Origin of the sequence: Luteibacter anthropi (assembly GCF_011759365.1) — a bacterium.
Lineage (GTDB): Bacteria > Pseudomonadota > Gammaproteobacteria > Xanthomonadales > Rhodanobacteraceae > Luteibacter > Luteibacter anthropi.
Genome location: NZ_JAARLZ010000003.1, coordinates 170,076 through 394,944, shown reverse-complemented (window position 1 = coordinate 394,944; position 224,869 = coordinate 170,076). Strand labels below are relative to the sequence as shown.

Here is a 224,869-nt window from a genome sequence, read left to right as displayed (position 1 = left end):
CCACCATGCGCACGCGCCGCGTCTGCCCGCGCCAGCGCAGCCGCGTGACCACCGTGTCCTCGAACAGGCCGCCGGGCTTGGCCACCGCACGCAGATGGTGGCCGAAGAAGCGCAGGTAGAACTCGGTGAACGCTGTCCCGCGGGCACGTGGCTGCACGTAGTCACGCAGGGTCTGCATGTACTGGTCGAAACTCGGCTCGTCCTGGGCATAGAGCTGGAGCACCCAGGGGTTCTCGTCCAGCTCATCGAAGCTGTCCTGCAGCGCGTTCTCCAAGGCGTCGCGGGCGTGGGCAAGCCAGCCCGGTTCCCGGCCCTCGGTCCCCAGCGGCACCAGCTCGAAGAAGGCCGCCACCGATTGGCCGTCCTCCAGCAACATGGACCTTGACTCGGGCAAGAACTCGACCCAGGGCAGCAGTTCCACGAAGGACGGTGCGACCTCGTACAGCGCCTGCTCGTCGGCCTCCGTCGCCGGTTTGCGGCCCCGGACTGCCGAGCCGGGTTCGGGGATGCCGGCTTGGCGCAAGGCCTCAATGTGGCGCTGCCAGCCGTCCGGCTGCTCGTCATCACCAGCGCCGGATGCGGCCAGCTTCAGCGCGGCCGGCTTAGGCCAGGGAAGTTTCCAGCGCATCAGTAGTCCTCCACGCGCTCACCCGGCATCGCGTACTGAATGCGCTGGTACAGCGGGAAGACGGTCGTGTAGCCGGGCACCGGCACGGGATCGGTGCCGGCCAGGTGCGGGTACACGTACATCACGAGATCGGGATTGGGCAGGCGCTGGAACTGGCGATGGACCTCGTTGCGCGCGGTGCGCGTGTAGCGCATCTGCTCGGCAGGTGCGGCCTGCATATCGGCGTCGGTCAGCGGCCGACGCAGGCTCTGGCGCGCATCGAGCAGTTGGCCGCCGGCGTTCCGTCCGGCTGCGCCACCGCCGTCCCCGGCCTCCTGCTGCCAGATGTCCATCATCGTGCGGTCACCGTGGGTCAGCAGCTTTTCCTTGCTGGTGGCGCAGCCGGCGAGCGCCGCGACGGCGAGGACCAGCGCCAGGCCACGGGCCAAGCTATTCAAGTTCGAGAGCATGGCTTTCTCCTGTGCGGTGATCGACCTTGCGGCCTTCGGGATCGAAGTCGATGGCGAGCGGCTTTTCGAGGTGGACGGCGACCTTCGCGCCGGGCTGGACATAGACGGCGGCGAACGCTTGGCCGTAGAGCTTGTTGACCCAGGCCGACATGTCCCGCACGCCGCCCGCCAGAATCTGGCCGACCGCCTCCTGGCCGCTGATGCCCACGGTGCCGATGGAGCCGTCCGAGCCGACATACGACATGCGGCCGCTGTCGCTCTCGATGAGCGAGGCCACGCCGGCACCGGCCGCCGTGATCAGGGCCTGCGAGCCCAAGTACTGCTGGGCGTTGCTGCGCCGCTCGCCGCTGACGCAGGGGATGCCGTGCGGGTCGCTGATCCATCCCAAGCCGTCGCGTTGCTGGTTATTCTGCTGGTTGCCCTCGCGGTCTTCGGGGATCGTGCGGATCGTGCCGTCGTTGAACACGAACGTGATGCTGCGCACCTGGCCGCGCACGCACGAAAGCGTCCAGTCGCCCGAGGCGGTGCCGCTGAACACGGCGCCGGCCACATCGGGAATGTCGATGCCATTCGCCGTCAGGTTGTCCGGCCCGACCAGGACTTTGAACGGATAGGGATCGTTCACCGTGCCGTCGATCGGCACACGGCCGATCAGCGCCGTCATCGCGACCGAGCCCATGAGCGTGGAGTTGGTCGGCACGGTATAGACGGGCTTCGCGGTCTTGACGCCCGCGACTTGCGCGCCCGCGTTCGCCACGGTTTCCGCGGTGGTTTCGAGCGTGCTCTGCGCCGGGCCGAAGCTCGTGGGGAAGCTCATTCCGCCGCTCGCGCCACGACCGCCGTTGCGCCCCTCGGCGGGCTTTGCGTCGTCCGGCTCGACCCACCGCACGCCGCCCTCCATGCCGGCCTCGTCGCCGCCCTGCAGCCCCAGGCCCACGGGCAGGTCCGCATGGCCGCCGCCGCGCCCGCCGATGCTGTCCAGGCGCCGCTGCAGGTCGGCGAGCAGCCCTTCGGTCTGCTGGCGCGCGCTGGCCGCCTGCTCCTGGTCGCGGCGCAGGTTGGACCGCTCGGATTCGAGCGCCGAGTTGATGCGCTGGTCGATGGAGTTCTCGCGCTGGCGCAGCCGCTGGTTCTCTTCACGCTGCGACTTGTTGTCCGAGAGCGCGGTCTGAAGCTCGGTGCGCAACTGCTTCACTTGGGCAACGAGCGTCGCCACGGTGTCGCGCGGGGTGTCGCCTTCGATGCCCAGCGCCTTCATTTCCTCGGGCGTGAGCTGGGCGCCGTTGTCCGCCGCGGGTGGCGCCGTGCTGCCGCCACCCGAGAACAGCCGGATACCGACGAACAGCACCAGGATGGCGACAGGGATCATCAGCCACTTGAGCAGGCCGTTACTGCGCATGGCGGGCCTCCTCGACGTTCTCGTCGCCGTCCGGCTGCGGCAGATGCACGGCCGGGTCGAAGCGGTGAATCGCCGGCAGCAGCGACTGCGCGAGACCGCGGCCGCGCGTGACCAGGTACAGGACGGTCGTGTCCTCGGGCGTGCCGCGCGGGCCCAGCGCCTCGTGCTGGAAGGTGGCGGTGAGGAAATCGCCTTGCAGCACGCGCGGGTCGAGCGTGATCCAGCCGCCGCTGCCGTTGGTTAGGCGCACGGCAGTGACCCACTGGTCCTCCAGGCGCCACGACGCGAGTGCGACCGCGCGCACGGGCAGCGTTGGCATCAGTGTGTCCAGGTCGAGGTCGCGGGGCAGGTTGACCCGCATGACGCCCGGAAGCGGCTCGACGGTGCGCAGCGGTGCGTAGAGGTTCTGCGCGGCGAAGCGCGTCAGCACGACAGGGACCGGAGTTTCGCGCCGCGCGGTCCGCGCACCTGCTTGGCCCTGGGCGCGTGCCGGGGCCTCGGCACTGTCGGCCTGCTCGCCATAGCGTCCCGGTGCGCTGTCACCCTCGACGATGCGCACCGGCTCCAGCTCGGCTTCCCCGTCCTTGGGTGGTTCGGCTGCGATGTCCAGCAGGATCAGCGCGCCCGTGTCGGCGTCCTGCAGTTGCAACCGCGTGGGCTCGATCGGCTCGCTGGCGCGCAGGTACACCGCGCCCCCCGCACTCTGCACGCGCAGGCGTTCGCCCACGCCCGCGGGCACGCCCACGCGCACGTTGCGGTCGATGAACACGATGCGTTCCTGACCGACCTTCAGCGGCACTGCCAGTGGCATGCGTTCCCAGCGCAGGATTTCCACTGCATGGGCGACGGGTGCCGCGGCCACGGCCAGTAGCCCCAGCAGCGCGAGTACAGGGTGCTTCATGGGGTGTTTCCTCCTTGAGGCGCTTGCGGAGACAGGCCACTCGGCGCCGGGCGCGTCGGCTCCGGTGCACTGATGCGCTGGGGCGCGCCGTCGTAGCAGTCCAGCGCCAGGCCGAACGGGTTACGGGCGGGATCGACGTCCACCCGCGTGACCTTGATCGGATAGCGCACCAGGGCGCGCTTGACCTGCTCGGCGCCGTAGTACTCGTCCGCCGTGATGTCCAGCGTCACCACCCAGTCGCGATCGGACACGGTGCGCACGCGCGCCGTGGGGTCGTCGCCATAGCCGCGGCCGGGAATCTCGTAGATGCCGCGCACGCGCTGACGCAGCTCGCCCGTGGAGCGGCGGTAGTCATAGTCCGCCCGCAGGAAGGCCTGGCAGGACGGGGTGAGGTACGGCGAGAGCGTGTGGAGGTTGCGCGAGTAGTCTTCCTCGCCATTGGTTGGCCAGCGGTTCAGCGTCTGGAACACGTAGAACGTGAACGCATAGACCGATTCGGGCGGCACTTCCCACCACTTGCGGGTACTGCCAGAGCGCAGGTCGGGCGGGACGTGGATGGTCAGGTCGCGCGGCGCGCTCCACCAGCCGCCGCCCATGACCAGGGCGACGACGACCAGCGCGCCCGCGGCCAGCCGCAAGGTCTTGATGTGCGCCTGCAGGTGGGTGATCTCGTTTTTGAAGCGGCTCATCGCATGCTCCTGCGGGTGGACCAGAAGCCCGAGCGCGAGATCAGCACATGGCCACCCACCCAGCCGGCCATCAGCGGATGGCGCGTGGCGATGCGCCATTGCAGTTGCCGATACAGCCAGGTGTCGGGACGCCCACGCTTGAGGCGGCGCAGGATGCCGCCGCCGATGAAGACGCCGAGCGCCACGCCCAGGACGACGAAGGTCGGCGCCAGCGCGATCGTGCGGAACACCCAGGACAGCGGCGCGCCGACCAGCAGGCCGGCGGCACCGGACAGGCCGCAGCAAATCCAGAGTTCGTCAGCGGTGAGGCCGCGCACCACAACGGGATGGCGGTTGAGCCGGTGCGGAAGGAAGGTGACCGTTCCGTCCGCACGGACGTGCTGCTGCTCGGACATACCGGCCTCGCTTACAGGATGCCGGTGGCTTCGGTGAGCAGCCAGATGCCGATCACAAGCAGCACGGCGCCGATAGCGACCGTGAGGCCGAACTGGCCCCACGTCTTGCGGCCGGTGTGGATCTCCGCGTAGGTCCCGTAGGCGTGGTAGCAGACGCCGATGAACATCGACGCCACCACCAGCAGGGCCACGAGCATGATGATGTCGTAGCCGTAGTTGCGGATCGTCTCCATGATGCCGTTGCCGGTGCCGCGCGTGGGGTTCTCCAATTGCGGCAGACCTTGCGCGAACGACAGCGCCGGCAGCGCGGCGGCGCCCAGGGCCACGGCGGCGCGCTGGGCAAAACGGGAAGTGAGGTTGCGGTTGTGCATGGTCGGGCCTTTCAGGTCAGGACAGAAGGAAGAAACTCAGGACGAGGTACATCGCGACGAAGCGGATGCAGACGCCGAGGAACTGGCGCTGGTTGAGGCGGCTCTCGGACCACCCCACGTAGGCCGTTCGGATGGCCCAGACGCCCCACACGAGCAGGACCGCGAACACGACGCCGACCAGAACGGTCGCCATCGCGGAAGGCGCGATACCGCTGTTGGCTTGAAATGCCGAGACCTGGGCGCCGTTCATTGCTTGCCCTCCGCAGTCGTCGCCGGCAGCGGCTCGGTCGCCCGTTCGGTGCGGTATTCGCCGGCCAGTTCGGAGGGGGCGCGCGGTTGAGCGCGCGATGGCGTCAGGTGAAATTGGATGCCGGCGCGCACGCGCGCCAAGTCAGCCTGGAGCCGCGGGTAATCGAAGTGGTAGCGCTCGCCCGGTGTGATGGGGGTATGCGCGGCGCTGTCCGCGACGGTGCGTTCCAGCGCGTCGAGCTGGCGCAGCGCGGCGACCAACTCCTGGCGCTGCGCCGGGGACTCGGCCAAGGCCATCGGGGACCGGCCCAGCACGAGGGCCGTCACGAGAAAAGTGGGCACGCCGCGATGCGCGGCGCGCAGCCAGATCGAAGCCAACATCGCGCCATTCCTGTGTGATCAGCAATGGGTTGATCGTGGAGATCAGGGCTGTTTCAGGCCGCAAACAATAGGAACCCGGAAGCGACCGGATTGATGGCCTAGAGGTACTTTTTGAAGCTGCCCGCGGTCAGGCTCACGGCCAGTCCCAGCAAGGCTGCGCTGGGCAGCAGGATCAGCAGCGGATGCACCGAGATCGGCAGCGCGAGGTAGGTGATCCAGGGCAGCACGGCCAGCGGCATCAGGCTCGCTTTCGCGCGGTGGTAGATGAAGCCGGATTCCCGGCCCGCGCCGAACCGCCGCACGTCCCGCCGCACCAGGCCGTCGATCAGGCCGACGAATGCCGCAGTGAGGATCAGCGGCAGCGTGAGCACCAGGACCAGCAGGCGCACGAGGAACGTGAGCGTCGTGAAGGCCGCGGCGATCAGGTAGCTCTCGGCCCAGACATAGGCCTGGCTGATGTAATAGCGGAAGTTGCGCGTCGGCTCGCGGCTGGGCGCACGGGCGCGCTCGGCGGTCTGGCTCATGCGCTCCAGCAACCCCGAGCGCACGAACACCCACCCGTACCCGGTATCCACCAGCTCGTGCGCCGTGCGCCCGGGCTCCTGCACCACCACGCTGCGCGTGAAGTGGTTCGACAGGTGCCCGAGTTCGTACTGCAGCATCTGCTGGGAGTGGCGCCAGCCCTGGTCCTTCCAGAACAGGTGCATGCCGACGCACTCCACCACGATCGAGAACAGCAGCGAACCGATCAGCACCCCGAGCAGCCTGAACGGCAAGGTGATGGTGCCGACGATCAGCCCCTGGCGCTGGTTCTGCTCCCCCTGCGCGGTCGAGGCGGCATCCTTCATGGTGCGGCCTCGCCGGTGCTGTCGTCGGCGCCGGTGGCCACCGCGTCAGGCTCGGCCGGAGCGGCGTCATCCAGCAGGTCGTCGGGCAAGGCAGCCTCCTGCAAGGCTGGGGAACTGGTGAACTCCCACCATTGCGTGGCCTCGCTGTAGCTCTGACGCATGTACCCAGCCAGTTGCTGCAAGTCCGCCGGCATCACTTCATCGGGGTCAGGCGCTGGCAGTGGCATCCGGACCTTCCAGAGCTGACCACCCTGCAGCAGCGCGAAGCATTGGCCTTTGGGCAGGCCGACGACGTGGGATGGCTCGATCATCGGCACGCTCGACATGCTGATGCGGTCTTGCGTGTTGCTGGTGAAGTCCGTCGTCCCGCGGATGTCCGAGGCATCGGTCGCGCCGGAGACGATGGTGGTGGTATAGACCTCCACCTTGGGCAATTGACGGGTCAACAATTCCGCGGTGGCGGTTTCCCGAACCCGCAGCATGAACAGGTTGTTGAAGTTGCCGATCACCTGGCCGGCCTTCGCGCGGTTGCCGATGCGGGCCTCGATGTCCGAGAGCGTCTGCGTATACGCGGTCACCTGCAGCCCGGCACCGCCGCCCTTGTTGATAAGGGGGATGAACTCGTCGCCCATCAGTTCGTTGAACTCGTCGGCATGGACGTTGATGGGAATGCGCGTGCCAGCCGAGGCACCCGGCAGGCCGTCGTCGATCCCGTGCTTGTAGATGTGCCCGGCTACCGACACCAGGTCGGAGAACATGGAGTTGCCGACCGCCGCGGCGACTTCAGCATCCGACAGCGCATCCAGGCCGACATAGACCACGGCGCGCTTCCTGATGACTTGCATCCAGTCGAAGATCGGGCGCGCGTCAGACAGGTCGGAGTAATTCGGCGCCAGGAGTTGGGCGATCTTGCCGCTGGTGAGCTTTTCCAGCAGCGGCAGCAGCGATGCAACGATCTTGTCGAAGTAGGTCTTGTCGTAGCGCACCGCCGAGCGCAGGCCATCGAGCACAGGGTCGTAGTTGCGCGCCTGGGAGAGGTATTGCTCCAGCGCCACCACACGCTTCTCGCGCCCGATCATGTTCCTTGGGATGTTCTTCTCGTTGAGCTTGGCCTCGATCTGGACGATCACCTCCCAGGTCTTGGGCTCGGTCTTGGCGAAGTAGTGTTGGGCGTACTCCATGAACAGCGCGTCGATGTTGATTACGTGCCGCTGGATCAGCATGTAGTCCGGGCGCTGCCCCAGTTCCACCAATGCGCGCGCAATGATGTTGACGAAGCGCCATGCGAACTCGCGGAACGCTGCACTGTTGCCCTCGCCGGAGAGTTGCCCGGCAATGCGCGTGGCGACTTCACTGATGCGTCCGAAGCGCCCCACCGCGTTGTAGCGTGCAGAGAACTCGGGCCAGCCGAGGTGAAAGACGTAGAACTCGCCCTCGCGACCCGCTCGCTTGGCTTCGACGTACATGCGTTTCAAGAGATCCGCGTCGCCCTTGGGGTCGATGACGATCACGACCTCATGCTCACCGTCTGCATTCGTGCGACGGATGTCCTGGGTGACGAACAACTCGGCCAGCCGCGTCTTCCCCACGCGCGTGGTGCCCAGCACCAGCGAATGGCCGACGCGCTCACCCAGTGGCAGGCTGACGTCGACCTCGTCGGGTTCGATGCCGTGCAATCGCGGCAGGCCGCCTACCGGTGGCAGTGGCCGCACGGGGTTGAATGACACATCCCAGCCCGTGAGCCGTACGAGGCGAGACAGTGGAAACGGTGCGAACTCCAGCCGCTCCTCCAGGCGTCGCGCCAGCCGGTATGCCGGTGTTGGCTCGACGTAGCGGCGAAATTCCGGCCGGTACGTCTGCATCAGCCTGTGGGTGTGCTTCTGTTCCCACAGGAAACCGCGCCCCACGAACAGGCGCTGCTGGCTGACCGGCACGTCCCTGCTCGTCATCACGTAGCGCGGCAGGCGCCGGATGTTGCGGCGGTAGCGCAGGATCACCCGCGCATCGCGGTAGCGGATCGCGCCATAGGCGCCGAACGCCAGTGCGGCACCGACGCCCATGGCTGGGCTCAGCGCGAGCGACCACGGGGCCACCAGGGACAGAAACGCGGCGCCCGCACATGCCGCGACGGTGTATAGCTCCACCGCTGGGCGCAACAGGACTTCGACGGGCTGTTTCCCCGACATGGCCTCATTGCTCGATGCCGGTCGCCGTGATCAGCGCCGGGTAGTGCCGCAGGCCCAGGCGTTCGGCCAGATCATCGCCGGCCACGGGGGCCATCGGCACGCCAGGCGCCAGTGCGCGCAACCGCGCCAAAGCCTGCGCGGTCTCGACATTGACCACCAGGCCGACCGCGCCGCGGTCGTGCAGCGACGCCGCGTGACGGCGCAGCCAGGCTTGCGAGGTCTCATCGTCGCCGATGACCACGAAAGGCCGCAGGCCCGGTGCCTCGATCACGCGCCGCGCGACGAAGCCGGGCATCAGCTTCGCGCTGCGTACCGGCAGCATCGCTGCCTCGTCAGCGGGGGTGGCGGGAATCTGCGGCGTCGGAATGGGAGGCCGCAACGCGCTGTTGGCGCGTGGCTGCAGGTTAAGCGCTTCGTAGTACGGCAGCGCCGACGCGCCGCCGCGGTCCTCGACCACGATCAGCGGTTCGGCGGCATGCGCGACCAACGGCAGCGCCGCCAGCAGCGCGAGCAGGCCCCGCAGGGTCCAGAGCGGTTTCGTCATGGGGTCGACTCCTGACGCACGGCTCGCGCCGTGGCGATTGAGTGCGTGCCCTGCACGCGGGCGAGGTGTCGGGATACGCTGCGTCGATAGCGGGCGGCAGGCTCACCGCCCGCGGGCCGGTGGTAGCGGCCCATGGCCAGCAGCCAGTCTTCACCGGGGGTGTACTGCTCCTTGAGGATCTCGGCGGCGCTGGCGAGATTGCGGTACGGGTCCAACAAGTCGCAGGCATGGGTGTAGCGGTGCGGGTGGTAGCCCAGGTTGATCTGGCCCAGGCCCGCGTCGATGCGCGTGGGTGGCGTAGATCGCATCGCCTGCTGCAAACCGGCGCAGGCATCGGCACGGGTGGCGAAGCGCCGCGACTGGCCGGCGACATTCAGGGTCCACGGCCATGGGACGATGCGTCCATTGCGTCGCATGCCGCTCTCCTGCAAGGCCACGGCGTAGAGCACCGTCGAGGGAATGCCCGCGCGCTGTGCGGCAAGCTGGTAGGCCGGTGGCGGAACCTCCTGGGCATGGGCGGCGCAGGCGAACAGGCCCGCAGTGAGCGCCAGTGCGCGCAGCAGCGCCGTTACGGCTGGCGTTGCCATTGGCCGTTCACTTCGCGCACAACCGCAGGCAAATCGCCGGGCAGGCTCAGCGACAGCCAGCGGCCGCCGTCGTGGTTGAGCGTGATGCCGCCGCTGCGCACCCGGGCCGGGTCGATCTGGGCGCGCTTGGCCCAGTCGCGGATGCGCGCATCGTCCTGGCGGCTGCCGACCATGTAAAGGTCGAACTCGGCACCCGAGGATTGCAGGCGTTGGACGAGTTGCCCGCAAGCCGCGCAGCCGTCCTTGATGAACACTGCCGTGCGACCGCTGCCCCGCGCAGCGGCGGCGCCTGGCCTCTCGTCAGACAGGTTCACCCGCTGCATGCCGGGGTTCAGGCGCTGCCAGGCCTCGTCGTAGGCGCGCTGGTACGCGAGCAGCTTCTCCACGCGGCGCGCTTCGACTTGCACCTGCAGCTCTGCGTAGCGCCGCCGTTCTTCGTCGGTGCGCGCCTCGATGCCCAGGGCGGACAGCGGGTCCAGATTTGGCGAGTAGATGCCCAGCGGCCCATCCATCAAGTCGCGATAGCGCGCCCATTCCTGCGGTTGCAGGCCCCATTCGCCTGCCACCCGGTCGTCCAGGATGCGGGCGGCCAGCGGGCGCTCCTGGCTCTGCGCATTGCGGGCGGGGGTCGTGGCGGGCTGCTGCGCCCAGGCGGGCAACTGCATGGAGCCCAGCAGGAACGCGTACAGGATGATCGACGGCTTCATGTGGTGGGCTCCGGTCAAGGAATCGCCACGCGACGGGTCTGGTCGCCGGCCTGGAACACCGCGGCATTGCCCTCGATCGCCTGCAGGCGCCACGGACCCAGCGCATCACCCGGCAGCAGCACCTGGAGCTGATCGGGCGTGAAATCTCCGGCACTCGGGGCGACGGACACGCTGCGCTGACCCGCGCGCAGCTCAGCGCCGACGACACGAAATGGCAGCGGCGGCGGTTCGGACTTGGCGGTGGCCGGTTGGCTCGGGGTGCGCCGCTGGGTAGGCGCCGCTGCACGCGCAGTCGCTTGGCGCACCTTGATCTGCTCGACTTCGGTACGCAGCGCCTGAACGTCCTCGGCGGTGGCATAGCCACCCAGCGCCTGTTCGGCTTGAACGATGCGCGCCTCCATTGCCTGCCGAGCGTCTTGCAGGCCTGCGGCGGTGGCGGCTGCGGGCTGCTGCTGCAAGGCCCGCGTGGTCTCGGCCAGCCCGGTCACCTGGGCTTCGAGGCGCTGCAACCGGACATCGAGCTGCTGCTGGTCGGCCTGATCGGTCATCGTCTGGTGGCCCAGGATCGCGAAGACACTGAGACCCAGCAGCCAAAGCCAGAGCAGGCTTTGCAACACCACGGCGGCGGTCGGGCGCCGGAGCGGCTGTGCCGCGTTCATGGCTGGCCTCCCGCAAAGGGGAACGTCTGCACGGCCTCGGCAGCAGGCGGCTCGGACACCGGCTCGGCACCGGTGTCGCGACCAGGCCGCTCGAAGCAGACCTGCCGCGTCCGGTCATCGGCGTGCAGTTCCCAAGCCGGACCGGCCAGGGTGAGCAGTGCATCGCGCAAGGTCATGGGGCCGAGATGCAAGTGCGCCGCCGGCAGCGGCAGCGCGTACAGCTCGATCACCGCATGCGGGGTCTCGCAAAGCTGGTAGCCGCTGCGTTTGAGCACATGCCGCAGCCCGTCGCCGACCGTGGCGCGGACCTCCTCGGGCATGGACACGTCGATGGTCTGCACCAGCAGATCGCGCTGCGCCGCCATCGGCGCCAGCTCCACCAGGGTGTAGCGGCCATAGCGCACGACGGGAATGAACTCGGGCGGTGCAGCCTCGGGCGCGGGTGGGACGTCCTCGACGGTGCTGGCGGCCAGCGGCGGTGGCGTGGTCGCGCAGCCGCTGGCCAAGGCTGCGGCCAGGAGGCTGGTACCGACCAGACACCGGGATACATGGATTGCAGGCATGGCATCGGCTCTTCTGTTGCGATGCCGATACCTTGGCTGCGCGCGGCTGCGCGGTCAGTCAGAAATGCGAACTGGGGGGTGCCCGCTTTTGCAGTCCAACACATAGCGCAACCCGCAAATCCAACTGTGGTTTGCACATTAATTCTATAAATGTTGTATTATCGAATCATGAAAGAGGATCAAGCCATTTCCGCCTTAAACGCCCTGGCTCACACCCAGCGCCTGCGCGTGTTCCGCGCCTTGGTCGTTGCTGGCCCGGGCGGACTGACGCCGAGCACGCTAGCTGACCAGCTCGACGTGGCCCGCAACACCTTGTCCTTCCACTTGAAGGAACTGGCCCATGCTGGCCTCGTCAGCATCGAGCAGCAGGGCCGCAACCTGATTTATCGCGCCGAGTACGGCCGCATGGACGGTCTGATCGGTTACCTGACCGAGCATTGCTGCCAAGGTGGCGTATGCGAGGTTTCTCCATCCAAGACCTGCTGCTGACCATGACCGATACCACTTACAACGCCTTGTTCATCTGTACGGGCAATTCGGCCCGCTCCATCCTCGCCGAAGGCATCCTCAACGACATGGGCCAAGGGCGGTTTCACGCCTGGTCGGCAGGTAGCCATCCGAAAGGCGAAGTTCACCCGCTGGCACTCGCCACGCTGGAGCGGCTGCACCTTCCGACAACGGGCTACCGCAGCAAGAGCTGGGACGAGTTCGTGAAGCCCGATGCGCCGGTGTTCGATTTCATCTTCACCGTCTGCGACAACGCAGCCGGCGAGGCGTGTCCGCTGTGGCCGGGCAAGCCGGTGTCGGCGCATTGGGGCGTGCCTGACCCGGCAGCCGTGGAAGGCACCCTGGAACGACAAAGCAAGGCGTTCTTCGATACCGCCATGACGCTGCGCCGACGTATCGAGTTGTTCCTGTCGCTTCCGATCAAGAGTCTCGATGCCATGTCGTTGCAGCGTGAACTGCGCGACATCGGCCGCCAGTGAGGCCCGCCCGATGAGCGCAACCGATACTGCCGGCCCCGCGCCAGCAAACTCCGCCATGAGCGGCTTTGAGCGTTACCTGACGCTATGGGTGGCGGTGTGCATCATCGCGGGGATCGCTCTGGGCCAGTTCGCGCCCGCCGCATTCCAGGCCATCGGCCGCATGGAGATTGCCAAGGTCAACCTGCCGGTCGGCCTGCTGATCTGGGTAATGATCATCCCCATGCTGCTGAAGGTGGACTTCGCCGCGCTTGGCCAGGTGCGCCAGCATTGGCGGGGCATGGGGGTCACGCTGTTCATCAATTGGGCCGTCAAGCCGTTCTCAATGGCGTTGCTGGCGTGGATCTTCATCCGCCACGTCTTTGCCGACTGGCTGCCCGCCGATCAGCTCGACAGCTATATCGCCGGCCTGATCCTGCTGGCTGCTGCACCGTGTACCGCAATGGTTTTCGTTTGGAGTCGGCTGACTGGCGGTGATCCGGTATTTACGCTGTCGCAAGTGGCCTTGAACGACACCATCATGGTGTTCGCCTTCGCACCCATCGTCGGCCTGCTGCTGGGCCTGTCGTCGATCACGGTGCCGTGGGACACCTTGCTGGTGTCGGTGGGTTTGTACATCGTCATTCCGGTCATCCTGGCCCAGCTCTGGCGCCGGGCGCTGCTGCGCAAGGGGCAGGCCGTGTTCGACAGGGCACTGGAACGCATCGGCCCATTGTCCATCGCCGCGCTGTTGCTGACGCTGGTGCTGCTGTTCGCCTTCCAGGGCGAGGCCATCATCCGGCAGCCGCTGGTGATCGCCATGCTGGCGGTGCCGATCCTGATCCAGGTGTTCTTCAATTCCGGTCTGGCGTACTGGCTCAACCGCCAGGTGGGCGAAAAGCACTGCGTCGCTGGGCCATCCGCGTTGATTGGTGCCAGCAACTTCTTCGAGCTGGCCGTGGCCGCCGCCATCAGCCTGTTCGGCTTCCATTCCGGCGCAGCACTCGCAACAGTGGTCGGCGTGCTCATCGAGGTGCCGGTCATGCTGCTGGTGGTGCGCGTGGTCAATCGCTCACGCGGCTGGTACGAACGCCGCGCGACCACTTCGTAACCTCCAAGAGGCATCCATGAGCACCATCACGATCTACCACAACCCAGCCTGCGGCACCTCGCGCAACGTGCTGGGCCTGATCCGCAACAGCGGCGAGGAACCGACCATCATCGAGTACCTGAAAACGCCGCCCGACCGCGACACGCTCCAGGCGCTGATCGCGGCGATGGGCGTGCCGGTGCGAGACGTGCTGCGCGAGAAAGGCACGCCCTATGCCGACCTCGACCTGGGCAACCCGAAGTGGAGCGACGACGACCTGATCGGCTTCATGCTCCAGCATCCCATCCTCATCAACCGGCCTATCGTGGTCACGCCGCTAGGCACGCGCCTGTGCCGGCCTTCGGAAGCCGTGCTCGACCTGCTGCCGCAGCCGCAGCGCGGCGCGTTCAACAAGGAAGACGGCGAGCCGGTGGTCGATCAGGACGGCCGCCGTGTCTGAATCTCGTCTCGACCTGCCGAACATCGACACGGCGCTGTTCCAGCAACCGGACACCGAACATCTGTTCGCGCCGGCACGGGCCACGCACGCGCCGCGCTTCCTGCTGCTCTATGGTTCGCTGCGCGAACGCTCGTTCAGCCGCCTCGCAGCCGAAGAAGCCGCACGCATCTTGCGGGCGCTGGGCGGCGAGACCCGATTGTTCAATCCGTCCGGGCTGCCTCTGGTGGACGATGCGCCGGCCGATCACCCGAAGGTCAAGGAACTGCACGAACTGGTGCAATGGGCCGAGGGCATGGTGTGGAGTTCGCCGGAGCGCCACGGCGCGATGACCGGCCTGATGAAGACCCAAATCGACTGGATTCCGCTGTCGGTCGGCGCGGTGCGCCCGACCCAGGGCAAGACGCTGGCGGTGATGCAGGTATCGGGCGGCTCGCAGTCGTTCAACGCCGTCAACCAGATGCGCGTGCTGGGCCGCTGGATGCGGATGCTGACCATCCCGAACCAGTCCTCGGTCGCCAAGGCGTACCAGGAGTTCGACGAGGCCGGACGCATGAAGCCCTCGGCCTACTACGACCGCGTGGTGGACGTGATGGAAGAACTGATGAAGTTCACGCTGCTCACGCGCGACGTGGCGCCGTATCTGGTGGATCGTTACAGCGAGCGCAAGGAAAGCGCTGAATCACTGTCCAGGCGTGTACGGCAAGGTGCAATTTGACGCTGCGAGGCGCTGAAAAAAGAGCCGACGACCTCTCGGTCGTCGGCATTGCGTGAAGTTCAGGCGGCGACCAGTTGCCGGGCCAGTGCGACCTCGACGGAATCACCATCCTGGTTCAGGACATCCAGCCCCGATTCGGGCACGTCGCCCGAGGTGGACTGCGAGACCATGATCTTCTTGGCCATCAGTTCCAGGCAGGTCATCTGCGAAGAACCGGCGTAGCCGAGGTAGATCACGCGCACCGGCAACTTCTGCCCGATGCGCCAGGAGCGGCGTGCCGCCTGCTGGAGCGAGTACACGTTGTAGCCCGACTGCATGAACACGATCGTCGGAAACTCCAGCAAGTCCAATCCCGTCTTGACCAGCTCGGGATTGGTGATGAGCACGTCGATGCCACGATCCAGTTGCTCAGCGATCCAGTCTTCGCGGCGGCTGGCATCCACGCTTGCGCGCAGCACCGCCACCTTGAAGCCTTCTTGCTCCAGCAGCACCTTCAGGCGCGACGTGGTGTCCCGCGTGCCGGTATAGACCGTGTAGGCCAGAACCTTGCGGCCCTGCGCCTTCTCCGCTTTGCAGATGTCGATCAGCTCACGCTCCTTGGGGCTGATCTCGAACTCGTTGAACTGAGCCGGGACAAACGCCAAGGTGTTGCGCGTGCGCGGATGCACCACGGTCTCCGACCGGAAGCAGCAATCCGGCCAGGCCAGCAGCACGTTGAGGACCACACCCAGCAAGGTCGTATCGCGTCGCGCCAGAGCCTGTTTCAGCTCCGCGGTCAGCCGACCCGCCAGATCGCGGTAGGCCGCGGCTTGCGCCGTGTCCATCGCGACTTCACGGAACTCCTCGTCATACGGCGGCAGGACGTTGCCACCGATGTCCTTGAGCTTGAGAAAGATCGTGAACGGCAGGATGCAGCGCAGCACGCCCTTGGGGCCAAACCCCGGGGCCTTGACCGTGCGCACCGATACCTTGGTGCCCTTGGCCGTCTTGTGCGCCGTGCCGGTGCTCTCGGAGTAGATGTCCTTCAACACCCCGTGATCGCGCATGAACGCCATCGCAGCCGAGGTCATGCTGCCGCTCGTGGTCGGGCGGTAGCCGTCTTCGATCATCCGCCCCGGAAGGGCTCGGAACAGCAGGTGGAACAGGTCGTCCCCGTAGCCGCCCATCAACGTGCCGGTCAGCAGCAAGGTCTTGCGAGCCTTCGCCGCCAGCACGCCCATGGCCTGGCCCTGGGCACTGCCCCCGTTCTTGTACTCATGTGCCTCATCGGCGATGAGCAGGTCGAACGTGCCTTGCGGCAGGTAGCGTTTGATGAACTCGGACGGCTGATAGCCGCCCTCGCCAAAGCCGAACTCCATGTTGGCCATCGCACGTTCCATGCGCGTGGCCTGACGGTCGGAAAACACCAGCTCGCCGTTGCCATCCATGAGGTTGATGAACTCATGGATGTTGTCGCCGAGCATCGACGCCAGGAACCCGTCACCGAACTTTTGCATCAGCTTCTGCGCGGTGACCTCTCCGATGGTCGGTATGCGCTTTAAGGCTTTGAGCACGGCCGAGGACTGGTCGCTGCCGGACAGACTGCGCGGGCGGATCAGTGTCCACAGGGGCGCGGCGCAGTGGCCGCACTTCCTGCGGCACTCCTCGGCTTGGAGCGCGATCGGGTTGACCGGCTCGCCGTCGAGGTCGGTGATGACCGTGCCGCAGTCCGGGCAGGCCGCCACGTCGCCGTGGCGGGTGCGCCGCGTGGTGAAGACAGGCTTCCAGTGAAAGCCCATCCGCATCCTGACGCGCCCCAGGACGAAGAACTCCTGGCCCGTGGGCTGCACGCCCAACTGCTCGCGCAGCTTGATGAGCTTGACGAGCGTATCCGGCCCGTTGAGTACCCACACCTTGGCACCGGCCACCGTCTCCTGGATCTCGCGCCGCCACTTGTAAACCAGGTGGGGCGGCGACAGCACCAGAGTGCGGCGATAGCCTTCGGCGTTGAGCACGGCGGCCGTGGCAATGCCGACGGTCGTCTTGCCGCAGCCCATCTCGCCATTGACGATCGCAGCACGTTCGCCACGGTCGATCAGCAGCTCGGCGGCGGCGTGGACGACTTCGGCCTGGGCTGGGAACAGCTTGCGCTTGAGGCTGGCGACCACCAGTTGCCGGTGCGCCTGCGGTTGGCCGGTATAGACCGGCGGATTAGCGCTGTTGAGGGCGTCGAGTAGTTCGTCGCCGAACTCGCCGACAAAATCCTGAAGGCTCAGGGTCAGAGGGGAAGATTCCGCGTCGAGCAGTTCGCCCTGTACGGGCGCGGATTCAGCGGCAGTGGTTTCGAGATCGAGGGACATGGTGATGCTCCAAAGAAAAATGGGGCATGCACCACCCCCAGCGGGGCAATGGCATGCCCCGTGGTGGGAAGAGAATCGACGCGTGGCTGAGGGTGGTTGAAGGTGCTGGCCTGGGCGGCCCGCAGGTGAACCGTGCTCAGTCTTCGGACGGAAGCACGATGACGGTTGCGCAGCGCTGCGAATCGGTGACGATGCGAATGGCGAGCCCCGGATGGATCACGTAGTGCGATTCCAGCGACGCGCCCGATTGAAGCGCGCTGCTGTTCGTCTGCCATTGCTGGATGTTGACGTCGCCCCAGTCGCCACGGGTGTGGCGCCTGAAGTACGGGATCGGGTCCAGGCGACCCGCGCGGACCAGGCGGTCTACACCTCTGCTGAAGATGAGCGCCCCGATGGGGAACGCCAGCCGCTGGCAGTAGGTTTCGATGCGATGCGATGCCATGGGCTCCTCCTTGATGAGTCATTGAGCCACGACACCCCTGCCGGAGTGAAGTGGCTCCGTCAGGTGGATGAGGATGACGATGTGGGGCCTCAGATCAGGTCCCGCTCTTCGGGAAGCTGGACCACCGTGGTCTGGTGGTCCTCGCTGGTCTTGACGATCAGCGCCAGGTCCGGCGTGATCCTGAACTGCGAGATCATTAGGTTGTCCTGTTGGATCGCCACGTCGTTGGCTTGGCGTGTGGCCTCATCGATCTCGCCCCAGTCCCCGCGCACATGGCGCTGGACATAGGCCAAGGGGTCGATCAGGCCTCGCCGGGCCAGCCAATGCACCTTCTCGCTCAACTTCAACGTACTCGGTGCGAACAACGGTTGCTTGTGCGGCGCAGGCCGCTTGAACGGATTGGGGATCATGGTGTTTCTCCTTCGAGTTGGTACAGCAGGACGGCAGCGCGTCCGGTGGATCAGCGAATGGTCAACACCTCGCCCCGTGTCGCGGAGCCAGGTGTCATGTCCCACGCGCGGATGACGGGAACGAACTTGTCGGTGAGGATGCGGGTCTCGGCGATGGAGCCGTCTTCGCGTTCGGTGAACTCCCGCTGGAGCGTCTTGTCCTTGTGGGTGTCACCTTTGACGACGAGCACGCGCCCGGTCTTGGAGCGCACAACCCCCGAGATCGCACCCGCGGCCAGAGCCAGGGCGAGATGCCAGCGGGACAAGGCCCGCGCCGGTGGACGCAGCGATTGCTGCGCAGCCCCCAGGTGCGTGTCCTGCGATGGCCACAAGCCTTGCAGCCTGCCAACCTCATCGGCGAACTGCTCGGGCTCCATCGTCACGCGGAAGAAATGCTCTGGCTCGGCCGGGCTGGCGGGGACGATGTACGGCAGGAACGGCCACTCGCTCGGCAGTTCCTCGGCTTCGACTTCGCCTTGCCCTACCTGCAACAGCAGATTGCGCACGGCCTTGACGCCATCGGGCACCTGCTCGCGCTGGCGCACCCGGCGTCCGAAGATCACCACCTGCTTGAACTGCGTCTCCACCGCTCGGTAGATGCGCAGGTCCGTGTAGTGGCGCGTCAGCCAGCCGACCAACTCCGCGTCGAGCACGTAGCCGGGGACGATGAAAACCAGCACGCCGCCGTATTGCAGCAGCGAGAGCGTGCGCTGGTAGAACAGCTTTTCAAGGCGGGCACGGCCCTGGCCCTGATAGCCGATGTTGCCGTTGACGTCCTTGGACAGGTCCCCATACGGCGGGTTGAGCCAGAGCAGCCCGAAGGACTGCTTGGAGACCATCGTGTCCATCAGGTCCGCGTGCAGGCAGTGATCGACCAGGCCGCGGGCATGGCGCGCCCGCTCCGCGTCGAACTCGACGGCGAACGCCTTTGCCTGCTCGCGCCCGAGGGCATGGGCGGCTTCGGCGATCGCCACGCCTTCGCCGGCGCAGGGATCGAGGATGCACATCGGCCCGTCGCTGGGCATCAGTGCGTTGAGCGCTCTTTCGAGCGTGGGTTCGTCGGTCGGGAAATATCCGTTCTTGACGAAATTGCGGGCGAGCCGCGGGAACATGAGGGCCATGGAAGTCTCCTGGTTGGCGGGGATGAAACACGGAAGTACGCCAAGGCGTGCCTCCGAGGGTGGGTCAAGCCGCTACCGCTTCCGGCGTCCAAATCTTGGCCGGATACGGATAGGCGGTGAGCGCGTCGCTGCGGATCAGGGAGCCGAGCGCCAGGGTCAGCGCCGGCACGTCGATGGCGAGCCGATGGCCTTCCAGCGGCCCGAGGGCGAACGGAAGGCGGGCCAGCATCTCGCGGGTTTGCAGCAGTTCCAGCACGGTCTCGCGCCAGTGATCGAGCAGCGGCAACGGGCAGGTGTCCCGCACCAGCATCCACAGGCGGTCAAGCCTGTGGGCGCTGTCGCGTGGCAGCAGTGCCAATGCGCTGGCGTTGGCCTTGTCGGGCTTGACGCAGCGCCGGTCGAACAGCCACACGTTGGACAGCGAGCCGAACAGCGTCCGCCGGTACGCGCGCGTGATGCGCTTTTCCAGGCGATCGACGTTGCCGATGAATACCGGGACGCTGCCGCCCTGGTCGGTGATGACGTGGAACTGGTCCAGTCCCTGCTCGTCGCGCCCGAGGGTCAGGCGAGCGAGGAACTGCTGGACGGCGGTGTCCCGCGCCCAGATGGACAGGAAGATCAGGTTGCCCTGGTCATCGCCGACGCAGGCGTCGGCCATCACGTCCGGGCATTCGTCGATGCGGTACAGCGTGGAAGAAGTGTTTGCGGGCATGGTGGTGTCCTCGGATGAACGGGAACAGCACCGCCCGCTGGGGCAAGTACTGCCCCAGGGGGTGGAAGAAAACCGCTCAGTCCGGCTCGAACTGCCGGGTGTGCGGGTTGAAGTGAAGCGGCTCGTCCGCCGAAGTGATCGGCGTGAAGCCTTCCAGGTAGATGTTGTTGAGGTACTGGTCGCGGTAGGTCAGTGCCTGCCGTGCCTGGTCCTCGGTGAGGCCGTTGTCGATGAAGTACGCCAGCATTTCCTCGTCGGAGGACACTTCGTCGTTGGACAAACTCCCTTCAACGAGTGCCAGCAACGAGGGCGGAAGCGTTGCCAGGATCGGGTCCATGTCGGTTCCTCCTGGCTCAGGCCATCGACGCCGCGGCGGATGCCGCGGATGCCGTGGGTGTGCGCCGCCGGGCGTGGTAGGCGCGAACGCCTGCACGCCAGTCGGCGGACTGCTCCGGTGCGAGGTCCAGATAGGACAGCGGGCACGTGTAGTAGTACGGGTGCATGGACTCGTCCAAGGACTTGTAGCCCCACTGGCCGCCGCTTCGTTCAAGCAGATCGCAGCGGATGTAGCGCAGGGACTGGCCCGGTGCGAGATCACGATGCACGCCTTCGACCTTGGCGGTCACTTCGGCGACGGACCACAGCACGTTGCCGCGCAGGGTGTGAGCGATGACCTTGACGCTGGCGCGCTCGGTCTCTTGCGGTGCGATCAGTTCCGCGATCAGTTCGGACCGCGATTGGTTTGAGAAATACCAGCCCATGAGAGGCCTCCTCGAAAAGTTGAGCTGAAGGCCTCCCCGTGGGGAAGAACCCCCAGCGGGTGATGGAATGCCGCATCTGCGGCGAAGGAACCTATGCGTCGCCCTCAATCCCAGTCGTCATCGTCTCGATCACAACCGGCCGGGCAGTAGCCGAACTCGATCCCGTGCGAGCAATAGCCATGCTCCGCATTCCAGTCCTGGGTTTCCTGCCGTTCGGCAGGTGTTGCGTAGTCCCATTCCTGGGCCGCGATTTCGAGAGCCTGAGCACGTTGCTCATCCGGCAAACGATTGGCCTGTGCGTCGATCGCCGAACTGAAGAGCGTCACGTAGTGGTCGTAGGACAAGCCGCAACCGCGCTGGGCGTGTGCGGCGGCCGCTTTGCAAAGGTCCCGCCACGCGGGTTCATCCAGCGTTGAACGCGGGGTATCGCAAGCGATGGTGGACATGATGGAGACCTCCAGAAAATGGCCAGGGCCTCCCCCGCATGGGAAAGGAACCCCGGCGGGTGGATGAAGAACACCGCGCATGCGGCGTCTGCGATCACGCAGGTTTTGGTTCGGCCTGGCGGCTCCACTCCTGCGTCTTGAAGTCCAGCGCGTAGCCCAGCTCGCCCAGGCGGGCGATCTGCGCGCGCAGGGTGCGGCGGTCGATGGTCGAATCCAGTTTCACGGACTCGCCCAGCGGCCACAGCAGGCCGAAGAGCGCGGCGTCACCGTCTTCGGTGCTGCCGGGGGCAGCGGCCGTAGCAGGCGGTGGCGCATCCACGCCGAAGGGCGTGGTATCGACCAGCGGGTCCGCGGACGCCTGCACGGGTGCGGGCTTGGCGGGCCTGGACGCTTTGGTGGGCTTGGCCGGCGTTGCCGCAGGCTGCGCCCCTTGCTCTTCATCGAGCGGATCGACGTCCTGGGTGGCGAAGCTGCGGGCTTCGTCGCGGCTGAGTTTGTCGATGCCGTTGAGCGTCATGCCGTCGAGGCTGGCACGGATCTCGAACCGCATGCCGCCGCCGACCGGATAGGACTTCGGGAAGATGTACCTGATGATGAATTCCCCGTCGTACTTGCCTTCGGGGTACTGCTCCAGCTCCGGGTCTTTGACCTCGAAAGTACCGAGGTGCGTCGCGAGGCGGCCAACCGTGAACGGGCCGTTCTTGCCGCGGATGGTACGCAGCGTGAGCTGGCCGGGGACGACGATGGGCGCAACAGATTTCTCGGAAGCCGATGGGGTTGCCATGATGGTTCTCCTGATGATGAATGACGGGCCGCCGACGGCACCCGGTGGATGAGAGGAAATGGCCTCGCCCGAGGTGGGCGAGGTCCGCGTGGCATCACGCCTTGAGCTGGCGCATGCCTTCGGCCAGCAGCCACAACGCCCGGTTCAGGCGCAGGTTCTGGTCGATGCCTTGCACCGGACGGGTGCGCTGATTGCGGCCGTTGGCCGTGCGTCCGTTCAGGCCCCCTTTGACTAGGTTCTCCTGGACGCGGTTGAAGACGGCCCACAGGTCGTTCTTGCGGTCGTCCCATCGCCGAGGGGCCAGCAGTTGGCTCTCGGTGACAGGCGTGGACTTGGCCGGATCGTCGTACTTGAGTGCGAGCGCAGAGTTCGCAAAGACCTCCGCTTCGCCCTCATCGAGGGTGATGGTGCGCATCGCATCGCGCGCGTTCTGCACGCGCTCGAAACCTTCGAGGACTCCGTAGGCACCTTCGATCACCTGGCTGGCCACGTCGCCCTTGTGGGGAACGCGGATGTCTGCGGTGGTGTCACCGCAAACCAGGCCGTTGTGGCAGACGAACCGGAACATGCCGGCGAGCATCTGATAGCTGCTCGTGCCGTCATGGCTGTTGAGCAGGATGATCTCGTTCGCCTCGTCGCCGTTGATCTGGCTTGCATGGCGAAGTCGGATGAGGTGCTTCGTGTACTCGCGCCGGTCTTCGTTGCGCACGCGCGTCTGACACACCATGAAGGGCTCGAAGCCCTCCTGGCGCAGCTTGGTCAGCACGGTCGAGGTCGGTATGTAGGCATACCGATCGGACCGGCTCCCATGTGGAGCGTCGGCGAAGATCGACGGAACGACGGCACGAATGCGGTCGTCCGAGAGTGGGCGATCAGAGCGCAGGATCGGGGATTGCGGAGCAAAGCGGGATACCAGAGACATGGCTGATCTCCTTTGAGAAATTCGACAACCGCGTGGCCGTGAGACCACGCGGAACTCGGGGGATGAAATGCGCAAGCACGCGTCCTGGGGACGCGGCGTACGTGGGGAGGAAAAGCGACAAGGCCCCGTGAGAGGCCGTGCCGGATCAGAACGAAGCAGCCAATGCCGGCTCCTGCTCCTGGACTTGCGCCTCGGGCTCGCGCTCGGCGGGCTCGGTGGCCGTGTCGATGGCATCGTCGGCTTCGGACGCGGATGCGTCTTCGGCCGGCGGCGCCTCGGCTTGCGCCTGGCTCGTCGGATAGACCTGGGTGCCGTCGATCTTGATGAGACCGATGTGGACCAGCGTCGATTCCAGGCTGGCGGCCGGTTCCCCGGCGTGCTCACCCTTGGTGCGGATGTACGGATCGATCTTCATGTCGTTCAGACGGAAGGCGATCAGCACCTTGCGGTCACCCTCGACGGCCTGAACGCACCGGCGAACCAGGTGCTCGGCTTCCGGGGTGGCGACGATGGTGTCGAAGTACCGATACTCCGGTTCATCGACAGGCCCGGCCAGTGCCGCGACGGTGCAAGAGAGGAACGAGTCGCCAGCTTTTGGGGTGACGTCCTTCACACGATTGAGATAGCCGATGCCGCGGGTGATCAACTCGTGCTGCTCGATCGAAGCCAGTTCGGCCCGGTCGATCAGTTCGGCCTTGAGCAGTCGCGCCTTGAGGGACGCGGCGGCCTGACCCTTCTGCTCACCCTTGTCGCGGATGTACACATCGCCCCACAGGTCACCGAGGCGAAAGCGCACCAGCGGGCGCTGCTTGGGATCGTCAACGCCGATGTAGCGCTGAACGAGCTTCTTGGCCTCGGCACCCGAGACCTTGACGTCGAAGTAGCGGTAGCTGGGGTCCCGGGCGGGGCCGACCAGCGCGGCGATGGTGCATGCCAGGAAAGGCTGCGCACGGCGGCCGCCCCGGACGGGCACTTCACGGACACGCTGGATGTAGCCGATGCCCGAGGTGTGGAGGTCGAAATACGATTTCTCGTTGGACGTGGTGTTCATGGTGAATCTCCATTGGGATGAAGCGGAGACACACCGGCCCACGCATGCGGGGAAGGTGCGTGACCCCGCGGTGGGTTGATAAGGCGAAAGCATCCGCCACCAGAGGCTGGTGGCCGCTCGCGGAAGGATGCGGTGCGAGCTGGCTCGGTCACGCAGTGGGAACTGCGCCGCAACCTCGAAGACCGATGGTTGCCTGGCATGTCGCTGACGACGTCAGCAGGCATGGGGCCAGCATGGCGGGGCCTCGCGCGCGCGGCAGCAATCAATCGGCACCCGGGCGCTTCCCTTTGTCCGCGCCACCCGGCGCCTGTCACAGGCACTTGGCGCCGCGCAGGTGCTCGGGGGTATCGGCGCGCGGACGGCCGGGACGGCTCCAGGCGCCGCCACCGCGCGCGCCGATCAGCCGCCAGCCGGCGGCGCGCAGGCTGGCGCCACCTTCGTCGGGCATGGTGTAGGTGAGCAGGCGTATGTAGCCCAGCGCCCTTGCCGCCTGCCAGGCCGCGCCGTAGAGCTTGCTGCAGGCGCTGGGTGTGCCGTCGGTGCACAGCCGCGTGACTTCCAGCGTCCAGGTGCCGCGCGACCGGGCGGCCGACAATGGCCACGCCGTGGATCAGGTCGCTGTCGCTCAGCGTGACGGCCAGGGCGAACTTCGCGCCCTGGACCGGGCGGTGGTGGCGATGGTGCGACAGAACGAATGCATTGGCCGTGCGCAGCGACACCGGTAGGAGGTGCAGCCTCGGCGAGGTCGATGGCGTGTTCATGCGGTTGTCTCCGGTGGCATGCCGGCGTTGTGGCCGGCGGGGCGTGCCTCGGCGGCTGGAGACAAACGCGCACGCGCGGCGATGGCGGCGGTGCGAACAAAAGAAGGCCCCCGATGCGGGGGCTGCGAGGCGGTTGCCGCGTCAGGCGGGAGGCACCACTGCTAAGGACAGGTGCGTGGCGGTGGCGGAAAGCACGAGATCGTCCGCCGAGTGCTGGAGGCGCGTGAACAGGCCGTCCTTCGGGTCGAAATACTCCGCGAAGTCATCGCCGCCCAGCTCGCGGCCGGCGAGGTGCCACCAGTCATCGAACGGGTCGGTGTCCGGGTTGCATCCGACGGCGTAGGCGAGCAGTGCCTGGCGCCCATCCGGGCGACGCTCCCCACGCTCGGCGAGGAAGTACACGCCCTGATCCTTGACCAGGACAATGCGGCACTGATTGGGGACGTCTCAGAAAACGGAAAAAATCGTACGCTAAGCCGGTTGCAGCGGTCGTAGCGGCCTGAACTTGCCCGCGCCGATCTTGGCGCTGCTGCGCCAGAGGTAATCGCCGGTCAGGTTGATGTGCTCCCAGCCCAGCGGCGACAGGTACTGCAACAGGGCGTCATCGACAGTCTGGCCGTGACCGCGTAAGGCGTTTGAGGCCCGTTCCAGATAGACCGTGTTCCACAACACTATGGCCGCCGTCACCAGGTTGAGGCCGCTGGCCCGGTAGCGCTGCTGCTCGAAACTGCGGTCGCGGATTTCGCCCAGCCGGTTGAAGAACACGGCGCGGGCTAGCGCGTTGCGGGCTTCGCCCTTGTTCAGTCCGGCATGCACGCGGCGGCGCAGCTCGACGCTTTGCAGCCAGTCCAGGATGAACAGCGTTCGCTCGATGCGGCCCAGCTCGCGCAGCGCCACGGCCAGGCCGTTCTGGCGCGGGTAGCTGCCGAGTTTCCTGAGCATCAGCGAGGCCGTCACCGTGCCCTGCTTGATCGAGGTGGCCAGCCGCACCTTGGCGTTGATCGCCTTGCCGGACGCCTGGAACTGCTGCTGATGCTTGTGCTTGGCAGCGTTGAACAGCTTGCCCAGGATGCGGTCGTGCAGGTCGATGATTTCGTCGGTGACGGTGGCCATGCCCTCGATGGCGAGCGCACCAGGGTCGCGTAGCGGCGCTGTGCCTCGAACTTGGCCAGATCGGCGGGCGTCATCTGGCCGCCTTCGCGGGCGATCTTGAGCAGGCGGTTCTGGTGCACCGACCGCTCGATGCCGGAAGGCAGGTCGAGCGCCTGCCAGGCTTTGAGGCGCTCGATGTGTTCGAGTATGTGGCGCGAGTTCGGCTTGACGGGCGACTGGCGCAGCCAGGCCAGCCAGGTCGTCTTGCCGTTGTCGTGGCGCTTGAGCAGATCGTCGAGGCGGTGCCGGTGGGTGGCCGACAGGGGATCGGACAAGGCCGCGTAGATGCGGCGGTTGGCGCGGCTGTAGGCGTTCATCGAACACCTCCCTTTTCCTCATCCGGCGCAACAGGACAGTTGCTTCACGTCCTTGTTGAAGGTCTGCGCCGCGAGCTTCAGTCCCTCGACCATGGTCAGGTAGGGGAACAACTGGTCGGCCAGCTCCTGCACGGTCATCCGGTGGCGGATCGCCAGCGCGGCCGTCTGGATCAGTTCGCCCGCTTCCGGCGCGACCGCCTGTACGCCGATCAGCCGCCCTGAGCCAGCTTCCGCCACCAGCTTGATGAAGCCGCGCGTGTCGAAGTTGGCGAGCGCCCTCGGCACGTTGTCGAGCGTCAGCAGCCGGCTGTCGGTCTCGATGCCGTCGTGGTGCGCTTCCGCCTCGCTGTAGCCCACGGTCGCCACCTGCGGATCGGTGAACACCACCGCCGGCATCGCCGTCAGGTCCAGCGCCGCGTCGCCGCCGGTCATGTTGATCGCGGCGCGCGTGCCGGCCGCCGCCGCCACATAGACGAACTGCGGCTGGTCGGTGCAGTCGCCGGCAGCAAAGATGTGCGGTGCGCTCGTGCGCATGGCGCGGTCGATGACGATGGCTCCCTGCGCATTGACTTCGACGCCTGCCGCTTCAAGGTTCAGGCTGCGCGTGTTCGGCGCGCGACCGGTGGCGACCAGCAGCTTGTCGGCGCGCACTTCCCCCTGCCCGGTGGTGAGCACGAATTCCCCGCCCGCATAGGCAACGTGGCTCGCCTGGGTGTGGTCCAGCACCTCGATGCCCTCGGCGCGGAAGGCGTCTGTTACGGCTTCCCCGATGGCCGGGTCTTCTCGGAAGAACAGCGTGCTGCGCGCCAGGATCGTGACCTGGCTGCCCAGCCGGGCGAAGGCTTGCGCCAACTCGACCGCCACCACGGAGGAACCAATCACGGCCAGCCGCTCGGGGAGCGAGCTGCTTTCCAGCGCCTCGGTGGAGGTCCAGTGGGGTGTGTCCGCAAGGCCCGGGATTGGCGGAAGCGCCGGGCTCGCGCCGGTGGCAATCAGGCAGCGGTCGAAGTTCACCTCGTGCGTGCCGCCGTCAGCGGTCGCCACGGTCAGCGTGCGCGTGTCCCTGAACCGGGCCTCGCCGCGCAGCACGGTGATGGCCGGAGTGCTTGCCAGGATGCCTTCGTACTTGGCATGGCGCAGCTCCTCGACGCGGCCTTGTTGCTGGGCCAGCAGCCGCTCGCGCAGTACAGCGGGCGCTGCGGCCGGCAGGCCAGCATCGAACGGGCTTTCGCGGCGCAGGTGGACGATGTGCGCGGCGCGGATCATGATCTTGGACGGCACGCAGCCGACATTGACGCAGGTGCCGCCGATGGTGCCGCGCTCGATCAGCGTGACGCGGGCGCCTTGCTCCACGGCCTTCAAGGCAGCCGCCATCGCCGCGCCGCCGCTGCCTATCACAGCCACGTGCAGCGCTTGTTCACCGCCAACATGCTTCGTTTCGCCACCGAGCCAGCCCAGCGCCTTGTCTAGCAGGCCGGCAGGCTTGTTCGGCGTGTCGGTAAGCCGTGCGCGATAGCCGAGCGTGGCCACTGCGGCAACCAGCGGGGCCACGCTCACGCCTGCATCCGCCTCGATTTCGGCCTGCCGCTGCGGATAGGACACCGAGGCCGCGCGCACGCCGGGCACGTTCGTCAAAGCCTGCTGGACGTGCTCGGCGCACGACGTGCAGGTCATGCCTTCGATGTGGAGGGTGATCGCCTCGGCCATGATTACGCCCTCACTGCTTGACGCTGGACGGGTAACCCGCGTTTGCGGTGGCCTTGGTCAAGGCGTCGGCATTGGTCTTGGCCTCGTCGAAGGTGACGACGGCCTCCCGCTTCTCGAAGCTGACTTCGGCCTTCTCGACGCCGGCGACCTTGGACAGAGCCGTCTTGACCGTGATCGGGCACGCGGCGCAGGTCATGCCGGGCACCGACAGGGTGACGGTCTTGGTGGCAGCCCAGGCGGGCGCGCTTAGAGCGGCGGCCAGGGCGATGAGGGTGGTGAGGGTGGTGAGTTTCTTCATGGTGATCTCCTTTCAGTAGAACAGCGGCAGGACGTAGGGAAACGCGAGGGCAACCAGAACCAGGGCGGCCACGATCCAGAAGATCACCTTGTAGGCAGTCCGCACTTGGGGCACGGCGCAAACGTCGCCGGGCTTGCAGGCATGGGCTGGTCGGAAGATGCTGCGCCAGGCGAAGAACAGCGCGATGAGCGCTGCGCCGATGAAGATCGGCCGATACGGCTCCAGCACGGTCAGGTTGCCGATCCACGCGCCAGAGAAGCCGAGCGCGACCAGGACAAGGGGGCCGAGGCAGCAGGCCGAGGCGAGGACGGCCGCGACGCCGCCGGTCGCCAGTGCGCCGCAGCCGTTCTTGGGTTCCGACATAAGGTTCTCCTTCCGGGACTTCGCTTGATGCTGTAACGTTACTTCCGTAGTCAACTACGGAGTCAAGCGCCATGGAGAACGCTCAAGAGAATCTGACCATCGGGGCCTTCGCCAAGGCAGCCCGGGTCAACGTGGAGACGATCCGCTTCTATCAGCTCAAGGGCTTGCTACCCCAGCCGGAGCGGCCCTACGGTCGCATCCGCCGCTACGGGCAGGCGGACGTGGCGCGGGTGAAGTTCGTGAAGTCAGCCCAGCGCCTGGGATTCAGCCTGGATGAAGTCGGCCAGCTCCTGAAACTGGAGGACGGCACCCATTGCAGCGAGGCGGCCGAACTGGCTGCTCACCGGCTGGCCGATGTGCGCGCACGCATGGCGGACCTCACGCGGATGGAAGAGGCCCTGTCGACGCTAGTGAGAGAGTGCAACGCGCACCATGGCAATGTTTCCTGCCCGTTGATCGCAGCTTTGCATTGCTGCTAAAGGGCCCACTTCGGCTCTTAGCGTACGATTTTTTTCCGTTTTCTGAGACGACCCCTGATTGGCGATGGCTTCGGTCAGCACGGGGCGCAGGTCAGCGCCTTTGAATCGCAGTGACATGGATGAAATCTCCTGTGTGGAAGAATGAGAAAGGCCTCCATCCGATGGGATGAAGGGCCTGTAGTGCACGCGGCCGGAACGGCTGGAACGCCGTGGCGGATGCCTCGGGTCAGCCGCAGGACCGCCCGGTTTCGCTGCGGGGCGTCATGCCGGGACGGCCTGGCGCTTGCGGGCCGCTTTCGCGTCGAGGATGCTCACGTCGATCTGGCGCCAGCGCCCGTCGTCGATGAGCCTCTCCAGCACTTCGCCGAGCATGTCGAAATACACCTCGTCGTGCCGATCGACCAGTTCGACCGATTCACCGTTCTGACGGTGCAGTTCCACCACGTAGGTGTCTCCGCCGCGGTCGTAGAGGATCGTCACCCGGCCCTCGAACTTCGCGGTCGAGACCGTGAAGCTGATCGCCGGCGGGGTCTCGATGATCTTGGAGGGCGTGGGATCGACCCAGGTGAAGTCGCGGGCACCGGCATCCACCAGCATGTGGGTGATGCGCCGGAAGCGATCGGGGGCCGGCATCTCCTCCAACTGCTCGATGAGCTGGCCCAACTCCATGCACTGCGGCGTGGGAATGGGCAGCTTGGCCGGCGCCGAGCCGAGGATGTGCCTCGTGATGGTGTACGGCGTGCCGTCCGAAGTCTCCTCGGTGATGACCTCCGGCGTGTCCGCGCGCAGTCCGTCGAAGCGACGACGGGCATAGGGTTGGACATGCACCTTGGCGCCTTCGGCAGGAACCGTGGTCACCAGGCTGGGATCGAGCACCGCGAACTCGGAAGGCTTGAGCTTGACGACGATGGCATCGTCGGTCGCGGCGACCACCTTGCCGTCGAAGGGTTGGGGGTCGATGGCGAAGCCCAGCGTTGAGGACAGCGGCTGATCATCGAACACGCGGTACTTGAACGACCGCACGTTGCGGGGCACATGGCCTGCGACCAGCGAAGGCATCATGGATTTGATGAGGGAACGATCCATGGGGAAACTCCTTGAGGAAAAACAAGGGATTCCCCGCCCGCAAGGGAGAGGTCCCTTGTGGGTGGCGTGGATGGACGCGGTAGGTCCGTAGGAAGAAACGACCAGCACGGTTTCCCGCGCTTGCAGCCTCGAAGGTCTCGACTGCCTGGGCATGTGCCGGCAACGCCGACGAACATGGGGCAAGCATGGCCCTGGGGCGGTCTGCCTGCCCGCAGGAAACGGCACCGCACCACAACCGTTTTCCTGTGCTGCGGGCAAGAAAAAGCCCCTCGAAAGGGGCTGGAGGAATCAGGCTTGGTACACGAAGTAGTGCTCGCGCTGACGCGGAAAGAACACGTGTTTCCACGTGTCGCCGCTTGTGTTGCCACCGTCGAAGACGACCATTTCGTAGTCGTCCACGTCGGTGTCCACCAGGTCGGCGCTGGCGATATGGCGCATGTGCAGCGTGCCGCTCATGCGCTCGAATACCAGGATCTGGCCGATGGCATCTTCCTGGCTCATGGCGTTGACGCAGGCTCCGAGTTGGTGCTCGAAGTCGGATGCGGGTGTGATGAGGTCGGGGAACATGGGATCGCTCCTGTGAAAGTGCGCCGGCCCGGCTCTCTGGCGGGAGACCGGGCCGGCATGCGGTGAGGACAAGGAAGGCCGGGGATGTGTGTGGCAGCTATTCGCCGGCCAGCGATAGGCCCGGCAACACGGGTGCGTCGGCATCGAGGATGAGGATGCGCACGTCGGCCTGGCCGGCCAGTTCAAGGATCTGTGCCAGCTCGTCCGGCATGCCCTTGCTGCGGTGCTCCTGCCGAAGCTGCTCGGCGGCGATCCCCTCGACGTCCTGCAGGTGCTGGTCCGTCCAGGGCGTGGAGATCAGCTTGACGCCGATCGCCGGGCTGTAGGGAATCCGGAACGCGATGAACAAAAAGGCCTCCGGCGTCGCGAGGTCAGCCAGGTTGGCCAGGTACTGGCCGGTTTCGCGGCTGATGTGCGCGCTGCTGATTTCCCAGCACCGGCTGTAGTAGCCGGTCTCGAAGCTCAACCGCTGCACGACTTCCCGTGCGGCCTCGGCCGAATAGGTGTCGCCAATGTGGACGGGGCGGCCGTCGAAGTCGTCGCCGTGGATCGCGTACACCACGGCACCCACCATGCCTTCGCCGCTGCCCCCTTCAGCCGCGTCGCATTCGGCGATCAGTGCGGCGCCGACAGGTTCGGTGCCAGTCCTGACCACCGCGAAGTCGCTGGTGATGATGCAAGGAGAAGAAACCAGCGCCGCGTCGCAGAGGTGCTGCTGGCTCGGGTGGATGTTTCGCCAAACATGCGGGCTTCCGTCCTCGTAGCTGATGGACAGCGTGCGGACGATTTTCAGATTCCAGTAGCCGCGTAGAAAGGGATTGGGATTCTGGGACATGGGATTTCTCCAACAGAATAATGATGGAGCAAATCCCCGCCACCGGGAATTGACCCCGGTGGGTGGAAAGAAAGGAAACAGCGTCAGGTGACGCTGATCGTTGGCGTTTGGGCCAATCGCTCGGCGACGCGCCGGCGCAAATTCATGCGGAATGGCTCGTCGCTGACGCCCGCCAGCAGATTGATGGTCTCCAGCGCGATCAGGGCCGAAGCCTCTTCGATGTCGGCGGCCACAATGGTCTTGCGCAATTGGTCGCCGAGCTGGAGGGCCTGGGAGGAGGAGCTGATGAAGCGGACCTCGCGGCTCAGGTAGCAGCCGTTGCCGCCGAACTCGAACAGCCGCGGCTTGCTGCAGTACCAGCAGCCCTCGAACTGGATGGCGGTCAGGTGGTGCCCGTCATCGAACCGGGTGGCGATCAGAAACAATGCGTCGAGATCGGCGGTGTCCTCGAACGAATGACGGTCGATCAAGTTCCCCAGCTCTTCGTCCTCATCGGCACGGAAGTGCACGGCGAGCAGTTCGAGCAGCGGCGGGATCGACAGCCCTTCGTCGTCCGGCATCGGAATACCGAGTTGCGTGGCCAGGTCTTCCAGGCCATCGAGCACGTCCGGCCATTGCGGATTGGTGGTCTCGGCGATCTGGGCGATGTAGGCCTGCCCGTTGCCGGGGTGGCTCTCGTCCAGCGCGAAGGCGCCGAACAGCGCCTGGATGACGGGCGTCACACGGTCGAGCACGAGAACGCCGGTGGCTTCGTAGTAGTTGTTGGCCATGAAGGCTCCTTTCGATGAATGAACGGAGCCAGCCCTTGCGGACGATGGCATCCGCAGGGGAAACCGCCTGATGCCGGATGGCGCTGGGCGGGGAGAAAACGCGAGGGACATGGCCTCGAACGAGGCGCATGTCCCTCATGGGGTCCCGTGAACGCAGTGATGAAGGTGTGCCAGGGACCGGCTCACCAACCGCTGTAGTTCAGCAGCAGGTCGGCGATCACCTGGCGACGTTGCAGATCGAGACCATCGAAGTCCGACAGTCCTTGGAAGTGGCAGCGCTTGAGCATGGCACCGCCCTCGCGCGCGTTGTAGAAGCTGAACATGGCGGACAGGAACATGCGTTCCCCGCTGCTCAGGACGCCGAGTGCGTCGTTGGCACGCAGCATGTCGGGACGCAGATCCCACTTGCTCTTTGCCTGGTTCAGGCCTTCGCGCGTGCCGTCGCCAAACCATTGCGGGCCTGCGATCTCGACGCCGCGCTTCCAGACCTCGAAGAAGGCTTGGGGCGCGGCGGCGAAATGCTGCTCTTCCCGCATGATCTGATCGACGACTTCCTGGGGCAAAAGCTGGTTCATGACGTGGTTCCTCCAGTTGGATCAGGGTGTGGCGAGCTGGGACCAGCCGCCTCTTTCGAGGGCACGTTGAGCCGCGGCATAGCTGCGGAAGTACTGGCAGGATTCCCGCGAAACGGGACCTTCTGTATCGCGCGTGCCGATGTAGTGGCCGGCGGCGCTATGCAGGATTTCGAGCGGCAGGAACTTGCCGCAATGGATCAAGGCCAACTGGCCGAAAGAGGCTTGCTGGGACATGGACGGGCTCCTTGGAAAAAGCGGGGCCTCGTCCCTCACGGGATGGCAGCTCCCGCACGCGGTTGAGAAAAAAGCATCGGCGTCACGGGTGACGCGCGTCCGCAGACTCGATGCGATGGCGGACTGGCGGGTAGCGCGGAAAGAATCCGCGGCAGCCTGGAAACTCTGGCTGCTGGCATGGTGCTGACGAATCAGCGACACATGCGGGCAGCTTCATGCGCGAGGCGAGCCGCGTCAGCCGGAAATCGGCATTTGCAACAGCCCCGATTGGCGAACGCGGAAAAAAGAAAGCCCCGCAATAAGTGCGGGGCTGTCAGGAGGATGAGGCGAAACTGGGTCAGCGAGGCCTGTCGCCCAGTACATGCTGCTTCCACAGGGCGAATGCCTCGTCCGGTCCCAGCTCTGCGAGGATGACGATGGGCTGGCCCCGACGGGCACGCAGCGATGCGAAATACGCTGGCCGGTCGGCGATGGCGTTGAGCTTGATGCCCTTTAGGAACAGCAACTGGCGGGGGCGAACTTTGGTGGTAACGCAGGCATGATTGCGCTTGTTTGGGGCAAAAGGGCCAGCGAAGCGGGCGGACACGGCCAGAAAACCGCGACGAACTACTTGTACTTGCCAGGCGAGGCGAACGGGTGACATCAGCATATCGCTATGCGGTAAAGAAGACCGTCCTAAAGCTTGCAGGATCCCGGCATAGCTTCATCATCACCTCTCCGTGACGGCTCATTGGAACGAAAAAGGCCAGCATCGCCGTGATGGACTTTCATAATTGCCAGGTCAACTGGCTTGCGTGCTGTTTATTCACAGCAAGGCATTGCGACGTCGTTGCAGCAATCGCCGCCATCGCAACAGGGCGTTGCAGCAAAAGCGGCGGTGGGCGCTAGCATGAGGGCCAAGCCGCGGCCGCTCATGCTGGGGGCCGTTCTCTTCAGATTGGTGTCCTGCACCGTGTGCATTGCGAATTTCCGGATCGTCCCAATGTCACTGGGACTCCTTTGTGGCGGCCGGGTTCTCCACGCTCATGAACGACTGGGCCACCAGCGCGATCGCCCCGCCCACGATGGCCATGTCAGCGATGTTGAAGGCGGGCCAGTGCCAGCCGTGCAGGTGAAAGTCGATGTAGTCGATAACGTGCCCGCGCGTGGCGCGGTCGAACGCGTTGCCCAATGCGCCGCCCAGAATGAGGCTGTACGAAAGGCCTTCCGTTTTGCGCAGCGGCCGGGAGAGCAGCCATGCGAGCCATGCCGATATTGCGAACGCGATCGCCAGAAAAAACCACCGCTGCCAGCCGCCCGCGCCAGCAAGGAAGCTGAACGCCGCGCCGGGATTGAGAGCGTGAACTAGGTTGAAGAATGACGCCACCTCGTGCGACCAACCCAAGGGAGTTGTCGCGTCAATGTAGCTCTTAGCTGCCTGATCGCCGGCGAATATAACGATCGCGAGTGAGTACCACTGCGTCTTGCGAAGAGATGGTTCATCCATTGTTCATGCCGCCTTGAACTTCAGGAGGCGCAGCCCATTGACGACAACCAAAAGACTTGCCCCCATGTCAGCGAACACAGCCATCCACATGGTGGCATGCCCTGTGAACGTCAACGCAAGGAACACCGCCTTGATGCCAAGGGCCAGAACGATGTTCTGCGTGAGGATCGCCGCAGTGCTACGCGACAGCCGGATGAAGGCGGGGATCTTGCGCAGGTCGTCGTCCATCAGGGCGACGTCGGCTGTTTCGATCGCGGTGTCGGTGCCGGCCGCGCCCATGGCGAAGCCGATGTCGGCACGGGCGAGCGCGGGCGAATCGTTGATGCCGTCGCCCACCATGCCCACCTGGCCCTCGCCGCCGACCAGGCTTTCGATGGTCTTGAGCTTGTCTTCGGGCAGTTGGTCACCACGGGCTTCAGAGATTCCGACCTGGGCAGCGATGGCCGCGGCCGTGTGCTGGTTGTCCCCCGTCAGCATCAGCGTGCGCACACCCAGCGCCTGCAGGTCGGCCACCGCCTCACGGCTGGTTTCCTTCACGGTGTCGGCCACTGCAAAAATGCCGAGCACGGTCGCATCGTCCATCAGCAGGATCGCTGTCTTGCCTTGGCGCTCCAGGGTCTCCAGCCGAGCCTGGAGCGTCGCTTCGCTCAGGCCCAGCTCCTGGGCGAGCCTGTGGTTGCCCATGTGCAACATGCGCCCGGCGACGCGGCCGCGCACGCCGCGGCCAGGCAGCGCCGCGAAGTCGTCGACCTCGTGCAGCGCGATGCCGTCACGGTTCGCCTTGCGGGCGATGGCCTGAGACACAGGATGGTCCGAGCGTGCCGCGAGGCTTGCGGCCCAGGCGGCAACTTCCTGCGCCTCGCCGATCAGCGGCACGAAGTCGGTCTGCTCGGGCTTGCCATGTGTGAGTGTGCCGGTCTTGTCCAGGGCCAACGCCTTGAGCTTGCGCCCGCCCTCCAGGTAGACGCCACCCTTGATCAGGATGCCGCGTCGGGCGGCAGCGGCCAAGCCGCTGACGATGGTGACCGGCGTGGAGATGACCAGAGCGCAGGGGCAGGCGATCACCAGCAGTACCAGGGCCTTGTAGACCCAGTCAAACCATGCGCCGCCGAAGGCGAGCGGCGGCACGACGGCAACCAGCACGGACACCGCGAACACCGCCGGCGTGTAGACGCGGGCGAACTGGTCGACGAAGCGCTGCGTGGGCGCACGGCTGCCCTGCGCGGACTCCACGGCATGGATGATGCGCGCGAGCGTCGAGTCGCTGGCGCCTGCGGTCACCTTGTATTCGAAAGAGCCGGTCTCATTGATGGTTCCGGCGAAGACCTGGTCACCTTCGGCCTTCTCGACGGGCAGGCTCTCGCCGGTGATGGGCGCCTGGTTGATGGCCGATCGACCCGAGGTGATCAGGCCGTCCAGTGCGATGCGCTCGCCAGGACGCACGCGGACCACCGCGCCCTTTGCGACCTCCTTGGCCGGCAGCTCTGTCCATGAGCCATCGGCCTGCCGCACGGTCGCGGTCTCGGGCGCCAAGTCCATCAGCCCCCGAATGGCGTTGCGGGCGCGGTCCAGCGACTTCGCCTCGATCACTTCCGCCAACGCGAACAGGAACATGACCATGGCGGCCTCCGGCCAGTGGCCGATCGCCATGCCGCCGGTGACCGCGATGGCCATCAGGGCGTTCATGTTCAGGTTGAGGTTCTTCAGCGCGATCCAGCCCTTCTTGTAGGTGCTGAGGCCGCCGGTGAAGATCGAAACCAGTGCCAGCACGATCACGGCCCAATGATTGCCGTCGTTGACCCAGTACACGCCTTCGGCGGCCACCGCCGCAACGCCCGAAACCGCCATCGGCCACCAATTGGTCTTGTGCGCGGCCACCGGGGCATCGCGCGGCTCATCAGTCCTCTGGACCTCGGCTTCCATGCCCAGCGATTCGATGGCTTCGACTGCCGGCTTGATCGCGTCGGGTGTGTGCCGAACCGTGAGCGTGCGCTGCATCAGGTTGAAATCCATTCCCTGCACGCCCGGCATGCCTTGCAGCTTGCCGCGGATCAGACTTTCCTCGGTCGGACAGTCCATCTTCGCGATGCGAAGTACCGTGGTGGCTGTCTGCATGTCCTGCCGCGCAGCCTGCATTCCAATGGAAGCAAGCGCCTTCTCGATCGGCGCTGAGGTCGCCAGCGTGTGCTGGACTCCCAGCACACGCTGCATCAGATTGAAGTCGAGCGCGGTCACACCCGGCAGCTTGCCCAGCCGGTCGCGGATCAGCGCTTCTTCCGTCGGGCAATCCATGTTCTCGATCCGGTACGTCACCCGCTCGCCGATCGGCGGCGCGGAAACGGCAGCGGTTGGTTGCTGCTGCAGGGCCGAGGATGGGATCACAGCCGCGGCTTCGATCGGCCCCGTGTGGCCGAAGGTCTGCTCCTTGGCGCGCATGCCGATCGAGGCCAGGACCTGCTCCATCTGCGCGCGTGCCTGAGCGAGGTGTTTCACCGACAGGGTGCGCTCAGCGAGGTCGAAGTCGAGGTCCTGAATTCCCTCGACTGCCCCGAGGTGCGAGCGGATGAGTTTCTCCTCGCTCGGGCAGTCCATGTTCTCGATGCGGTAGGTGGTCGACACGGCGGCGTCTCGGACAGCCTGAGCCTTCATGCCCACCGAATTCAGCGCTTGCTCCAAGGCATCGGCCGAGACTTCGCGGTGCGAAATGGTCAACAAACGCTGCGGAAGATCGAACAGGAGCCGCTCGACACCGGGCATGCCCTCCAGCGTTCGCCGCACCAGTGCTTCCTCATTGCGGCAATCCATGTTGCTCACGTGGAAAACGGTGGTTTCAGTGCTGGCCTGCTCACTGGCGCACGCCGTCTGTTGGCCATTGCCGCCGGAGCAGGCGCATGGGCTGGAAGGTTCTTTGTTCATAGATCGCTCTTCATTGACAAGGTTTTCCCCGGATGCCATCATTAGAAAACCTCTAGTAGATATAGAGTCAAGTTTTTTATAGGAAGCAACCATGATGCGGATCGGTGAACTGGGCAAGAAGGCAGATTGCTTGGTGCAGACCGTGCGCTTTTACGAGTCAGAAGGCTTGCTGCCCGAGCCTGCACGTAGCGAGGGCAACTTCAGGCTCTATGACGAAGTCCATTTGCAGCGCTTGCTGTTCATCCGCCGCTGCCGGGCGAAGGACATGACGCTGGATGAGATCCGTCAACTGCTGAACTTACGGGATCGGCCAGAGTTGGGCTGCGGCGAGGTGAACGCGCTGGTCGACGCTCATATCGCGCAAGTGCGGACCAAGATGAAGGAATTGCGCGCCTTGGAGCGCGAGTTAATGGATCTGCGACGCTCCTGCGATAGCGCCCGAACCTCGCGCGAGTGCGGCATTCTCAACAGCTTGGCCGAGCCCGCCTGAAGCTCGAGCGTGTCATCGGTGCTGGAAGTGATCGGGTCCAGTTCTGAGAGCCACGTGCCGCGCTCCATCATGCGAAAGCGCGCGATTCTGACGTTTTGAGACGGCGTGCGACCGAGGGCGTGGCCCACAGGAGCCAGCGCGAGCCGGACGACCTGCGCGCCGCAATCTCCGCCACCTTACGGGTTCTCCAGGCCAGACCGAGCATCGCGGCGTGGCTGCGCAGGTGCAGGTGCAGGCCAAGGTAGCAGTGCGCCACGACGCGGCCCGACTCATGGGCACGCCACGCAACTCGCGATCGCTTCGCAAGAAGCCGCAAGGCCCGACTCGCGCAAGAATGCGACGTGGGCAAGATCGTATAGCCAGCAGCGCAAGCGTTTGCCGCTGCTGGCCGGCTCCGGAAGGGATAGACAAGCTGCGGGCCGTAGTCCATTGGAAAGTCCATCTTTCTTGAGTGTCACTCTTTGGCGCCCAGCGTGTGCTTTTGCGACCGGAAAGCGCTGAACAAGTGGCCCCCGGGCATCCAGAAATCGCCGTAGTTGACTTGGGCGTCTTCGTGCTCACGCTTGTGATGCCAGCGATGGGCTTCAGCCACCCCGATCAACAATCCCAACGGCCCGACCCGGTATCCCAGATTGGAGTGCTGGAAGGCCAGATGCACGACCAAGAAGCCGAGCCATGCGCCGACGGCCAACCACAGCTTGGAACGCCGCTACTGGCTCAACGGGGAGTGGAAAGGCCGCCCGCCCTCTAGCAAGGCGGCACAAGCGAGCGCGACGATCACTGTGAGTAGCTCCGTCGGAAAAGACGGCCGGCCGGTCGCGAGCTCGCCGAAGAGCACAACCGCAGTGGCGCCACGGATCAGTGGATAGCAGCCATACCGGATGACAGTCGCAATGAAGGGGGCGCATTGGTGCTCATCTGTTCTGTCCTAAAGCTCTGACTGGATTGGAAAACCTTCTAGCTACGGTAGAGTCAAGGGCGTCCGGGAAGACCCTGTGGCAAGTTCGTTGCATCTGCGCCTTGACTCTCCAGCCGCTACAGGCTTCAGCATCCATCGATTTGGAAGGAACAATGCATGGCTGAAAACCACAGAAATCACGAAAACGACGAGTTGGGCCGCCTAGATGCGAGCGATGCGAAGGACCGAAAGATTCTTCTGACTGTGTTGCTGATCAACCTGACGCAGTCCGCCGCCGGCATTGCCCTTGGCATCTGGGCTGGCTCTACGGCGCTGATGGGCGCCGGGTTGGACAACCTCGCCGATGCGTCGGTCTATGCGGTTAGCCTGTATGCCGTCGGTCGTGCGGGAACGGTCAAGGTGGGCGCGGCCCGCTTGTCGGGTTTCTTGCTAATCGGCCTGGCCGCGCTGCTGCTGTTGGAAGTCCTACGCCGCTTCGCTGGAGGGGAAGAGCCTGTCGGCCCAGCCATGATGGCCATGGCCGCGCTGAACGCGGCTTTGAACCTAGTGTGCCTCAGACTACTGCGCCGCCATCGCGGGGAAGATGTGAACTTCAAGGCGTCAGCGATCTTTACCAGCAACGACTCCATCGTCAATGGTGCGATTGTGCTGTCCGGGGTGCTGGTGATGGGGTTCGGGTCGAACATCCCGGATCTGGTGCTGGGCGTCATCGTGGCCGCAATCGCAGCGAATGGGGGGCGGGAAATCCTGCGCGAAGCATCGGAAACAGCTCGCCGTAAGGCGGGCACATAAGGCATGTTTTCGCCCAGTTCATCCCGAGGTTTACCTCTGCAAAAGAGGTAGTCCAGCCTTTGGGCTACGGCCTCGGCTGCAGCCGAGCGTACCATTGGCGATGGCCGCGCGATAGGCGGGCATGCCGTTCTCGACCTCCGTCTGCCGTACAGCAGCGGTGCGCAAGGTTGAGGGTGCATGTCGTCTCTCCTGTTCGTGTGGCCCAGGCCAATGGCCGGGCCGGGACGTTGATGGGCAGGAGAATGGCGCCGAAGGCCCAACGGCCTTCGGCTCGGGAGAAAAGAGGAACCACCCGTGGGCTGATTGGCAGGCCCGGTCGTCGCTAGAACCGTCTGCTCATCAAGCAATCACACCCGGCCCATGTCGTGGCTGGGGCCGGCATCGTCTGGCGCACATCCGCGCACAAAGGGAGCCCGTTTTTGCACCGGCGGGCACCGGCACCGATTACCGCTGACCACGAAGGGTCTCCCGGTGGCTCGTGCAGCCTGGCAAGCCACCGGGAGACCCTTCGCAGAGGGCGGAAGAAACGCAGATCAACAGAACGCGCGTGGTGCGGCTCGCAGAGAAGCTACCTTCAGGTCCCGCGGCCGGGGACGGCTGGGCGGGACGCGCACACGGATCAAGAAGGCGTTGCGCGCTGGGCGTCCCGCAGGGCATGCGGCGGAGTGCGGGACAGGGGCCACGCCGCCGAAGGCGGGCACGGCTCACGGGGAACGGGGGCGGTCAGGAGCCTTTGCGGCCGCTACGGCGCGGGCGCGAGGCGCCGCGCTTGGAGCTGCCGGATTCGACTGGCAGCGTGCCTTTGCAGTCCGGGTAGCGGCTGCACGACCAGAACGGGCCGCTCTTGCCGCTGCGCTGGCGCGTGGGTGCGCCGCACTGCGGGCATGCCGGCCCTTGGGGAACCTTGATGGACAGGGAGGCGCTGCCGTACTGCGCAATCAACTGCGAAATCCACGCGGCCTGCTTGCCGATGAACACGTCCAGGGTGAGCTGTCCGGCCTCGATCATGTCGAGCGCCTGTTCCCAGACGGCGGTGGTGCCAGGGTCGGCAATCGCCGCAGGCACGGCATCGATCAAAGTGAAAGCCGCATCCGAGGCGCGGATGGCGCGCCCCTTCTTCACGAGGTAGCCGCGAGCGATCAGGCCGCCGATGATGTTGGCCCGCGTCGCTTCGGTGCCGATGCCAACCGTATCCTTGAGCTTCTGCTTCAGGCGGGGATCGGACACCAGCTTGGCGACGCCTTTCATGGACTTGACCAACTCGCCTTGCGTGTACGGTTTGGGCGGCAGCGTCTTGAGTGCCTTGAGATCGACGTCGGCCACCTGGCATGCCAGGCCCTCATACAGTTTCGGCAGCGCGGGCAGCACCTGGGCGCGGACCGCAGTATCGCCCTCGCCATCACCGTCTTCGGCCTGCGGCTCGGCGAGCACCTGGCGCCAACCCGGGATGACAACCTGCTTGCCCGTGGCCGCCAGGTTCTGCCCCCCGCACGAAAACTTGGCCACAGTGCGGTCGAACTCGTGGTGAGGGAGGAACTGCGCCAGGTAATGCGACCGGATGAGCCTGTACACGGCCAGTTCCTTCTCGCTCATGGCGGAGAGCTTCGCCGGTTCGAGCGTCGGGATGATGCCGTGGTGCGCCGTGACCTTGCCATCGTTCCAGGCGCGCGAGCGCTGCGAGCGGTCGAGCTGGCCCATGATCGAGCGCAGCGAGGGATCGGTCTTGAGCAGGCTGTCGAGAACGGTGGGCACTTCGGCAAACATGCTCTCGGGCAGGTAGCCGGAGTCCGAGCGGGGGTACGTCGTGGCCTTGTGCGTCTCGTACAGGGCTTGGGCAATCTCCAAGGTTTCCTGCACGTCCAGCCCAAGCTGCTTGGAACACACTTCCTGCAAGGTGCCCAGGTCGAACGGCAGCGGCGGGCCTTCGCGGACACGCTCAGTCTCCACCGACACGACGTGGGCACTGCCCGCAGCGCGGATCTGCTGCATGGTCTGCTGTGCGACCGGCTGCCGCAGGCAGCGGCCTGCGTCGTCGGTGCACGCATCGGGTGGAACCCATTGCGCGGCGAAAGTCGAACCGCCTGCGAACAGGGACACGGCGATGGCCCAGTATGGTACGGACACGCAGCGCGCGATCTCGCGGTCGCGGTCCACAACGAGCTTGAGCGTCGGGGTCTGTACGCGGCCGACCGACAGCACGCCGTCGTAACCCGCCTGTCGCCCCAGCACCGTGAACAGCCGGCTCAGGTTCATGCCCACGAGCCAATCCGCACGGGAGCGCGCCAGCGCCGAGTGGTACATCGAAAGCGTCTCGGCCGAAGGCCGCAGCTTGCCCAGTGCCGCCCGAATGGACGCATCGTTGAGCGCCGACAGCCACAGGCGTTCGATGGGGCCGCGGTAGCCGCAAAGCTCCACGATCTCGCGGGCGATCAATTCGCCCTCGCGGTCGGCATCGGTGGCGATAACCAGGTGAGTCGCCTTCGCCAAGAGCGCCTTGACGACCTTGAATTGCGTGGCGGTCTTCGGTTTGACCTCGACCCGCCAGTGCTGGGGAATGATGGGCAACTGCTCAACGGACCATCGTTTGAGCTGCTCGTCGTAGGCCTCGGGCGGCGCCGCCTCCACGAGATGGCCGATGCACCAGGTGACCGTGACGCCGGAACCGTTGAGGCAGCCTTCACCGCGCTGCGTGGCGCCGAGAATCCGGCCAATGTCTTTGCCCTGGGAGGGCTTCTCGCACAAGAACAGCCGCATATCCGTCCATCCCGATTCCTGTTGTTCATGGAGTTGCTGGGATCGAGGATGCCGAGCGCAGCCCCTGGCAGCAGCAAACAAGCCGCATGCGGCAGCGACCGCTTTCACGCCGATGAAATGGCGAGTGCGGGGAAGGTGCGTGGCCGGAAGTGTGCGGGCCGAGAGCCGCGATTTCCGGGAGCGCGCGTGGAACTCGGTGGACGTTGGTGGAGCTATCCCCTGGGGATAATTCGCAGCGCATGGAGGGCGGCGAAGCACTGCGGCAGCCGCCCTCCATGCCCGATCACTTCCTGCGCTTGGTCTCTTTCGGCGCCGTCGATTCCTGGGTGGCCTGGGGCTTCGGCTCTGCCTCCTGTGGCTTCGGGCTGAGGGCCACAGACTCGATGCGGTACGGCAGGATGCCGACACTGCGCGCGTTGACCTGCCAAGTCTCACGCGGCTGATCTTCGTTGTCCGTCCAGGGGTCGCGCTCCATGCGGCCGACGACCAGCACCCGCATGCCCTTCTGGTAGAGCTGCTGCCAGCGGTCGGCGTCGTGGTGCCAGAGTTCCACCGGCGCCCAGAAGCCGCCGCGGTCCTCGAACTCGCCGCCCTTGGTGGGGACGGGGTTGTCGAAGTACACGTTCAGCCGGAGCAACCGGCGAGGATCGTCGTTGCCATTGGGGAATTCGCGGTACTCGGGAGGCGATCCGATGTTGCCCTCGCCGATGAATTGTGTGCTCATGTTGGAATCTCCGTGGTGGTTGAAATACCCGTGCCTCGTTGGGCTCGGGCGCGTGCTCGGATGGCAGGCGCAATCACCGATCGCGCACTGCGGCAGGAACGGACGCGAGCCGGCGCAGGTAGGTGTTGTCCGCCTGCGCGGCCTTGCTGGCGCATTCCTGTGCTTGCCTGCCCAGGGTGTGCAGCAGGCTGATCTGCATGTTCAGCATGACGCGCTGCAGTTCGATCTCGTGCAGGTCGTGCAGCAGGTTGACCGGCGTGCTGGGGCTCGCCATCAGCTCCTGCCACAACGCCACGCCCATGGCCGATCGATCGTGCTTGCGCCAGCGAAGAAAGGTCGTGCCTGCGCCAGTGGTCTGCTGGGCCAGCTCGACGGGAAGCAGGTGGAAGGGATGCCCGCACGCCTGTGGCAGCACCTGTCGCTGCGCCAGGGCAATCAACTCGTCGCGCATGGCGAAGCACTGGCTGGCCCAGGCCTCGAAGTCCCCTTTACCTTTAAAAGGCTTTAAAAGGCCTTTTAGAGAGGCCGCGTGTTCCAGCCGCATGAAGGCTGGCTGTTCCAGACGACGGAAGTAGCGCGGTTCGCGGTTCGGGTCGCTCATGCCGGTTCGTCCTCGCCGGCGGCTGTGGACTTGGCCTCGGCCGAATCGGCGGCAGCGCCTTCGTCGGTGGGAGATGCGGCTGCGGCAGCGCTATCACCACGCTGTTGCAGACCACGGCGCACGACGGGCGGCGCAAACTTCGAGCGGCGCATGCCTTCGAGCACGTCCTGCGGCAGTTCGCCGAACTTCTCCAATGCTGCCCGAGCTGCGGCGTTCTTGGCCGCGAAGTCGTCGCGGGTGCAGCCCGAGTAGCGGTATTGCTGGGCCAGGCTGAACAGGCTGCGCAGCGCGTGGGCACCTTCGTTGAGCCAGCGCTCCAACGTCGAGCGATCGATCAGCGCGGTGTGGTGGGCGAGGATCAGCTTGCGGGCGATGTCGTCGTAGTCGGCCAGCAGATAGACGGCGGCAAAGCCGAGCTGCGCGTTCACGAACAAGGGGAGCTTCACCGGCTGCACGTTGAGGTTCTCACCCAGGCTCAACGCCGCAGGCACGCCGGCCAGTGCCTGGTCAACCTGCTCGCGCAGCGATTGCAACGTGGTCCTGGTCTGGTCGAGCTTTTCCTCGATGCGCAACATCCACCAGTCGCTGTACGGGTCGTCCTGCTCCGAGCCGCGCTTCATCTTGTTCATCACGGCGATGTAGCCGTTCAGGCCGACGATGCCGGGTCGCCCCTCGGCGGCGGCGCGGCCATGCCAGATGCGCGAGGCGTGGTGGGTGTGAAGCGTCAGCGACATCGCGCTGCGCAAAGAGCCGAGATTGAGTTGCAGAGGTTCGTTGGTTGCCATGGCGTCCGCTCGCTTGGGAAAAGGAGCGGTCAGGATCGGCACGCAACGGAAGGCAGTCAGTCAACAAACCGAAATGAACCGGGACCCGGTTGTCGTGGCAGCGGTGGCCTGTGACACGAGCTATCCCCAGGGGATAGCTCCATCGAAAGCCATGGAGCGCTGCTCGCGCAAATGGTGCGTGCGCTCATGCAACCGACGCCATTACGGCCCCCCTGGACCGAAGTGCCATGCCGTGCCTGTCGGCGTTACAGCTTGTAGTACATCTATCCCCTGGGGATAGCTCTACTGACGGCCATCGACGTCTGCTTCACGCCCTTGTCGCTCGTCGCGCTCAGCTACTGCGCAGAAGGTCGCGCAGCCGGTCAATGTGCTGCCGGGCCACCTCGGGTGGAACCACATTGCGCGGTGGTTCAGGCGGTGCATCTCGTGCAGGGGCAGGTGGCGGTGCTGACCCGGCTTGCTTGGCCCAGGCGTTGAACTCGCCACGGATGGCGCGCTGGATGATGCCGAACAGGTAGCCTGCCGGGTTGCGGATGGTGCTGCCGCGACAGCGATCCGCCCATTCGTCCAGCACGGCCTGGCGTAGCGGAGCATCGACCTGCTGCAATGCCACGATGGCGGCGGCCTGCTGCTCTTCCTTCAAGCCGAGAAAGCGATCAGGCAGGCGAACTCCTGGCATCGCACGCGCCTGCCCACGCTCACGCGCGGTAGTACGTACTTCATTCATACGACTACTACGTACAGTACGGTCCTGCTTCGGATTCCGAAGAGCGCCGTCTGACGCGGGTTTCGGCCCTGCTTCGGAATCCGAAGAGGGGTCATCAGAATTCCGAAGAAGGCTCGGCGCCCCTTCTTCGGAATCGTGAACCCTATCCTTCTGTGGATAACTCTCCTGCGACCCAATGCCCTGGCTCGCGAGGCGTTCGGCAAGGACCTGCAGCCGCGAGGGCAACGTGCGGCCAGACAACAACGGGTCTTCGGCGATTTCCTTGAGGGTGTGCAAGCCCACGACCTGGACGGCCTTGGCCGAATGGCCCAGGGCTTGGCTGACGAGCTCCAAGTAGTCCGGGTCGAGCTGCATCGCCTCGAAAGGCGTCAGGGGCTCATCGTGCAGGACGTAGAGGTTGCCGAGGATGCGCCCGGTCTTGGGGTCACGCCTGCGGCGCACGAGACTCAACCAGCGAGTCAGGCGCAACAGCGTCAGCGCCCGTGCCACGGTCTCGTGAGAGGCCTGTCCGGCGCAGGGCATTGACGCGAGCCACGGGCGAAGTTGCTCATACGTCGGAAACGCCGTGACCCCATCCTCGTTGAGCATCATCCGAAAGACTTGCCAGGCATTGCGTTCCAGCGGCGTCAGGCGTCGGTCCAGGAACAGCCGTCGCGGCACGCTCTCGTGCCGATTGCCGCTGAACAGAAAACCGTCGCCGGTTGCGGAGACAGGAGATGTTGCGGATGCGGGAGCTGGCGCGGACGCGGGCGGGCGAGGTTTCGGTGCAAGGTCTTTCAGCGCGCTGTCGAACAGATCAGCGAGGGCGACCGGGCCTTGGCGTGGTGCTCGTGGTGCAGCGTCGTCCACGGCCATGACTCAACCCAATCCCTGATCGATCCAGTTCTTGATCGCAGCCCAGACCACCGACAGCGGCAGTTCCATGCCTTCGGCGAGGTCCATTGCCGCATCAAGAACCGAGGTCTCATCCTCCAGCTCGACATTCCTGCTGCTGGTCACGGCCTTCCAGCGTCGCCACAGCTCGGTGTCCTGCTCCTCGTCCAGAACCGGATGGCGCCCCTTGCGTTTGGGCAGGCCGAGAACTTCACGCCGTAGCGCGACTTCCTGGTGCGTCAGCCCATAAAAACGGCTCGCCATTTCCGTACTGGCCCCCAGGCGCAACATGCGATCGACGGTGGCGATCTCCTTCTCCACGTCCTGCGCCTGTTTGAGCAATCGCCGGAGCACTTCCCGGTTCACCGAGACAGAGCACCACGAGACGCTGGCATTGGCCAGTACGCTGATCAGCGCCGGATGCTTGAGCGCATCCAATTCTTCCTCACCGAATCCCATCGCCTTGCAGCGGCGCAGTTGCCCGTTGCGCAGATCGTAGAGCGCCTGCGCGATGACGGCCTGGTTGAGTGGGTTAGGTGCGGACATGCGGGCCTCCCTCGCTCAGGTCCCAGGACCGAGAGCGCCGGCTTCCAGATCCAGCAGGCGCCGGGCCAGCCGCAGCAGACGAAACAGCTTGACCAGCGCGGTGTCGCTCAATCGCCGGGCCCCGTCGGCATGACGTTGGCCTTGGCCGTGCAACAGCGCTGGCAGGTCGGTGACGAAGTGCCCGCCGTCCAAGCCCACGTCGGCCGACTGCTGACCGGCCAGGGAAACCAGCAGCGCGAGCACGGCACGTGCGAGCGGCGACGAAACCTGGGTCGGGGCACGACACGCGAACCCGATGCCATCTGAACGATCCTCGACACACGCGTCCAGGTCGACCTCGCCCGCGATCTCGCGCGCGAACTGCGCGATGTGGACGCGCAGGCGGCCGGGTGCGTCGAGACCTGGGTCGATATGCCAGATGTCCGAGATGGGATAGAGGCCACCGGCCTGCACGGGAATCGACTGCAGCACGTTGGCCGAGAAGTCGGGCGGAAGCGCATCGCCCAACTGGTCGGCGACCATGCGCTGGATGGACTGGAGCCGCTGCGTCGTGGGTGCCGGAGAGACGATGTGCTCGTCAAGTAGATCGCCAGCCGCTGCCGCAGGGGTGGCTGCGGATGCCTCACGCGGGGCCGCATCGTCCTGGGGCCTTGTCGGCGCGGCGGCAGAGTGGCCTGCAGAATGTGCTGCTGTGGCGGGGGACGGTGCCGGTTCAATCGGCGGCCGTGCGATGGCCCCAGGCTCAGGCAATGCCGGCGGCGCCGATGGCGGGGTTGGGTCGCTGACCAGGGCGCGGTGGCGGCTCTCGGATTCGGTCAGGTCCAGGGCAAGCACGTCGTAGTCGATGCCCAGCAGCTCGGACATCTGACCGATCAACTCGTCCTGCACACGCTGCGGCGAGAACTCGTCGGCCTGGGTATCGAACTGCGACAGCACTTCTTGGAAGAAACTGTCGAAGTCGAGCGGCAGGGAGCGGCCCTTGGCATAGTGCTCCCACGTGCGCTCACTGGCCTTGCGCATGACCGACAGCCGCTCGACCTGGTGGCGACCGAGGCCACCATACAGCACGGTCGGGATCGCAGGCAGCAGGTAGCGCACCGCATCGGCCATGCGGCTGATGTGTGACTGCTGCACGGGGAAGCCGTCGGCGCCCAAGCGACGGGCCAGCTCGGACTGGCTCAAGGTCGTGCTGCTTTCCGCTTCATAGAACTCGCGCGCCTTCTCGACGCCGAGGGCGCGCTCGATGAACGTCAAGCCGCCACGCAGTTCGTTCTCGGCGAGGTGCCCGGTCAGCGCGACGATCTCCCCGCGCGCAGGCCACGGCCGGAACAGGCACGATATGCGGAAGAAGCGCTCGTCCTTCGTTTCTGTCCAGAGTTCGCGCAGGATCGCCAGCCTGGTGTTGCCGCCGTTGCGGATGAAGTAGTGCGCCTCGCCAGGACGGCGTGTGATGGCTGGCGCCGCATCCAGGCCGCGCTCGCGGATGGAGGCCTTGATTTCATCGTAGGCCGAGTTGCGCTTTTTGCGGGGATCGTGGTCGTAGGGCCGCAACTGGTCCAGCGTCACGACCATCGGCGTGTCGGCGATGGGGTCACTCAAAGCCGTGGCCGATGGCCCACTGCGCTCGAACCCGGCGGCAAGCAGCTTGCCGGCCATGTCCTGGGAGGTCATCTCAGCCATGGCCGCATCCCTCGGCGTTGGCGGGCCGGGCCATGCGGGCCTCGCGCTCGGCTCGGCGGATCTGCGCACGGGCATTGAGGTCTGCCCGGTAATCGCTCGCTGTCGAGCTGGTGTAGATGGCGGCGCAGCCGGTCTTGGTGAATTTGAGGTGTCCACCCCGAGTACGTTTGACGTGCCAGCCTTCGCTCACCGCAAACTCGATCAGGGCGCGCAGTCGCTTGTGGCCACGGGACAGTTCATGTGCGCTCGCCACGGGACCTCCCGGTTTCAATAGAACGTGGAGGACGGCCGGACACGCGGGCGAATCTGTCTTGCCACTGCGGGAACAGTTCGCCGGCGAGCGTGCGCATGGTGTCGAGCGCAGCGGGCGCAACTCTGCCTGGTGGCTGTCGATACTCGACGCGATGCACCGGCATGCCGCGGGTTGCAGCGCGCGGATAGGCTTCGATGGCCGGCACGTCGGTGCCCAGCACGCGGATGCCCGTGTGATCCTGAAATAGGTCGTGCAGCGCCTGCTGGATCATGCGTGCGTTGGCGGACACGGGGTGGACACGATTGATGAGTAGGTGCAGCGGTGGCGGTTCGATGCCAAGGTGCCGATACGGCGCGATGTCCTCCAGCAACTGCATGGTGCCGCGCCGCAGTTCGCGGGCCGCAAGGATTTCCGGGGTCACGGGTGACAGCGCCAGGCCGGAGGCGAGCACCGCCATCTCCAACAGCACCGAGCGCGCGCCTTGGGTGTCGATTAGCACCAGGTCATAGAGCGGCGCCAGCGCCGGCAGCAGGTGGCGCAACCGCAGGCGCCCGTCTGGCGCGTGCAGCAGCAAGGTGTTCAGTTCACCCCGGTGGTCGTTCGAGAGCACCAGGTCCAGGCCCGCGATGATGGTGCGGGACACGAGCTGGTCGAGACCGCGCTCGTTGAACGCCAGCAGCTCATAGATGCCGCCGGGCGCGCGGTGAGCCAGATCGTAGTAGGAGGACAAGGTGGGCTGCACGTCGAGATCGAGCAGCAGCACGCGCAGCCCCGCGTCCGCGGCGAGCCCGCCGAGGTTGGCGGCCGTGGTCGTCTTGCCGACGCCACCTTTCGTTGAAATGATGGATACGACCTGCATGGCGCTCTCCGTTTGGCGATGGGAAGTCCGAGGGGGAGCGAGTCAGGTGCGGTTGTTAAGGCGTTCGGCGATCCACTGATCGATCTCGACCGAATCCCAGCCCACCGCGCGCACGCCAAGGCGCAACGCCTGTGGAAACTGGCGCTTCTTCATCAGGTTGTAGATGTGGGCGCGTTTGAAGCCGGACTTCGCTTCAACTTCATCGAGCCGCAGGATGCGGCGCTCGTGCGGTGGCAGTACAGGTACTTGCGACATGGCGGTCACTCCTGAACGCTCAGTGGCGTTTGTTGGCGTGACCTCTATTCAATAGACATGGCTGCAAAAAGACATTGCAAATGCAATCTCCGAGACTGCACATACAAGATGGAAGAATTCACGCGGCTGCGCTACGCACATTCTTCCTGGCGTTGGCGAACTTGCCGTTCAAGGTTCGCTCCGTGATGCCCATGGTGCCGCCATAGTGGGCGAGCAATGCGGTGACGATTGCCTCCTGCGTCTTGAAGCTGGAGTACGGCACACCCGATGGGGATTGACCCAGCATCAGCGTCAGCATGCCACCGATGATGTTCAGGTACGTGGTCTCCGCTCGATCACTGATCGCGCACTGCTTGGATGCCAACAGCACCGCGGACTGCTTGAGCAAGGCTTCGTGTTGCGCTTGAAGTTTGCGCATCTCACGCCGGCTATGGTCCAGCGCGGCCTGCAGAGCCTGCCGTTCCAGCAGGATTGCCTGTCCTGTTTCCAGGGTGATGGAGGGATGCGCCATGCGCTCGCTGCGGCTGAACAGGAATCCGGGTCGATGCTCAGGATAGTGAGTGCGCATCCAGCGTTTCAGATCGACGTGGCGGATGGTCAGATCGGGTGAACTCACCAACTCTGGGTCATTGAGCGTGATCCCGTTCTTGCCAAAGGGCAGTTCCGAGTTGAGGATGCCGTCGTAGATGCGTTCCGAGTACAGCCGACACTCGTTCCATCGCGGGCAGTCCAATGTCTGCGGCAGGCACCGCGGTGATGCGATCGAGGCGAGGATCGACGCCTTGTACCGCAACAACCCAGCCCACCGTATGGCAGCTTCGATGGGACGATAGAACACCTTTGATAATGGTGGCTCCTTGTGCATGTTTTCGTCTCCTTTCGGAAGCGCTACATCACCGGCTCCTTTCTCGCCCTGCCAAGGGCTGTTGTGTCGTTATGCCTGTGGCGGATGCCAGGGACGAATGCCCCGGAACGTGGGCGGACGAGATCATGGCATCCGCCACAGGTGGCCCTCTCTTGCTCAATGTGCAAGAATCGACCAGTTGCCGGCCCGTCGAGTAACAAGGAAGAAGCACGCTCGACAATGGCGCTCACGGTGCCAGCGTCATGGGGTGCGTCAGGCGTATCAAGACCGATTCGCTATGGTCTGATATCCCTACGGTTTCACAAGTCGCGCTGGGGCGCAGTCGTTGCTCAACGTCCAGAGGGACGCAGAGAAAACCGCGCGTGTGATGCTTGTTCTGGCATCCTGATATATCGACATAGCATCCAGCGATCCTGGGCTGTGGCCAGTTTGAGGCTGTTGCGCGCCGCTCCCACACGGTCGCCAGCTGACCAGGTGATGTGAACATGCGCCCCATCTTTCCTTGCTCGCCGCTTGGCCTTCATCACGAACAGCCTTGGGCTGTGGTGCGCACGGCATCAAACCAAGCGCGGTCTCAACGTTCGATGCTGATGCCATTCCTGACGCAAGGAGACCTGAGTGTCGAGCGGCGTTGCAGGGGCGGGCCTCTGGTAGCCGTGTATTCTGCGTCGGTTGTCAGGGGATGAAATGGCAGTCCTTGGACGCTGATGGAAGTTGTTGGATGAGTTTTGTTGCCGAGGGCGAAGAACAAGGCTATAATTCAGGCCTTCGCTGCTCACGGCGGCGAAGAATGTGATTGGGAAACAAGGATTTAGCGCCCTAGTGCCTGTCTCGTTTCCCGCTCCAGATATCCACAAAGCCTCGGCAAACCCGAGGTTTTGTTTTTTAAGCGCTATCGGATACTCTCCGCGTGCGCAAGCGATGGCCGGGTGGCAGAGTGGTCATGCAGCGGACTGCAAATCCGCGTACGCCGGTTCGATTCCGACCTCGGCCTCCATCGCATTCCAAGGCGCATCCGCAACAGCGGTGCGCCTTTTTTCTTTCCGCCCGGATGGCGAAATCGGTAGACGCAAGGGACTTAAAATCCCTCATCCGCAAGGGTATGTGGGTTCGAGTCCCACTCCGGGCATGTTGTCCTTCAACGGGTTTAGCGGATCGCAACGATCCTGGCTTCTCTTGCCCGTAAAAATCACTTCTCTTCGGGCGTGTTCGCAACCGGCACGTCGACGTCGCGAACGTCGAGTAAGCGCAGCCGTCAGCCTTTATGGAACTCGATTGTTCCACCGTAACCGTGCCCCGCGAACTTCACCGCATAGACCGCTCCAGGCAGAAGCCAATCCACGGCCTCGCTGGCTGTTGTCGCCGTCCAGGTGCCATGGCAGCCGTGGCGCCCAACCTTCTTCTCATATCCGTCTCTCGTCCGACGTACGTCCAGTCCACCGTCTGCGTCCGGAAGGGGTGTGCCAAGCACATCGTTGACGGCCAGATGGCTGAGAATGGTGGCGAGCTGGATTGCTTCCCTTCCCTCTGTAAAGCAGAACGTGCAGGAAAATGAGAGTCCTGTGTCACGTATGGTCGAATACTTGATCGACGGAATAGCTGGCGGACATTGCTTCATGATCGGGCGGTCCATCGATTCGTGTGATCTCCGCGCATGGCTACCCAGCACTGTCCGGTAATCAGCACCCCGTAAATCAGCGTTATCGGCATACCTTGGTCAATCTTTAGTTAGTGGCCGGCCCTCAGTATCCGTGACGGGCCTGTGCTTGACACTCAGGAGGACCGCGGTGTGCCCATCTACTATTTACATAGTTGACTTGCGCCTTCTGGGCAGGTAATAACTATCCTCATAGTAAGAACGGGCCGGAGACATGAAAATCTCATTGACCGATCGCGAAGCCGACATCATGCAGGTGCTCTGGGATCAGGGCCCATGCCTGGTAGCGGAGGTCCGCGAGCGCCTGGGTGATGACCTTGCGTACACCACGGTCCTGACGGTACTGCGTGTGCTGGAGAGCAAAGGCTACGTAGGGCACCAGGAAGAGGGCCGGGGCCACCGCTATTTCGCCAGCGTGAAGCAGAAGGCGGCGCGGCGAAACGCGATTCAGCACCTGACGGATAAGCTGTTCAAAGGCTCGGCAGAGCTGCTTTTCTCGCACATGGTGTCGGAGCAGAAACTCAGCGCGGAGCAGATCCAGCGCATGCGCCGGCTTCTGGCCGAACGTTCCGGCGAGGATGAATCCTGATGTTTGCCTGGATGCTGTATGCCGCCTTGGTGACCCTGGCACTGACCACGGCAGCATTCATGGCAGAACGGGCCGCCAAGGGCAGGGGAGTGCCGACGAGGTGGCCATGGGTGGTGTCGATGCTTGGATCGCTGGTGGTGCCCATAGTGATCGCCTGCGCATCGATACAGCTTCCCGGCAGCGCTGCCGGCGACAGGACGACGGCAGCGCTGGTATTGAGTGATACCACGTCCATTCGAACTCCCTTGACGCAGATCCACCTCGACGACATCCCTGTGTATGGGTGGTCCATCAGTGCCGATGCTGTCGCTATCGGCCTATGGCTGTCGGCATCGGTAATCATGCTGCTGATGCTCTCCTTTGGCGTGGCCTGGGTATCGCGTCGCAAGCGCGGCTGGCGTCACGGCATGGTACATGGCGAGCGTGTGTGCATTGCACCCGACACAGGTCCAGCCGTCGTCGGCTTGATCCATCCGCAGATCGTCGTGCCCGAGTGGCTTCTCCAGATGAGCCCGGAGCAACAGGGCCACGCGCTGACTCACGAACGCTCACATTTGCAAGCCCGTGACCCGTATGTCATCGCCGTTGCCCTGGTGCTACTGGTACTGATGCCGTGGAATGGCCTGTTGTGGTGGCAGTTTCACAGGCTGCGTCGTGCCATCGAGATGGACTGCGATGCACGGGTGCTTCAGGGCGGATGTGACGTTGCAGGCTATTGTGAAACACTGCTCTACGTCGGCCAGCAGAAGTCGAGGCATATTCCCCTGCTTCCCGCGATGAGCGACTCTGTGGCGTTTCTTGAATCTCGTATGCGCCAGATGCTGCGCAAGCAAGGCAAGTGGGCGCGCGGATCGGCTGCGATCTTCCTATGTCTTTCGATCAACATGGCGGTGGTTGCGGCGCAGCTCACTCCGCCCGATGCGAGTCGGTCAGGCATGCGGTCGTCGGTGACGTCGAGCCCGGACACGTCGGATCGCTATACCGGTTTCTATCAGATAAGTCCTGTTTCACTTATCGAAGTAACAAGGACCGCCGATGGCCTATCGGTCAGCATAAGTGGCCAGATGGCCGCGCCGAGGCCATTTCAACTCGTTCGCGCTGGCGGTGACCAGTTCACGGTGCAAGGCAGCGATGCGCTGGCCGTGCATTTTGTGATGGATACCTCCGGGCACGCCATACGCTTGATCGCCACCCAGGGAGGTCGCGCCATACTTGATCGGCCTCGCATCGACGAGGTAACCGCACAACGGATCCATCGTGCACTCGCCGCTCGCATCAAGGCACAAAAGCCTTTTGCTGGTAGCGAGAAAGCGTTGCGCCTGCTTCTGAGCGACCCCGACAGTGGCGTCGGTATGAGCCCTGAACTCGCCTGGCAGCGTCAGCAGCAGAAAGAATCGCGCGAAAAATACCTTGCCCGTATCGGACCAGTTCAGTCCTACGCGTTCACCGGTGTCAACGAGTTTGGTTCCGATACCTATCGGGTCAAACGCAAGAACGGCGATGAAACCATCATGCTGGTGGTCGATGAGGACGGCACCCTGGCGAATGCCGTCCGGTACTCGCCCATGGCTTCTCCGCCTGATTCCTGAGGCTTAACCCCATTGCGCAGTTGACGCTGGCGACCACGTCGTGGCCGGACAGGTATTCCTGCGCCCTGTTTGACCACCGGGAGTGATGAAATGATCTTTACAGCATTACGCAAGGTCGCGGGATTCGGCCTGGTCGTGGCCATGTGCAGTGCCGGTGCTTCGTTGCCTGCCCGTGCCGAAAAGCCCAATCCTGGCGTCTATACGGGCAAGTTGCACGGTGCCCTCTACCGCATCGATATCCCAGCCAACTGGAACGGCGATCTTGTCATGCTCATGCATGGCTATCAGCCCGTGGGAGCCCCTGTGTCGTCACCGATGACGGCGGCGGATACGACCCCTGTATTCCTCAACAAAGGATTCGCTGTTGCCCAGAGCCAGTTTTCATCGCAGGGGTGGGCGGTGGGCGATGCCATTGCCGACAACGAGCGGCTCCGCCAGTACTTTGTCCGAACCTATGTCCAGCCCAACCACACGTATATCTATGGCTTTTCGCTGGGTGGTCTGGCTGTAGCTGCAAGCATCGAGCGTTATCCCCATGCGTATACCGGCGCCATGATCACCTGCGGGTTAACGGTGTCTACACCGGACTTCCTGGCCCGAGGCATAGTGACGCCTCTGGTGGCATTTGATGCGTTGATACCGGGCGTCATTCCCGACCTGGCGGCGGCCGATTCTCCGCCGGCGATTGCACCCGACGTGATTGCCGAGGCGCTGGAGGCGCACCCGAAGGAGGCCGCCATACTGGCAAAGCGTCTGGAAGAGAGGCCGGAGACGTTGCCGACGTTGGCCCTGTATTACATGGGCCTTCGTGAAATTGAAAAACGTGCGGGCGGCATGCCTGTCGACAATCGAAAGGAGAGGTACGAGGGCTTTGGTGACGACGTTTCGTTCAACCAGAAGGTACATCGCTATAGCGCCTCGCCGGAAGCAATCGCCTATGCCAGGCGCAATGTCACCCTGACGGGGCATATCGAAGTTCCGCTCGTGATGCAGTGGAATACGTTCGACCAGACTATTCCAGCCAGATTCCATGATGTGTACCCGAAGCAGATCAGGGCGGCGGGAAACGGTAAGTGGCTTACCGTGCTCGATCCGACAGGGGATGGTCACTGTGATTTTACCGACGACCAGGCGTCTAAGGCAGTTGATGCCTTGGTGCGAAAGGCAGGTGCTGACTAGCCATGGTTTACAACCAGCTGGCTTCGCCCAGGCCATCAAGAGACAATCGGTCAGCTTCTGCGACAGGGTGAAGGCCATGTTGCCGTGAGTGGTGCTTGCCTGCCTGAAGGTGCTCAAATCCAGCAGGTAGGGGAATGCTTCGCAATGCGATGGCATTTACCATGAAAGATCAGGATCCTCGCTTCTTCTCGGCAACCATGCCGGTATCCAGGCATATATTCGGCGGCGGACGGCGATAGCGTCTACAGGGAGCTTCCCTGGGGGTACGTCAGTCATGAGATGCCTGGGACCATTGATATGGCTGCCAGTCTTGCCGAGGCTGTTCTTCGTATGACTTGCGTGCATTGCGGGGCACATAGCCTGCATTTAAGGCGATGCTCACTGTGGGGTACCCGTACACCAGTCATCGATGCACGGTCTCAATCGCGCCTGGGCGACCGAATCTCGTCAATGCGCAGGCTGGATGACGATGATCGTCATGCCAGCCAGGGCGATGGCTGCGCCAACCATGTCCCATGCCGTGAGCCGCACGCCTTCGACGAGAGCAAGCCACGCCAGTGCCACGGCGATGTAGATGCCGCCGTACGCTGCATAGGTGCGTCCGGCAGCCGTAGGGTGCAGGGTCAGCAGCCATGCGAATGCCGCGAGGGCGAGTGCTGCCGGAATAAGAAGCCATAGCGGCTTCGATTGGCGAAGCACCAGCCAGGGTAGGTAGCAGCCCACGATCTCCGCCAGGGCGGTCAGGACGAAAAGGACGACACGCCAGGAGAATTCAGCCATGGGCTCAGGAAGCAGGTAGCGACGAGAGCGCCGATTCTAGCGTGCGTTTGTAGGAGCGCGCCTTGCGCGCGACCGGGAATAACGGCACAACCGGTCGCGCGCAAGGCGCGCTCCTACAAAAATATTTCGTTTCCCGGCAACCGAATTGCGAACTTCTATCAGCATTCTTCCTTGCTTTATCTTGCGTACCGCATCTGGACGACCCAGCGTATGGATGCGTTCCGGGATATGGCGTGGGCATCGTCTTGCGGGCGTGGGCTCCTTCCATTAATGTGAGCCCATGCACCCGTCGAATGCCCCTTTCATTATTGGCGCTGTCCCTTAAACGGCGGGGTAGCCATCGACTGGAAAAAGTCACGAAAACCCGCCCGGATGGCGGGTTTTTGCTTTCTGGGCACCACACGGAGAACCTGGAAATGTATACGTCGACAAAAGGCGATGCCGCAGTAGAGCAGAACACAGCGATTCTCCACATGGTGTGCGGAAAAATCGCAGCCGGAAAATCGACCTTGACCGCGCACCTGGCCGGCGAGGTGAGGCATGTGGCGATCAGCGAAGACGTGTGGCTATCCCGGCTTTATCCCGATGACATCCGGTCGATCGATGATTACATCCGCTGCTCAAGGCGTTTGAAGGATGCCATGGTGGAGCACGTGACAAGGATACTGGCGTCGGGCATCTGCGTCGTGCTCGATTTTCCGTTCAATACGGTGGCCTCGCGTGCATGGGGACGTAATATTGCGTCGCAGGCTGGCTGCGGGCACCGGCTTCACTATCTGGACGTGAGCGACGCGGTGTGTCTCGCCCGGCTACATGCACGCAATGCCCGAGGTGAGCACCCGTTCCAGGCTACGGAAGCGGAGTTTGCGCAGATCACGCAGTACTTTGTCGCGCCTGTGGCGGAAGAAGGGCTTCATGTCGTGGTCTATGACGATGAAGGGCGGCGTCGGGTAACACCTGTCGTTTCGGCCTGATCTTTATCCAGGATTACGATGTCTGTCGTAGCCCGATGCAATTGCCCCATGGGTCGCGTACTTGCGCGATGACTTCGCTATCACCGATAGCCATGGGGCCGCGGTAACGAACGCCACCCATGGTTTCAAGGGGGGCGATGAGGAAGGATACGTCCGCGAGGTTTTCGATGACGACGGCCAGATTATCGTTTTGCTGAATGCGATGAGGCGATGCGTCCGGCCGGCCTATGTACAAGGCCTGGCCAATATCTGAATATGCGGCATCTCACTGCCAGGATGGGCTATGCGAATCTTCTTCAGTCTTGCGGTCATGACGGCCGCTCTTTCCGGTTGCGCCACGACGGGGCACAGCTATGCAGACGACAGGCCGCCTATCGGTGTGCAGAAACCGCAGCCTGTGTGTTCCTCCGGGCCTGGTGGAAAGACAGCCGCCTGCGCATCGACGATGCTTTTGAACTCGGCGTTGCCGAAGCAGTAAGTTCATCTATTCCTGACTCAGGTGCGATCGCGCCCCCCTTCCCGCGCATCACGCAGGACGTCGCGGGGGAGAAAGTCGACCTGCTTCTCGATACGGGTCTACGGCTCATCCTGCCATCCGCGTCCCTTATGTACAGATCGGCACATGGCGTACGGGACCCGTATGGTTCACTGAGCGCGCTGACGACCGCTTTCTCGGCAAAGGCATGTCGTCCTTCATGGACAGCGAGGTCTATGGCGCCGCCGGTGGCAATATCTTCGCGCCGTTCCGCATGACGGTCGATTATGCCCATCGGAAGGCATGGTTCGCCTGTGTGAAGGGCTGTACGGCAGCGCCCTAGCGCCGTACAGCTGCCGGGCATTCGCGACGCCGTATCTCGACGGCCGGCACGGTCCCACGTACGATCCTCACGCCTTGTTTCCGGTGGCGTGACGTAACGTCATGCCCTATGGTCGCGAAGGCGCAGGCCTCACATCGGGGCCTGCGCCGTTCGGCGGACGCTCGTTTGGCTACTACCTGGACCCGATGCCCTTGAGGAACGATGTGATCGTGAAGCCCGTGGCGGCGCGCAACCTGCACGGCCAGGTGGTCCAGGAACTGGGTCAGATGATCGTCAGCGGCAAGCTGGCGCCGGGCGAGGGGCTGCCTCGCGAAGAAGTGCTGGCCGAACAGCTCAAGGTCAGCCGCACCGCGCTGCGCGAGGCGATGAAGGTGCTCGTGACCAAGGGCCTCATCGAATCCCGGCAGCGTACGGGCGCCCGCGTGCGCGAGGCCGTGCACTGGAACCAGCTCGACGCCGACGTGCTTGCCTGGCGCTGCGCCCTGATGCCGACGGACAGCTTCGTGGAGAAGCTGGTGGAGATGCGCGAGTTGATCGAGCCCGCCGCCGCCGCCTCGGCGGCCAGGCGGCGCACGACGGAACAACTGGCTGACCTGAAGACCGCGTACGAGGCCATGGCCTCCTCCGAAGACCTGGACAGCTGGGCGGAGGCCGACCTGGCCTTTCATGAAACCCTGCTGCGTTGTACGAACAACGAGCTGATGGTGTCGCTGTTCTCGGTGATCGAAACGGCGCTGGGCACGTTCTTCCTGCTATCGGCCCGCAATTCCGAGAACTTCAAGCTGGCGCTGCCGCATCACGAAAAGGTCTACGAAGCGGTGCGCAAGCGTCAGCCCGATGTGGCACGCCAGGCAATGCTGCGGATGGTAGGCGAGTCACGCGACAACATCCGCCGCCAGGGCCGCAAACTAAAATCAGCCTGAGCATCTGTAGGAGCGCGCCTTGCGCGCGACCGGACAGGCCACAGTCACCCCGGTCGCCGACCCCGCCGGCATCCTACAGATGCTGCGCCGCAGCTTGCGGCCCACTGCTAATAAAATACTACAATTAACCCAGCAGCGACCTCATGGCCGCGACACGACGTCATGCCAACTATGCCGCATGCCGCTCGGGAAAAGGGTTAGGGATCGACGAATGCGCCTGACGCGCGATGGCAAGGGGGCTTGCTGTCGACGCCGGACTGCGGCCTTTCGCCGGCAACGATTGAACGGGGAGAGACGGCGTGAGCGGGGCGTTCTGACATGCTGGAACTACGTAATACGTACCTGCGACTCGGCGTGCTTCCCGGCACCGGAGGCGGTATCGCCCGTTTCGACTGGCTGGAAGATGGCGGTCCCTTGCTGCGCCCCTGCGATGATCCGGACACCACGGAGCCGAATCGCCTGGGCTGTTATCCCTTGCTGCCGTGGAGCAACCGCATCGCCAAGGGTGGTTTCACCCATGAAGGGCATGATGTCGTCCTCGCACCGAACCGCAGCGACGAGCCCTACCCGATCCATGGCACCGGCTGGCAGCGGCCCTGGACGGTGGCCCATCACGACGCCACCGACATCGTGCTGACGCTGCACGATGCCACGGCGGGGGCTTATGCCTTCCGGGCCACCCAACATTACCGGCTGGATGGCCCCTCGCTGGAAATCCGCCTGCGGGTCACGAACACCGGCGACTTCGTGCTGCCCTTCGGCCTGGGCGTGCATCCGTTCTTCCCGCGCGATGCCGACACCCGTCTTCAGGCCGGCGCATCCGCACTGTGGATGAACGACGGCGAAGACCCGCTACCCATTGCCCTGATGCGTGTGCCGCCCGAGTGGGACTTCACGAAGCCGCGCCCGCTGCCCAGGGGTGGCATCAACCACGCATTCACCGGCTGGCCGGGGCAGGCCGCCGTGCACTGGCCGTCGCGTTCGCTGCGCCTGCATGTGGATGCACAGGCCGATGTCTATGTGCTTTATGTGCCCGAGGGCGAGGATTTCTTCTGCCTTGAACCGGTAGACCATCCGATCAATGCGGTGCACCTTCCCGGGGGAGCCGTCGTCAACGGGATGACGGCCCTGGCCCCGGGCCAGCAACTGGAACGCCTGTTCCGCTTCCGCGTGGAAGCCGGCGTGGCATAGCGGGGCATCGCGCTCCATCGAATGACGAGGATACGCACGTTGAATACGTTCACCCGATATCGCCGCTTTTCGTCCGTGCTGGTCATCGCCCTGATGCCGCTTGCCGCCATGGCGGCCGGCAAGAACGACGCGACGCCACGCTACGACGCCTCGCAACGGGTGTTCCGTATCGACGCGGGCAAGGTCACCTATGCCATGGGCGTGAATCCCGACGGCATGCTGCAGAACGTCTACTGGGGTGCCCGGCTGGCCGAGGACGATCCGCTCGCCGCGCTGCCGGCGCCGGAACGCTCGTCGTTCGATCCGGCCGGCGCGCTGAGTCTGCAGGAATATGCCGGCTGGGGCGGCTCGCTCACCGCAACCCCTGCATTGAAGCTGCGCTTCGACGATGGCAATCGCGACCTGGTATTGCGCTACGACAGCTACCGCATCGACGGCGGTGATCTGGCCATCCTCATGCGTGACGCGCAGGCCGGCGTGAAGGTCACCCTGCATTACACCGCCGACGCTGCCACTGGCATCGTGGGACGCTCGGCCCATATCGAGAATGGCAGCGGCAAGCCGCTCACCATCGACAGCGCGGCATCCGCAACCTGGAGCCTGCCGCCGGCCAGCGACTACTCTCTGCGCTACCTCACCGGCACCTGGGCCGGCGAGTGGCATATGCAGACGCGTCCGGTGACGCCCGGCGCCACGGTGCTGGAAAGCCGCCGTGGCAGCACGGGCGACGAAAACAATCCATGGTTTGCCATCGGCCGTGGCAGCGAGTGGAACGAGGAACACGGCGATGTCTGGTTCGGCGCGCTGGCCTGGAGCGGCTCCTGGCAGCTGCGCGTGGATGAAGACATCCTTGGCCAGGTCCGCGTGACCGGTGGTTTCAACCCCTTCGATTTCGCCTACCGCCTCAAGCCGGGCGAAGCGCTGGACACGCCTGTGTTCTACGCAGGCTATACGAGCGATGGCGTGGGCGAGGCATCGCGCCTGCTGCACCGCTTCGAGCGTACGCGCGTGTTGCCGCAGGGGCCCACTCCTAAGATCCGTCCGGTGTTGTACAACTCTTGGGAAGCCACGGAGTTCAAGGTGGATGATGCCGGGCAGGAACGTCTTGCCGAGAAAGCCGCCGCGCTGGGTGTCGAGCGTTTCGTGGTGGACGACGGCTGGTTCGGTGCGCGTGACAGCGACCATGCCGGCCTGGGTGACTGGGTGGTCAACCGGAGGAAGTTTCCCAATGGCCTGAAGCCGCTGATCGACCGCGTGCATGGCCTGGGCATGACCTTCGGTCTCTGGGTCGAGCCGGAGATGGTGAACCCCGACAGCGATCTCTATCGTGCGCATCCGGACTGGGTGCTCAACTTCCCGGATCGTGAGCGCAGCCTGGGCCGCCATCAGCTCGTGCTTAACCTCGCCCGCGAAGATGTCCGCGAGCACGTCTTCCAGGAACTGGATCGCCTGCTTACCGAAAACGACATCCAGTTCCTGAAGTGGGACTACAACCGCAACTGGTCGGAGCCGGGCTGGCCGCAGATGGCGCCGGACGAACAGCAGAAGGTGTATGTCGCCTACACGCGCAACCTGTACGACATCCTGCGTCGCCTGCGGGCGAAGCATCCGGCCATCGAGATCGAATCCTGCTCGGGCGGTGGTGCGCGCGTGGATCTGGGCATCATGGCGCTTACCGACGAGGTATGGCCTTCCGATAACACCGATCCGTCGGATCGTCTGTCGATCCAGGACGGTTTCAGCTACGCCTATGCACCCGCGACGATGATGGCCTGGGTCACCGGCTCACCGAACTGGGTCAACGGACGCACCAGTTCACTGGATTTCCGTTTCCTGTCGGCGATGCAAGGGGGCCTCGGTATCGGTGCCAACCTGCTGGACTGGACGCCTGCCGAGCACGAGACGGCTAAGCGTTACATCGCCGAATACAAGACCATCCGCACCACGGTGCAGCAAGGTGAGTTGTATCGCCTGCTCTCGCCGCAGGGCAGGGCGCCGTGGTCGGCGACTGAATCGGTGTCGGCGGATCGCACGCAGGCTGTATTGTTTGCTTTCCAGCGCCAGGGCGAGGAAGCCCGCGCCTATCCGACGCTGCGCCTGCGCGGCCTCGATCCGAAGATACGCTACCGCACGCGCTTCATTCACGGCACCGCCGCTGCCGGCACGCCGGAGATCGCCAGCGGAGCCTACTGGATGCAGCGTGGCATCAACCTTGCGATCAAGGGTGATCTCCAGGCCGCAGGCGTGGTGTTCGAGCGCGTGCGCTGACCGATTTCGTTCCACGCGCGGTGCGTCGCGCGGGAGCAGCAGGGGTTCTTCGGCCGGTGCCCGTCATGGCGGGCGCCTCCTTCACCCATGGAGTCGAACCATGCACGACCGTAACCGTCGTTTCGCGTTACGCAGGCTCGTCATTGCCTGCGCGCTATCCCTTGTTGCCCCCTGCGTCATGGCGCAGGTCAATGGCGTTGCCCAGAAGCCTTATCTTGGCTGGAGCAGTTTCAGCCAGCAGACGATCGAACCGGATTTCCTGACCCAGGCGAACATGATCCGCCAGTCCGACGCGCTGAAATCGTCGGGGCTTCAGGACCATGGCTACACCTATATCAATCTCGACTCGGGATGGCAGGGTAGTTTCGATGCCAATGGCCGGCCCACGCCGAATTTGTCGATCTTTCCCGACATCAAGGCGATGATCGACCATATTCATGCCAACGGTCAGAAGGCCGGCATCTACTGGATTCCCGGCGTGGAAGAACCAGCGGTGCAGGCGAACTCGCCCATCCTCGGCACCCCGTACCACATTCAGGACATCCTGGCGGTGCCGCATCGCGCCGGCAATGCCTTCGGTGGGCCCGGCACCTCGCCTTATCACTACAAGATCGATTTCTCCAGGCCGGGCGCGCAGGAGTACATGGATTCGGTGGTGGCGTTGTTTGCGTCATGGGGTGTGGACTTCATCAAGCTCGATGGCGTGACGCCGGGGTCGTACAGCGATGACCTGAGTATCGACAACCGCGACGACGTGGCGGCATGGTCGCGTGCCATCCAGCGCAGCGGGCGTCCGATCTGGCTCACCGTGTCCTGGCAGGTCGGCAAGGATTACCTCGATACCTGGCGCACCTACTCCAACGCACGCCGCATCGACGATGACGTGGAATGCGAAGGTCGTTGCGCAACGCTGACCAACTGGCCACGCATCGAAAAACGCTTCCGCGACCTGCCGAACTGGCAGGATGCCGCCGGTGGCTCGCAGGGTTGGAACGACCTGGATTCCCTGGACATTGGCGATGGCGACCTCGACGGCCTGAGCCTCGACGAAAAGCGTTCGGCCTTCACGTTGTGGTCAATGGCGAATGCACCGATCTATCTCGGTGGCGATCTGACGAAGCTCGACGATACGGGGCGCCAGCTTGCCACCAACGACGACGTGATTGCGGTGAACCAGTCTGGCAAGCCGGCGAAGCAGTTGCAGGCGGGCGATCTTCAGGTATGGGTGAGCGACCTGGGCAACGGACGCTATTACGTAGCCCTGTTCAATATGAATGCGACGCGCACCGTTGCGCAGTGGCAGTGGCGACGCATGGGCATCAACGGCGCGTTGCGTGTGCGCGATCTCTGGACCCACAAGGAACTGGGTCCGTCGTTCGGTAGCCATGTCACGTTGCTGCCGGGGCACGCCACGCAGCTGTTGCTCGTGGAAGCCATGCCAGGGCAGGTGGCAGCCGATCCATCCGCGAGCTTCGAGGCCGAAGCCGCAACGCTCGCCGGTACGGCAGCCGTGTATGCATGCCCGGCCTGCTCGGGTGGGAACAAGGTCGGCGGCCTCGGGCTTGGGGCTGGCAATACGGTGACGTTCGGCCAGGTCTACGCGCCGCGTGACGGCAGTTATTTTCTGCGTATCGATTCGCTGACCCAGGGCCTGCGTTCCTATCTGTATCAGGTAAACGACGGTCCGCAGCAGACCTTCAACTCCGGCGGCGGCAGCTTCCTGTTGCCCTCGTCGGGCACGGTACCGATTTGCCTGCGCAAGGGCTACAACCGCATCAGCTTCGGCAATACGGTGAGCTATCCACCGGATCTGGATCGCATCGTGGTATCAGGCCGCGGCGATGCGCCGCGGCCTGACGTCACCACGTATGAAGCGGAGTCGGCGGTGCTCGGTGGTACGGTCACGGCAGGCTTCAGCAATTATTTCTCGGGCCTCGCCAAGGCCGGCAATATCGGTGGCGGTGTTGCCAATTCGGTGACGTTCACCAACGTCACCGTCCCTGCAACAGGGAGCTATCAGCTGGAGATCGATTACGCGACGAAGGGCGCGCGGAGTCTGCAAATGTCGATCAACGGTGCCACGGCGATGGAGTTTTCACTCGACGGCAGCAGCTTCGACGACCCGGTGGCGAAGCTTGTGACGGTGACTCTGAAGAAGGGCGTCAACACGATCCGCTTCGGCAACGCGAGTGGCTTCGCTCCCGACCTGGACCGCATCGTGGTCGCTCCGCCCGTCGTTCCGGCGCTGCTCGGGCTCGCTTCGTCGCCTTGCCGTTAAGGCAGCCGTGTCAGCCGGCCGGGATGGCTGGCTGACACTTACGGCACATGGCGCAGCTACTTGCGACGTGCGACGCTCCGGGCACTATCGTTGCGGGGGCATGGGATGGTCAGTCGTCGGGAATTCATCCAGGCGGTGCCGGCGGGTGCGCTGGCGCTCGCGACGGGCGCGGCGCCAGGTACGGCCGTGGCATCGGCACAGGCAAAGGCATCCTCGCTGGACAAGGCGGTGGCGCTGGTGGGAGATGACGTTCCCACCGCATCGACGAGCCTGCCTGCACGACTCCAGGGCGCGCTGGACACCACGACGAAAGCCGGCGACATGTACCTGCATAACGGCGCGACGGGGCGCATGGAGGAAGCCTTCGCCCGTCTGCTCGGCAAGGAGGACGCCGTCTTCATGCCCACGGGTACGATGGCCAACCAGGTCGCGATACGCATCCTCTGCGGCGACCGGCGTCATCTGTTGTTGCAGAAGGAAAGCCATGTCTACCGCGATGAGGAAGATTCCACGGCGATCCTGAGCGGGATCAATCCGGTACCGATCGAGGGAGGTACCGGTGACGGCCTGATTGCCTCGGTTGAGGCGGCGCTGGCGCAGCGCAAGGAGGATCCTTATCCGATCGAGATCGGCGCCATTTCGCTGGAAAGCCCTGTGCGACGGCTGGATGGCTCCTGCATCTCGATGGACGTCATCGGCCGCATTGCATCGCTGGCGAAGACCAATGGCATCGGCATGCACCTGGATGGCGCGCGTTTGCTGTTGATGAGCGGGCAGCCCGGGTTTGATCCGCGTACCTATACGGAGCCGTTCGACACCGTCTATGTATCGCTCTACAAATACCTTGGTGCGCCGTTTGGTGCAGTGCTTGCAGGCAGCAAGCCGCAGTTGGCACGGGCGCGCCAGCTCAGGCATATCTTTGGCGGCACCCTCTTCCACGGCTGGCCGGCGGCCCTGCTTGCATCGCAAGGGCTCGATGGCTTCATGGGTCGTTTCGCGAAAGTACGCACCACAGGAGATGCGCTACTGGCGAAGCTGGAAGACATGCCGGGCATCCGGGTGGAGCGGGTGGCGCGTGCGAGCAATATCGCGATCCTGCACCTGGAGCCTCGCATCGTCGAAGGCCTGGGCAAGCGGGCCGAAGCGGCGAATATCTTCGTGGCGGGCCCGGAAGACGGGCGTCTTCCGATCTCCTTCAACGAAACCCTTCTGCGTCGCCCGGTGGAGGCCATTGCCGCGGTGTTTTCTCCCTGACAAGCCCATGGTGAAAGGGGGCTTGCGCGATGTCGAAAAAAACCTATAATGGCCGGCTCACGACGCGGGAATAGCTCAGTTGGTAGAGCACGACCTTGCCAAGGTCGGGGTCGCGAGTTCGAGTCTCGTTTCCCGCTCCATATTCAGGCCGACAGGTCTTCCAGACATTCTGTTGGCCAGTGAACGAAAAAGAGGCGAAAGCCTCTTTTTTCGTTTCTGCCCCTTCCGTGGGCCATCCGCTCCAGGCAATACACCACCTCCAACACGGCCCGGCTGTTGCCGCGCTGTCGGGCGTTCCTGCGCCACTGGTCGCTCCGGGACCGGGATTTAACGATGTCCATATAAATCCAAAATAACGTGTCTTATATCCATGCTAGTGGTATAAGAAGCAAAATAAAGGAATTAATTTCCTTGATGGTTTGAGGGCATAAATCTATAATTCTGGGTGTTAACTTCCAGAATCGAATTTGGCGGCCCATATGATGGATTTAAGCTTCAGTACATCGAGCGAAATCGTTCATCGGCTTTGCCAGCGGCTGCGTATGGAGCGGCTCGCCCAGCAGATGACGCAGGCCGAACTGGCTGCTCGGGCGGGCGTCGGCACCAACACCGTGTCCAATCTGGAGTCCGGGCGCAACGTGGGGTTCGAGACCGTCGTTCGCGTCGCCATGGTTCTTGGCCGGGCCCAGGAGCTTGAGGGCCTTTTCCTGCCCAGGCTGGATAGCATCGAGGACATCCGGCGCTACGAACACAGCGCCAGTCGCCAGCGCATCAAGAAGAAATCCGGCCATGCCTGAGCAGGTGAACGTCTACTACGAAGGCTGGGGCGAGCGATGGCGGTGGGGCACGTTGGTGTCTACCACGGCTATCAATGGTCGTCCTCAGGTCGTGTTCGAATACAGCGACGAGGCAAGGCAAAGGGGACTGGAGCTGGCGTCGTATACGCTGCCGCTGAATGGACCAGCGTTACGCGGGGGCTTCCCCACCCGAAGAACTTCGCCTACCTCATGTCGCCGGAGGGGCGATGGAGGCTCGCTCCCGCTTATGACGTGACGTTCTGCGAAGGGCCGGGCGGATATCACCAGATGGACGTGATGGGCGAAGCGCTGGCGATTACTCGTGCAGCCATGCTCAGGCTTGCCAGGGAAGCCGAAATTCCGGAGACGATCGCTGCCAGCATCATCGACAGCATCCGTGACGTGGCAGGCCGGTTTAAAGGCATCGCCAACGAACTTTTTCCGCAGGCGATTACACGCGACTCGCTAGACATGATTCAACGTCGCATTGATCAGAACGTTGCCTTGTTGGGGTGACGCCCCGCAGTTTCCCTGGCACATGGCCCGTCGTTAGATGCATAGCCGACGGCTAAGGAACCTGCGCTCGCCCGTGGGCCCGGGCCAGCTCGAAGAACGCCTTGACATAGTCGACGCCCATATCGGCCTCGCGAACACCCAGATGGATCTGCTTGGCGATGCCATGGTTGCCCATGCGCAAGGCCACCAGGGGCATCTTTGTGGCGTATTCCTCGGCAAGCCAGCGGGGCAGTGCCGCGACGCCCCGGCCGCTGGCCACCATCTGCATCATGATGTCGGTGGTTTCGATCGCTTTCTGCTTCCGGGGGCTGATGCCCGCCGGTTGCAGGAACTGGCTGTAGATATCCAGCCGGTCGAGGGTCACGGGGTAGGTGATGAGCACTTCGTTGGACAACTGCTCGGGGCGAAGCCAGGGTTCGCCAGCCAGTGGATGGGAGTGATTCACCACCAGCACCTGCTCGTAGTCGAACACCGGTTCGTAATGGAGCCCCGTTTTGTAAAGCGGGTCCGGCGTGACAAGCAGATCAATCTCGTGGCCGAAGAGCGCGCCGATGCCGCCGAACTGGAACTTCTGTTTCACGTCGACATCAACCTCCGGCCATGCCTTGAGGTAGGGCGACACGATCTTCAGCAGCCACTGGTAGCAGGGGTGGCACTCCATGCCGATACGCAGTGTGCCGCGCTCGCCCTGGGCGAACTGGCGCAGGCGGGTCTCCGCCAGCTCGAACTGGGGAAGCAGGCGATTGGCAACTGCCAGCAGGTATTCGCCCGCCTGGGTCAGGTGCATGGAGCGGCCCTGGCGCAACCACAGTTCCGTGCCCAGCTCCCGCTCCAGCTTGCGCATGGTGTGGCTCAATGCCGACTGGGTGAGGCAAAGGAACTCGGCCGCCTTGGTCAGGGAGCCCTGCTCCTCGACGGCCCTGAGGATGGTGAGATGTCCACGCTCTAGCATGATCAGTTTCGATGGATGACTGAAAAAAGACCATCTTACTTCATGGGTTGGCGTTTTTATGCCAAGCACATCCCACCCGCTAAATGGACGTCCAAACCGTGGAATCAGCCCATGGTCTGGACGTCCGGCGCATCGGTGCGGCAAGGATGACTAGGCAGAGAGTTCGGCGCGGACGATATCTGCCCCGGCGCTGAGTGCGTTGAGCTTGCCCCTGGCCACCTGGCGGGCGAGTGGTGCCATGCCGCAATTCGTGGACGGATAGAGCTTGTCGGCATCGACGAAGCGCAGTGCCTTGCGCAGGGTGGCGGCGACTTCTTCCGCTGTTTCGATGGTATCGCTCGCCACGTCGATGGCCCCTACCATGACCTTCTTGCCGCGAACGAGTTCGATCAGGTCGATGGGCACATGGGAGTTGTGGCATTCCAGGGAAATGATGTCGATCTTCGATTTCTGCAGCTTGGGAAACGACTCTTCATACTGGCGCCATTCGGAGCCCAGCGTCTTTTTCCAGTCAGTGTTCGCCTTGATGCCGTAGCCATAGCAGATGTGCACGGCTGTTTCGCACTTGAGCCCTTCGATGGCACGTTCCAGGGCGGCAACGCCCCAGTCGTTGACTTCATCGAAAAAGACATTGAACGCCGGTTCGTCGAATTGAATGATGTCGACGCCGGCAGCCTCCAGTTCGAGGGCTTCCTGGTTCAGGAGTTTTGCAAACTCCCAGGCGAGCTTTTCGCGGCTCTTGTAGTGGTTGTCGTATAGGGTGTCGATCATCGTCATGGGACCGGGGAGGGCCCATTTGATGGGCTGACGGGTCTGCTGGCGAAGGAAACGGGCGTCGTCAACGAAAACGGGACGCGGCCGGCTCACGGCGCCCACGACGGTCGGCACGCTGGCGTCGTAGCGATCACGGATGCGGACAGTCTCGCGCTTCTCGAAGTCGACGCCACTCAGATGCTCGATAAACGTGGTGACGAAATGCTGGCGGGTCTGCTCGCCGTCACTGACGATGTCGATGCCTGCCAGCTGCTGCTCATGCAGGGAGAGACGAAGGGCATCCCGCTTGCCTTCGGCAAGCTCTTCATCTTGCAATTTCCAGGGGGACCAGAGTTTTTCAGGCTGGGCCAGCCAGGAAGGCTTGGGCAGGCTGCCGGCGGTAGAGGTGGGGAGTAGTTTCTTCATGAAAGATAATGATTTTTCTGATGGATTAGAGAGCGCACTCGGCTGCCCATTTTTCAAGGACCTGCCTGTGGGGCTTGATGAAATGCTCTTCCGTGAACCTGCCTTGCTTGACGGCCATCTGGCTACGCTCCTCGCGGTCGTAGACGATCTTGGTCAATGAATAATCCTGATGCTTCAGGCTGGGTTGATATAACGGGCCCGCCGCCGAGTTGGCGTTGTAGATCTCGGGACGGTAGATCTTCTGGAAGGTTTCCATGGTGCTGACCAGGCTGATCAGCTCAAGGCTGGAGTAATCGGCCAGCAGGTCTCCGAGGAAGTAGAAGGCCAGGGGAGCGACACTGTTCGGCGGCATGAAGAAGCGCACCTGAAGCCCCATCTTCGCGAAATACTGGTCCGTCGAAGAGAATTCGTTCTGCTCGTATTCGACACCGAGTATCGGGTGCTGTACGCCCGTGCGGTGATAGGTCTTGCTGCTTGACGCGCTTATGCAGATGACAGGCGGTTTGTGGAAGTTCGCCTTGTAGACGTCCGAGTTCACGAAGTGCTTGAACAGCTTGCCGTGCAAGTCACCGAAGTCATCGGGAGCGCCGAAGGTGGGACGGTCGCGGTTGTACTCTGGCAGCAGCACGCTGAAATCGTAGTCACGCACATACGAAGAAAAGTTGTTCCCGACCATGCCTTCAAAGGAGCGGTTGGTTTTCTTGTCGACGATCTTTGTCTTCAGGATCTCGATCAACGGGAACGCATCACCGCCGGCAGCGGTGTCGATGGCCATTTCCACGGAAATGATGTCGAGTTCTACCGAGTAGCGATCCTGGCCGGGGTTGTCCCAGTGCGCCAGGTTATTGAAGCGATTGTCGATCATCCGCAGGGTATTGCGCAGGTTCTCCTGACGGCTTTCGCCCCGGGCCAGATTGGCGAAATTGGTCGTTGCGCGCGTGCTTTCCGCAGGATGGTAGTTTTCGTCGAAGCACGTGGTCTTGATACTGAATGCAAATGCGTTGTTCATAGGGCCTGGCACCGTAAGGTTCTGCGATAAATGGTGAATCTGTCCGTGACCCGCTACGGGCCACGATGCGCCCGTCAGGCGGCGACGACATCAGCGACACGCGTCCGTAGTGCACCGTGGGTCAGGTCGAGCAAGGGCATGGCGCGTTCGATAGCCAGCCTGGTCCTCTGGATCAGGGCCTCGTTCCGGACCTGATAGTCGACGTAATCCGCCTCGGTCGCGTAGACGCCCAAAGGCAATGTGCGTGCCTGGAAGAAGCTGAAGAGCGGGCGCAGCTGGTGATCGATCATCAGGGCGTGGCGCTCGCTTCCGCCGGTGGCGGCCAGCAGGACCGGCTTGTCCACCAAGGCATCCTGACCGATGAAATCGAAGAAATGCTTGAACAATCCCGTGTAGGAGCCGCGAAACACGGGCGTCACCACGACCAGAATGTCCGCTTGCTCAACGGCCACGAGTTCCCGTTCCACCGCGACCGGGAGCTGGGTGCGCCAGATCGCGCCGGAAAGGTGCGGTGCGAGTACTCCCAGTTCCACCAGGTGCTGCTCGCACGGGACCTCGTTGCCGATCAGCCCGAGCAGGTGCATTGCCAGCGTGGCAGCGCGTGAGGGGCGCTGTAGTCCGCCAGAGACGGCTACGGCACGGAGGGGACGTGTCATGTTCTTCAAAGACCCGGCGAGTGAGGGCATGGCCGCTCCGGAAGAGGGAGTGGGCAACGTCGTTTGATGCTATCGACGGGCGGCCATGAAATAAAATGGTTAAAATTCACCCATCTATGAGCTTGAGTCATATGAATGGCCGCCACTCTGTGCTTTGAAGGTAAACCCCTTGATTTACATCGATAAGCCCGTAACGGCATTTAGCCTTACAGACGGCTATTCGCTGGAAGTCAGTGCGAGGGCCGTGCCCATCCTGGCAGCGAACGCCGCAGGTATACCGCGCGGATCCATGGTTTCCGTTCCCTGGCTGCCGGGCGAGAGCAACGACGCGCGGCTTGCAGCCATCCGCACCATTCGTGAGCTGGGCTTCCAGCCGATGCCGCATCTTGCTGCTCGCCGCATTGCCTCGCGTGTCGAGCTGGAAGCCTTTATCCAGCGCGCGGTCGTCGAGGGTGGCATCGAACGGTGCTTTGTCATTGCAGGAGATCCGGCGACTCCCAAGGGGCCGTTCGCCGATAGCTACTCGTTGATTGAAACGGGCGTTTTCGAGCGCGCCGGCATCAAGGTGGTTGGAGTAGGTGGCCATCCAGACGGCCATTCGATCATGAGCGAGGCCGATCGCTGGGATGTCCTCGAACGCAAGTACCAGGCCATCGTCAGTCGCGGCATGGCTCCCTTGATCATCACGCAGTTCGCCTTTGACGCCGACCTTGTCCTGGCCTGGCTGGGCGCATTGCGCGAGCGCGGCATCGCGCATCCCGTACGCGTGGGCGTGCCCGGCCCTGCGGGTGTGGCGGTGCTCGCGCGTTATGCCGCTTTATGCGGCGTGAGTGCATGCGCCTCCATGTGGGCCAGCTATGGCCTGTCACTTGGCAGGCTGCTCGGCACGGCAGGGCCCGATCACTTCGTGGATCGCCTGGCGGCTGGCCTCACGGCAGCCCATGGTGACGTGCAGCTGCACTTTTTCCCCTTTGGGGGCGTCGCACAGTCCGTGGAGTGGATAGGACGCTACCGGGCACGTAAGGGAACGGCACCATGATGTCATTGGCCCGCCACGGGTAGCGCTTTGGTCTGGTCCATTGGGACATCTGCTGCCCGATGGTACCGTCAGCAAGCAAAAAGCCCCTGATGCAGGGGCTTTTTGGTAATCGTACCTGCTGGCTTGTGGTCCTAGCGGGGGCAGGTCTGCGAAAGGCCGTTCAGGCCTTCGCTGTCCTGGTGCAGGCTGGCCGTGGTGGTCTTGCCGTCGTGCACCAGGGTCAGTACGTAGAGGCTGTCGAAATCGCTGTCCGGCCACTTGGGCACGATGCTGTCGTCGCCTCCGCTGTCCTTGACGATCTTCTTCACCAGCTTGACCAGCTGCTTGTGTTCCCAGGCCACGAAGATCGTGCTCGACCGGAAGTCGGAACCCAGCAGCACATCCTTCATGTCGCTGATGTCGGTAAAGCCATAGGGCACGTTCACCGGCATGCCCAGGCGGATCGCCGTGGGCTCGATGGTGGCCAGGGGGCGGATGTAGTCGAACTTGCCGGCGGGGTCGGAGACCTGCGTGGCGCCCGGGTCCGGAGCGAAGATCGCCGCCGGTTGGCCGTAGCGACCGATCAGTACATCGGGCAGGGCGAGCGAGCGGTTCAGTCCCTGGCAGTCCAGCTGGCCATAGCCGCCGTCCGGCTTCTCGCCATGGCGCATGAAGACGATGGTTTCCGTGGTGGGCTTGCTCGCAGCGAGGGCGGCAGCAGAAGGGAGGCAGGAAAGCGCGATAAGGGCGAAGGCCGGAGTCAGGCGCATGCGACACGAATCCATAAGGGAGGTGAAGTGCGGCTATTTGCGCGCTGCGCCTCTTTCCGGACCCTTTCGGTCGGATAAACCGGAGCCTATCGGGTGCTGCTGCTGGCGGGGGCCTTGGGCTTGCCTGCGCAGATCGACCGGTTGAGTGCGCGATCGGCCTCGCTCTGGTCGGTGGCCGTGAGCCGGGCGATGCAGCTCTCGTAGGTGTCCGGTTCCGGCGCCCTGGACTGCGTGTCGAAATACACAGCCGCGACGATCACCGCCAGCACGATGGCGATCCACGGGAGGTAGTCGGTCAGGCTTCTGGGCACGGCGGGGTGGGGGAGTTGAACTGACGGCAATCATACGACGCCGAAAGCCGTGACGTGCACATGGAGTCGGCATCCCCTTCACGCCCTGCCTATCGACGGCACGCAAGGCTGGAGCCCTCATGAAGGAGGGGGCCGCCATGGCGCATGATCATAAGAATAGTCTGGGCGCCCTGGCCGCGAGCCGGTTGCTGGCGGAGGCGGCTGGCGGAAAATGGGGGCCGGCCATTGTCATCCTGGCGGGCATCGTGTTCTTTCGCCGGTGGATGGCTGTGAGGGCTGCCCATCGGCAGCGGTCTTCCGTGCCCACGCGGCGTTAGCAGGGTCCTGAACGTCCGGAGAGCGCGCTGTCAGAAAGCCCTCACACACGAGCCGGGAAGAGGATGACAATAGCCTCTGGTTTTTCCGCCCAGGGAGTGAGGGGTAACCCCACTACATGCCGTCGCTCGCCCACCCGATCATAGACCTGCGCTGGTTGTCTCGCCTGCACATCTGGCATTGTACGTGTTCGCAGGCTGCGCGCCTCCGGTGGGAGGCGTTCAGAAGTACGGTCGGCCCAGGGAGGGCTTCAGATGATTAACGTAGTTTTGGTCGATGACCATGAATTGGTCAGGACCGGTTTCCGGATGATCCTGCAGCAACAGGCAGACATCCGGATTCGAGGAGAAGCATCGTCGGCCGAGGAGGGCCTGCGCCTGATTCGTTCCCAGGCGCCGGATATCGCCCTGGTAGACGTCCACATGCCAGGGATGAGTGGCGTCGAGCTTACGGAGCGTGTGATCCGGGCCAAGCTTCGTACCAACATCGTGATCCTCACGGTGGTGGACGATGCGCGTTTCCCCAAGCGGCTGCTCGATGCGGGTGCCCTGGGGTATCTCACGAAGGGGTGCTCCGCCGATGAGCTGTTGAGTGCCGTCCGGCAGGTGGCATCCGGCCGGCGTTACCTCGCGCCCACGGTGGCCCAGCAGCTCGCGCTGGCGACGCTCGATGGCTCCGATTCGCCGTTCGATACCTTGTCCACCCGTGAGATGGAAGTCTCCATGATGCTGGTGCGTGGTATGCCGCTCACGTCCATTGGTGAAAGGCTGAATCTCAGTCCGAAGACGGTTTCCACCTATAAGCAGCGGTTGATGGAAAAGCTGCACGTCGATCATGTGGTGGGGCTGGCTCATCTCATGACGGTGCATGGGCTGCTTGATACGCATAATCATCAGGTTGGCAGCTGATTCGTTGCTGTCGTGAGTAAACAAAAACGCCGGGCAATGCCCGGCGTTTTTGTTGGTGGAGCGGCTTATTCGGGATGCAGCTGGTATGCGGGGCCGTCACTCTGCCTGATTGGGTCGTGCCCATCTGCCGGTCGCGCGCGAGGCGCGCTCCTACAGGGGTGTCGGGGCGTGTGGGGTGCCGGTCGGTCGTGCGCAGGGTGGTGGTGTGGCGCGGGCGGGGTGCTTGATCTGATGTCTGCTCGGCGCGCTCCTTGTAGGAGCGCGCCTTGCGCGCGACCGCTATCCCTCAACCTTTACGACTGGGCATCCCGCGGCGACGAATCCCCACCGTGCGACTCATGGCGCGGACGGGTCAGCAGGTCGCCCTGGGTAGGCGGCGTCCATCCCGACTTCTCCGACGAAGACGCCGGCGTGTGGGATACGTGCGACACGTTCGACGCTTCGGGCGACTTCGGTGTTACCGATGCCGTAGCCGATGCCGACTCTTCAGGGGATGCGGCCGGGGCGGCAGCGACAGGCTTCGCGGATTCGTCTTCCACATGGCCTGCCTCATCGGCAGCCTTTTCGGAGGCGACCTGCTTGACTGGGGCAGCCGGGGTTTCCACGACAGGCGTTTGGGTTACCTGAGCTTCCTGTGCGTGAGCCTTCGGAGCTTCAGGGGCTGGCGCGACCGGTGCCTGGGCGTTGGGTGCTTCCGTAGCGTGAGCCGTGGAGGCTTCCTCAACCGGGGCGCCATGTTCGGAAGCCTTCTGGACGTCGGCGGCCGGAGCGTCCTGTACCGAGACCTTCGGAGCGTCTGTCGCCGGGGCTTCCTGCGCAGGCGCCGTCGGAGCAACAGATGCCTTGACGTCTGCCGTCGGAGCCTGGACTTCCTTCACCTCGGTCTTTGCAACTTCCACCGTTACGGGCTTTTCAGCATCACGGGCCACGACCGGTGCGAGCGCAGCCGGGGCGGCCTGGCTCTGCTCCGCGGTAGAAGCGTGCGGCGTCGCTACTTCAGCCTTCTCGGCGGCGGCCACGGGTGCGGTGGCGATCACTGGCTCGACAGCCTTCGAGGGCTCGGAGGCTTCCGGCAGGAGGCCGCGGGCCGGGGCGTCGAGTTCGGACGTCGGCTTCGGCTGCTCCTGGGCGGGCGTCGGGGCAGGCGCCGCTACGACGGGCTTCGTTTCTTCTGCCTTCGCTTCGACAACCGCCGGGGCGGCCGGAACGGTCGCTTCCACAGGCGTGGCAACAGCCGGGGCCGGGGACTCATTCTTCAGCGGGGCGTTCGATTCGGTCTGGCGACGTTCGGTCGTGCGCAGGTCGGCGGATTCCGCCGGCGTGGCCACGGGCTCGGACGAGATGGCGACAGACGTGACCTGCGCCGCGGCGGTGCTGCCCGGAATGGGCGGCAGCTTCGGCAGCGAAGGCAGGGTGAGGGCCGACGGTACCTTGTCGTCGTCATCGGTCGATTCGACGGCGGGGCGGGTGGCTTCGGTCTTCGGAGCCTCTACCTTGAAGGCATGGGTTGCAGCTTCCGCGGTGTCGAAGACCGGCGGAACGCTGTCGCTGTCACGTGCAGTGATCGGCGTGTTGTCCTCACCCTCTTCGTCATCGAGATCGTCGGCGCCTGCAGCACCATCGACGCTGGCACCCTGCGCACCGTCTTCCTGGCGACGACGGCGGCGACCGCCGCGACGACCGCGACGGCGGCGCTGACCGCCTTCACCGGCTTCCTTCGTGCCATCGGCTGCGACGGACTCGGTGTTCTCCACTTCGCTGGTGGCTGCCGTGGCCTCGGCGGTCGTGGCGGCCACCGTAGCGGCGGCCGCGCCGGCGACGAGCAGCTTTTCGTCCACCACTGGGGCCTGCGCCGGCGCCTTCTCGGCGCGCGGCTGGACTGGCTGGGCGGGTGTGGCGGCCTTATCGGCCTTCTCCGTCACCTTCTCGGCCTTGTCTGCCTGCGGCACGCGCTCGCCGCGCGGCTGCTGCTGGCGGCGATTCTCGTTGCCGGCCTGCTGCGGGTTCTTGTCCTGCTCGTTACGTCCGCCCTGGCGGCCCTGCGACGGCTGGGTGTCCTTCTGGCGATTCTTGTCTTCGGCCTGCTGGCCCTTGCCCTGCGGCTGACCCTGGGCCTTGTTGCCCTTGGCCTGCTGCTGGCCCTTGCCTTGCGGGGCGTTGTCCTTGTTGCGCGGACCCTGGCGCTGCGGATCGCCGCTCTTGCCACGGCCTTCGCCACGGCGCTCGTCGCGACGACCGTTGCGCTCGTTGCGGCCACCCGGGCGCGATTCGTCGCGGCGGGGGCTGGTGGCCGGCTGGGCGGCCGGTGTCGGCTGGGCGGAACCGCCACCGAACAGGGCGCCGAACAGGCGGGAGAAGAAGCCGCCGCTGGGCTTGGCCGCAGCGGCCGGCTGACGGGCTGGCTGCGCCACGGGCGTGGCGTCCGGCGTTTCATCACGGATAGGGGCCGGAGAGGCCGGCACGACGCCGGTCACCAGCGGCTGTTCGCCACTGCCCAGCATCTGGCCCATCTTCGGCAGCGGCGTGGCGAGCACGGGAGTGGTGCGCTCGTAGCTCGGCTTGCTGTGTTCGCCCATGTCCGCCTCGCGGATACGGGTGATTTCCAGATGCGGGGTTTCCAGCTTGTCGTCGGCGACCACGACCACGTGCACGCTGTGGCGCAGTTCGATCTCGACGATGCTGGCGCGCTTTTCGTTGAGCAGGAAGTTGGCGACCGACGGCGGTGCCTGCACCAGGACCTGCCCGGTGTTTTCCTTCATGGCGTGTTCTTCGATCAGGCGCAGGGTGGACAGCGCCAGGGATTCCACACTGCGGATATGGCCATGGCCTTCGCAGCGGGGGCAGACGATCTGGGTGGCTTCGCCGAGGCTCGGGCGCAGGCGCTGGCGCGACATCTCCAGCAGGCCGAAGCGCGAGATGCGACCGATCTGGACGCGGGCACGGTCGGCCTTGAGGGCGTCCTTCAGGCGCTCCTCAACCTCGCGCTGGTGGCGCGGGCTGTCCATGTCGATGAAGTCGATGACGATCAGGCCGCCGGCATCGCGGATGCGCAGCTGGCGGGCGATCTCGGTGGCGGCTTCGAGGTTGGTGTTGAACGCCGTTTCCTCGATGTCGCTGCCCTTGGTGGCCTTCGACGAGTTGATGTCGATGGCGGTGAGGGCTTCGGTCTGGTCGATCACGATCGAACCGCCCGAGGGCAGGCGCACATTGCGCTCGAAGATGCTCTCGATCTGGGTTTCGATCTGGTAGCGCGAGAAGAGCGGCGTGGGATCCTGGTAGAGCTTGAGCTTGCGCAGGTTGTTCGGCATCACCTGCTGGACGAAATCGCGGGCGTCCTTGAACAGCGACTCTTCGTCGATGAGGATTTCGCCGATGTCGTTGCGCAGGTAGTCGCGCAGGGCGCGGATGAAGAGCTTGGATTCCTGGTAGATCAGGAATGGCGCCTTCTGCGAGTTGGCGGCGGCCGAGATCGACTTCCACAGCTGCAGCAGGTAGTCGAGATCCCACTGGAGCTCTTCGGCGTCGCGGCCCATGCCGGCGGTGCGCACGATGAGGCCCATTTCGTCGGGCACGTTGAGGTGCTCCATGGCCTCCTTGAGGGCCTGGCGATCCTCACCCTCGATACGGCGCGATACGCCGCCGGCACGGGGGTTGTTGGGCATCAGCACCATGTAGCGGCCGGCCAGGCTGATGAAGGTGGTGAGCGCGGCACCCTTGTTGCCGCGTTCTTCCTTCTCGACCTGGACGATGATCTCCTGGCCTTCCTTCAGGAGCTCGCGGATGTTGGATTTACCTTCCGCGTTGGGATTGAAGTATTCCCGGGCGATTTCCTTCAGGGGAAGGAAGCCGTGGCGCTCGGCGCCGTAGTCGACGAAGCAGGCTTCGAGGGAGGGCTCGACGCGGGTGATGCGGCCCTTGTAGATGTTGGCTTTTTTCTGTTCGCGGGACGGGATCTCGATGTCGAGATCGTAGAGGTTCTGTCCGTCGACGATGGCCACGCGCAACTCTTCGCGCTGAGTCGCGTTGATCAACATACGCTTCATTGTAGATTCCTCGGCCTTGCCGCGCGGCCGCGCGCCGCGGTGGCGCCCAATTGGCGGCCTGCCGGGGATCGCGCCGCTGCGATGAGGCGTAAAGCGGCATAAGATCCGGGACCGATACCTGGGCCCGGCGTGATTCGTGAATAAGCGCCTTGCAACCGGCCCGCGTCCTTACGGATTAACCGGACAACCGCAACCCGAACCGTTACGATGTGGGGTGCCCAGCGCCCCCGACCCCTCGGACGGGTTGGCGCGACACTCGCCTTACGCAACGGAACCGGCACCCCGCGAGAGATGAGTCTTCAGCGGAGCCTGGCGCGAGCCGAGTATCCTATCAATTTCGAGTTTTATCAATGCAGACGGTAACTTCCCTCGACGGCGGCCAAGGTGTGCGCCTGGTCGAAATCGGTCCCGAGAGGGACGGCCAGCGCGTGGACAATGCCCTCATGACCCTCCTGAAGGGGGTGCCCAAGAGCCTTGTCTATCGCATCCTGCGCACGGGACAGGTGCGGATCAACGGCAAGCGCGCCAAGCCGGAAACCCGTCTCGCGGCCGGTGACATGCTGCGGATTCCGCCGGTCCGCGTGGCTGAACGGGAAGAGGGCGTGGCTCCGGCCGGCATGGTCCGGGCCGTCACGGAAGCCGTCATCTTTGAAGACAAGCACTTCCTGGTGATCGACAAGCCGGTGGGCATTGCGGCTCACGGCGGCAGCGGCGTGAGTCATGGCGCCATCGAGCTGCTGCGTGCCGCCCGGCCGAACGAACACCTGGAGCTGGTCCATCGCCTGGATCGCGACACCAGCGGCGTGCTGGTGCTGGCCAAGTCCCGCTCGGGGCTCACGGGCCTGCAGGCCCTGATCCGTGACAACGCGGTCATCAAGCAGTACCTGTGCCTCATGGTAGGCACCCCGCGCCGGGCCAAGTTCGACGTGAACGAGCCGCTGCTGAAGTCGGTGATGCACGGTGGCGAGCGCATGGTGCGGGTGGACGACGCCGGCAAGCCGTCGCTCACCTTTTTCCAGGAAGTGGAGCAGTACAAGGGTGCCCGCCTGATGCAGGCCACCCTGGGCACGGGCCGCACCCACCAGATCCGCGTCCATTCGCAGTACATCGGCCACCCGCTGGCGGGCGACCCGAAGTACGGCGACGAGGAAGCCAACAAGCGCTACCGCGCCATGGGGCTGAAGCGGATGTTCCTGCACGCGGCACGCATGAGTTTCGACCTGGATGGTCGCAATTACGACTTTTCGGCGCCGTTGCCGGATGAATTGAAGACGTTCCTGGATAATCTCCGCGGCTGAAGCAGCCGCCCCCTCTGTAGGAGCGCGCCTCGCGCGCGACCGGCCGGGCAAAACCATCCGTCGCGTGTCGCAGACTTTTACTTGCGCTGCGCCCCGGTCGCGCGCAGGCGCGCTCCTACACGAGGCGCGCGCGTTACATGAGGTAGCGGGCGCTGACTTCCAGGGAGCGGAGGATGCCGCCGGTGAGTCCGGCCTGTAGTACCACGGCTGCCGCTGCATGGGCCAGGGCCACCGGCAGCAGCGAGCGGTGGTACATGTACCACCAGGCCCAGCCCAGCTCGGCCACGAAGCACAGCTGCATCAGCAATCCGTTCGGCGTGTGCAGCAGGGCGAAGGCCAGTGCCGTGAGCAACACGGCGAATGGCCGAGGCATCGCCCGGTCGAGCAGGCTTCCGGCCACCGCAAGCAGCAGCCATTGCTGGAACAGGGCCCAGCCGACATAAAGCGCGGCGCGCCCGGCCGGAGGCCAGGCCAGCGAATGGCCTGCGACGGCAACCAGGGCGATGGTCACGGGAATGGCCAGCAGGGGCCATCCCGCCATCCGCCACGATCCTGACCAGTGCCACGCAGGTATCAGGCGGCGCCAGGCCAAGGCGCCCGCATAGGCCACGCCCAGGGCGAACATTGCCACGCCAGCGGGAGATAAAGCCGGGCCTAGCCCCAGGCCGGCGATCAGCCAGAGCGGGCCGGCCAGTGCCAGCAGCGCATCCGTGGCTCCGGCTGCACCGCGCCGGTGGGCTCGCCGGCCGCTGATGACAAGAATCACGACATAGATGGGCAGGGGCAGCCAGGTCCAGCCCGTCCAATGGGGGCCCGGTGGTGCCTGCGACCCAAACGTCGCCAGCGGATCGCTTGCATAGCGTCGGTCACGCCAGTGCAGCAGGGCCTCGGCGCTGAGACCTGCAGGCATGGGCACGCCCGAGGTTTCCAGTGGCCCGGAGCCGGAAGACAGCCAGGCCTCGCGCAGCGTCAGGCTGGCCTGCGCGGGCAGGCGAACGCCCAGGCGCAGCATCGCGAGCCGGGGTGGTAGATCCGTGGGCCGTCCGGCCGCATCGCGCCACGCGAGCTGGTCGAGACGGATTGCCGTGGGCAGCCGGCCACGGGGCTGCTTGCCGAGATCGGCGAACAGCAGGGGCGAAATCAGCGTCTGGCGGGCGCTCAGGGTGTATTCGCCCGCAGTCGAGGCCGTCATGTCCAGGCGCAGGGTGTCGAGCCGGCGCAGATCGACCGTGCGGGCGAGGGGGAAGCCGACTTCGTTCGGCCGGTCGTCCGTTGCCCGGACCTGTAATCCGTCATCCACCGGCTCGAGCTGGCCAGTGCCGAAAACGCGCCCGGCCACTACGTCGTCCCGCCCGGCAAAGCGCCAGTGCCAGGGCGAGTCGCCGCTGGCGAGGGCTGCCCGTTCCACCGCCCCTTCGCGTTCAAGGGAGAAACGGATCACCCGCGAAGCAAAGGGCTGCAAGAGGACGAACGCCAGCGCGGCCAGCAGGGCCGTCGCGATCATCGTCCACCATGGAGAGCTGCCGGGGCGCACGTCAGCGATCGAGCAGGGCCTCGACGCGGGCGGCACAGATGAAGTCGTTCAGCGAGAGGCCGCCGACATCGTGGGTGGACCACAGGATCTGGCAATGGCCGTAGCCGGCTTCCAGGTCAGGGTGGTGGTCTTCCTGGTTGGCCATGAAGCCTACGGCGTTGATGAAGCCCAGCGTGTGGTGGAAGTCCTTGAAAGGGAAGTCTTTCACGATGGCCTTGCCGTCGGCGGTCACCTTCCAGCCCGGCAGCGACGCCAGGTGGCTGTCGATGGCGGCGCGATCAAGCGCGTGCTCCGCGCCCTTGCGCGGCTGGCAGTGCTGGGAGGCGAGCGGGGAAAGCGTCATGGCCGGGCGTCCGTACGTAGAAAGCGTGAAGCGTGGCGTGCAGGCGGTTGAATTGTCAAAACGGCGCGCTCATGTGGAAACCGTACTAAAATGGTGCTGTTTTCCGGCAGCTCGACGGCCGGACCCGTTTCGGAGCCAACATGATCGATATCTCGGAACGCGCACAGGCGCATTTCCAGCGCCTCGTGGCGCAACAGGGCGAAGACGGCCTGGGCATTCGCCTGCGCGTGGTCGACGCTGGCACGCCCGCCGCCCAGTGCGAGCTGGAATTCTGCGCCGCTGGTGAACTCACGGGCGACGAGTGGACCATCGAATGCGAGGGCTTCAACCTCTATGTCGATGGCGAAAGCATGCGCTGGCTCGATCCGGCCACTATCGACTACGAGATGACGCCCACGGGCAGCCAGCTCAACATCCGTGCGCCGCGCATCAAGGGCGAGGCCCCGGGCGAGGGCGCCGGGCTGGTCGAGCGGGTGCGTTACGTGCTGGAATCCGAGATCGCACCGCAGATTGCCTCGCACGGCGGGCGCATTTCGCTGGTGGAGGTCACGGCCGAAGGCGTGGTGGTGTTGCGCTTCGGCGGCGGCTGCCACGGTTGCGGCATGGTGGATGTCACGCTGAAGAACGGCGTGGAGAAAACCCTGCGCGAGCGCATCCCCGAGGTGACCGAAGTGCGCGACGTCACAGACCACGAGACAGGCGAGAAGCCTTATTTCGAGCGCAAGGCCGGCTAATCCAGGTAGCGGTTCCGGCGTTCCGCAAGGAGCACCTCACCGTTGTAGGAGCGCGCCTCGCGCGCGACCGGCATCGCGATCCGGTTGCACATGTAGGTACGCCCCCCCCGTCAGGGCGCGTATGGCGAATCCGGTCGCGCGCGAGGCGCGCTCCTACAGGGGGTGACTTAATCCTGCACATGCCCCTCCAGCCCCTGCAACTTGGTCGGCAGGCTGGAGAAGTAGGCGGAGATGTCGCTGATGTCCTGGTCGGACAGCGTGGCCGCGAAGCCCTTCATGATGGCGTTGTTGCGGCGGCCGTCCTTGTACTCGTGCAGCGACTGCGCGAGGTAGTCGGCGTACTGGCCGGCGAGGCGCGGGTACTGCGGGTCGACGGCATTGCCGTCCTTGCCATGGCAGGCCACGCAGGTGGCGACCTTCTTGGCGCCGGCAGCCGGGTCACCGGCGGCCATGGAAGAGGTGGCAGTCAGCGCCAGCAGGGCGGCGATGGCGGTCAGGGCGATCCCACGGGTCATCGTATGCATCCTCGGCGGCTTACTTGGCGATGCTGGAGAGATAGGCGGCGATGTCGGCGATTTCCTGGTCCGACATGCTTTGCGCCTGCGCACCCATCGTCAGATGCGTGCGCTCGCCACTCTTGTAGGCCTTCAGCGCATTGACGAGGTATTGCTCGTTCTGGCCCGCGATATGCGGCACGTGGTAACTGGGGTAGGCATTGGAGTACCCCGGGATGCCGTGGCACCCCTGACAGGTATACACGAGCGTTCGCCCGTTGGCCTTGTTTCCTTCAGCGTGCGCCGCAAAAGCGGCGCACATGGCTACAGCGGTCAGACCAATCAGATGCAAACGCTTCATCAATGGGTTCCCTGGGTGCCGGGCGGGGCCGGGGTAAAAGTAGCTCCCGGAGTATAGAAGCGGTTCGCGACGCCCGACAACTCGCCCTGCACAAACCCTAGAGCAGGCTGCGCAGGATATGGAACCCGGCGATGTACTCGCCGGCGATGGTGCCGATGCACACCAGGAAGAAGTTGAGCAGCGTGCGCGCCACCCGATTCTTCCACCAGCCCGTCCAGTGGGTGATGTCGTCGCGCAGGCGTTCGAAGTCGCCGACGCGCGGCTTGCGGATCCAGGCTTCGACCATCGCACTGATGGCGCCGGACGGAATGCCGGGGCGGAACGGCTTGATGGGGCCGGCAACGAAGGCCGCGATGATGCTCAGTGGATGAGCGCCCGCGATGAGCGCACCAAGCGCCGACAGGCCGCCGGTGAGCAGCACCCAGCTCATCAGCGCATCCTTGCCCAGGCTCGGATTGCGGTAGAAGGCGAAGCCGATCACGGCGAAAATCGCGAGCACCACGCCCACGGCGATGTACTTGGGCCACTTCGATGCCGGTGGGGTTACGGCGAGGTCGTCGGCCGTGGAGCGGGCATCGCCGTGCTGGTGGGCCAGCTGTTCGCTCATGCCCTTCAGATGACCGGCGCCGATCACGACCAGCACCTTGCGCGACGGTGCATCGGCGTCCATGCGTTCGCCATTCTCGCGAAGACGTGCAGCCATGAACTGGTCGCGTTCGGCGATCAGCGCGTGATAAAGCGGGGCCGAGCCCTTGGCGAAATCGCTGAAGGCACTTTCAAGAAGATCGGACTGCTTGAGTTTCTCGATGTCTTCCTCGGCGATGTCCTCGCGCTCGAACACACTGCCAAGCATGCCGCCGAGCAGGCCGAAACGCTGGAAGAAACCGACGCTGCGCCAGGCGCGCTTGAGCGTGGTGCCGACTTCGCGATCCACCAGCCACACGGGAATGCCGCGCGCTTCGGCGCCATCCATGGCCGCTTTCATTTCTGCGCCGGGTTCGATGCCGTACTGCGAGGCGAGGCGCTTCTGGAACGAGCCGAGCACCAGGCTTGCCGCCACCATGCCGGCCTTGCCCTGGCGGATGACCTGGAACAGGTCCAACTGCTTGAAGGCTTCCGGATCGCGGATGCCGTGGGCGCGGCTGGCGCAAAGCTCCACCGCCACGGCATCGAAATGCTCGGTGGCGAGCAGGGCATCCACCGCCTGCACACTGGCGCGCGACACGTGCGCCGTGCCGAGGATGACGTACTCGACGCCATCGCGCTCCATGCGCTGGATGGGCTGGCCTTCCAGGGCTGCGACGTCGGTGGTGGCTATCTCGTCCGGGAGCATTCGGTATTCCAGCGCGTTAGGAGTGGAGCGTGAACGACGAACAGTAACTAGTGGGGCGTGAACCGCGAAGCGCAAGTAGGCGCTTCACGGCTCGTGCGGTCCAGCTCAGTCGCGGAAGCGCCTGGTCAGGTCACCGTAGGCGTCGATGCGACGATCGCGCAGGAACGGCCAGATGCGGCGCACATGTTCGCTGCGCTCCATGTCCACATCGCAGATCAGCAGTTCGGCGCCATCGGTGCCGGCCTGGGCGAGGAATTCGCCCTGCGGGCCTGCCACGAAGCTGGAGCCCCAGAACTGGATGCCGCTGCCGACGCCCGAAGGATCCGCCTCGTAGCCCGTGCGGTTGCACGAGAGCAGGGGCAGGCCGTTGGCGACGGCATGGCCGCGCTGCACGGTGATCCAGGCCTCGCGCTGGCGGCCCTTCTCGGCATCGTTGTCGTTCGGGTCCCAGCCGATGGCCGTGGGGTAGAACAGCAGGTCGGCGCCGGCCAGCGCCATGAGACGCGCGGCTTCCGGATACCACTGGTCCCAGCACACCAGCACGCCGAGCTTGCCCACCGAGGTGCGGATCGGCTCAAAGCCGATGTCGCCCGGCGTGAAGTAGAACTTCTCGTAGAACGCCGGATCGTCGGGGATGTGCATCTTGCGATACTTGCCGGCGATCTCGCGCGAGCGGTCGAAGACCACGGCGGTGTTGTGATACAGGCCGGTGGCGCGCTTTTCGAAGATGGACGCGACCACGACGAGCTTCAGCTCTTCGGCGAGCTTGCCGATGCGGTCGGTGCCCGGGCCGGGGATGGTCTCGGCCAGGTCGAATACATCGACACTCTCGTGCTGGCAGAAATACGGGCCGTTGTGCAGCTCCTGCAGCAGCACCAATTCCACGCCAGCGGCCGCGGCCTTGCGCAGGCCCGCCTCGATGGCGTCGAGGTTGGCGTCGCGGTTGCCGTGGTCGGTTTCCTGGAGGAGGGCGACCTTGAGGGTCTTGCGGGTCATGTCGTCGATCCTCGCGCGGCTCTCGCCGCGCTGTGTAGGTGAATTACTTGGCGATGTCGGCCGGCAGCTGCATGGTGATGCAGTGCAGGCTGCCGTTCTGCCAGATCAGCGGGCGGCAGGGCACCTGCACCACCTCGCGGCCCGGATGGGCCAGGCCGATGATACGGGCGGCCTCGGCATCCACGCGGTCGCCATAGGCAGGCACCAGCACGGCGCCGTTGACGATCAGATAGTTCGCGTACGACGCGGCGAGGCGACGGCCTTCGTCGATGATCGGCTGGGCCCAGGGCAGGGGATGCAGCGGGTAGGGCTTGCCTTCCGGTGAGCGTAGCGCCGCGAGTTCCTCGCCCATCCTGCCCAGTTCGGCGTGATGCGGATCAGTCGCGTCGTCGCAGGCCTGGTAGACGATGCCGCCGTCCGGGCTGAAGCGGGCGAGCGTGTCGATGTGGGCGTCGGTGTCGTCGCCTTCGAGGTAGCCGTGGTCCAGCCACAGCACGCGGTCGGCGTGCAGGGTGGTGGCGAGCGTGTCGGTCATTGCTTCACGCGACAGCTCGGGATGGCGCTGGTTGAGGCACTTCCACGTGGTGAGGATGGTGCCCTGGCCGTCGCTCTCGATGCCGCCGCCTTCCAGTGCCCAGTCGATGCGCTTGTGCGGCAGGCCGCAGAGCACGCCGCGCTCAAGCAGGCCCGCGATGATGGCATCGTCCTGCTCGGCGCCGAACTTGCCGCCCCAGCCGGTGAAGCGGTAGTCGTTGAGCAGCACGCCGTCCGGGCCCGTGAGGGTGATGGGGCCGGAGTCGCGCAGCCAGGTGTCGTCGTAGGGCAGTTCGATGAAGTGCAGGCGCGACATGTCGGCGCCGGCCTGTTCGGCCAGCAGGCGGGCGCGTTCGCGCAGCTCGGCATCGGCCACGATGACGTGCAGCGGCTCGAAGCGGGTAACGGCAGCGGCCAGGGCGACATAGGTGGTCTCCACCTCGGCCAGGCGGTCGGCCCAGTCGGTATCCGCGTGCGGCCAGGCGATGAGGACGCCGGCCTGCGGCTCCCATTCGGCGGGCAGGCGGTAGGAGGAGCGCTCGGTCATGGTCGGAAGGGGCTGCTTGGGGAAAGCCGGCTATTGTAAGGCTTCCAGATGACCCTTGCTGTGTAGGAGCGCGCCTCGCGCGCGACCGGCCTTGCGACCTCCCCGGTCGCGCGCGAGGCGCGCTCCTACAGGGCAATGAGGCGATCGTGCGCGGGGCGTTGTAGGAGCGCGCCTGCGCGCGACCCAATGTTCGCGAGGAGCCGGTCGCGCGCGAGGCGCGCTCCTACAGGGCAATGAGGTGATCGTGCGCGGGGCGTTGTAGGAGCGCGCCTGCGCGCGACCCAATGTTCGCGAGGAATCGGTCGCGCGCGAGGCGCGCTCCTACAGGGAAATGAGGCGATCGTGCGCGGGGCGTTGTAGGAGCGCGCCTGCGCGCGACCCAATGTTCGCGAGGAACCGGCCGCGCGCGAGGCGCGCTCCTACAGGGGGTTCGAGGGGTTCGTGTTGTTGCCGGCCGGGGTATTGAGCACCGTGTGGATCACCCGGCTGCGCTCGAAATACACGATGTACCCGGGGTACATCCAGCGGTTGATCACCGGCTGCTTCGGCTTGCCGCCGCCACGGGCATCCAGCTTCGATGTGGGCGCGCCGAAGCGGCGCTCCACCTCGGCCATGGACATGCCCTTGGCGGGCAGGTTCATGCCCTGCTCCTGCTGCACGCGCTGCACGAGCAGGTTGTCGCCGGCACGGGCGGCAGGCGTCAGGGCGAACGCCAGGGCGAGCGCGGCGAAAACAGGCTTGAACATGGACATAGAAACTCCGTCGCGCTCCCCAAGGCGGCGCAGGACGCCGTTGTAGCAGATCGCCCCGGGGCACGCCACGACCGTCGCGCTGCCGTCTTCACGGCTGTGTGCTGCGTCGCGTTTCGGGCGACGCGGCGCGGCCGGGCCGTTATCATGCGCAGTCGCCTATCGCTGATTGCCCATCATGATCTCCTTCCGCAACCTCGCCCTGCGCCGGGGCAGCCGCACGCTGCTCTCGCAGATGGACCTCACCATCCAGTCCGGCTGGAGCCTTGGCGTCATTGGCCGCAACGGCTGCGGCAAGTCCACGCTGTTCGCCGCGCTGAAGGGCGAGCTGGAACCGGAAGTCGGCGATCTCGACATGCCCTCGAAGGTGCGCCTGGCCTCGGTGGCGCAGGAAACCCCGGCGCTGCCCGATCCGGCCATCGAATACGTGCTGGGCGGCGATGTCGAGGTGGCGGCGGCCCTGAAGGCCGAGCAGGAGGCCTACCTGGCCGAAGACCACGAAGCCGTGGCCCGCGCCCACCATCGCATCGAAGAGCTCAACGGCTACGACGCCCGCGCCCGCGCCGGCCGCCTCATGCACGGCCTGGGCTTCAGCCCGGAAACCCACGAACAGGCCGTGGCCTCGTTCTCCGGTGGCTGGCGCGTGCGCCTCAACCTGGCCCGCGCGCTGATGGCACCGTCCGACCTGCTGCTGCTCGACGAGCCCACCAATCATCTCGATCTCGACGCCGTGCTGTGGCTCGAGGAATGGCTGCGCCGCTACCAGGGCACGCTGCTGATCATCTCGCATGACCGCGAGTTCCTCGATGCTGTCACTTCGCACACGATGCACCTGCACGACGGCACGGCGAAGCTCTATACGGGCAACTACACGGCCTTCGAACGCCAGCGCGCCGAACACCTGCGCCAGCAGCAGATCGCGCACGAGCGCGAGCAGGCCGAGCGCGCCCACCTGCAATCCTTCATCGACCGCTTCAAGGCCAAGGCCAGCAAGGCCAAGCAGGCGCAGTCGCGCATGAAGCGCCTGGAAAAGATGGCCGGCACCGAGGCCGTGCGCGCCGAGCGCTCCTTCAGCTTCTCGTTTCCCGCACCGGATCGCCTGCCCACGTCGATGCTTCAGCTCGATCACATCGACGCGGGCTACGGCTCGCACGTGGTGCTGCGCGATGTGGCCTTCGGCCTGGAATCCGGCGACCGCATAGGCCTGCTCGGCCCGAACGGCGCCGGCAAGTCCACCATGGTGAAGTCGTTGATGGGCGAACTGGAGCCCATGACCGGCGAGCGCGGCTTCCACAAGGATACGAAGATCGGCTACTTCGCCCAGCACACGGTGGAAAGCCTGATCGAAGGCGCGAGCCCGTTCGACCATCTCCAGCAGAAGGCGCCCAATGCCGGTGCGCAGATGCTGCGCGATTACCTCGGTACGTGGAACTTCCCCGCCGATCGTGCCTTCGAACCCGTGGACGCGTTCTCCGGTGGCGAGCGTGCGCGACTCGCCCTGGCACTCATCGCCTGGGACAAGCCCAACCTGCTGCTGCTCGACGAACCGACCAACCATCTCGACCTCGACATGCGCGAAGCGCTGGCCGATGCCTTGTCCGCCTTCGATGGCGCGCTGGTGCTGGTCTCGCATGACCGCCACCTGCTCGGCATGGTCTGCGACGAGTTCTGGCGCGTGGCCGACGGTGATGTCTCGCCGTTCGATGGCGACCTCGACGACTACGCGAAGTGGCTGAAGACCCGCGCCACCACGCGCAAGACCGCCGCCGTGGCCTCCGCCGCACCCGAAGCGCCGATCCAGAGCTCCGCGAAAGAGAAGCGCAAGCTCAGTGCCGAGGAACGCGAGAAGGAAAAACCGCTGCGCGCCCGGGTGAAGAAGATCGAAACCCTGATCGCCGGCATGGACAAGGAGCTGGCCGCCATTGAAGCCAAGCTTGCCGATCCGGCAGTCTATGGCGGTTCCACGGCGGAACTGATGCGCCTGGGGCAACGTCAGGCCGAGCTGCGCGGGGAGAAGGAATCCCTCGAACTGGAATGGCTCGACCTTCTCGAAAAGCTCGACGCCTGACATGGCCGACGTCCTGCACCTGCTGCTGCCCGGCCGCGACAAGCTCGCGCCTATTCCCGCCTTCGCCCAATGGCTTGCGCGGGGCACGTCGCTGTCATCGGCGGTGCCGGGTTATCTTGCTGCGCTGGCGGAACATTTCCGCTGGCCGGCGGGTCCGTTGCCTGCCGCCGCGCTGATTCGCCAGGCCGTTGCCGGTGATGCCGGCAATGCACTCTGGGTCTGCGCCGATCCGGCATGGGTACAGCCGGAGCTCAACGGTGCACGACTGCTTGGCTGCGGCAATCTCGGCGTGCTGCCGGAAGAAGCGGCGAACATGGTGGACGCACTGGCTGAAACCTTCACCGCCGAAGGCATGAGCCTGTCGGTGGGCGATCCGCAGCACTGGCAGCTACGCGTGCCCGACTACGTGCAGGTACCGTCGTTCCCTGAGCCGGAAGAAGCGCTGGGCGCCGATCTTTTCGAACAACTGCCCCAGGGCGATGACGGCCGGCGCTGGCGCGCGCTCATCAATGAAGCGCAGGTGGTACTGCACAATCATCCGGCCAATGCCCTGCGCATGCAGGAAGGCCTGCCGCCGATCAACAGCGTATGGCTGTGGGGCGCGGGCGTGCTGCCCGACTGGGTGGAATGCGGCCAGCAACGTATCTACAGCGACGACCTGCTGGTCTGGGCCTTGGCCCAGAAAGCCAACGTAGACATCCAGCCACGCTCGTCACTCCCTGTAGGAGCGCGCCTCGCGCGCGACCCTTCGTCGGATGCTACTGCCAGCAACCAGACATCGCGCGACACCGGTCGCGCGCAAGGCGCGCTCCTACAGGTGAGCTTGCTTGATCTTCAGGATGTGCAGCCCACCGCTTTCGAACGCGACTGGTGGCCCTGGCTGCAGTCGCGCATCGAGGCAGGCGTGGAACTTCGCCTGTCCTTTGCCGATGGCCGGCGCATGGTGCTGCGCAAGCTTCATCGCCTGCGCTTCTGGCGCAAGGCATGAGCGGCAAGCAGTGGCACCGGCGTGCCATGGAGACACCGCCCAGCGGCTGGTCTGCATGGACGCATCCGGTGCTTCAGCGCATCTATGCCGCGCGAGGCGTCTGCACGCCTGATGGTGCGGAACACAAGCTGGCCCGCATGCTGCTGCCGACGCAACTAGGCGGCATGGATCACGCCGTGGCCCTGCTTACCCAGGCCATCGACGAGAACTGGCGCATCGTGGTCGCGGGCGACTACGACTGCGATGGTGCCACCGGCACGGCAGTGGCTGTACGTGGATTGCGTCTGCTTGGCGCGACTCAGGTGCGCCATGTCATTCCTAATCGCTTCGTCCACGGATACGGCCTGAGTGAAGCGCTGGTTGCCTCGCTTGATCCGGCACCCGAGCTGATCGTCACCGTCGACAACGGCGTGGCGAGCGTGGCCGGTGTAGCCGCTGCGCATGCGCGCGGTATCCGTGTGCTTGTCACCGATCATCATCTGCCGGGCGATGTGCTGCCCGACGCCGATGCGATGGTGAATCCGAATCTTTCCGGTGATGGTTTTCCGAGCAAGGCGCTAGCGGGGGTAGGCGTCATGTTTTACCTCCTGCTCGCCTTGCGTGCGTCATTGCGCGAGCAGGGGCGTTTTGCCGAAGGCGAAGAGCCAGACCTGAGCGTGCTGCTGGACCTCGTTGCACTGGGGACCGTCGCCGACCTCGTGCCGCTGGATTTCAACAACCGCATCCTCGTCGAAGCGGGTCTGCGACGCATGAGGGCAGGGCGTGCCTGTGCCGGCATCACGGCGCTGGTCGAGGCAAGCAATCGCTCCGTTGCTACGGTAGCCGCCACCGATCTCGGTTTTGCCATTGGCCCGCGGCTCAATGCAGCGGGACGCCTCGAAGACATGTCGCTGGGCGTGGCCTGCCTGCTCACCGACGACATGGCCATCGCCCGTCGCTATGCGGAACAGCTGTCTGCCATCAACCAGGAACGCCGCGAGATGCAGGCGGGCATGGTGGACGAAGCCGAACGCATGGTGGCGAAGGCGGCCCACGTGGATGCCGTAGGCGTGGCACTGTTCGATCCCGGCTGGCATGCGGGCATCGTGGGCCTGGTGGCCTCAAAGCTGAAGGACAAACTACATCGTCCGGTCATGGCGTTCGCGCCAGCGGGTGACGAAACGGACGAGCTTCGAGGTTCGGCACGTTCGATTCCCGGCTTTCATATCCGCGATGCGCTGGCCGAAATCGATGCGAAGCATCCCGGCCTGATCCTGCGTTTCGGTGGCCATGCCATGGCTGCCGGCATGAGCCTGCGCAGTGAAGATTTCGCACGTTTTGCCGCCGCCTTCGATGCCGTGGCGATCGCTCATCTCGACGAAGAGCGCTTGCAGGCATCGATCCATACCGATGGCGAACTGGATTACCGCGACCACACGCTGGAACTGGCAAAGCAGCTGCGTCACGCTGGCCCATGGGGACAGGGTTTCCCGCCGCCACTGTTCGAAAACGTGTTCGAATGTGCGTCGTGGAAGCCGATGGGAACGCGACACCTGCGTTTCCAGCTGCGCCACGAACAAGGTGGCGCCCCGCTGGATGCCGTGATGTTCAGCTGCTACGACGGCACGCCACCCCCACAGCGTTTCCGTGCAGCCTACGAGCTGACGGTGAACGACTGGCAGGGCAGGGAAAGCGTCCGCCTGCTGCTCACCCACCTGGAACCCATGTAATCAGTCGTCCCCTCACGTCGTTCCTGCGCAGGCAGGAACCCAGTGCGATGCAGTGGGTTTTCGCGGGCATGCTGCCGACATAAGAGCCGATGCAACGTTGCCTTGTTTTCTGGTGGACCGGGGCGCTGGGTTCCAGCGTTCGCTGGAACGACGGGGTGGCGGCTTGCCGTTACCTCACTACCCCTCACGTCGTTCCTGCGCAGGCAGGAACCCAGTGCGATGCAGTGGGTTTTCGCGGGCATGCTGCCGACATAAGGCCGATGTAACGTTGCCTTGTTTTCTGGTGGACCGAGGCACTGGGTTCCAGCGTTCGCTGGAACGACGGGTGGGGGCATCTGGCATAGTTGGTACATTCGTTTTGCTGCTGAGCCACCATGCGTCCAACCGCCCTTAAAGCCGTGGCGATCGCCTTATCATCGGCGCTGTTCTTCACCTTCACCTACGTACTCAACCGGGCCCTGGTCAGTGAGGGGGGCCATTGGCAATGGGCGGTGGTGCTGCGTTATCTCATCACCTTGCCTTTGCTTGCCCTCGTGTTGCCGTTCCAGGGAGGGCTCGGTCGCTTGCCTCACGAACTGCGCACCTATCCGCGCACCTGGCTCCTTTGGAGCGGCATCGGCTTCGTATTGTTCGGCCTGCCGCTGACCTGGGCCGCCAACAGCGGCCCATCGTGGCTGGTGGCCGGCAGCTTTCAGACGACGGTGCTTGCCGGGCCGCTCCTGGCGCCCTTCATTTACCGCGATGAGCGCGCCCGCTGGCACCTGGGCACACTGTCCATCGGCCTGCTCATCCTCGCAGGTGTCTTGCTCCTGCAATTGGGCCATGCAAACGGCACCCTCGATGCCACGGCATGGCTTTCGGTGGCAGCGGTGGTCTTCGCCGCCTTTGCCTACCCACTGGGTAACCGGATGATCCTGCTGCACCTGGAGCGCAGCGGCACCCGGCTGGGCGCGGTGCAGCGCGTGTTCGGCATGACCCTCGCCAGCTGGCCGCTATGGCTGCTGCTGGCGGTAGTGACCTGGATGACCGTGGGGCCGCCCACGCTGCGGGAGGCACTGCTGGCCGGCGGTGTCGCCTTGTCGTCGGGCGTGATCGCCACGGTGCTCTTTTTCCACGCCACTGAAAGCGTCGGCCGGCAGCCCACCGCGCTGGCGGCGGTGGAAGCCATGCAGGCGGCGGAACTGCTGTTTGCCACGGGCATCGGCGTGGCCTTCCTCGGCGAGCCGTTCCCCGACACGCTGGCCGCCTTCGGTGCCGTGGCCATCGTGCTGGGTATCGTTCTTTTCGCCTGGGTCAGTGGGCGGGAATCAGCGGTCGATCCTGCTTCGGCGGGCGACAGAGGCGCCTGAGGCGCGGTCGGCGTACGCTGTGTAGACCTATCGGAGGCTTCCATGAAGATCGCCGCTTTCGCCTTGCTCCTGGCGCTGCCAGCGTTCGCCCAGACCTCGCCGCCGCCAGGCACCCATGGCGAGCCCGCCCCCTCGGCCGAGCCGATGCGGCGTTTCGAATGGCGCGACGCCCAGGCAGGTTTCACCTTCGTTGGTCCGGCCCGCTGGGCGGGCGTGGTGCAGGCGGTACGGTTGGAACACGGGGATGGGGTGCGTTTCGTGGCGGGTGGCAAGACCTTGCTGACCCTGCATAGTGGGGATGAGGCCAAGGCCAGGATTCTGGTGGCCTCGGGCGACCGGGAGCTGTCCCGGCATGACGGGCGGGTGGTGACCATCACGCCGGGGGACGACGGAGAAGGGCTGGGGCTGTCGGATGACGAGCTGGCGGCGGCGGTGCAGTGGGATGGGGCGGCCTCGGGCGAGGCGTCGCGCTAGCCTTTCTGCATGGATGGGCCTCGATACCCATGACTCTGTAGGAGCGCGCCTTGCGCGCGACCGGTTTTGGCGGAATGGACAGGGATCGCGATAACCGGTCGCGCGCAAGGCGCGCTCCTACAGGGTGCGATTGATTCGTCAGGGATATTGAACCGGATGGCTTGGCTTATCGATCCGACTCAATTCAGGGTCTAACCTGTCTCCATGGTTCATCTCCTGGAGGTTCCCGTGGACGGCTCCTCGCCCGCCGCGCCGGCGGCGTTAATTGATCGGCGCATTCGTCACGGTACGCCGGCATTCCGGCGCACCAACCTGGCCCTGTTCTCGTCGGGCTTTGCCACCTTCGGCCTGTTGTACTGCGTGCAGCCGCTGCTGCCGGCCTTCTCCAAAGCCTTCGGCCTGGACGCGGCGAGCAGCTCGCTGTCGCTCTCCGTCACCACGGGCGTACTGGCCGTGGCGATGCTGTTCGCCGGCGCGCTGTCCGACATGTGGGGCCGCAAGCCCGTGATGCTGGCTTCCCTGCTGGGCTCGTCGTTGCTCGTGCTTGCCACCGCGATGGCGCCCAACTGGTCCACACTGCTCGTGCTGCGCGCGATGCTTGGCATCACGTTAGCCGGCCTGCCGGCGGTCGCCATGACGTACGTCAGCGAGGAGATCCACGCTGATTCACTCGGCTTTGCCATGGGCCTGTACATCGGCGGCAACGCCATCGGTGGCATGGGTGGGCGGCTGATTTCCGGTTTCGCGGCCGATCACTCATCGTGGCGCGTGGCCGTGGGCGTGATCGGTGCGCTGGGCCTCGTCGCCTGCGCGCTCGTTGCGAAAGGCTTGCCGACGTCATTGCATTTCGAAAAACGCCGCGCACATCCGCGTGCGCTGCTGGCTTCGTTTGGTTCGCTATGGCGCGACAAGGGTCTGCCGTGGCTGTTTGCCGAAGCGTTCCTGTTGATGGGTGCCTTCGTCACCATCTACAACTACGCCTCGTACCGCCTGCTGGCGCCGCCGTTCTCGCTGTCGCAATCGCATGTCGGCGCCATCTTCACGGTGTACCTGATCGGCGTGGCCAGTTCCGCATGGATGGGCTCCATCGCCGGCAGGCTAGGTCGCCGCCGGGTGCTGTGGACTACCTTCGTCATCATGCTGGCGGGTGTAGCGTTGACGGCGACGTCGTCGCTGTGGGCCATCGTGACGGGCATCGCCATGGTCACGTTCGGCTTCTTCGGTGGTCATTCGATTGCCAGCAGCTGGGTGGGCAAGCGCGCTCCGTTGGCGAAGGCCCACGCGTCGTCGTTCTATCTGTTTTCGTACTACATGGGTTCCAGCGTTGCCGGTTCGCTGGGTGGATTTGCCTGGACGCATGCGGGGTGGAACGGTGTAGCGATCTACGTCGGTGTGCTGGTGTTCGCAGGCCTCGCCATCGCGATGAAGCTCCGCCGCCTGGCACCCCTGCCTGTGTAGGAGCGCGCCTCGCGCGCGACCGGTCAATACGAGGCGTTGATGGTGTTCGCGATAACCGGTCGCGCGCAAGCACGCTCCTACAACGCAACACCGTTACCGGATGCGCAACCAACCTCGCGACAACGTACCCCTGTAGGAGCGCGCCTTGCGCGCGACCGGTCAATACGAGGCGTTGATGGTGTTCGCGATAACCGGTCGCGCGCAAGCACGCTCCTACAACGCAACACCGTTACCGGATGCGCAACCAACCTCGCGACAACGCACCCCTGTAGGAGCGCGCCTCGCGCGCGACCGGTCAATACGAGGCGTTGATGGTTTTCGCGACAACCGGTCGCGCGCAAGGCGCGCTCCTACAGAGAAACGTGGTCGTGATGGGGTGGCGTGACGACCATACGCGGGCGGCGCCTACAGACAATTCTGTGTTGTTTTGCTACGTTGTCACCGCTGCCTGCGCTGTCGGTTCACTCGTACTCGCAGGCAGCCTTCGCTCCAAGGCGGTGGGGGCGTGGAACCGGGGTGATTACGAGTCACCCCGGCCCACTAACCACCGAGTCCTCCTCAACTAGCTATCACTAGCAAGGAATCGTCCAATGGCTATCGCCCATTCTACGTCACTCGCCCGCCCGCCGCTTCTCCGCGGTGGCCCACCCGCCGGTGCCCGGGCCGTTCCGGCCCTGCCAGAACGCGGTTGACGAACCGCGGCGTGAGCCGCGCTCTAGCGCTTTAGGCCTTGCCGTCAGCACCCGGCGCGTTGCCGGCTATGCGGTAAAGGCCCGCTGACGCCGCATCCACTTCGACAATCACGCCGCCCGGCGTCCGGTCTCGGACACGCCGGCAGGCCTCATCGTCCCGGAGCGATGCGCAGCAAAACGTCAACCTGACGTTGCGTTACCCCGTGGCACGTTCATGGAGTCCATGGCGTGCCACACCTGGGATGGGAGGGCGGCGCTGACCCATGGAGCCGTACATGAAGGACATCAACGACTACTGGATTCTGGATGACGACGATGCCTCGGCCGAGCGTCTGCTCAACGAGGCGACGGAATGGTTGGCGTATGCGCAGGGCACGGCACGCTTGCTGGCCGAGGTGGCACATGAGGAAGCCGATGATGCGGATCATCGTGACCTGTCGCTGGCCATCGGCGGCGTGGCGGCGCTGGTGGCCGTCGGTCAGCACTGTGTGCAGCGCGCGCATGTGCAGGTGATGTTCGAGTCACCGTTGCATCGTGAAGCGGAGGGCATGCCGCATGGGCATTGAGATCGTGCAGATCACGATGGCGCTGGGGCTGATGATTATTAACGTGCTGGTGTTTATCGATCGCCGCGAGGGGATGACCATCGCCAGGCGCGGTGCGCGGGGGTTTGCCGTGGCGGCCTTCGGCAGCGCCATCGTGGCGTTGCTGGCGATGGATCAGTTGATGATCCAGGTGTGGATTCATCCGAAGGATGAGACGACGTTTGTGTTGTTTCGGTTGGCGATGACGGGGATGGGATTGGCAACGTCGGGTGCAGTGGCGTTCTGGGTGTTGTCGCGGTGGAAAGTGTAGGAGCGCGCCTCGCGCGCGACCGGTGGAACGGGAGCGATGATGATCTGCGCCATGAACGGTCGCGCGCGGGGCGCGCTCCTACAGGGATGGGGGGCGCGAATTGCATCACACGTTCGCCTTGACCGGTCGCGCGCAAAGCACTTTCCTGCCGTCGATGATCGTGCCACCTAGCGGAAGCGAAGGCCTCGCAACCGCGCCACGAACGAATGGCTCAGTGTGTTGGTATGCCATGAGCCGATGATACCGGAGGCTGTCACGGAAGCCGTGTGTCCGGCGACGATCGCCTCATCACCCACAAGAAGGCCTGATTCGGACAAGCCCCCTGACACGGCACAGACCATCGTGTTCAGGTCGCCCATATCGAAGGCCCCGGCCAACTCACCCCAGGTACTGTGGAAGCTGTCAAAGGTCAAATCCGCGACCTTGTCTTTCAGGTCGCCCCAGACTGACGGGAGTTTTCCTGCAGGAAGCGGATTACCGAGGACCTGATTGGCGTAGCTTGGCTTGGGCGTCAGTACGGTTCCCGGTGACCGAAACGATTGCCCGCTCCATCGAGATATGACATCGCGCCCCCGGTCCCATAGCTTGCTGCCGGCCGCAGCGACCTTCTGTAATAGCGTTTTGCCAAGCTGATACCCCGAGCGGCAGAGTTTGAGCGTGAACTGGACAACTTTTTGTCCTAGCGACGCCACACCACCCACCAGGCCGGCTCCAAGCGCTGCCCAGCCAAAGATCTTGGCCAGTTTCGGGTCGCTATCTGACAACGCCGCGGCCGCGATGGACAGCCCGGCGGACACGATGGCCAGCCCAACCAATGCTCCCGTCAACAGTAGCGATGCTCCGCCGGTGAATGCGGCCGCCATGATGCCAATGGCTCCCCAAATCACAGCGCTGATGATGCCGCCGTTGCTCATGCCCAGGGGGCCGGGAGCGCCATCTGGCCATCTCGCGCGCAGCCCCCGGTTGACCGCACCGGCACCTACGGCCATATGCCCACTGGGATCGGACATGTTCGCCGGGTCGCCATCGAAGCAGCCATAGGCCTGCGGGCCGCCATTGCCGAACGGGCTCCAGTCATCGGGTACGCCGAATTGCATGCTGTCCGGGTTGTAGTGCCGGTAACCCTGGCCCAGCGGATAGTGATCGTTGTCCGCGTCACGGTATTCGCCCTTGAAACCGAGTAGTGAATCGGTTTCGGCGGAGCTGTGCCCACCCCAGGCGGTGTATGTGTGGTACTTCGCGGTTTTCGCCGTGGCGTCGAAGGTCACCAGCACCGTGCCGTCGATATCGCGCAGTTCGAGCAGGGTGCGACTCACCCTCGAGCGAACGACCGCTTGCACGGTGCAGCCGGTGCTGCCGGGATTCAGCCAGCGGCCATCGCCCGTGGGCGCGCAGTCGGCGCGCAGTTCGGCACCGTCATAGACCAGTGTGGATGTCATGTCATCCTTGCCAGTGGTCGCCAGGCCGTTCATGGGGGTGTAGGTGTAGTAGCGCGAGCCGGCCCGGGTCATCCGGCCCAGCCAATCATAGGTATAGGTCTTGCCGGTGATGTCCTTGATGATCCGTCCATTCCTGTCGAACTCGGGGGTGGTGGCCCTGGGGTAATCCGGATGATCATGGGTGACGCCGGTCAGCCGGCAGCCACTTATGTCGTCATACGTGTAGCGGCTGCTGCAACGGCCACCCTCGAAGGCCGTCATGCAGGCGGTCACGTTGCCCAGGCCATCGTAGGTGAATTCCTGCTGGCTGATGGCCTTGCCGCCCGGCGTTCTGGGCTGCCATTCGTCGGCGTAGCTGCATGACTTCACGCAGCCTGCCGGCGTATAGGTGTAGGTGCGCTTTCCCTTGCTGGTGTTGCCCTCCATCCATTCGACGCATTGAATACGACCATCGCCGAAATACGTGTGGTTGAGGGTGTAATCGAAGGCACCGTCGCCTGTCTTCACGAAACGTCGGCTGATTTCCTTGCCTTCACTGTCGTAGGTGTAAGTGACGATGACATCGTCACTGATCCCTTCGCGTGCCAGCCTGCCCCGGTCATCGTAGGCATGATCCGTGATTCCGTTCGGAGCATTGGTGGTTACGCGCTGACCCAACTTATTGTAGGAGTATTCGGTCCGGTCCGAGAGCTTCCATGCATCCGAAAGCAGGCGTCCGGCCGGAGTGTAGCGACGTTTCACCATGGTTTCCCAGTCCAGGCGTCCGTCTGGACATTGGTCAATGACGCGCTCGTTGGGATCGTGGTCATAAGTGATCGACGCGTACTCCGCATCGTCCTCGCCATCGGTAACGGCAGTATTGGATTCCTTGGCCGACGAGGAACGCGTATTGCCGTGCAGGTAAGCAAACGACTGCGATCGCGTGCCCCCGGTAAGGGTCTTCACTTGATGGCCAAGTTCCGGAATCGTGGTGTAGGCCAGCGTGGTGCCATCGGCCTGCTTCCTTGTGGCAGGCACGGGAATGGCCTCGCTGTAGGTATAGGTCTCGGTAATGCCTGCACGGGTGAGCGAGGTGCATCTTCCCCAGGCATCCAGGGTGCGTTCGCCAAGCGTGCGGGTAACGGCACCCCAGGTCACCGTGCGCTTGATGGGCTCGGTCACGAGCCAGTCGATGGGGTACTCATAGTGATAAGCGTACGTGCTGCCATCCTCGTTGTGCGTTTCGGTGGTCACACGTCCGATGGAGTCGTAGCTATAGGTGGTGGTATGCATGCCATGCGGCGTATCCCGCGACAGCGTCAGCAGCCACCCGTTGTTTCGGTAAGTGTAAGTGTCAGTGCGCTTGACCTCTCCATGGGTATCGATTTGCTCGACCTTGGCGACGGAGCCGTTGCGCTTGTAGGTGGTGCGCTTGCGCTGTTTGTCGTCCTTTGCGCCGACCCATTCTTCGCGCACCCGGGTGATGGGATCGTACTGGTTGAATGCTACCCTTCCATCGGAGTAGGTGCGGCTGCATTCGTTACCCCAGTCGTCGTACGCCATGGTGAAGGTCTCGGCGATATCGGACGCTCTATCGTACGGACTCGATTCTTTCGTGACGGGGTAGACTGGCCTGTATTTATCAAGGAAATGGTCATACTGCGTGATGCTGCTTTCCCTGCCTTGATCATCAAAGGACGTGGTCTTCAAAGGAAGCCAGTAGGAAGACCCTGTAACGTAGGTCGATTTTTCGGTGTGCCACACCTGTTCGAGAATGGTGTTGCCACGACCATCCTGCTCTGTGGCGTGCTTCTGGCCGTTCGGGCCAGTAGTTTCGATGCGACCGGGTTGGGGGTAGGCGTAGGTGGTGGTCTGCCGGTACTCGTCGCTCTGGGCACACAGAACATGCGTGATGAGACGGCCAGCGCTATCGTAGGCGTAGGTTGCTCTATTGCCGTCGGCATCGAGCTGGTTGACCAGACGGCCACTCAGCGTGCTGAGGGTTTCACCGGTGGTGCGCGAAGTATCGGCACGTGACTCGGTGATGGCGATGGTGATTTCGGTCTGGTCGGCGTTGAGCGTATAGGCGAAGCTCAGGAACGTGCCGGTGCCGGTAACGACGCCACCGTTGCCATCGTCGTTGCCCTGGGTGATGCTTTTCTTCAGGCCTTTGCGGAAGTCATCGCCGTCATAGTAAGTGATTATCTGGATGAGCTTGGCTGACAGTGTCGGGCCGCAGGCTTGCTTGAGTGTATTCAGCTTCTCGCGATTGAGCCCGCTGATGTCGACATAGGTGAAGTTCTTCTGGTAGAGAAGGCGGGATTCGTGCTCTGAATGCTCGCTGAGATAGGTTGAGGCGGCATGGGGAGCGTCGGCGTTCCCATACTCGGAACTTGCTAATTCGTATGCTGGAACAATTTTTCGCATGTCAAGGCCAGTGATGTCTTTCCTTTTCCACGCGTGAAGGTATCCGTCGGCGTCTACGTCTTTGACAAAAGAGCGAGCCATGGGGGTAGCGTTCGGATCGACGGGTTCTTCGGTGTCGGGTAACTTGACGTCGCGAGGATCTATCTTCGACGCAGCTGATATCTCAGCGTTTGGAAGCGATTTACAGAAGCCAGAGTGCGATGCGTCGTAAGCGAACGCTGTGTGTGACGCTTCGGTGAAGCGAAGGGATGGCTGGCCGCCAATGGCGCTAAAAAATGCCTGTGATGCGATGGAAAGCGTTTTCGTATCACCGTACTTAACGTCTCTAGACGTCGAGTATGATTCGGTCTTTCCTGATTTTTCAATGATCGTCGAACAATCGACTCTAACGATTGCATTATTGGTTTTTCTTTCTTCACTTGTGCCACTGTGATCTTCGGAATAGAAATGTGTAACGATCGACCCGGCTTGGGTGATGGTGGTCCGATAGACATCGTCGAAGCCTTGGAGTTTATTTTTTCCTTCACCGAATACCCATTGGTAGTCGTAGGTGGCGACTGTTTCCGAGATGTTTCCACGTGGCTTTACGATATGTGTTTTGACGCTTGGCAGTGCAGACAGCTTTTCATTGCCGGCAAACGTCAGGCCATCGTCTGTGTAGGTTACCGTCTCCGTCAGACCTGCGAAGGTGCGGACCTCGTTGAGCAGCCATCCGCATGTCGCGTGGTCCTGGTAAGCAAAGCGGGCCATGGGGCCGTCTGTTGCGTTGACCGTCGCGTTGGCCTTTTGCTGCGTGGCCTTCCAGATGGCGTACTCCGGCGGCACGATCGATGTCAGGGCGTACTGGTCGTTGAGGTTCAGGACGAACGTCATCGCTTCGCGTGTGCGTGGCCAGAAATTCAGGCGGATTTCGGTGGGAGCCGCGACGTGGTCATCGGGTTGTGAGGTACCGTCGGCGCGGTATTCAATGGTGAGCAGCCGGCGTGGGCTTGCCTTCGTGCCGGATGCGTCTGTTGCACCGTCGTCGTCGATGGCCGTCAGGCGGACTTGATGGCGTAGTTGTACCGGGATGACTTGCAGGGTGGGCACGATGCTAAATATGTTGATCGAGGGAGATTCAGTGTCGTTCGACTGCTCCACGGTCGCCCAGGTCAGATGGAGATACCGATAGCCGTCCGTGGTGATGGTGACGGGTGTCCACAACAAACTGTCACCCGCCTTTTGGAAGGTTTCCACGCGCCCGTCTGCTCGTTCCACGGTCAGGGTGGTGTCGTTGTCGGACCAGGTGGCCTTGACGGCGCTGTTTTGAAAGGCTTTACCCTTTTCTACCAGGATCACTTCACCGGTATGCAGGGTGAGGGTGCTGTTTCTTTCGAAATAGGTGGCGATGGATCCGAACGACCAGCCATCGCCCAGGGCAGCAATGTTGTTGACCGCAGGGGAGTAATACAGGGACATGTCCAGGACGGGCCCCTGGCCTGCGTTGCCTGTGATTGCAGGCAACGGCATGAAACATTCGAACAGGCCGGTGCGCGGATCGACATGGGTACATTTCTGTCGGGTCGTGTTGAAGATGGCGGCGTTTCGAAAATCGGAGGGGTCCGTACCCATCGCGTTGTGTTTCATGAGGCTCTCCTTGCCGAGCAGATTGGGCGGTGATCGGGATATACGGGACGATGCGCTGATACGAAGCGTGCGCCGGGTAGACAGTGAGTGACATAAGCCGTTGGTTGTAGGCGAAGATATGCAAAATCGGCCATGCACGGGGAGGGCGGTATGCCAGCACCATGGATGCGGTAGCAGGAGCGCGCCTTGGGCGCGACCCGACGGAGTGGAGCGATGAAAGTGATCGCAACGGATGGTTGTGAGACGTGATCGCGGCAATCGGTCGCGCGCAAGCACGCTCCTACAGGAGGGTGCGGTAGAAGGCGTGTTCGTTTTCCAGGGCGTGCGCGAGGGTGGTGGCCTGGCGGAAGCCGTGGCGTTCATCGGGATAAGCGTGATATTCGCAGGGGACGCCGCGTTGGCGTAGTGCTGCGACCATGGCTTCGGTTTGTGCGGGTACCACCACCGCGTCGCGGCCGCCCTGGAAGAAGATCACCGGTACCGTGATGCCCTCGACGTGCAGCAGCGGCGTGCGTTCGTGGTAAATGGCTTCGTCGGTGACCGGATCGCCGATGAGCCAGTCCATGTAGTCGGATTCGAACTTGTGGGTGTCCTTTGCCAGCGCAATGGGGTCGCTCACGCCGTAGAGGCTGGCGCCGCCACGGAAGACATCGCGGAAGGCGAGGGCGCACAGCGCGGTGTAGCCGCCTGCACTGCCGCCACGGATGAAGGCGGCCAATGGGTCGATGAGGCCTTGTGCGGCGAGCCAGGGGACGAGGGCGCACGCGTCTTCGACGTCTGCGACGCCCCATGCGCCGCGCAGTGCATCGCGATAGGCACGGCCGTAGCCGGTGCTGCCGCGGTAGTTGATGTCCGCCACCGCGAAGCCGTGGCCTGTCCAGAACTGGATACGGGCATCGAAGACCGGGTGGGTGGCGGAGGTGGGGCCGCCGTGGATGAAGACGATGAGTGGGGGTGGGGTTTCGGATGCGGGCAGGTAGAGAAAGCCGTGGGCGTTCCTGGCGCTCGGGGTTTCGTTAGCCTCTGTAGGAGCGCGCCTTGCGCGCGACCGGTTGTCGCGAACACCATCAACGGATTCGCTTGGCCGGTCGCGCGCGAGGCGCGCTCCTACAGTGATCGGCCAGGTGATGGGGTGGGGTAATGCGATGTCGCTTTCGGCCAGCGGTGGTTCTCCGCCTGCCAACACGTTGACGGCATGTGTGAGCAGATTGATGCCTATCACCGTCGAGGGATGCGTCGGCGAGGCGGCGATGGCATACAGGTGATTGCCATCCACGGTCAGCGCGCGAAAACGCGTGTAGTCGGTGGCGAGGTCATGCCATGTCGCACCATTCAGCAGCGACAACCGTCCGAATCCGCGATCAAACCAGCAGACCACGTAGCTACCGTCAGGCAGCGCCATCCACGTCCGGGTTCCCATCTGCCATGGCGCGCCAGCGTGATCGGCCAGCGGGCTTGGTAATGGCATGTCCATCGCATCATCCGCGAAGCGCCACGGCCGCCACCAGCCATCACGGTCCGTCAGCGCCATGAGCACCCCATCGTTGTCGAAGGTGGGCTGCTGGATGGATTCGTTACCTTCGGCGGCGACCGTGGCATGGCTTGCTACCTGTCCGTGCTGATCGAGGCGCGCCTTCATCAGGCGTGTGCGCGTCCACGGCTGGTGAGGGCGGTCCCATTCGATCCAGGCCAATGCGTGTGATTGAGGGCGTGGTGAGGCATAAAAGTCGGCGCCTTCGGCGAGTACCCGTCGTTCGCCCCGGGTATCGATGGCGATCAGCCGGTGAACCGGAAAGCGGCCACCTTCCGGGTGTTCTTCCACGGCAAGGACGTGCCCACGGGCCTCGTCGTAGACAAGATCACCGTACCGCGCATCGTTCATGCCACCGAACGTCACAGGTGACGATCCATCCAGCGACTGCCTGTAGACCTGCTGGTCTTTCTCGTTGACGAAGAACAGGGCATCACTGCTCAGAAAGAACGACCCGCCACCGTATTCGTACACCCGGCTGCGCACGCTGTAACCATCCGGTGTCAGACAGATGGCGCTGCCGTCGCGATATATCCACAGACGGGTTGCACCGTCAGCAGGATCAAAGCGCCCATACACCAGTACACCGGAATGGGCAGCGAGTTCGGTGAAGTCCGCGCCGGCAGCGACGGCCCGTGCAGCAGTCAGGGTTTGGCTCATGTCGGTGTGACGCGTGCGATCAGGCGTGAACTGGGTGCGTTGCGGAATGTGAGCTGGTCGATACGTTGAGTGGCGGTTTCCGCTTCGGCACGCGCTGCCAGGATCAGATCATGATGCGATGACTTCGCGCAGACAGGATCGGTCGCCGCCGCATCACCCGTGAGCATGAACGCCTGGCAGCGGCAGCCGCCGAAATCCTTGTCCTTCTCATCGCAGGAACGGCAGGGCTCCGGCATCCAGCCATCACCACGAAAGTGATTGAAGCCCGGCGAGTCGTACCAGATGTGTTGCAGCGAGTGCTCGCGCACGTTCGGAAACGCGATGGGCAACTGGCGTGCGCCATGGCAGGGCAGAGCGGTGCCGTCGGGGGTGACCGTGAGAAAGATGCTGCCCCAGCCACTCATGCAGGGCTTCGGCCGTTCCTCGTAGTAATCCGGCGTGACGAAGATGAGCTGACAGGGATGATGCTCGCGTGCCAGTCGTTCGCGGTAGTCGTTGGTGATGCGTTCGGCCCGTTCCAGTTGCTCGCGTGTAGGCAGCAGGCCAAGCCGGTTCAGGTGCGCCCAGCCGTAGAACTGGCAAGTGGCCAGTTCCACGTAGTCGGCTTCCAGCGCAAGGCACAGGTCGATGATGCGATCGATGCGATCGATGTTGTGACGGTGCGTCACGAAGTTCAGCACCATGGGATAGCCCTGCGCCTTCACCATGCGCGCCATGGCGAGTTTCTGCGCGAAAGCCTTGGGCGAACCGGCAATGAGGTTGTTCATATCCTCGTCGCTGGCCTGGAAGCTGATCTGGATATGGTCGAGGCCCCGCTCGCGGAAATCCGCGATCTTCGCTTCGGTGAGGCCGATACCCGAGGTAATGAGGTTGGTATAGAAACCGAGCCGGCGTGCTTCACCGATGAGTTCGGGAAGATCCTGCCGCACCAGAGGTTCGCCACCGGAGAAGCCCAGCTGCGCCGCCCCCATGGCACGCGCTTCGCGCAGCACGCGAAACCAATCGTCGGTGGTGAGCTCCTTGCCTTGCGCCGCGAAGTCCAGCGGATTGGAACAGTACGGGCATTGCAGCGGGCAGCGATAGGTCAGCTCGGCCAGCAGCCAGAACGGCATGCCGGGGCGCGTGGTGTCAGGCGAAATGGAGCCAGTGTTTTTCATGGGCTACCTGCATGAAGTCGTCCACGTCACCGCCGATGTCCTCGTCGGGGAATTCGTTGGCCAGTGCGGCGACGATCTGCGCAACGCTGCGCTGGCCGTCGATGAGTTCACCGATCATGCCGGCACCCTCGTTCAGGCGGACCATGCCCTCGGGATACAGCAGGACGAAGGCCTCCTGCGCGGGCTCCCACTGGAAGCGGTAGCCGGGGCGCCATTGAGGAATACGTTTGCGACTCACAGGGCGATTCCCTTGTGCCAGGCCCGTTCCGTCGTAATGCTGTGATACGGCGGTCGGTGCAGTTCGTACGCCATGCTCATCGCATCGAGCATGGTCCACAGGATGTCGAGCTTGAACTGGAGGATGTCCAGCATGCGCTGCTGGGCCTCATACGTTGTGTAGTGGTCGAGCGTGATCGACAGGCCGTGCTCGACGTCGCGGCGCGCCTGCCCGAGTCGTGTGCGGAAGTAGGCATAGCCTTCCGCGTCGATCCATGGGTAATGCTGCGGCCAGCTGCTGAGGCGCGACTGGTGGATTTCCGGGGCGAATAGCTCGGTGAGCGAACTGCTTGCCGCCTCCTGCCAGCTCGCTCGCCGGGCAAAGTTCACGTATGCGTCCACCGCGAAACGTACGCCAGGCAGCACCAGCTCTTGCGACAGCACCTGTTCGCGATCCAGTCCCACGGCTTCGGCGAGCGTGAGCCATGCCTCGATGCCGCCACCTTCGCCGGGTGTCCCGTCGTGATCGATGATGCGCTGGACCCACTCGCGACGGGTGTCGCGATCCGGGCAGTTGGCCAGGATCGCGGCATCCTTCAGGGGAATGTTCACCTGATAGTAGAAGCGATTGGCCACCCAGCCCTGGATCTGTTCGCGCGTGGCACGGCCTTCGTACATCGCTACGTGGTAGGGGTGGTGGCTATGGTAGTAACGGCCCTTGTCGCGCAGGGCCTGTTCGAATGCATCGCGGGATAGCGCCTGGGTCACGATCGTCGCCTAGAGAGTGATGCCCATTCCATCCCAGGCGACGTCGATGCCGCGGCGCTGCAACTCGGCGCGCTCGGGCGAATCCTCGTCCAGGATGGGATTGGTGTTGTTGATATGGATGAGGATCTTGCGCTGCACGTTCAGCGCATCCAGCACGTCGAGCATGCCGCCATGGCCGTGCTGGGCGAGATGCCCCATTTCCTTGCCGGTACGCGTGCCGACGCCGCATCGTTGCATTTCATCGTCGTGCCATAGCGTGCCGTCCACGAGCAGGCAGTGTGCGCTTGCCATGATCTGGCGCAGTTCGTCGTCTGCTTCGCCGAGTCCGGGTGCATAAAAAAGGCGGCCGCCCGTATCGAGATCGTCCACGACCAGGCCGATGTTGTCGCCAGGATGCGGGTCGCCGCGATGCGGCGAATAAGGCGGCGCGGCACTGCGTAAGGCAAAAGGCGTGAAACGCAGACGTGGGCATGCGGCAATCACGAATGGTTGGCCCGGCACGATGCCCCGGTGCGTGAGGCCGCCATTCCAGTGCGTGAGCATGCGGAACAGGGGAAACCCCTGGGTGAGGTCCTCATGGACCATGTCCGTGCACCACACTTCATGCGGGCATCCTTCGCGAAGGCTGAGCAGGCCGGTCGTATGGTCGATCTGGCTGTCCAGCAGCACGATCGCCGAGATGCCGGTGTCACGCAGCGCACGATTGGGCTGCATGGGCGCGAAAGCGGCAAGCTGTGCACGGATGTCGGGAGAGGCGTTGCATAGCACCCAGTGCACGCCATCGTCGGAAAGCGCGATGGACGATTGCGTCCTCGCCGTGGCGCGCAGCGTGCCGGCGCGAAAGCCGGCGCAGTTGGCGCAGTTGCAGTTCCATTGCGGAAAGCCGCCGCCGGCGGCGGAGCCCAGAACCTGGATATGCACGGTGATCCGTTCGTCCGTTGCAGGAAGGAAACGCCCCGGAATGCCGGGGCGCCGACGCGCCGCGTGTCAGCGGTTCGACACGTACATCGTCACTTCGAAACCGAGACGCAGATCGGTGTAGGCGGGCTTCTTCCACTTACGCATGGGGTCGATCCTCGGGTAGTCGCCAGACGTCCTGGCTTCTTCGAGATTAACACCCACCCTGCGTGGTCAAACTGTGTACTGGACGGCAGTTTCGTACCTGGCGATAGAAACGTCCAAAGACGTGCATCAGGGGCGCAGCATGAGCCCGGTAAAGGCCTGCACCAGTGGCGAGCGGTCATCGCGGCGATGAACCAGATGCAACTCGCTGGCCGAATCCGGAGAGTCGATGGCGATATAAGCCACGCCGTCGATATGCACATGGCGCATCGATTCCGGCAGTACGGCCACACCGAGGCCCGCAGCCACGAGGCTGATCATCGTAGAGGATTCGCCGGCCTCCTGCGCGATACGCGGCATGAAGCCTGCATGGCGGCACATGCTCAGCAACTGGTCGTACACACCGGTGCCGGCACCGCGCGAGAACACCACGAAGTTTTCGTCAGCCAGTTCTTCCATGCGCAGGCCTTTGCGTCGCCCCTTCACCAGCGGATGGTCTGCGCGCAGTACGGCGACGAGGGGATCGGAGACGATGCGGTGGGATACCAGGGTGGATGGCAGCGTTCCACCGCGTAGCAAGCCGATCTGCTGGCGTCCGTCGAGCAGGGCTTCGATCTGCTGCATCGTATTGCGCTCCACCAGCACCAGTCGCACCGCAGGCCAGGTTTCGCGGAAGTTGCGTATGGCGCGGGGGAATCGCTCGATGAGCGGCGTAGAGCGGGTGAATGCGACATGCAGCTCGCCGATCTCGCCGCGTTCGGCACGGCGGGCAAGATCGCCCGCATCGTCCACCCGCGCGATGATGTCGCGCGCGGCATCGAGATAGGCACGGCCGGCGTCGGTGAGTTCGACGCGGCGGTTGGTCCGGCGCAGCAGGCGCACGCCCAGCGTGGATTCCAGGTCGCGGATCTGCTGGCTGAGTGGCGGCTGGGACATGCCCAGCCGCTCGGCGGCGCGGCTGAAGTGCAGCTCGTCGGCCACGGCGATGAAGTAACGCAGGTGCCGCAGCTCGACGTTCATGCGTTCAGTCGGGACGCACGCGGATCAGGCCTTCCTGCGCCGTCGAGGCAATGAGCTTGCCGTCGCGCGTGTAGATCATGCCGCGCGCCAGTCCGCGGCCGCCCTGCGAGGTAGGGCTGTCGAATGAATACAGCAGCCATTCGTCGATGCGGAACGGACGATGGAACCACAGGGCATGGTCGAGGCTCGCCATCTGCATGTTGCGCGTGAGATAGGAGATGCCGTGCGGTAGCGTGGCCGTGCCGATGAGGTGGAAGTCGGACGCATAGGCGAGCAAGGCCTGGTGGAGCGTCAGCGCGTCGCCCACGGGCGCGTTGATGCGGAACCATATGTGCTGGTAGGGCGGCCGCTTGGCCGGGCGCAGTTCGTCGCGCGGCCACACATGACGAAACTCGAACGGGCCGCCGATGCCCAGCCAGCGCTGGGTTTTCTCCGGCAGGCGCGCCAGTTGCTCACCCGAGAGTTCGTGCATGGGTTCGACGTCTTCCGGGGCCGGTACCTCGGGCATGGACATCTGGTGCTCGTAACCGGTTTCAGGCACCTGGAACGAGATGGAGCCGTCGAGGATCGGCTGGCCGTGCTGGATGGCAACCACCCGGCGCGACGAGAACGAACCACCGTCGCGGGTGCGTTCCACGCTGTAGACGATGGGTGCCTCGATATCGCCCGCGCGCAGGAAGTAGGCGTGCAGCGAGTGGGCTTCGCGTTGCGGATCGACCGTGCGCTGCGCGGCGGAGAGGGCCTGTCCGAGCACCTGGCCACCGAAGACGAAGCGGGTGCCGATGTCGCGGCTCTGGCCGCGGAAGAGGTTGTCTTCCAGGCGCTCCAGTTCGAGCAGATCGACGAGTTCGCTGACGTGGTTGTCCGACATGGAACGGTTTCCCGGTAACGATGCGCGAATTATACGGCGCTCAGGTGTCCAGCCGGGTCAGCCGCAAGCCTTGCAGCGCGCGTGCCCAGGGAAACTGCGGGCCGGGATCGCGCTTGCGCGGCACTTCGGTATCCGGATCGTTGCTGGCCGGCACCATTGCGGTATCGAGATCTTCGTGGCCGGCCACGTGGCCCAGCGATGGAAAGCGGGCGAGCAGGTGGCCGAGCAGGGCACGCAGTGCCGCGATCTGGGCCTCCGGGTAGGGTTCGGTCATCTCCTGCCGGCGGGAATCGAACCAGTCGGGGTAGCGGCCGAGATTCACCAGTTCGATCCCTATGGAGCGTGGATTGAAGCCCCGCGTGTGATTGGCGATGCGCAGCGGGTCCACGTAGCACAGCACCGAGCCGTCGCGGTCGATGTAGTAATGGCCGCTGGCGCCCGTGCCACGGTCTTCGTAGAGCACGCGCTCGCCATACTCACGGGCCATGGCCAGGTCGGGCAGTTCGGTGCAGTGCAGGACGATCAGGTCGATGTCGGTTGCGGCGCGTTCGGGCAGCCGGGCTTCGTAGGGCAGGGGGGCATGGAGGATGTCGATCATGCCGCTTTGATAACATAGCCGGTCATTCCGCGTACGGAGACCGCCATGCGCGGCCACATCATCCTTTCCCACGGTTCCGATTCCGGTCCCGACGCCACCAAGGTGAGCGTCCTGGCGGCCGTGGCCGAATCGCTCGGCTGGACCACCCAGCGTCCCGATTACTGCGAGGACGACCTCAAGGGCTACGCCGGCTGCATCGAACCGCGCCTGGACAGGCTCGCCGGGGCCATGGCGGCCTCGCCGGCACCGCCGGTGCTGGTCGGTTCCAGCATGGGGGCTTTCGTCTCGGGGCTGGCCTCGCTCGACGTGCCGGTCGCCGGCCTGTTCCTGCTGGCCCTGCCGACCCACATCCCCGGCTACCCGCGCGGCTTTGCCGCCCGCAAGGATGTACCGTCGTTCCTGGTCCACGGCTACGACGACGACGTCTGCTCCGTGGACGAGGCCATCGGCTTCGCCCGGGGCCATGGCATGCCGGCCCTGCTGTTGCGCGACGATCACCGCCTGAGCGTCACCCTGCCTGTCGTCGAGGCTGAATTCCGCCGTTTCCTGGAAGGCCTCGCATGAATTTGTTCGCTACCTGCCCCAAGGGCCTGGAATACCTCCTCAAGGACGAACTGGTCGCCATCGGCGCCGGGAACGTCAAGGAGGCCCTGGCCGGCGTGTCCTTCGAGGGCTCCCTGGAGACGGCCTACCGTGCCTGCCTGTGGTCGCGCATGGCCAGCCGCGTGCTGCTGCCCGTGGCCGAGTTCGAGGCGGCCACCCCCGAGGCGCTCTACGAGGGTATCCAGGACATCGACTGGGCCGAACATCTGGCCGCTCACGGCACCCTGGCCGTGGATGCCAATACGGCCCAGAGCAAGCTCACCCACAGCCAGTTCATCGCGCTGAAGACCAAGGACGCCATCGTCGACCAGTTCCGCGCCGCCAGTGGCGCGCGCCCCGACGTGGACCCCGAGGAACCCGACCTGCGCGTCAACGTGCGCCTGCGCCGCGACCGCGCCACGGTGTCGATCGACCTGTCCGGCTCCCCGTTGCACCGTCGTGGCTGGCGCGAGCGCCAGGGCGAGGCGCCCCTGAAGGAAAACCTCGCCTCGGCGATGCTGGTGCGCGCCCGGTGGCCGCGCATCTACGCCGAGGGCGGCGCGCTGGTCGATCCCATGTGCGGTTCGGGCACCCTGCTGATCGAGGGCGCCCTGATGGCGGCCGGCGTGGCCCCGGGCCTGCGCCGTGGCTACTACGGCTTCCTGGGCTGGCTGAAGCACGACTACGCCATGTGGCGCACCCTGTGGGAAGAGGCCAAGGCGGCCGCCGACGAGGGCCTGCGCAACCTGCGCCCGGTGTTCTTCGGCAGCGACAGCGACGGCAACATGGTGCAGACCGCCAAGCGCAACGCGCAGGCGGCCAACGTGGCCGGCTTCGTCCACCTGGATCGTCGCGACGCCGTGCACGTGGCCCCCCCGCCGGAAACCCCGCTGGGTCTGGTCATCACCAATCCGCCGTACGGCGAGCGCCTGGGCGACCGTGCCGAGCTGCCACAGCTCTATCGTGAGCTGGGCCAGGCGCTGAAGGAGCGCTTCCCGGGCTGGCGTGCCGCCGTGCTGGCGGGCGACGAAGAACTGGGCCGCGCCCTGCGCCTGTCGCCGGACAAGCGCTACGCGCTGTTCAACGGCGCGCTGGAAACCCCGCTGCTCACCTTCAGCCTGCGTGCCCGCGACGAGGCGCCGCGTGAGGCCAGGCCGCTGTCCGACGGCGCGCAGATGCTGAAGAACCGGCTGGAGAAGAATGTCCGCCACCTGCGCAAGCGCCTGTCCCGCGAAGGCATCAGCTGCTGGCGCGCCTATGACCAGGATCTCCCGGAATACGCCGCCGCCATCGACGTCTACGAAGACTGGCTGCACATCCAGGAATACAAGGCGCCGCAGGACATCCCGGTGGATGTCGCCCGCAACCGCCTGCGCGAGGTGGTGCGCGTGGCGGCCGAGGTGTTCGGCACCCCGCGTGATCGCATCGCTGTGAAAACCCGCGAGCGCGGCAAGGGCGGTTCCAAGTACGGCCAGTTCGACCAGCAGGGCCAGTTCGTGGAAGTGGGCGAGGGCGGCCTTCGCTTCCTCATCAACCCCACCGACTACCTCGACACCGGCCTGTTCCTCGACCACCGCCTCGTGCGTGCCAAGATCCGGGAACTTGCCGCCGGCAAGCATTTCCTGAACCTGTTCGCCTACACCGGTACGGCCAGCGTCTACGCGGCCGCGGGCGATGCGCGCGACACGACCACGGTCGATTTGTCCGCCACCTACCTCGACTGGGCGTCGCGCAATCTTGCGCTGAACGGCTTCACCGGCAACCGCCACCGTCTCGTTCAGGAAGACGCGCTCTCCTTCCTGGAGAAGCGCTCGATGCAGTACGGGCTGATCTACGTCGACCCGCCGACCTTTTCCAACTCGAAGAAGGCCGACGATTTCGACGTGCAGCGCGACCACGTCAAGCTGCTGCTGCTCTGCGCCGAGCGACTGCTGCCTGAAGGCATCATCGTGTTCTCCAACAACTTCCGCCGCTTCCAGCTTGATCGGGCGGCCCTCGAGCCCCATTTTCAGATTGAGGACTGGAGTGCACCCAGCATCCCGTTCGACTTCTCACGGCGCCACGATATTCATGGCTGCTGGCTGCTCCGGAAGCCGTTCGTGAACCCATGGAGAACGTGAACATACGGTGCAGAAAACTTCAGTCCGGATTCAGTGCCGGAGCGCGAATCTGGAATCACCACCCGGAGGTCACCGTCATGAAAGGTCAGTTCGTCAAGTCCGCTCTTTTTCTCGCCGCTGCGGGGTTGATGGCATTCGCACCCGCATCCTTCGCCCACGGGTGGGGTCGCGGCGGTTACTACCACGGCGGTGGCTATTACGGTGGCTACCATGGCGGTTACTACGGTCGCGGTCACTATGACCACGCGGGTCGGTGGGTTGCTGGCGCCATCGTTGCCGGTGCAGTCGCCGGTCTGGTCTACGGTGCCACGCGTCCGGCCACCACGGTGGTCTATGACGACCGCCCGGTGTACTACAGCCGCCCGGCCACCACGGTCATCTATGACGACGGTCCGGCATACACCACCCGTCGCGTCACCACGACCACCACGACGTATGACGATGGCTACACCACGCGCTACGTCCGCGACGACGGCTATTGATCGTCGGCATCCGTTGAACAAAAGCCCGGCCTCGCGCCGGGCTTTTTTATTGTAGGAGCGCGCCTGCGCGCGACCGATGTTTGCGTCATAACCGGTCGCGCGCAGGCGCGCTCCTACAGGGCGATGGTTACCTGACCATGCCGTTGGGCTCGGCGCCCGATCCCTTGCGCTGTGCCTTCTTCTCCAGCGACTGATAGGTGGCCTTGTCGATCTTCTCTACCGTCTGGATCTGGCACGGTGGATCGTCGCGGCGCACGATCTGCTCGTTGATGCTGCCGCAGATGCGCATGGGCGCCACGGCCTTGATGCTCTCGGCGCCGCGGAAGCGGATGCCGCCGCCCAGGTCCATGCGCGGGCAATCCACGTTGGTGGTTACCCGGTAGAAGTTAGGACCGTTGGCGACGATGACCGTGCGGTTGTCGACCATGGCCCAGTTGCTGATCTGGTCGGTGCGCAGGCAATCGGCGACGGGCAATTCCTTGCGAGGTAAGGGGGCCGGGGCATCGGCGGCCTGGGCGGCTCCGATCAGGATCAGGCCGGTCACGAACAGGGAGCGGGCATACATGGTGAAGTCCTCCGCGGTGAGGTAACCCTACGTTAAGCCTCCGGGGCCCCGGATACGAGGGGCAGGGCGCCCCGGTGCACCGCGCGTTAAGGCGGTGGTCGGTCGCGCTCACACCCGTTGAACGTTTCCTGCGGCATGGTCGGCGCGATCGCTGGCGCCCCTTCGTCCGCATGGAACCGTTCGATGAGCCATCATCCGCTAGGCCTCGCTTCCCTTTCGCCGGCAGGCACGGATCTCGCCACGCGTTTTCTTTCCATACGTCATCGTACGGTCGCGCTCGCTGCCCATCTGCGTCCCGAGGACACGGTGGTGCAGTCCATGCCGGACGCGAGTCCGACCAAATGGCACCTGGCGCATACGACGTGGTTCTTCGAGCAGTTCATCCTCTCGCGCGATCGCCGGTACGTGGTGGCGAATCCGGAATGGCATTACCTGTTCAACTCGTACTACCAGTCGGTGGGGCCGATGCACGCGCGGCCGCGCCGCGGCATGCTTACACGCCCGGCGCTCGATGAATTGCTCGACTATCGTCACCGCGTGGATGAAGCCATCGCATCGATGATCTCCCGTGGTGATGATCCGGCGCTTGCTGCACTGGTTGAACTGGGTGTGCAGCACGAGCAGCAGCACCAGGAACTGTTGCTCACGGACATCAAGCATGCCTTTGCGCAGAACCCGCTGGAGCCCGCCTTTGCCGCTGACGCACCGCGAGCCCTGCCTGTCGTGGCACCTGCCTTGCGTTTCGTGCCTTTCGAAGAAGGCGTGGTGAAGGTCGGTCATGAAGGCGAAGGATTCCACTTCGATAATGAAGGGCCGCGCCACCGTACCTATCGGCAGGCGGGTGCCATCGCCAATCGTCCGGTGACCAATGCGGAGTACCGTGCCTTCGTCCACGATGGCGGTTACGAAGAGCCCACGCTGTGGCTGTCGGATGGATGGGCGAACGTGCAGGCCGAAGGCTGGAAGCGCCCGCTGTACTGGGACGAGGCGCTGGAGACCGAATTCACGTTGTCCGGCCGGCGCCCCATCGATCCCCATGCGCCCGTCACGCATATCAGTTACTTCGAGGCAGATGCGTTCGCGCGCTGGGCCGGCGCGCGCCTGCCCACGGAAACCGAGTGGGAGACGATGGCCGAGGATATTCCCGTTCAGGGGAACCTTCAGGACACCGACATGCTCCAACCTCGTGCCTCATCGTTCGAGACGGCGCTCGGACAGATGTACGGTGACGTTTGGGAATGGACGATGAGCCCATATGTCAGTTATCCGGGTTTCCGGCCCCTGGCCGGTGCGCTCGGTGAATACAACGGAAAGTTCATGAATGGGCAATGGGTGCTTCGAGGAGGTTCCTGCGCCACGCCCGCGGACCACATTCGCGCGACTTACCGCAACTTCTTTCCTCCCCATGCCCGCTGGCAGTTCTCGGGGATACGACTGGGAAATGATCGATGAGCGCTCTACCGAAAGACATCCGTGTCGACGACCGCCATCCGGATGTCGAGGACACCCTGCATACCGTCCGCCGCGGCCTGTCGGCGAAACCCAAGCGGCTTCCCTCGCGGCTGTTCTATGACGAACGCGGTTCCGCGCTGTTCGAGGCGATCTGCGAGCAGCCGGAGTATTACCTGACGCGAACCGAGATTGCGATCATGCGCGATCATGCCGCAGAGATCGCGGCGACGCTTGGCCCCGAGGCACGTCTGGTGGAATACGGCAGCGGCAGTGGCATCAAGACGCGCATGTTGCTGGAGCACATGGAATCGCCGGCCGCCTATGTGCCGGTGGAAATCTCGCGCACGGCGTTGATGGAAAGCGTGGCCGCACTGGCGGCGCAGTTTCCGCATGTGCCGATGCAGCCGGTGTGTGCCGACTTCACCCAGCCCTTGCGCCTGCCGGTGGCCGCCCGGGCACCGCGTCGCACGATCATCTATTTTCCTGGTTCCACGATCGGCAACTTCGAGAGCAAGGACGCCATGAAGATTCTCCGCCAGATGCGTGCGGAGATGAGCGATGGCGGTGGCGTGCTGATCGGCGTCGATCTGAAGAAGGATGCCGCCGAGATCGAGGCGGCCTATAACGATGCCGCGGGTGTCACGCGTGATTTCACCCTCAATATGCTGGTGCGCCTGAATCGCGAGATCGGCACCGATTTCGATGTCGATGCGTTCCGCCATCGTGCGCGTTACAACGCTCTCGCCGGTCGTATCGAGACCTCACTGGTCAGCACGGTTCGACAGGAAGTGCGCGTGGGGCCGGAGACTTATGTCTTTCGCGAAGACGAGGCGATGCAGGTGGAGTACAGTTGCAAGTATTCGCTGGAGGATTTCGCGCTGATGGCTTCGAAGGCGGGGCTTTCGGTGGAGAAGGTGTGGATGGATGCCGAGAAGAAATTCAGCGTGCAGTACCTGGTGCGCTCCACGCCGGCCCCCTGATTCCAGATCCACATCCAACACCTTGTAGGAGCGCGCCTTGCGCGCGACCGGTTTTCACGATGATTCCGGGTCGCGCGCAAGGCGCGCTCCTACAATGGCGTTGATGACGCCTGGACTGGCCATGACCTGTAGGAGCGCGCCTGCGCGCGACCGGTTTTAACGATGACTCCGGTCGCGTGCGAGGCGCGCTCCTACAACGGCGTTGATGACGCCTGGACTGGCCATGACCTGTAGGAGCGCGCCTGCGCGCGACCGGTTTTAACGATGACTCCGGTCGCGCGCGAGGCGCGCTCCTACAACGGCGTTGATGACGCCTGGACTGGCCATGACCTGTAGGAGCGTGCTTGCGCGCGACCGGTTTTTACGCTGACTCCGGTCGCGCGCGAGGCGCGCTCCTACACGGGATTTGGTGCGGCCGGGTGCCCATCGCACGTAGCGTTAGCTCGGGCGGCAGGCGCCCAGTGAGACGAGGGTTTCCTGCGCTGCCCTGATCCGCTCACTGCTGCCGGGAAGATCCATGATGACGCGCAGCTTGTCCTGCCCGTCCATCTTGAACACACGCGGTTGCTGCTGGATCAGTTTGATCAGCGCCATCGGGTCGATATCCGGCTTGTCGCGGAAGGTGACGCGGCCACCGTTTGCGCCGAAGTCCAGCTTGCGGATGCCCAGCGGCGTGGCCATCAGTTTCAGCTGTGCCACTGCGAACAGGCACTTGGTCTGGTCGGGCAGCAGGCCGAAGCGATCGATCATCTCAACCTGAAGCTCGCGCAGGCCTTCGTCATCTTTCGCGCTGGCGATGCGCTTATATAGCGTCAGGCGCGTATGCACATCCGGCAGGTAATCCTCGGGGATCAATGCCGGCAGGTGCAATTCCACCTCCGTCTCGTGTTCCGACGTGAGGTCGAAGTCAGGCACCTTGCCCGACTTGAGCGCACGCACGGCGCGGTCGAGCAGTTCGGTGTAGAGGCCGAAACCGATTTCCTGGATCTGGCCGGATTGTTCGTCGCCCAGCATCTCGCCCGCACCACGGATTTCGAGATCGTGCGTGGCAAGGGTGAAGCCGGCGCCCAGTTCTTCCAGGGAAGCCAGTGCTTCCAGGCGCTTCTCGGCGTCGGCCGTCATCGCCTTGCGATCCGGCACGATGAGATAGGCGTAGGCACGGTGATGCGAACGGCCGACGCGACCGCGCAGCTGATGCAGCTGGGCGAGGCCGAAACGGTCTGCACGGTTCACGATGATGGTGTTCGCCGTGGGAATATCGATGCCGGATTCGATGATGGTGGTGGACACCAGCACGTTGAAGCGCTGGCGGTGGAAGTCGGCCATGACCTGTTCCAGCTCGCGCTCCGGCATTTGCCCGTGCGCGACGCGGATGCGTGCTTCGGGCACCAGCTCACCCAGTTCGCGGGCAATGCGCTCGATGGACTCCACTTCGTTGTGCAGGAAATACACCTGGCCGCCACGCGACAGCTCGCGCTGGATCGCCTCGCGGATCATGGCGGGCTGGTAGGTGGAGATCAGCGTGCGCACCGCCGTGCGGTGGGCCGGCGGAGTGGCGATGATGGAGAGATCGCGCAGGCCGCTCATGGCCATGTTCAGCGTACGCGGGATGGGCGTGGCGGTGAGGGTGAGCAGGTCGACCTCGGCGCGCAGTTTCTTCAGCTGCTCTTTCTGGCGTACACCGAAGCGCTGTTCCTCATCCACGATGACCAGGCCGAGGTTCTTGAAGCGGATGTCTGCCTGCAACAGCTTGTGCGTGCCGACCATGACATCCACCTGACCGTCGGCCAGCCGTTCCAGTGCGTTGTCCACTTCCTTTTTCGACTTGAAGCGCGAGAGTACTTCCACGCGCACGGGCCAGTCGGCGAAGCGATCGGCGAAGTTGCGGTAGTGCTGCTGGGCGAGCAGGGTAGTGGGCACCAGCACGGCGACCTGCTTGCCGGCGGTGGCTGCGGCGAAGGCGGCGCGAAGGGCAACCTCCGTCTTGCCGAAGCCCACATCGCCGCAGACCACGCGATCCATGGCGCGGGGCCGTGCCAGGTCGGCGATCACCGCGTCGATGGCGCGTTGCTGGTCGGCGGTTTCCTCGAAGGGGAATGTAGCGGCGAATTCCTCGATCATCTGCCTGTCTACAGGCAGGGCTTCGCCCTGCTTGGCTTCGCGCTGCGCGTAGATTGCCAGCAGCTCGGCGGCCACGTCGCGCACTTTTTCGGCGGCCTTCTTGCGTGCGCGTTCCCAGGCGTCGCCGCCCAGGGAGTGCAGTGGCGCCAGTTCCGGTGCCGTGCCGGTGTAGCGGCTGACCAGCCCCAGCTGTGCCACGGGCACGTAGAGCTTGTCGCCCTTGGCGTATTCGATGGTGAGGAATTCACCGGGCATGTCGCCCACATCGAGCGACAGCAGGCCCTGGTAGCGACCCACGCCGTGATCGATATGGACGATGGGCGAGCCGATGGACAGCTCGGTGAGGTCCTTGATGATGCTTTCCGGATCGCGCGCGGCGCCTGCGCGCTTGCGCCGGTCGGTGCGTACGCGTTCGCCGAACAGCTCGCGTTCGGTGAGCACGGTGAGCGCCGGCTTCGTAAGTGCGAAACCCTGCTCCAGCGACGCGACCGTGATGGTCAGCTTCTCGTCACTGGCGAGAAAGGCTTTCCAGCCGTCGATGTTTGCCGGTTTCATGCCGGCGCCTGCGAGCTGCTCGATCAGCGCCTCGCGACGACCGGCGGAATCCGCGGCCACCAGCACGCGGCCAGGATAATGCGCCAGGAAATGGCGCAAGGCCGTGCCGGGCTCCTCGCCCTTGCGGTTGATCGGCAGTTCCGGAGCCGGCTGCGTGCCCAGGTCCACGGCGTGCTCGTGGTCTTTCGCCACGACATCGATGCGTGGTTGCTTGTTGAGGCGCTCGCGCAGTTGCTCCGGGGCGAGATAGATATCGGCAGGCGGCAGGACCGGGCGTTCGATATCGTGCGCGCGCTGGTCATAGCGCTCGGCCACTTGTGTCCAGAAGGCGTCGGCGGCGTCGAGCGTGCCGTCGCCCAGCACGAACAGCGTTTCACCAGCGAGGTAGTCGAACAGGGTTTCCGTGGCGCTGAAGAACAGAGGCAGGTAGTACTCGATGCCGCCGGGCGTGACGCCTTCTTTCATGTCCTGGTACAGCGGGCAGCGACGCACGTCGATGGGGAAGCGGTCGCGCAGTGCGGCGCGGAAGGTCTTCGCGGCTTCCTCCGTCACCGGGAACTCGCGGGCGGGCAGCAGTTCAACGTTTTCGACCTGCTGCTGCGAGCGCTGGGTTTCCGGATCGAAGGTGCGGATCGATTCCACTTCGTCGTCGAACAGCTCCACACGGTAGGGTTCGCTGGCGCCCATCGCGTAGATGTCGATGAGGGCGCCGCGCACGGCGAAGTCGCCCGGCTCGGAGACCTGCGGCACGTTGCGGTATCCGGCAGCTTCCAGCCGGCGCTGTTCGGCCACGATGTCGAGTTTCTGGCCCTTGCGCAGCACCAGCCCGGAGCCGGTGATGTGGTTGCGGGGGGCGATGCGCTGCATGAGGGTGGCGACCGGCACCACCAGCACGCCGCGTTTTACCGAAGGCAGGCGATACAGGGTGGCGATGCGCTGGGAGACCACCTCGGGGTGGGGGCTGAAGACGTCGTAGGGCAGGGTTTCCCAGTCGGGGAAGTGCAGCACGGACAATTCGCCCGCAAAGACGCCCAGTTCGCTTTCCAGGTTGTCGGCGCTGCGGGTATCCCGGGTGACTACTACCAGCAGGCCATCGTGCGCCCGGGCGGCCTCGGCGATTTCCAGGGCCCAGGAGGAGCCGTTCGGCACCGCCCAGTAGCGGCGGGTCTTGGCGTTGGCGGGGAGGGGCGGACGGGGAATCGCTACGGGCATCGGATCGACGGCTCGGCTTGCGGACAAGCCGGTGATTGTACTACCCCGTCATGAAGGCCTTGCCTTCGTGGGTTTGTAGGCGTTGCCGACGCCGGGTGCAGTGGGGCGCCGAGGGTCACGGTCGCGCGCAAGGCGCGCTCCTACACAAGCCCCCTGGAGGAGCGCGCCTCGCGCACGACCCGCCAACCGGAGCCACCCTGTAGGAGCGCGCCTCGCGCGCGACCAGCCAGCCGGAGCTACCCTGTAGGAGCGCGCCTTGCGCGCGACCGGTCAGGCCGAGGCTTCCGTCCAGGCCGCCCCACCGGCCAGCTCAATCGGCAATATCCGGCTCGAAGAAACTCCAACGCACATCCTTGAACCGCGCCTTGAAATCGGCCTCCACGATATTGATGGCCTCGATCATGGCCCGTGCCGTCGGTGCAGGCGCCATGCGCGCCTTGATGGCCACCATGACATCCGTGCCCATCTGCAGCGTAAGCAGGTTGTAGACCAGGTCGATCTCCGGCCGGGCCTCCAGGAAGGCCACCATCTCGGCCCTGCGCTTCGGCTCCACGCCCTGGCCGATCAGCAGGGCCTTGACCTCGCGGGCCACCGCCACGGCGACCACGATCAGCAGCACGCCGATGGCGATGGTGCCGATGGCGTCGTAGATGAGATTGCTGGTGACCATGGTCAGCAGGACGGCGGCAAGGGCGAAGGTCAGCCCCAGCAGGGCGGCGAGATCCTCGCCGAAGATCACCAGCAGCTCACTGGCCCGTGTCTCGCGGAACCACTGCCACAGACTGCGACCCTCACGCGCCTTGTTCACCTCCTGCAGGCAGCCGTGCATGGAGATGCCCTCGGTGACGATCGAGAAGGCCAGCACGCCCACGGCCAGCCACGCCCAGCGCAACGGTTCGGGATGAGTGAGCTTGTGCACACCCTCGTACACCGAAAACATGCCGCCCACGCTGAACAGCAGGATGGCGACGAGGAACGACCAGAAATACAGGGCACGGCCCCAGCCAAGCGGATACTCCGGTGATGGCGGGCGTTTGGCCTGGCGCATGCCGAGCAGAAGCAGACCCTGGTTGCCGCAGTCGGCCAGCGAGTGGACCGCTTCGGCCAGCATGGCGCCCGAGCCGGTGAACAGGGCCGCCACGAGCTTGGCGACGAAGATGGCGAAGTTGGCTCCGAGCGCGAGGAAGATGGCGCGCTTCGAATCGGCGGATTTTGACATGAATGGTCTGCCTCACGAGGTAAAGGTGCCAGTTCGCCGATTCTGGAATATTATCGCAGGTTCCTGACACTTGGTCGGGAGACAGGGTTTGTCTGGTTACGTGCCTGGAACTAGGTACATAGGGGATGGATATGGAATTTATTAAGCCGCTTCGCTCACGGCGTACCGGAATGCGTGCTCGCATTCCGGGCGCTCTATTGGCGTTGTTTATCGTTGCATCTTCTCAGCCTGCTTTTGCATCCCAAGCTTGCGGGCTCATCAACGGATTGTCGGGCGAAGTTGCGCCAGGGCAGACTATCGTGCTCAACCCGAGCCAGAATGCCAAGTTTGTCATTCTAGACGACATTGAGCTTCACGCCGAGTCCGTTGACGGGGGAGCTCATGCCGACTTTATTATGCTGAACGGTACGCCGATTAATTTTCTCCTAGGGGTGGTAGAAGGTCATCCGGCGTCAAAACGCGGCGTTTTTTCCAAGGGCGATGAATTCATCGCTCCTGCGGGAAGTATCCAGGTATCTGCCTCCGCTCAGAATGCAGGGAAGATAAGTTATTCAGTTGCCTGCGAGTCGCCACCGGTGACCTTGAATTCCATTTCGCCCTCTGTCGGTGCTGCCGGAACGGATGTCGTCATCCAGGGGCAGGGATCCCTTCAGGATACAACCGCAGTGCACTTTGGCGATCAGCTGGCAGCTTTTACTATCAATAGTGACCGGCAACTGACCGTTCGCGTCCCGGCAGGCAAGGGAACGGTGCCCGTGGTCGTGACCACGAGCGGCGGCGGGGACTCCAGACCGCTTCAATTTACCTATGGCAATGTACCCACCGGGCAGCCGTTCCCCGTGTCGACGACCGTTGACTCCCCGGTGACCATACAGCCGCCCACAGATGCTCAGGGAACTTGGGACAGCATTCTGGTGGGATCTTCACCCTCACACGGGCAGGTGAGAGTGGATGGTCGAAGCCTGATCTACACGCCCGCCCCGGGCTTTGTCGGTGTGGATACGTTTACCTACCAGCTGAGCAATGCGTTTGGCATGTCGCCGGCATCTGCGGTGAACGTCACGGTAACTCGTGCCGGAGGAGCCGCGGGGAACAGCCGTACCGTGACTGTGGCACCTGGGGTGCCTGTCAACGTGGATCTGTCTACCATGTCACCCGGAGGAAGCACTGCGGCTTCGCTGGTCGGCATGTCGCCGGCCAACGCCGGACAGGTTTCGCTGTCTGCGCAGGGTCTTCTGCGATTTACATCCACTGCCGATTTCCGTGGCCTGGTGCAGTTCAGCGCTTTATTGTCAGGTTCCGGCGGCGCAAGCACGCCCGTGAACGTGCTGGTGCTCGTGAGCAGCGAACCAGATCCGTCGAAGAATGCCAGCGTGCTTGGTCTGGTCAATGCTCAAGCGGAGCAGGCTCGTCGTTTCGCGCAGGGCCAGATAGATACGATCGGTGGACGGTTGGAAACCTTGCATGACCGATCGGAGGTGCCGACCTTCTCGAACAACGTTTCGCTCACCGTCAATGGCCGGCCGTTCTCCATGCAACGGGCAGGAAGTGCCGGTGAGCAGGGTCTTGAGCGTACGGGCAAGGGCGCGGCAAGCTCGGTTGCCGGAAGCGGGGAACGGTCTGGGGATCCGGTCGATGTGGCCAGCGAACACGGGCTGAGGGCGTGGATCGGCGGCCAGGCCAGTTTCGGTAGCTTCCAGTCCTATCGGCGGGCAGCGGGCTTCGACAGCGACACGATCAGCCTGACCGCGGGTATGGATACCCGGATTGGCGATCATGCCCTGGCGGGTGTTGCTTTTGGTTACTCGCACGATAACGCCGACGTCGGGAACGATGGAACGCGCAGTGTTGCAAAGGGCTATAGCGCAGCTCTCTACGCCAGTGTGCAGCCAGCGGAGCATTCCTATGTGGATCTTGTCCTTGGCGGTGGTGGCCTGAGCTTCGATAGCCGTCGCAAGGATGCAGACAGCGAGCAGCGATTAACGGGGCGCCGTACCGGCCACCAGTGGTTCGGTTCGTTGACTGCAGGTCTCCAGTACAAGACAGGGCATTGGCTGTGGTCGCCATACGGACGTGCGTCCTGGTCCATGTCGTCGCTCAACGGGTTCGCAGAGGAGGGGACAGTGACTGGTGCACTTGCTTATGGTAACCAGACCGTTCGTAGCACTGTTGCGGCCATTGGTGTGCGTGCAAGCGGCGATTTTGCAACCAGTTGGGGAAGCGTTGCCCCACGGGCGCGATTGGAAGCAGGACACGATTTCCAGGGTACGAGTCGCACGACGGTGGGCTACGCCTTCATTCCTTCGGCAGGGGAATGGAGTGTCCTGGGTAACCAATACAGTTCTAGCGGAACCCGGGTGCAGATGGGGCTGGGCCTGGATCTGCGCTGGACCAACGGTTGGCTGTTGGGTACGGAATACAGCTACCTGACGATGCCGCGGGCACACGACCAGATGCTTCGCTTCAGCTTGAACAAGTCGTTCTGATCCGTTTCGTTTTCACCGGCAGGCGCACAACGACTCTGGCAAGTCAAAGGCACCGGTCGAGACGACCGGTGCCTTTTGATATGGCGTGGGCTTAGCTCATCCTGCCTCTTGCCAGAGGCTCTTGTACTTGAAATTCTGCGCCGTCTGACAGGATTCCTGATCGTTTTACGCACTCCCTTGCAGGTAGTACCGAACAGGGGATCTTCATGCATCGCATCATTTCGCCGCGGGCGATGGCCGCACGCCTGCGGACCTGGGCCACCGCGGGGCTTTTGGCCCTCCTGGGGGCCGTGGCTCCGCAGGCCGGTTACGCATCCACGGGGTGCCGGCTCATCGACGGGAAGAGCGGACAGCTGGGGCCGGGACAGACCGTCACGCTCAATCCATCGCAGGGCATCAACTTCAACGCTGGCGACCTGGTGGCACTGACGTCGTCCTCTCCCAATGCCCGCGGCGATCTCATCCGGCTCGATGTCGCCGTGATTTCGGTCACGAACTTTCTCGACACCATGCAGACCACGCAATCGGTGGCGATGCCACGATCCGTGCTCGGTGGCCCCGCGACCCTGTTCGTGACCACCACCCAGGCCACGCCCGGCCTGGTGGCGAACTATGCGATCAGCTGCCGCTCGGTGGGTCCGACGGTGACCCAGATCGCCCCATCGTCCGGCAGGCCCGGCGCGACGATATCAGTGGTGGGAACAGGATTCCTGGGCACCTCGGCGGTGACCTTCGGCGGTCAGCCGGCGGCGTTCACCGTGGCGGGGGACACGCTGATCAACGCGACGATACCTGCCGGCACGGGGACGGTTGGTGTCACCGTGACGACCGATGCGGGCAGCGCCACGGGTGGCCCGTTCACCTACGTCAGCGCCCCCGATGCCCCAGTTATAGGTGCGGTGTCGCCAGGCAACGGACAGGCGACGGTAGCGTTCTCGCCGCCGGTGAACACGGGTGGCCTGCCGGTCACGAATTACGTGGTGACCTCGCATCCAGGAAACGCCACGGCCTCGGGCGCGGCCAGTCCCCTGACGGTGAGTGGCCTGACCAACGGCACGTCGTATACCTTCAGCGTCACGGCGACCAACGCCGCAGGTACAAGCGTGTCATCGGCCGCGTCCTCCGCCGTCGTACCCATGGCATTGCCCACCGCGCTCGACCGTAACCTGTCCACGGATTACGGCAAGGCCATCAGTGTCGATCTGGGTGTGGCGACGAATGGCGCGGGCATCACGGATGTCACCATCGATACACCGCCAGCACACGGCAAGACGACGGTGTCCGGCACGGTCGTAACCTACACACCGGCCGATGGCTTCCAGGGTGACACGGACAGCTTTACGTACATCACCACCAATGCCGTCGGACGTTCATCCCCCGGACGCGTATCGGTTGCCGTGGGACGTGTTCCCGTCCGCGTGCCCGATGCGCCTTTCATCGGCGCGGTCTCGGCAGGTAGCGGCCAGGCGACGGTGTCTTTCTCCGCTCCGGCGGACGACGGCGGTTCGCCAGTCACGAACTATGTCGTCATCTCGCAACCCGGTGGAGTCACGGCCGCAGGTAGTGGCAGTCCATTGACCGTGACCGGCCTTGCCAACGGTACGTCGTATACGTTCACCGTGACGGCAACGAATGCAGCGGGCACCAGTGTACCGTCCGCCGCGTCCCGCCCGGTCGTTCCGATGGCGTTACCCACGGCGCTCGACCAGACCCTCGCCACGGATTACGGCAAAGCCATCAGCGTTGATCTGGGAACGGCGACGAACGGCACGGGCATTGCGCAGGTCAGTATCGATATGCCGCCTGCACACGGCACGGCGACCGTTTCTGGAACGGTGGTGACCTATGTACCCGCCGAGGGCTTCCAGGGGGCGACAGACAGCTTCACCTACATCACCAGCAATGCCATGGGGCATTCGTCGCCAGGTCGCGTGTTGATCACGGTCAACGCACTGGCGGTGCCGACGCCCCAGCCCCTGGCCGTGGTCACCACGGTGGGCGTGCCGGTCACGATCCTGCCGGCACCGGGGACACCCGGTCCGCAGGCATGGGACCGCCTGGATATCGGCAACTCTCCCGCCCACGGACACGTGGTGGCGAGCGGACGAACCCTCGTCTACACACCGGCCAATGGATTCATCGGAACCGATACGTTTGCCTATCGATCGGGTACCGCATTCGCCATGTCGGCACCCGCCACCGTGACGGTCACCGTGACCCGCGAAGGGGGTACGGGAGTGTTGAACCGCACCGTCACGGCCTTGCCCGGAGCCACCGTGACGGTGGACCTCTCAAGCATTCAGCCCGGTATTGCCTCGGCGAGCCTGAGCGGCATTTCGCCGGGGCAGGCAGCGGAGGTGTCCCTGTCGCCGCAAGGCGTGCTGAGCTTTACGTCGCAGCCATCGTTCCATGGGCTCGCACAGGTCAGCGCGACGCTCACCACGAACGGCGGCGCGATCCTGCCGGTCAGTGTGCTCGTACTGGTCAGCAGCCAGCCCGATCCGTCGAAGAACGCCGATGCGCTTGGCATCGTCGCGGCGCAGGTGGAACAGGCACGCCGCTTCGCGCAAGGGCAGCTGGATAACATCCAGGGGCGCCTGGAAAGCCTGCACGACCGGCTGCATGATGCGCCTGTCGTCAGCAACCGGCTGGCGTTGAACGTGAACGGTCGCGCCGTGCCCATGTCCGCTCGCCCGGGTATCGGAGCGGCCGGCACGGAAACCGACACGGCACAGGCATCGCCTGTCGTAGCGGCCGACCATGGCATACGTACCTGGCTGGGTGGACAGGCGAGTTTCGGCAGCTTCGATGCGCGTCGTGGTGGGTCGGGTTTCGACAGCGATACCGTGAGTATCAGTACGGGCGCCGACGTACGCGTAGGCGAGCATGGCCTGCTTGGCATGGCGTTTGGCTATTCGCACGACAACAGCGACATCGGTCGCGAGGGTGCGCACAGCACCGCTCAGGGCTATAGCGCGGCGATCTACGGCAGCGTTCAACCAGGCGAAGGTATGTATATCGACCTGGTGATCGGCGGCGGTGGCCTGCGCTTCGACAGCCGTCGCATGGATGCCGATAGCGGGCGGCAACTGGCGGGCAGGCGTACGGGCCAGCAATGGTTCGGTTCGGTCACGACGGGTCTGGCCTACCGGACGGGGGCGTGGTCATGGTCGCCGTATGCACGCGCTTCGTGGTCGCTGTCGTCACTGAACGGCTTCGCCGAAAACGGCCCCGTGACCAGCGCACTGTCCTATGGACGACAACTGGTGCGCAGTTCGATCGGTGCCGTCGGCTTGCGCGTCAGCGGAGAAAGCGAACAGGCCTGGGGCACGCTCGCGCCGCGTGCGCGAATCGAGGTGGGGCACGATTTCCAGGGAGAAAGCCGCATGTTGCTGACCTATGCGCAGATACCTTCCGCAGGAGAGTGGAGCGTCATGTCCAGTCCCTACAGTGCCAACGGTACCCGTGTGCAGGTCGGCCTCGGGCTCGATCTTGGCTTCTCGGGCGGATGGTCGCTGGGAAGCGAATACAGCTACCTCGTGCAGCCACACATGCGCGACCAGTCCATTCGCCTCACCGTGAACAAGTCGCTCTGACGCATGTCAGCGGGATAGTTCCCGTTGCAGCCACGCCCGTGCAACGCGCCACTCGCGTTGCACGGTTGCTGGCGAAATACCCAGGGCGGCGGCGATTTCCTCCGCACTCATGCCGACGAAAAAACGCAGCGTCACGATCTGCGCCTGGCGTGGATCGAGCCGTTCCAGCAGATCAAGGCTTTCGGATAGCGCCATGGGATCCACATCGTCGTTCATCGATGCGGCGATTTCGGTCAGTTGCAGGCGGTCGGCATCCTGCGGTCGTTTCGCCGCCTGGCGCCGTCGAGCTGCATCGATCAGCACCTCGCGCATGGCCCGCGCCACCACGCCCAGCAGATGGCCGCGATCGTCCCATGCAGGGTTTGCCTGACCGCCGAAGACCTTGAGATAGGCTTCGTTGACCAGGGCCGTGGCACTCAAGGTACGTTCGCTGCGGTTCTGCCGGAGCTTGCCAAGGGCAAGCGAGTGCAGGGCGGCATACATTTCGCGCAGGGCACGATCCAGTGCCTGTACGTCGCCGGAGCGTGCGCGGTGCAGCCATTCTGTCACCTCCTTGTCGGTGGTGATGTCGTTCATGGCGATATTCCGTGGATCGCTGCAACCGTGCACGTCGCGATCGGAGTGGTGTAGGCGCTGGCCCGCAACTCACGGTCGATTCGATCGCATCGGCCCTTCCTGAGTGCCGCCGCGTTGTCTGCGACGCGTTTTGCGCCGACCGTATCGCCTTGCGCAGCCAGCAGTCGTGCTTCCAGCAACCGGGCGCGCAGCACGGGAAGACTGTCCGGCGCGGCGCCAAGCCGGCGGTTGATGTCGTCGAAACGATGCAAGGTATCGCGTGCCTCGGCAAAACGGTGTCGTGCCACCTGCAATGCACCGGTGCCGTCGAGGGCGGCGGTCCATGCGTCCGGTGCCGTCCCCGGTTCGGGCAGGGCAGGCAGGCGGGCGACCAGCGCCTCGGCCTCGGTCAGCCGGTTTTCGTGCAGGGCGACGGTTTCGAGCGTGTTCAACGCTTCGGTGAAATTGACCAGGGGCCACGCAGCACCGGCACGTGCCTGACTGGCCATGGCTTCCAGATGCGGTGCGATAACGGCTGCGGCGTCGCGATATCGTCCCTGTTCCAGGTATTCGCTCGCCAGCGCCAGCAACACGCTGTGCTGGAAATCCACGCGGGGTTCCGGTTCGTCCAGCGATGATGCATAGGCTTGTTCCAGCATCGCCGCTGCGCGTGCATGTTCTCCCGTGCCCGCGAGCGTGAGCCCCAGATACCCTTGCAAGGTCGACATGCCTGCGCCCTTCGTGCCGAGCATGCGTGTCCGGTCTGCAATCAACCGTTCGTAGATGCCGGCCGCCGTGGCGGGATCACGTGCGCTGGTAACTGTCGCGAGGACGAAGTCCGCGTGCAGGCGTTCAGGATCGTCCTTGCCATACGTCGTGGCCGACAGTGCGGAGGCACGCTGCGCCACCGTCACGGCCTGCGCGTGCTGGCCTGCGCGGCTGAGAGCCAGGGCCCAGGTCGTCAACGCCTGCTCCTGCTCTACCGGCAGGGCGGGTTGCTCGTGCTCCAGTTCGGCAACGAGCGAGCGAAGGCGTTCCGCCAGCGACATGGGAGTTGCCGTGCCTGCATTGAGTTCCTGCAGCAGCAGATGCGTGCGCACGGTGTAGCGTTCGTTCTTCGGAACATTTGCTGCGTTTGCCAGCAGGGCCAGCGCCTGCCGGTCGGCATCAGCGGCGGGAATGGCGTCCGTCTGGATGCCATAGGCGCGAGCCAGCGCGGCCCATGCGCGTCCTTTGTCGAGTGCCGGCGCATCACTGAACGACTGCAAGGCGATGGCCTGGCGCAGCAGGGGAATGGCACGCGCACCCTGGTCGAGCGCGTTGTAGCTCTTGCCGATGGACAGCAACAGGGCCGCTTTGACCTCAGGCGACAGGCGTGCATCGTCCGCGACCTGCCGCGCTCCGCGATCGAGCATGTCGCGTACGCGCAGGTTCTCGCCTTGCGCGTGCCCGGGGTCGGCATGTTCGAACAGGTCGCTCATGAAACCCGCCACGGCCTGGGTCTTGTCGCGCTCCTGCTGCACCCGTTGTAGCTGGCCCAGCAAGGTGACGACGAATGCGATGGCAAGCAGGCTGACCAGGCTTGCCACGCCCAGGGCGATCCGGTGACGACGCGCGAACAGCCGCGCGCGGTACCAGCGACGGCCCTGGCTTGCCAGTACTGGCCGGGCGTCGAGGTAGCGTCGCAGGTCGTGGGCCAGCGCAGCGGCGCTGGCATAGCGATCTTGCGGATCGATACGCAGCGCCTTCATGACGATGGCGTCGATATCCACGGGTACGGTTTTCGGTGCGTGGCGCCTGGGGCCCACGAGGTTGCCGTCCACGATGGCGTTGGACAGATCCAGAGCAGAGGTGCCGGTCGCATCGTCGAACGGACGTTTGCCGCACACGAGCTGGTAGAGCACGACACCGAGCGACCAGACGTCCGCGCGGACATCGAGTGCCTGTCCGCGCACCTGCTCGGGACTGGCATAGGCCAGCGTGAGCGCACGATGGACGGTGGTGGTCCGTGCATCGACCAGCACATCCGGGCCATCGAGCAGGCGCGATATGCCGAAGTCCAGCAGCTTCGGTTCGCCGCTGGCCGTCACGAGGATATTGGCCGGCTTGAGATCGCGGTGGATCACCAGCTTGCCATGGGCGTACTGCACCGCATCGCATACCTTCAGGAACAGCGCGATGCGGTCACGCAGGGATGTCCGCCGCTCCTGGCACCAATGGTCGATGCGTTCGCCGTCGACATATTCCATCGCGAGATAAGGCACGCCGTCGCCTGTGCGGCCCGCATCCAGCAGATGAGCGATGTGCGGGTGACTGAGCGTGGCCAGGATGCGGCGTTCCTCCGCAAAACGGCGGTGAGCCTCGCTGCCTTCGAAGCCTGCGAATCGCAGCAGCTTGAGGGCAACCGGCTGCTGCCATGCATTGGCCGGGCCGGAATCAACGGTGCGCTCCGCCAGATAGACCACGCCCATGCCGCCCTCGCCGAGGACACGCTCGATCCGGTATTGCGCGGGAAGGGCGGTCGTCAGGCGGTCGCCATCCACCGGCAGTGCGCCGGGAAGGGATGGCCAGGAGGGTTCCGTGGTTTCGGCGGCGCGGATGATCCACTCCACTTCGGCCAGCAGCGCGGCATCGTCGCCACAGGCGCTGGCGAGATGGTCTTTGCGCCGGCCCTCGGGCAGATCCAGCATCGCAAGCGCGATGGGTTTGGCGCGCAGGTAAAGCTGGCCACGATCGTCAGGCAATGGTCTTCCCCCGCCGCGACCCTTGCGGCGGGGGAAGTATAAGACGCTATGCGGGGCCGGCTGGCGGCTTAGCGGATGACGCCGACGCCCACGCCGAAACTGACGTTGGGATGGCCGCCGGACATTTCCTTGGCCGTCCACACGTGCGACTGGTTCACGGACACCAGGGGGAACGTGTAAGGAGCCTGGCCCACGTTGGCCGAGCGCGTGCCGTTGAGCCTGCCGGCGACGGTGACCATGCCGCCTGCCGGGAAGTCGAGGCTTTCGACGTAGCCGGGCATCGAGGCGATGAAACGGCCGTTGCCCGAATCGTTGGCCTTGGGACGCTGCGAGCTGTCCAGCGGATAGGCCAGCACTTCGATCTCGCTGTGATCGTTGAAGTTACGCACCTGCACGATACGGCCGCCCCAGATCACGTCGGACGTGCCGTAGCGCTCCGGTTCGCGGGCCACCTGCGCCGGGGGCACGGCCACCGTGTTCGCCGTCGGCTTGTAGATGGGTGCCGGCGCACAGCCGGCCAGGGCCATGGCAAGCAGGGAGGCGGGGATGGCGAGACGGGCGATGATCGTGCGCATGGGTCGGCTCCTGTCGTATGGGCCGACTTTACCGCTTCGGCAATGAACGCGGCGGATGCGCGGTGTGCATGGGCGCTGGGTCCTTGCCTTCTTCTACCAGCCAGGTCAGCCGGTATTCGGCCTCGCCGGGCTGGCCGAGCAGCTTCGGCAGCAGGCGCAGGGAATCGCGGATCGTATCGTCGAGCTTCCAGGGCGCATTGACGATGACCATGCCGGTGCCGTTGAGCCGCAGCGGGGAGTCGTCAGGGCGCAGCAGCAGTTCGGCCGCCAGCACGCGCTTGGCGCCGCTCTTGGTGGCCAGCCAGCGATGGAAGGGCTGCACGTGGCTGCGCAGCTTGATGGGGTACCAGACCGCGAAGATGCCACCGGGCCATTTCTCCATGGCCGCCGCCAGCGCCTTCTCGATGATGCGGAATTCGGCTTCCTGCTGCTCGAAGGGCGGGTCGATGAGGACGACGCCGCGCTTTTCCTTCGGCGGCACCAGGGCCTTCATGGCCTCGTAGCCGTCGCGGTGGTGCACGTGCACGCGCTTGTCGTTGTGGAACAGGTGGCGCAACTGGCCGGCTTCTTCCGGGTGCAGTTCGCACAGCTGGGCCGTGTCGGTGTCGCGCATCAGGTGCGCGGCGATCCACGGCGAGCCGGGGTAATGGCGGAGGGTGTCGTCGCCTTCGTTGCAGGCGCGGACGGTTTCCAGCCACTTCCACAGCAGCGGTGGCAGGCCGGTGGCCGTCTTCAGCACGGCGACGCCTTCGTCGGACTCACCGGTCTTGCGGGCCTCGGTGCCGCGCAGGTCGTAGCGGCCGCGTCCGGCGTGCGTTTCGATGTAGCAGAACGGCGTGGGCTTCTGCTTCATGGCGTCGATAAGGGCCACGAGCACCATGTGCTTCATGACATCGGCAAAGTTGCCGGCGTGGTAGGCGTGGCGATAGTTCATCGACGCAGTATAGCCGCCAGCCCACTCTCCCGTAGGAGCGCGCCTCGCGCGCGACCGGTACGGAGCGTAGTGATCTTTCGCTCCGCACCGGTCGCGCGCAAGGCGCGCTCCTACAGGGGCCTTTGTCGCCGAAAGGGGATATCAGTAAGCGAACGTCACGCGCTTCTTCGCGGAGTCGCCCTTCTCGATGCGGTCGAGCACGCCGATGGCGAAGTCGGCGATGGAGATGTGGCTTTCACCCTTGGCGTCCACCAGCACCTGGTCGCCGCCCACGCGGAACTGGCCGGTGCGCTCGCCCGGGGCAATGACTTTGGCCGGGCTGATGTAGGTCCAGTCCACGTTGGCGTGGCTGGCGCGGAAGCCGTCCAGGGCCGCGACCTGGCCGTTGGCGGCGTTCTTCCAGGCTTCCGGGAAGTGCGGGTCGTCGATCACGCGCACGCCCTCGGCGTTCAGCAGGCTGCCGGCGCCACCCACCCAGGCGAAGCGGCGGACACCGGCCTTGTCCAGGGCGCCGAGCAGGGTTTCGGCCTGCGTGCGGACGTTGACGGGATTGGGGTCATTGAGACTGGCGATGGCCGCATCGGCACCGGCCAGCGGGGCCGCGATGGTGGCCGGGTGGGCGACGTCGCCCTGGACCACGTGGAGATGGGCATGCTTCGTGGCGACCTTGGCCGGGTCGCGGACCACGGCGGTCACCTGGTGGCCGCGGGCGAGGGCCTCGTCGAGGATGACCTTGCCGATGTTGCCGGTGGCGCCGAACAGGACGATCTTCATGGGTGGATCCTTGAGGGTAAGGAAAGAGAATGGGCCAAGGATGCGCTCTTGATCGTTTCGGAAATACGCCTTTCAAGACAATTCATCGTAAAGTATGGCTTTACGATCGAGCGCCCATCCATGCCCAGTTCGGAGCTCAACCTCAATCGCCTCGCCGTTTTCGTGGCCCTGGTCCGGGCCGGCTCGTTCACCGCTGCCGCCGAGCAGCTGGGCACGACCAAGGCCATGGTGAGCCAGCATCTGGCGAAGCTGGAAGAAGAACTCGGGGTGACCCTGCTCCTGCGCAGCACGCGGCGCATGTCGCTCACGGACACTGGCGAGCGTTTCTACGAAGACTGCGCCCGGGTGCTGGCCGACGCAGATGCCGCCGTCGCGCGGCTGGGCGAGTGCCGCGACACGCCGATGGGTACGCTTCGCGTAGCCGCCGCCGGCGACCATGGCCCGGCCATCGTTGCCCCGGCGCTGGCGGCCTTCGTAGCGCGTTACCCGCAGGTAGACGTGGAGCTGGTGGTGAGCGACGCCATCGTGGACCTGATCGCCGAGCGCTTCGACCTGTCCATCCGCATCGGCTGGCTGCGCGATTCCAGCCACCGGGCCGCCAAGCTGTCCTCGTTCCGCCAGTGTCTCGTGGCCTCGCCGGCTTATCTGGCGCGCCGGGGCACGCCACTCACGCCCGACGACCTCGCCGGGCACGACTGGATCGCCCTGACCGTGCTGTCCTCGCCCACCCGCTGGACCTTTACCGATGCGTCGGGCGCCGAGCACGTGGTGCAGACCCGCGCGGTCGCCAGCGCCAACAGCACGCCAGCGGCCCATGCCTTCGTGATGGCAGGCTCAGGCCTCTCCGTGCTGCCGGACTACCTGGTGGAGGACGACATCGCAGCGGGTCGCCTTATATCGCTGTTATTGGATTACCGGCTGCCCCAGGGCGGTGTCTATGCTGTCTATCCCGGCAAGCAGCCGCCGGTGAAGGTGCGTGCCTTCATCGACCTGCTGAAGGAACACATGGCCGGCATCTGCCCGAATGCCACGGCGCCAGTGTCAGCCGAACGCATGGGCCATGTTGTTGAGGCCCAGCCCCAGCACGGCTAGCGCCGCCAGCCATGTCATGGCCCGCGCGGGAACGTGGCGGGCGAACAGCGCGCCGAAGGGCGCCGCCACCATGCCGCCCACGATGAGGCCGCCGACGGAGACGATATGCGGCGGCCCGACATGGAACAGGAAGCTCACGCTCGCCGCTGCGCTGACGATGCATTTCGCCACGTGTACCGTGCCGACGACGATGCGCGGGGTGGCGCCGCGTGCGATGAGGGCGGTGACGTTGATCGCACTCCATCCGCCGCCGCCGATGGTGTCGGCGAGGCCGGCCACGAAGCCCAGCCAGCGAGGCGCAGCGGGATTGTCGTCGGTGGCGCGAGCCTGTTTCGCACCACGCAGGATCAGGAACACGCCGACACCCAGCAGGTAAGGTGTCAGCGCCAGCTTCATCCAGCCGGCCGGCACATGGCTGACCACGTAGGCACCGATGGTGGCGCCCACCAGCCCGGGCAGCGCCAGGAGCAGCAGGAGGCGCTTGCGAACGTTGCCCGCGAAGTAATGGCTGATGCCCGACGCGCCGCAGGTGAAGGTTTCCGCGTAGTGGACGCTGGCGCTGGCCAGTGCAGGCGGCAGCCCGAGGGCGAGCAGGATGCCTGCCGAGACCACCCCGAACGCCATGCCCAACGCGCCATCGACCAGCTGCGCAAGCGCGCCGGCGGCGAGAAAGGTAAGGAATTCGGACATCGGCGGCATGCGTGACCCATGGAAGAAGCCAGGGTCAGAGTATCCGCAGTGCCCCATGACGGGGTGAAGTAAGTGTTGCTCGTCCGCCCCGACGAGCCCGGCCTCGTGTAGGAGCGCGCCTCGCGCGCGACCGGTATGGGCGAAGATGCACGATGGCTTGCCGGATATCGCCCATACCGGTCGCGCGCGAGGCGCGCTCCTACATGGGTCAGGCGGCTTCTTCGGCTTGTTCGAAGCGTTCCCGCCAGTGCGGTGCCAGCGGCCAGTCGCGGTTGCCGTCGCCGGCCAGGGCGCGGCGCACGTCGCGCGGGTCGATATGCGGCGCGAAGGCGTGGATGAAATCCAGCAGGTAGTCGCGTGGCACCAGGGCGTCGGGCAGCACGATCCAGGTGGTGCATTCGCCGAACAGATGATCTGCCGGCAGCACGACGAGATCGCGCTCATCGAGTGCCACGGCCATTTCCGCGAGGATGCCCACGCCCAGTCCTTCGCGGACATAGGTGCGGATGAGGTCGCCGTCACCCGCCGTCATGGCGATGCGCGGCCGAAGGCCGGCGCCGAAGAACGTGCGTTGCAGGGCGGAATCCGGTCGCAGCGACGACTCATAGCCCACCAGCGGTTGGGCGGCTAGCTCTTCCAGGGATGGCGGACGGGAGCGGCGCGCGAATGGATGATCCCTGGGCACCACGATCATGCGATTCCAGCGATAGGCGGGCAGGGCGATGCCCGCAGGCGGCAGCGCACTGCTGCCACTGACCACGGCCAGTTCGGCGCCCCCGGTGCGCAACAGGGGCAACACCCCGGATTCACGACCGGGATTCAGGTGCACGCTGACCTGCGGATGGCGGCGTGTGAAGGCGCTGACCACGTCCGGCAACGCAAAGCGTGCCTGGGTATGCGTGGTGGCGATGCGCAGGCTGCCATGCACGTCGCTGCGTAGGTTGGCGGCAATGGAAAGGATGTTGCCGGCCTCGGCGAGGATGGCGCGGGCGCGCTGTAGCACCGTTTCGCCGGCCGGCGTGACGCCTTGCAGGCTCTTGCCCCGGCGCTGGAACAGCTGGAAGCCGAGTTCGTCTTCCAGCTGGCGCAGTTGCTTGGACAGGCCGGGCTGGGTGGCATGCACCCGGCTTGCGGCCGCAGTGATATTAAGACCCGCGTCGGCGATGGCGACGAGGTAGCGAAGCTGGACGAGCGTCATGGCGGGGAATCCACGGAAGACCTGAGGCGAGGGCTGCGAAACGGCACGCGTCGTGGAAACATCGTGCGGGATGCAGGTCGCTGGTCTTCGTGGGTGCGCCAATGAGATTCATACAGACGTCTATACGGCCACTTGAACGAAGTGTCAAGTTTTTGTTGGATGACGGTCTATTTTACAGCTTCGTACAACTGGCGCAGGTCGGCCGTCTTCCGGCGGATCAGGGCCATGTCGGCGCCGACCAGTTCGTCCGGAGGCAGGTCGCGCCCGAAGAACCGGCGAAGCACCTCTTTCGGTGGGGCATCGAACCCCTCCGCCATCAACGCCCCGTAGCGCTTCTGGAAGTCGGCGGGGTCGGTCATGGCCATGTCGAACATTTTCGCTGCCCATAACCCCGCGTACATGTAGTTCACGAGATAGAACGGATCCTGGTACATCAATCGCTTGTCGATCCAGGCATGGGCCAGTTCCGGATCGATGGCAGGCCAGATGCCGAAGCGGCTGGTCACGTCCAGCGTCAGCGCGTCCAGGTCGGCGGCGTTGCGCAGCCTGCCGGCCATCACGCCTTCGTAGATGCCTTCCTCCAGTTGAGCTTCCTGGGCGGAGGTGAATATCTCGAAGGTCATCTCGTCCAGCTGCGCCTGGAGGTAATAGGCGCGGGTGGCCGCGTCCGGCGCGTGCCGATACAGGTACTCGTAGAGCAGCATCTCGTTGAGTATCGCGATGCCCTCGTGCATCCAGTTGGGGCCGTGGTTGTATAACGGCGAAACCCCATGCTCGTTCATCAGCTGGCTGTGGATGGCGTGGCCGCCTTCATGCGCCACGATGCTGGTGGATTTGAGCGTCGGCGACCAGGATTCCAGGAAAAGTCCGGCAGGTACGCCGGGTGCGGCGATGGAGAAGTTGTCGAGTTCGCGATTGCCGAGCGCTGCCGTCAGGTCGGTGCGCTGCGTGGCGGGGTCTAGCAGCGCGGTGAAGTGCGCCACATAGTCCTTGCCCAGCGGCGCCAGTGCCTTTGGAATCGTCTGTCGCATGGCCTCGTAGTCGAACACGGGCGGCCTGAAGCCCGGGAGCGGGACGGCCATGTCCCAGCTGTGCACCTCGGTGATACCCAGCCGCCTGCCGACCTCGGCAGCGCGTACCCGCTGGTAGTCCTTGAGTACGTCGGCCTGCGCTTGCAGGGCTGCGGTGGTGGCATGCACGTCGGTCCGGTCGAATTGCCGGCCGAAATACAGCGATTCAGCGGCGTCGCTGAAATGCTGGAAACGGGCGGAGCGATCGTTGATGCGAACGACGCCGGTCAGGATGCTTGCATAAGTCTGTGCCTGGGCCGAGCCGTCGGCCTGTTTGCGTTGCCATGCCTCGCGGCGGACGTCGCGGTCCGGATTGGCGGCCAGTGCGGTTGCGTCCTTGTTGACGTCGAGGTCGCCCTGCGGCGTATGAACCTTGCCGTAGACCGTCGCACGGCGGGTCTTCTGGTAGACGTTCCACAGCGCGTTGGTGCCCTCGTCGTACATGTCATCCACGATGGCCTGCTCGCTCGCGGGCAGTTCATGAGGAAGGCTGCGGGTGGCCTTGTCCAGGGCATAGGCATATTTGCGCAGCGCCGGCTCCGTGGCCGCCAGTGAGGCAAAGCCCTCATTGCCGACACTGCGCAGGGTGGTACGAAGCTTGATCGTCAACGCCCCCAGGGCGGTGCCTGCCGCGTGGTATCCGTCGGCGGCCACCTGATCGTCGGCGTCCAGTGCCGACCTGAGATGCAGGTAGGCATTGTGGCGCTGCCCCCGCGCCATCAGCGTCTCGACCCGGCGCAGGTAGGCGAGCAGGGTGGTTGCCGTCATGGGCGCTGGCGCGGTAAGCGCATCGATATCGGCTTGCAATGCCTTGAGGTCCGTCGCTTCGGCCGCCGGCGTCGGGAAGTAGGCCGTCTGGTCGATATGGTAGTCGCGGGCCTGCAGCGCGGCGCTGCCAAGCAGGAGAAGAGCGGGAATGAGATGTCGGGTTCGCATGGAACCACGCTATCAGGCGTACCGGCACGCCGCTTTACGCGGATTAGCGTGAGGTGACTTCGTTTCGCCACGCGCTCGGCGTGGTGGCATGAATGGCCCGGAACGAACGCGAGAATTGCGCGGCGCCGGCAAAACCGCAGTCCAGGGCGATATCGATCAACGGGCGACGGGTAGTGCGCAGCAGGTGGGCAGCGCGATCCACGCGCAGGCGGCGCACGTAGTCGCCCACGGTGCATTGGTGGAACTGACGGAAGCTGCGGGCAAGATGCACCGGGTGGCGACCGATGACCGAAGCCAGGGCCTCAAGGGTGATATCCCGTGCGGGGTCTTCGTGAAGATATTCGCGCGCGCGACGCAGCCAGCCTGGTTCGCGATGGCTTTCGGCGACGAGCCCCCGGGCGGTGATGGCAAGCATGTCCAGGGCCAGTGCCTGTACGGACAAGGCGGAGAAGGCATCGCCAAGGTCGAACTCGTCCATAGCGCGCCTGCCAAGGGCCAGCAACGCCCCCGAGCGGCGGATCAGCGGCCGGCCGTCCAGTCGGGCAGCGTGTTCGTCCAGCATCGCCGTCAGCTCCGCATCCGGTGCGAAGAGGATCTTGCACGCTCCTTCGTTGCCGAAACGCTGGGCGTGTGCCGCGTGGGCAGGGCAGTACAGCAGGTCGCCTGGCGCATGTTCGTTGCACATGCCGAGGATGCGTTCCTCGTAGCCGCCCGCCATCACGAGGCAGAACCAGTCCTCGTCATGGCGATGGCGGTCCATGGCCGCATGGGGGGCGTACCGTGAGATGTGCATGTCGTGGATGCCGCTCATCGTGCCTCCCCTGGCGAACGTCTGCACGATGGACTATGCGGCGGGCGAACCCCGCCGGCATGTTCCGCAAGTCACGGGGGTCAGCCCAGCTGGTTGCCCAGGCGCAGGTTGATCTCCAGCGCCGTGGCGATGAGGCGCATGCCTTCGTTGTCGCGCGTGGACGTGATCCAGCCTGCCACGGTGTCGTCGTCCTCGGTTTCACGGGACCAGAGCGTGTAGCCGTGCTCGTTCAGCTGATCGTAGGCGCGCGAGAAGATGTCACCGGCCTCGATGTCCTCGTGGAATTCGTCGTCGTCCGGATCGCCGTCCCAGTCGATCTGCAGGTTCCAGCGCGCCACTAGTTCGTTGATGGCCTCGACGATGGCGCGGGTGTCGTCGCCGTCCACCTCGAAACTGGCCCGCCAGTCGGTCACCTGGCCGACGATGCGCATGGGGTCTTCATCGCCCTGGTCTTCCACTTCTTCCTGGAAGGACTTGAACTGTTGCAAGGCGCTTGCTTCGTCGCCGGGGTTGATCATCAGCAGCAATTGCCAGACGTAGGATTCGACGGTTTCCTCGCCGTCCTCGTCGTCGAAATCGCGCTCGTGGTCGTAGTCGTCTTCGTAGTCGCTCATGGGAATGTGTCCGGTTGCCCGGCGCGGATGATCGCATGGCGCAAGGACGCGCGTCCGGCGCAAGAGCTTCCGCAAAGCGGTTGACAAATGTACTGTGCGGTGCAACAAATGGCACCCACGGACGTCTCCATGGCGCCCGGGCCCACTGCCAGTCCGCCGCTCACGCGGCTCACCACCAGGCGATCCACAGTCCCAGTGAACGCAACCAACCTCAGCGCGAACAACCTCCCCATGACCTTCGCGGCCGCTCCGCGATGTCAGGTGGTGCGCGCGTGTTGTTGTCGACCGGGCTGAAGCGACACCTCATCCGCCGTAGCGCGTAACGCGCCGGCCACGCCCGCGACCTGAGCGCGGGACACGAACCCTTTCATTCCGGCTTGCCAAGCCGGCGATGCGTCGTATGCACGCGTCGTCGTCGACAGGCCGTTCGTACCGAACCGGCGTGCCTCGATGCGCCGGCACCATGCTTTGTATCCAGGGGATCCACGCCTCATGCTTTCTCTCGTACACCGCCGTCGCAAGCCCTTGTTCCTGGCCGTCACCCTTGTTCTCGGTGCGGCTTCCCTGCCTGCCCTGGCCCAGGATGCCGGCAACGGAAAAGACGCCACGCCGGCCAAGGCCAGTCAGCTCGACACCGTGATCGTCACGGGCACGCGCAGCACCGAACGCACGGTTTCCAGCTCGCTCCAGCCGATCGACGTCATTACCCCGCAGCAGCTCCAGCAGACGGGCGCCACCCAGCTCAGTGCCGCGCTTGCGCGCCTGGTGCCCTCGCTGAACTTCCCGCAGCCCACCACCATCAGCGGCGCGGAAGTGGTGCGCCCGGTGACCCTGCGTGGCCTCAGCCCCGATCAGGTGCTGGTGCTCATCGACGGCAAGCGCCAGCACGCGGGTGCCTTCCTCAACCTGGGTGGTGCCATCGGCCGTGGCTCGAACCCGGTGGACCTGAACGCGATTCCCATTGCCGCCATCGAGCGCATCGAAGTGCTGCGCGATGGCCAGTCGGCCCGTTACGGGTCGGATGCCATCGGTGGCGTGATCAACGTGATCCTCAAGAAGTCGGGGCAGGGTGGCCAGGTCACTGCGAAGTTCGGTGGCTATGATGCCGGCGATGGCCTGCAACGCCAGCTATCCGCAGATACGGGTTTCAAGCTTGGCGACAAGGGCTCGATCCATGTCGCGATCGATACGCAGAACAACGATTACACCAACCGTGCCGGCCTGGACCAGACCAAGGGCCCCACCTTCAACCAGCGCGTGTACCGCCTTGGCGACCCGGCGATCAAGTCGAACAAGCTGTCGCTCGTGGGCCAGTACGAATTCAGCAAGGCGGCCGAGGTGTACTTCGAAGCGCTGTATCGCCGCGATCGTGCAGAAACGGCCAGTCTTTATCGCCATCGCAACGATTCCACCAACGTCATCGCGATCTATCCCAACGGCTACCTGCCGGTCAGCCTGCCCATCGTGACGGACACGACGCTCACTGCCGGCCTGCGCGGGCAGGTGGGCGATGGCTGGCATTACGACCTCTCGGCCAGTCATGGTTCCAACGAATACAACCAGCGCAGCCATTCGATCAACGCCGACTGGTACAAGGCCTATGGCTATACGCCGTTCTTCATCCAGGGGGCCGATTACAAGACCCAGCAGCAGGTAGCCAACCTCGACATCGGCAAGGAGTTCACGCCGACGTGGCTGCCCAACCCGGTGAGTGTGTCTTTCGGCGTGGAATACCTGCGCCAGGCCTATAAGGTGCGCCCAGGCGATGCCGTGTCGCAGTACGGTGCCAATGGTGGCATCACGGGCGACTTCCAGGGCAACTGGCAGCGTCATGACACCTCCGAATACATCGACCTGGAAACCAATCTCACGGATCGCTTCTCCGTGTCACTGGCCGGTCGTCATGAAAACTACAGCGACTTCGGTGGCACCACCTCCGGCTCGCTGTCGGGCCGCTTCGACTTCACCCCGCGCTTCGCCGTGCGCGGCAGCGTCGGCACGGGTTTCCGTGCGCCCACGCTCGTGCAGCAGCACTACGCGGATATCTCGTCGCAGTTGCAGGATCTGGGGCACGGTCAGGTGATCGTGCAATCCGGTACCTTCCCGGTGGATTCGGCGGCGGCCAGCCTGCTGGGGGCCGAAAAGCTGAAGCCCGAGAAGTCGCGCAGCGCCACGCTGGGCTTCGTGGCCGAACCGCTTGCCGGCTGGAACGTCAGCGTGGATGCCTACTGGATCAAGATCAACAACCGCATCAACCTGTCGTCGAACATCCCGGTCAATACGCCGTCGGTGAACAACTACCTGCTGGCCAACGGCATCGATGCCACCTACCAGTCGATCCGTTACTTCACCAATGCCGTGAACACGCGCACGCGTGGCCTGGATTTCGTGAGCCAGTACGGTTTCGACTTCTCCAACGGCGATCGCCTCAACACAACATTGAGCTGGTCGTACAACGAGAACAAGGTGACGAAGGTGAAGGCGAATCCGCCGATCCTCGACCAGCTGGGCGTGGCCGTGCAGCGCGTGGAGCGCCGTGAGCGCCTGGGCCTGCTGGGCGACACCAACCCGCGCACCAAGCTCGACGCCGGCTTCGATTACCTGCACGGCCGCTGGGCGGGCCACGCCAATGTGCAGCGCTACGGCAGCTATACGGTGTACAGCAACAGCGGGCCGGCCCTGGACCAGACCTTCGCGCATCGCTGGACGCTCGACCTGTCGGCCGACTACACCCTCGACAACTGGACCTTTGCCGCCGGTGCCGACAACGTGTTCAACGCCAAACCCGGACAGGTGAAGTACGCCAACTCCACCAGTGGCAACTTCAAGTACAGCCTGTTCTCGCCCCTGAGCTGGAACGGCCGCTACTACTACGCGAGCGTGACCTACCGGTGGCAGTGATGAATATGCGTACGTTGACGGCATCCCTGCTACTGGTCACGGCAGGTGGTGTGCTGGCCGCACCCGCGGCGCCCCAGGCCGATATCGAGCATCGCGTCGATGCCTCCATCGGTAGCGCCGATCTCGATGGCTGGCTGAAGCGACTGACCTCGGCCCCCAACCAGGTCGGTTCCCCGCACAACAAGGAAAACGCCGACTTCATCGCGGACCGCTTCCGCGAGTGGGGCTGGAGCGTGAAGGTAGAGCCGGTGCGCGTGCTGGTGGCGTATCCGGATGTGCAGAAGCTGTCGCTTACCGAGGGCGACCGCTACGCGGCTGACTTTACGGAGCCTGCCGTGGACGGCGACGCCGACACGGCGAAGCAGCAGGGTGTGTTGCCGGGCATGGAGTCATACAGCCCGGACGGCAGCGTCGATGCGCCGCTGATCTTCGTCAACGAAGGCCTGCAACGCGACTACGACGAACTCGGCCGTTATGGCGCGTCGGTAAAGGGCAAGGTCGTGCTGGTGAAGTCCAGCGGCGCGGGACGCTGGGTGAAGCCGCGTCTCGCCCAGCAGCATGGTGCCGTTGGCGTGGTGATCTATTCCGATCCGGAAGCTGACGGCTTCGCGAAGGGCGACGTCTATCCGACCGGTGCATGGCGTACGCCACGCACCGTGCAGCGTGGGACGCTGGGTATCGACAGCGTGCTCGACGAAAAAAGCGCGAAGACGATCCAGGCCCAGCGCCGCACGGCGGACCTGTCGATCCCCGTGGTGACGATCGGTTACGGCGATGCAGAGCATTTCCTGCGCGCGCTGGGTGGCGCCGCCGTGCCGAACCGCTGGCAAGGTGGCTTGCCGTTGACTTACCACATCGGTGGCGATGCGCCAGTCCATCTCGAAGTCCATTCGCCCTGGGAATGGCGCACGCTTTACAACGTGATCGCGACGCTTCGCGGGTCGGAGCGGCCCGATGAATGGGTGATCCGTGGCGTGCATCACGATGCGTGGGTATTCGGTGCATGGGACCCGCTGGCAGGCACGACGGCCATGCTTGCGGAAGCCCGGGCCATCGGTGAGCTGGCCAGGGCCGGGCAACGACCGAAGCGCACGCTTGTTTTCGCCAGCTGGGATGGTGAGGAACTGGGCATCCTTGGCTCCAAGGCCTGGACGGAGCGTCATGCGGACGAGTTGTCGCGCAAGGCAGTGTTCTACCTCAACAACGATACGACCGGGCGCGGTTTCCTTTCCGCCTCCGGCGATCCGGCACTGGCATCGCTGGTCGATGGCGTGGCGGGTGATCTGCGCGATCCGGAAACGGGGGCGACGGTGCAGGCGCGCCGCCAGGCCAAGCGCGCCGTGGATGCGTCGGAGAAGGGCAGGGATGCTGCGGCGGACATCGTGCCGGCGCGACTGGGTACCGGTTCGGATTACCTGTCGTTCGCGCACCGCATTGGCATTCCCTCGTTGCACGTGCGCTATGGCTACGATCGCGACGGTGACGAAGAAAGCGTGCCGATCTATCACTCGCTATACGACACCTACACGCACTACCAGCGCTTCGGTGATCCGGGGCTGGCTTACGTGCGCCTGCTTGCACAGACCAATGCCCGCCTGGTGCTGCGCGTAGCCAACGCGGACATCCTGCCCTGGCGCTATACGGCGTTCGCCACGTCGCTCTCGCACGACGTCGACCGCCTGGCGACCGATGCGGCGGCTTCGCACAAGGATGCCTTGCGCCACAACTCGCTCATGGACAGCGACGCCTATCGCCTGGCGGCGGTCGCGTATCGCAAGACAACGCCACCCGGTCGCCTCGACGATCGTTGGGAAGATATCGATCTTTCGACGCTGCGAGATGCGGTGAAGGATCTGGACGCAGCGGCCAGGGCTTACGACGCGGCCGTTGCCTCAGCAGGGGCGCAGGTGAACGCCCGTCAGGCCAATGCCGTGAATCGCGTGCTGCGCGAGGTAGAGCCGGCGTTCCTCCAGGCATCGGGCCTGCCGCAGCGACCCTGGTACCGTCACCTGTTGCAGGCGCCGGGTCGCAAGGAAGGCGAAGACGTGGCGCCGCTGCCCGGTATCGGCGATGCCATCGATGCGAAGGACTGGGCACAGGCCCGGGCCGAGGTGGCGCTCACCGCCGGGGCGACTCATCGGGCTGCCGCCAGTCTGCGGCGGGCGACCGAAGCGCTTTCACACTAAGCCAGGGGCGCGGTCTCAGGCCTTCAGCAGGACGACGACCGCGCCCGTACCGCCTTGCGCAGGACGGGCCGAGGCAAACGCCACGACATCGTCGCGTCGGCGCAGCAGCTTGTCGGTGAGGCCCTTGAGTACGGGGCCGCCGGCTTTCGAGCGCAGGCCCTTGCCGTGGATGATCCGCACGCAGCGGATGCCGTCGCGGTGACACTCGGCCAGGAATTCGGCGATGGTGAACTGCGCGGCCGCAGCGTTCATCTGGTGCAGGTCGACGTCGGCCTGGATGCTGAACTGCCCACGCTTGAGTTGCTTGAGCAGCTTGGGCGGGTAGCCGTCACGCAGGTAGGACAGCTCCTCACCCACTTCCAGTTCGGCCGGATCGTAGTCGAAAAGCATGGCGTCTGCCGTGACGGCGGCCTCATCCGCGTCACGCATCACGGGCAACGGTGCGGGCCGTGGACGCTCCGGCACGGCGTCCACCGGCTCCATTGGCCGCACGTCGCCGATCGCCTCCCGGAAGAGACGGCTGTCGTCCTCATGGACCATCGGCGCGCGGCGTTTCATGGTCACCATCCTAGCGGCTCTCGGTGAATCCCGCGCCCCGGTCCGGTAGACTTGGACGATCGGGTGCCCTCGCATGCAAGTGGGGGCCCCATCTTCAGTTTTTCGATCTGGATCAGCATGCAGGTTCTGGTAAGCAACGATGACGGCGTGGAAGCCCCGGGCATCCGGGTACTGGCTTCCCGCCTGGGCGAGTTCGGTACGGTGACGGTGGTTGCCCCCGATCGCGACCGCTCCGGTGCGAGCAACTCCCTCACGCTCGACGGCCCCATCCGCACCCAGCGACTCGACAACGGGTACTGGCGGGTGGCTGGCACGCCCACGGACTGCGTGCATCTCGCGCTGGCGGGCATGCTCGACCACGACGTCGACATCGTGGTCTCCGGCATCAACAACTGCGCCAACCTGGGTGACGACGTCATCTACTCCGGCACGGTCTCCGCAGCGATGGAAGGCCGCTTCCTCGGACTGCCCGCCATCGCCGTGTCGCTGGTCACCCGCGAAGGTTCCGGTCGCCATTTCGATACCGCCGCTTCGGCCGTGCTGATGCTGATGCGCCGCCTCATCGCCGATCCGCTGCCCGCCGACACCATCCTCAACGTCAACGTGCCCGATCTTCCCTGGGACGAGATCCGTGGTTTTGAGGTCACCCGCCTCGGCCGCCGCCACAAGGCCGAGCCGGCGATCCGCACCGAAGACCCGCGCGGCCGCACCATGTGGTGGATCGGCATGCCGGGCGCGGTTGACGACGCCGGCCCGGGTACGGACTTCGACGCGATTCGTCGCGGTTACGTCTCGGTCACGCCGATCCATACCGATCTCACCCGCTTCCAGGCGCTCGACAAGGTCAGTCATTGGGCCACCGCACTGTCGTCGTCCATGGGCGAGGAGGCGGCCTGACGTGGTAAACCTGCACGCCCTGCCACCCTCGGCGCTGCGCGGCGAAGGCATGACCTCGCAGCGTGCGCGCGATCGTCTGGTGGCAAAGCTGGTGGAAGAGGGCATCCGCGACGAGCGTGTGCTCGAAGTCATCCGGCAACTGCCCCGGCATCATTTCATCGACCAGGCGCTGCATTCTCGCGCCTACGAGAACACGGCACTTCCGATCGGCCATGGGCAGACGATCTCCCAGCCCTGGATCGTCGCGCGGATGACCGAAGTCCTGATCGAACACGGAGTACCTGAGCGGGTGCTCGAAATCGGCACGGGCTCGGGTTATCAGGCCGCCGTGCTGGCCGGCATCGTGCCCACGGTGTACACCGTGGAGCGCATCGAAGAACTGCTTCGCCAGGCCCGCCGTCGCTTCCGGCAACTGGGTATCGAGAACCTGCGCTCCCGTCATGACGACGGAAAGCTGGGCTGGGAATCCGATGCTCCCTTTGATGCCATCATCCTTACCGCCGCCGGCGACCGCATTCCCATGAAGCTGCTCGACCAGCTGAAGCCGGGCGGCGTGCTCGTGGCGCCCGTTGGCAGCCCAAGCCAGCAGGTGCTGGTGCGCCTGCGCAAGACGGAAGCGGGCGAGGTGGTGCGCGAGGACCTCGGCCCGGTCAGTTTCGTACCGCTGCTCGGCGGCATCGGTTGATGGACTCTCACTACAAGGAAAACCGCTGAATGCGGCTGTTCGCTTCACTCTATGACCGCGCCATCGTCTGGGCGCGTCACCGCCATGCGGTTCGCTACCTCGCCGGCTTGTCCTTCGTGGAAGCCTTCATCTTCCCGATCATGCCCGAGGTGATGCTGGCGCCGATGATGCTGGCCGAGCCCCGCAAGGCGTTCCGCTATGCCAACTGGAGCCTGCTGTTTTCCCTGCTGGGCTCGCTCGTGGGCTATGCGCTGGGCCATTTCGCCTTCGAGGCGCTGAAGCCGTTGCTCGATTCCATGCATCTGCTGGCACCGATCAGCAAGGGCGTGGCCGACCTGCAGGCCAAGATGCAGTCCCACGCATTCGAGCTGTATGTCGTGCTCTTCATGGCGGCCCTGCAACCGGTGGTGCCGATGAAGTTCGTCACCTGGGCTTCGGGTATCGTCGGGGTGCCCGTGCTGCCGTTCCTGCTCTGCGTGCTGGTGGGACGCGGCAAGCGCGTATGGCTGCTGGCCCTGCTGGTCCGCGTGTTCGGTGAACGTGCCGAACAGATGCTACGCAAACACATTGAGTGGATAGGCTGGGCTGTTATCGTCATCCTCGTCTTACTGGCCCTCTGGTGGTTCCTGTTGCGATGAGTGACCGTGCAAGGAAATCCGCGATGCGAATGATCCGACCGCTCGCCGTGGCCGCCCTCGTTGGCTCCGGCCTTGTGCTTACCGGCTGTGGCATCACCCGCAGCTCCGTGGTCGTTACCCGTGCGCCGGGCAGCTACGAGCCGATCACCCACAGCCGGGTACCGGATGCCACGTCGTCTGCGCCGGCTCCGGGCGGCAGTTACCAGGTGCAGAAGGGCGACACGCTCTACAGCATCGCGTTCCGCAACAAGGTGGATTTCCGCGACCTGGCCAGCTGGAACGGCATTGCCTCGCCGTACACCATCTGGCCCGGACAGGAACTGCACCTGTCGGCACCTGCCGCCAGCAAGCCTGCTCCGGAAGCGCCGCACCAGGCACCAGTGGTCGCCGCGGCCACGCCGCCAGGGCATCCAGCCTCCACGCCGCCGCCCCCGGCCACCCAGCCGGGCATCCAGGGCGTGAACGAAGCAGAAGCCAAGCCTCCGACGGAGCCCGCTCCGGCGACCACGACGAATACCCCTGTGGTCGTTGCCGGCAAGCCCGCCGAGTCGGTCGTGCCACCGCCGCAGCCGGCCGCACCTGCGAATACACCGCCTCCGCCGGTCGAGAACCCGTCCGCCGCGACGCCGATCGTGGCCACCGGTGCCACCCGCAACGCGGGCGGCATCACCTGGCGCTGGCCGGCCGATGGCTCACTGATCAAGAAATTCGCCTCGGGCGATGCCATCCCCGGCATCGAGATCGCGGGCAAGAACGGCGACCCGGTGCGCGCCGCGGCCGATGGCGTGGTGGTGTACAGCGGCAATGGCCTCGTGGGCTATGGCGAGCTGGTCATCATCAAGCACAGCGACAGCTTCCTCTCCGCCTACGGCCACAATCGCAAGCGACTGGTAAAGGAAGGCGAGAAGGTGAAGGGCGGTCAGGTCGTAGCCGAAATGGGCTCCACGGGCGCATCGCGCGACGAGCTGCAGTTCCAGATCCGCCGTGACGGCAACCCGGTCGACCCGCTGCAATACCTGCCGCCGCAGAAATAGCGAACCACTCCCTGTAGGAGCGCGCCTCGCGCGCGACAGCCTACAAAGCGATGCCACCGCACCCCCGAAGGCTCAGGCGGTCTTCGGAGGTGCGTCCAATCCCGGTCGCGCGCGAGGCGCGCTCCTACAGGGCTAGGTCAGCCCTGGCGGTTTCGGCGCGCTTCGAATGCCTGGAGATGCGTCCAGGCCACTTCCAGCATCGGTGCCTTCACGCCCGCATCGTGCGCCCGGCGCAGCATGTCGCCGACGATATGGGCGCCTTCGATACGCTGGCCGGCTTCCAGGTCGCGCAGCATCGACGCCGTGAGCGGCGAGCCTTCCTGGGTGAGGGTGGCCCAGGCCCGCGAGCGCGCCTGATCCGGCACCGCGTGCCCGGAGGCGCGGGCTACGGCGAGGCATTCCTCATACATATGCTCGATGAGGCGACGTCCGTCGTCGGTGCCCACGATGTCGCCCACGGCTGCGCGGAACAGGCAGGTGGCGCCGGCCAGCGTCGTGAGGAAGGTGAACTTGGCCCAGAGATCGCGGGCAATATCCGTGGAATGACTGTGATCCACACCCGCCTTTGCAAAGGCCTCGGCCAGCGTGGAGCAGCGATGGCCATGGGACTCGCCGTCGCGCTCACCGAAGGTGACGGATGCACCATTGCCGAAGTGGATGACTTCGCCTTCAGGCCCCTTGGCGGCACTGATGATGCACAGGCCGCCCATCACCCGATCGGCGCCGAAGCGGCGGTCGAGTACGGGGTAGTGGGCCAGCCCGTTGAGAATCGGGAGCACGGCCGTGCCTTCGCCAACGGCCGGACCGATCGCCTCGATGGCGGAGTCCAGGTCGTAGGCCTTGCAGGACAGCAGCACGACGTCGAAAGGGCCCGCTTCGGAAACACGCTCTGCCGTGGCATGCCTGACAGCGACCGTGGCATCGCCCAGCGGACTGCGGATGATCAGCCCCTGCTTGTCGAGGGTGGCGGCCCTTTCGGGGCGTACGAGAAAGGTGACGTCCACGCCAGCCTGGGCCAGGCGACCACCGAAGTATCCGCCGGTCCCGCCGGCGCCGAGGACCAGGATTCGCATGGGGCGATCAGCTCTTGGGAAGGATAAAGGCGGCCAGCACGCGACGGCCTTCGCCGGCGAGCAGGCTGTAGGTGCGGGCGGCAGCCCCGCTGGTCATGGCCTCGACGCCAATGCCACGGCGGAGGAAGGCTGCCATGACCTCGGCCGGCGGAAAGACCTGGCGTTCGCCGGTGCCGACGATGACGATCTCCGGCTTCAGGGCGGCGATGGTCTCGACATCGGCGAGATTCATCTGCTTCGCGTCGGAGACGCCCCAGTCCTCGACCACCTGTTCCGGTGTGATCAGGAGACTGGCGTGGAAGTCACGATCGACGATCGTGACCGTATCGGCGCCGACACGGCGCACGAAGAGGTAATCGCCGGGGCGATCAAGGGTGAGGTCCATGGGACTTACCGGGGCAGGGCCAGCTTGGGATCCTGATTGTTGCGGCGGAACAGGACCACGACGTGGCCGATTTCCTGGACTTTCTCGGCGCCGGTCTGGCTGGTGAGGAAGGTGATCTGCTGCTGCCGCTCGTCCTTGTCGCCGCCGGAAAGCTTCACCTTCACCAGTTCGTGGATGTCGAGGGCCGAGGCCAGTTCCTTCGCCACGGCCTCCGTCGCGCCCTTGTTGCCGAGCAGGATAACCGGCCGCAGGTCGTGGGCGAGGCTGCGGAGGTAGCGGATCTGGGTATCGGAAAGCGACATTGCGTTCAGGTTCGATGTGCGGCGGACAGGTTGCAAAGGGTATCATGCGAGACCCGCTACTCATTAAGAATCCGGTCAAAAGCCCATGGCACGCAGCAAGACCAGCTCCCGTTGGCTGAAAGAGCACTTCGACGACCCCTACGTCAAGAAGGCTCAGGCCGAGGGGGCGCGCTCGCGGGCCATCTACAAGCTCGAAGAGCTCATCGACCGCGATCACCTCATCAAACCTGGCATGACCATCGTCGACCTGGGCGCCGCCCCGGGCGGATGGTCGCAGCTGGCACGCCAGCGCCTGGGGGATTCCGGCAAGGTCATCGCCATGGACATCCTGCCCATGGTGGGCCTGGCCGGCGTGGACTTCATGCAGGGCGACTTCCGCGAGGAATCGGTGCTGCGTGAGCTCGAATCCATGCTCGATGGCAAGAAGGTCGATCTTGTCCTGTCCGACATGGCCCCCAATATGTCGGGTGTGGCACTCGCGGACCAGATCCGGGCGATGGACCTGTGCGACCTGGCCCGGCAGTTCAGCCTCGACTGGCTGAAACCCGGTGGGTCGTTCCTGGTGAAGTTGTTCCAGGGGGCAGGGTTCGACGAGTACCTGAAGAACTTGCGCGCCGACTTCAGTCGCGTGACGATGCGTAAACCGAAGGCCTCCCGCGCGCGTTCGCGAGAGGTCTATGCGCTGGCGACGGGCCTCAAGGCCAAGTCCCGGCAACCTGGCGAGAACCGCGCATGAATGAGATGGCAAAAAACCTGTTGCTCTGGCTGATCATCGCGGTGGTCCTGCTGACCGTGTTCCAGACATTCAACCCGCATGGCGCGTCGTCGCAGGACATGTCCTACACGGCCTTCGCCCAGCAGGTGGACAACGGCAACGTCGCCAGCGGCACGATCACCTCCACCGCTCCGCCCACCATCACCGGCAAGCTGAAGGATGGCGGCTCCTACCGCACCGTCGTGCCGGTGGTCGGCCTGTCCACCAGCGACCTCGTCAAGCAGATGCGCGACAAGGGCGTCGAGCTTCGCCAGGAGCCTGCCGACAACGGCTTCTCCCTTCTGGGGCTGGTATTCAACTGGCTGCCCATCATCATCTTCGTCGCCGTGCTGATCTGGTTCATGCGCCAGATGCAGGCCGGTTCCGGTGGCCGTGGGGCCATGAGCTTCGGCCGCTCCCGGGCCAAGCTGCAGGGCGAAGACCAGATCAAGGTCAATTTCTCCGACGTGGCCGGCTGCGATGAGGCCAAGGAAGAAGTCGGTGAGCTTGTCGAGTTCCTGCGCGACCCGGGCAAGTTCCAGAAGCTCGGCGGCAAGATTCCCCGCGGCGTGCTGATGGTGGGCCCGCCCGGTACCGGCAAGACCCTGCTCGCCAAGGCGATCGCCGGCGAAGCCAAGGTGCCGTTCTTCTCGATCTCCGGTTCCGACTTCGTCGAAATGTTCGTCGGCGTCGGCGCCAGCCGCGTGCGCGACATGTTCGAGCAGGCCAAGAAGCACGCACCCTGCATCATCTTCATCGACGAAATCGACGCCGTCGGCCGCCATCGTGGCGCCGGCATGGGCGGTGGTCACGACGAGCGCGAGCAGACCCTCAACCAGTTGCTGGTCGAGATGGACGGCTTCGAAGGCACCGAGGGCATCATCGTCATCGCCGCCACCAACCGCCCCGACGTGCTCGATCCCGCCCTGCTGCGTCCGGGTCGCTTCGACCGCCAGGTCGTGGTGGGCCTGCCCGACGTGAAGGGGCGCGAGCAGATCCTCAAGGTGCACATGCGCAAGGTGCCCACGGCCGCCGACGTCGAGCCGATGACGATCGCACGCGGTACACCCGGCTTCTCTGGTGCCGACCTCGCCAACCTCGTCAACGAGGCCGCGCTGTTCGCCGCTCGTGAGAATGCCCGCGAAGTGCGCATGAGCCATCTGGACCGTGCCCGCGACAAGATCCTCATGGGTGCCGAGCGCCGCTCGATGGCCATGAACGACGAAGAGAAGCGTCTCACCGCCTACCACGAGGCCGGTCACGCCATCATCGGTCGCCTCGTGCCCGAGCACGATCCGGTCTACAAGGTCACCATCATTCCGCGCGGCCGCGCCCTGGGCGTCACGATGTACCTGCCCGAAGGCGACCGCTACAGCATGAACAAGGTGGCGATCGAATCGCAGCTTTGCTCGCTTTATGGCGGCCGCGTGGCGGAAGAGCTGATCTTCGGTCACGACAAGGTCACCACGGGTGCGTCGAACGATATCGAGCGCGCCACGAAGATGGCCCGCAACATGGCCACCAAGTGGGGCCTGTCCGATGAGCTTGGTCCGGTCACTTATGGCGAAGAAGAAGACGAAGTCTTCATCGGTCGCTCGGTGACGCAGCACAAGAGTGTCTCCAACGAAACGGCACGCAAGATCGACGAAGTAGTGCGCACCATCCTCGACCGCGCTTACGCGCGCAGCAAGGACCTGCTCACCACCAATATCGACAAGCTGCACGTGATGGCCGACGCCCTGTTGCAGTACGAGACCATCGACGCACGCCAGATCGACGACATCATGGCCGGTCGCGAACCGGGCCCGCCGGCCGACTGGCAGAAGCCGGGCGCCACACCGCCGCCTCCGCCCCGCGGAGATGCCGGCCCGGCGCCGGACAAGGTCGGCAAGCCAGCGACGCAGGTATAAAAAGGAAGGGCGGCCACTGGCCGCCCTTCTTCGTTCTACGCGTAAGCAACCCCAAAGGCCCCCATGCCCTGTAGGAGCGCGCCTGCGCGCGACCGGTTGAAACGGCGCACTCCGTAGCAAACCCAAGCTCCCTACCGAAGGGGGGCGATCGCATCGGCGATTGACGCTCCGTAGTAAAGCAGCCTTTGGAGGCTTCGCTCCGTAGGGAGTGCTCGCCTGTCGGCCTCATTGCTCGGCGCTCTAACGTGGCCGAGACCGAGCCGTCGGGGGCAGCCCTTGTCGCGCCGGCCTGCGGTATCCCCGATCGCCTGCGCTGCTTTTTGACAACGGTGTTCTCACCGGATGCGCTGCTCGTCGAGCAGCGCATCCGGTGAGAACACCGTTGCTACAGAAACGATCCGCCACACAGGGAAAAAGGCCTTCCTGCGACATGTTGTCATGTGAAGGCTAAGCCTTTCTCCTGTAACGAAAGAGCCTTCGATTTGACCGCTTCGTTACCGTCGCGCGAAAAAAAGTTTCAAAAAAGTGTTGACGGGCACCGTCGAAATCTGAATAATTCCGCTTCTCGACACGGCGCTAACGCTTCACCGCGATAGTCACCGGGTCAAAGGTTTAAAGTGTGCGCCCGTAGCTCAGTTGGATAGAGTACCAGGCTACGAACTTGGTGGTCGGGAGTTCGAATCTCTCCGGGCGCACCATCTTTAAGCAGGTTGTCGCGGTTGAATGCGGTAACCACGGTAGTTGAAAGTGTGGTGTGTTCATACGGATTGACGGGCTAGGCTTTGACCCGTAGCATCTGAAAGCTCGCTAGTTTGATCGGTGTGGCTCAAGGTTTCGGGGTATAGCTCAGTCTGGTAGAGCGCCAGCTTTGGGAGCTGGATGTCGGGGGTTCGAATCCCTCTGCCCCGACCAAATGGTGTTCTACGTACAGTGCCTGCGCCTGTAGCTCAACCGGATAGAGCATCGGCCTTCTAAGCCGACGGTTGCAGGTTCGATTCCTGTCGGGCGCGCCAGTTCAGGTTTTATGGTGGGCGTAGCTCAGTTGGTTAGAGTACCGGATTGTGATTCCGGATGTCGTGGGTTCGAATCCCATCGTCCACCCCACTTTTGACGTGTTACAATTTGTGTTTCCGGGCCGTTAGCTCAGCTGGTAGAGCAGTTGACTCTTAATCAATTGGTCCTAGGTTCGAATCCTAGACGGCCCACCAATTCAAAGGCACCTGATGAAAATCAGGTGCCTTTTTCTTTGCGTGGATTATTCAGATATTCGTTTTGACTGAATATCGATTCAGGAAAATCAGCCGCCCCATTTCCAGTCCTGCCATCAGGAATTAATCGGCCCTCGTCGCCATGGTGGGAGGGCTCCCTCTTAAAGCCTCGCGCTTTCCGTCATTGCGGCCTACCATCGTCATCTTGTGCATGCGAAGCCGGGCGCGGGTGGGGGCTTCGCAGGCGATGATCTGAACGGCTTGGGAGGGGCGTTTGAAAAGGAGCATTTCGCACTGGAATGCCTGGGGGCAATACATTGCCGTCGCCGCAGCATACGAAGCGGTGTACGAGATTGCGCGATACTGTTCCCAGCCTCAATTCCTCCTTACGACGGGATTGCGCCTGGCATGCATGCTGTTGATGCCAGCGCGTTTCTGGCCTGCACTGGCTGTTGGCGAATTCGTACCGCTGGCCGAGAACGCGCTCTTCTGCGCTGATCGCTTTGGCACTGCGTGGGCCGTCCTGATCGCCATTCCCACCGTTGTCTTCTACTGGCCCGTACTCGGCATGGTGCGCAGCAAGTGGCATCTTTACGATGCAGAGGGGCGGCTGCATATGCAGGTCATCGTCTATGCGTCGATTGTCGCCTCGATAATTACCGCCGGACTGATCACGGCAACGTGGATGGCTGCCTTCATGCATGATCCAGGCAAGTTCCCTGCGCATGATCCGACGATGGTTCTCGTGTCGCGTCTTGTGGGTTCGTACCTGGGTGCATTGACGTTGACGCCCGTCATTCTGTCGTTGCGAGACAGGTATCTTCGTCGGCAGGACGTGCTTACCGTTGCCGCCGTCTGGCGCAGCACGCTGCTGCGGGACATCTTGTGGTGGGTCATACCCGCACTGGCCGTGCTTGACTGGCTCGCACTAACCGCCAACGTCGAAAGCGTGCGGCAGCTGGCACAGTTCGCATTGTTGCTTCCCGTGCTGGGCCTGGCCTGGCGACATGGGTGGCATGGCACGGCCGTTGGCGGATTGCTGGCCAGTTTTGCCCTTGCCTCGACGGCTCATGGCTTGCTCGATAACGAGACACTAAAGGTCCAGACTGTGATGTCCGTGGTGCTGTCGGGCGCGCTCATCCTGGGCGCCCGATCAACCGCCACGCGCCGTATGACCGAAGCCGATCAGGGACCGTGACCGCTGCACGCCAGCGGGTCTTTTTCACAAGTCGACGGCGTCACTATCAGTTGCTCGGTGCCATCTGACTGCAATGCGGCGGAGATGGATACTGCCTCGTCCCGATAGACGGGTTCACCAGACGTTGCGCCCGGCGCAGTCCCGATGACCCAGGGCGATGCATCGGCTCCGATGGGCAGATCCAGAATCTGTCCCCCTGTGTAACCCACCGCGCCACGCACGGTGCCGTTACCGTCGTTTACCTGTACATACCGGATTCCCGCGCGTTCGAAGCGGTAGACGTGGTAGTGCGGGCTGGTGCTGACGTCGGTGGCGTTGGGCCACGACGTGCCCAGGCCAGTGTCCGCCTGAGGTTTGGAAAAAGCGACGCCTGCAGAAAAGAAGGGGGCCACGATCATGGAAAAAATGGCGAGCCTGAAGAGATGCATGAGTGCTCCGTGCGATGGTTGCTTTCCGTCAGCGTACCTCTATTGATCTTCCTTGAGCAGCATCCGTGTTCATCGCGCAGTGAGGTGCGGGAGGTAGGCGGATTCGGCAAACATGCCAACGGTGGACTCAGCAACCTACCATTGCGTGTCCATGCATGAGAAGGTAGGCAGTGGGGATGGTTCGCACGAACGCTGAAACGACTTGGGAGAGGCCGTTTGAAAGGAAGCAATGCGCATTGGTATGTCTGGGGGCAATACGTTGCGGTCGCCGCCGCTTATGAAGCGGTCTATGAGATCACGTATCACCTTTCCCCGCCTCAATTCCTGCTTACCACGGGCCTTCGCCTCGCATGTATGCTGCTTCTTCCCATGCGCTTCTGGCTGGCCATTGCATTAGGCGAATGCGTGCCGCTGATTGAAAATGCCGTGTTTTGCGCAGAGAAATTTGGAATGGCATGGGCATTTCTTGTGTCGATTCCAACGGTGGGGATCTGGTGGCCGGCCCTACAATCCATTCGGACCCGATGGCCGTTGAATGATTCGGATGGCCGGCTGCGAATGCATGTGTTTCTCGGGGCAACATTCTGCGTCTCTGTACTCACAGCGGTGACGATTACAGTGACGTGGCTCGCGGCCACTATGAATGTGCCCGGGAAGTTTCCTTCTCACGAGCCGGTTCAGATTCTCGTTTCATACCTGCTTGGTGCCTATTTGGGTGCCCTCACGTTGACGCCAGTTATCCTGGCTCTTCGCGAACGATTCCGTGCAAATGGATCGTTGATCACTATCCATGCCATATGGCGAAGCACTCTTCTTCGGGATGTAATCTGGTGGGTAGCTCCCACCCTTGCCGCGCTTGTCTGGTTCACACTGTCCACGTTGGATGAACCTAGCCGTGAAGTGGCACGTTTTGCGCTGCTGTGGCCTGTACTTGGCTTGACATGGCGACACGGATGGCACGGCACTGCGATCGGGGGGATGATGGCGAGCTTTGCTCTCGCCTCTACTGCCAGTGGTCCCTTTGACTCCGATACGCTAAAAGTGCAGGTCGTGTTGGCTCTGGTGTTATCGGGCGCCCTTGTCGCGGGCGCCCGATCACGAGAGGTTGCTGCAATGGTGCAAATCAATCGTTCCTAGAACTCAGGGATCGCGCTTGCTGCACACAGCAGGGTCGTCGCATGTTCCTGGGGCCACCATCATGCGAGCTGTTCCATTCGACTGCGGAGCAATGGAAATAGTCACCGTCTCGTCGTGATAAACCGGCTCGCCTGCTGGGGCGGCCGGATCGCCGTTGCCAATGACCCAGTGGGACGCGTCGAGCCCGATCGGGAGGTCAATGACCTGGTCTCCGGCCACAGCGATGGCGCCTCGTACGGTTCCAGCCGCATCGTTCACCTGGACGTACTGCACACCCGCACGTTCAAAGCGATAGACGTGATAACGCGAGCTTGTGCTCAGGTCGGTAGTGTTGGGCCATGACGCCCCGAGGCCGGTGGTTGCCTGAGGAGCAGCCAATGAGGCTCCTGTGACGGCGATAGCTGCGATGGCAACGCCATAACGGATGGGGGTGGGTAAGTACATACGTGCTCCTTGCATTGGTTGAGTGCAGCAAGCGTAACGGCGCCTGCGACCAGGTAGAGAACGATCCCGGCCACATTGTTATCTGCGTGTTTCGCCCCGTCGATGGGCACGATGTACGTACGCATCGTGCCGATAACCCAAAGTACACGCGTACCCACGGATATTGCACTCATTCCGCGTGTCCTTCGTTGTCTACGCTCGTAGCCCATTGATACTTAATATCAATGGGCATTCATGCTGTTGCCTGCTGGAGTGGCGAAGGCCTCCGGGCGCGGCAGCTGCGCCCCATCCATAGACCTTCGCCCCGCACATCCCTAAAATAGCGCCGCGAGCGAGAGTGGCGGAATTGGTAGACGCACCAGATTTAGGTTCTGGCGGAGAAATCCGTGAGGGTTCGAGTCCCTCCTTTCGCACCACGGCAAGGGCGCCCGATGGGATCAGCCGTACGCCACGGCCACATCGATCACCCAGGTGATCCCGAACCGGTCTTTCAGCATGCCGTACAGTGGCGACCATGCCGACGGTTTTATCGGCTCGATGACCGAACCGCCGTCAGCCAGCCCCTTCCATAGCGCCTGGGCCTCGGCTTCGCTATCGCATCGCAGCGACACGTAGAAAGCGTTCTCGCCGGGGTGCCAGGGCTGCTCCGGTCGCACGTCATATCCCATGACATGAAATCCTCCGTCGGTGACGACCTGGCCCCACATCACGTGGGACGGATCGGATGCCTTGTCGGCTTGCCCCGCATCGGCATAGCTCACCAGGGTGAGCTGCCCACCCAGCGCGTGCTGGTAGAAGGTCAGGGCATCCCGGGCCTGGTCGCGGAAATTGAGGTGGGTGACGGTACGGACGGACATGGGCGAGGGCTCCTGCGTGAGTGGTGGGATGGCCCGTAAGATACGAGTCCCTCCTGCCAGTTCCTGTCAGCTGAATGCCTCGCTCCGATCGCCTGTTTCGTCTGCTGCACCTGCTGCGCAGCCTGCCGCCCCCGGTTACGGCGCAGCAGCTGGCGTCGTCCGCAGGCATATCCCTGCGTTCGGTCTATCGCGACATCGAGGTGCTGCGCGCCGGCGGCGCGGAGATCGATAGCGAGCGCGGCTACGGCTATACGCTGATCAATGACGGCATCATGCGACCGCAGGCGTTCTCGCGTCTGGAGATCGAAGCCATTGCACTGGGCATGGCGGAAGTCCGGCATATGGGCGATGCAGCGTTGGCCGGGGCTGCTGAAACCGTGCTGGCGAAGGTGGCGTCCACGTTGCCCTCCAGGACGCAGGAGCACATGGCGCACGCCATCTCCCATGTACGACGTTTCGGCCAGCGCTACGCGGTGCTACCGGATGTCGATGTCATCCGCGAAGCCTGCTGGCAGGAGCGGGCTTTGCTCATCGATTACTCGGACAGGCAGGGGGCCTTTACCCGTCGCACCGTCTGGCCGCTGGCCGTGGTGTACCTGGAGCAGATGCTTGTGTTGCTGGCCCGATGCTGCCTTCGTGACGACTTCCGGATGTTCCGGCTCGAACGCATCCAGGCTGTGGAGGCCACCACGGTCAGCTTTCGGCCACGACGGGCAGGTTTACTGCGGCGCTATCTGCACGAGCTGGAGCAACGAGGAAGCAGTCCGACGGGGAAAGACCGGGAAAGGCGAATTGATGAAGCCGGTCCCGGGGAATCTGGTCTTGACTACCCCTCTGGATGAGTGGGGCGGACATGTTCGTCCGCCCATCCTGATTCAGCTCGGAACGTTGGTCCTGCGTGCCACGAGCACCCCGAGCAGGGCGAGCAAGGAGGTGATGGCGAAGTTCGCACTGAAGGCGGCGGTGTAGGAAAGCGCGAGCAGGGCGGCGAACAGCGAGCCGCCGAGGGCCAGCGTCGTGGATACCGTCAGCGACTCGCACAGCTGCAAGGCCGAGCTGTTCGTGCCCTGTTCCTCGGGCGACGACATGGAAAGGGTGGCCACCGAGACCGTGGCGTAGGTCATGCCCATGCCCAGGCCGCAAAGCGCCCAGCCCGCGATGGCGGCCGCGACCGGCATCCATGCATAGGTACCGAGCCCGGCGGCGATGCCGCCAACGAGCATGGCGACGGTACCGCGATGGATGATGGCCTGCCGCGAGATCTTCGCGTAATGACCCTGGTACCACGAGCCGGCGAACCAGCCGAGCGCTCCGCCGCTGATCGCAAGACCCGCCCAGAGCGGCGACATGCCGTGCTCGTGCGAGAGCATCAGGGGCAGGAAGGCCTCCGCGCCGAAGAACGCCGAAGCAACGATGCCGCGCAGGGCGATCACGGAAGGGAGGCCGCGCGCGCCGCGCAACGTGCCCTTCGGCAGCAGCTGCCGGCCACAGCCCAGGAGCAGGGCAAGGGCGGGTATGAGGATTACCGCAGCCAGCCAGCCGCTTTCCTGGCCGGCGACGAACAGCAGGCAGACGCCGACGGAGGCGCCGACGGCATTGAGCATGCGCCCCGGCTGCGGTGTGGCGACATGGCTGGGCGGGGCCAGCGAGGCAAGCGCGCCACGCAGGGCCAGGGCTGCGGGAACGGCCAGTACGGGCACGGCGAGGAAGACCCAGCGCCAGCCCACGTGTTCCACGATGGCGCCGCTGACGGCCGGGCCGATCAGGGCCGGCACCACCCAGCCTGCCGAGAACGAGGCGAACACCTTGGGCCGGAGGCTGTCGGGGTAGAGGTGCCCCACGATCACGTAGAGAGCGGGGAAGAGGCAGCCGGCACCGAAACCCTGCACGAGGCGGCCCACCAGCAGGGTTGGCATGTCGTGGGCGAAACCGGCAATGAGCAGGCCTGCGACGAACCCGACGAGGCCGGTCCAGATGGCGGGTGCAGGACCGCTGCGGTCGCTCCAGCGACCCGAGAGGGTCATGCCGATGACGCTGGTGGCAAGCACGCCACCGAAGGCCAGGGCGTACAGCTTCAGCCCATCGAGCTCGCGCGCCACCGTGGGCATCGCCGTGGTGACCGCCAGGGCTTCGAAGGCGATGAGGGAAATCAGGGCCACCATGCCGATGGTGGCCGCGCGGTAGGTCGGGGAGAGGATGCCATCCGTCGGCGTGGCCTCCCTGGCCGGGCGGAGTTCTGGTTCGCTGGTACTCACGTTCATCCGATACATCCTGGGGTAGGGGGCAGTGTCGCACGCTTGCATCGGGCGACCCGTGAGATCAGGATAGAACCTCAACTTTGGTTTAGGTCAAGCGCATGCGGGAGCTGAGTGTCGGCGAGGTGGCAAACCGGTCGGGCGTGGCGGTGTCCGCGCTGCACTTCTATGAGCGCAAGGGCCTGATCCACAGCCTGCGCACGGCAGGCAACCAGCGGCGCTACCCGGCCGACGTGCTGCGCCGGATCGCCGTGATCCGGGTGGCCCAGCGGGTAGGCATCCCCCTGGAAGCCGTGGGCCGGGCCTTCGCGAACCTGCCCTCGGGCCGCTCCCCGGGCCGTGACGACTGGGCCGCCATGTCGGCGGCCTGGCGGGACGAACTGGAGCAGCGCATCGCCCAACTGCACAATCTCAAGGATCGCCTCACGGGCTGCATCGGCTGCGGCTGCCTCTCGCTGGAGGCCTGCTCCCTCATGAATCCCGGGGATGCGCTGGCTGCGGAGGGGGACGGACCCAGGCGCTGGACGGGCGAATAGCGCATGTTGCGGGGGCGGGAAGGCAAAACGTAGAATGGGCAGTCATTTGCGGGGTTTTTCGCCACCGGGGAGGCGATCGATCCGGCATCCGTGTAATTCCCTTTGTTTCGGTTCGGCGACGGATGGTCGCCATCGCGCCACGTCACGTGGTGGTTTCAGGAGAGGTCATGCAGGTTTCGGTTGAGAATGTCGGCAAGCTCGGGCGCAAGCTCACGGTGAAGTTCCCGGCTGAGCGCCTCGAGGCGCAGGTCAGCGAGCGCATCGCGGAAATGGGTCGTACGGTCCGCCTGAAGGGCTTCCGTCCCGGCAAGGTGCCCACCACCGTGATCAAGCAGCGCTTCGGCGCGCAGGTCCGTGGCGAAGCCCTTTCCGAGCTTATCGGCTCCACCCTGCGTGACGCCGTCACCCAGGAAAAGCTGCAACCCATCGCCAACCCGTCGGTCGACACCACCGGCAATCCGGTGGACGGCGAGATCGCCTACACCGCCACCTTCGAGATCATGCCGGAGTTCCCGGCCATCGACGTGACCGGTCTGGAAATCGCCCGTCCGAAGGCCGAGGTCAAGGACACCGACATCGACAAGATGATCGAGACCCTGCGCACCCAGCGCCGCAGCTTCGACGAAGTGTCGCGCGCCTCGAAGGACGGCGACTTCGTCATGTTCGAATACGCCGCCGAAGCCGGTGACTACCGCTTCCCGGCCGAAGGCCTCGAGCGCGCCGGCAGCGTGCTGGGCTCGGGCACCCTGTTCAAGGCGCTCGACGAGGCCCTCACCGGCCGCACGGCCGGTGACGACCTGGTCCAGGACGTGGCCTTCCCGGAAGACTTCCGCAACCCGGACCTGGCCGGCAAGACCGCCAAGGTCACCCTGAAGATCGTCAAGGTGCAGGAGCCGAACCTCCCGGCCGTGGACGACGACTTCGTGAAGCTGTTCGGCGTGGCCGACGGCAGCATCGAGACCTTCCGCAAGGAAGTCCGCGCCAACCTCGAGCGCGAACTGAAGGCGACCGTGATGGCCCGCCTGAAGTCCGAAGTGGCCGAGAAGCTGGCCGGCGCCTACGCCGAGCTTGACGTGCCTGATCTCATGGCCAACGCCGAGGCCGAGAGCCTTGCCGCCGGCAACCTGCCGCGCGGCCAGCAGCCGTCGCCGGAGATGGTGGCCGAGGCCCTGCCGTTCGCCCGCAAGCGCGTCATCGCCGCCCTGATCATGGGTGAGATCGCCCGCAAGAACGAGCTGCGCCTGGATCGCAAGCGCCTGGCCGAGATGCTCACGGCGATTGCCTCTACCTATGAAGAGCCGGAAAAGGTCATTGAACTGTATAACGGCGATCCCCAACTGATGCAGGGACTGCAGAACCGCGTGATGGAAGACCAGGTGGCCGAGTGGGTGGCGGATAACGCCAAGTCCACCGACCAGGAACTGAGCTTCGACGAGGTGATGCGACCGGTCGGCGCGTAAGCGCCGATCCTCTGGTTACCACCCCGGGCCCCACTCGAAGGAGAGACCGCATGTCCATGGCTCCGATCCAGAATCTCAACCTGGTGCCCATCGTCGTCGAGCAGACCTCGCGCGGCGAGCGTTCGTACGACATTTATTCGCGTCTCCTCAAGGAGCGCATCATCTTCGCGGTCGGCCCGGTCGACGATTACATGGCCAATGTGATCGTCGCCCAGATGCTGTTCCTCGAGTCCGAGAACCCGGACAAGGACATCAACCTGTACATCAACAGCCCCGGTGGTTCCGTCACCGCGGGCATGGCGATCTACGACACGATGCAGTTCATCAAGCCCGACGTCAGCACCATGTGCATCGGCCAGGCGGCTTCGATGGGCGCCTTGCTGCTGGCCGCCGGTGCGGCGGGCAAGCGGTTCTCCCTGCCGCACTCCCGGATCATGATCCACCAGCCCTGGGCTGGCGGCATTTCCGGCCAGGCCACCGACATCGAGATTCACGCCCGTGAAATTCTCACGATGCGTGAGCGGCTTAACGCGATCCTGGCCCACCATAGCGGCAAGACGGTGGACGAGATCGCCCGCGATACCGAGCGCGACCGCTTCATGAGCGGCGCCGAGGCCCAGGCCTATGGCCTGATCGACTCGGTGGCCGAGAAGCGCACGGACGAAACCGTCCGGTCGGCTTGATTGAACTTTTTCGCTTGTGAAAACCAGCACTTCGCTCCTGATTCCAGGGGCGGAGTGCTGTGCTATTCTCAAAGCGCACCTGGATTCTCAGTAGGGCCCAAAGCATGAGCGACGAGCGGCAGAGCCGTTCCAATGACGGCGGAAAGATTCTTTATTGCTCCTTCTGCGGCAAGAGCCAGCATGAAGTGCGCAAGCTGATCGCCGGTCCCAGCGTGTTCATCTGCGACGAATGCGTTGAGCTGTGCAACGACATCATCCGCGAGGAACTGGAAGAAAAGGCGGCCTCCGGCCGTACCCAACTTCCGAAGCCCCGCGAAATCATGGAAGCGCTCGACCAGTACGTGGTCGGCCAGACGCGTGCCAAGAAGGCACTGTCCGTTGCCGTCTACAACCACTACAAGCGCATGGAATCGCGCCAGAAGAACGACGAAGTCGAGCTGGGCAAGTCCAACATCCTCCTGATCGGTCCCACCGGTTCGGGCAAGACGTTGCTGGCCGAGACCCTGGCCCGACTGCTCAACGTGCCCTTCACCATCGCCGACGCCACCACGCTCACCGAGGCGGGTTACGTGGGTGAGGATGTCGAAAACATCATCCAGAAGCTCCTGCAGAAGTGCGACTACGACGTCGAGAAGGCGCAGAGCGGCATCGTCTACATCGATGAAATCGACAAGATCTCGCGCAAGAGCGAAAACCCGTCGATTACCCGCGACGTTTCCGGCGAAGGCGTGCAGCAGGCCCTGCTCAAGCTCATCGAGGGCACGCTCGCCTCGGTGCCGCCGCAGGGCGGCCGCAAGCACCCGCAGCAGGAGTTCCTGCAGGTCGACACGCGCAACATCCTCTTCATCTGCGGCGGTGCGTTTGCCGGCCTGGAGAAGGTGATCCAGCAGCGTTCCGAGACCACGGGCATCGGCTTCGGCGCCGAAGTGCGCTCCAAGGAGCGCACGGAAAACGTCGGCAAGAAGCTGTCCGAGGTCGAGCCGGCCGATCTGGTCCGTTTCGGTCTCATTCCGGAATTCGTCGGCCGCCTTCCGGTCGTGGCCACGCTCGACGAACTCGACGAGGCTGCCCTGGTGCAGATTCTCACCGAGCCGAAGAATGCGGTCACCAAGCAGTTCCGCAAGCTGTTCGACATGGAAGGCGCCGAGCTGGAATTCCGCCCGGAGGCCCTGTCCGCCATCGCCCGTCGCGCGCTCAAGCGCAAGACCGGTGCACGCGGCCTGCGTACCATCCTCGAACAGGTCCTGCTCGATACGATGTTCGAGCTGCCGTCCCTTGAGCACGTCAGCAAGGTGGTGGTGGACGACGCCGTGATCGAAGGCCAGGCAGAGCCCTACCTGATCTACCGTGGCAACCTGCAGCAGCAGCGGATTGCGGGAGAGGGCGGCGACGCGGCCTGACGGTCCGCGCCGCCCCTGGACGGCCCCGGCGTCGCAAGGCGCCGGGGCCGTTTTCGTTTCACCCGGGCTCTTGATCGCCTTTCCGCGCGCCACCACTTGACGTTCATGGCGGCTCCGGCGCAGTGTCGGGGCGAGCCCTAAAATCTCCGAGGGAAATCCCAAGCACATGGCGAAGAATCGCAGCCAAACCACGAGCGGAGCCGCGCTGGACCTGTTGCCGGTCCTGCCCCTGCGTGACGTTGTCGTCTACCCGCACATGGTCATTCCGCTGTTCGTGGGACGCGACAAGTCCATGCGTGCACTGGAGCAGGCGATGGAAGGCGAGCGGCAGATCCTGCTCGTCGCGCAGAAGAGCCCCGACATCGACGATCCGGCCGTGGGCGACCTGCACCAGGTCGGCACCCTGGCTGGTGTCCTGCAGCTGCTGAAACTGCCCGATGGCACCGTTAAGGTGCTGGTCGAGGGGCAGTCGCGCGTGCAGATCGAATCGTTCGAGGACGAAGCCGGCATGATGAGCGGTCGCGCCCGCGTCATCGAGCCCATCTACAGCAGCAACGAACGCGAGCTGGACGTCGTCTCGCGCTCGCTCGTTTCCCTGTTCGAACAACTGGTGAAGCAGAGCCGCAAGCTCCCGCCGGAAATCCTCGCCACCCTCTCGGGCATCGAGGATCCCTCGCGTCTTGCCGACTCCATCGCCGCGCATCTTTCCGTGCGCATGGCCGACAAGCAGAAGGTGCTCGAAACCTCCGATGTCGGCCAGCGTCTCGAACTGCTGATCGGTCTCGTCGATGGTGAGATGGATCTCCAGCAGGTCGAGAAGCGCATCCGCGGCCGCGTGAAGTCGCAGATGGAGAAGAGCCAGCGCGAGTACTACCTCAACGAGCAGATGAAGGCCATCCAGAAGGAGCTGGGTGAGGGCGAGGAGGGCGCGAACGAACTGGACGAACTCCAGAAGAAGATCGAAGCCGCCGGCATGCCCAAGGCCGTGCTCACCAAGGCCAAGCAGGAATTCAACAAGCTCAAGCAGATGTCGCCGATGTCTGCCGAGGCCACCGTGGTGCGCAACTACCTCGACTGGGTGGTGGGTGTGCCGTGGAAGAAGCGTTCGAAGGTCCGCAAGGATCTTGCCCTGGCGCAGGAAACCCTCGACGCCGATCACTTCGGTCTTGAGAAGGTCAAGGATCGCATCCTTGAGTACCTCGCCGTGCAGCAGCGCGTCGATCGCATGAAGGGCCCCATCCTCTGCCTCGTCGGTCCGCCCGGCGTGGGCAAAACCTCGCTCGGCCAGTCCATCGCGAAGGCGACGAACCGCAAGTTCGTTCGCATGAGCCTGGGTGGCGTGCGGGACGAGGCCGAGATTCGTGGTCACCGCCGTACGTATATCGGTTCGATGCCGGGCCGCATCGTGCAGAACCTCAACAAGGTCGGTTCCAAGAACCCGCTGTTCGTCCTGGATGAAATCGACAAGATGTCGATGGATTTCCGTGGCGATCCGTCGTCGGCCCTGCTGGAAGTGCTCGATCCGGAGCAGAACAACGCCTTCAACGACCACTACCTGGAAGTCGATCTCGATCTCTCCGAAGTGATGTGGATCGCCACGGCCAACTCGCTCAACATTCCCGGTCCGCTGCTCGACCGCATGGAAGTCATCCGCATCCCGGGTTACACCGAAGACGAAAAGCTCAACATCGCGCAGAAGTACCTGCTGCCGAAGCAGCTCAAGGCCAACGGCCTGAAGAGCGGCGAGCTTGCCGTGGCGGAAGATGCGTTGCGCGACATCGTGCGCTTCTACACGCGTGAATCGGGTGTGCGTAACCTCGAGCGCGAAATCTCCAAGATCTGCCGCAAGGTGGTGAAGGAGCTGGCGCTCGGTACCGTGCCGGCCAGTGCGAAGGCGAAGGTGAAGAAGCCGGCCGCGAAGGCAGCGAAGGGCAAGGCGCTCGCGCCGGACCTCGTGCGCGTCGATGCCGCCAACCTCGACCATTACCTCGGTGTGCGTCGCTTCGACTTCGGTCGTGCGGAGCAGCAGAACGAAGTGGGCCTGGTCACGGGCCTGGCCTGGACCCAGGTCGGTGGCGACCTGCTCAGCATCGAAGCGTCCGTAGTGCCGGGCAAGGGTCGTCTGGTCCACACCGGCCAGCTTGGCGACGTGATGAAGGAATCGATCCAGGCGGCGCTCAGCGTGGTTCGTGCGCGTGCGGCGGGCCTGGGTATCGAGCCAGACTTCCACGAGAAGCTCGACATCCATATCCACGTACCGGAAGGTGCCACGCCGAAGGATGGTCCGAGTGCGGGCATCGCCATGGGCACGGCGCTCGTCTCTGCGCTTACCAAGGTGCCGGTGCGCTCCGAGGTGGCGATGACGGGCGAGATCACCCTCCGGGGTCGCGTGCTCCCCATCGGCGGGCTCAAGGAGAAGCTGCTGGCGGCGCATCGCGGCGGCATCACCACGGTGATCATCCCCGAGGAAAACCGCAAGGATCTCGCCGATCTGCCGGAGAACATCACCTCGTCGCTGGATATCCATCCGGTGAAGTGGATCGACGAAGTGCTTGATCTCGCGCTGGAGCGCCCGATCGGGCAGGCCAAGAGTGGCAACGGCAGCGAGAGCGTCGATGTGCCGCGTACGAAGGGCAAGGGCAAGGCGAAGGATTCTCCGTCGGTCACCCATTGATCGTTTCGTGAGGCGAACAAGAGCGCACCCAGGTGCGCTCTTTTCGTTTTCGTCGTCCTGTCATTGCGCCCGCGCAATAATCGTTTTTCTGCATTCGCGCAACCCTCGAATTACCATGCATACGCGCTGAAAGCCTTGGTATTGCTTGTATTGCGGTGGGGGTAGGGCGCTGGTATAAAGGCGTCACCGCGATCATCCGCGCCGCAACGGCACCATCGATCACGGGGTCGTATTTGAGATCACACGATCTTCACGACCTAATGTCTTTCGCCCAGGATCGCCGTCCGGCGATTCGAATCACCTTTAGGGAGTCACGTAATGAATAAAACCGAACTGGTCGCCGCCATCGCCGAAAAGTCCGAGCTGTCGAAGGCTGATGCCGCTCGTGCGCTCGAAGGCCTGATCGAGGCCGTCAAGGACACCCTGAAGAAGGGTGAAGATGTCGCCGTCGTCGGTTTCGGCACGTTCAAGCTGCGTAGCCGCGCTGCCCGTACCGGCCGCAACCCGCGCACGAACGAAGAGATCAAGATCCCGGCATCGAAGGTCCCGGCCTTCACCGCTGGCAAGGCGCTCAAGGATCACGTAAACTAACTGGTCTTACCGTACGGAGGGTGCTTAGCTCAGCGGTAGAGCGTCGCCTTTACACGGCGCTGGTCGGGGGTTCGATCCCCTCAGCACCCACCAAACGGAAGTGGAGTGGTAGTTCAGTCGGTTAGAATGCTGGCCTGTCACGCCGGAGGTCGCGGGTTCGAGTCCCGTCCACTCCGCCATTGGTCCGCAAAGGCGCCCGTGTGGCGCCTTTGCTTTATCTACCGTCGGTAAGGATTTGCCGGCGCAACCGTTGCGAGTCGCATCATGCTGCAAGCCCTGCGTAACAAGATCCATGGTTGGCCGGCGGCCATCGTCCTCGGCGTCTGCGTATTCGCTGTCGCGTTCTTCGGCATCGAGTCGTACTTCGTCTCGCGTGTCGACACTTACGTGGCCAAGGTCGGCGACCAAGAGATTTCGCAGCAGGATTGGCAGAATCGCCTCAACGAGCTGCGCCAGCAGTTCTCGCAGACGCCGAATTCGCCGTACTCGGCGGCTGATCTCGAGAAGCCCGAGTTCAAACAGAAAGTACTCGACGGCATGATCAGCCAGGCGCTGCTGCAGCAGGCCAACACCAACCTCAAGCTCACGGTGTCCGACCTCGATGTGCGCAACACCATCGGCGGCGACCCGGGCTTCCAGGTCAACGGCCAGTTCAGCCCCGAGGCCTATCGCGCAATCCTCAACATGCAGGGCATGACGCCGGCGATGTACGAGGCGAAGATCCGCTCGTCGCTGTCCACGCAGCTCATCCCGCAGGCTATTTCGTCCACCACGCTGGTCAGCGAGGCGGACGTCGACAACTTCTTCCGTCTGCGCATGCAAAAGCGCGACCTGCGTTTCGCGACGCTGCCGCGTCCGTCGCTCACGGATGCGAACGTGTCCGACGCCGATATCGAATCGTTCTACAAGCAGCACATCGTCGATTACACGGTGCCCGAGCAGGTGTCGGTCGATTATCTCGAAGTGAAGCAGGCCGATCTCAAGATCGGAACGCCCACCGACGAGCAGCTGCACGAGTACTACGACAAGTTCAAGCAGCGCTATGCGCAGCCGGAACAGCGCGAGGCGTCGCACATCCTCATCGAAGTGCCGAAGAACGCCACGCCGGACCAGCAGAAGGCTGCCCTCGAAAAGGCGAAGAAGATCGCCGCCGAAGCTACGCCGGAAAACTTCGCCAAGCTGGCTGCCGAAAACTCGGATGACGCGGGCTCCAAGCGCACCGGCGGCGACTTGGGCTGGCTGGAAAAAGGTGTTGCCAACGCGGCCTTCGACACGGCGCTGTTCGGCATGAAAAAGGGCGACATCACGCACGAGCCGGTGCTGTCGCCGGACGAGGGCTACCACATCATCTGGCTGCGCGACGCCCGCGACGGCGACGCCAAGCCGTTTGCCGAAGTCCGTGGCCAGCTGGCCAGCGACTGGGCGAAGAACGAGGGCGAGCGCCTCTACAACGAGCGTGCAGGTCAGATGGCCGATCTCGCCGAGCGCAACCCGGGCTCGCTCGATGCCGTGGCGAAGGAACTGGACATCCAGATCAAGACCTCGCCGCTGTTCAGCCGTCAGGGCGGAGAAGGCATCCCGAGCGATCCGAAGTTCGCCCAGGCCGCTTTCGCCGACGACGTGCTCAACCAGGGCAACAATTCCTCGCTCGTCCAGCTGGGCAAGGGCGATGCGATCGTCATGCATCTCAATAAGCACAACGCCGCTGCTCCGAAGGCGCTGGCCGATGTGAAGGACAGCGTGCGCCAGCGCATCCTCGACGAGCGCGTCGACGTGCTCGCGAAGAAGCAGGCCGACGACCTCGTGGCCCAGCTCGCCAAGGGTGGTGATGCCGCCTCGCTCATCAAGGCCCCGGTGCGTGCACTGCCCGATCTTGAGCGCGACAAGCTCGCCACCGTGAAGGACGTGCCGGAGGAGATCCTGGTGCAGTCCTTCAGCCTGCCGCATCCGGTGGATGGCAAGGCAGTGTGGTCGGTAATCCGTACCGACAACGCAACCTATGCGCTGGTGGCGGTCGACAAGGTGACCGACGGCGACCCGTCCAAGGTGGAGAAGGCCCAGCGCGACGGCCTGCGCGGCCAGATGACGGACGCGATGGCCCAGGCAGTGACCATGGACTACGTCCAGGCGCTCCGGGCGAAGGCCGAGATCAAGATCGCGCAGGACCGGATGTAAGGTTTGCCTTGATCGGCAGATTTAAAAGGCCCCGGCTTTGTCCGGGGCCTTTTTTGTGGGGTAAAGCGGTCGCGCGCAGGGGCGCGGCACGGGCGGATCGCCTCCCTGTTATGGTCGCGCGCAGGCGCGCTCCTACAGGGGTACGGTGCCTTGTAGGAGCGCGCCTGCGCGCGACCACAACAGGTTCACAACACCCATCCGGGCCGTATCCCCCCAGGAGCGCGCCTGTGCGCGACCGCTCTTGCGCACCATGCGGAAGCGAATGGCCCCCGCCCCCATTACAATGGCCGCCTAAATCGCGTCAAAGGAATCATCCGTGATCATCAAACCCAAGGTCCGAGGCTTCATCTGCGTCACCGCCCATCCCACCGGTTGCGCGCAGAACGTGAAGGAACAGATCGCCATCACCAAGGCCAGCGGCGAATTCGCCAAGGGACCGAAGAACGTCCTCGTCATCGGCGCATCCACCGGCTACGGCCTGGCCTCGCGCATCACTGCGGCCTTCGGTCACGGTGCGGCGACCCTGGGGGTCTTTTTCGAGAAGCCCTCGAGCGAAGACAAGACCGGTACCGCGGGCTGGTACAACTCTCACGCTTTCGATGCGCTGGCCCGCGAAGCCGGCCTCTTCGCGAAGTCGATCAACGGCGATGCCTTCGCCAACGAAACGCGCGCGAAGGCCATCGAGATCATCAAGAACGAGATGGGCGGCAAGATCGACCTCGTCGTCTATTCGCTGGCCTCGCCGGTGCGCAAGCTTCCGGAAGGCACGGCCTTGGGCGAGCCGGGTACGGTAGTGCGCTCCGCGCTGAAGACCATGGGTGACACCTTTACGGCATCCTCCGTGGATACCAACAAGGACGCCGTGGTGCAGGCCACCGTCGAGCCGGCCAACGAGCAGGAAGTCAAAGACACCGTCACCGTCATGGGTGGCGAAGACTGGTCGATGTGGATCGATGCACTGGCCGAGGCCGGTGTACTGGCGGATCACGCCACGACCATCGCTTACAGCTACGTTGGCACGTCCATTACCTGGCCGATCTACTGGCACGGCACGCTGGGTCAGGCCAAGCAGCACGTGGATCGCACGGCGAAAGAACTGCGCGCGCGTCATGCCGACAAGCACCTGCGCTCGTATGTGGGCGTGATGAAGTCGGTGGTCACCCAGGCCAGCTCGGCCATCCCGGTGATTCCGCTTTACGTGTCGATGGTCTTCAAGATCATGAAGGCCAAGGGCATCCACGAAGGCACCATCGAGCAGATCAACCGTCTGTTCCACGACCGCCTGTATCGTGCGGATGGCGCCGCGCCGGAAACCGACAGCGAAGGCCGCCTGCGCCTGGACGACTGGGAGCTTCGCGACGACGTGCAGGGCGAGTGCAAGGCCCTGTGGCCCACCGTCACCACGGCGAACCTGTGGGACGACACCGACTACGCCGGTTACAAGCACGGCTTCATCAAGCTGTTCGGTTTCGAAGCGGAAGGCGTGGATTACGACGCCGACGTGAGCGCCGACGTGCAGTGGGACGTGGTGCAACTCTGAAGAACTAGTGCGACGAGCTGCCCCCCACCAGCTCGTCGTTCCTGTGAAAACAGGAACCCAGCGCCCCGATTCACCAGCAAACGCCATCCAGCTACATCGGCTCGTGTGTAGGTGACGCTTTTGCGAAAGCCCACCGCACCGCACTGGGTCCCTGCTTTCGCAGGGACGACGTGAGGGGTAGGTGGGGAGTTGCAATCTCGCAACCCGTCGTTCCTGCGAACGCAGGAACCCAGCGCCCCGGTTCACCAGTAAGCACCGCTGCGTTGCATCGGCTTGTGTGTAGGTGACCCTCTCGCGAAAACCCACCGCACCGCACTGGGTCCCTGTTTTCACAGGGACGACGTGAGGGATAGGTGGGGAGCTGCGATCTCGCAGCCCGTCGTTCCTGCGAACGCAGGAACCCAGCGCCCCGGTTCACCAGTAAGCGCCGCCACGCTGCATCGGCTCGTGTGCAGCAGCCCCTCTCGCGAAAACTGAGTGCACCGCACTGCGTCCAAAATTTTCGCAAGGACGACGTTATCGCGATGCCGTGAGCTTCAGGACCTGACCTGGCTTTACAGCCTTCGACGGAAGATCGTTCCACTTCACCAGTTCATCCACGCTCACCTGGTGCAGGCGTGCAATGGACCACAGCGATTCGCCGCTGTTGACCTTGTGGATCGCAAGCTGCGGTGCTTCAGCCTTGCTGGCAGGCGCGGACTTCTTCGGTGTCGCCTTTGCGACAGCCTTCGTATTCTTCGTGGCGTGTGCCTTCTTCCCATGCTTCGAGGAGGAAGACTTCGACGGCGTATCGTCCACATCGTCGGCAGGCGTCGTGTCAGGCACATCCGCCACCGGATCAACCGGCCCCAGCTTGTACTGGTCGGCCGCCGTCTTCGGCAGCAGCAGGCTCGAATACACCGTGCCCTTGTTCGTACGATACGCCGGATTGAAACCGCGCAGATCATCCGTGGTCATGCCCGATTGCTTCGCTGCCTGTGCGAGCGACTGCGGATTCGACACCTGCACGACCTGCAACGCCTCTTCGGTATCCTGCTTCGGCAGGCGTACGTTGAAGCGTTCCGGATTGCGCACGATGCAGGCGATGGCCATCAGCTTCACGAGATGTTCCTTCGTGTTCGCTTTCATCGGTACATCGGGCAGCCCATCGTCGCCCGACGGACCACCGTGCTTCTCGATGGTCTTCTTCAGGCCGAACTCGCCGGCGTTGTAGGCCACGTCGACCAGGCGCCAGTCGCCGAGATCATCGTAATAGCGGCGCATCATCGACATCACCGATTCGGTGGACTTCGTGATATCGAGGCGTTCGTCGTAATTCTTGTCCACGCGCAGGCCGAGCGTATGCGCCGTGTCGGGCATGATCTGCCACATCCCGGCCGGGCGGTTCTTCTTGCCCGGCACGTGGCGATACTGGCTTTCCACCCAGGGCAGCAGGGCGAACTCACCTGCCACGCCATGCGTCATGGCCGACTTGTGCGCATACACGATCAGCGGCAACACCTCGTTGATCTGTTGCTCGAAGCGGTTGGGCTTCTGCGTGTACGTGCGTGCCCAGGCCGACACCTGTGGGTCGGCCGAGCATCCCGGCATGCCGAAACTATCCCGCATGCCTGCCCAGAAATCGGCCGGCGGGGCAGGGCGCATCATCTTCGGCACGAAGGCGATGTCCTGCACCGGCTGCACGGGGGCAGGCGCGGGCGGTGGAGCGACGGGGCGGGAAGGCGTGGCGGCACAGGCCGTGAGCACGAGCGGAATGAGGGTGGGCAACAGCCGCCGGGTGAGAGCGATCATGCTTTGAAGGTGTCCTTGGCCTGGCGGAGCGCGGCGAAGCGCTCCACCCGCGTGGCGTGTTCCTTGCCTTGTGTTTGAACCCAGCGGGCAATGGCCTCGCTGTCGACACGAAGGAAGGGGTTGGTGGCGTACTCGTCGGCGAGGTTGCTGGGCACGCTGGGGCGGCCCTCCTCGCGCAAGCGCGCCACCTCGTCACGACGGAGGCGCAAGGGGCCGTTGTCCGGATCGACGCTGAGCGCGAAACGAATGTTGGCCGCGGTGTACTCGTGGGCGCAGCAGACCAGCGTCTCGGGAGGCAGGTCGGCAAAGCGGTCCAGCGAGGCGAGCATCTGCTCCGGCGTGCCTTCGAAAAGGCGGCCGCAGCCGACGCTGAATAAGGTATCGCCGCAGAACAGGAAGCCTTCGCCGAAGTAGGCCACGTGCGAACTCGTGTGGCCAGGCACGGCGATGACCCTGAACGTGGCCTTCGGCGATTCCAGGGTGATGACGTCGCCATCGTCCACGAAGTGGTTCTTCGGCTGGATGCGCGGATCGGCGGTGGCGTATACCTCGACGTCGTGGCGTGCCACGAGATCGGAGACGCCCCCGACATGGTCGTTGTGGTGGTGCGTCAGCAGGATCGCGCGCAGCTCCCAGCCACGCTCCGCGAGGGCGGCTTCGACGGGGGCGGCTTCACCGGGATCCACGACAAAGGCGTTGCCTTCGTCATCGGCGACCAGCCAGATGTAGTTGTCGCTCAAGGCCGCGACGGGTACCCAATGCATCGGGTTGGCTCCGCAACGTCGATAGGGCGCGAACACCCAGGGAATGGCCGCCCGGAGGGCGGGGAGGCCGGACTATATCAGCCGGGTACACCGTACTCGTTAGTTGTGCGTTAACCGTGCGGGAGCCATTCAACCTCACTACACTCAGGTCACATGCCGCATTCAGCCCCAGACATCTATGCCACGCCCCAGGTCGGCAAGCTGCTGGCCGACGAGGCCCGTGTGCTCGGCCCCCTGCTGGCCCGCTGCACCGGTGAGCACGGCCTGCACCTCACGGCGGCCGCCGAGGCGCCCACCCCGGCGATCCCCCTGCTGGGCCACTGGGCGACCGTCCGCGTGGCCGGGGCCTCCCTGGGCGGCGACGTAAAGGCCAGCGGCCTGGAGCGCCTGCCCTTCGTGGACGACGCCTTCGGGGTGGTGATCCTGAGCCACGCCCTGGAAACCACTTCCCGCCAGGACAACCTCCTGGACGAGGCCATCCGGGTGCTGGCGCCGGGCGGCATGCTGGCCATCACGGGCATTCATCCCGTGGGCCTGTGGTCGCCCTGGGTAGCGAGGCACAGTCACCGGGGCCCCCGCCCACGCCTGACCTGGCCCTGGTGGTGGAGCCAGCGCCTGGTCCGCGACGATTTCGAGCTGAGCATGCCCAAGCGGCTGGGGAATCCCTGGCCCCGTGCCACGGGCCAGCCCTTCGCCGAGACAGTGCTGGGCGGTGGATATCTGTTGCTGGCGCGCAAAAAACGGCCGACGGCGTTAACCTTGCGCCCCCGCCCGGTGGCGGTGCCGGCCCCCATGTCGGGCACGCTCGCCTCCGGAGCCCGCCGTAACGCACGACAGAAACTCAGCTGAACACATGACCGATATCGTTGAAGCCTTCACCGACGGCGCCTGCCTCGGCAACCCCGGCCCCGGCGGCTGGGCGGCCCTGCTGCGGGCCAAGGGCATCGAGAAGATGCTCTCCGGTGGCGAGGCGGACACCACGAACAACCGCATGGAGATGATGGGCGCCATCGCGGCCCTCGAGGCCCTGACCCGTCGCTGCAAGGTGCATCTCATGACCGACTCCAAGTACGTCATGCAGGGCGTGCAGGAGTGGGTGCCCAAGTGGCGCAAGAACGGCTGGAAGACCGCCGACAAGAAGCCGGTGAAAAACCAGGACCTGTGGATCCGCCTCGACACGGCCGCCGCCGCGCACGACCTGACCTGGGAATGGGTGAAGGGCCACAACGGCCATGTGGAGAACGAACGGGTGGACGTGGCCGCGCGCGACCAGGCCATCATCTACAAGACAAAGGGCAAGGTGGCATGAGGCAGGTCGTACTCGATACCGAAACCACCGGCCTGGAAGTACAGCTCGGCCACCGTCTCGTCGAAATCGGCGCGGTGGAGATGATCGGCCGCCGCCCCACGGGCAACAACTTCCACACCTATCTCAATCCGCAGCGCGCGATCGACGAAGAGGCCAGCAAGGTCACCGGCATCAAGGACGAAGACCTCGTCGACAAGCCGCTGTTCCGCGACAAGGTGGAGGAGTTCATCAACTTCATCCGCGGTGCCGAGCTCATCATTCATAACGCGGCGTTCGACGTAGGCTTCCTCAACGCCGAGTTGCGCATGGCCGGCGCGCAATACGGCAAGGTCACCGACCACGCCACCGTGCTCGACACGCTGGCGATGGCGCGCACGATGTATCCGGGCCAGCGCAACAGCCTCGATGCGCTATGCAAACGCCTGGGCGTGGACAACACCCACCGCGACCTCCACGGCGGCCTGCTCGACGCCCAGCTCCTGGCCGACGTCTATATCGCGATGACCTCGGGCCAGGTTGGCTTGGACTTCGTCTTCGATGCCAATGCGGACGCCAAGGCGACAAATGCCTTCGATGACATCGTGATCGTCCGACGTCCGGTGGTGCTGCGTGCCAGCAGCGATGAAGAAGAACTCCACACGAAGCGCCTCGACGCGCTCGACAAGGCTGCCGGTGGCCAGAGCATCTGGCGCAAGCTCGAAGCGGAAGACACCGTGCACTGACATCCGTGGTTATCCACACGGAATGTGGATACGCACTGCATAAGCATGTGGATAACCGCAAAGCAGTCTTTCGCAACAAAGCCTTGCATTACGCTGGTCAATCCATGATCACCTGGCGCGCCCCTGTAGGAGCCGACCTCGTCGGCGACCGCCAATGGCGACCACGTTATCCACACGGAATGTGGATACGCCCTGCATAACCATGTGGATAACCCCGATCCACGCTTTCACGTCAACACGTTGCATCACACTGATCACAACGTGACCAGCCTCGTGTCACGCAGCGGCGCGCAAAAGAATCGCCGTGATGTTGTCCCGCGCACTGCCGTTGAGTGCCTGCAACAGCAGCTGATCCACGCACTCCTGCGCACCGATGTCACCGCGCGACACGACCGCATCGATACGCTCGTCGGCCACTTCATCGGTAAGCCCGTCCGTACACAGCAACAGCCGCGCACCCGGGCGCAGCTCGCCCCGCGCCAGGCCGATATGAAGCTGGTCGGGCAGGGTGATCCCCAGTGCCTGGGTCAGAACGCTTCGCTGCGGATGCACGCGCGCCTGGGCTTCCGTCAGCTCGCCGGCCTCGACCAGTGCCTCGACGATGGAATGGTCGTGCGACAGGCGCTCCAGAGCGCCATCCCAGCGATAGATCCGGCTGTCACCCACCCAGGCGGCTTCGTAGTGGCGTCCCACCACCCGCACCGCGGCGATGGTGGTGCCCATGGGCCGCGACTCGGCCAGCCCGCTGGACCGGGCGATCAGGGCTTCGTTGACCCGCTGGATCGCATCCACCAGCGACTGCCCGGCGCTGACCTGGGCCACCACGCCATCGCGGGCCGTGGCCGAGGCCACCTCGCCATGCCGGTGGCCGCCCATGCCGTCCACCACCAGGAACAGCCCCAGGGAGGCGTCCGCATAGTAGGTGTCCTCGTTGCGCAGGCGGCGAAGCCCCGTGTGCGTGCCGTGTCCGAACTCGATCATGTGGGCCTTGGGATGCGGGTAATCGGGCGGGAAAGGGCCCGGGAATGCCCGGGCAGGATGCCGCAACAAAAGCCTGTTGTCACGGCGCGACGGACCCATTATGATTGCCGACTCGGCAGGCCACCCAGCCCGCCGTCGACCCTGCGGAGAGGTGGCAGAGTGGTCGAATGTACCTGACTCGAAATCAGGCGTACGTGTAAGCGTACCGTGGGTTCGAATCCCACCCTCTCCGCCATTATTCAGTGATTTACGAAGCCCCGCCCATGTGCGGGGCTTTGTTTTTTCCCATAGCGTAAAGTCTGTCTGTTTCAGGCCTCGCCTGGCGTCGTTGTGCGGGGTGGGCTGCCGCATAGAATCCCGTGCCTGTGTGTTCAGCCAGAGGCATTCGATTTGTTCACGAGCTCCATCGGCCATTGCCTTTCGCTCGATTCGTAATACCTCGTGAAGAAAGTGCTTGCCATAGCCGTGCTGGCGATCGGAGATCACGAGAGTCCATTCCAACCTCGCGACACAGGCAAGACATGAAAATTCTGCTCGATCGCCTGGTCTCTGAGGCGCAGATGGAGTAGTACACCAGCTCGGCTTGGATAGCGGTTCGCGGCATGCCTCCTCCGAGAAGCTAAACCATGGTGCCCCTACGGCGAAACTGTTCCGATGACGGGCATGTTCGACAGATATCGGTCGGCAACAAGAGCCGCTATCCAACGCCATCGCGTACCGCTATAACCGATAGCCTCGAACCTGCGTAACGGATATCCCCAGGAACTCAAGGAGCTGATCATGATTAAAAAAAGCACTCGGCGGCGAACCACGTTGCGCGCACTGTATCGAACGGTTTTATCCGTCGCTGTGGCGACCTTTGTTTGCATTTCACCAATCGAAAGCAAAACGGTGAAGATGCCAGCTCACTTTCAGTCGTATTCCATGACCGACATAGGGAATAAGCTTCGCTGCATCGTTGGTAATACAACACAGGAGGGTTTAAATGGTCGGGCCTTCGTTTATCTAATCGACCTTACAACCCACGAGATACGTTGGGTCACCAAAATTCCTCTGCGGCCGAATGATTACCAGAATCGAGCGACGCATTGCTTGGCTGGGGATAAGAAGGTTTACGCTCTTATTCAGACAGATACCTCATCCTTTCAGGCAACATCACAGACCTTCGTCGATGTTGTAACGCTTGATGAGGCAACAGGACAGATTGAGTCAACTGAAAATGTAATAGCCAAGGAGGCTGGGCGTAGGCCGTCCACGTGGGTGGACGGTGGCCCCGAGAATTTCCGGCGCGAAAATGGAAAGATCGTGGTAACGGGCCAGTACTTCAATCTCGATAATCCGGAAGTGCGCAAGCCCTTCACAGCCAGTCCTGCGCCTGCCACACCCTAATTAACAAGGAGAGTAAATATGGCCACCCCGCAGCAGCAGTTTGTTGCCGACATTTATCCAGGTGCCAAAAAGATTTCTGACGAAACAGGGTCGTCGCTAGAGCTGGTGCTTGCACAGGCCGCGTTAGAAACAGGCTGGGGTCAAAAAGTTCTTCCCGGTACTAACAATCTCTACAACATAAAGGCCGATGCTGGCTGGCATGGAAAGACTGCCGAATTCAACGTTCCTGAGCAAGAAAAGAGTTTGAGTAAAATTTACATGTCAAAGGAGAAGTTTCGCGTATGCGAATCCTACGCCGAATCGATGGCCGATCGTGCAAAATTTCTGGCGGAGAATCGCCGTTATGAAAAAGCAGGGCTCTACGATCCTGGCGTGAGGGGCGATCTGGAGAAAGAATCTGCAGCTATATAACCGATGATGTCTCACTGTGACACTACGGCATCCCTGAAACTTCATGGAGCTATTAATGGCTGAGCAATTTCTCCGTTCAATGCTTGCCTCAAGCGCAACACGTTGCAACGAACTCACTCGCCTGGCTCTGGTCTTACTCGTCGGAGTGCCGCTCACCAGTAACGCTGCGAAGGTTCCGGCCCATTTTCAGTCATATGCCACGACAAATGTCGGTGGCGGCTTGAGTTGTGTCGTGGGGGCAACTTCTGACAGTGAGCACTCTAATGAGAGAGCTTACGTCTATATCGAAGATAGCAAAACGCATACGCTGCGCTGGTTAACTTCGATTCCTTTGCATGCGGGCTGGTATCAAAATCGCGCATCGCATTGCGTAGCGGAAGGCGGGGCCATTTACGCTCTCATACAATCAGATACGAATGCCACACCCGTCATGTCGCAGACTCTTATCAGCATCGCAAAGCTGGATCAGGGTGCCGGTCGTATTGAATCGAATGATCTGGTCAAGGTAACGGCAAGCGCTGGAGCACATACAGTCTTTGTCTACGATGGTGCCGAAAATTTCCGGAGCGATGCGGGGAAACTTGTCGTGACGGGCGAATACGTCAGCAAGGGTGATCCCGCAGAGATTCGGAAGCCCTTTACTTTCGCTATTCCGATAAACAACACGCTAAGGTGATGCATCGCTAGTTTTACTCGAACGGAGGGATATGCGTGAAGACCATCGGTATCCTCGGCGGTATGTCTGCGGCTTCCACGCAGATCTACTATCGCGAACTTTGCAGGATCACTGCCGAACGCCTCGGTGGCCTGCATTCGCCGCAGCTTCTCATCCGCTCCCTGGATTTTGCCGCGATCGAGGCGTTGCAGATGGCCGGTCGGTGGGATGATGCCGGCCAGCTGTTGAACCAGGAGGCACGGGCGCTGCAAAGGGGCGGCGCGGAGTTGCTTGTCCTGGCGACGAACACCATGCACAAGCTGGCGGAGCCAATGATGCGGGGCGTGGATATCCAGCTCCTGCATATCGCGGACGCTACGGCTTCACGTATCCTCCGCACCGGTCTTCGGCGACCGGGGCTGATGGCGACAGCCTTCACCATGGAGCAGTCGTTCTATCTTGATCGTCTCATCGCTGCCGGTCTTGCACCGATCGTGCCTGACGCGAACGACAGGTCGCAGACCCACCGGATCATCTACGAGCAGCTTTGCCTGGGCATCGTGGACGAAGACAGTCGCAGCACCTATGTGGCGATCGCGGACCGTCTGGTCCAGCGCGGTGCGGATGGCATCATCCTTGGTTGTACCGAGGTGGGCATGTTGCTGAATCAGGGCAATGTGGCGGTGCCGGTCTTCGACACCACCTTGATTCATTGTGAAGCCGCACTGGATGCTGCTCTTTGATGGAGCATCCCCGGCATGTGCCGGGGCGCATCATCGGTGGCCGTCAGTTCGATGGCCTGGAAAAGACGTTCACCAGGTTCCCATCCGGATCAAGAAGCAAGAGCGACGTATTCCCCCAGGGCATGACCGTCACCGGCATCGCGACGCTGGCGCGATCAACCCGCGACAGCACGGCTTCGACGTCATCCACCTGGAATTCCAGGATCGCCGAACGATTGCTGGCGGCCACGGCCAGCCCGTTGTTATAAAGCTGGATCAGGGATTCATCGCTGATGGCCAGCACGGCACCGTCGAAAGGGATTTCGGCAAAGCCATCGGCCAGGCGCCGGGGCTCGACGCAGGACATGGCCTGATAGAAGGCGAGAAGTTTTTCGAACTGGCGGGTGGCTATACGAACGGAGGCGAATTTCATGTTTGGGGCGGCCCGGAGGAATGAGGCCCCACTCTAGGTCCAGTCCGTGTCAGTTTCTGACAGTATCGTTTTACCTGCGACGTCGTCCGTCTGCCGCCAGGCCTTGAGAAGCGCCTGTTTGCGCCTGGGGTACCGATCCCCTAGCAGGGCTACCGACGTGATTCGATCGGTGCGGAAGCTGCGAAAGTCGTCCCGCCATTCGCACCAGCACATCAGCACGTGGGACTGCCGGAAATAGGCGATGGCAAAGGGCCAGACCACGCGCCTCGATTGCCTGCCGTCCGGTCCTTCGTAAGTGATCTCGATCTTGCGTTCGAGCCGAAGGGCATCGCGAAGCACACGGGCATCAATCGTATCGGCCGGTGCCTTCAGACTGTTGCCCACCAGCAGCGCCGAGCTTTCCAGCTCCTGGCGCAGGTCGGGCGGCAGCACGGCTGCGATTTTTGCCAGGGTGTTCTCTGCTCCCTTGGCCAGGTCGGGATCGCCGCGATCAAGGACGAGGCGCATGCCCAGCACGAGGGCATCCAGTTCGGCGGAGCCGAACATCAAGGGTGGCAGCATGAACCCGGGGCGCAGGACGTAGCCGATGCCGGCTTCGCCTTCGATGGGGGCGCCTTGCGCCTGGAGGCTGGCGATATCGCGATAAAGAGTGCGCAGGCTGATGCCCATGTCGGCGGCAAGCTTCTGTCCGCTGATAGGGCGTTTACGGCGCCGGAGTACTTGCAGTAAATCGAGGAGTCGTTCGGAACGGGACATGCCGCCGATCATAATCAAGATGCTGATGCTTGTTGAGCGAAGGCCCCTGGCATATGCCAGGGGCCTTCGCGTCCATCACTTCCCGTTACCCAGCGCCTGTTCCAGCCCGGGCACGAAGGACGCGCCATGCGGCACCTTTGCGGTGGATGCCTTGAGCGCATTGCCGATCGGCTCGCTGCGGCCACCGAGGCATTTGCCGAGGAACTGCTCGGCCACGGCGTTGAAGGCGATATTGTTCTCCGGGCGCGCAAAGCCGTGGCCTTCGTCGGGGAACAGCACATAGGTCACCGGAATGTGCTTCGCGTCCATCGCCTTCACGATCTGGTCGGATTCGGCCTGGTTCACGCGCGGATCGTTGGCGCCCTGGCCGATGAGCAGGGGCTTCTTGATCGCGTCGGCCTTGTTCAGCGGCGAGCGCTCCTGCAGCAGTTGGCGGCCGGCTTCCGTGGTCGGGTCGCCCATGCGCTTGTAGAACTGCACCTTGCCGGCTTCCCAGTAGGGCGGAATCGTCTTCAGCAGGGTCTGCAGGTTCGACGGACCCACGATATCCACGCCGCAGGCGAAGGTGTCCGGCGTGAAGGTGAGGCCGGCGAGGGTGGCATAGCCGCCATAGGAGCCGCCCATGATGGCCACCTGCTCGGGCGAGGTGATCTTCTGGTCGACGGCCCACTTCACGGCGTCGAGCAGGTCGTCGTGCATCTTCCTGCCCCATTGCAGGTCGCCTGCCGAGATGAAGCGTTTGCCGAAGCCGGTGGAGCCCCGGTAATTCACCGACAGCACGGCATAGCCGCGATTGGCGAGCCACTGGTGATAGCGGTTGTAGCCGTAGTTGTCGCGGGCCCACGGGCCACCGTGGACAAACAGCACCAGTGGCAGCGGATGATCGGGCACGCCCGGATGCTTGCTGTCGCTGCCGGCGGGCAGGGTGAGGTAGGACACCAGGGTGAGGCCATCCCGCGATGCGATCTCGCGCGGATACATCGGCGAGAGCGTGGCTTTTTCCAGTTCGGGGCGGCTGACGAAGAGCTTGGTGAGTTTCTTGCCGGCGCGCTGGTAGAGGTAGGTGGTATCCGGCGCGTTCACCGGATCGACGTTCACGGTCCACACGTCGTCGGCGTCCGTGCGCGAGGTCACCTGGAACTGGCCCTTGAGCTGAGCCTTCAGGAAATCCAGATCGCCGGCGATGGACGGATCCAGCGCCGTCCATTCGTTCTTGAGATAGTCCACCGCATAGGCCTGTACTTCGCCCGTCTTCGGATTGGCCAGCACGCCGCCGATATCCGCCTTGGGGTTCTGTGCGATCACCGTCGTCTTGCCGCTGGCGACGTCCTGCTTCGTTAGCGCCGCCGTGTCGCGATCACGCGAGTCGAGCCAGTAGAGCGTCTTGCCATCGTTGGTGAAGCCACTGGGCTCGGTGGTCTGCGAGTCGTCCAGGCCCACGCTGCTGAAGGGCTTTTCGTCGACCTTGTCGCCCTGCACGTGGAAGAAATCGTTACCGCCATCGGGGCGCGAACGGATGGCAATGCGCAGCGCGAGGTTGTCGTCGGCTACGAAGCCCGCGTAATCGCCGTGGTTCTCGAACACCTTCGTCAGCTTGCCGCTGGCGACGTCGAGGCTGTACACATCGTGCCAGCGCGCATCACGGTTGTTGATGCCGACGAGGATGCGATCCTTGATGTGCTCGCTCGTGCCCACGATTTCCACGCGCGTCTTTTCAAACGGCGTGAGCGACTGCTGCTTGTGGTCCGTGACGCCGACCTTGTACAGCAGGAAGTTTTCATCGCCGCCCTTGTCGTTGATGAACAGAAGGGCAGAGGAATCCGGCGCCCAGAGGTACTGTCGGATGGGGCGCTTCGTCTCGTCGGTGAGTGCGTGGCCCTGGGTGGGGTGATCCACCGGTGCCACCCACAGGTTGAGCACACCCTTGTTCGGCGCGATCCAGGCCAGCCACTTGCCATCCGGGCTGAGCTTGGCGGCAACCCGGCTCGGGTTGCCGAAAAGGGCCGTGCGATCAATGAGCGGCGGGGATGCCCCCGTATCGACGGCGAGTGCTGGCGTGGAGAACCAGGCGGCCGCCAGGGCGGCGGTCAGCAGGACGTGACGCATGAGTACCCCTCCGATCGTTATTTTGTACGAATCAGGGTGCGGGGCGGCCGGAGGGCGTGCAAGGTGCCGGAAGTCATCGGTGGTCGGGTGATCAGAAGTCATAGCTGACACCCAGCCTTGCGTAGCGCGGTGCCTGGCGTACCACGGCCTGCCCGAAGCGCGGATTGGGCACGCCGGGGTCTGTCTGCGAGAACGGATAGGTGTTCAGCGGCCGCTGTTCGTTGAGCAGGTTGAAGATGCTGGCGGTGAAGGAGAGCTTGCCGCCTCCGAACGACGGCGTGTAGGTCGTGCCGACGTCCAGCTGGCGTATCCACGGCAGGCGTCCCTGGCTTCCCGGAGGAGCCGGCTGGCCGTTGCAGTAGTGGTAGTGGCCGCCGTACTTGCCCGGGTCGGCGAGGTCGGGGCCGTAGTAGCCCAGGCATTCCCTGGGTGTTCCGGATACCACGCTGACGTTCGCCGAAACCAACCATTCGCTCGTGATCTGGTAGTAGACATAGAGCTTGAGCTGGTGCGTATGGTCGTTATTGGTGGGGCCGTTGGTGTGCTCCATGATGTAGCTGTTGTCCCAGTCTTCGCTGGTCGATGCCGCCGTCTGCTGAAGGTCGGAACGCAGCTGGCCTTCCGTGTCGCCGTAGCTGCGCGAGAAGACGTAATCGAGCTTCGCGTACCAGGTGCCGTCGAAGGGATGCTCCAGGAAGCTCTCCAGGGCGTAATAGCGACGCTTCAGGCGGGGAAAGCCGAACTCGGCATTGCTCAGCGGCACGCTCACCGCATTGCCGTTCGTATCGATCAGCGTGAAGGTGTTGGCGCGGCCCGGATTGAACAGGTAGCAGCTGTTGGTGGCCGATACGCTGTAGCCAAGCTTCGCGGCCTTGGCCGTGATGCGGTCCACGTCGCAGTAGTCGTCGATACCGCTGCGCAGGATGCGCTGGGTAGCCTTTGCGCCATACACCCAGTTCGCTCCTGCGGTCTTGGTAAAGCCGAGAATGAATTCGTCCTGATACTCGGGCTTCAGGTGCTGCGCGGTCACCGTACGCGCATCGGGTAGCACGCCGTAGTAGTTGTTCGACGAGACAGGTCGCGAGAAGGCATATAGCCCCGTGGGCAGGCCATTCGCGTCGATACCGCTATAGGTGTAGTACTGCGAGGTGGCCAGCGCGGCGCCTGCGGCATTGAGGCCGGGGTTCAGCGGCAGGCCGAGGTAATAACGACCAGCGTTGCCGAACACCTTGAAGCTGGCGTCGCCGTTCACATCCCAGCTGAAACCGACGCGCGGTGCCCACTGGGGTTTGCGCTGGGCGACGTAGGCGTCGCCATCGCGGTTGTAGTTTTCGAACTGATCGTTGCGCAGGCCCAGCGAGACCAGCCAGCGATCGTCAACCTGCCAGCGATCCTCGATGTACTGCGCCCGTTGGATGGCCCTCACGCTGGCCAGCGAGCTGGAGACGGACTTGATCACGTAATAGCCGCCCTGCCCATTGGGGTAGTTGCCGGGTGCGCCCACACCCAGGCCCGTGGAGATGGGCAGCAGTGGATTGGCGCGACCGTAGACCCAGGTGTAACCCGGCCCGGAGGCGATGCTGCCCTGGTCGATGGCCCGGGTCGTCTGGTTATCGATACCTGCGCTGATGGCGTGGTCGCCGAGGGTGTAGGTGATATCGAGGCGAAGGTTGTTGCTGCGCTTGTTTCGCGAGGCATTGGCCAGAGAGGACACGGTCTGGCGATTGCCGATGGGTGTGCCACCGTTGAGCTGGGGGTTCTGGTTGACCAGGCCGCTGATGTAGGTAAGCGAATTGTCGTAGCCGTTGGGCTGGTCGTACTGGTCGAGCTTCATCTTGCCGTACAACGCCGACACCGTAAGGTTGTCGGTGATGTAGCCGGTGTACTTGGCAGAATACAGATCACCACCGGCCTTGGTGTTGTCGCTGCCGGCAATGCGCTGCCCACGCTGGAGCGTGTTGTAGTTATAAGCGTAGATGTCGCCTTGTGTCTCCAGCTTGCTGGATGCGCCCGTCAGTTCGAGGATGTGGTTGTCGGTGATGTTCCAGTCCAGCTTGCCGTACCAGCGGGGCGAGTTGTTGCGGTAGGTGGTGTCCGGGCTGGTGCTGCCCACGGCGTTATGTGTCTCGCCCTGGTCCCGCTGGTATTCGCCGGCGAGAAAGAAGAACAGCTTGTCCTTGATGATCGGGCCGCCGACATAGCTGCTGACGGTGGTGACCCAGTTATGGTCCTGCTTGCTCGGCGTATACAGTGAGCCGGCTACCGGTGAGGCGGGCAGGCCGTTCGTGTAGTAGATATTGCCGGTACTCGATCGGGCAAACGCCGGCTCCCACAGCACCTGGGCACCGTAATGCCATTCGTTGGTACCGCGCTTGCCCACCTGGTTGATCACGCCGCCGTCGGAGCGGCCGTATTGCGCGCTGTAGCCACCGGTATAGGTTTCCTGCTGCTCCACGGCGCCATAGGGCAGGGAGATGGCGCCTAGTCCGCGCTGCGGGTCGGTGACGTTGTAGCCGTTGATGTAATAGGCGTTCTCGCTGGCGGCCGACCCGCCGAAGCTGTTCAGTGGTGCCCCCGTCGGGCCGGTATAGCCACCGCTGTTGAGCACCACACCCGGCGCAAGGCGGGCGATATCGTCGGAGCTGCGTGCCAGCGGCAGCCGGGCCAGTTCCGTCGATGTGATGACGCTTCGCGAGTCGACCGAGCCAACGTCAATCGGCGGCACTGCGGTGCCGGTGACGTGTACGGCATCGAGGCTTGCCGCTTCGCTATTGAACGTCACGTCGACCGAGGCACCCACCTTCAGGGTGATTCCCGAACGCTTCTGGACATCACTGCCGTCCCTGCGCAGGGTGACCGTATAGGTGCCCAGCGGAAGCTGGCCAGCCACATAGCGGCCCTTGTCGTCTACCTGCACTTCGCGTGTCAGGCCAGTGTCGCTCTGTACCAGTACGGTCTCGCCCGGCGCGATGGGTGCCTGGCCGGCGATGCTGCCCGTGGTGGACTGGGCATGGGTGTTCGCAATAAATAACGATGAGATGGCGAGAAAAAGAGTCCTGCGCCCCGGGAGCAAGGAAGAACGGATCACGAGAGAAATCCCCTGGAAGTGTCGACGAATGCGCAGGACTCCCCTGTCACCGCGTCACTCGATCCTCGTTAAATGGACGTCTGGATGTCCAGATACGAAAATGCATAAGAGGTGCGTTGATCGAAACGCATTGTTCGCCTGGGCGAACAGCTTATGCCGGCATGTTCCGTGACTTGCTTTTGATTTCGTGATAGCGACGCCTCGGTATCCCCTTTTGACCTCCAGGGGATGCCCAGCGTTTCCCGGGGGCATGAACGTGTGTGGTGAAGGCAGCTGAATAGCCTTTCCTCTTCGAAGGTAGGGTGGTACGCATATCCTGCGTTCTTAGGGGGATGGCTATTTTCAAGGCATGAAATGATCATCATGAAAAGTAGGGTGTTTCGTTGAAGGATGCGTTCTCCAGTTAGCGTCCATCGGCATGGTGCCGATGAGCATGACTGAGGATGCCATCGATGGCTCATGGAAATACCCGTCTCGTACTCGCCTTGTGGTCTGCCCTTGGCATCGTCGCGGTAGCCAGCGCGCAGGACCTTACACCGACACACGTCGGTGCAGACGTATCCACATCCGAGCGCGCCAGTGGCACGAACGCCAAGCTGGATAGCAAGCTGCTCCGCCTGAAACAGCAGGCATCGCCGGCGTCGTCGTTCTCGACGCCGTCACCGTCCTCTACCTCCCAGTCGCGAAGCAGCGTCGGCGCCCCGGTGGCTGAGCAGGACTTCGTGAATGTAGACGTCGTCAGCAAGGGCGATCCGGTCGCACTGAGGAAGAAGCTGGAAGCGCTGGGTTTCAAGACCGAAGCCGTGTTCCGCAACAACATCGGCGGCCGCCTGCCTGTATCGAAGATCGACCAGGCGGCTGCGCTCGATGGCGTGCTTCGCATCAGTGCCCCCGAGGTGCATACCAATGCAGGTGACGTCCGCTCGCAAGGCGACTCCTCGCAACACAGCAAGCTGCTGCGCGATACCTATGTGCCGAAGGTGGACGGCACGGGCCTGACCGTGGGCGTCATCTCCGACAGCTTCAACTGCGCTTCCCAGCGTAATGCGGCCAATAGCAACAACGCGTTGTGGGTACACCAGCGCAGCCAGGAAGACGACGTTGCAAGCGACGATCTTCCGGCAGATCCGCAGATCGTGAAGGAGGCGGGTGAGTGCATCCGTGGTGGCACCGATGAAGGACGGGCCATGGCGCAGATCATCCACGATGTGGCGCCGGGAGCACGGATCGCGTTCTATTCCCCGTCGACGCAGACGGATTTCGCCCAGGGCATTCGCACGCTGGCCCTTCCGGTAGGACAGAAGGATAGCTTCGGGCGCGATGGCGCGGGCGCGCAGATCATTGTCGACGACCTGGGTTTTTTCGATGAGCCCCTGTTCCAGGAGGGCATCATCGGGGATGCCATCAATGAAACGGTCACGCAGAACGGCGCGGCCTATTTTTCGGCGGCTGGCAACGGGGCAAAGGGTGGCCGGGGCGCTTATGACAACGCGAACGCCGCCTTCGCGGCAACCGCCGTCGCCCGGGTGCGCAACGGCACCCAGCCGCTCAACGTCGGCGAGCGGCTGCTGAACTTCGATGCATCGGGTGTCACGACGGTCGTGAACATTCCGGTGACTCTTCAAGGCGTGAGGGCTGGCAGTAACAATCCGTTTACCGTGTCGGCGTACTGGGACCAGCCGGCGACGGGCGCTGGTTCGGCCTCGTCGTTGAACCTGTGCATCGGCGACCAGAACGGCGCCACATTGAATGCGGCGGCGCCGTTCTGCTCCGGTCCCTCGGGCGTCGGCCAGCCTGCGCAGGCACGTGTCGGCGTGAACTACACGGGAGGCCAGAACCTGGGTATCACCTTGCGACTCGGGCTGGTGCAAGGCGCTGCCCCAGGGCGGGTGCATCTGATCATCCAGAATGGCTTCGGCACCTTCAGCCGCTTCGGAACCGATTCGGGAACGATCTACGGACACCCGCTGGCGGACCACGCGGCAGCCGTGGGCGCGGCAGACTACTTCAACACACCGTATTGCCAGCCGGCCCTGCGCACCGCCCTGCTGGAGGATTTTTCGTCCTACGGCGGCACGCCATTCCTGTTCAATTCCGATGGCACGCCGCTCGCAGCGGCACGCATACCGGCCAAGCCGGAGTTCGTGGCGCCCGATGGCACGACGACGACCTTCTTCGGCAGCAATAGCCGTAACCAGGCCGGTACGCACGCGGCGGTCGCCGATTGCAGCCAGGTCCCCGGCTATCTGTCCTATAACTTCTACGGCACCTCGGCGGCCGCACCGCATGCGGCTGCGGTGGCAGCGTTGCTATGGCAGGCGGCTCCCACGGCGAACAGCGATGATCTTTACGGTGCGCTGAAAAGCTCGGCGCTCGACATGGACGATGCAGGGGTCGACTACAAGTCGGGACATGGCTTCATCCAGGCGGATCAGGCACTGGCGACCTTGCAGGAAGCCTTGAAACAAAAGGGTGTGTCGGTGAGGAAAGCGGTCAGTCGCTGACGGATTCGGGGACTGCCCACGCCAGCCTTCGTGTCATGACGAAGGCTGGCGCTTCACGCATGTATCAGTGTCGCGCCGGCCTTTTCAAGCGAAAGGCCGACGCGTTTGTCGATACCGCGTTCGACGATGATGCCCTGGGAAAGGCCTATGTCGCCGATGCGATAAGGCGATGCGGCATTGAGCTTCGATGCGGAGGCCAGCACGATGGTTTCTGCGGCTCGTGCGGCGAGCGCGCGTTTGACGTGGGCCTCCTCGAAGTCGCCCGTGCTGAAACCTGCGGTGGGATGCACGCCGGTGACGCCCATGAAATAGAGGTCGGCAGTGACGTGTGACGCGGCTTCGATGGCGGCTGCGCCGACGGTGACGATCGAATGCTTGAACAACCGACCACCGAGCAGGATCACCTCCACGGAGGCATGCCCGGCAAGTGCCACGGCCACGCTGGGGCTGTGGGTCACCACGGTGGCCGCCAGTTCGGCGGGAAGCTGCCTTACCAGCAGGTCCGAGGTGGTGCCCCCATCGATGATGACCACTTGTCCCGGGGAAATCAGGCTCGCCGCCTTGCGGGCGATACGCAGCTTGGCTTCGGCTTCCACGCCCAGGCGCGCTGCGAAGGGGGCGGTAGCCGGGGAGGCGGGGAGGGCTCCGCCATGCACGCGTTGCAGCAATCCTTCTGCCGCAAGCTCGCGCAGGTCCCGGCGGATGGTGTCTTCGGATACCTCGAATGCCACGCTGAGATCGGTGGCCACGACCTGGCCGTCCCGTTTCAGGAGGTCGAGGATGGCCTTCTTGCGGTGTGTCGTCAGCATGCACGAGGTTGCGTGTAATTGCACGAGATTGCATGGTAGCCTTTGCGGGCGGGCTAACGCAAACCGGAGCTATCCATGGAATCCACCAGCGATCGCGTCAGGCTCATCGACACCACCGTGCTTTCAGACAACTGGTACACCCTCAGGAAGATCACCTTCGATTTCCTCCGCCGTGACGGTACCTGGCAGCGGCAGAGCCGCGAGGCCTACGACCGCGGCAATGGGGCGACCATCCTCTTGCATAACCCGGCCACGGATACCGTGCTGCTGACCCGGCAGTTCCGCATGCCGGCCTTCGTCAATGGCCATGACGGCATGTTGATCGAGGCGGCTGCGGGCCTGCTGGACGATGCCACGCCGGAAGACCGCATCCGCCTGGAGGCGGAAGAGGAAACAGGCTATCGGGTGCGTGACGTGCGCAAAGTCTTCGAAGCCTTCATGAGTCCCGGCTCCGTCACTGAAAAGCTGCACTTCTTCGTCGGCGAGTACGACGCGGGCATGCGTGTTGGCGACGGAGGCGGCCTGGAAAGCGAAGGCGAGGACGTCGAGGTGATCGAAATGCCGCTGGATCGTGCGCTCGATGCCATCGCGGAGGGCATCATCATGGACGGCAAGACCATCATGCTGCTGCAGCACCTGGCGCTGCGTTCTGCGAATAAGGCCGCTCGTTGAGATGATGGGGCGTCAGTACGTGCGCGGATGCTCTGCAATGAACGCTTTCAGGGCGTTATCCATGCGGCCCTGCCACCCGTGCCCACCCGCCTTGAAGTAATCGATCACCTCGGAGGACAGGCGAATGGTCGTTGCGACCTTCGTCGGGGCTTTTTGGGGGCCGCGACGGCGCATGCCCAGTTTGTGCTGAACCGACAAGGGAAGGACGGAAGCCGATGGCTGGAATGCAGCCAGCTCGTCGGCTGAGAGTTCATCACGGACCTCTCCGTCAGGCAGGGTCAGTGGTTTGCTGGTTTTCATATCTGCGTACCTCGCGCCGGTTGGCTTTCCGGAAACTGATGACACGTATGCCAGTGGCCGTTTCTGTGAATACAACGACGTGTATTCGTCCGGAAAGCTCACCGATGGCGATGTAACGAGACTCTCCATAAGCCTTGCGATCATCGACGAAGACCAGTGCCCTATCGAAATCGAGTTCTGCAACCCGGTCGAAAGAGAGTTCTCGCTCGACGATGTTCCGCGTATTTTTCGCGGCATCGTAAGAGATATCCATGCTTATTGTACTAACAATTTACCGGAATTGCAGGGTCGAGGTCTCCTGGATCCACCAGCCAGGCACGATCCGGCATGATCGCGAGCCTCCCGGTTGGCGTGAATCGGTCGTCTGCGATGTGGCCCGCGGGGGAATATCCGTGGGCAATGAAGGTCTTACTTGTAGGCCGTAGGCGGTTTACGACACGAAGAGGCACGGCGTGCCCTGGCTGCGTGACTATCCGGCAGGAGCATGGCCATTTTGTGGCGGGATAACGGCGTGATCATGGATGTGAGTGGTAGCCCGGCCGACGCCTCGGCCGGGCTATATACGCATTACTCAGCGGGCATCGCCCGAGCCGCTGAACTGTCTTGCCAGGTGGGTCACGTAGTTGTCGGTCATGCCGCTGACGTAGTCGAGCGCGCGCATCAATGCGTGGTATTTCGGGGACTTTTCACCCGCGGAGCGAAGCTCGGGATGGAAGGAGTATTCGCCGATGAGGTCGATGACGCGCTTGGAGCGGTAGTTGTCCTTGCCCCGGCCCTCGGCATGTTCGACCGCGACCCCGCAGACGACCTTCAGCACCGTGGCAATCGTGTTGTACGCGCCGATTTCCAGCTCGACCTTACGCGGATGCTGGTATACGCGCTGCTGCGCGAGCTGCTTGGCGGCCTGCACGCAGTTACGTACCCGCTCCTCGCACAAGGGCAGCAGTTCGGTGACTTCCCCGCGGAGGATGGCGTCCTCGTTGGCGATGAACGCATCGGTGCCGGCATCCACGAAGGCGGAAATGACCTTGCCACGGATGAGCGGAGGCTTCCTGCCCGGGCGCAGGCCGTGGAGATCGCGCTGGAGTTCGTCGATGCGGCTTTCGTCGAGCACCGGCCGGAGCAGCTGGAAGACTTCCTCCCATTGCAGGATGCCCATCTCGATACCGTCTTCCAGGTCGAGAATGGCGTAGCAGAAGTCGTCGGCCATCTCCATCAGATGCACCAGTGGATGCCGGGAATACCAGTGCCTGCCCTGGTTGATGAGTCCCGTGGCGTGGGCCACTTCCTCGAACAGGGCGGTTTCCGCGCGATAGACGCCGTACTTGTTGCGCTTGGGGCGGTCGCCGGTGACCGCATCGAGCGATAGCCATGGGTATTTCACGAAGGCGCCCAGTGAGGCGTAGGTGAGCCGCAGGCCGCCATCGTAGGGGTGGTATTCCGTCGTGGTCAGTACGCGGAAACCTTGCGCGTTGCCTTCGAAGAGCCGCAGGTCGGAGGCCTCGTCGTCGGCCAGGTCACCGATCAGATCCTTGCCGGCATCCTCGGAAAACCAGTGGCGGATGGCCTCCTCGCCGGTATGGCCAAAAGGCGGGTTGCCGATATCGTGCGCAAGACAGGCGGTCTGCACGATATCGCCGATGTCCGTGGCGCTGAAATGCTCGGGAATACGGTGTTTTTCCAGTAGACGCTGGCCCACCCGCATGCCCAGCGTACGACCGACGCACGCCACTTCCAGGCTGTGGGTGAGCCGGTTGTGCACGTGGTCGTTGGTGGCGAGGGGGTGGACCTGGGTCTTGCGGGCCAGGCGCCGGAACGATCCGGAAAAGATGACTTTGTCGTGATCGGAATGGAACGGGGAGCGCCCTTCCTCTTCCTTGGGCGGCCGGTTTCCCAGCCGGTTGGCATTGAGCAGCTTGTCCCATTGCATCATGACGAAAGAGCCTTTGATCCACAGGTGGGGAAGGCACAGTGTAGGGCGTCGGCAGTCATGTTGCGGCCGGCGCCCTATGATCCGATCATCGATCTGCGTCCTGATACAGGGTAGTCATTTCCGATGTCATGGATCGGTCATGGCGGTTTTCGATGATCTGTCGTTTGCGCGATGCGACGCACGAGGGCACGATGCACATCCGACAGGGTTCCCATCCGGTGCTTGCGCGGGCAAAGGCCCTGCTGCTTGCCGCTATGGCCTTTGGCAGTGCGGTCACAGGGTTTGCGTCACCCGCTGCCGATGCTCCCTTGCAGGTGGAGCGTGTGCTGATGGTCTTCCGGCATGGCGTGCGTGCACCGCTGCCCGGTGAGATCGGCGCGCAGGCCACTTCAACCTGGCCGGCATGGCCGGTGGCAGCGAGCGTGCTGACGCCGCATGGCGACAAGGGCATGCGCCTGCTGGGCGCCTATCATCGCCACTGGCTGGTGCAGGCCGGGGTGCTGCCTGAGCGGGGGTGTCCGGCAAAGGACTCCCTCTGGATTCACAGCAATACCGAGCAGCGGACGATCGCCAGCGCCGGTGCGCTTGCCGACACGCTGGCACCTGGTTGTGGCGCAGGTGTCGAACATCGGGCTGAGAACAGCGACGATCCGCTGTTCCATCCCGTCGAGGCCGGCGTGGTGGATTTCGATGCCAAGGCGGCGGTTGCTTCGATCGCGGCCGAGACCGGAGGCCCCGACGCCATCGTTACGCCTTACCGGCCAGCCCTCGACACCATGGCCCGGGTACTGGGCTGTGCTTCCGGTTGCGATCGCCTATGGGGCGCGGCGTCGCTTGCGCCCTCGGACGACGGGCATTCCTTGTCCCTGCACGGGCCGATCGCATCGAGTTCGGGTACCGCGGAGGTGTTCCTGCTTGAATACGCCGAAGGCATGTCCATGGATAACGTGGGCTGGGGGCGGGCTTCTCCCGACGATCTTGCGGCGATGTCGCGGCTGCATGCGCTGTTGTTCGATATCCATGCGCGGCCTCGTTACATGGCGGAACGACTTGGTGCTCCGCTGGCGAACCTCGTCATCCAGCGCTTCGGGCAAGCGGATGCTCCCCGCCTGAGTGTCCTGGTGGCCAGCGATAACAACATCGCGGCTCTGGCTAGCCTGCTTGGCGTGCATTTCCAGGTGCCGGGCTATGGTCGCGACGACCCTCCGCCGGGTGGCGCGCTGGTGCTCGAACTGCTCGGTGACGCCAAGGGCCATCGTTTCGTCCGGGTGTCGTATCGGGCACAGACGCTTCAGCAGCTGCGTGACCTGGCGAAGCTGGACAAGACGCATCCTCCGTATACGCAGACTCTCGTTCCGGTAGGATGCCAGGCGGTGGTCTGCGCGTGGTCGCAGGTAGCTTCCCGCCTGGAGCCTGCGGCGCAGCGACTGCATCATTGATGATGTTCAGGGAGCGATGTGGCGCAAGGCACGCATCGCCTCCTCGTTACCCTGTTTCTGCGCTACCTGATAAGGGGTGCTGCCCTGGGCATCGCGATGTGCCGGGTCCGCTCCATGCTGCACCAGCTCGGTCATGATGGCGGTACGTCCGAACATGGCGGCAAAGGACAGGGCGGTTTCTCCTGCGTTGTTGACCTGATCGATCGGGCAGGTGGTTTTCAGCAAGCGGCGCGCGATATCGAGTTCACCCTTGTACAGAGCGCCCATGAGTGCGGTATTGCCATTCCTGTCACCCAGGCAGGCATCGGCACCTCGTTCCAGCAGATAGTCGAGGGCGGCGGGCTGGTGGTCGTAAGCGGCGAGAATGGCGGCGGTATAGCCGGACGACGTGCGGGCATCGATGGGATAGCCGGCATCGAGCAGTGCATCGAGGATATCGCTGCGGCCGGCACGGGCGGCATCGAACCAGGTGTCGTCATAGGTATGCGCATCCACGTATTGCGCCTTGCCCAGTGTTTCCGCATCGACATGGCGCACGGCGAGACGCAGCGAAGGCGACATGATCCAGACGCCAGCAATCACCAGTACGGCAAGCAGCGGCAGCCAGCAGGAAGGGCGACGAAGCAGGGAAACGGCTTTCATGACATGAAGGTCTCCGGGGCGATGCCCCGGAGACCGGCTCCCTCTTAGTCCTGCAGGCCGTCGGACAGGCTCTTCACGCGGGCCAGGTCCGCATGCAGGGCCTTGGACAGGCGTTCGCCGTAGTCGCGGTCGGCACGGTAGAAGTACGACAGCATGCGGTACAGGTTGTCCTGGTTGCGCACGTGGGACAGGTCGCCGCTCAGTGCCGTGACCAGGTCGGTCTTGTCCTGGGCGGTCAGCGAGCGATAGTACTCACCAGCCTGGAAGAAGTTGCGCGGCTTGCTGGTGGCCTGCTGCTGGGTCGTACCCTGCAAGGCCGTGCGCACGCTCTTCGCCGACAGGTCTTCCGACACTTCGTTGATCCCCGAGGGTTCGTAGTTCGTCTCGCCCTTGCGGCCGCTCGAATTCATCGTGCCGTCCTGGTTCTCGTTGCTCACGGCAACGGCGGGACGGTTGATCGGCAGGCTGTTGTAGTTCGGACCGAGGCGGTACATCTGGGTGTCTGCGTAGGCGAACAGCCGACCCTGGAGCATGCGGTCCTCGGACGGTTCGATGCCCGGCACGAGGCGTGACGGTGCAAATGCCGACTCCTCGGTGCTTTCGAAGTAATTATCCGGTACCCGGTCGAGCGTCATGGTGCCGACCTTCCGCTCCGGCACACCCGTCCATACCTTGGTGTCGTCCAGCGGATCGAAGTCGAACCTGGTCAGCTCTTCCGGCGTGAGCACCTGTACATAGAGATCCCACTTTGGCACGTCGCCCTTGCGGATGGCCCCGTAGAGATCATTGGTGTGCAGGTTCCAGTCCTTGCCGATCGAGGCGGCGATCTCGTTCGGGCGCAGGCCGTGGATGCCTTGCAGGCTCTTCCAGTGGAACTTCACGTAATGGACTTCGCCCTTGGCATTGACGAACTTGAAGGCGTGGACCGCATAGCCGTCCATGTGGCGATAGGAGTCCGGCATGCCTTCCACCGTGTAAAGGTGGGTGAGCATGCTGGTGGCTTCGGGCGTATGGGCGAAAAAGTCGAACGCGAGATCGGCATCCTGCACGCCGGTCACGGCGCTGGGCTTGTTCGCATGCACGAAGTCCGGGAACTTGATGGCATCGCGGATGAAGAAGATCGGCCAGTTGATACCGACCATGTCCCAGTTGCCGTCCTGCGTGTAGAACTTCACGGCGAAGCCACGCGGGTCACGCGCCTGCTCCGGCGAGCCGCGATAACCCATCACGGTGGAGAAGCGTACGAACACCGGCGTGCTGGTGCCGGGAGTGAAGACCTTGGCGCGGGTGAGGTCGGAGAGATCGCCGCTGGGCGTGAAGCTGCCGAAGGCACCGGTGCCACGGGCGTGCACCACGCGCTCGGGGATGCGCTCGCGGTCGAAGCGTTGCAGCTTTTCGATCAGGTGCGAATCCTGCAACAGCACGGGGCCCGCCGGTCCGGCCGTCTGCGAGTTCTGGTTGTCTCCCACCGGGGCGCCGCCGTCGGTGGTGAGGTGCTTCTCCTGGGCGACGGCGGTGCCGCCGAGGATCGCGGCCAGCGCAAAGGCGAGCCGTCCCATCGTTACCTTGTTCAATGTCTCATTCCTGCCATACACCCCTCTGGTGCTGGCAGGCATGGTGCGAATCCGTGGCGTCGCCATCCAATCGTTCGTTGCTATGGTCGTCATAGCGCGAATGAATGCATGTCCTTTCATGTGACGAAGTCCGCATATATACGTGACTTCGCATAGTCATCGGCTAACGCGTGCAGCGTCGCGTTGCAAATTGCCTATGGCCGGATGGTACTCATGGCGTCCATGAGGCGAAGCATGTCGTCGCGGTGCGTGGTGCTGGCGCGCCATGCCATGGCCAGTTCGCGCTGTCGGCCGGGATGCACCGACCGGCGATAGACCACGCCATGCATCGAACGTTCGGCGGAAGCGGGAACCAGCGTGCAGCCTTCGCCGGCAGCGACACGATAGAGCAGGGCATCGAGTGTCGGCGATGCCTTGGCGGCACCGGGCGCACCGGCGGCATGGATCGCCTGCTGGCGCAGGCAGTCCGGTTCGGTGAGCAGCAGGCGCGATGGCGCATCGAGTTCGTGCCAGTCCGGTCCGTCGGCGCGTGCCGCGGGGTGGCTGGCAGGGCAGGCCATCAGCAGGGGTTCCGTGCCGAGAGAGCGGTGGTCCAGGGAGCGATGGATGACAGGAGCGGTCATGATGGCGGCGTCGATGTCGCCGCTAGCCAGTGCCGCCGACAGTTCGGTGCTGGAAGCTTCGCCGAGCAGCAGTTCCACGCTGGGAAAGGCGCTGCGCAATGATGCAAGCAGGCGCGGGAAATACGATGCGGCAAGGGTTGGAATGGCCGAGAGCCGCAGGACCCCGTTGAAAGCACTGTCAGGGCGACGGGCCAGCGCAAGCAGTGCACGGCCTTCCGCCAGTGCACGGCGCATCTGTTCGACGATGGCATGGCCCGCAGGCGTGGTCACGACGCCGCGCGGCGTGCGCTCGAAGATGGGCGTATGCAACCGTTCCTCGATACGGCGCACCTGCACCGAAAGGGAGGGCTGCGCGACATGGCATTGGCGTGCGGCACCCACAAAGCTGCCCAGCTCCGCCACGGCCACCACGTATTCCAGGTCACGGAACGACAGGCCGGTGAAGTTGGGTTTCGGCGAAGCCGCGGTGACGTCCATTGCCTTCCCTCACCTGACAGGCCCGTGAGCTTAGTCGTCGGATCGGAAGGGGGGAAATCGAAGCTTTCGATGAGGACAATAGCCTGGCGCTATCGCGAAACCCTGTAGGAGCCGACCTTGTCGGCGACCCGCGGCAGCGGGTAATGCATCGCCATTCCCGGTCGCCGACAAGGTCGGCTCCTACACAAGCCGGGTCAGGCGGCGACGCGGTTGCCCTGGTCGATAACCTCGATCTCGTGCGACAGCGCATACACCACCCGTCGCATCAGTTCATGCCTCAGCACTTCACGCTGGCGGAAGGCCGAACGATGCTTGCTGGCCACATCCTGCTCGTTGCGCTCGGGCTCGGACGGCGGCAGGTCGAAGAAGCCGTCACGGGCAAGCACGCCGCTGGATTCGATCCAGAAGGCATCGTACGACGCCTTGACCTTGCCCGAGCGGGCGAGGGCATGGCGGTCGTTGCCGATGCCACGGATACGGGAAATACCGTGTTCTGCCGCGATGGCGTAGATGAGCGACAGCAGCAGGTTCTTCGGACGCAGGCCATGGCACTGCCGGGTGACCGTGCGCACGCGCTCCTGGCCGTCTTCGGTGGACGGACCTTGCAGGCAGCCGATCAGCAGTTCACCACGCGAGGGCGCGAAGGTGATGGTGGCCGAGAACAGCAGGGTGTCGTCGGCGGTGGCCAGGGCAAGATTCAACTCGCCTTCGCAACCTTTGCGGACCGGCGGCATCAGCAGCACGCGCAGCGGTTCGCCGCTCTTCATGGGTACTTCGGTAAGCACCACGCGGCCGTCCGTATAGATGCGCTCCAGCATGCCGGCCGGGAGTTCGGCGGTGAGGAAACGGAAATGGTCCATGACCGTGCGCAGCGTCTTGCGCTGGCCGTAACCGCGGCTGAGGAAGCGGTGCTGCCAGCGCTCGATAAGCCGGCCGTCGCGCTGTACGGCGGCCCGAAGGGCCGGGTGGCTGTCGAGCAGGGCCAGCCAGCGCAGGTGAAGCAGGGGAGCCGCCAGGCATCGCACCGCATAGCGCAGGGCGGACGACCGGTAGGACCGGCGGTTCGACCAATCGTTACGGTTGCGGAGGCTCTGAAGCATCCTGTTCAGGGCAGGCATGGGGGCGTTCGCGTGGGGACGTAACGGCGAGGCTAATCGCAATAACTTTCGGCTGGCTTTCGCAAGCTTTCGTCCGGCCCCGGGTCAGGCTTCCAGCGGATCATCGGAGTGCAGCTCGTCCATCCAGCCCCGGCGTCGGTGGAGCACCCATTCCACGTGCTCGGCGAACATTACGTCGATGGCGCCGCCGCGATCCATCGAGGCCAGCCGTCCCTCGGTAATGTTGCCCAGGTACACGGCTTGCTCGGCATAGCCGGCGATGCCATCGGCCTCCAGCTGGGCAAGGACGGCGCGGAGATTGACGTGTCGTGCATTCTGGACTGGCATGGCCGGAGCATCGCGGATATCACCTGAATGATCGGCGAGTTTAGCCAAGGCTTTAATCGCCACGGCGCGACCCTGTGGCCACGCCGTGGCAAGGCTGTCAGAAGACTACCTGTGCCCGCATGCCGACCGAGTTGCCGGCATCGGGTCCCTGGAAGCTGCCGACCTTGTTGGCCGTGTTCCAGTGGATGTAGTTGAGCATCAGGCGCGACCAGTCGTTGAGGTACCAGTTGAGCCCCAGCGTATAGCTCTTGCCCTTGCCGCCACGGGGCGCGTCGGCGAAATCGTAGTGATCTACACGCCCGGCCAGCTCGAAGGCGCCCCAGCCGCCGGAGGTCACCGGATCGTTCACCTTCACCCCCTTCCAGCTGCCCGAGCGGGACGAGAACCCGGGCGCTTCGCCGGTGATCATCCAGCCCGCGGCGAACGACGAGCCATGCCGGCTGACAGAACCCGCGGTACGCGAATCGATCGTCCGTTTGCCGTATTCGTTCATCATCCAGAAGTTGCGCAGTACGCCGCCGAGTTCAAAGCCCTTGCCGTGGTCCTGGGTAGGATTGGCGATGGAGTTGGCCGACACGGCGAGGTTGTCGTTGTAGTCCAGCGCGATGGACGGGGTGTTGTTGATGCTGGTGATCGCGTCGCTGATCTTCTCGTAGTAATACCAGGCACCCAGGTGCAGGAAGCCGCTTTCGTTCTTCAGCGGATTCCAGTGCGCGCGGGTGAGGTAGGTGGTGGAATCCGTGCTCGTGCCCGACGTGGAACTGCTCGGGGCATTGCCGTTCACCGACAGGCTGTAGTGCCAGTTGTCGCCGTACATGCGCATCTGTGCACCCATGCCGAAGTAGCTCACCACCGGCTGGCCCACGGCCGTGGCGGCGTTGCGCAGCATGAACGGTACGCGGGCCGATTCCGACGACCCTTCGGTGCCGAGGTCCTTCAGGAAGTTGCCCAGGTAGAACTTCGTGGCGTTGCCGAACAGGCGGGTGGCATAGGTCAGGTAGGTCTGGCGCAAGGCCACCTTGTTGTCGGCGAAGTCGGCTTCCACGTGGTACCCGAGCGCGCCGACCGTGCCCTCGCCACCCAGGCGTGCGCTGGTGATCTGCGCGCCGCTGATGTTGCGCGTGGCGTAGTTCGATCCCTTCGTGCGGGTGAAGTCGACCAGCAGGCGGCCGTCGGGCTTGAAGGTGAAGAAGCCATCGTCGCTACGGAACATCGGGCCGGCCTCGTTGCCACGACCCCAGCGCGTGCTGCCGCCGGCAGGGCCGCCATTGCCCGTGCCGCGCGCCAGTGCCACGGCCATCTCGCTTTCGCGCGTATCGGCGATGGCGGCCTGGACCTGTGCATCCCGTTGGGTGGCAAGCGCAGGTTTCGCCGCGACAGCGGGAGTGCCGGAGGCATCGCTCGCGGGATGGCGTTCACCTTCCACCGTGGCAAGGCGACGCTTGAGTTCTTCGATTTCCGCCGACTGCGCCTTGATCAGCTTCAACAGCTGGGCGTTGGTCACCGTGTCGGCGGCAAACGCCGGGGCACCGGTGGTAGCGAGCAGCACGGCGGTAATCGCCGTGCAAAGGCGAGTGTGGTTACGCATGGATTGTGTTCTCCCCTGGGGCGCCCGGAGGCGCTCAGTTTTCGTCGGGACCGGTGTCGTCGGTCGCAGGCGTGGCACGACGGCCGGTAGTGCTGGCAGGTCGGGCAAAGGGTGAAGTGTCAACAGCGGAGAAAAAGCCGTTGCGCCGTGCCCATGCCGCAAACAGGCGCGGCCATGCCGCCACCGCGGAACCGGGATCGCCCAGGCCCCAGCCATGACCTCCCTTGTCGAAGACGTGCATTTCGGCGTCTACGTCGTTCTTCTTCAGTGCCTGGAACATCACCAGGCTGTTGCCGATGTTCGCGATGGGGTCGTCGGCGGCTTGCGCGAGAAACGTCGGCGGCGTGTCGTGAGACACATGCAGTTCCACCGAGTAGGCCTGCACGGCATCGCGCTGGGTGGACAGCTCGCGGAACGAGCGCGTGGTGTCGAACGGTGCCTGCAACGACACGACGGGATAGATCAATCCGGCGAAATCCGGGCGTGCGGATATCTGGTCGGTCGCATCCACAGGCGTATAGAACGCATCGCCAAAGCGGGTTTCCGCGATGCCGGCGAGATTGCCGCCCGCCGAGAAGCCCAGGATGCCGATCCGCTTCGGATCAAGGCCCAGCTCCTGCGCGCGTGCACGCACCATGCGGATGGCACGCTGCGCATCCTGGAACGGCGCTGCGGCCGGCCATTGATCGGCGGGCAGGCGGTAATAAAGGACAATGGGCGTCACACCGAGCGCGGCCAGCCACTTTGCGGTGGGCATCACCTCATGGCCGATACCGATGCGGAAATAGCCGCCACCGCCCATGAGGATCACCGCCGCGCCATTGGCGCCCGCCGGCTTGTACACCTCGATACGCGGCCGGCTCACATTCGATACCGCGCCCACGCCCGTGCCGCTCTGTCCGATGCGTTCGGGGCCGGAAGGCCCGTTGCCACCGGGTGGCTTGCCGGGCCACAGGTCGATCGTCACCGGCTTGCCGGGCGCCTCCTGTGCCGAGGCGTGGCCGAGACAGGCCAGCAAAAAGGCCGCCGCGATAATCGCGACGCGACAGGTATTCATGGTGTTTCCCCCTGTGTGACATGGAGCGGGTGGCCGTCGTTGTCGACGCCACGAGGCGCAAGGGCCGCGTCGAGGGCCTTGCGGTCGAGCGCGCCTTCCCAGCGCGCGACGACGACGGTAGCCACGGCGTTGCCGATGAAATTGGTGAGCGAGCGGCATTCGCTCATGAAACGATCGACGCCGAGAATCAGCGCCATGCCCGCGACGGGTAGCGAAGGCACGACGGACAGCGTGGCGGCCAGCGTGACGAAGCCTGCGCCGGTAACGCCTGCGGCGCCCTTGGAGCTCACCATCGCCACCAGCAGCAGGGCGATCTGTTCTCCCAGCGTCAGGGGCGTATTGGTGGCCTGGGCGATGAACAGCGCAGCCAGCGTCATATAGATATTGGTGCCGTCGAGGTTGAACGAATAACCCGTGGGCACCACCAGCCCGACCACCGACTTGTCGCAACCGGCACGCTCCATCTTTTCCATGAGCGAGGGCAGGGCGGCTTCCGACGATGATGTGCCCAGCACCAGCAGCAGTTCGGCCTTCAGGTAGCGCAGCAGCCGGAAGATGGAAAAACCGGTGAGGCGGGCGACGGTACCCAGCACCACGATCACGAAGAGCAGCGAGGTGGCGTAGAACGTGCCCACCAGCAGGAACAGGTTGGACAGCGAGCCCACGCCATAGCGGCCGATGGTGAAGGCGATGGCGCCGAAGGCGCCGATGGGTGCCGCCTTCATCAGCAGATGCACGAGGCGGAAAACGGGCGCCGTCAGGGCCTCGAAGAAGTCCACGACCGGCCGGGCCCGTTCACCGGCCAGCGTGAGCGAAATACCGAAAAGCACGGCTACCAGCAGCACCTGCAGGATATTGCCGGAGGTGAAGGCGCCCAGCACCGTGTCCGGGATGATGTCCATGAGGAAGCCGGTCAGCGACATGTCGTGCGCTTTCGAGGCATATCCCGCCACCTCGGCGGAAGAGAGTGACGACAGCGGGATGTTGAGCCCGGCACCGGGCTTCACGACGTTGGCGACAATGAGCCCCACCACGAGGGCCAGCGTCGAGAACACGACGAAGTACACCATCGCCTTCAACACCACGCGGCCGACGGCGTTGAGATGGGGCATACCGGCGATGCCGGTCACCACGGTGAGGAAGATCACCGGGGCGATCACCATCTTCACCAGCTTGATGAAGGCATCGCCCAGCGGCTTCATCGAGGCGGCGGCATCCGGCCACCAGTGGCCGAGCAGGGCACCCAGCGCGATGGCAAACAGCACCTGGACGTAGGTCTGTCGCCAGAATGGCACGGGGGCAGAAGGGAGGGCGTGGCTGGGGGACATGGCGGGCAGCGGAAGCTTCGGTTGCCGTTTTTGTAGCCTGTCCGGGCCGATTCACCCATAACACATTCCGGTTAGATGGCCGGCGGGTATGCGACCATGCCCCGCGATATGTCGATCCGGCGCCCCTTACGATGGCTATGGTTATGCCTGCTCCTGCTTGCCATGGGCGGCAGCGCCACGCTGGGCGGCTGGCTGGCCTGGCAGCGCGGGATGGATGGCATAGCGGCGCAGGCCGGTGACCGCCTGGAACTGCATGCTCTGGCGGTACAGCGCCTGATCGATCGTTTCCGGGTGTTACCGACGGTGCTGGCGCTCGATCCGCACCTGCGCGCTGCGCTGGCGACACCCGCATCCGCGGAGCAGGTGCGCAACCTCGACGACTGGATGAAACGGGCCAACGAAGCGGCCCACGCGTCCACGCTGACCCTGCTGGATCATCAAGGCAGGGCCATCGCCGCCAACAACTGGGATACCCCGGCCAGCAATGTCGGCATCGATTACCGTTTCAGGCCGTACTTCCAGGATGCAATGCGCGAGGGGCATGCCACCTTCTATGCGGTAGGCGTGTCCACCAACGTGGCAGGTTATTTCATCGCGCAGGCCATCGAGGACGATGCGGGCCAGCGCCTGGGCGTGGTCGTGCTCAAGATCACCCTGGATACCCTGCCCGACGACTGGAAGAAGGGCGGCAACGACATCGTGCTCCTGGCGGATGCGCACGGCGTGGTTTTCCTGGACAACCGCGACGGTGCATGGAGCTATCGCAGCCTGGGTCCGTTGACGGAAGCGGCACGTGTGGACATCGATGCGACCCGTCAGTACGGCGGCCGCCCCCTGCCTCCCATCGGACGCAGGATCTTCGGGCCACTGGGCGACGGTGGTGAGCGGGTCAGGGCCACGTCGCCGTCGCTGTCGCACGACGTGGTCTGGCGTTCCCTGGCGATGCCACAGCAAGCCTGGACTCTTCACCTGCTCGCCGATGCGCATCCGGCGATGATCGCCGGGCGTCATGCGGCGTTGATTGTCCTGATCGCCTGGCTGCCGGTGATCCTGTTCGGCCTGTTCCTCCAGCAACGCTGGCGCCTGGCGCGCTTGCGCCAGCGCAGCCGTGAAGAGCTGGAGCAGATGGTGGCGCATCATGCCGCCGCCTTGCGTTCGGCGCAGGACAGCGTGGTTGCCGCAGCCCACGAGGCCACACAGACCGGACAGCGCAGCCTGGAACACCTGCCGCAAGGCATCAGCGTGGTCGATGCCGACCTGAAACTGGTGGCGTGGAACTCCCGATATCAGCAGATCTTCGGCTTCCCCGATGAATACATGCGTGTGGGCCGGCCCATCGAAGACATGTTCCGCTTCAATGCGCGCCGTGGCCTGCTGGGCCCGGGTGACGTGGAAGACGCCATCGAGCGGCGCCTGCAATACCTGCGGCAGGGCAGCCCTCATATGTACGAGCGCGAACGGCCCGACGGCACCACCTTCGAGATTCATGGCAATCCGCTGCCCGATGGCGGCTTCGTCACCAGCTATGCCGATATCACCGCCTATAAGGCCGCCGCGCGCGAACTGCGTACGTTGACCAGTTCGCTGGAGCAACGCGTGGACGAACGCACGCGTGACCTCAACGAGGCGAAAGCGGAAGCCGAGCGGGTCAGTCGTTCGAAGACGCGCTTCATCGCCGCGGCAGTGCATGACCTGCTGCAACCCCTCAACGCAGCCCGGATGTTCCTCGGCGCGCTGGCCGAACGGGCGTCCGGCGCGGAGGAAAGGGAACTGGTGGAACGGGTGCGCCAGGCCTTGCAGACCCAGGACGAACTGCTCGCAAGCCTGCTCGACGTGTCCCGCCTCGAAGGTGGGGCCGTCGAGCCGAGGCTGACGAACCTGGCGCTGGGGCCCATGCTTTCGGACCTGGCTCGTCAGTTCGGCCTGCTTGCCGCTGCACGCGGGCTGGCGTTGCACGAAGTGCGCACGCAGGTGCACGTACGCAGCGATGCGTTGTTGCTGCGTCGTGTATTGCAGAATTTCCTGTCCAATGCGATCCACTACACCCCACGCGGGCGTGTCGTGATCGGCATCCGGCGCGTTGCGGGATCGGCACGTATCGAGGTGTGGGATACCGGCCTGGGCATTCCCGAGGCGAAGACCCGGGCGATCTTCGACGAATTCCTGCGCCTGGATAGTGGCGTGGATCGTGACCGGCGCAGCGCGGGCCTTGGCCTGTCCATCGTTGACCGGATCGGGCGCCTGCTCGGTGCGCCGGTGACGGTACGGTCCTGGCCTGGGCGGGGCAGCGTGTTTTCCATTGCGGTGCCGCTGGCCGTCGCGCCGGGCGTCGAAGCGACGACGGATCGTGCGGTCGATGACGATTCGCCGCTCGTCGGGCGGCGCATCCTGTTGGTGGATACCGACGAAGCCACGCGTGCCTCCACGGCCTCGTTGCTCGCAGGCTGGGGCTGCGACGTCGTGGCGGTGGGAGGCGCCGAAGCGGCCCTCCGCCACGCGGAGACGGATGACCCGCCGGATGTCTTGATCCTGGAACATCCCCTGGACGACGCTCCCGGCGATGGCTTGCGAACGAGTCTGCGCGCGCGCTGGGGCACGAAGCCGCCGACGGTGTTGATCGCCATGAGGCCATCGGAATCCGACATCCGCAACGCGGCAGACGAGGGCCTGCGTTATCTGACCAAGCCGCTGGCTCCCGCGCGATTGCGGGCGGTACTGAGCCGCCTTCTCATGGTCTCCCACCCACCTTCGTAGGAGCGCGCCTGCGCGCGACCGTACAGGCGAAAACCAGCGGGAAAGGTCACCCGCAAGGCGCTCCTACAAATGCGAGCCTTCGACGCCTTCGTCGATGTCGAGGGATTTCACCAGTACCGCGGCCTGGGTACGCGAGCGGCAGTCCAGCTTCTGCAACACGGCGGTGACGTGAATCTTCACCGTGTTCTCCGCAAGCCCCAGTTCGGCGGCAATCTGCTTGTTGAGCATGCCTTCGGCCAGCAGCATCAGCACGCGGAACTGCTGCGGCGTGAGGCTGGACAGGCGGGCGGCAAGCTTCGCGTCCTCATCGCTGCGTTCCGCACGCGTACCCACGAAGGCCGTATCCCCGCGCATCACCGCGGCCACCGCATCGCGCAGCACCTCGGCAGGCGTGGATTTGGAGACGAATCCCGCAGCACCGAACTGCTGCGCGCGACGCACATTGCGCGGGTGATCGTTGGACGACACCACCAGCACAGGGATATCCGGGTGCTCGCCACGCAGCCAGAGCAACGAGGAAAACCCCATGGCACCCGGCATGGTCAGGTCGAGCAGGACGAGATCGACGGGTTCCCCGGTGGCGAGTACGGCCTCCATCGCACTATGACTGCCTGCTTCAAGGGCACGCCCTTCACGCAGGAGGTCGGCGAGCGCGTGCAGCAGCGCGCCGCGGAACATGGGGTGGTCGTCGGCAATGAGCAAGGTGATGGCCATAAGCCGATTCTAACCGGGTGCGGGGTGGTCCAGCCCCATGACCGTGCGCAAGGCGAAGCGCCTGAACAGTGGCACATGCGCAGCGATGGGCAGTACCGCGCGACGCAGGCCGCGCAACGCCGCATTGCCACCGCGTGCCACCGTGGTAACCGCCTTGATCCGCTCCACGACGGCCTCGTGCACGATATGGCGCTGGCTGTTGTAAGTGGCGAGTGCCTCGGCGACGTGATCCGGCCGCGCCGACAGGCACAACGAAAAAGCGGCGGCGTCTTCGATACCCAGGTTCATGCCGCGCGCACCCACGGGGGAGTGGATATGCGCCGCATCGCCGCCCAGCGCCACCCTGCCCAGAGCACAACGGTCAGCGACCCGATGGGCGATATGAAAGTTGGAAGTCCACAGGGGCGACCCGGCCGTTGTACCCGAAGGCAGTCGCGACAGCGGATCAGGCAGGCTGGAGATGACGCGCCACACGGAGTCATCCAGGGCGAGCAGGAACATCATGCCGTCCGGGAAGAACAGGACATGGGCGTAGCGGTTATCCAGCGAGGTATCCAGCGGAATGTCGAACAAGGGCCATGTTTCCGGAAAGGCGCTTCCGGGAAAATCGATGCCCAGTTTCTGACGGAAACCGCTGTGCGCACCATCGGCTGCAAACACGGCATCGAAATGGCCCACACCCACGCAGCTGTCGTCGAGGCAGACCCGTGCCGACATGTCGTCCTGGCAGAGCAGGCTTGCCTTGCGTCCGCGTTCCACGACGATGCCTTCCGCAGCCAGCGCTTCGGTTAGCAAGGCCTCGCTACGCTCCTGTGAAAGCACCAGGAGCCCGTAGCGGGGATGCATGCGCTCGGCCTCCACGCAGGCCAGCTGCCTGCCGTTTTCATGGAAGCAGACACCTCGGGCCGGACGACCTTCCGCCAGCATGCGCTCGGTGACGCCCGTGGATTGCAGCAGGTCGAGTGTGCGTGGGTTCACGGCGAGTGCACGGGAATGCGCAGCGGGTGTCGTTGCCGCATCCACGATGCGCGGATGGAAACCCTTGCGTACCAGGAAGAGAGCGGCCGCGAGTCCGGTGGGACCCGCACCTGCGATCAGCACCGAAGGATGGTTCATCGACCTGGCTCCATGTGTGCGATACATGCAGCCTAGGCCCGTGCGCATGACCGCGTCAACGATGCACGGGAACCTGCTGGGCTTCGAGCGTGCGCATCAGCGCGACATCCAGTGGCGTAGCCGGCACGTTGCCAAGACGTTCACGGAGTCGTGTCCCGTCGAGTTCCACCGATGCTTTCCACAGATAACGCATCTTGCGCAGTTCACGCAGTGTTTCGACGAAAGGCGATGCAAGCGTGAGCAACGGCCACGGGAATGTGCCCATCCGTAGCGAAGCATTTCCTGTGACGCGTCGCAGCGCTGCCAGCAGTTCGTGGCCGGTGATCTGGTGGCCGTGGAAGTGATAGCGCGCAAAGGTTTCGAGGTTCTCCTCGTCGGCCAGTAGCGCCGCGAGTGTTGTGCCGACGTCCGGCAGATACGCCCAGGCATGGGGCAGGGAGGCATCGCCGGGATACGGCAGCACGTTCAGCGGTTTGCCCGGTTTCACCAGGCCACCCGAGAACCAGTTATTGCCCGTATGCGGACCGAAGAAGTCGCCGCAGCGCAGGATCAGCGAGCGCACGCCTTCATGCGCAGCCTGCTCCATGCGTCGCTCCAGCTCGACACGGATCTCGCCTTTGCGGGTGACGGGATGCTGGGGGGAATCCTCGCGAAGCAGTGGAAACGCATCGTGCCCGTAGTTGTAGATCGTGCCGGGCAACACGACCCGGACGCCGTGCTGGCGTGCGGCGGCCAGGGTGTTGTCGATCATGGGCAGCACCTGGCGCTCCCAGTCGCGATATCCCGGCGGGTTCACGGCATGCACGATCACCGAGGCACCGCGAGCGGCGGCACGGACGTCGTCTGCATGCAGGGCATCGCCCTGCACCCAGCGAATGTCGGAGCTGCGGGTGGGCAGGCGGCGGGTGAGGGCGGTGACCTGCCAGCCGGCAGCGAGCAGGGCGCGGGCGGTTTCACCACCGACGCCGCCGGTGGCGCCGAGAACGAGTGCAGTCTTGTGGGTCATGGTGGCGTATCCGGAAGAAGGTGAAGCCAGTCTGTGCCCGTTCGTGCTATACGGGAATTGGCTAAATGCTTATGGTTGCCATAAAAAAATGAATAGCCAGGCCCTCTCCTGGGATCTGCTTCGATCCTTCCTCTCGGTGATGCGGGAGGGCAGCCTTTCCGCCGCCGCCCGGGCGCTGGGCATGACCCAGCCGAGCCTCGGGCGCCATGTGCGTGAACTGGAGGCGGCGCTGGATGTGCCCCTGTTCGCGCGGGGCCCCCAGGGCCTGGTGCCGACCGATGCCGCCCGCGAACTGCTGCCACATGCGGAGTCCATGGCGGCGGCAGCGGCGTCCATGTGGCGGGCAGCATCAGGCGCCCAGGACGAATTGCGTGGCGTGGTGCGCATCACCGCCAGCGAGGTGATTGGCGCGGAGGTGCTGCCGGCCATGCTGGCGACATTCCGTCGTGAGCACCCGGGCATCATTTTCGAGCTGTCCACCACGAATCGCACCGAAAACCTGCTCAGACGCGACGCGGACATCGCCGTGCGCAATACGGCGCCCAAACAGGATGCGCTGGTGGCGCGGCACGTCGGTCGTGTGTCGATGGGGTTCTACGCACGTCCCGATTACCTCGACCTTGCCGGGCGGCCACAACGCCTCGCCGACCTGACGCAACATGCGCTGATCGGCTTCGACGAAGAGCGCTCCTACGTGCGTGCCATCCGTCCCGCCGACCTGCCGTATACGCGCGAGCATTTCAGCCTGCGCACCGACAACGACCTGGCCGCGCTGGCGGCGATGAAGGCCGGCTACGGCATCGGCATCTGCCAGGCGCCGCTCGGGCGTCGTTACGGACTGGAACGCCTGCTTGCGGAAGCGGCCGACGTGCCGCTGGATGTCTGGGTCGTCACCCATGAAGACTTACGTGCAAGCCGGCGCGTGCGCGCCGTTTTCGATCATCTCGCCGAGGCCCTCACGGCCTATCCGCACACATGAAAACTGCTAACCTCCCGCGTCCGCCCTGTGGAGACCGACCATGAGCCTGATCCAGACCCCCGTTTCCTACGGCGAGCTGATCGACAAGATGACCATCCTGCAGATCAAGCTGCAAGAGATCCGCGACGAGGCAAAGCTCGCCAACGTGCGCAACGAGCTTGAGCTGCTGGATGCGACGTGGAAGAACGACGGCGCGTCGAAGACCGACATTGCGGCGGAAACCGAACGCCTGCTGGCGGTGAACAAGCGCCTGTGGGATATCGAGGATCGCATCCGCCTGAAGGAGCGCGCGCAGGAGTTCGACGCCGATTTCGTCAAGCTGGCGCGTTCGGTGTATTTCGAAAACGACGAGCGCGCAGCCATCAAGCGCGAGATCAACCTGAAGCTGGGTTCAACCCTGGTGGAAGAAAAGTCATACCAGGACTACCGCGCCCCTGAAGCGTGAAAACACCCCTGTAGGAGCGCGCCTCGCGCGCGACCGGGGGTATCGGCACGTCCGGTCGCGCGCGAGGCGCGCTCCTACAGGGAGATGCGGAGAAACTGCGCGCAGGCCTCGAAGCGATCCACCATATCGCTCACTTCAACGAGATCCATCACGCCAGGCTTCTCGATCTTGGTACCCCACGGAATCTCCGACGCCGGCTTGCCGAGGAACTTCCGCGCCGCGTCGTCATATCGATTCACACACCAGCGCCGGTCGGAATACGGGCCCGAGCGGTCCGGATTGCTGGCTGCATGCAGCCCAAGCACCTTCACACCGGCCGCGTTGGCCATGTGCATCGGGCCGGAATCGGGCGTAAGCAGCATCGACGAGCGCCCCAGTAGAGCCATGAAGCGCTTCAGCGTGTCCTTGCCAGTGAGGTCCAAAGGCCGGTTCTTCACCTGCGCGAGGATGGCATCGGCCAGTGCGCGTTCGCCCTCCGAAGGGCCACCAACCAGCGCAACGCGCATGCCTCGCGACATGGCATGGTCCACCAGTGCGGCATAACGCTCGACACGCCAGTTACGCAGCGCATGGCTGGACATCGGGCTGACCAGCAAGGTCGGCATATCGCCGGGCAGTTGCCCTGCGGCCCAGTCGCGGTCGTCGGAGGAGACTGGGATATCCCAGCGAACCTGCGTCTGTGCCAGGCCCAGCGGTTCGATGAAACTGGCCATGGCATCGAGCACGTGTTCACCGCTACGGGCGGCTATCCGCTCGTTGACGAACAAGCCGTGCAGGTCTTTCGAGCGGGCCTTGTCGTAACCGATGCGACGATCCGCCTTCACCGTGAGGCTGAGCAGGTTCGAGCGCAAGGCCACCTGCATGTGCAGCAGTGCATCGAAGCGCCTTCCGGCCAGGGCCTGCCGCACCTCGCGCAGGCCCTCGCGGCCCTTGCCCTTGTCGAAGGTGATGAACTCCACGCCCGGCAGGTCGCCGACCAGCCGGCGCTCGAGCTTGCCCACGATCCAGGTCAGCCGGGTCGCCGGCGCCTTCTCCTGAAGGGTGCGCACGAGCGGTACGACATGCGTCACGTCGCCGATGGCGGACGTGCGCAGGATGCAGAGACTGGAATCTCCCGACGGGAGGGGGCGGCTTGGTAGACTGGGCACGATTGGATTACCGGGACGGGAGGCCGCCATGATGGGCGGCCCGACAATGACAGACCATCGCGTAATGGAGGCTGCGGACGGAGCGATTCTGTTCGACGCGGCCCGTACAGCTCAAGTCGGCCACGACTGGTTTTCGCCGGAGTACTGGCGGGAGCGCGGTCTGCTGCGCACCCAGGCCGGTGGTCGCGGCGGCGTGGCCATCATCGATTCACCGGCTGGCGAGGCGGTGCTTCGCCATTATCGGCGCGGTGGCATGGTGGCCGCCCTGCTGGGCGATCGCTACCTGTTCACAGGGCGCCAGCGTACCCGCAGCGAGCGTGAATTCCGCCTGCTCGTGGAACTGGAGCGCAGGGGCCTGCCCATATCGCCGCCCGTGGCGGCGCGGTATCTCCGGCATGGCCTGCGCTATTCGGCCGACCTCATCACCTTGCGCATTCCCGATGCGGTCACGCTTGCCGAAAAGGTCGCCCAGGGCGGTTTCAACGAAGCGCTTGCAGCAAGGGCAGGCGAGCTCGTGGCACGCTTTCATCGCGAGGGCGTGTGGCATGCGGACCTCAACGCACACAATATCCTCGTGAACGCGCAGGGCCTGCATCTCATCGATTTCGACAAGGGCCGCCTGCGCAGCCCGGCTGCCGGCTGGCGCCAGGGCAACCTGTCACGCCTGCGGCGTTCGCTGGTGAAAGTAGGGGCTGCCGAAGGTGGCGACACCTTCGATGCGGTGCTCTGGCCCGCACTTGTGGCCGCATACGAACGGAGCCTGTCGTGAGCTGGCATCTGCATTTTCTGGGTACGGGCGCCGCCCATGCGGTGGAACTGGGCTCGTCGGCCGTGGTGGTCGAGCGTGATGGACAACCGCTGCTGCTGGTCGATTGCGGTCCCGACACGCTGGATCGCTACGTGGCCACTTACGGCGCGCCTCCGTCGGCGCTGTACATCACACATACCCATATGGACCACGTGGCAGGCATGGAACGCCTGTTCTTCCGCCTGTGGTTCGATGAGGCGCTCCGCGGTCGCACCAGGGTCTACCTGCATGCCGGGCTGCTGCCATGGTTGCAGGGCAGGGTGGCCGACTACCCTGGCGCCCTCGCCGAGGGCGGCGTCAATTACTGGGAGGCCTTTCATCTGGTGCCCTTTACCCGGGGTTTCTGGCACGAGGGTCTCTGGTTCGATGTCTTTCCCACGCGCCACCACGTCCAGGGCACTTCGTACGGCCTGGCCCTGCGCGGGAGCTTCGTTTTCACGGGTGACACGCGGCCCGTGCCCGAGGCGCTGGCGATCCATGGCGCCCATGGCGAGCTGGTAGCCCACGATTGCGGGGTGATCGGCAATCCGTCGCACACCGGCGTGGATGATCTGGAGCGGGAATATCCCGACGAGATGCGTTCGCGCATGGCGCTGTACCACTACGGCAGTGTCGGTGACGGTGAGACGCTGGAGGGGCGGGGGTATCGCATTGCGCATCCGGGGGAGAGGCTGGGGTTGCCTGAGCCACATGCCACGCGGGGAGATGCGGGTTGAGGTTATTCCGGTCGCGCGCAGGCGCGCTCCTACAAGGCAAGGCCCTGTAGGAGCGTGCTTGCGCGCGACCGGTAACGCGATAACCCCGAACAAACCCGAAGCGCCAAACGCTTGTGTCCCCGCCACGCTCCCGTTATCCTTCCGCTTCTTTGTCGGGCAGGATTCCGGCAAGGAAGAAGCTGTACCAGTGCGGAGAGGTGTCCGAGTGGTTTAAGGAGCACGCCTGGAAAGTGTGTATACGTTAATAGCGTATCGCGGGTTCGAATCCCGCCCTCTCCGCCACTTGCAAGATCAAGGCTTCCCACAGTCCGCGATTCCGCCAAACGGAGCCGCAGCCTGAGGGGCGGGATTTGAACCCGCGCGGGTTCGACGAATTTGTCTGGAACAAATTCGGTCGGCCGCAGGCCGACCCCGTAGCGAAGCGAAGGGGCGAGGGCAGGATAGCCCGAGCAATCCCGCCCGGCGCTAAAGGTCAGAGCAACCTGCTTTTTTGCAATGCGAAGCGAGCAAAGCCCAGCGATGCGAAGCGAGCAGTAAACAGAACTACCGTCTTTATGGTGACCCTGTCGGTCCCCCCGCGACGATAGTCCGTAAATCCCGCCAGGTCCGGAAGGAAGCAACGGTAGCGGACGACTCGGGTGCCGGGGTGTGGCTGGCAGGGTCATCGCCTTTTCAGGCGCAAGCTTTCGCCCGACCTCGGTCCTTGGCACAATCGACAGTCGTCCCAAGGTAATCCGCATGTCCTATCAGGTCCTCGCCCGCAAGTGGCGCCCGCGCAAGTTCTCCGAACTGGTCGGGCAGGAACACGTGGTCCGTGCGCTTACCAACGCGCTCGACTCCGGTCGCATGCACCATGCCTACCTGTTCACGGGTACGCGAGGTGTCGGCAAGACCACCATCGCCCGCATCTTCGCCAAGTCGCTCAACTGCGAACGGGGCGAATCGGCCGATCCCTGTGGTGAGTGCGCCGTCTGCACGGCCGTCGATGCAGGGCGCTTCGTCGACCTGCTGGAAATCGACGCGGCCAGCAACACCGGTGTCGACGACGTCCGTGAGGTGATCGAGAACGCGCAGTACGCGCCTTCCCGCGGTCGCTTCAAGGTCTACCTCGTCGACGAGGTGCACATGCTCTCCAAGCCGGCATTCAATGCGTTGCTGAAGACGCTTGAAGAGCCGCCGCCGCACGTGAAATTCCTGCTGGCCACCACCGACCCGCAGAAACTGCCTGTGACGGTGCTGTCGCGCTGCCTGAAGTTCAACCTGAAGCGCCTGCTGCCCGAGCAGATTTCCGGGCAGATGCGTCACATCCTCGGTGCCGAGGCCATCGAGTTCGAAGACGAGGCCATCGTGGAGCTGGCCCATGCGGCCGACGGCTCGTTGCGCGACGGCCTGTCGCTGCTGGACCAGGCCATTGCCTATGGGGGCGGCGCGCTGCGTGCCGGCGACGTGCGCGCCATGCTCGGCAGCGTCGAGCGCGGGCAGGTGCTGGGTGTGCTCGACGCCCTCGCCGCGGGCGACGGCGCGGCGCTGATGGCCGAATCCGACCGCATCGCCTCGTTCTCGCCCGATTTCGGCGGCGTGCTCGATGATCTGGCGACCGTGCTTCATCGCATCCAGCTCATGCAGCTCGTGCCGGGCTACCGGGGCGAGGAAAGCGACGAGGGGCTGGCCAGCCTGGCCGAACGCCTCACGCCGGAAGACGTCCAACTCTATTACCAGATCGCCACCTCGGGCCGTCGCGAACTGCCGATGGCGCCCGATGCGCGCATCGGCTTCGAGATGGTGCTGCTGCGCATGTACGCATTCCGCCCCTCGGAATCCGATGCGTCCGTCAGCGCACCTCCGGGGCCTGCGCCAAGGGCCGTACCCGCCGTAGCGGCGGCTCCGTCACGTGCCGCCCCCGTCGCCGCGCCAGCCCCCGCCCCTGCACCGGTTCAGCGGCAGGCGCCTCCGGCGCCCGCGCCGGTCGCTGCGGCTCCGGTCTCCGCACCCGCTCCGGCCGCACCGCCACGCCCCCTGGCGACTGGTCCGGACGGCCTGCCCGACTGGCATGACGTGGTGGAGCGCGCCAACCTGCGCGGCCCCATCGGCCAGCTGGCGCAGAACTGCTCGCTGCGAGGCATCGAAGGCGAATCGATGGTGCTGGCGCTGCAGCCCTCGCACATGCATCTGGCGGTGGAACCACTCACCAGCCAGATGGAAGAAAAAGTCTCGCAGGCCCTGGGTCACCGCGTGCGCTTCCGCTTCGTCGCTGACGCCGGCGGTAACGCTGCCGCAGGCAACCTCGCCACGCCGGCCGAGCGCCGTGCACAGGCCGCCAGCGATGCCCAGGCCAATGCGGAGGCCTCCATGGAGGCCGATCCGCTCGTACAGACGCTCAAGCGCGAATTCGACGCGCGCGTCATCCCCCAATCGATCAAACCCGTGGAGCCAGGAACATGAAAGGTCAAATCGGTCAGCTGATGCAGCAGGCCCAGCGCATGCAGGACGAAATGAAGCGTGCGCAGGAAGAACTGGCGAAGACGGAAGTCACCGGCAGCGCGGGTGGCGGCCTGGTCACCGTCACGATGTCCGGTGGGCACGAAGTGCGCTCGGTGCACATCGATCGCCAGGCCTTCGCCGACGATGCGGAGATGGCCGAAGACCTGGTCGCCGCTGCGATCAACGATGCCGTGAACAAGATCGCCGAACTCAGCCGTAGCCGTCTGGGTGGCGTCACCGCCGGGCTGAACCTGCCCGCCGGCTTCAAGATGCCGTTCTGAAGATACGTCGATGAGCAACGGCTCCCGACTGCTCGGCGAACTCATCGATGCCCTGCGCTGCCTGCCGGGTGTCGGTGCGAAGAGTGCCCAGCGCATGGCCTTCCACCTGCTCGAACGCGAGCGGCAGGGAGGCATGCGCCTGGCATCCGCGCTGGAAACGGCGATGCGTGACGTGGGTAACTGCACGCGTTGCCGCAATTTCAGCGAGACGCCGGTGTGCTCGCTCTGCGCCAGCAGCAGCCGCGACAAGCAGGTGCTGTGCATCGTGGAGTCGCCTTCGGATCTCGCCGCCATCGAGCAGGCCACGGGCTATCGCGGGCACTACTTCGTGTTGCTCGGCCGCCTGTCACCGCTGGATGGGCTGGGTCCGGACGAGCTGGGCCTTCCGCTGCTTGTCGAACGCCTGGCGGAAGGAGAGGTGGAGGAAATGATCATCGCCACCAATCCGACCGTGGAAGGCGAAGCCACCGCGCACTACATCGGGCAGCTGGCGAAGGCGGCGGGCATCCGCGCCACACGCCTGGCCCATGGCGTGCCGCTTGGCGGCGAGCTGGAATTCGTCGACAGGGGCACGCTGGCGCATGCGTTCGGCAGTCGTCAGTCGCTTGGTTGAATACGCAAGGAAACCGCATGACCGATACCATTTTCGCCAAGATCATCCGCCGCGACATTCCAGCCAACATCGTTTTTGAAAACGGTGACGTGCTGGGCTTCGTCGATCTCAATCCGCAGGCTCCGGTGCATGTGCTCTTTATCCCGAAGCGGGCGATCGCCACGCTCGATGATGCGGCGCCGGCGGATGCCGAACTGCTCGGCAAGCTGCTGCTTGCGGCGGCGGAGTACGCCAGGGAGCAGGGTTTTGCGAAGGATGGCTACCGCACGGTGATCAACACCAACTCGCACGGTGGACAGACGGTGTATCACATCCACGTGCATCTGCTGGCGGGCCGCCAGATGACCTGGCCACCGGGCTGACCCGGCATTTGTAGGAGCGCGCCTTGCGCGCGACCGGGTGTTGCGATGTACTTGATCATTCCCGCACACCCGGTCGCGCGCAAGGCGCGCTCCTACAGAAACAGCAAGAAAAAGCCGGCTTTCGCCGGCTTTTTCTTGCGGATCGATCAGCGATGCGGAACCGGTCGCGGCACGATGATCGTGCGTGGGCGGTACCAGAACGGATCGCCCCACGGGCCGTAGTACGGACCCCAGCCCGGGCCCCAGCCCGGACCCCAGAACGGGTCGTAGAAGCCTGGCGGGTAGCGGTTCACCGGAACGCGCTTCGGCCACAGGTAGACCACATCGGCCTCGACGCGCGGATAGGCGTAGTCGAAATCGCCGACCTTCTGCGTGATGGCGCCATGCAGCGTACCGGTGACGGTGATCTCGCGACCACGGACGAATACTTCCGGATCGTAGAAGCCATCACGGCAGGCCACGAAGCGGCCCTGGGTGTCCTGCTTGCTGGCAGTGGGGCGGGCTTCGCTGTCGAGCGGTTCGGAGAGCACGTAGAAGCAGGTCTGCTGCGGACCCGGCTCCGTCTTGATGATCTCGCCGCCCCAGCGGACCTTGGCACCAGGGGCGCCGCCTTGCTGGGCGCCGGCGGTGGATACATCGTTGAACTGGCCCTGCAGCGGCTGCGGCACCGTGGCGCAGGCGCCAAGAGCCAGAGTCGCGGCGGCAAGAGCCAGCGGTTTGAACATGGACATGTCACATCTCCCAGAGGCACCGGGCACGGCCGACGCCATGCCCCTTATTTGACCACGCGGCGCGCACTTAATTCCCTTACCGCGTGTCCGAATGCTCTGATCGATTCAGGCGGCGGTTCGTCGTGGGCGTAGCGCGACCGCAAGTAAAGCTCGTTCAACCTTTCCAAGGCATTTCGCTGGGCTGGCAGGGCGCGGGCCGCACGGGCGAGGAAATGCTTCGGACCTTCACCGGTTCGACGAACGACGCCAGCCCGTGCGAGCTTGCGCTCGAGACGTCGCATCCACGCATCCAGTGCGTCGCCTTCACGTCGCTGGAAGACCGCCCAGCCCAGGGCGATGGCGACCAGCAGCGAGCAACCGATGGCCAGGACCACGGCCAGGTCGGTCACGTCGGCGCGGTCGACTCCGAAGGGTTGGAGCAGGCTCTGCTGACGCAAGCTGTCGAAGCCGATAACGCCCCGGTTCCACCATTGGTTGACGACATCCCAGCGGTTCCGCAAGTTGCGAATCCAGCCGATATCCAGCCATCCATCGCGCTGGCTTCCTGCTGCCGCAGCTGCGCCGAGCTCGACCCGTTCGGGGCGAACGGCGGCGGTGGGGTCCACGCGGACCCAGCCTCGTCCTTCGAGCCATACTTCCGACCACGCATGTGCGTCCGAACGACGCACCAGCAGATAAGCGGCGCTGCTGTTCCAGTAGCCACCCTGATATCCCGTGACGACACGCGCGGGTATGCCGGCGGCACGCATGAGGAAGGTAAAACTCGACGCAAAGTGCTCGCAGTAGCCTGCCTTTGTCTGGAAAAGAAAATCGTCGATGCGATCGGCGCCCAGGGGATCGGGGGCGAGCGTGTAAGAGAAGCTGTCGTGAAACAGGGCCAGTGCCGCTTGCACGATGGCGGCGTGGTCGCTGCCGAAGCGTTGGGCCCATGAACTTGCGAGTTCGCGTGCCTTGGGCCCTGTACGCAGAGGCAGTTGCAGGTTGTCCTGCCGTACGTCGTCGTCCAGCGAGGCTTCGAAGCGATAGTCGGTGGCGGCCATCGCTGCGATGCTCATCACGTCGTCGATGCGACGATTCGCAAGCACGGTGTGATCCGGGCGCAGCACGGCGTCCTGCGGGGCCATGGTCGGGAGGTCCAGCATCGGGACGATGCGATCGTGAGTCGGTTCGATCGATGCGTGGTAAGCGATGCGGTGCCCGTAGTCGGCGGCAGCAGGCGGTCGTCGGGTTGCACGCGATCCCGGCGTCCACTCGGTGCCGTCGAAAAACTGCATGGTGTAGGCGCGGAAATAGCGCTGGTTATTGGCCGGCGGTGTTCCGTCGAAGGTGACCCGCAGTGCCGGCGTATCGTCGGTCATCAGGTCGAGCATGTTGCCCGGCGACAGGCGCCCGGAGAGTCCCGTCGTGGCCTGGCCGCTGTCAGGCGTGCCCCATAACGGACTGCCGAGGCGTGGAACGAACAAGAATGCAAAGACCGCCAGCGGCACCGATGCGAGCAGGGCGAGTACGACGGGTTGCCATGCGGCGCGCCATCGATGGGTGTCTGCGTCAGGGTCTTCGAGCAATCGTAGCGTCGCCAGGGCGGGCAGCAGTCCGAGGCTGACGAAGGCACTGGCGATGAGTCCCTGGTCGAACAGCAGGGCACTCATCAGCCCGAAGCAGGCAAACGCGATGCCGACCCTCGCATCGCGCAGGCGCTCGCTTTCCAGGAGCTTCAGTACCAGCAGCCCCACCGCGAAGGCGCTGCCTGGATCGCGCCCGAACAACGTGCCGTAGTGCGCGATGATGCCGCCAAGCAGCAGCGCTAGCAGGGGAACCCGGATCAGCGCCGTAACCTTGCCACCTCCGCTGCGTCGATGCTGCCAGCGAAGAAACAGCACGATGCCGAGTCCGGCGGTCAGCCACCACGGAAGATGCGCTGCGTGCACGAGCAGCACGAAGCCCATGGTGAGACACAACAGATCGAACGCGTGTCGGCCGATCGTCGGCTCACTGGGGGATGGGCGGGAGCGGAACAATCCGATCATGGGTGCAGGGCAAGGGCCGTCATGCAGCGGTGGTAATGCTCGTCGCCCTGGGCGATATCGAAGAAGGCATCGGGCAGGCGCAGGCTCCAGCGCCTGCCGGTGTCACGGGCCTCATCCACCCAGCGAGCCAGGCGGGCGATGCGTGATTCGTCGTCGAGTCCGTGCATGGCGTCCCAGTCCAGGCGCCAGTCTTCGCGAGGCGCGGGCTGTTCGAGATCCTTGACCAGCAGGCCATGATGACGGGCGCTCAGCTTCCAGGCGATCTGCCGGCGCGGGTCGCCCGCGCGGTATTCGCGCAGCGCCGCCAGCTCGTCACCGGGTCGGGGGCGACCGCGATCGGCATCACCACTGGGAACGGCCGGCGCCGGTCCGAAGGCCTCCGGACGCGGGTATACCAGGACGGCACGCTCGGGATGCAGCCAGCTCCAGGCGCGGAACAGTCCCATGGGCCAGCGGGTATGCAGCCGCATGCGTGGCAGGGGCTGCCAGCCACGAAAGGACGTGTCGAGCTGGAATTCGGCAGGGACGGGCTTCCCCGGATGCACGGTGAAGACATGTTCCTTGCCCTCCACATCCAGCCGTATGGCGGTCCGGATGCGTTGCGACGCCGAGACGTCCAGCGACACCCGCACCGGTTCACCGGCGTGGACGCTGTCCGAGCGCAGGCTGCCGATGACCAGGCCGTTGAGGGTGCGAAAGGCCACCAGCATGCTGCCCACGGCGGCGGCGCCCAGCAGGCAGGTCAGCATCAGCGCTGCGTTGTTCGTGTAGTTGAGCGCGCCGACCAGCATCACGGCCAGCAGCACCGAGAAGCCGATGCCAAACCCCGTCGGCACGATATAGATGCGCCGACGATGCAGATGGATGGGCAGCGGCTCCCGTGCACGCAACCGGGTAAGCGACGGCAGGCGTCGCTCCGCCCAGGCAAGCAGGCCGCGCCGGTTCATCAGGGCACCGCGGTATCGGCGAGGATGGCGCGGGCAATGGCCTCACGGTGGGCACTGCGGGCTGGCACCAGGCGATGGGCTGCCGCCGGTACGAACACGGCCTGCACATCTTCCGGGATAACGTAGGTACGCCCGCTGAGCAGCGCCCAGCTGCGCGATGCCGCCAGCAGGGCAAGACCGGCGCGTGGTGACAAGCCTACTCGCACTTCGTTGTGCTTGCGGCTGGCACCCAGCAGGGCCTGGAGGTAATCCAGCAGGCTGCCGCTGGCGGTGACCGCGGGTACGGCAGCATGCAGCTGGGCGATGGAGGCAGCATCGAGGCGGGGCTTGAGATGACCCATCATGTCGCGGCGATCCTCGCCGGTCAGCAGTGCACGCTCGGCGACCGGGTCGGGGTAGTCCAGGCTGAGGCGGAGCATGAAGCGGTCGAGCTGCGAATCGGGCAGAGGAAAGGTGCCCGCCAGATCGAGAGGGTTTTGCGTGGCGACGACGAAGAAGGGCCGGGGCAGGGTATGCGTCGTGCCGTCGACGGTGACCTGGCCTTCCGCCATCGCTTCGAGCAGGGCGCTCTGCGACTTCGGCGTGGCGCGGTTGATCTCGTCGGCGAGCAGCAGGCTGGTGAAAATGGGGCCCGGGTGGAAGCGGAACTCGGCGGTCTCCCGTTCGTAGACGCTGACGCCGATAATGTCGGAAGGAAGCAGGTCGCTGGTGAACTGGATACGCTGGAAATCGAGGTCGAAGGTGGCGGCCAGTGCATGTGCCAGCGTGGTCTTGCCGACGCCGGGTACGTCTTCCAGCAGCAGGTGGCCACCGGCCAGCAGGCATGCAAAGGCGAGTTTCACCTGTCGGGGTTTGCCCAGCAGTACGCCATTGACCTGCGCAAGCGCGGCATCGAGACGATGCCGGAGCATTTCATCGTTGAGCGGAGTCGTAGCTGACATGATCGGAACGTGCGCCCCGGGGGCGGGTCCTGTCGATGGGTGAGCGGTCGAGTGTAGCGGCGCCTGCGAGCGCCTGGCGAGGCGCATTCCTCATCCTGTTCGTTTCGACCTTCGTCGTGCGATGGGTGATCGCATGCCTGTTGTCGCCGTTTGGTGACGAAGCCTTCTACTGGCAGGAAAGTCTCTCGCCTGCGTGGGGCTATAGCGACCTGCCGCCGATGACGGCATGGCTTATCGGCATCTCCGAGCTGGTCTTCGGCCATGGCCTGTTTGCCATGCGTCTGCCGTTCCTGCTCATCGGGGCGGTGATTCCGTGGCAGGTACGCGCGCTGGCACGCACCCATGGCGGGGATGCTGCGGGCTGGCAGGCCGGCATGCTCGCCCTTTGCCTGCCGCTGGCGGGCAGTCTCGGTGTGCTGGCGTTGCCGGATGTGCCACTGACCTTCGCGATCCTTCTGGCAGCGCAGGGGCTTGCGAATGCGCTGGATCGCGACGGCTGGAATGACTGGATTGCGCTCGGCCTGGGGCTGGCGCTTGCATGGGCCACGCACTATCGCGCGGCCATGGCCATGCTGGCGGGCCTCGTGTTTCTCCTGGCTACACCGCGGGGCAGGGCCTGCTGGCGCAACAGCGGGCTGTGGCTTGCGCTGGGTATCGCAACGCTGGGGCTCGTTCCCATTCTTCTCTACAACCTGCAATCGCACGGCGCGGGCGTTGCGTTTCAGCTGGTAGAGCGCAACCCGTGGAGCTTCCATGCGGATGCGCTGGTGCAGCCGCTGGAGCAGGCCATCGCATGCACGCCACTGGCCTGGTTGCTACTGCTCTGGTCGTTGTGGCGTGCATGGGTGGGACGTGAGCGTGCACCAGGCGACCTGGTGGCAGTCATCGCGGGTACCTTCATCATCGGCTACTTCGTGCTGGGCCTTTTTGCCGACGATCTTCGTTTCCGTGCGCACTGGCCGTTGCCGGGCTATCTGTTGCTGTGTGCCGTGCTGCCCGCGCAGCTGGCGGGGGCGGGGCGCGCGTGGCGACGATTTGCCGTCGTGGGATTTGCGCTGGCATTTGCAGGACTGTGTGGCGGATTCGTCTACCTCGGGCTGGCGGCTTCTACGAATGGCGCACGGGTGCTTGCCAATGCAAAGGCTTTCCCGTCGAACTTCACCGGCTGGCGTGAGAGCGGCACACTCGTGCGCAACGAACTGCTGCATGACAGCGGCGCGCTGGTGGTGGCCGACAACTTCATGCTCGCGGCGGAACTGCGCTTCGAGCTCGGTGGCCCGCGCGCCATCTATTCGCTGGACAGTCCACTCAACGTCAAGCACGGACGGGCGCCACAACTTGCCAGCTGGCGTCTCGATGAATCGGCCTTGCATGGTCAGGCCGGAAAGCGGCTACTACTGGCAGTGGACGAAACCGCCCTGCGCGAGCGCGAAACGAAAGACTGGCTGGATTCGATCTGTTCGCGGGTCGAGATCATCCGGCCGCTGGCAAGAGCCGATCTGTTCGACGGACGTCGTCGCATCGCGCTGTACGAGGCCAGGGCGCGCGCCGCACGATCCGATGCCGGGCCGCCCGACCAGTGCATCGTATGGATGGCCGCCTGGCGCGCGTCCAGCCGCTGAGTGGCGATCTAGGGCAGGGGGATGCCGGCCTTGCGCAGCAGTCGCGAGGTAGCGATCAACGGCAGGCCCACGAGGGCGGTCGGGTCCTCGTTGACGATCTTCTCGAACAACGCGATGCCCAGGCCCTCGCACTTGAAGCTGCCTGCGCAATCGAGCGGTCGTTCGCGTTCGACGTAACGCTCGATGTCCGCCTGGGTCAGTTCGCGGAAACTCACGCGTGTTTCGTCCACATGCAGCAGGGCGTCGCCCTGGGCGTCGATGACGCACACTGCGGTATGGAAGATCACCTCGCGCCCTGAGCTGGCGGCCAGCTGGCGATGCGCGGCATGCACGGTGCCCGGCTTGTCGAGCACCGTGCCGGCCAGGTCGGCGACCTGGTCGGAGCCGATCACCACGGTCCCCGGTCTTGATGATGCCACCGCCCGCGCCTTGGCTTCGGCCAGGCGCGCGGCGCGTGTGGCGGGGGCTTCGTTGGTACGGTGATCCTCGTCGGTGCCCGGTGAGGCCTGTTCGAAATGTTCGAGCAGACGGCGGAGCAGGCCGGCGCGATAGTGCGACGTGGAAGCCAGGATGACGGTCGGGGGCGTGGCCAAGATCAGAAGTCCCTGTGGATGTGTTCGCGCACGGCAGTATCGAGGGCCGCCTGCGCATCGTCGAGGGCGCGCAGGCGTGGTTCCAGGCGCTCGCGGGCGCGAACCAGCGCGTTCACTGCATCGTCGAGTTCGCGCTGGCTGGCGGCGGGCGCCTTGTCGCGGATCCACAGGCGCTGGCTGAGCAGGGCGCGCAGGCCCGAATCCACGGCCTGTCGGGCCTCCACCTCGCCGCTGGCGGGCAGTTCGGGGTGGGTGGACATCACGGCGTGGGCACGCTGTAGCCGGTCGCGACAATCCTTGAGATCGGCTTCCAGGCGGTCGGCGTGGTCGTGGAGGTCCTGCAGGGCGCCGCGGCGTCGCCGGATGCGCTGATGGCGGAACACCCAGGCGCAGAAAGCCAGGGTCACCAGGATGGCGGCCACAAGTGCATAATAAACAAAGGAAAACACGCTGCCTCTTCCCCCTGGGGGCGCGCTACGGCAAACTGCCGGCCGGGCAAAGAGTCTGCCCGAAAGCCGCCAAAAGGCGCAAAAGTACCTTTGACCGGCCTAACCGGTTGACTTCAGGGATGTTGGTGCCTACCATTTCGCGATTATGTCCGTGACTTTGCCATCGTCCGTGGACGCTTGGCGCGAAGTTCGTGCGCGGCGTTCGTTCCAGGGTCAGCTCCCCGTGTCGGCGCTCAGGCGCCTCGGCGAGGTGGTCGCGTCGCCCGAGGGTGACGTAACCTATGAGCTCGATTTCGGTCGGGACGAACTCAGTGTCGCCTATGTGGCGGTGCGTGCCCGGGCAACGCTCATGCTGGTGTGCCAACGTTCGCTGGAGCCCTTCGCGCTTCCGGTGGAGGTCGACACCCGCCTTGGGCTGATCGTCGAAGAGCGTGAGGAAGCCTCGCTTCCGCCCGGCTACGAACCGCTCCTGCTCGAGCAGGACGGCAAGCTGGATCCGCTGGCCACGATCGAAGATGAACTGCTTTTGGCGCTGCCCCTGGTTCCGGTCAATCCGGACTACGAGTTGCCCGAAGATACGACTGGACCCGACGAGGACGAAGTCCCGCCGTCGGAAACGACAGAAAACCCGTTCGCGGCGCTCCGCGAACTCATGAAGAAGTAATTTCGCTGGAGATTCGCCATGGCCGTTGCCAAGAGCCGCAAGACCCCGTCCACCCGCGGCATGCGCCGTTCGCACGACGCGCTGAAGACCGTTCAGCTGTCGACCGACCCGACCAGCGGTGAAGTCCACCTGCGTCACCACGTGACCAAGGATGGCTACTACCGCGGCAAGAAGGTCATCGACACCCGCGGTGCGGTGGAAGTCGAAGACTGATCTTCCCGTAAAGGGACGATTCGGCAAACGGCGCGGAAACGCGCCGTTTTGCGTTTCTGAAAGCCACCAAACCCACGCGAATGGTGCATTCGCCCATGGGTTGCTGGCACCATGCGCGGTTTGAAGTCCCCGGAACCGCTACGCAT

The 224,869-nt window shown here is 64.3% G+C and carries 214 protein-coding genes, 13 tRNA genes, 1 other RNA gene and 2 pseudogenes (2 of these 230 only partly in view); 97 read left to right on the top strand and 133 right to left on the bottom strand.

Annotation, left to right across the window (positions count from 1 at the left end; translation table 11 throughout):
- From HBF25_RS07320 to pilL2, 16 genes are all read right to left on the bottom strand, one after another.
- Positions 1-628, bottom strand: partial view of a conjugative transfer ATPase gene (locus HBF25_RS07320; protein ID WP_166947221.1) — the 5' portion only. The gene continues 2,255 nt to the left of window position 1, outside the view; the window shows 628 of its 2,883 coding nt (coding positions 1-628); its start codon is at positions 626-628; its stop codon lies off the left edge, out of view.
- Complete coding sequence (locus HBF25_RS07315) at positions 628-1,077, bottom strand: TIGR03751 family conjugal transfer lipoprotein (RefSeq protein WP_003050109.1); 450 nt, start codon at positions 1,075-1,077, stop codon at positions 628-630. Before HBF25_RS07315 ends, HBF25_RS07320 begins: the two co-directional genes overlap by 1 nt.
- Positions 1,058-2,476 (bottom strand): TIGR03752 family integrating conjugative element protein, encoded by a 1,419-nt coding sequence (locus tag HBF25_RS07310; protein WP_044396503.1) that lies wholly within the window; start codon positions 2,474-2,476, stop codon positions 1,058-1,060. Before HBF25_RS07310 ends, HBF25_RS07315 begins: the two co-directional genes overlap by 20 nt.
- Positions 2,466-3,377: a TIGR03749 family integrating conjugative element protein gene (locus HBF25_RS07305; RefSeq protein ID WP_166947220.1), complete on the bottom strand. Its 912-nt coding sequence runs from the start codon at positions 3,375-3,377 to the stop codon at positions 2,466-2,468. Before HBF25_RS07305 ends, HBF25_RS07310 begins: the two co-directional genes overlap by 11 nt.
- Positions 3,374-4,066, bottom strand: a complete 693-nt coding sequence (locus HBF25_RS07300; protein ID WP_003116810.1) for a PFL_4703 family integrating conjugative element protein — start codon at positions 4,064-4,066, stop codon at positions 3,374-3,376. Before HBF25_RS07300 ends, HBF25_RS07305 begins: the two co-directional genes overlap by 4 nt.
- Entirely contained in the window at positions 4,063-4,461 is a 399-nt protein-coding gene (locus HBF25_RS07295) for a TIGR03750 family conjugal transfer protein (RefSeq protein ID WP_003050133.1), read from the bottom strand. The genes HBF25_RS07300 and HBF25_RS07295 overlap by 4 nt, the downstream gene beginning before the upstream one ends.
- Positions 4,462-4,472: 11 nt before the next feature.
- On the bottom strand, positions 4,473-4,832 hold the full coding sequence (locus HBF25_RS07290) for a TIGR03745 family integrating conjugative element membrane protein (protein WP_003090173.1): 360 nt from the start codon (positions 4,830-4,832) through the stop codon (positions 4,473-4,475).
- A gap of 16 nt (positions 4,833-4,848) precedes the next feature.
- Complete coding sequence (locus HBF25_RS07285) at positions 4,849-5,082, bottom strand: TIGR03758 family integrating conjugative element protein (protein ID WP_003050225.1); 234 nt, start codon at positions 5,080-5,082, stop codon at positions 4,849-4,851.
- On the bottom strand, positions 5,079-5,462 hold the full coding sequence (locus HBF25_RS07280) for an integrative conjugative element protein, RAQPRD family (RefSeq protein ID WP_013391806.1): 384 nt from the start codon (positions 5,460-5,462) through the stop codon (positions 5,079-5,081). The genes HBF25_RS07285 and HBF25_RS07280 overlap by 4 nt, the downstream gene beginning before the upstream one ends.
- A gap of 98 nt (positions 5,463-5,560) precedes the next feature.
- Complete coding sequence (locus HBF25_RS07275) at positions 5,561-6,310, bottom strand: TIGR03747 family integrating conjugative element membrane protein (protein WP_166947219.1); 750 nt, start codon at positions 6,308-6,310, stop codon at positions 5,561-5,563.
- Positions 6,307-8,496, bottom strand: a complete 2,190-nt coding sequence (gene traD / locus HBF25_RS07270; protein WP_013391804.1) for a type IV conjugative transfer system coupling protein TraD — start codon at positions 8,494-8,496, stop codon at positions 6,307-6,309. Before traD ends, HBF25_RS07275 begins: the two co-directional genes overlap by 4 nt.
- A gap of 4 nt (positions 8,497-8,500) precedes the next feature.
- Complete coding sequence (locus HBF25_RS07265; RefSeq protein ID WP_013391803.1) at positions 8,501-9,040, bottom strand: integrating conjugative element protein; 540 nt, start codon at positions 9,038-9,040, stop codon at positions 8,501-8,503.
- Positions 9,037-9,627 carry a transglycosylase SLT domain-containing protein gene (locus HBF25_RS07260; protein ID WP_013391802.1) on the bottom strand — a complete coding sequence of 197 codons (591 nt, stop codon included), beginning with the start codon at positions 9,625-9,627 and terminating at the stop codon, positions 9,037-9,039. Before HBF25_RS07260 ends, HBF25_RS07265 begins: the two co-directional genes overlap by 4 nt.
- Positions 9,609-10,334 (bottom strand): TIGR03759 family integrating conjugative element protein, encoded by a 726-nt coding sequence (locus tag HBF25_RS07255; protein ID WP_013391801.1) that lies wholly within the window; start codon positions 10,332-10,334, stop codon positions 9,609-9,611. Before HBF25_RS07255 ends, HBF25_RS07260 begins: the two co-directional genes overlap by 19 nt.
- Positions 10,335-10,348: 14 nt before the next feature.
- Positions 10,349-10,993: a hypothetical protein gene (locus HBF25_RS07250; protein WP_013391800.1), complete on the bottom strand. Its 645-nt coding sequence runs from the start codon at positions 10,991-10,993 to the stop codon at positions 10,349-10,351.
- Positions 10,990-11,556 carry a PFGI-1 class ICE element type IV pilus protein PilL2 gene (gene pilL2 / locus HBF25_RS07245; protein WP_013391799.1) on the bottom strand — a complete coding sequence of 189 codons (567 nt, stop codon included), beginning with the start codon at positions 11,554-11,556 and terminating at the stop codon, positions 10,990-10,992. The genes HBF25_RS07250 and pilL2 overlap by 4 nt, the downstream gene beginning before the upstream one ends.
- 168 nt (positions 11,557-11,724) lie before the next feature.
- On the opposite strand from pilL2, the gene HBF25_RS07240 reads away from it, so the two are divergent.
- From HBF25_RS07240 to arsH, 5 genes are read left to right on the top strand one after another with little or no spacing between them, the layout of a single operon-like run.
- On the top strand, positions 11,725-12,045 hold the full coding sequence (locus HBF25_RS07240; protein ID WP_016445103.1) for an ArsR/SmtB family transcription factor: 321 nt from the start codon (positions 11,725-11,727) through the stop codon (positions 12,043-12,045).
- A gap of 2 nt (positions 12,046-12,047) precedes the next feature.
- On the top strand, positions 12,048-12,542 hold the full coding sequence (locus HBF25_RS07235) for an arsenate reductase ArsC (protein WP_013391797.1): 495 nt from the start codon (positions 12,048-12,050) through the stop codon (positions 12,540-12,542).
- A 55-nt stretch (positions 12,543-12,597) separates the two neighbouring features.
- Positions 12,598-13,629 (top strand): ACR3 family arsenite efflux transporter, encoded by a 1,032-nt coding sequence (arsB, locus tag HBF25_RS07230; protein WP_425483440.1) that lies wholly within the window; start codon positions 12,598-12,600, stop codon positions 13,627-13,629.
- A 16-nt stretch (positions 13,630-13,645) separates the two neighbouring features.
- Complete coding sequence (arsC, locus tag HBF25_RS07225) at positions 13,646-14,068, top strand: arsenate reductase (glutaredoxin) (RefSeq protein WP_013391795.1); 423 nt, start codon at positions 13,646-13,648, stop codon at positions 14,066-14,068.
- Entirely contained in the window at positions 14,061-14,783 is a 723-nt protein-coding gene (arsH, locus tag HBF25_RS07220) for an arsenical resistance protein ArsH (protein WP_013391794.1), read from the top strand. The genes arsC and arsH overlap by 8 nt, the downstream gene beginning before the upstream one ends.
- Before the next feature lie 59 nt (positions 14,784-14,842).
- On the opposite strand, the gene HBF25_RS07215 is transcribed toward arsH, so the two are convergent.
- The 18 genes and pseudogenes from HBF25_RS07215 to merT form a co-directional block, all read right to left on the bottom strand.
- The gene (locus tag HBF25_RS07215; RefSeq protein WP_013391793.1) at positions 14,843-17,122 is read right to left on the bottom strand and encodes a helicase-related protein; all 2,280 of its coding nucleotides are present in this window, start codon (positions 17,120-17,122) and stop codon (positions 14,843-14,845) included.
- A gap of 136 nt (positions 17,123-17,258) precedes the next feature.
- The gene (locus HBF25_RS07210) at positions 17,259-17,564 is read right to left on the bottom strand and encodes a hypothetical protein (RefSeq protein WP_003116817.1); all 306 of its coding nucleotides are present in this window, start codon (positions 17,562-17,564) and stop codon (positions 17,259-17,261) included.
- Between the two features lie 89 nt (positions 17,565-17,653).
- On the bottom strand, positions 17,654-17,974 hold the full coding sequence (locus HBF25_RS07205) for a hypothetical protein (RefSeq protein WP_003116818.1): 321 nt from the start codon (positions 17,972-17,974) through the stop codon (positions 17,654-17,656).
- Positions 17,975-18,024: 50 nt separating this feature from the next.
- Complete coding sequence (locus HBF25_RS07200; RefSeq protein WP_223224654.1) at positions 18,025-19,158, bottom strand: DUF6094 domain-containing protein; 1,134 nt, start codon at positions 19,156-19,158, stop codon at positions 18,025-18,027.
- Between the two features lie 40 nt (positions 19,159-19,198).
- Complete coding sequence (locus HBF25_RS07195; RefSeq protein ID WP_003116820.1) at positions 19,199-19,846, bottom strand: hypothetical protein; 648 nt, start codon at positions 19,844-19,846, stop codon at positions 19,199-19,201.
- Positions 19,847-19,922: 76 nt separating this feature from the next.
- Positions 19,923-20,183 (bottom strand): hypothetical protein, encoded by a 261-nt coding sequence (locus tag HBF25_RS07190; protein WP_003090124.1) that lies wholly within the window; start codon positions 20,181-20,183, stop codon positions 19,923-19,925.
- Between the two features lie 16 nt (positions 20,184-20,199).
- Positions 20,200-20,607, bottom strand: a complete 408-nt coding sequence (locus HBF25_RS07185; RefSeq protein ID WP_003116821.1) for a hypothetical protein — start codon at positions 20,605-20,607, stop codon at positions 20,200-20,202.
- Positions 20,608-20,711: 104 nt separating this feature from the next.
- Entirely contained in the window at positions 20,712-21,053 is a 342-nt protein-coding gene (locus tag HBF25_RS07180) for a hypothetical protein (RefSeq protein WP_003116822.1), read from the bottom strand.
- Positions 21,054-21,147: 94 nt separating this feature from the next.
- Complete coding sequence (locus HBF25_RS07175; protein WP_003116823.1) at positions 21,148-21,837, bottom strand: DUF3275 family protein; 690 nt, start codon at positions 21,835-21,837, stop codon at positions 21,148-21,150.
- 94 nt (positions 21,838-21,931) lie between these two features.
- Complete coding sequence (locus HBF25_RS07170) at positions 21,932-22,759, bottom strand: DUF932 domain-containing protein (RefSeq protein WP_013391792.1); 828 nt, start codon at positions 22,757-22,759, stop codon at positions 21,932-21,934.
- A gap of 145 nt (positions 22,760-22,904) precedes the next feature.
- The gene (locus tag HBF25_RS07165) at positions 22,905-23,810 is read right to left on the bottom strand and encodes a DUF3577 domain-containing protein (protein WP_003116825.1); all 906 of its coding nucleotides are present in this window, start codon (positions 23,808-23,810) and stop codon (positions 22,905-22,907) included.
- Positions 23,811-24,120: 310 nt separating this feature from the next.
- Positions 24,121-24,571, bottom strand: a pseudogene (locus HBF25_RS22525) (XF1762 family protein).
- Between the two features lie 141 nt (positions 24,572-24,712).
- Entirely contained in the window at positions 24,713-24,997 is a 285-nt protein-coding gene (locus HBF25_RS07155; RefSeq protein WP_031629745.1) for a DUF3085 domain-containing protein, read from the bottom strand.
- Between the two features lie 45 nt (positions 24,998-25,042).
- Positions 25,043-25,561 (bottom strand): annotated as a pseudogene (locus tag HBF25_RS22650) (Tn3 family transposase); the annotation flags it as partial.
- Positions 25,525-26,040: a Tn3 family transposase gene (locus HBF25_RS22645; RefSeq protein WP_003098931.1), complete on the bottom strand. Its 516-nt coding sequence runs from the start codon at positions 26,038-26,040 to the stop codon at positions 25,525-25,527. The pseudogene HBF25_RS22650 and the gene HBF25_RS22645, both read right to left, overlap by 37 nt.
- An 18-nt stretch (positions 26,041-26,058) precedes the next feature.
- Positions 26,059-27,747: a mercury(II) reductase gene (gene merA / locus HBF25_RS07145; RefSeq protein WP_003098932.1), complete on the bottom strand. Its 1,689-nt coding sequence runs from the start codon at positions 27,745-27,747 to the stop codon at positions 26,059-26,061.
- A 10-nt stretch (positions 27,748-27,757) separates the two neighbouring features.
- Complete coding sequence (gene merP, locus HBF25_RS07140; protein ID WP_003116826.1) at positions 27,758-28,045, bottom strand: mercury resistance system periplasmic binding protein MerP; 288 nt, start codon at positions 28,043-28,045, stop codon at positions 27,758-27,760.
- A gap of 12 nt (positions 28,046-28,057) precedes the next feature.
- Positions 28,058-28,408: a mercuric ion transporter MerT gene (gene merT, locus HBF25_RS07135; RefSeq protein WP_003116827.1), complete on the bottom strand. Its 351-nt coding sequence runs from the start codon at positions 28,406-28,408 to the stop codon at positions 28,058-28,060.
- A gap of 71 nt (positions 28,409-28,479) precedes the next feature.
- Between merT and merR the strand changes: the two genes are divergently transcribed.
- Positions 28,480-28,887, top strand: coding sequence for a mercury resistance transcriptional regulator MerR (gene merR, locus HBF25_RS07130; protein ID WP_003098939.1), 408 nt, complete (start codon positions 28,480-28,482; stop codon positions 28,885-28,887).
- Positions 28,888-29,148: 261 nt separating this feature from the next.
- Here merR and HBF25_RS07120 read toward each other — a convergent pair whose 3' ends face one another.
- The 9 genes from HBF25_RS07120 to HBF25_RS07080 form a co-directional block, all read right to left on the bottom strand.
- Positions 29,149-29,973, bottom strand: a complete 825-nt coding sequence (locus HBF25_RS07120) for a hypothetical protein (protein WP_003098941.1) — start codon at positions 29,971-29,973, stop codon at positions 29,149-29,151.
- 288 nt (positions 29,974-30,261) lie between these two features.
- The gene (locus HBF25_RS07115) at positions 30,262-30,540 is read right to left on the bottom strand and encodes a hypothetical protein (RefSeq protein ID WP_003116828.1); all 279 of its coding nucleotides are present in this window, start codon (positions 30,538-30,540) and stop codon (positions 30,262-30,264) included.
- 97 nt (positions 30,541-30,637) lie between these two features.
- The gene (locus HBF25_RS07110) at positions 30,638-31,375 is read right to left on the bottom strand and encodes a DUF5983 family protein (RefSeq protein ID WP_003116829.1); all 738 of its coding nucleotides are present in this window, start codon (positions 31,373-31,375) and stop codon (positions 30,638-30,640) included.
- 83 nt (positions 31,376-31,458) lie between these two features.
- The gene (locus HBF25_RS07105) at positions 31,459-32,145 is read right to left on the bottom strand and encodes a hypothetical protein (protein WP_003116830.1); all 687 of its coding nucleotides are present in this window, start codon (positions 32,143-32,145) and stop codon (positions 31,459-31,461) included.
- A 182-nt stretch (positions 32,146-32,327) separates the two neighbouring features.
- Positions 32,328-32,720 (bottom strand): hypothetical protein, encoded by a 393-nt coding sequence (locus HBF25_RS07100; RefSeq protein ID WP_003116832.1) that lies wholly within the window; start codon positions 32,718-32,720, stop codon positions 32,328-32,330.
- Between the two features lie 21 nt (positions 32,721-32,741).
- Positions 32,742-32,954 carry a hypothetical protein gene (locus HBF25_RS07095; protein ID WP_003116833.1) on the bottom strand — a complete coding sequence of 71 codons (213 nt, stop codon included), beginning with the start codon at positions 32,952-32,954 and terminating at the stop codon, positions 32,742-32,744.
- A gap of 337 nt (positions 32,955-33,291) precedes the next feature.
- On the bottom strand, positions 33,292-33,597 hold the full coding sequence (locus tag HBF25_RS22640) for a hypothetical protein (RefSeq protein ID WP_223656317.1): 306 nt from the start codon (positions 33,595-33,597) through the stop codon (positions 33,292-33,294).
- A 342-nt stretch (positions 33,598-33,939) separates the two neighbouring features.
- The gene (lspA, locus tag HBF25_RS07085; protein ID WP_003098955.1) at positions 33,940-34,440 is read right to left on the bottom strand and encodes a signal peptidase II; all 501 of its coding nucleotides are present in this window, start codon (positions 34,438-34,440) and stop codon (positions 33,940-33,942) included.
- Between the two features lie 3 nt (positions 34,441-34,443).
- Positions 34,444-37,356, bottom strand: a complete 2,913-nt coding sequence (locus HBF25_RS07080) for a heavy metal translocating P-type ATPase (RefSeq protein WP_003098961.1) — start codon at positions 37,354-37,356, stop codon at positions 34,444-34,446.
- A gap of 91 nt (positions 37,357-37,447) precedes the next feature.
- On the opposite strand from HBF25_RS07080, the gene cadR reads away from it, so the two are divergent.
- Positions 37,448-37,846: a Cd(II)/Pb(II)-responsive transcriptional regulator gene (gene cadR / locus HBF25_RS07075; RefSeq protein ID WP_003098965.1), complete on the top strand. Its 399-nt coding sequence runs from the start codon at positions 37,448-37,450 to the stop codon at positions 37,844-37,846.
- A 67-nt stretch (positions 37,847-37,913) separates the two neighbouring features.
- On the opposite strand, the gene HBF25_RS22635 is transcribed toward cadR, so the two are convergent.
- Entirely contained in the window at positions 37,914-38,276 is a 363-nt protein-coding gene (locus HBF25_RS22635) for a DUF3703 domain-containing protein (RefSeq protein ID WP_196495817.1), read from the bottom strand.
- Between the two features lie 24 nt (positions 38,277-38,300).
- Positions 38,301-38,510, bottom strand: a complete 210-nt coding sequence (locus tag HBF25_RS22015) for a sterol desaturase family protein (protein WP_014747696.1) — start codon at positions 38,508-38,510, stop codon at positions 38,301-38,303.
- A 411-nt stretch (positions 38,511-38,921) separates the two neighbouring features.
- On the opposite strand from HBF25_RS22015, the gene HBF25_RS07065 reads away from it, so the two are divergent.
- Entirely contained in the window at positions 38,922-39,557 is a 636-nt protein-coding gene (locus HBF25_RS07065; RefSeq protein ID WP_021195296.1) for a cation efflux transmembrane domain-containing protein, read from the top strand.
- Positions 39,558-40,280: 723 nt separating this feature from the next.
- Here HBF25_RS07065 and HBF25_RS07060 read toward each other — a convergent pair.
- From HBF25_RS07060 to HBF25_RS07010, 11 genes are all read right to left on the bottom strand, one after another.
- Positions 40,281-42,311 carry a DNA topoisomerase III gene (locus HBF25_RS07060; RefSeq protein ID WP_166947218.1) on the bottom strand — a complete coding sequence of 677 codons (2,031 nt, stop codon included), beginning with the start codon at positions 42,309-42,311 and terminating at the stop codon, positions 40,281-40,283.
- Positions 42,312-42,594: 283 nt separating this feature from the next.
- Positions 42,595-43,035: a single-stranded DNA-binding protein gene (locus HBF25_RS07055; RefSeq protein WP_003098976.1), complete on the bottom strand. Its 441-nt coding sequence runs from the start codon at positions 43,033-43,035 to the stop codon at positions 42,595-42,597.
- A gap of 73 nt (positions 43,036-43,108) precedes the next feature.
- Positions 43,109-43,636: a DUF3158 family protein gene (locus HBF25_RS07050; protein WP_003098978.1), complete on the bottom strand. Its 528-nt coding sequence runs from the start codon at positions 43,634-43,636 to the stop codon at positions 43,109-43,111.
- A complete protein-coding gene (locus HBF25_RS07045) occupies positions 43,633-44,421 on the bottom strand; it encodes a PFL_4669 family integrating conjugative element protein (protein WP_012112316.1) in 789 nt (262 codons plus the stop codon). The genes HBF25_RS07050 and HBF25_RS07045 overlap by 4 nt, the downstream gene beginning before the upstream one ends.
- A gap of 331 nt (positions 44,422-44,752) precedes the next feature.
- Complete coding sequence (locus HBF25_RS07040) at positions 44,753-46,003, bottom strand: STY4528 family pathogenicity island replication protein (protein ID WP_012112315.1); 1,251 nt, start codon at positions 46,001-46,003, stop codon at positions 44,753-44,755.
- Between the two features lie 3 nt (positions 46,004-46,006).
- On the bottom strand, positions 46,007-46,567 hold the full coding sequence (locus tag HBF25_RS07035) for a DUF2857 domain-containing protein (RefSeq protein ID WP_012112314.1): 561 nt from the start codon (positions 46,565-46,567) through the stop codon (positions 46,007-46,009).
- A 15-nt stretch (positions 46,568-46,582) separates the two neighbouring features.
- Positions 46,583-48,247 (bottom strand): ParB family protein, encoded by a 1,665-nt coding sequence (locus tag HBF25_RS07030; protein ID WP_049399939.1) that lies wholly within the window; start codon positions 48,245-48,247, stop codon positions 46,583-46,585.
- On the bottom strand, positions 48,240-48,500 hold the full coding sequence (locus HBF25_RS07025) for a hypothetical protein (RefSeq protein WP_012112312.1): 261 nt from the start codon (positions 48,498-48,500) through the stop codon (positions 48,240-48,242). The genes HBF25_RS07030 and HBF25_RS07025 overlap by 8 nt, the downstream gene beginning before the upstream one ends.
- The gene (locus tag HBF25_RS07020; RefSeq protein WP_012112311.1) at positions 48,484-49,359 is read right to left on the bottom strand and encodes a ParA family protein; all 876 of its coding nucleotides are present in this window, start codon (positions 49,357-49,359) and stop codon (positions 48,484-48,486) included. The genes HBF25_RS07025 and HBF25_RS07020 overlap by 17 nt, the downstream gene beginning before the upstream one ends.
- Before the next feature lie 42 nt (positions 49,360-49,401).
- The gene (locus HBF25_RS07015; RefSeq protein ID WP_012112310.1) at positions 49,402-49,614 is read right to left on the bottom strand and encodes an AlpA family transcriptional regulator; all 213 of its coding nucleotides are present in this window, start codon (positions 49,612-49,614) and stop codon (positions 49,402-49,404) included.
- Positions 49,615-49,732: 118 nt separating this feature from the next.
- Entirely contained in the window at positions 49,733-50,479 is a 747-nt protein-coding gene (locus tag HBF25_RS07010; protein ID WP_012112309.1) for a hypothetical protein, read from the bottom strand.
- 923 nt (positions 50,480-51,402) lie between these two features.
- Between HBF25_RS07010 and HBF25_RS07005 the strand changes: the two genes are divergently transcribed.
- Both HBF25_RS07005 and HBF25_RS07000 read left to right on the top strand, forming a co-directional pair.
- Positions 51,403-51,476: transfer RNA gene (locus HBF25_RS07005), tRNA-Cys, on the top strand.
- Positions 51,477-51,524: 48 nt separating this feature from the next.
- A tRNA-Leu gene (locus HBF25_RS07000) sits at positions 51,525-51,608 on the top strand.
- Positions 51,609-51,734: 126 nt separating this feature from the next.
- On the opposite strand, the gene HBF25_RS06995 is transcribed toward HBF25_RS07000, so the two are convergent.
- A complete protein-coding gene (locus HBF25_RS06995; protein ID WP_166947217.1) occupies positions 51,735-52,097 on the bottom strand; it encodes a hypothetical protein in 363 nt (120 codons plus the stop codon).
- Between the two features lie 265 nt (positions 52,098-52,362).
- On the opposite strand from HBF25_RS06995, the gene HBF25_RS06990 reads away from it, so the two are divergent.
- The 3 genes from HBF25_RS06990 to HBF25_RS06980 all read left to right on the top strand — a co-directional run bounded on the left by HBF25_RS06990 (position 52,363) and on the right by HBF25_RS06980 (position 55,493).
- The gene (locus HBF25_RS06990) at positions 52,363-52,725 is read left to right on the top strand and encodes a BlaI/MecI/CopY family transcriptional regulator (RefSeq protein ID WP_243853107.1); all 363 of its coding nucleotides are present in this window, start codon (positions 52,363-52,365) and stop codon (positions 52,723-52,725) included.
- A complete protein-coding gene (locus tag HBF25_RS06985; protein WP_166947215.1) occupies positions 52,725-54,314 on the top strand; it encodes a M56 family metallopeptidase in 1,590 nt (529 codons plus the stop codon). The genes HBF25_RS06990 and HBF25_RS06985 overlap by 1 nt, the downstream gene beginning before the upstream one ends.
- 90 nt (positions 54,315-54,404) lie before the next feature.
- Positions 54,405-55,493, top strand: coding sequence for an alpha/beta hydrolase family protein (locus HBF25_RS06980; RefSeq protein WP_243853106.1), 1,089 nt, complete (start codon positions 54,405-54,407; stop codon positions 55,491-55,493).
- Between the two features lie 447 nt (positions 55,494-55,940).
- On the opposite strand, the gene HBF25_RS06975 is transcribed toward HBF25_RS06980, so the two are convergent.
- Positions 55,941-56,273, bottom strand: a complete 333-nt coding sequence (locus tag HBF25_RS06975; RefSeq protein WP_166947214.1) for a YnfA family protein — start codon at positions 56,271-56,273, stop codon at positions 55,941-55,943.
- Positions 56,274-56,506: 233 nt separating this feature from the next.
- Here HBF25_RS06975 and HBF25_RS06970 point away from each other — a divergent pair, with 233 nt between their 5' ends.
- From HBF25_RS06970 to HBF25_RS22380, 10 genes are all read left to right on the top strand, one after another.
- Positions 56,507-57,247, top strand: coding sequence for a P-loop nucleotide/nucleoside kinase family protein (locus HBF25_RS06970; RefSeq protein ID WP_341778054.1), 741 nt, complete (start codon positions 56,507-56,509; stop codon positions 57,245-57,247).
- A gap of 683 nt (positions 57,248-57,930) precedes the next feature.
- Positions 57,931-58,065, top strand: a complete 135-nt coding sequence (locus HBF25_RS22385; RefSeq protein WP_279588134.1) for a hypothetical protein — start codon at positions 57,931-57,933, stop codon at positions 58,063-58,065.
- A gap of 101 nt (positions 58,066-58,166) precedes the next feature.
- Positions 58,167-58,988 (top strand): FadR/GntR family transcriptional regulator, encoded by an 822-nt coding sequence (locus HBF25_RS06965; RefSeq protein WP_243853105.1) that lies wholly within the window; start codon positions 58,167-58,169, stop codon positions 58,986-58,988.
- A 318-nt stretch (positions 58,989-59,306) separates the two neighbouring features.
- A complete protein-coding gene (locus HBF25_RS06960; RefSeq protein WP_166947213.1) occupies positions 59,307-60,179 on the top strand; it encodes an aldose 1-epimerase in 873 nt (290 codons plus the stop codon).
- Between the two features lie 39 nt (positions 60,180-60,218).
- On the top strand, positions 60,219-62,447 hold the full coding sequence (locus HBF25_RS06955) for an alpha-galactosidase (RefSeq protein WP_243853104.1): 2,229 nt from the start codon (positions 60,219-60,221) through the stop codon (positions 62,445-62,447).
- 100 nt (positions 62,448-62,547) lie between these two features.
- Positions 62,548-64,725: an alpha-galactosidase D gene (locus tag HBF25_RS06950; RefSeq protein ID WP_166947212.1), complete on the top strand. Its 2,178-nt coding sequence runs from the start codon at positions 62,548-62,550 to the stop codon at positions 64,723-64,725.
- A gap of 105 nt (positions 64,726-64,830) precedes the next feature.
- The gene (locus HBF25_RS06945) at positions 64,831-65,979 is read left to right on the top strand and encodes a threonine aldolase family protein (protein ID WP_166947211.1); all 1,149 of its coding nucleotides are present in this window, start codon (positions 64,831-64,833) and stop codon (positions 65,977-65,979) included.
- Positions 65,980-66,043: 64 nt separating this feature from the next.
- Positions 66,044-66,119 (top strand) — tRNA-Gly (locus tag HBF25_RS06940).
- A gap of 327 nt (positions 66,120-66,446) precedes the next feature.
- On the top strand, positions 66,447-66,776 hold the full coding sequence (locus HBF25_RS06935; protein ID WP_243853103.1) for a helix-turn-helix domain-containing protein: 330 nt from the start codon (positions 66,447-66,449) through the stop codon (positions 66,774-66,776).
- Between the two features lie 36 nt (positions 66,777-66,812).
- Positions 66,813-67,292, top strand: a complete 480-nt coding sequence (locus HBF25_RS22380; RefSeq protein WP_208392453.1) for a HipA domain-containing protein — start codon at positions 66,813-66,815, stop codon at positions 67,290-67,292.
- A gap of 52 nt (positions 67,293-67,344) precedes the next feature.
- Here the strand turns inward: HBF25_RS22380 and HBF25_RS06925 are convergent, their stop codons facing one another.
- The 4 genes from HBF25_RS06925 to msuE form a co-directional block, all read right to left on the bottom strand.
- Entirely contained in the window at positions 67,345-68,244 is a 900-nt protein-coding gene (locus HBF25_RS06925) for a LysR family transcriptional regulator (RefSeq protein WP_166947210.1), read from the bottom strand.
- A gap of 150 nt (positions 68,245-68,394) precedes the next feature.
- Complete coding sequence (locus HBF25_RS06920) at positions 68,395-69,423, bottom strand: methionine synthase (protein ID WP_166947209.1); 1,029 nt, start codon at positions 69,421-69,423, stop codon at positions 68,395-68,397.
- Between the two features lie 25 nt (positions 69,424-69,448).
- Positions 69,449-70,432: a DUF1852 domain-containing protein gene (locus HBF25_RS06915; protein ID WP_166947208.1), complete on the bottom strand. Its 984-nt coding sequence runs from the start codon at positions 70,430-70,432 to the stop codon at positions 69,449-69,451.
- A 74-nt stretch (positions 70,433-70,506) separates the two neighbouring features.
- On the bottom strand, positions 70,507-71,088 hold the full coding sequence (gene msuE, locus HBF25_RS06910) for an FMN reductase (RefSeq protein ID WP_166947207.1): 582 nt from the start codon (positions 71,086-71,088) through the stop codon (positions 70,507-70,509).
- Positions 71,089-71,257: 169 nt separating this feature from the next.
- Between msuE and HBF25_RS06905 the strand changes: the two genes are divergently transcribed.
- Positions 71,258-72,127, top strand: coding sequence for a methylenetetrahydrofolate reductase (locus tag HBF25_RS06905; RefSeq protein WP_341778053.1), 870 nt, complete (start codon positions 71,258-71,260; stop codon positions 72,125-72,127).
- 131 nt (positions 72,128-72,258) lie between these two features.
- On the opposite strand, the gene HBF25_RS06900 is transcribed toward HBF25_RS06905, so the two are convergent.
- A complete protein-coding gene (locus tag HBF25_RS06900) occupies positions 72,259-72,876 on the bottom strand; it encodes a hypothetical protein (RefSeq protein WP_166947205.1) in 618 nt (205 codons plus the stop codon).
- An 86-nt stretch (positions 72,877-72,962) separates the two neighbouring features.
- Positions 72,963-73,187 carry a hypothetical protein gene (locus HBF25_RS06895; protein WP_166947204.1) on the bottom strand — a complete coding sequence of 75 codons (225 nt, stop codon included), beginning with the start codon at positions 73,185-73,187 and terminating at the stop codon, positions 72,963-72,965.
- A 569-nt stretch (positions 73,188-73,756) separates the two neighbouring features.
- Between HBF25_RS06895 and HBF25_RS06890 the strand changes: the two genes are divergently transcribed.
- Entirely contained in the window at positions 73,757-74,410 is a 654-nt protein-coding gene (locus HBF25_RS06890; RefSeq protein WP_166947203.1) for a response regulator, read from the top strand.
- A 293-nt stretch (positions 74,411-74,703) separates the two neighbouring features.
- Here HBF25_RS06890 and HBF25_RS06885 read toward each other — a convergent pair whose 3' ends face one another.
- Complete coding sequence (locus tag HBF25_RS06885) at positions 74,704-78,444, bottom strand: ribonuclease E/G (protein WP_425483447.1); 3,741 nt, start codon at positions 78,442-78,444, stop codon at positions 74,704-74,706.
- Positions 78,445-78,803: 359 nt separating this feature from the next.
- Here HBF25_RS06885 and HBF25_RS06880 point away from each other — a divergent pair, with 359 nt between their 5' ends.
- Positions 78,804-79,751 carry an RluA family pseudouridine synthase gene (locus tag HBF25_RS06880; protein ID WP_166947201.1) on the top strand — a complete coding sequence of 316 codons (948 nt, stop codon included), beginning with the start codon at positions 78,804-78,806 and terminating at the stop codon, positions 79,749-79,751.
- Between the two features lie 133 nt (positions 79,752-79,884).
- Here HBF25_RS06880 and HBF25_RS06875 read toward each other — a convergent pair whose 3' ends face one another.
- Entirely contained in the window at positions 79,885-81,255 is a 1,371-nt protein-coding gene (locus HBF25_RS06875; protein WP_166947200.1) for a CPBP family glutamic-type intramembrane protease, read from the bottom strand.
- A gap of 31 nt (positions 81,256-81,286) precedes the next feature.
- Positions 81,287-81,628: a 4a-hydroxytetrahydrobiopterin dehydratase gene (locus HBF25_RS06870; RefSeq protein ID WP_166947199.1), complete on the bottom strand. Its 342-nt coding sequence runs from the start codon at positions 81,626-81,628 to the stop codon at positions 81,287-81,289.
- Positions 81,629-81,768: 140 nt separating this feature from the next.
- Here HBF25_RS06870 and HBF25_RS06865 point away from each other — a divergent pair, with 140 nt between their 5' ends.
- The gene (locus HBF25_RS06865) at positions 81,769-82,362 is read left to right on the top strand and encodes an NfuA family Fe-S biogenesis protein (RefSeq protein WP_166947198.1); all 594 of its coding nucleotides are present in this window, start codon (positions 81,769-81,771) and stop codon (positions 82,360-82,362) included.
- Positions 82,363-82,529: 167 nt separating this feature from the next.
- On the opposite strand, the gene HBF25_RS06860 is transcribed toward HBF25_RS06865, so the two are convergent.
- The 6 genes from HBF25_RS06860 to HBF25_RS06835 form a co-directional block, all read right to left on the bottom strand.
- Positions 82,530-82,877: a c-type cytochrome gene (locus HBF25_RS06860; RefSeq protein WP_166947197.1), complete on the bottom strand. Its 348-nt coding sequence runs from the start codon at positions 82,875-82,877 to the stop codon at positions 82,530-82,532.
- A gap of 19 nt (positions 82,878-82,896) precedes the next feature.
- Entirely contained in the window at positions 82,897-83,217 is a 321-nt protein-coding gene (locus HBF25_RS06855; protein WP_166947196.1) for a c-type cytochrome, read from the bottom strand.
- Positions 83,218-83,314: 97 nt separating this feature from the next.
- Entirely contained in the window at positions 83,315-84,550 is a 1,236-nt protein-coding gene (locus HBF25_RS06850) for a TraB/GumN family protein (protein WP_166947195.1), read from the bottom strand.
- Positions 84,551-84,655: 105 nt separating this feature from the next.
- The gene (locus tag HBF25_RS06845; protein WP_166947194.1) at positions 84,656-85,546 is read right to left on the bottom strand and encodes a carbon-nitrogen hydrolase; all 891 of its coding nucleotides are present in this window, start codon (positions 85,544-85,546) and stop codon (positions 84,656-84,658) included.
- A 43-nt stretch (positions 85,547-85,589) separates the two neighbouring features.
- Entirely contained in the window at positions 85,590-86,627 is a 1,038-nt protein-coding gene (locus HBF25_RS06840) for an agmatine deiminase family protein (protein ID WP_166947193.1), read from the bottom strand.
- Positions 86,628-87,046: 419 nt separating this feature from the next.
- Positions 87,047-87,373, bottom strand: coding sequence for a hypothetical protein (locus tag HBF25_RS06835; RefSeq protein WP_208392452.1), 327 nt, complete (start codon positions 87,371-87,373; stop codon positions 87,047-87,049).
- Between the two features lie 181 nt (positions 87,374-87,554).
- On the opposite strand from HBF25_RS06835, the gene HBF25_RS06830 reads away from it, so the two are divergent.
- The 8 genes from HBF25_RS06830 to HBF25_RS06795 all read left to right on the top strand — a co-directional run bounded on the left by HBF25_RS06830 (position 87,555) and on the right by HBF25_RS06795 (position 96,969).
- Positions 87,555-89,444, top strand: a complete 1,890-nt coding sequence (locus HBF25_RS06830) for an ABC-F family ATP-binding cassette domain-containing protein (protein ID WP_166947191.1) — start codon at positions 87,555-87,557, stop codon at positions 89,442-89,444.
- A gap of 1 nt (position 89,445) precedes the next feature.
- Positions 89,446-90,432, top strand: coding sequence for a phosphoglycerate mutase (locus tag HBF25_RS06825; protein WP_166947190.1), 987 nt, complete (start codon positions 89,446-89,448; stop codon positions 90,430-90,432).
- Positions 90,429-92,141: a single-stranded-DNA-specific exonuclease RecJ gene (gene recJ / locus HBF25_RS06820; RefSeq protein ID WP_166947189.1), complete on the top strand. Its 1,713-nt coding sequence runs from the start codon at positions 90,429-90,431 to the stop codon at positions 92,139-92,141. Before HBF25_RS06825 ends, recJ begins: the two co-directional genes overlap by 4 nt.
- A 374-nt stretch (positions 92,142-92,515) precedes the next feature.
- Positions 92,516-93,490, top strand: a complete 975-nt coding sequence (locus HBF25_RS06815; protein ID WP_166947188.1) for a multidrug resistance efflux transporter family protein — start codon at positions 92,516-92,518, stop codon at positions 93,488-93,490.
- A 42-nt stretch (positions 93,491-93,532) separates the two neighbouring features.
- Entirely contained in the window at positions 93,533-93,964 is a 432-nt protein-coding gene (locus HBF25_RS06810; RefSeq protein WP_166947187.1) for a hypothetical protein, read from the top strand.
- 228 nt (positions 93,965-94,192) lie between these two features.
- On the top strand, positions 94,193-95,422 hold the full coding sequence (locus HBF25_RS06805) for an MFS transporter (RefSeq protein WP_341778052.1): 1,230 nt from the start codon (positions 94,193-94,195) through the stop codon (positions 95,420-95,422).
- Between the two features lie 967 nt (positions 95,423-96,389).
- On the top strand, positions 96,390-96,680 hold the full coding sequence (locus HBF25_RS06800; RefSeq protein WP_166947185.1) for a hypothetical protein: 291 nt from the start codon (positions 96,390-96,392) through the stop codon (positions 96,678-96,680).
- Positions 96,670-96,969, top strand: a complete 300-nt coding sequence (locus HBF25_RS06795) for a hypothetical protein (RefSeq protein ID WP_166947184.1) — start codon at positions 96,670-96,672, stop codon at positions 96,967-96,969. Before HBF25_RS06800 ends, HBF25_RS06795 begins: the two co-directional genes overlap by 11 nt.
- Before the next feature lie 167 nt (positions 96,970-97,136).
- Here HBF25_RS06795 and HBF25_RS06790 read toward each other — a convergent pair whose 3' ends face one another.
- The 10 genes from HBF25_RS06790 to HBF25_RS06745 form a co-directional block, all read right to left on the bottom strand.
- Positions 97,137-102,440 (bottom strand): RHS repeat-associated core domain-containing protein, encoded by a 5,304-nt coding sequence (locus HBF25_RS06790; RefSeq protein ID WP_166947183.1) that lies wholly within the window; start codon positions 102,438-102,440, stop codon positions 97,137-97,139.
- Positions 102,441-102,720: 280 nt separating this feature from the next.
- Positions 102,721-104,631, bottom strand: coding sequence for an alpha/beta hydrolase family protein (locus tag HBF25_RS06785; protein WP_208392451.1), 1,911 nt, complete (start codon positions 104,629-104,631; stop codon positions 102,721-102,723).
- Complete coding sequence (gene pqqE / locus HBF25_RS06780; RefSeq protein ID WP_166947182.1) at positions 104,628-105,788, bottom strand: pyrroloquinoline quinone biosynthesis protein PqqE; 1,161 nt, start codon at positions 105,786-105,788, stop codon at positions 104,628-104,630. Before pqqE ends, HBF25_RS06785 begins: the two co-directional genes overlap by 4 nt.
- Positions 105,760-106,026, bottom strand: coding sequence for a pyrroloquinoline quinone biosynthesis peptide chaperone PqqD (gene pqqD, locus HBF25_RS06775; protein ID WP_166947181.1), 267 nt, complete (start codon positions 106,024-106,026; stop codon positions 105,760-105,762). The genes pqqE and pqqD overlap by 29 nt, the downstream gene beginning before the upstream one ends.
- A complete protein-coding gene (gene pqqC, locus HBF25_RS06770; protein ID WP_166947180.1) occupies positions 106,023-106,772 on the bottom strand; it encodes a pyrroloquinoline-quinone synthase PqqC in 750 nt (249 codons plus the stop codon). The genes pqqD and pqqC overlap by 4 nt, the downstream gene beginning before the upstream one ends.
- A 9-nt stretch (positions 106,773-106,781) precedes the next feature.
- Entirely contained in the window at positions 106,782-107,693 is a 912-nt protein-coding gene (gene pqqB / locus HBF25_RS06765; protein WP_166947179.1) for a pyrroloquinoline quinone biosynthesis protein PqqB, read from the bottom strand.
- A gap of 66 nt (positions 107,694-107,759) precedes the next feature.
- The gene (pqqA, locus tag HBF25_RS06760; RefSeq protein WP_166947340.1) at positions 107,760-107,837 is read right to left on the bottom strand and encodes a pyrroloquinoline quinone precursor peptide PqqA; all 78 of its coding nucleotides are present in this window, start codon (positions 107,835-107,837) and stop codon (positions 107,760-107,762) included.
- 126 nt (positions 107,838-107,963) lie between these two features.
- Entirely contained in the window at positions 107,964-108,854 is an 891-nt protein-coding gene (locus HBF25_RS06755) for a LysR family transcriptional regulator (protein ID WP_166947178.1), read from the bottom strand.
- A 4-nt stretch (positions 108,855-108,858) separates the two neighbouring features.
- Entirely contained in the window at positions 108,859-109,725 is an 867-nt protein-coding gene (gene tesB / locus HBF25_RS06750; RefSeq protein WP_166947177.1) for an acyl-CoA thioesterase II, read from the bottom strand.
- A 40-nt stretch (positions 109,726-109,765) separates the two neighbouring features.
- Positions 109,766-110,323 carry an N-acetylmuramoyl-L-alanine amidase gene (locus HBF25_RS06745; RefSeq protein ID WP_166947176.1) on the bottom strand — a complete coding sequence of 186 codons (558 nt, stop codon included), beginning with the start codon at positions 110,321-110,323 and terminating at the stop codon, positions 109,766-109,768.
- Positions 110,324-110,368: 45 nt separating this feature from the next.
- Between HBF25_RS06745 and HBF25_RS06740 the strand changes: the two genes are divergently transcribed.
- The 3 genes from HBF25_RS06740 to HBF25_RS06730 all read left to right on the top strand — a co-directional run bounded on the left by HBF25_RS06740 (position 110,369) and on the right by HBF25_RS06730 (position 113,507).
- Entirely contained in the window at positions 110,369-110,887 is a 519-nt protein-coding gene (locus tag HBF25_RS06740; RefSeq protein ID WP_166947175.1) for an alpha/beta hydrolase, read from the top strand.
- Positions 110,884-113,025 (top strand): bifunctional 23S rRNA (guanine(2069)-N(7))-methyltransferase RlmK/23S rRNA (guanine(2445)-N(2))-methyltransferase RlmL, encoded by a 2,142-nt coding sequence (gene rlmKL / locus HBF25_RS06735; protein WP_166947174.1) that lies wholly within the window; start codon positions 110,884-110,886, stop codon positions 113,023-113,025. The genes HBF25_RS06740 and rlmKL overlap by 4 nt, the downstream gene beginning before the upstream one ends.
- Positions 113,026-113,102: 77 nt before the next feature.
- Entirely contained in the window at positions 113,103-113,507 is a 405-nt protein-coding gene (locus HBF25_RS06730) for a hypothetical protein (RefSeq protein ID WP_166947173.1), read from the top strand.
- A 127-nt stretch (positions 113,508-113,634) separates the two neighbouring features.
- Here HBF25_RS06730 and HBF25_RS06725 read toward each other — a convergent pair whose 3' ends face one another.
- Positions 113,635-114,072: a DUF6491 family protein gene (locus HBF25_RS06725; RefSeq protein WP_166947172.1), complete on the bottom strand. Its 438-nt coding sequence runs from the start codon at positions 114,070-114,072 to the stop codon at positions 113,635-113,637.
- A gap of 183 nt (positions 114,073-114,255) precedes the next feature.
- Here HBF25_RS06725 and egtB point away from each other — a divergent pair, with 183 nt between their 5' ends.
- Both egtB and egtD read left to right on the top strand, forming a co-directional pair.
- A complete protein-coding gene (egtB, locus tag HBF25_RS06720) occupies positions 114,256-115,524 on the top strand; it encodes an ergothioneine biosynthesis protein EgtB (protein ID WP_166947171.1) in 1,269 nt (422 codons plus the stop codon).
- Positions 115,521-116,504 (top strand): L-histidine N(alpha)-methyltransferase, encoded by a 984-nt coding sequence (egtD, locus tag HBF25_RS06715; protein WP_166947170.1) that lies wholly within the window; start codon positions 115,521-115,523, stop codon positions 116,502-116,504. Before egtB ends, egtD begins: the two co-directional genes overlap by 4 nt.
- Positions 116,505-116,942: 438 nt before the next feature.
- Here egtD and mfd read toward each other — a convergent pair whose 3' ends face one another.
- Together mfd and HBF25_RS06705 are read right to left on the bottom strand one after the other, a co-directional pair.
- Positions 116,943-120,392, bottom strand: coding sequence for a transcription-repair coupling factor (gene mfd / locus HBF25_RS06710; protein WP_166947339.1), 3,450 nt, complete (start codon positions 120,390-120,392; stop codon positions 116,943-116,945).
- Between the two features lie 310 nt (positions 120,393-120,702).
- On the bottom strand, positions 120,703-121,611 hold the full coding sequence (locus HBF25_RS06705; protein ID WP_166947169.1) for a cation diffusion facilitator family transporter: 909 nt from the start codon (positions 121,609-121,611) through the stop codon (positions 120,703-120,705).
- A gap of 125 nt (positions 121,612-121,736) precedes the next feature.
- Here HBF25_RS06705 and HBF25_RS06700 point away from each other — a divergent pair, with 125 nt between their 5' ends.
- Entirely contained in the window at positions 121,737-124,097 is a 2,361-nt protein-coding gene (locus HBF25_RS06700) for an autotransporter domain-containing protein (RefSeq protein ID WP_166947168.1), read from the top strand.
- A gap of 206 nt (positions 124,098-124,303) precedes the next feature.
- Positions 124,304-127,693, top strand: coding sequence for an autotransporter domain-containing protein (locus HBF25_RS06695; protein WP_166947167.1), 3,390 nt, complete (start codon positions 124,304-124,306; stop codon positions 127,691-127,693).
- 6 nt (positions 127,694-127,699) lie between these two features.
- Here the strand turns inward: HBF25_RS06695 and HBF25_RS06690 are convergent, their stop codons facing one another.
- From HBF25_RS06690 to HBF25_RS06670, 5 genes are all read right to left on the bottom strand, one after another.
- The gene (locus HBF25_RS06690) at positions 127,700-128,269 is read right to left on the bottom strand and encodes an ECF-type sigma factor (protein ID WP_166947166.1); all 570 of its coding nucleotides are present in this window, start codon (positions 128,267-128,269) and stop codon (positions 127,700-127,702) included.
- Positions 128,266-130,992 carry a serine/threonine-protein kinase gene (locus tag HBF25_RS06685; RefSeq protein ID WP_166947165.1) on the bottom strand — a complete coding sequence of 909 codons (2,727 nt, stop codon included), beginning with the start codon at positions 130,990-130,992 and terminating at the stop codon, positions 128,266-128,268. Before HBF25_RS06685 ends, HBF25_RS06690 begins: the two co-directional genes overlap by 4 nt.
- A 68-nt stretch (positions 130,993-131,060) precedes the next feature.
- A complete protein-coding gene (locus HBF25_RS06680) occupies positions 131,061-131,567 on the bottom strand; it encodes a Slp family lipoprotein (RefSeq protein WP_166947164.1) in 507 nt (168 codons plus the stop codon).
- 28 nt (positions 131,568-131,595) lie between these two features.
- A complete protein-coding gene (locus HBF25_RS06675; protein WP_166947163.1) occupies positions 131,596-132,501 on the bottom strand; it encodes a 23S rRNA (adenine(2030)-N(6))-methyltransferase RlmJ in 906 nt (301 codons plus the stop codon).
- A gap of 141 nt (positions 132,502-132,642) precedes the next feature.
- On the bottom strand, positions 132,643-133,275 hold the full coding sequence (locus tag HBF25_RS06670; protein ID WP_166947162.1) for an NAD(P)-dependent oxidoreductase: 633 nt from the start codon (positions 133,273-133,275) through the stop codon (positions 132,643-132,645).
- 120 nt (positions 133,276-133,395) lie between these two features.
- Here HBF25_RS06670 and HBF25_RS06665 point away from each other — a divergent pair, with 120 nt between their 5' ends.
- Positions 133,396-134,367 carry a LysR family transcriptional regulator gene (locus HBF25_RS06665; protein WP_166947161.1) on the top strand — a complete coding sequence of 324 codons (972 nt, stop codon included), beginning with the start codon at positions 133,396-133,398 and terminating at the stop codon, positions 134,365-134,367.
- On the opposite strand, the gene HBF25_RS06660 is transcribed toward HBF25_RS06665, so the two are convergent.
- From HBF25_RS06660 to HBF25_RS06640, 5 genes are all read right to left on the bottom strand, one after another.
- Positions 134,317-135,057, bottom strand: coding sequence for a sulfite exporter TauE/SafE family protein (locus tag HBF25_RS06660; protein ID WP_341778051.1), 741 nt, complete (start codon positions 135,055-135,057; stop codon positions 134,317-134,319). The two genes, HBF25_RS06665 and HBF25_RS06660, sit on opposite strands and share 51 nt — an antisense overlap.
- Before the next feature lie 208 nt (positions 135,058-135,265).
- Positions 135,266-136,255, bottom strand: a complete 990-nt coding sequence (locus HBF25_RS06655) for a LysR substrate-binding domain-containing protein (protein WP_166947159.1) — start codon at positions 136,253-136,255, stop codon at positions 135,266-135,268.
- A gap of 167 nt (positions 136,256-136,422) precedes the next feature.
- Positions 136,423-138,261, bottom strand: a complete 1,839-nt coding sequence (locus HBF25_RS06650) for a M3 family metallopeptidase (protein ID WP_166947158.1) — start codon at positions 138,259-138,261, stop codon at positions 136,423-136,425.
- A 43-nt stretch (positions 138,262-138,304) separates the two neighbouring features.
- Positions 138,305-139,072 carry an AraC family transcriptional regulator gene (locus tag HBF25_RS06645; RefSeq protein WP_166947157.1) on the bottom strand — a complete coding sequence of 256 codons (768 nt, stop codon included), beginning with the start codon at positions 139,070-139,072 and terminating at the stop codon, positions 138,305-138,307.
- A gap of 80 nt (positions 139,073-139,152) precedes the next feature.
- Complete coding sequence (locus HBF25_RS06640; RefSeq protein WP_166947156.1) at positions 139,153-139,686, bottom strand: DUF6630 family protein; 534 nt, start codon at positions 139,684-139,686, stop codon at positions 139,153-139,155.
- A 492-nt stretch (positions 139,687-140,178) separates the two neighbouring features.
- On the opposite strand from HBF25_RS06640, the gene HBF25_RS06635 reads away from it, so the two are divergent.
- Both HBF25_RS06635 and HBF25_RS06630 read left to right on the top strand, forming a co-directional pair.
- Positions 140,179-142,587 (top strand): TonB-dependent receptor plug domain-containing protein, encoded by a 2,409-nt coding sequence (locus tag HBF25_RS06635; RefSeq protein ID WP_166947155.1) that lies wholly within the window; start codon positions 140,179-140,181, stop codon positions 142,585-142,587.
- Positions 142,587-144,773, top strand: a complete 2,187-nt coding sequence (locus HBF25_RS06630) for a transferrin receptor-like dimerization domain-containing protein (protein WP_166947154.1) — start codon at positions 142,587-142,589, stop codon at positions 144,771-144,773. Before HBF25_RS06635 ends, HBF25_RS06630 begins: the two co-directional genes overlap by 1 nt.
- Before the next feature lie 15 nt (positions 144,774-144,788).
- Here the strand turns inward: HBF25_RS06630 and HBF25_RS06625 are convergent, their stop codons facing one another.
- A complete protein-coding gene (locus HBF25_RS06625; RefSeq protein ID WP_166947153.1) occupies positions 144,789-145,331 on the bottom strand; it encodes a Smr/MutS family protein in 543 nt (180 codons plus the stop codon).
- A 117-nt stretch (positions 145,332-145,448) separates the two neighbouring features.
- Here HBF25_RS06625 and surE point away from each other — a divergent pair, with 117 nt between their 5' ends.
- From surE to HBF25_RS06605, 4 genes are read left to right on the top strand one after another with little or no spacing between them, the layout of a single operon-like run.
- Positions 145,449-146,228 (top strand): 5'/3'-nucleotidase SurE, encoded by a 780-nt coding sequence (gene surE / locus HBF25_RS06620; RefSeq protein ID WP_166947152.1) that lies wholly within the window; start codon positions 145,449-145,451, stop codon positions 146,226-146,228.
- Positions 146,229-146,277: 49 nt separating this feature from the next.
- A complete protein-coding gene (locus HBF25_RS06615) occupies positions 146,278-146,913 on the top strand; it encodes a protein-L-isoaspartate(D-aspartate) O-methyltransferase (protein ID WP_166947338.1) in 636 nt (211 codons plus the stop codon).
- Positions 146,914-146,942: 29 nt separating this feature from the next.
- The gene (locus HBF25_RS06610; protein WP_166947151.1) at positions 146,943-147,551 is read left to right on the top strand and encodes a YqaA family protein; all 609 of its coding nucleotides are present in this window, start codon (positions 146,943-146,945) and stop codon (positions 147,549-147,551) included.
- Between the two features lie 29 nt (positions 147,552-147,580).
- Positions 147,581-148,585 carry a peptidoglycan DD-metalloendopeptidase family protein gene (locus tag HBF25_RS06605; RefSeq protein ID WP_243853102.1) on the top strand — a complete coding sequence of 335 codons (1,005 nt, stop codon included), beginning with the start codon at positions 147,581-147,583 and terminating at the stop codon, positions 148,583-148,585.
- 137 nt (positions 148,586-148,722) lie between these two features.
- Here HBF25_RS06605 and panE read toward each other — a convergent pair whose 3' ends face one another.
- The 3 genes from panE to HBF25_RS06590 are packed head-to-tail and all read right to left on the bottom strand — an operon-like array spanning position 148,723 to position 150,345.
- Positions 148,723-149,658 (bottom strand): 2-dehydropantoate 2-reductase, encoded by a 936-nt coding sequence (gene panE / locus HBF25_RS06600; RefSeq protein WP_166947149.1) that lies wholly within the window; start codon positions 149,656-149,658, stop codon positions 148,723-148,725.
- A 7-nt stretch (positions 149,659-149,665) separates the two neighbouring features.
- Positions 149,666-150,043 carry an Mth938-like domain-containing protein gene (locus HBF25_RS06595; RefSeq protein WP_166947148.1) on the bottom strand — a complete coding sequence of 126 codons (378 nt, stop codon included), beginning with the start codon at positions 150,041-150,043 and terminating at the stop codon, positions 149,666-149,668.
- 5 nt (positions 150,044-150,048) lie between these two features.
- A complete protein-coding gene (locus tag HBF25_RS06590; protein ID WP_166947147.1) occupies positions 150,049-150,345 on the bottom strand; it encodes a YhbY family RNA-binding protein in 297 nt (98 codons plus the stop codon).
- A gap of 85 nt (positions 150,346-150,430) precedes the next feature.
- Between HBF25_RS06590 and rlmE the strand changes: the two genes are divergently transcribed.
- From rlmE to HBF25_RS06550, 9 genes are all read left to right on the top strand, one after another.
- Positions 150,431-151,081: a 23S rRNA (uridine(2552)-2'-O)-methyltransferase RlmE gene (rlmE, locus tag HBF25_RS06585; protein ID WP_166947146.1), complete on the top strand. Its 651-nt coding sequence runs from the start codon at positions 150,431-150,433 to the stop codon at positions 151,079-151,081.
- Entirely contained in the window at positions 151,078-153,009 is a 1,932-nt protein-coding gene (gene ftsH, locus HBF25_RS06580) for an ATP-dependent zinc metalloprotease FtsH (protein WP_208392450.1), read from the top strand. Before rlmE ends, ftsH begins: the two co-directional genes overlap by 4 nt.
- Before the next feature lie 245 nt (positions 153,010-153,254).
- Positions 153,255-153,383 carry a hypothetical protein gene (locus HBF25_RS22375; protein WP_279588133.1) on the top strand — a complete coding sequence of 43 codons (129 nt, stop codon included), beginning with the start codon at positions 153,255-153,257 and terminating at the stop codon, positions 153,381-153,383.
- Between the two features lie 247 nt (positions 153,384-153,630).
- Positions 153,631-153,707 (top strand) — tRNA-Arg (locus HBF25_RS06575).
- A 137-nt stretch (positions 153,708-153,844) separates the two neighbouring features.
- Positions 153,845-153,921 (top strand) — tRNA-Pro (locus tag HBF25_RS06570).
- Positions 153,922-153,945: 24 nt separating this feature from the next.
- Positions 153,946-154,022, top strand: a tRNA-Arg gene (locus tag HBF25_RS06565).
- Between the two features lie 14 nt (positions 154,023-154,036).
- Positions 154,037-154,113, top strand: a tRNA-His gene (locus HBF25_RS06560).
- Positions 154,114-154,141: 28 nt separating this feature from the next.
- Positions 154,142-154,217 (top strand) — tRNA-Lys (locus HBF25_RS06555).
- A gap of 274 nt (positions 154,218-154,491) precedes the next feature.
- Positions 154,492-155,415: an MASE1 domain-containing protein gene (locus tag HBF25_RS06550; RefSeq protein ID WP_166947145.1), complete on the top strand. Its 924-nt coding sequence runs from the start codon at positions 154,492-154,494 to the stop codon at positions 155,413-155,415.
- On the opposite strand, the gene HBF25_RS06545 is transcribed toward HBF25_RS06550, so the two are convergent.
- A complete protein-coding gene (locus HBF25_RS06545) occupies positions 155,403-155,843 on the bottom strand; it encodes a hypothetical protein (protein ID WP_243853101.1) in 441 nt (146 codons plus the stop codon). The genes HBF25_RS06550 and HBF25_RS06545 overlap by 13 nt on opposite strands.
- A 216-nt stretch (positions 155,844-156,059) precedes the next feature.
- On the opposite strand from HBF25_RS06545, the gene HBF25_RS06540 reads away from it, so the two are divergent.
- Positions 156,060-156,980, top strand: a complete 921-nt coding sequence (locus tag HBF25_RS06540; RefSeq protein WP_166947144.1) for an MASE1 domain-containing protein — start codon at positions 156,060-156,062, stop codon at positions 156,978-156,980.
- 3 nt (positions 156,981-156,983) lie between these two features.
- Here HBF25_RS06540 and HBF25_RS06535 read toward each other — a convergent pair whose 3' ends face one another.
- Positions 156,984-157,424 carry a hypothetical protein gene (locus HBF25_RS06535; protein WP_166947143.1) on the bottom strand — a complete coding sequence of 147 codons (441 nt, stop codon included), beginning with the start codon at positions 157,422-157,424 and terminating at the stop codon, positions 156,984-156,986.
- Positions 157,425-157,755: 331 nt separating this feature from the next.
- On the opposite strand from HBF25_RS06535, the gene HBF25_RS06530 reads away from it, so the two are divergent.
- Positions 157,756-157,840: transfer RNA gene (locus HBF25_RS06530), tRNA-Leu, on the top strand.
- 21 nt (positions 157,841-157,861) lie between these two features.
- On the opposite strand, the gene HBF25_RS06525 is transcribed toward HBF25_RS06530, so the two are convergent.
- Positions 157,862-158,281 (bottom strand): VOC family protein, encoded by a 420-nt coding sequence (locus HBF25_RS06525; RefSeq protein ID WP_166947142.1) that lies wholly within the window; start codon positions 158,279-158,281, stop codon positions 157,862-157,864.
- 74 nt (positions 158,282-158,355) lie between these two features.
- Here HBF25_RS06525 and HBF25_RS06520 point away from each other — a divergent pair, with 74 nt between their 5' ends.
- Positions 158,356-159,123 (top strand): helix-turn-helix transcriptional regulator, encoded by a 768-nt coding sequence (locus HBF25_RS06520; protein WP_166947141.1) that lies wholly within the window; start codon positions 158,356-158,358, stop codon positions 159,121-159,123.
- Between the two features lie 33 nt (positions 159,124-159,156).
- Here the strand turns inward: HBF25_RS06520 and HBF25_RS06515 are convergent, their stop codons facing one another.
- The gene (locus HBF25_RS06515) at positions 159,157-160,542 is read right to left on the bottom strand and encodes an MFS transporter (RefSeq protein ID WP_166947140.1); all 1,386 of its coding nucleotides are present in this window, start codon (positions 160,540-160,542) and stop codon (positions 159,157-159,159) included.
- Between the two features lie 95 nt (positions 160,543-160,637).
- Here HBF25_RS06515 and soxR point away from each other — a divergent pair, with 95 nt between their 5' ends.
- From soxR to fabV, 10 genes are all read left to right on the top strand, one after another.
- Positions 160,638-161,072, top strand: a complete 435-nt coding sequence (gene soxR / locus HBF25_RS06510) for a redox-sensitive transcriptional activator SoxR (RefSeq protein ID WP_166947139.1) — start codon at positions 160,638-160,640, stop codon at positions 161,070-161,072.
- Between the two features lie 167 nt (positions 161,073-161,239).
- Positions 161,240-162,532, top strand: coding sequence for a trigger factor (gene tig / locus HBF25_RS06505; RefSeq protein ID WP_166947138.1), 1,293 nt, complete (start codon positions 161,240-161,242; stop codon positions 162,530-162,532).
- A 56-nt stretch (positions 162,533-162,588) separates the two neighbouring features.
- Positions 162,589-163,215 (top strand): ATP-dependent Clp endopeptidase proteolytic subunit ClpP, encoded by a 627-nt coding sequence (gene clpP, locus HBF25_RS06500; RefSeq protein WP_425483445.1) that lies wholly within the window; start codon positions 162,589-162,591, stop codon positions 163,213-163,215.
- A 104-nt stretch (positions 163,216-163,319) separates the two neighbouring features.
- Positions 163,320-164,615, top strand: coding sequence for an ATP-dependent Clp protease ATP-binding subunit ClpX (gene clpX / locus HBF25_RS06495; protein WP_166947136.1), 1,296 nt, complete (start codon positions 163,320-163,322; stop codon positions 164,613-164,615).
- Between the two features lie 166 nt (positions 164,616-164,781).
- Positions 164,782-167,289 carry an endopeptidase La gene (lon, locus tag HBF25_RS06490; RefSeq protein ID WP_166947135.1) on the top strand — a complete coding sequence of 836 codons (2,508 nt, stop codon included), beginning with the start codon at positions 164,782-164,784 and terminating at the stop codon, positions 167,287-167,289.
- A 318-nt stretch (positions 167,290-167,607) separates the two neighbouring features.
- Positions 167,608-167,880, top strand: coding sequence for an HU family DNA-binding protein (locus HBF25_RS06485; protein ID WP_166947134.1), 273 nt, complete (start codon positions 167,608-167,610; stop codon positions 167,878-167,880).
- 18 nt (positions 167,881-167,898) lie between these two features.
- A tRNA-Val gene (locus tag HBF25_RS06480) sits at positions 167,899-167,973 on the top strand.
- Between the two features lie 9 nt (positions 167,974-167,982).
- Positions 167,983-168,059: transfer RNA gene (locus tag HBF25_RS06475), tRNA-Asp, on the top strand.
- Between the two features lie 85 nt (positions 168,060-168,144).
- Positions 168,145-170,055: a SurA N-terminal domain-containing protein gene (locus tag HBF25_RS06470; protein ID WP_166947133.1), complete on the top strand. Its 1,911-nt coding sequence runs from the start codon at positions 168,145-168,147 to the stop codon at positions 170,053-170,055.
- A gap of 316 nt (positions 170,056-170,371) precedes the next feature.
- Positions 170,372-171,595, top strand: a complete 1,224-nt coding sequence (gene fabV / locus HBF25_RS06465; protein WP_166947132.1) for an enoyl-ACP reductase FabV — start codon at positions 170,372-170,374, stop codon at positions 171,593-171,595.
- A 516-nt stretch (positions 171,596-172,111) separates the two neighbouring features.
- Here the strand turns inward: fabV and HBF25_RS06460 are convergent.
- Complete coding sequence (locus HBF25_RS06460; RefSeq protein ID WP_166947131.1) at positions 172,112-173,386, bottom strand: transglycosylase SLT domain-containing protein; 1,275 nt, start codon at positions 173,384-173,386, stop codon at positions 172,112-172,114.
- Positions 173,383-174,150 carry a hydroxyacylglutathione hydrolase gene (gloB, locus tag HBF25_RS06455; protein ID WP_166947130.1) on the bottom strand — a complete coding sequence of 256 codons (768 nt, stop codon included), beginning with the start codon at positions 174,148-174,150 and terminating at the stop codon, positions 173,383-173,385. The genes HBF25_RS06460 and gloB overlap by 4 nt, the downstream gene beginning before the upstream one ends.
- A 153-nt stretch (positions 174,151-174,303) precedes the next feature.
- On the opposite strand from gloB, the gene HBF25_RS06450 reads away from it, so the two are divergent.
- The 3 genes from HBF25_RS06450 to dnaQ are packed head-to-tail and all read left to right on the top strand — an operon-like array spanning position 174,304 to position 176,181.
- Entirely contained in the window at positions 174,304-174,999 is a 696-nt protein-coding gene (locus HBF25_RS06450) for a class I SAM-dependent methyltransferase (RefSeq protein ID WP_166947129.1), read from the top strand.
- A 4-nt stretch (positions 175,000-175,003) separates the two neighbouring features.
- Positions 175,004-175,459: a ribonuclease HI gene (gene rnhA, locus HBF25_RS06445; protein ID WP_166947128.1), complete on the top strand. Its 456-nt coding sequence runs from the start codon at positions 175,004-175,006 to the stop codon at positions 175,457-175,459.
- Complete coding sequence (gene dnaQ, locus HBF25_RS06440; protein WP_166947127.1) at positions 175,456-176,181, top strand: DNA polymerase III subunit epsilon; 726 nt, start codon at positions 175,456-175,458, stop codon at positions 176,179-176,181. Before rnhA ends, dnaQ begins: the two co-directional genes overlap by 4 nt.
- A gap of 276 nt (positions 176,182-176,457) precedes the next feature.
- On the opposite strand, the gene HBF25_RS06435 is transcribed toward dnaQ, so the two are convergent.
- Positions 176,458-177,162, bottom strand: coding sequence for a PP2C family protein-serine/threonine phosphatase (locus HBF25_RS06435; RefSeq protein ID WP_166947126.1), 705 nt, complete (start codon positions 177,160-177,162; stop codon positions 176,458-176,460).
- A gap of 145 nt (positions 177,163-177,307) precedes the next feature.
- On the opposite strand from HBF25_RS06435, the gene HBF25_RS06430 reads away from it, so the two are divergent.
- The 5 genes from HBF25_RS06430 (at position 177,308) to HBF25_RS06410 (ending at position 180,360) form a co-directional block, all read left to right on the top strand.
- Positions 177,308-177,397, top strand: a tRNA-Ser gene (locus HBF25_RS06430).
- A 545-nt stretch (positions 177,398-177,942) separates the two neighbouring features.
- Positions 177,943-178,551 (top strand): hypothetical protein, encoded by a 609-nt coding sequence (locus HBF25_RS06425; protein WP_166947125.1) that lies wholly within the window; start codon positions 177,943-177,945, stop codon positions 178,549-178,551.
- An 18-nt stretch (positions 178,552-178,569) separates the two neighbouring features.
- The gene (locus tag HBF25_RS06420; protein WP_166947124.1) at positions 178,570-178,962 is read left to right on the top strand and encodes a glycoside hydrolase family 73 protein; all 393 of its coding nucleotides are present in this window, start codon (positions 178,570-178,572) and stop codon (positions 178,960-178,962) included.
- 55 nt (positions 178,963-179,017) lie between these two features.
- Complete coding sequence (locus HBF25_RS06415; RefSeq protein ID WP_166947123.1) at positions 179,018-179,638, top strand: hypothetical protein; 621 nt, start codon at positions 179,018-179,020, stop codon at positions 179,636-179,638.
- A 35-nt stretch (positions 179,639-179,673) separates the two neighbouring features.
- Positions 179,674-180,360, top strand: a complete 687-nt coding sequence (locus tag HBF25_RS06410; RefSeq protein WP_166947122.1) for an amino acid racemase — start codon at positions 179,674-179,676, stop codon at positions 180,358-180,360.
- Positions 180,361-180,403: 43 nt separating this feature from the next.
- Here the strand turns inward: HBF25_RS06410 and HBF25_RS06405 are convergent, their stop codons facing one another.
- From HBF25_RS06405 to HBF25_RS06390, 4 genes are all read right to left on the bottom strand, one after another.
- Positions 180,404-180,772: a VOC family protein gene (locus HBF25_RS06405; protein WP_166947121.1), complete on the bottom strand. Its 369-nt coding sequence runs from the start codon at positions 180,770-180,772 to the stop codon at positions 180,404-180,406.
- A 33-nt stretch (positions 180,773-180,805) separates the two neighbouring features.
- Positions 180,806-181,540, bottom strand: a complete 735-nt coding sequence (locus tag HBF25_RS06400; RefSeq protein ID WP_208392449.1) for a helix-turn-helix transcriptional regulator — start codon at positions 181,538-181,540, stop codon at positions 180,806-180,808.
- 63 nt (positions 181,541-181,603) lie between these two features.
- Complete coding sequence (locus HBF25_RS06395) at positions 181,604-183,634, bottom strand: S9 family peptidase (protein WP_166947120.1); 2,031 nt, start codon at positions 183,632-183,634, stop codon at positions 181,604-181,606.
- 91 nt (positions 183,635-183,725) lie between these two features.
- Positions 183,726-186,722 carry a TonB-dependent receptor gene (locus HBF25_RS06390; RefSeq protein WP_166947119.1) on the bottom strand — a complete coding sequence of 999 codons (2,997 nt, stop codon included), beginning with the start codon at positions 186,720-186,722 and terminating at the stop codon, positions 183,726-183,728.
- 452 nt (positions 186,723-187,174) lie between these two features.
- Here HBF25_RS06390 and HBF25_RS06385 point away from each other — a divergent pair, with 452 nt between their 5' ends.
- Positions 187,175-189,226, top strand: coding sequence for a S8 family serine peptidase (locus HBF25_RS06385; protein WP_166947118.1), 2,052 nt, complete (start codon positions 187,175-187,177; stop codon positions 189,224-189,226).
- A 53-nt stretch (positions 189,227-189,279) separates the two neighbouring features.
- Here the strand turns inward: HBF25_RS06385 and HBF25_RS06380 are convergent, their stop codons facing one another.
- Positions 189,280-190,035 carry a DeoR/GlpR family DNA-binding transcription regulator gene (locus HBF25_RS06380; RefSeq protein WP_166947117.1) on the bottom strand — a complete coding sequence of 252 codons (756 nt, stop codon included), beginning with the start codon at positions 190,033-190,035 and terminating at the stop codon, positions 189,280-189,282.
- A gap of 75 nt (positions 190,036-190,110) precedes the next feature.
- Between HBF25_RS06380 and HBF25_RS06375 the strand changes: the two genes are divergently transcribed.
- On the top strand, positions 190,111-190,707 hold the full coding sequence (locus HBF25_RS06375) for an NUDIX domain-containing protein (RefSeq protein ID WP_166947116.1): 597 nt from the start codon (positions 190,111-190,113) through the stop codon (positions 190,705-190,707).
- A 12-nt stretch (positions 190,708-190,719) separates the two neighbouring features.
- On the opposite strand, the gene HBF25_RS06370 is transcribed toward HBF25_RS06375, so the two are convergent.
- The 3 genes from HBF25_RS06370 to HBF25_RS06360 all read right to left on the bottom strand — a co-directional run bounded on the left by HBF25_RS06370 (position 190,720) and on the right by HBF25_RS06360 (position 192,940).
- Positions 190,720-191,007, bottom strand: coding sequence for a BrnA antitoxin family protein (locus tag HBF25_RS06370; protein WP_166947115.1), 288 nt, complete (start codon positions 191,005-191,007; stop codon positions 190,720-190,722).
- Complete coding sequence (locus tag HBF25_RS06365) at positions 190,976-191,260, bottom strand: BrnT family toxin (RefSeq protein ID WP_166947114.1); 285 nt, start codon at positions 191,258-191,260, stop codon at positions 190,976-190,978. The genes HBF25_RS06370 and HBF25_RS06365 overlap by 32 nt, the downstream gene beginning before the upstream one ends.
- A gap of 318 nt (positions 191,261-191,578) precedes the next feature.
- Entirely contained in the window at positions 191,579-192,940 is a 1,362-nt protein-coding gene (locus tag HBF25_RS06360) for a deoxyguanosinetriphosphate triphosphohydrolase (protein WP_208392448.1), read from the bottom strand.
- 191 nt (positions 192,941-193,131) lie between these two features.
- On the opposite strand from HBF25_RS06360, the gene HBF25_RS06355 reads away from it, so the two are divergent.
- Complete coding sequence (locus HBF25_RS06355) at positions 193,132-194,379, top strand: histidine-type phosphatase (RefSeq protein ID WP_166947113.1); 1,248 nt, start codon at positions 193,132-193,134, stop codon at positions 194,377-194,379.
- A 6-nt stretch (positions 194,380-194,385) separates the two neighbouring features.
- On the opposite strand, the gene HBF25_RS06350 is transcribed toward HBF25_RS06355, so the two are convergent.
- From HBF25_RS06350 to HBF25_RS06315, 8 genes are all read right to left on the bottom strand, one after another.
- Positions 194,386-195,021, bottom strand: a complete 636-nt coding sequence (locus HBF25_RS06350) for an ankyrin repeat domain-containing protein (RefSeq protein ID WP_243853100.1) — start codon at positions 195,019-195,021, stop codon at positions 194,386-194,388.
- A gap of 44 nt (positions 195,022-195,065) precedes the next feature.
- The gene (locus HBF25_RS06345) at positions 195,066-196,580 is read right to left on the bottom strand and encodes a catalase (protein WP_166947332.1); all 1,515 of its coding nucleotides are present in this window, start codon (positions 196,578-196,580) and stop codon (positions 195,066-195,068) included.
- Positions 196,581-196,789: 209 nt separating this feature from the next.
- Positions 196,790-197,695: a LysR family transcriptional regulator gene (locus HBF25_RS06340; RefSeq protein ID WP_166947112.1), complete on the bottom strand. Its 906-nt coding sequence runs from the start codon at positions 197,693-197,695 to the stop codon at positions 196,790-196,792.
- A gap of 194 nt (positions 197,696-197,889) precedes the next feature.
- Positions 197,890-198,813 (bottom strand): VirK/YbjX family protein, encoded by a 924-nt coding sequence (locus HBF25_RS06335; RefSeq protein WP_166947111.1) that lies wholly within the window; start codon positions 198,811-198,813, stop codon positions 197,890-197,892.
- An 84-nt stretch (positions 198,814-198,897) separates the two neighbouring features.
- Positions 198,898-199,188 carry a hypothetical protein gene (locus HBF25_RS06330; protein WP_166947110.1) on the bottom strand — a complete coding sequence of 97 codons (291 nt, stop codon included), beginning with the start codon at positions 199,186-199,188 and terminating at the stop codon, positions 198,898-198,900.
- A gap of 49 nt (positions 199,189-199,237) precedes the next feature.
- On the bottom strand, positions 199,238-200,728 hold the full coding sequence (locus HBF25_RS06325; protein ID WP_166947109.1) for an OprO/OprP family phosphate-selective porin: 1,491 nt from the start codon (positions 200,726-200,728) through the stop codon (positions 199,238-199,240).
- A gap of 34 nt (positions 200,729-200,762) precedes the next feature.
- Positions 200,763-201,785 carry an alpha/beta hydrolase gene (locus HBF25_RS06320; protein ID WP_166947108.1) on the bottom strand — a complete coding sequence of 341 codons (1,023 nt, stop codon included), beginning with the start codon at positions 201,783-201,785 and terminating at the stop codon, positions 200,763-200,765.
- A complete protein-coding gene (locus HBF25_RS06315; protein ID WP_166947107.1) occupies positions 201,782-203,113 on the bottom strand; it encodes a dicarboxylate/amino acid:cation symporter in 1,332 nt (443 codons plus the stop codon). The genes HBF25_RS06320 and HBF25_RS06315 overlap by 4 nt, the downstream gene beginning before the upstream one ends.
- 96 nt (positions 203,114-203,209) lie before the next feature.
- Between HBF25_RS06315 and HBF25_RS06310 the strand changes: the two genes are divergently transcribed.
- Positions 203,210-205,867 (top strand): hybrid sensor histidine kinase/response regulator, encoded by a 2,658-nt coding sequence (locus HBF25_RS06310; protein WP_243853098.1) that lies wholly within the window; start codon positions 203,210-203,212, stop codon positions 205,865-205,867.
- A gap of 63 nt (positions 205,868-205,930) precedes the next feature.
- Here the strand turns inward: HBF25_RS06310 and HBF25_RS06305 are convergent, their stop codons facing one another.
- Genes HBF25_RS06305 through HBF25_RS06295 form a run of 3 tightly spaced genes read right to left on the bottom strand, consistent with a single transcriptional unit; the run spans position 205,931 to position 208,703 of the window.
- The gene (locus HBF25_RS06305) at positions 205,931-206,581 is read right to left on the bottom strand and encodes a LuxR C-terminal-related transcriptional regulator (RefSeq protein WP_166947106.1); all 651 of its coding nucleotides are present in this window, start codon (positions 206,579-206,581) and stop codon (positions 205,931-205,933) included.
- A 9-nt stretch (positions 206,582-206,590) separates the two neighbouring features.
- Positions 206,591-207,697: an FAD-dependent oxidoreductase gene (locus HBF25_RS06300; RefSeq protein WP_166947105.1), complete on the bottom strand. Its 1,107-nt coding sequence runs from the start codon at positions 207,695-207,697 to the stop codon at positions 206,591-206,593.
- A 55-nt stretch (positions 207,698-207,752) separates the two neighbouring features.
- Entirely contained in the window at positions 207,753-208,703 is a 951-nt protein-coding gene (locus tag HBF25_RS06295; protein ID WP_166947104.1) for an NAD-dependent epimerase/dehydratase family protein, read from the bottom strand.
- 88 nt (positions 208,704-208,791) lie between these two features.
- Between HBF25_RS06295 and HBF25_RS06290 the strand changes: the two genes are divergently transcribed.
- Both HBF25_RS06290 and HBF25_RS06285 read left to right on the top strand, forming a co-directional pair.
- A complete protein-coding gene (locus HBF25_RS06290) occupies positions 208,792-209,682 on the top strand; it encodes a LysR family transcriptional regulator (RefSeq protein ID WP_166947103.1) in 891 nt (296 codons plus the stop codon).
- A 40-nt stretch (positions 209,683-209,722) separates the two neighbouring features.
- Positions 209,723-210,127 (top strand): DUF6165 family protein, encoded by a 405-nt coding sequence (locus tag HBF25_RS06285; RefSeq protein WP_166947102.1) that lies wholly within the window; start codon positions 209,723-209,725, stop codon positions 210,125-210,127.
- A gap of 74 nt (positions 210,128-210,201) precedes the next feature.
- Here HBF25_RS06285 and HBF25_RS06280 read toward each other — a convergent pair whose 3' ends face one another.
- Positions 210,202-211,275, bottom strand: coding sequence for a glycosyltransferase family 9 protein (locus tag HBF25_RS06280; RefSeq protein ID WP_341778050.1), 1,074 nt, complete (start codon positions 211,273-211,275; stop codon positions 210,202-210,204).
- A 46-nt stretch (positions 211,276-211,321) separates the two neighbouring features.
- On the opposite strand from HBF25_RS06280, the gene HBF25_RS06275 reads away from it, so the two are divergent.
- From HBF25_RS06275 to HBF25_RS06240, 8 genes are all read left to right on the top strand, one after another.
- Positions 211,322-212,044, top strand: coding sequence for a 3-deoxy-D-manno-octulosonic acid kinase (locus HBF25_RS06275; protein ID WP_166947100.1), 723 nt, complete (start codon positions 211,322-211,324; stop codon positions 212,042-212,044).
- Entirely contained in the window at positions 212,041-212,799 is a 759-nt protein-coding gene (locus tag HBF25_RS06270; protein ID WP_166947099.1) for an MBL fold metallo-hydrolase, read from the top strand. The genes HBF25_RS06275 and HBF25_RS06270 overlap by 4 nt, the downstream gene beginning before the upstream one ends.
- A gap of 191 nt (positions 212,800-212,990) precedes the next feature.
- Positions 212,991-213,081, top strand: a tRNA-Ser gene (locus HBF25_RS06265).
- 282 nt (positions 213,082-213,363) lie between these two features.
- Positions 213,364-213,460, top strand: an RNA gene (gene ffs / locus HBF25_RS06260) — signal recognition particle sRNA small type.
- Positions 213,461-213,537: 77 nt separating this feature from the next.
- Positions 213,538-215,241, top strand: a complete 1,704-nt coding sequence (gene dnaX, locus HBF25_RS06255) for a DNA polymerase III subunit gamma/tau (RefSeq protein ID WP_166947098.1) — start codon at positions 213,538-213,540, stop codon at positions 215,239-215,241.
- On the top strand, positions 215,238-215,561 hold the full coding sequence (locus tag HBF25_RS06250) for a YbaB/EbfC family nucleoid-associated protein (protein ID WP_166947097.1): 324 nt from the start codon (positions 215,238-215,240) through the stop codon (positions 215,559-215,561). Before dnaX ends, HBF25_RS06250 begins: the two co-directional genes overlap by 4 nt.
- Positions 215,562-215,571: 10 nt before the next feature.
- Complete coding sequence (gene recR, locus HBF25_RS06245) at positions 215,572-216,174, top strand: recombination mediator RecR (RefSeq protein WP_166947096.1); 603 nt, start codon at positions 215,572-215,574, stop codon at positions 216,172-216,174.
- A 17-nt stretch (positions 216,175-216,191) separates the two neighbouring features.
- On the top strand, positions 216,192-216,536 hold the full coding sequence (locus tag HBF25_RS06240; protein ID WP_166947095.1) for a histidine triad nucleotide-binding protein: 345 nt from the start codon (positions 216,192-216,194) through the stop codon (positions 216,534-216,536).
- Between the two features lie 146 nt (positions 216,537-216,682).
- Here HBF25_RS06240 and HBF25_RS06235 read toward each other — a convergent pair whose 3' ends face one another.
- The 4 genes from HBF25_RS06235 to HBF25_RS06220 are packed head-to-tail and all read right to left on the bottom strand — an operon-like array spanning position 216,683 to position 221,182.
- On the bottom strand, positions 216,683-217,267 hold the full coding sequence (locus HBF25_RS06235) for a Slp family lipoprotein (protein ID WP_166947094.1): 585 nt from the start codon (positions 217,265-217,267) through the stop codon (positions 216,683-216,685).
- Between the two features lie 44 nt (positions 217,268-217,311).
- A complete protein-coding gene (locus tag HBF25_RS06230; protein ID WP_166947093.1) occupies positions 217,312-219,294 on the bottom strand; it encodes a transglutaminase TgpA family protein in 1,983 nt (660 codons plus the stop codon).
- Positions 219,291-220,241 carry a DUF58 domain-containing protein gene (locus HBF25_RS06225; protein ID WP_166947092.1) on the bottom strand — a complete coding sequence of 317 codons (951 nt, stop codon included), beginning with the start codon at positions 220,239-220,241 and terminating at the stop codon, positions 219,291-219,293. Before HBF25_RS06225 ends, HBF25_RS06230 begins: the two co-directional genes overlap by 4 nt.
- The gene (locus HBF25_RS06220; protein ID WP_166947091.1) at positions 220,241-221,182 is read right to left on the bottom strand and encodes an AAA family ATPase; all 942 of its coding nucleotides are present in this window, start codon (positions 221,180-221,182) and stop codon (positions 220,241-220,243) included. The genes HBF25_RS06225 and HBF25_RS06220 overlap by 1 nt, the downstream gene beginning before the upstream one ends.
- 116 nt (positions 221,183-221,298) lie before the next feature.
- On the opposite strand from HBF25_RS06220, the gene HBF25_RS06215 reads away from it, so the two are divergent.
- Positions 221,299-222,804, top strand: a complete 1,506-nt coding sequence (locus HBF25_RS06215; protein WP_341778049.1) for a glycosyltransferase family 39 protein — start codon at positions 221,299-221,301, stop codon at positions 222,802-222,804.
- Positions 222,805-222,812: 8 nt separating this feature from the next.
- Here HBF25_RS06215 and HBF25_RS06210 read toward each other — a convergent pair whose 3' ends face one another.
- Both HBF25_RS06210 and HBF25_RS06205 read right to left on the bottom strand, forming a co-directional pair.
- Complete coding sequence (locus HBF25_RS06210; RefSeq protein ID WP_166947330.1) at positions 222,813-223,403, bottom strand: Maf family protein; 591 nt, start codon at positions 223,401-223,403, stop codon at positions 222,813-222,815.
- The gene (locus HBF25_RS06205) at positions 223,400-223,846 is read right to left on the bottom strand and encodes a hypothetical protein (protein WP_166947089.1); all 447 of its coding nucleotides are present in this window, start codon (positions 223,844-223,846) and stop codon (positions 223,400-223,402) included. The genes HBF25_RS06210 and HBF25_RS06205 overlap by 4 nt, the downstream gene beginning before the upstream one ends.
- Positions 223,847-224,069: 223 nt before the next feature.
- On the opposite strand from HBF25_RS06205, the gene HBF25_RS06200 reads away from it, so the two are divergent.
- The 3 genes from HBF25_RS06200 to fabD all read left to right on the top strand — a co-directional run.
- Positions 224,070-224,510 (top strand): YceD family protein, encoded by a 441-nt coding sequence (locus tag HBF25_RS06200; RefSeq protein WP_341778048.1) that lies wholly within the window; start codon positions 224,070-224,072, stop codon positions 224,508-224,510.
- An 18-nt stretch (positions 224,511-224,528) separates the two neighbouring features.
- Positions 224,529-224,723 carry a 50S ribosomal protein L32 gene (gene rpmF, locus HBF25_RS06195; protein WP_144910343.1) on the top strand — a complete coding sequence of 65 codons (195 nt, stop codon included), beginning with the start codon at positions 224,529-224,531 and terminating at the stop codon, positions 224,721-224,723.
- 144 nt (positions 224,724-224,867) lie between these two features.
- Positions 224,868-224,869, top strand: partial view of an ACP S-malonyltransferase gene (fabD, locus tag HBF25_RS06190; RefSeq protein ID WP_166947087.1) — a 2-nt sliver only. It continues 940 nt past the right edge of the window; a 2-nt sliver of its 942-nt coding sequence is all that appears in the window; its start codon straddles the right edge of the window (only 2 of its three bases are visible, at positions 224,868-224,869); the stop codon falls past the right edge of the window.

What these genes read in the sequence shown, in the direction of transcription:
- HBF25_RS07315 (WP_003050109.1), bottom strand. Translation starts at nt 1,077, where the DNA reads ATGCTCTCGAACTTGAATAGCTTGGCCCGTGGCCTGGCGCTGGTCCTC.
- HBF25_RS07310 (WP_044396503.1), bottom strand. Translation starts at nt 2,476, where the DNA reads ATGCGCAGTAACGGCCTGCTCAAGTGGCTGATGATCCCTGTCGCCATC.
- HBF25_RS07305 (WP_166947220.1), bottom strand. Translation starts at nt 3,377, where the DNA reads ATGAAGCACCCTGTACTCGCGCTGCTGGGGCTACTGGCCGTGGCCGCG.
- HBF25_RS07300 (WP_003116810.1), bottom strand. Translation starts at nt 4,066, where the DNA reads ATGAGCCGCTTCAAAAACGAGATCACCCACCTGCAGGCGCACATCAAG.
- HBF25_RS07295 (WP_003050133.1), bottom strand. Translation starts at nt 4,461, where the DNA reads ATGTCCGAGCAGCAGCACGTCCGTGCGGACGGAACGGTCACCTTCCTT.
- HBF25_RS07290 (WP_003090173.1), bottom strand. Translation starts at nt 4,832, where the DNA reads ATGCACAACCGCAACCTCACTTCCCGTTTTGCCCAGCGCGCCGCCGTG.
- HBF25_RS07285 (WP_003050225.1), bottom strand. Translation starts at nt 5,082, where the DNA reads ATGAACGGCGCCCAGGTCTCGGCATTTCAAGCCAACAGCGGTATCGCG.
- HBF25_RS07280 (WP_013391806.1), bottom strand. Translation starts at nt 5,462, where the DNA reads ATGTTGGCTTCGATCTGGCTGCGCGCCGCGCATCGCGGCGTGCCCACT.
- HBF25_RS07275 (WP_166947219.1), bottom strand. Translation starts at nt 6,310, where the DNA reads ATGAAGGATGCCGCCTCGACCGCGCAGGGGGAGCAGAACCAGCGCCAG.
- traD (WP_013391804.1), bottom strand. Translation starts at nt 8,496, where the DNA reads ATGTCGGGGAAACAGCCCGTCGAAGTCCTGTTGCGCCCAGCGGTGGAG.
- HBF25_RS07265 (WP_013391803.1), bottom strand. Translation starts at nt 9,040, where the DNA reads ATGACGAAACCGCTCTGGACCCTGCGGGGCCTGCTCGCGCTGCTGGCG.
- HBF25_RS07260 (WP_013391802.1), bottom strand. Translation starts at nt 9,627, where the DNA reads ATGGCAACGCCAGCCGTAACGGCGCTGCTGCGCGCACTGGCGCTCACT.
- HBF25_RS07255 (WP_013391801.1), bottom strand. Translation starts at nt 10,334, where the DNA reads ATGAAGCCGTCGATCATCCTGTACGCGTTCCTGCTGGGCTCCATGCAG.
- HBF25_RS07250 (WP_013391800.1), bottom strand. Translation starts at nt 10,993, where the DNA reads ATGAACGCGGCACAGCCGCTCCGGCGCCCGACCGCCGCCGTGGTGTTG.
- pilL2 (WP_013391799.1), bottom strand. Translation starts at nt 11,556, where the DNA reads ATGCCTGCAATCCATGTATCCCGGTGTCTGGTCGGTACCAGCCTCCTG.
- HBF25_RS07240 (WP_016445103.1), top strand. Translation starts at nt 11,725, where the DNA reads ATGAAAGAGGATCAAGCCATTTCCGCCTTAAACGCCCTGGCTCACACC.
- HBF25_RS07235 (WP_013391797.1), top strand. Translation starts at nt 12,048, where the DNA reads ATGACCGATACCACTTACAACGCCTTGTTCATCTGTACGGGCAATTCG.
- arsB (WP_425483440.1), top strand. Translation starts at nt 12,598, where the DNA reads ATGAGCGGCTTTGAGCGTTACCTGACGCTATGGGTGGCGGTGTGCATC.
- arsC (WP_013391795.1), top strand. Translation starts at nt 13,646, where the DNA reads ATGAGCACCATCACGATCTACCACAACCCAGCCTGCGGCACCTCGCGC.
- HBF25_RS07215 (WP_013391793.1), bottom strand. Translation starts at nt 17,122, where the DNA reads ATGTCCCTCGATCTCGAAACCACTGCCGCTGAATCCGCGCCCGTACAG.
- HBF25_RS07210 (WP_003116817.1), bottom strand. Translation starts at nt 17,564, where the DNA reads ATGGCATCGCATCGCATCGAAACCTACTGCCAGCGGCTGGCGTTCCCC.
- HBF25_RS07205 (WP_003116818.1), bottom strand. Translation starts at nt 17,974, where the DNA reads ATGATCCCCAATCCGTTCAAGCGGCCTGCGCCGCACAAGCAACCGTTG.
- HBF25_RS07195 (WP_003116820.1), bottom strand. Translation starts at nt 19,846, where the DNA reads ATGCCCGCAAACACTTCTTCCACGCTGTACCGCATCGACGAATGCCCG.
- HBF25_RS07190 (WP_003090124.1), bottom strand. Translation starts at nt 20,183, where the DNA reads ATGGACCCGATCCTGGCAACGCTTCCGCCCTCGTTGCTGGCACTCGTT.
- HBF25_RS07185 (WP_003116821.1), bottom strand. Translation starts at nt 20,607, where the DNA reads ATGGGCTGGTATTTCTCAAACCAATCGCGGTCCGAACTGATCGCGGAA.
- HBF25_RS07180 (WP_003116822.1), bottom strand. Translation starts at nt 21,053, where the DNA reads ATGTCCACCATCGCTTGCGATACCCCGCGTTCAACGCTGGATGAACCC.
- HBF25_RS07175 (WP_003116823.1), bottom strand. Translation starts at nt 21,837, where the DNA reads ATGGCAACCCCATCGGCTTCCGAGAAATCTGTTGCGCCCATCGTCGTC.
- HBF25_RS07170 (WP_013391792.1), bottom strand. Translation starts at nt 22,759, where the DNA reads ATGTCTCTGGTATCCCGCTTTGCTCCGCAATCCCCGATCCTGCGCTCT.
- HBF25_RS07165 (WP_003116825.1), bottom strand. Translation starts at nt 23,810, where the DNA reads ATGAACACCACGTCCAACGAGAAATCGTATTTCGACCTCCACACCTCG.
- HBF25_RS22645 (WP_003098931.1), bottom strand. Translation starts at nt 26,040, where the DNA reads ATGAACGCCTACAGCCGCGCCAACCGCCGCATCTACGCGGCCTTGTCC.
- merA (WP_003098932.1), bottom strand. Translation starts at nt 27,747, where the DNA reads ATGGCCGAGGCGATCACCCTCCACATCGAAGGCATGACCTGCACGTCG.
- merP (WP_003116826.1), bottom strand. Translation starts at nt 28,045, where the DNA reads ATGAAGAAACTCACCACCCTCACCACCCTCATCGCCCTGGCCGCCGCT.
- merT (WP_003116827.1), bottom strand. Translation starts at nt 28,408, where the DNA reads ATGTCGGAACCCAAGAACGGCTGCGGCGCACTGGCGACCGGCGGCGTC.
- merR (WP_003098939.1), top strand. Translation starts at nt 28,480, where the DNA reads ATGGAGAACGCTCAAGAGAATCTGACCATCGGGGCCTTCGCCAAGGCA.
- HBF25_RS07120 (WP_003098941.1), bottom strand. Translation starts at nt 29,973, where the DNA reads ATGGATCGTTCCCTCATCAAATCCATGATGCCTTCGCTGGTCGCAGGC.
- HBF25_RS07115 (WP_003116828.1), bottom strand. Translation starts at nt 30,540, where the DNA reads ATGTTCCCCGACCTCATCACACCCGCATCCGACTTCGAGCACCAACTC.
- HBF25_RS07110 (WP_003116829.1), bottom strand. Translation starts at nt 31,375, where the DNA reads ATGTCCCAGAATCCCAATCCCTTTCTACGCGGCTACTGGAATCTGAAA.
- HBF25_RS07105 (WP_003116830.1), bottom strand. Translation starts at nt 32,145, where the DNA reads ATGGCCAACAACTACTACGAAGCCACCGGCGTTCTCGTGCTCGACCGT.
- HBF25_RS07100 (WP_003116832.1), bottom strand. Translation starts at nt 32,720, where the DNA reads ATGAACCAGCTTTTGCCCCAGGAAGTCGTCGATCAGATCATGCGGGAA.
- HBF25_RS07095 (WP_003116833.1), bottom strand. Translation starts at nt 32,954, where the DNA reads ATGTCCCAGCAAGCCTCTTTCGGCCAGTTGGCCTTGATCCATTGCGGC.
- HBF25_RS22640 (WP_223656317.1), bottom strand. Translation starts at nt 33,597, where the DNA reads ATGTCACCCGTTCGCCTCGCCTGGCAAGTACAAGTAGTTCGTCGCGGT.
- lspA (WP_003098955.1), bottom strand. Translation starts at nt 34,440, where the DNA reads ATGGATGAACCATCTCTTCGCAAGACGCAGTGGTACTCACTCGCGATC.
- HBF25_RS07080 (WP_003098961.1), bottom strand. Translation starts at nt 37,356, where the DNA reads ATGAACAAAGAACCTTCCAGCCCATGCGCCTGCTCCGGCGGCAATGGC.
- cadR (WP_003098965.1), top strand. Translation starts at nt 37,448, where the DNA reads ATGATGCGGATCGGTGAACTGGGCAAGAAGGCAGATTGCTTGGTGCAG.
- HBF25_RS22635 (WP_196495817.1), bottom strand. Translation starts at nt 38,276, where the DNA reads ATGGACTACGGCCCGCAGCTTGTCTATCCCTTCCGGAGCCGGCCAGCA.
- HBF25_RS07065 (WP_021195296.1), top strand. Translation starts at nt 38,922, where the DNA reads ATGGCTGAAAACCACAGAAATCACGAAAACGACGAGTTGGGCCGCCTA.
- HBF25_RS07060 (WP_166947218.1), bottom strand. Translation starts at nt 42,311, where the DNA reads ATGCGGCTGTTCTTGTGCGAGAAGCCCTCCCAGGGCAAAGACATTGGC.
- HBF25_RS07055 (WP_003098976.1), bottom strand. Translation starts at nt 43,035, where the DNA reads ATGAGCACACAATTCATCGGCGAGGGCAACATCGGATCGCCTCCCGAG.
- HBF25_RS07050 (WP_003098978.1), bottom strand. Translation starts at nt 43,636, where the DNA reads ATGAGCGACCCGAACCGCGAACCGCGCTACTTCCGTCGTCTGGAACAG.
- HBF25_RS07045 (WP_012112316.1), bottom strand. Translation starts at nt 44,421, where the DNA reads ATGGCAACCAACGAACCTCTGCAACTCAATCTCGGCTCTTTGCGCAGC.
- HBF25_RS07040 (WP_012112315.1), bottom strand. Translation starts at nt 46,003, where the DNA reads ATGGCCGTGGACGACGCTGCACCACGAGCACCACGCCAAGGCCCGGTC.
- HBF25_RS07035 (WP_012112314.1), bottom strand. Translation starts at nt 46,567, where the DNA reads ATGTCCGCACCTAACCCACTCAACCAGGCCGTCATCGCGCAGGCGCTC.
- HBF25_RS07030 (WP_049399939.1), bottom strand. Translation starts at nt 48,247, where the DNA reads ATGGCTGAGATGACCTCCCAGGACATGGCCGGCAAGCTGCTTGCCGCC.
- HBF25_RS07020 (WP_012112311.1), bottom strand. Translation starts at nt 49,359, where the DNA reads ATGCAGGTCGTATCCATCATTTCAACGAAAGGTGGCGTCGGCAAGACG.
- HBF25_RS07015 (WP_012112310.1), bottom strand. Translation starts at nt 49,614, where the DNA reads ATGTCGCAAGTACCTGTACTGCCACCGCACGAGCGCCGCATCCTGCGG.
- HBF25_RS07010 (WP_012112309.1), bottom strand. Translation starts at nt 50,479, where the DNA reads ATGCACAAGGAGCCACCATTATCAAAGGTGTTCTATCGTCCCATCGAA.
- HBF25_RS06995 (WP_166947217.1), bottom strand. Translation starts at nt 52,097, where the DNA reads ATGAAGCAATGTCCGCCAGCTATTCCGTCGATCAAGTATTCGACCATA.
- HBF25_RS06985 (WP_166947215.1), top strand. Translation starts at nt 52,725, where the DNA reads ATGTTTGCCTGGATGCTGTATGCCGCCTTGGTGACCCTGGCACTGACC.
- HBF25_RS06980 (WP_243853106.1), top strand. Translation starts at nt 54,405, where the DNA reads ATGATCTTTACAGCATTACGCAAGGTCGCGGGATTCGGCCTGGTCGTG.
- HBF25_RS06975 (WP_166947214.1), bottom strand. Translation starts at nt 56,273, where the DNA reads ATGGCTGAATTCTCCTGGCGTGTCGTCCTTTTCGTCCTGACCGCCCTG.
- HBF25_RS22385 (WP_279588134.1), top strand. Translation starts at nt 57,931, where the DNA reads ATGTCGTCCTTCATGGACAGCGAGGTCTATGGCGCCGCCGGTGGCAAT.
- HBF25_RS06965 (WP_243853105.1), top strand. Translation starts at nt 58,167, where the DNA reads ATGCCCTATGGTCGCGAAGGCGCAGGCCTCACATCGGGGCCTGCGCCG.
- HBF25_RS06960 (WP_166947213.1), top strand. Translation starts at nt 59,307, where the DNA reads ATGCTGGAACTACGTAATACGTACCTGCGACTCGGCGTGCTTCCCGGC.
- HBF25_RS06950 (WP_166947212.1), top strand. Translation starts at nt 62,548, where the DNA reads ATGCACGACCGTAACCGTCGTTTCGCGTTACGCAGGCTCGTCATTGCC.
- HBF25_RS06945 (WP_166947211.1), top strand. Translation starts at nt 64,831, where the DNA reads ATGGTCAGTCGTCGGGAATTCATCCAGGCGGTGCCGGCGGGTGCGCTG.
- HBF25_RS22380 (WP_208392453.1), top strand. Translation starts at nt 66,813, where the DNA reads ATGGCGGTGGGGCACGTTGGTGTCTACCACGGCTATCAATGGTCGTCC.
- HBF25_RS06925 (WP_166947210.1), bottom strand. Translation starts at nt 68,244, where the DNA reads ATGCTAGAGCGTGGACATCTCACCATCCTCAGGGCCGTCGAGGAGCAG.
- HBF25_RS06920 (WP_166947209.1), bottom strand. Translation starts at nt 69,423, where the DNA reads ATGAAGAAACTACTCCCCACCTCTACCGCCGGCAGCCTGCCCAAGCCT.
- HBF25_RS06915 (WP_166947208.1), bottom strand. Translation starts at nt 70,432, where the DNA reads ATGAACAACGCATTTGCATTCAGTATCAAGACCACGTGCTTCGACGAA.
- msuE (WP_166947207.1), bottom strand. Translation starts at nt 71,088, where the DNA reads ATGACACGTCCCCTCCGTGCCGTAGCCGTCTCTGGCGGACTACAGCGC.
- HBF25_RS06900 (WP_166947205.1), bottom strand. Translation starts at nt 72,876, where the DNA reads ATGCGCCTGACTCCGGCCTTCGCCCTTATCGCGCTTTCCTGCCTCCCT.
- HBF25_RS06890 (WP_166947203.1), top strand. Translation starts at nt 73,757, where the DNA reads ATGATTAACGTAGTTTTGGTCGATGACCATGAATTGGTCAGGACCGGT.
- HBF25_RS06885 (WP_425483447.1), bottom strand. Translation starts at nt 78,444, where the DNA reads ATGTTGATCAACGCGACTCAGCGCGAAGAGTTGCGCGTGGCCATCGTC.
- HBF25_RS06880 (WP_166947201.1), top strand. Translation starts at nt 78,804, where the DNA reads ATGCAGACGGTAACTTCCCTCGACGGCGGCCAAGGTGTGCGCCTGGTC.
- HBF25_RS06875 (WP_166947200.1), bottom strand. Translation starts at nt 81,255, where the DNA reads ATGATCGCGACGGCCCTGCTGGCCGCGCTGGCGTTCGTCCTCTTGCAG.
- HBF25_RS06870 (WP_166947199.1), bottom strand. Translation starts at nt 81,628, where the DNA reads ATGACGCTTTCCCCGCTCGCCTCCCAGCACTGCCAGCCGCGCAAGGGC.
- HBF25_RS06865 (WP_166947198.1), top strand. Translation starts at nt 81,769, where the DNA reads ATGATCGATATCTCGGAACGCGCACAGGCGCATTTCCAGCGCCTCGTG.
- HBF25_RS06860 (WP_166947197.1), bottom strand. Translation starts at nt 82,877, where the DNA reads ATGACCCGTGGGATCGCCCTGACCGCCATCGCCGCCCTGCTGGCGCTG.
- HBF25_RS06855 (WP_166947196.1), bottom strand. Translation starts at nt 83,217, where the DNA reads ATGAAGCGTTTGCATCTGATTGGTCTGACCGCTGTAGCCATGTGCGCC.
- HBF25_RS06850 (WP_166947195.1), bottom strand. Translation starts at nt 84,550, where the DNA reads ATGCTCCCGGACGAGATAGCCACCACCGACGTCGCAGCCCTGGAAGGC.
- HBF25_RS06845 (WP_166947194.1), bottom strand. Translation starts at nt 85,546, where the DNA reads ATGACCCGCAAGACCCTCAAGGTCGCCCTCCTCCAGGAAACCGACCAC.
- HBF25_RS06840 (WP_166947193.1), bottom strand. Translation starts at nt 86,627, where the DNA reads ATGACCGAGCGCTCCTCCTACCGCCTGCCCGCCGAATGGGAGCCGCAG.
- HBF25_RS06835 (WP_208392452.1), bottom strand. Translation starts at nt 87,373, where the DNA reads ATGTTCAAGCCTGTTTTCGCCGCGCTCGCCCTGGCGTTCGCCCTGACG.
- HBF25_RS06830 (WP_166947191.1), top strand. Translation starts at nt 87,555, where the DNA reads ATGATCTCCTTCCGCAACCTCGCCCTGCGCCGGGGCAGCCGCACGCTG.
- HBF25_RS06825 (WP_166947190.1), top strand. Translation starts at nt 89,446, where the DNA reads ATGGCCGACGTCCTGCACCTGCTGCTGCCCGGCCGCGACAAGCTCGCG.
- recJ (WP_166947189.1), top strand. Translation starts at nt 90,429, where the DNA reads ATGAGCGGCAAGCAGTGGCACCGGCGTGCCATGGAGACACCGCCCAGC.
- HBF25_RS06815 (WP_166947188.1), top strand. Translation starts at nt 92,516, where the DNA reads ATGCGTCCAACCGCCCTTAAAGCCGTGGCGATCGCCTTATCATCGGCG.
- HBF25_RS06810 (WP_166947187.1), top strand. Translation starts at nt 93,533, where the DNA reads ATGAAGATCGCCGCTTTCGCCTTGCTCCTGGCGCTGCCAGCGTTCGCC.
- HBF25_RS06800 (WP_166947185.1), top strand. Translation starts at nt 96,390, where the DNA reads ATGAAGGACATCAACGACTACTGGATTCTGGATGACGACGATGCCTCG.
- HBF25_RS06795 (WP_166947184.1), top strand. Translation starts at nt 96,670, where the DNA reads ATGGGCATTGAGATCGTGCAGATCACGATGGCGCTGGGGCTGATGATT.
- HBF25_RS06790 (WP_166947183.1), bottom strand. Translation starts at nt 102,440, where the DNA reads ATGAAACACAACGCGATGGGTACGGACCCCTCCGATTTTCGAAACGCC.
- HBF25_RS06785 (WP_208392451.1), bottom strand. Translation starts at nt 104,631, where the DNA reads ATGAGCCAAACCCTGACTGCTGCACGGGCCGTCGCTGCCGGCGCGGAC.
- pqqE (WP_166947182.1), bottom strand. Translation starts at nt 105,788, where the DNA reads ATGAAAAACACTGGCTCCATTTCGCCTGACACCACGCGCCCCGGCATG.
- pqqA (WP_166947340.1), bottom strand. Translation starts at nt 107,837, where the DNA reads ATGCGTAAGTGGAAGAAGCCCGCCTACACCGATCTGCGTCTCGGTTTC.
- HBF25_RS06755 (WP_166947178.1), bottom strand. Translation starts at nt 108,854, where the DNA reads ATGAACGTCGAGCTGCGGCACCTGCGTTACTTCATCGCCGTGGCCGAC.
- tesB (WP_166947177.1), bottom strand. Translation starts at nt 109,725, where the DNA reads ATGTCGGACAACCACGTCAGCGAACTCGTCGATCTGCTCGAACTGGAG.
- HBF25_RS06745 (WP_166947176.1), bottom strand. Translation starts at nt 110,323, where the DNA reads ATGATCGACATCCTCCATGCCCCCCTGCCCTACGAAGCCCGGCTGCCC.
- HBF25_RS06740 (WP_166947175.1), top strand. Translation starts at nt 110,369, where the DNA reads ATGCGCGGCCACATCATCCTTTCCCACGGTTCCGATTCCGGTCCCGAC.
- rlmKL (WP_166947174.1), top strand. Translation starts at nt 110,884, where the DNA reads ATGAATTTGTTCGCTACCTGCCCCAAGGGCCTGGAATACCTCCTCAAG.
- HBF25_RS06730 (WP_166947173.1), top strand. Translation starts at nt 113,103, where the DNA reads ATGAAAGGTCAGTTCGTCAAGTCCGCTCTTTTTCTCGCCGCTGCGGGG.
- HBF25_RS06725 (WP_166947172.1), bottom strand. Translation starts at nt 114,072, where the DNA reads ATGTATGCCCGCTCCCTGTTCGTGACCGGCCTGATCCTGATCGGAGCC.
- egtB (WP_166947171.1), top strand. Translation starts at nt 114,256, where the DNA reads ATGAGCCATCATCCGCTAGGCCTCGCTTCCCTTTCGCCGGCAGGCACG.
- egtD (WP_166947170.1), top strand. Translation starts at nt 115,521, where the DNA reads ATGAGCGCTCTACCGAAAGACATCCGTGTCGACGACCGCCATCCGGAT.
- mfd (WP_166947339.1), bottom strand. Translation starts at nt 120,392, where the DNA reads ATGCCCGTAGCGATTCCCCGTCCGCCCCTCCCCGCCAACGCCAAGACC.
- HBF25_RS06705 (WP_166947169.1), bottom strand. Translation starts at nt 121,611, where the DNA reads ATGTCAAAATCCGCCGATTCGAAGCGCGCCATCTTCCTCGCGCTCGGA.
- HBF25_RS06700 (WP_166947168.1), top strand. Translation starts at nt 121,737, where the DNA reads ATGGATATGGAATTTATTAAGCCGCTTCGCTCACGGCGTACCGGAATG.
- HBF25_RS06695 (WP_166947167.1), top strand. Translation starts at nt 124,304, where the DNA reads ATGCATCGCATCATTTCGCCGCGGGCGATGGCCGCACGCCTGCGGACC.
- HBF25_RS06690 (WP_166947166.1), bottom strand. Translation starts at nt 128,269, where the DNA reads ATGAACGACATCACCACCGACAAGGAGGTGACAGAATGGCTGCACCGC.
- HBF25_RS06680 (WP_166947164.1), bottom strand. Translation starts at nt 131,567, where the DNA reads ATGCGCACGATCATCGCCCGTCTCGCCATCCCCGCCTCCCTGCTTGCC.
- HBF25_RS06675 (WP_166947163.1), bottom strand. Translation starts at nt 132,501, where the DNA reads ATGAACTATCGCCACGCCTACCACGCCGGCAACTTTGCCGATGTCATG.
- HBF25_RS06670 (WP_166947162.1), bottom strand. Translation starts at nt 133,275, where the DNA reads ATGAAGATCGTCCTGTTCGGCGCCACCGGCAACATCGGCAAGGTCATC.
- HBF25_RS06665 (WP_166947161.1), top strand. Translation starts at nt 133,396, where the DNA reads ATGCCCAGTTCGGAGCTCAACCTCAATCGCCTCGCCGTTTTCGTGGCC.
- HBF25_RS06660 (WP_341778051.1), bottom strand. Translation starts at nt 135,057, where the DNA reads ATGTCCGAATTCCTTACCTTTCTCGCCGCCGGCGCGCTTGCGCAGCTG.
- HBF25_RS06655 (WP_166947159.1), bottom strand. Translation starts at nt 136,255, where the DNA reads ATGACGCTCGTCCAGCTTCGCTACCTCGTCGCCATCGCCGACGCGGGT.
- HBF25_RS06650 (WP_166947158.1), bottom strand. Translation starts at nt 138,261, where the DNA reads ATGCGAACCCGACATCTCATTCCCGCTCTTCTCCTGCTTGGCAGCGCC.
- HBF25_RS06645 (WP_166947157.1), bottom strand. Translation starts at nt 139,072, where the DNA reads ATGAGCGGCATCCACGACATGCACATCTCACGGTACGCCCCCCATGCG.
- HBF25_RS06640 (WP_166947156.1), bottom strand. Translation starts at nt 139,686, where the DNA reads ATGAGCGACTACGAAGACGACTACGACCACGAGCGCGATTTCGACGAC.
- HBF25_RS06635 (WP_166947155.1), top strand. Translation starts at nt 140,179, where the DNA reads ATGCTTTCTCTCGTACACCGCCGTCGCAAGCCCTTGTTCCTGGCCGTC.
- HBF25_RS06630 (WP_166947154.1), top strand. Translation starts at nt 142,587, where the DNA reads ATGAATATGCGTACGTTGACGGCATCCCTGCTACTGGTCACGGCAGGT.
- HBF25_RS06625 (WP_166947153.1), bottom strand. Translation starts at nt 145,331, where the DNA reads ATGAAACGCCGCGCGCCGATGGTCCATGAGGACGACAGCCGTCTCTTC.
- surE (WP_166947152.1), top strand. Translation starts at nt 145,449, where the DNA reads ATGCAGGTTCTGGTAAGCAACGATGACGGCGTGGAAGCCCCGGGCATC.
- HBF25_RS06615 (WP_166947338.1), top strand. Translation starts at nt 146,278, where the DNA reads ATGACCTCGCAGCGTGCGCGCGATCGTCTGGTGGCAAAGCTGGTGGAA.
- HBF25_RS06610 (WP_166947151.1), top strand. Translation starts at nt 146,943, where the DNA reads ATGCGGCTGTTCGCTTCACTCTATGACCGCGCCATCGTCTGGGCGCGT.
- HBF25_RS06605 (WP_243853102.1), top strand. Translation starts at nt 147,581, where the DNA reads ATGATCCGACCGCTCGCCGTGGCCGCCCTCGTTGGCTCCGGCCTTGTG.
- panE (WP_166947149.1), bottom strand. Translation starts at nt 149,658, where the DNA reads ATGCGAATCCTGGTCCTCGGCGCCGGCGGGACCGGCGGATACTTCGGT.
- HBF25_RS06595 (WP_166947148.1), bottom strand. Translation starts at nt 150,043, where the DNA reads ATGGACCTCACCCTTGATCGCCCCGGCGATTACCTCTTCGTGCGCCGT.
- HBF25_RS06590 (WP_166947147.1), bottom strand. Translation starts at nt 150,345, where the DNA reads ATGTCGCTTTCCGATACCCAGATCCGCTACCTCCGCAGCCTCGCCCAC.
- rlmE (WP_166947146.1), top strand. Translation starts at nt 150,431, where the DNA reads ATGGCACGCAGCAAGACCAGCTCCCGTTGGCTGAAAGAGCACTTCGAC.
- ftsH (WP_208392450.1), top strand. Translation starts at nt 151,078, where the DNA reads ATGAATGAGATGGCAAAAAACCTGTTGCTCTGGCTGATCATCGCGGTG.
- HBF25_RS06545 (WP_243853101.1), bottom strand. Translation starts at nt 155,843, where the DNA reads ATGCATCTCTTCAGGCTCGCCATTTTTTCCATGATCGTGGCCCCCTTC.
- HBF25_RS06535 (WP_166947143.1), bottom strand. Translation starts at nt 157,424, where the DNA reads ATGTACTTACCCACCCCCATCCGTTATGGCGTTGCCATCGCAGCTATC.
- HBF25_RS06525 (WP_166947142.1), bottom strand. Translation starts at nt 158,281, where the DNA reads ATGTCCGTCCGTACCGTCACCCACCTCAATTTCCGCGACCAGGCCCGG.
- HBF25_RS06520 (WP_166947141.1), top strand. Translation starts at nt 158,356, where the DNA reads ATGCCTCGCTCCGATCGCCTGTTTCGTCTGCTGCACCTGCTGCGCAGC.
- HBF25_RS06515 (WP_166947140.1), bottom strand. Translation starts at nt 160,542, where the DNA reads ATGAACGTGAGTACCAGCGAACCAGAACTCCGCCCGGCCAGGGAGGCC.
- soxR (WP_166947139.1), top strand. Translation starts at nt 160,638, where the DNA reads ATGCGGGAGCTGAGTGTCGGCGAGGTGGCAAACCGGTCGGGCGTGGCG.
- tig (WP_166947138.1), top strand. Translation starts at nt 161,240, where the DNA reads ATGCAGGTTTCGGTTGAGAATGTCGGCAAGCTCGGGCGCAAGCTCACG.
- clpP (WP_425483445.1), top strand. Translation starts at nt 162,589, where the DNA reads ATGGCTCCGATCCAGAATCTCAACCTGGTGCCCATCGTCGTCGAGCAG.
- clpX (WP_166947136.1), top strand. Translation starts at nt 163,320, where the DNA reads ATGAGCGACGAGCGGCAGAGCCGTTCCAATGACGGCGGAAAGATTCTT.
- lon (WP_166947135.1), top strand. Translation starts at nt 164,782, where the DNA reads ATGGCGAAGAATCGCAGCCAAACCACGAGCGGAGCCGCGCTGGACCTG.
- HBF25_RS06485 (WP_166947134.1), top strand. Translation starts at nt 167,608, where the DNA reads ATGAATAAAACCGAACTGGTCGCCGCCATCGCCGAAAAGTCCGAGCTG.
- HBF25_RS06470 (WP_166947133.1), top strand. Translation starts at nt 168,145, where the DNA reads ATGCTGCAAGCCCTGCGTAACAAGATCCATGGTTGGCCGGCGGCCATC.
- HBF25_RS06460 (WP_166947131.1), bottom strand. Translation starts at nt 173,386, where the DNA reads ATGATCGCTCTCACCCGGCGGCTGTTGCCCACCCTCATTCCGCTCGTG.
- gloB (WP_166947130.1), bottom strand. Translation starts at nt 174,150, where the DNA reads ATGCATTGGGTACCCGTCGCGGCCTTGAGCGACAACTACATCTGGCTG.
- HBF25_RS06450 (WP_166947129.1), top strand. Translation starts at nt 174,304, where the DNA reads ATGCCGCATTCAGCCCCAGACATCTATGCCACGCCCCAGGTCGGCAAG.
- rnhA (WP_166947128.1), top strand. Translation starts at nt 175,004, where the DNA reads ATGACCGATATCGTTGAAGCCTTCACCGACGGCGCCTGCCTCGGCAAC.
- dnaQ (WP_166947127.1), top strand. Translation starts at nt 175,456, where the DNA reads ATGAGGCAGGTCGTACTCGATACCGAAACCACCGGCCTGGAAGTACAG.
- HBF25_RS06435 (WP_166947126.1), bottom strand. Translation starts at nt 177,162, where the DNA reads ATGATCGAGTTCGGACACGGCACGCACACGGGGCTTCGCCGCCTGCGC.
- HBF25_RS06425 (WP_166947125.1), top strand. Translation starts at nt 177,943, where the DNA reads ATGATTAAAAAAAGCACTCGGCGGCGAACCACGTTGCGCGCACTGTAT.
- HBF25_RS06420 (WP_166947124.1), top strand. Translation starts at nt 178,570, where the DNA reads ATGGCCACCCCGCAGCAGCAGTTTGTTGCCGACATTTATCCAGGTGCC.
- HBF25_RS06415 (WP_166947123.1), top strand. Translation starts at nt 179,018, where the DNA reads ATGGCTGAGCAATTTCTCCGTTCAATGCTTGCCTCAAGCGCAACACGT.
- HBF25_RS06405 (WP_166947121.1), bottom strand. Translation starts at nt 180,772, where the DNA reads ATGAAATTCGCCTCCGTTCGTATAGCCACCCGCCAGTTCGAAAAACTT.
- HBF25_RS06400 (WP_208392449.1), bottom strand. Translation starts at nt 181,540, where the DNA reads ATGATCGGCGGCATGTCCCGTTCCGAACGACTCCTCGATTTACTGCAA.
- HBF25_RS06395 (WP_166947120.1), bottom strand. Translation starts at nt 183,634, where the DNA reads ATGCGTCACGTCCTGCTGACCGCCGCCCTGGCGGCCGCCTGGTTCTCC.
- HBF25_RS06385 (WP_166947118.1), top strand. Translation starts at nt 187,175, where the DNA reads ATGGCTCATGGAAATACCCGTCTCGTACTCGCCTTGTGGTCTGCCCTT.
- HBF25_RS06380 (WP_166947117.1), bottom strand. Translation starts at nt 190,035, where the DNA reads ATGCTGACGACACACCGCAAGAAGGCCATCCTCGACCTCCTGAAACGG.
- HBF25_RS06375 (WP_166947116.1), top strand. Translation starts at nt 190,111, where the DNA reads ATGGAATCCACCAGCGATCGCGTCAGGCTCATCGACACCACCGTGCTT.
- HBF25_RS06370 (WP_166947115.1), bottom strand. Translation starts at nt 191,007, where the DNA reads ATGAAAACCAGCAAACCACTGACCCTGCCTGACGGAGAGGTCCGTGAT.
- HBF25_RS06365 (WP_166947114.1), bottom strand. Translation starts at nt 191,260, where the DNA reads ATGGATATCTCTTACGATGCCGCGAAAAATACGCGGAACATCGTCGAG.
- HBF25_RS06360 (WP_208392448.1), bottom strand. Translation starts at nt 192,940, where the DNA reads ATGATGCAATGGGACAAGCTGCTCAATGCCAACCGGCTGGGAAACCGG.
- HBF25_RS06355 (WP_166947113.1), top strand. Translation starts at nt 193,132, where the DNA reads ATGCACATCCGACAGGGTTCCCATCCGGTGCTTGCGCGGGCAAAGGCC.
- HBF25_RS06350 (WP_243853100.1), bottom strand. Translation starts at nt 195,021, where the DNA reads ATGAAAGCCGTTTCCCTGCTTCGTCGCCCTTCCTGCTGGCTGCCGCTG.
- HBF25_RS06345 (WP_166947332.1), bottom strand. Translation starts at nt 196,580, where the DNA reads ATGGGACGGCTCGCCTTTGCGCTGGCCGCGATCCTCGGCGGCACCGCC.
- HBF25_RS06340 (WP_166947112.1), bottom strand. Translation starts at nt 197,695, where the DNA reads ATGGACGTCACCGCGGCTTCGCCGAAACCCAACTTCACCGGCCTGTCG.
- HBF25_RS06335 (WP_166947111.1), bottom strand. Translation starts at nt 198,813, where the DNA reads ATGCCTGCCCTGAACAGGATGCTTCAGAGCCTCCGCAACCGTAACGAT.
- HBF25_RS06325 (WP_166947109.1), bottom strand. Translation starts at nt 200,728, where the DNA reads ATGCGTAACCACACTCGCCTTTGCACGGCGATTACCGCCGTGCTGCTC.
- HBF25_RS06320 (WP_166947108.1), bottom strand. Translation starts at nt 201,785, where the DNA reads ATGAATACCTGTCGCGTCGCGATTATCGCGGCGGCCTTTTTGCTGGCC.
- HBF25_RS06315 (WP_166947107.1), bottom strand. Translation starts at nt 203,113, where the DNA reads ATGTCCCCCAGCCACGCCCTCCCTTCTGCCCCCGTGCCATTCTGGCGA.
- HBF25_RS06310 (WP_243853098.1), top strand. Translation starts at nt 203,210, where the DNA reads ATGCCCCGCGATATGTCGATCCGGCGCCCCTTACGATGGCTATGGTTA.
- HBF25_RS06305 (WP_166947106.1), bottom strand. Translation starts at nt 206,581, where the DNA reads ATGGCCATCACCTTGCTCATTGCCGACGACCACCCCATGTTCCGCGGC.
- HBF25_RS06300 (WP_166947105.1), bottom strand. Translation starts at nt 207,697, where the DNA reads ATGAACCATCCTTCGGTGCTGATCGCAGGTGCGGGTCCCACCGGACTC.
- HBF25_RS06295 (WP_166947104.1), bottom strand. Translation starts at nt 208,703, where the DNA reads ATGACCCACAAGACTGCACTCGTTCTCGGCGCCACCGGCGGCGTCGGT.
- HBF25_RS06290 (WP_166947103.1), top strand. Translation starts at nt 208,792, where the DNA reads ATGAATAGCCAGGCCCTCTCCTGGGATCTGCTTCGATCCTTCCTCTCG.
- HBF25_RS06285 (WP_166947102.1), top strand. Translation starts at nt 209,723, where the DNA reads ATGAGCCTGATCCAGACCCCCGTTTCCTACGGCGAGCTGATCGACAAG.
- HBF25_RS06275 (WP_166947100.1), top strand. Translation starts at nt 211,322, where the DNA reads ATGACAGACCATCGCGTAATGGAGGCTGCGGACGGAGCGATTCTGTTC.
- dnaX (WP_166947098.1), top strand. Translation starts at nt 213,538, where the DNA reads ATGTCCTATCAGGTCCTCGCCCGCAAGTGGCGCCCGCGCAAGTTCTCC.
- HBF25_RS06250 (WP_166947097.1), top strand. Translation starts at nt 215,238, where the DNA reads ATGAAAGGTCAAATCGGTCAGCTGATGCAGCAGGCCCAGCGCATGCAG.
- recR (WP_166947096.1), top strand. Translation starts at nt 215,572, where the DNA reads ATGAGCAACGGCTCCCGACTGCTCGGCGAACTCATCGATGCCCTGCGC.
- HBF25_RS06240 (WP_166947095.1), top strand. Translation starts at nt 216,192, where the DNA reads ATGACCGATACCATTTTCGCCAAGATCATCCGCCGCGACATTCCAGCC.
- HBF25_RS06235 (WP_166947094.1), bottom strand. Translation starts at nt 217,267, where the DNA reads ATGTCCATGTTCAAACCGCTGGCTCTTGCCGCCGCGACTCTGGCTCTT.
- HBF25_RS06230 (WP_166947093.1), bottom strand. Translation starts at nt 219,294, where the DNA reads ATGATCGGATTGTTCCGCTCCCGCCCATCCCCCAGTGAGCCGACGATC.
- HBF25_RS06225 (WP_166947092.1), bottom strand. Translation starts at nt 220,241, where the DNA reads ATGAACCGGCGCGGCCTGCTTGCCTGGGCGGAGCGACGCCTGCCGTCG.
- HBF25_RS06220 (WP_166947091.1), bottom strand. Translation starts at nt 221,182, where the DNA reads ATGTCAGCTACGACTCCGCTCAACGATGAAATGCTCCGGCATCGTCTC.
- rpmF (WP_144910343.1), top strand. Translation starts at nt 224,529, where the DNA reads ATGGCCGTTGCCAAGAGCCGCAAGACCCCGTCCACCCGCGGCATGCGC.